Annotated in this window: 188 protein-coding genes, 1 tRNA gene and 1 riboswitch (2 of these 190 only partly in view); of the genes, 106 read left to right on the forward strand and 83 right to left on the reverse strand. The window is 40.0% G+C overall.

Features of this window, described 5'->3' with window-relative positions; translation table 11 throughout:
• Positions 1 to 411, forward strand: partial view of a carbonate dehydratase gene (can, locus tag PZ638_RS05035; RefSeq protein WP_004260515.1) — the 3' portion only. It extends 264 nt beyond the left edge of the window; 411 of the gene's 675 nt are visible here — the last part of the coding sequence; its start codon lies beyond the left edge, outside the window; it ends in the stop codon at positions 409 to 411.
• A gap of 176 nt (positions 412 to 587) precedes the next feature.
• Here can and panD read toward each other — a convergent pair whose 3' ends face one another.
• The 7 genes from panD to sfsA form a co-directional block, all read right to left on the reverse strand.
• A complete protein-coding gene (gene panD, locus PZ638_RS05040) occupies positions 588 to 968 on the reverse strand; it encodes an aspartate 1-decarboxylase (RefSeq protein ID WP_036958294.1) in 381 nt (126 codons plus the stop codon).
• Positions 969 to 1,204: 236 nt separating this feature from the next.
• Complete coding sequence (gene panC / locus PZ638_RS05045) at positions 1,205 to 2,068, reverse strand: pantoate--beta-alanine ligase (RefSeq protein ID WP_036958293.1); 864 nt, start codon at positions 2,066 to 2,068, stop codon at positions 1,205 to 1,207.
• 30 nt (positions 2,069 to 2,098) lie between these two features.
• Positions 2,099 to 2,890, reverse strand: a complete 792-nt coding sequence (gene panB / locus PZ638_RS05050) for a 3-methyl-2-oxobutanoate hydroxymethyltransferase (RefSeq protein ID WP_036958292.1) — start codon at positions 2,888 to 2,890, stop codon at positions 2,099 to 2,101.
• 58 nt (positions 2,891 to 2,948) lie between these two features.
• Positions 2,949 to 3,440, reverse strand: coding sequence for a 2-amino-4-hydroxy-6-hydroxymethyldihydropteridine diphosphokinase (gene folK, locus PZ638_RS05055; protein ID WP_094960949.1), 492 nt, complete (start codon positions 3,438 to 3,440; stop codon positions 2,949 to 2,951).
• A 17-nt stretch (positions 3,441 to 3,457) separates the two neighbouring features.
• A complete protein-coding gene (gene pcnB, locus PZ638_RS05060; protein ID WP_206077539.1) occupies positions 3,458 to 4,804 on the reverse strand; it encodes a polynucleotide adenylyltransferase PcnB in 1,347 nt (448 codons plus the stop codon).
• Between the two features lie 729 nt (positions 4,805 to 5,533).
• Entirely contained in the window at positions 5,534 to 5,989 is a 456-nt protein-coding gene (gene dksA / locus PZ638_RS05065; RefSeq protein ID WP_004260494.1) for an RNA polymerase-binding protein DksA, read from the reverse strand.
• 195 nt (positions 5,990 to 6,184) lie between these two features.
• Positions 6,185 to 6,895, reverse strand: a complete 711-nt coding sequence (gene sfsA, locus PZ638_RS05070; protein ID WP_004260493.1) for a DNA/RNA nuclease SfsA — start codon at positions 6,893 to 6,895, stop codon at positions 6,185 to 6,187.
• A gap of 100 nt (positions 6,896 to 6,995) precedes the next feature.
• On the opposite strand from sfsA, the gene hrpB reads away from it, so the two are divergent.
• Both hrpB and mrcB read left to right on the forward strand, forming a co-directional pair.
• Positions 6,996 to 9,455: an ATP-dependent helicase HrpB gene (gene hrpB / locus PZ638_RS05075; RefSeq protein WP_094960951.1), complete on the forward strand. Its 2,460-nt coding sequence runs from the start codon at positions 6,996 to 6,998 to the stop codon at positions 9,453 to 9,455.
• Positions 9,456 to 9,637: 182 nt separating this feature from the next.
• Positions 9,638 to 12,160: a bifunctional glycosyl transferase/transpeptidase gene (gene mrcB, locus PZ638_RS05080; RefSeq protein ID WP_206277764.1), complete on the forward strand. Its 2,523-nt coding sequence runs from the start codon at positions 9,638 to 9,640 to the stop codon at positions 12,158 to 12,160.
• A gap of 694 nt (positions 12,161 to 12,854) precedes the next feature.
• On the opposite strand, the gene hemL is transcribed toward mrcB, so the two are convergent.
• On the reverse strand, positions 12,855 to 14,144 hold the full coding sequence (gene hemL / locus PZ638_RS05085; protein WP_110592616.1) for a glutamate-1-semialdehyde 2,1-aminomutase: 1,290 nt from the start codon (positions 14,142 to 14,144) through the stop codon (positions 12,855 to 12,857).
• Positions 14,145 to 14,357: 213 nt separating this feature from the next.
• On the opposite strand from hemL, the gene erpA reads away from it, so the two are divergent.
• Positions 14,358 to 14,702 carry an iron-sulfur cluster insertion protein ErpA gene (gene erpA / locus PZ638_RS05090; RefSeq protein WP_004260480.1) on the forward strand — a complete coding sequence of 115 codons (345 nt, stop codon included), beginning with the start codon at positions 14,358 to 14,360 and terminating at the stop codon, positions 14,700 to 14,702.
• A 142-nt stretch (positions 14,703 to 14,844) separates the two neighbouring features.
• On the opposite strand, the gene btuF is transcribed toward erpA, so the two are convergent.
• Both btuF and mtnN read right to left on the reverse strand, forming a co-directional pair.
• Entirely contained in the window at positions 14,845 to 15,675 is an 831-nt protein-coding gene (gene btuF / locus PZ638_RS05095) for a vitamin B12 ABC transporter substrate-binding protein BtuF (protein ID WP_206277832.1), read from the reverse strand.
• A gap of 68 nt (positions 15,676 to 15,743) precedes the next feature.
• Complete coding sequence (gene mtnN / locus PZ638_RS05100; protein WP_036958290.1) at positions 15,744 to 16,436, reverse strand: 5'-methylthioadenosine/S-adenosylhomocysteine nucleosidase; 693 nt, start codon at positions 16,434 to 16,436, stop codon at positions 15,744 to 15,746.
• Positions 16,437 to 16,693: 257 nt separating this feature from the next.
• Here mtnN and dgt point away from each other — a divergent pair, with 257 nt between their 5' ends.
• The 8 genes from dgt to PZ638_RS05140 all read left to right on the forward strand — a co-directional run bounded on the left by dgt (position 16,694) and on the right by PZ638_RS05140 (position 35,109).
• Complete coding sequence (gene dgt / locus PZ638_RS05105) at positions 16,694 to 18,220, forward strand: dGTPase (RefSeq protein ID WP_094960955.1); 1,527 nt, start codon at positions 16,694 to 16,696, stop codon at positions 18,218 to 18,220.
• A 175-nt stretch (positions 18,221 to 18,395) separates the two neighbouring features.
• Positions 18,396 to 19,727 (forward strand): 23S rRNA (uracil(1939)-C(5))-methyltransferase RlmD, encoded by a 1,332-nt coding sequence (rlmD, locus tag PZ638_RS05110; RefSeq protein WP_094960956.1) that lies wholly within the window; start codon positions 18,396 to 18,398, stop codon positions 19,725 to 19,727.
• A 16-nt stretch (positions 19,728 to 19,743) separates the two neighbouring features.
• Positions 19,744 to 21,975 (forward strand): GTP diphosphokinase, encoded by a 2,232-nt coding sequence (relA, locus tag PZ638_RS05115; RefSeq protein WP_094960957.1) that lies wholly within the window; start codon positions 19,744 to 19,746, stop codon positions 21,973 to 21,975.
• Between the two features lie 785 nt (positions 21,976 to 22,760).
• The gene (mazG, locus tag PZ638_RS05120; RefSeq protein ID WP_036958289.1) at positions 22,761 to 23,555 is read left to right on the forward strand and encodes a nucleoside triphosphate pyrophosphohydrolase; all 795 of its coding nucleotides are present in this window, start codon (positions 22,761 to 22,763) and stop codon (positions 23,553 to 23,555) included.
• A 668-nt stretch (positions 23,556 to 24,223) separates the two neighbouring features.
• Complete coding sequence (gene pyrG / locus PZ638_RS05125) at positions 24,224 to 25,861, forward strand: glutamine hydrolyzing CTP synthase (protein ID WP_004260455.1); 1,638 nt, start codon at positions 24,224 to 24,226, stop codon at positions 25,859 to 25,861.
• A gap of 65 nt (positions 25,862 to 25,926) precedes the next feature.
• The gene (eno, locus tag PZ638_RS05130) at positions 25,927 to 27,228 is read left to right on the forward strand and encodes a phosphopyruvate hydratase (protein WP_004260453.1); all 1,302 of its coding nucleotides are present in this window, start codon (positions 25,927 to 25,929) and stop codon (positions 27,226 to 27,228) included.
• Between the two features lie 208 nt (positions 27,229 to 27,436).
• Positions 27,437 to 33,325, forward strand: coding sequence for a TcdA/TcdB pore-forming domain-containing protein (locus PZ638_RS05135; RefSeq protein WP_161595546.1), 5,889 nt, complete (start codon positions 27,437 to 27,439; stop codon positions 33,323 to 33,325).
• A gap of 398 nt (positions 33,326 to 33,723) precedes the next feature.
• On the forward strand, positions 33,724 to 35,109 hold the full coding sequence (locus PZ638_RS05140) for an SLC13 family permease (RefSeq protein WP_004260445.1): 1,386 nt from the start codon (positions 33,724 to 33,726) through the stop codon (positions 35,107 to 35,109).
• Between the two features lie 73 nt (positions 35,110 to 35,182).
• Here the strand turns inward: PZ638_RS05140 and PZ638_RS05145 are convergent, their stop codons facing one another.
• Positions 35,183 to 36,118 (reverse strand): two-partner secretion domain-containing protein, encoded by a 936-nt coding sequence (locus PZ638_RS05145; RefSeq protein WP_136133984.1) that lies wholly within the window; start codon positions 36,116 to 36,118, stop codon positions 35,183 to 35,185.
• Positions 36,119 to 36,374: 256 nt separating this feature from the next.
• Here PZ638_RS05145 and PZ638_RS05150 point away from each other — a divergent pair, with 256 nt between their 5' ends.
• Together PZ638_RS05150 and PZ638_RS05155 are read left to right on the forward strand one after the other, a co-directional pair.
• Positions 36,375 to 41,075: a TcdA/TcdB pore-forming domain-containing protein gene (locus PZ638_RS05150; protein WP_275612090.1), complete on the forward strand. Its 4,701-nt coding sequence runs from the start codon at positions 36,375 to 36,377 to the stop codon at positions 41,073 to 41,075.
• Positions 41,076 to 41,117: 42 nt separating this feature from the next.
• A complete protein-coding gene (locus PZ638_RS05155) occupies positions 41,118 to 42,266 on the forward strand; it encodes a hypothetical protein (protein ID WP_275612091.1) in 1,149 nt (382 codons plus the stop codon).
• 60 nt (positions 42,267 to 42,326) lie between these two features.
• On the opposite strand, the gene PZ638_RS05160 is transcribed toward PZ638_RS05155, so the two are convergent.
• On the reverse strand, positions 42,327 to 45,485 hold the full coding sequence (locus PZ638_RS05160; RefSeq protein ID WP_094960962.1) for an efflux RND transporter permease subunit: 3,159 nt from the start codon (positions 45,483 to 45,485) through the stop codon (positions 42,327 to 42,329).
• A gap of 15 nt (positions 45,486 to 45,500) precedes the next feature.
• Positions 45,501 to 46,688, reverse strand: a complete 1,188-nt coding sequence (locus tag PZ638_RS05165; RefSeq protein WP_004260432.1) for an efflux RND transporter periplasmic adaptor subunit — start codon at positions 46,686 to 46,688, stop codon at positions 45,501 to 45,503.
• Positions 46,689 to 46,822: 134 nt separating this feature from the next.
• Between PZ638_RS05165 and acrR the strand changes: the two genes are divergently transcribed.
• The 3 genes from acrR (at position 46,823) to mscK (ending at position 51,325) form a co-directional block, all read left to right on the forward strand.
• On the forward strand, positions 46,823 to 47,473 hold the full coding sequence (gene acrR, locus PZ638_RS05170) for a multidrug efflux transporter transcriptional repressor AcrR (protein ID WP_094960963.1): 651 nt from the start codon (positions 46,823 to 46,825) through the stop codon (positions 47,471 to 47,473).
• A 12-nt stretch (positions 47,474 to 47,485) separates the two neighbouring features.
• Complete coding sequence (locus PZ638_RS05175; RefSeq protein ID WP_004913652.1) at positions 47,486 to 47,839, forward strand: DsrE/DsrF/TusD sulfur relay family protein; 354 nt, start codon at positions 47,486 to 47,488, stop codon at positions 47,837 to 47,839.
• A 108-nt stretch (positions 47,840 to 47,947) separates the two neighbouring features.
• Complete coding sequence (gene mscK, locus PZ638_RS05180) at positions 47,948 to 51,325, forward strand: mechanosensitive channel MscK (protein ID WP_206277545.1); 3,378 nt, start codon at positions 47,948 to 47,950, stop codon at positions 51,323 to 51,325.
• A 5-nt stretch (positions 51,326 to 51,330) separates the two neighbouring features.
• Here mscK and PZ638_RS05185 read toward each other — a convergent pair whose 3' ends face one another.
• Together PZ638_RS05185 and priC are read right to left on the reverse strand one after the other, a co-directional pair.
• Positions 51,331 to 51,507 carry a DUF2496 domain-containing protein gene (locus tag PZ638_RS05185; RefSeq protein WP_004260415.1) on the reverse strand — a complete coding sequence of 59 codons (177 nt, stop codon included), beginning with the start codon at positions 51,505 to 51,507 and terminating at the stop codon, positions 51,331 to 51,333.
• 18 nt (positions 51,508 to 51,525) lie between these two features.
• On the reverse strand, positions 51,526 to 52,074 hold the full coding sequence (gene priC / locus PZ638_RS05190; protein WP_004260412.1) for a primosomal replication protein PriC: 549 nt from the start codon (positions 52,072 to 52,074) through the stop codon (positions 51,526 to 51,528).
• A 142-nt stretch (positions 52,075 to 52,216) separates the two neighbouring features.
• Here priC and apt point away from each other — a divergent pair, with 142 nt between their 5' ends.
• The 9 genes from apt to PZ638_RS05235 all read left to right on the forward strand — a co-directional run bounded on the left by apt (position 52,217) and on the right by PZ638_RS05235 (position 62,681).
• The gene (apt, locus tag PZ638_RS05195; RefSeq protein WP_036958374.1) at positions 52,217 to 52,768 is read left to right on the forward strand and encodes an adenine phosphoribosyltransferase; all 552 of its coding nucleotides are present in this window, start codon (positions 52,217 to 52,219) and stop codon (positions 52,766 to 52,768) included.
• Between the two features lie 112 nt (positions 52,769 to 52,880).
• Positions 52,881 to 54,824: a DNA polymerase III subunit gamma/tau gene (gene dnaX / locus PZ638_RS05200; protein WP_096863266.1), complete on the forward strand. Its 1,944-nt coding sequence runs from the start codon at positions 52,881 to 52,883 to the stop codon at positions 54,822 to 54,824.
• A 48-nt stretch (positions 54,825 to 54,872) separates the two neighbouring features.
• Positions 54,873 to 55,202 carry a YbaB/EbfC family nucleoid-associated protein gene (locus tag PZ638_RS05205; RefSeq protein ID WP_004260403.1) on the forward strand — a complete coding sequence of 110 codons (330 nt, stop codon included), beginning with the start codon at positions 54,873 to 54,875 and terminating at the stop codon, positions 55,200 to 55,202.
• Positions 55,202 to 55,801 (forward strand): recombination mediator RecR, encoded by a 600-nt coding sequence (gene recR / locus PZ638_RS05210; protein ID WP_004260396.1) that lies wholly within the window; start codon positions 55,202 to 55,204, stop codon positions 55,799 to 55,801. The genes PZ638_RS05205 and recR overlap by 1 nt, the downstream gene beginning before the upstream one ends.
• Positions 55,802 to 56,163: 362 nt before the next feature.
• Complete coding sequence (gene htpG / locus PZ638_RS05215; protein WP_164561310.1) at positions 56,164 to 58,032, forward strand: molecular chaperone HtpG; 1,869 nt, start codon at positions 56,164 to 56,166, stop codon at positions 58,030 to 58,032.
• A gap of 192 nt (positions 58,033 to 58,224) precedes the next feature.
• Positions 58,225 to 58,869 carry an adenylate kinase gene (gene adk, locus PZ638_RS05220; RefSeq protein ID WP_004260386.1) on the forward strand — a complete coding sequence of 215 codons (645 nt, stop codon included), beginning with the start codon at positions 58,225 to 58,227 and terminating at the stop codon, positions 58,867 to 58,869.
• Between the two features lie 181 nt (positions 58,870 to 59,050).
• The gene (gene hemH / locus PZ638_RS05225; RefSeq protein WP_094960967.1) at positions 59,051 to 60,016 is read left to right on the forward strand and encodes a ferrochelatase; all 966 of its coding nucleotides are present in this window, start codon (positions 59,051 to 59,053) and stop codon (positions 60,014 to 60,016) included.
• A 123-nt stretch (positions 60,017 to 60,139) separates the two neighbouring features.
• Entirely contained in the window at positions 60,140 to 61,261 is a 1,122-nt protein-coding gene (gene wzz(fepE), locus PZ638_RS05230) for an LPS O-antigen length regulator Wzz(fepE) (protein WP_112307160.1), read from the forward strand.
• Positions 61,262 to 61,367: 106 nt separating this feature from the next.
• Positions 61,368 to 62,681 carry an inosine/guanosine kinase gene (locus PZ638_RS05235; RefSeq protein WP_036958371.1) on the forward strand — a complete coding sequence of 438 codons (1,314 nt, stop codon included), beginning with the start codon at positions 61,368 to 61,370 and terminating at the stop codon, positions 62,679 to 62,681.
• 340 nt (positions 62,682 to 63,021) lie between these two features.
• Here PZ638_RS05235 and eutH read toward each other — a convergent pair whose 3' ends face one another.
• Entirely contained in the window at positions 63,022 to 64,272 is a 1,251-nt protein-coding gene (gene eutH / locus PZ638_RS05240) for an ethanolamine utilization protein EutH (protein ID WP_004260372.1), read from the reverse strand.
• A gap of 22 nt (positions 64,273 to 64,294) precedes the next feature.
• A complete protein-coding gene (locus PZ638_RS05245) occupies positions 64,295 to 65,734 on the reverse strand; it encodes an FGGY family carbohydrate kinase (protein WP_004260369.1) in 1,440 nt (479 codons plus the stop codon).
• 241 nt (positions 65,735 to 65,975) lie between these two features.
• Here PZ638_RS05245 and PZ638_RS05250 point away from each other — a divergent pair, with 241 nt between their 5' ends.
• The 4 genes from PZ638_RS05250 (at position 65,976) to PZ638_RS05265 (ending at position 69,875) form a co-directional block, all read left to right on the forward strand.
• Positions 65,976 to 67,376 carry an NAD(P)/FAD-dependent oxidoreductase gene (locus PZ638_RS05250; protein WP_272673997.1) on the forward strand — a complete coding sequence of 467 codons (1,401 nt, stop codon included), beginning with the start codon at positions 65,976 to 65,978 and terminating at the stop codon, positions 67,374 to 67,376.
• Entirely contained in the window at positions 67,373 to 68,602 is a 1,230-nt protein-coding gene (locus PZ638_RS05255; protein ID WP_153673148.1) for an NAD(P)/FAD-dependent oxidoreductase, read from the forward strand. Before PZ638_RS05250 ends, PZ638_RS05255 begins: the two co-directional genes overlap by 4 nt.
• A gap of 35 nt (positions 68,603 to 68,637) precedes the next feature.
• On the forward strand, positions 68,638 to 69,414 hold the full coding sequence (locus PZ638_RS05260) for a DeoR/GlpR family DNA-binding transcription regulator (RefSeq protein ID WP_004260363.1): 777 nt from the start codon (positions 68,638 to 68,640) through the stop codon (positions 69,412 to 69,414).
• Between the two features lie 110 nt (positions 69,415 to 69,524).
• The gene (locus PZ638_RS05265; RefSeq protein WP_036958284.1) at positions 69,525 to 69,875 is read left to right on the forward strand and encodes a DUF1937 family protein; all 351 of its coding nucleotides are present in this window, start codon (positions 69,525 to 69,527) and stop codon (positions 69,873 to 69,875) included.
• Positions 69,876 to 69,983: 108 nt separating this feature from the next.
• Here PZ638_RS05265 and ybaL read toward each other — a convergent pair whose 3' ends face one another.
• A complete protein-coding gene (ybaL, locus tag PZ638_RS05270; RefSeq protein WP_094960970.1) occupies positions 69,984 to 71,732 on the reverse strand; it encodes a YbaL family putative K(+) efflux transporter in 1,749 nt (582 codons plus the stop codon).
• Positions 71,733 to 72,018: 286 nt separating this feature from the next.
• Entirely contained in the window at positions 72,019 to 73,242 is a 1,224-nt protein-coding gene (locus PZ638_RS05275; RefSeq protein WP_004260347.1) for an MFS transporter, read from the reverse strand.
• A gap of 258 nt (positions 73,243 to 73,500) precedes the next feature.
• Between PZ638_RS05275 and ushA the strand changes: the two genes are divergently transcribed.
• Entirely contained in the window at positions 73,501 to 75,165 is a 1,665-nt protein-coding gene (gene ushA, locus PZ638_RS05280; RefSeq protein WP_004913593.1) for a bifunctional UDP-sugar hydrolase/5'-nucleotidase UshA, read from the forward strand.
• 56 nt (positions 75,166 to 75,221) lie between these two features.
• Here ushA and PZ638_RS05285 read toward each other — a convergent pair whose 3' ends face one another.
• The 5 genes from PZ638_RS05285 to copA all read right to left on the reverse strand — a co-directional run bounded on the left by PZ638_RS05285 (position 75,222) and on the right by copA (position 80,668).
• Positions 75,222 to 75,554 carry a hypothetical protein gene (locus PZ638_RS05285; RefSeq protein ID WP_094960972.1) on the reverse strand — a complete coding sequence of 111 codons (333 nt, stop codon included), beginning with the start codon at positions 75,552 to 75,554 and terminating at the stop codon, positions 75,222 to 75,224.
• Positions 75,526 to 75,999 carry a Cys-tRNA(Pro)/Cys-tRNA(Cys) deacylase YbaK gene (gene ybaK / locus PZ638_RS05290; protein WP_004260336.1) on the reverse strand — a complete coding sequence of 158 codons (474 nt, stop codon included), beginning with the start codon at positions 75,997 to 75,999 and terminating at the stop codon, positions 75,526 to 75,528. The genes PZ638_RS05285 and ybaK overlap by 29 nt, the downstream gene beginning before the upstream one ends.
• 21 nt (positions 76,000 to 76,020) lie before the next feature.
• Positions 76,021 to 76,821, reverse strand: coding sequence for a TraB/GumN family protein (locus PZ638_RS05295; protein ID WP_144140458.1), 801 nt, complete (start codon positions 76,819 to 76,821; stop codon positions 76,021 to 76,023).
• A gap of 147 nt (positions 76,822 to 76,968) precedes the next feature.
• Entirely contained in the window at positions 76,969 to 77,550 is a 582-nt protein-coding gene (locus tag PZ638_RS05300) for an HdeD family acid-resistance protein (RefSeq protein ID WP_004260329.1), read from the reverse strand.
• A gap of 184 nt (positions 77,551 to 77,734) precedes the next feature.
• Positions 77,735 to 80,668 (reverse strand): copper-exporting P-type ATPase CopA, encoded by a 2,934-nt coding sequence (gene copA, locus PZ638_RS05305; RefSeq protein WP_166185425.1) that lies wholly within the window; start codon positions 80,666 to 80,668, stop codon positions 77,735 to 77,737.
• Positions 80,669 to 80,787: 119 nt separating this feature from the next.
• Here copA and cueR point away from each other — a divergent pair, with 119 nt between their 5' ends.
• Positions 80,788 to 81,198 (forward strand): Cu(I)-responsive transcriptional regulator, encoded by a 411-nt coding sequence (gene cueR, locus PZ638_RS05310; protein ID WP_094960975.1) that lies wholly within the window; start codon positions 80,788 to 80,790, stop codon positions 81,196 to 81,198.
• On the opposite strand, the gene PZ638_RS05315 is transcribed toward cueR, so the two are convergent.
• From PZ638_RS05315 to tesA, 5 genes are all read right to left on the reverse strand, one after another.
• Positions 81,152 to 81,631: an NfeD family protein gene (locus PZ638_RS05315; RefSeq protein ID WP_164455216.1), complete on the reverse strand. Its 480-nt coding sequence runs from the start codon at positions 81,629 to 81,631 to the stop codon at positions 81,152 to 81,154. The genes cueR and PZ638_RS05315 overlap by 47 nt on opposite strands.
• Entirely contained in the window at positions 81,628 to 82,572 is a 945-nt protein-coding gene (locus tag PZ638_RS05320; protein ID WP_004260315.1) for an SPFH domain-containing protein, read from the reverse strand. Before PZ638_RS05320 ends, PZ638_RS05315 begins: the two co-directional genes overlap by 4 nt.
• 13 nt (positions 82,573 to 82,585) lie before the next feature.
• A complete protein-coding gene (locus PZ638_RS05325) occupies positions 82,586 to 83,443 on the reverse strand; it encodes a co-chaperone YbbN (RefSeq protein WP_094960978.1) in 858 nt (285 codons plus the stop codon).
• A 75-nt stretch (positions 83,444 to 83,518) separates the two neighbouring features.
• The gene (locus PZ638_RS05330; protein WP_140171205.1) at positions 83,519 to 84,322 is read right to left on the reverse strand and encodes an SDR family oxidoreductase; all 804 of its coding nucleotides are present in this window, start codon (positions 84,320 to 84,322) and stop codon (positions 83,519 to 83,521) included.
• 78 nt (positions 84,323 to 84,400) lie between these two features.
• Positions 84,401 to 85,042 (reverse strand): multifunctional acyl-CoA thioesterase I/protease I/lysophospholipase L1, encoded by a 642-nt coding sequence (gene tesA, locus PZ638_RS05335; RefSeq protein ID WP_036958279.1) that lies wholly within the window; start codon positions 85,040 to 85,042, stop codon positions 84,401 to 84,403.
• Here tesA and ybbA point away from each other — a divergent pair.
• The 3 genes from ybbA to PZ638_RS05350 all read left to right on the forward strand — a co-directional run bounded on the left by ybbA (position 85,010) and on the right by PZ638_RS05350 (position 89,755).
• Entirely contained in the window at positions 85,010 to 85,696 is a 687-nt protein-coding gene (ybbA, locus tag PZ638_RS05340) for a putative ABC transporter ATP-binding protein YbbA (RefSeq protein ID WP_004260298.1), read from the forward strand. The genes tesA and ybbA overlap by 33 nt on opposite strands.
• Positions 85,693 to 88,140: a putative ABC transporter permease subunit YbbP gene (ybbP, locus tag PZ638_RS05345; protein WP_164564780.1), complete on the forward strand. Its 2,448-nt coding sequence runs from the start codon at positions 85,693 to 85,695 to the stop codon at positions 88,138 to 88,140. Before ybbA ends, ybbP begins: the two co-directional genes overlap by 4 nt.
• Before the next feature lie 244 nt (positions 88,141 to 88,384).
• Positions 88,385 to 89,755 carry an esterase-like activity of phytase family protein gene (locus tag PZ638_RS05350; RefSeq protein ID WP_272674000.1) on the forward strand — a complete coding sequence of 457 codons (1,371 nt, stop codon included), beginning with the start codon at positions 88,385 to 88,387 and terminating at the stop codon, positions 89,753 to 89,755.
• A 126-nt stretch (positions 89,756 to 89,881) separates the two neighbouring features.
• Here the strand turns inward: PZ638_RS05350 and PZ638_RS05355 are convergent, their stop codons facing one another.
• The 5 genes from PZ638_RS05355 to ppiB form a co-directional block, all read right to left on the reverse strand.
• On the reverse strand, positions 89,882 to 91,120 hold the full coding sequence (locus PZ638_RS05355; protein ID WP_094960983.1) for an MFS transporter: 1,239 nt from the start codon (positions 91,118 to 91,120) through the stop codon (positions 89,882 to 89,884).
• A 116-nt stretch (positions 91,121 to 91,236) separates the two neighbouring features.
• Positions 91,237 to 92,319 carry a 5-(carboxyamino)imidazole ribonucleotide synthase gene (purK, locus tag PZ638_RS05360; protein ID WP_004260270.1) on the reverse strand — a complete coding sequence of 361 codons (1,083 nt, stop codon included), beginning with the start codon at positions 92,317 to 92,319 and terminating at the stop codon, positions 91,237 to 91,239.
• Complete coding sequence (gene purE, locus PZ638_RS05365; RefSeq protein ID WP_272674002.1) at positions 92,319 to 92,834, reverse strand: 5-(carboxyamino)imidazole ribonucleotide mutase; 516 nt, start codon at positions 92,832 to 92,834, stop codon at positions 92,319 to 92,321. Before purE ends, purK begins: the two co-directional genes overlap by 1 nt.
• A 155-nt stretch (positions 92,835 to 92,989) precedes the next feature.
• On the reverse strand, positions 92,990 to 93,715 hold the full coding sequence (gene lpxH, locus PZ638_RS05370; protein ID WP_094960985.1) for a UDP-2,3-diacylglucosamine diphosphatase: 726 nt from the start codon (positions 93,713 to 93,715) through the stop codon (positions 92,990 to 92,992).
• A gap of 10 nt (positions 93,716 to 93,725) precedes the next feature.
• Positions 93,726 to 94,220 (reverse strand): peptidylprolyl isomerase B, encoded by a 495-nt coding sequence (gene ppiB / locus PZ638_RS05375; protein ID WP_004260260.1) that lies wholly within the window; start codon positions 94,218 to 94,220, stop codon positions 93,726 to 93,728.
• Positions 94,221 to 94,486: 266 nt separating this feature from the next.
• Here ppiB and cysS point away from each other — a divergent pair, with 266 nt between their 5' ends.
• The gene (gene cysS, locus PZ638_RS05380; protein WP_094960986.1) at positions 94,487 to 95,875 is read left to right on the forward strand and encodes a cysteine--tRNA ligase; all 1,389 of its coding nucleotides are present in this window, start codon (positions 94,487 to 94,489) and stop codon (positions 95,873 to 95,875) included.
• A gap of 244 nt (positions 95,876 to 96,119) precedes the next feature.
• Here the strand turns inward: cysS and fruA are convergent, their stop codons facing one another.
• The 5 genes from fruA to folD form a co-directional block, all read right to left on the reverse strand.
• Positions 96,120 to 97,814 (reverse strand): PTS fructose transporter subunit IIBC, encoded by a 1,695-nt coding sequence (gene fruA / locus PZ638_RS05385; protein ID WP_241098180.1) that lies wholly within the window; start codon positions 97,812 to 97,814, stop codon positions 96,120 to 96,122.
• Between the two features lie 11 nt (positions 97,815 to 97,825).
• Complete coding sequence (fruK, locus tag PZ638_RS05390) at positions 97,826 to 98,770, reverse strand: 1-phosphofructokinase (RefSeq protein WP_004260245.1); 945 nt, start codon at positions 98,768 to 98,770, stop codon at positions 97,826 to 97,828.
• On the reverse strand, positions 98,767 to 99,927 hold the full coding sequence (gene fruB / locus PZ638_RS05395) for a fused PTS fructose transporter subunit IIA/HPr protein (protein ID WP_206277281.1): 1,161 nt from the start codon (positions 99,925 to 99,927) through the stop codon (positions 98,767 to 98,769). The genes fruK and fruB overlap by 4 nt, the downstream gene beginning before the upstream one ends.
• Before the next feature lie 445 nt (positions 99,928 to 100,372).
• Positions 100,373 to 100,585 carry a ribosome-associated protein YbcJ gene (ybcJ, locus tag PZ638_RS05400; RefSeq protein ID WP_094960990.1) on the reverse strand — a complete coding sequence of 71 codons (213 nt, stop codon included), beginning with the start codon at positions 100,583 to 100,585 and terminating at the stop codon, positions 100,373 to 100,375.
• An 18-nt stretch (positions 100,586 to 100,603) separates the two neighbouring features.
• Positions 100,604 to 101,461: a bifunctional methylenetetrahydrofolate dehydrogenase/methenyltetrahydrofolate cyclohydrolase FolD gene (gene folD / locus PZ638_RS05405; protein ID WP_094960991.1), complete on the reverse strand. Its 858-nt coding sequence runs from the start codon at positions 101,459 to 101,461 to the stop codon at positions 100,604 to 100,606.
• Positions 101,462 to 101,648: 187 nt separating this feature from the next.
• Here folD and PZ638_RS05410 point away from each other — a divergent pair.
• From PZ638_RS05410 to arsC, 10 genes are all read left to right on the forward strand, one after another.
• A tRNA-Arg gene (locus tag PZ638_RS05410) sits at positions 101,649 to 101,725 on the forward strand.
• A gap of 195 nt (positions 101,726 to 101,920) precedes the next feature.
• Complete coding sequence (locus PZ638_RS05415; RefSeq protein WP_206277917.1) at positions 101,921 to 103,126, forward strand: tyrosine-type recombinase/integrase; 1,206 nt, start codon at positions 101,921 to 101,923, stop codon at positions 103,124 to 103,126.
• Positions 103,127 to 103,231: 105 nt separating this feature from the next.
• Complete coding sequence (locus PZ638_RS05420; protein ID WP_180312471.1) at positions 103,232 to 104,452, forward strand: DNA methyltransferase; 1,221 nt, start codon at positions 103,232 to 103,234, stop codon at positions 104,450 to 104,452.
• A complete protein-coding gene (locus tag PZ638_RS05425) occupies positions 104,449 to 105,564 on the forward strand; it encodes a DUF262 domain-containing protein (RefSeq protein WP_180312472.1) in 1,116 nt (371 codons plus the stop codon). Before PZ638_RS05420 ends, PZ638_RS05425 begins: the two co-directional genes overlap by 4 nt.
• A 1-nt stretch (position 105,565) precedes the next feature.
• Complete coding sequence (locus PZ638_RS05430) at positions 105,566 to 106,309, forward strand: MAE_28990/MAE_18760 family HEPN-like nuclease (protein ID WP_180312473.1); 744 nt, start codon at positions 105,566 to 105,568, stop codon at positions 106,307 to 106,309.
• Positions 106,310 to 106,778: 469 nt separating this feature from the next.
• Positions 106,779 to 107,114, forward strand: coding sequence for a metalloregulator ArsR/SmtB family transcription factor (locus PZ638_RS05435; protein ID WP_180312474.1), 336 nt, complete (start codon positions 106,779 to 106,781; stop codon positions 107,112 to 107,114).
• Positions 107,115 to 107,161: 47 nt separating this feature from the next.
• Complete coding sequence (gene arsD / locus PZ638_RS05440; protein WP_180312475.1) at positions 107,162 to 107,527, forward strand: arsenite efflux transporter metallochaperone ArsD; 366 nt, start codon at positions 107,162 to 107,164, stop codon at positions 107,525 to 107,527.
• 13 nt (positions 107,528 to 107,540) lie between these two features.
• Complete coding sequence (gene arsA, locus PZ638_RS05445) at positions 107,541 to 109,292, forward strand: arsenical pump-driving ATPase (RefSeq protein ID WP_180312476.1); 1,752 nt, start codon at positions 107,541 to 107,543, stop codon at positions 109,290 to 109,292.
• Between the two features lie 55 nt (positions 109,293 to 109,347).
• The gene (locus PZ638_RS05450) at positions 109,348 to 110,637 is read left to right on the forward strand and encodes an arsenic transporter (protein WP_206277715.1); all 1,290 of its coding nucleotides are present in this window, start codon (positions 109,348 to 109,350) and stop codon (positions 110,635 to 110,637) included.
• A 10-nt stretch (positions 110,638 to 110,647) separates the two neighbouring features.
• Complete coding sequence (gene arsC / locus PZ638_RS05455; RefSeq protein WP_094961290.1) at positions 110,648 to 111,085, forward strand: glutaredoxin-dependent arsenate reductase; 438 nt, start codon at positions 110,648 to 110,650, stop codon at positions 111,083 to 111,085.
• Between the two features lie 137 nt (positions 111,086 to 111,222).
• On the opposite strand, the gene PZ638_RS05460 is transcribed toward arsC, so the two are convergent.
• Both PZ638_RS05460 and PZ638_RS05465 read right to left on the reverse strand, forming a co-directional pair.
• Positions 111,223 to 114,840 (reverse strand): response regulator, encoded by a 3,618-nt coding sequence (locus PZ638_RS05460; RefSeq protein ID WP_272674012.1) that lies wholly within the window; start codon positions 114,838 to 114,840, stop codon positions 111,223 to 111,225.
• Between the two features lie 7 nt (positions 114,841 to 114,847).
• Positions 114,848 to 115,474 (reverse strand): response regulator, encoded by a 627-nt coding sequence (locus PZ638_RS05465; RefSeq protein WP_004262426.1) that lies wholly within the window; start codon positions 115,472 to 115,474, stop codon positions 114,848 to 114,850.
• Between the two features lie 579 nt (positions 115,475 to 116,053).
• Between PZ638_RS05465 and PZ638_RS05470 the strand changes: the two genes are divergently transcribed.
• From PZ638_RS05470 to PZ638_RS05515, 10 genes are all read left to right on the forward strand, one after another.
• Positions 116,054 to 116,572 carry a fimbrial protein gene (locus tag PZ638_RS05470; RefSeq protein ID WP_094961292.1) on the forward strand — a complete coding sequence of 173 codons (519 nt, stop codon included), beginning with the start codon at positions 116,054 to 116,056 and terminating at the stop codon, positions 116,570 to 116,572.
• A gap of 59 nt (positions 116,573 to 116,631) precedes the next feature.
• Complete coding sequence (locus PZ638_RS05475) at positions 116,632 to 117,336, forward strand: fimbrial biogenesis chaperone (protein WP_141240667.1); 705 nt, start codon at positions 116,632 to 116,634, stop codon at positions 117,334 to 117,336.
• A gap of 108 nt (positions 117,337 to 117,444) precedes the next feature.
• Positions 117,445 to 120,024, forward strand: coding sequence for a fimbria/pilus outer membrane usher protein (locus tag PZ638_RS05480; protein WP_094961294.1), 2,580 nt, complete (start codon positions 117,445 to 117,447; stop codon positions 120,022 to 120,024).
• Between the two features lie 13 nt (positions 120,025 to 120,037).
• Positions 120,038 to 121,147 carry a fimbrial protein gene (locus PZ638_RS05485; RefSeq protein ID WP_094961295.1) on the forward strand — a complete coding sequence of 370 codons (1,110 nt, stop codon included), beginning with the start codon at positions 120,038 to 120,040 and terminating at the stop codon, positions 121,145 to 121,147.
• A 20-nt stretch (positions 121,148 to 121,167) separates the two neighbouring features.
• Positions 121,168 to 121,731, forward strand: coding sequence for a fimbrial protein (locus tag PZ638_RS05490; RefSeq protein ID WP_161595395.1), 564 nt, complete (start codon positions 121,168 to 121,170; stop codon positions 121,729 to 121,731).
• 58 nt (positions 121,732 to 121,789) lie between these two features.
• On the forward strand, positions 121,790 to 122,332 hold the full coding sequence (locus PZ638_RS05495) for a fimbrial protein (protein ID WP_094961297.1): 543 nt from the start codon (positions 121,790 to 121,792) through the stop codon (positions 122,330 to 122,332).
• A gap of 211 nt (positions 122,333 to 122,543) precedes the next feature.
• Positions 122,544 to 123,074: a fimbrial protein gene (locus tag PZ638_RS05500; RefSeq protein ID WP_094961298.1), complete on the forward strand. Its 531-nt coding sequence runs from the start codon at positions 122,544 to 122,546 to the stop codon at positions 123,072 to 123,074.
• 30 nt (positions 123,075 to 123,104) lie between these two features.
• Positions 123,105 to 123,635 carry a fimbrial protein gene (locus tag PZ638_RS05505; RefSeq protein ID WP_004262411.1) on the forward strand — a complete coding sequence of 177 codons (531 nt, stop codon included), beginning with the start codon at positions 123,105 to 123,107 and terminating at the stop codon, positions 123,633 to 123,635.
• 214 nt (positions 123,636 to 123,849) lie between these two features.
• Positions 123,850 to 124,098 (forward strand): helix-turn-helix domain-containing protein, encoded by a 249-nt coding sequence (locus tag PZ638_RS05510; RefSeq protein ID WP_004262407.1) that lies wholly within the window; start codon positions 123,850 to 123,852, stop codon positions 124,096 to 124,098.
• 390 nt (positions 124,099 to 124,488) lie between these two features.
• Positions 124,489 to 125,466, forward strand: a complete 978-nt coding sequence (locus PZ638_RS05515) for a LysR substrate-binding domain-containing protein (RefSeq protein ID WP_196731629.1) — start codon at positions 124,489 to 124,491, stop codon at positions 125,464 to 125,466.
• A gap of 106 nt (positions 125,467 to 125,572) precedes the next feature.
• Here PZ638_RS05515 and PZ638_RS05520 read toward each other — a convergent pair whose 3' ends face one another.
• The 4 genes from PZ638_RS05520 to PZ638_RS05535 form a co-directional block, all read right to left on the reverse strand.
• Positions 125,573 to 126,751 carry a M20 metallopeptidase family protein gene (locus PZ638_RS05520; protein WP_096863235.1) on the reverse strand — a complete coding sequence of 393 codons (1,179 nt, stop codon included), beginning with the start codon at positions 126,749 to 126,751 and terminating at the stop codon, positions 125,573 to 125,575.
• A gap of 581 nt (positions 126,752 to 127,332) precedes the next feature.
• Positions 127,333 to 128,658 carry an amidohydrolase gene (locus PZ638_RS05525; RefSeq protein WP_004262397.1) on the reverse strand — a complete coding sequence of 442 codons (1,326 nt, stop codon included), beginning with the start codon at positions 128,656 to 128,658 and terminating at the stop codon, positions 127,333 to 127,335.
• Positions 128,659 to 128,676: 18 nt separating this feature from the next.
• The gene (locus PZ638_RS05530; protein WP_094961301.1) at positions 128,677 to 129,153 is read right to left on the reverse strand and encodes a hypothetical protein; all 477 of its coding nucleotides are present in this window, start codon (positions 129,151 to 129,153) and stop codon (positions 128,677 to 128,679) included.
• Between the two features lie 12 nt (positions 129,154 to 129,165).
• Positions 129,166 to 129,954, reverse strand: a complete 789-nt coding sequence (locus tag PZ638_RS05535; protein WP_036958500.1) for a DUF3100 domain-containing protein — start codon at positions 129,952 to 129,954, stop codon at positions 129,166 to 129,168.
• 810 nt (positions 129,955 to 130,764) lie between these two features.
• On the opposite strand from PZ638_RS05535, the gene PZ638_RS05540 reads away from it, so the two are divergent.
• Positions 130,765 to 131,211 carry a GNAT family N-acetyltransferase gene (locus PZ638_RS05540; protein ID WP_094961302.1) on the forward strand — a complete coding sequence of 149 codons (447 nt, stop codon included), beginning with the start codon at positions 130,765 to 130,767 and terminating at the stop codon, positions 131,209 to 131,211.
• 77 nt (positions 131,212 to 131,288) lie between these two features.
• Here the strand turns inward: PZ638_RS05540 and PZ638_RS05545 are convergent, their stop codons facing one another.
• From PZ638_RS05545 to PZ638_RS05555, 3 genes are all read right to left on the reverse strand, one after another.
• Positions 131,289 to 134,252, reverse strand: coding sequence for a TonB-dependent receptor plug domain-containing protein (locus PZ638_RS05545; RefSeq protein WP_094961303.1), 2,964 nt, complete (start codon positions 134,250 to 134,252; stop codon positions 131,289 to 131,291).
• A gap of 25 nt (positions 134,253 to 134,277) precedes the next feature.
• On the reverse strand, positions 134,278 to 135,732 hold the full coding sequence (locus tag PZ638_RS05550) for a porin family protein (RefSeq protein WP_272674014.1): 1,455 nt from the start codon (positions 135,730 to 135,732) through the stop codon (positions 134,278 to 134,280).
• A gap of 79 nt (positions 135,733 to 135,811) precedes the next feature.
• Positions 135,812 to 136,558: a Slam-dependent surface lipoprotein gene (locus PZ638_RS05555; protein ID WP_272674016.1), complete on the reverse strand. Its 747-nt coding sequence runs from the start codon at positions 136,556 to 136,558 to the stop codon at positions 135,812 to 135,814.
• Positions 136,559 to 137,040: 482 nt separating this feature from the next.
• Between PZ638_RS05555 and PZ638_RS05560 the strand changes: the two genes are divergently transcribed.
• Both PZ638_RS05560 and PZ638_RS05565 read left to right on the forward strand, forming a co-directional pair.
• Entirely contained in the window at positions 137,041 to 137,664 is a 624-nt protein-coding gene (locus tag PZ638_RS05560) for an SDR family oxidoreductase (RefSeq protein ID WP_094961305.1), read from the forward strand.
• 140 nt (positions 137,665 to 137,804) lie between these two features.
• The gene (locus PZ638_RS05565) at positions 137,805 to 137,987 is read left to right on the forward strand and encodes a hypothetical protein (protein WP_226617031.1); all 183 of its coding nucleotides are present in this window, start codon (positions 137,805 to 137,807) and stop codon (positions 137,985 to 137,987) included.
• Positions 137,988 to 138,086: 99 nt separating this feature from the next.
• On the opposite strand, the gene torD is transcribed toward PZ638_RS05565, so the two are convergent.
• Genes torD through torC form a run of 3 tightly spaced genes read right to left on the reverse strand, consistent with a single transcriptional unit; the run spans position 138,087 to position 142,412 of the window.
• A complete protein-coding gene (gene torD, locus PZ638_RS05570) occupies positions 138,087 to 138,701 on the reverse strand; it encodes a molecular chaperone TorD (protein WP_094961307.1) in 615 nt (204 codons plus the stop codon).
• Positions 138,698 to 141,244 (reverse strand): trimethylamine-N-oxide reductase TorA, encoded by a 2,547-nt coding sequence (gene torA / locus PZ638_RS05575; protein WP_206277664.1) that lies wholly within the window; start codon positions 141,242 to 141,244, stop codon positions 138,698 to 138,700. The genes torD and torA overlap by 4 nt, the downstream gene beginning before the upstream one ends.
• Entirely contained in the window at positions 141,234 to 142,412 is a 1,179-nt protein-coding gene (gene torC, locus PZ638_RS05580; RefSeq protein WP_094961309.1) for a pentaheme c-type cytochrome TorC, read from the reverse strand. Before torC ends, torA begins: the two co-directional genes overlap by 11 nt.
• A gap of 136 nt (positions 142,413 to 142,548) precedes the next feature.
• Between torC and torR the strand changes: the two genes are divergently transcribed.
• Positions 142,549 to 143,250, forward strand: coding sequence for a two-component system response regulator TorR (gene torR / locus PZ638_RS05585; protein WP_004262356.1), 702 nt, complete (start codon positions 142,549 to 142,551; stop codon positions 143,248 to 143,250).
• Here the strand turns inward: torR and torT are convergent.
• Positions 143,223 to 144,254: a TMAO reductase system periplasmic protein TorT gene (gene torT, locus PZ638_RS05590; protein ID WP_094961310.1), complete on the reverse strand. Its 1,032-nt coding sequence runs from the start codon at positions 144,252 to 144,254 to the stop codon at positions 143,223 to 143,225. The two genes, torR and torT, sit on opposite strands and share 28 nt — an antisense overlap.
• Before the next feature lie 84 nt (positions 144,255 to 144,338).
• On the opposite strand from torT, the gene torS reads away from it, so the two are divergent.
• A complete protein-coding gene (gene torS / locus PZ638_RS05595) occupies positions 144,339 to 147,092 on the forward strand; it encodes a TMAO reductase system sensor histidine kinase/response regulator TorS (protein ID WP_272674017.1) in 2,754 nt (917 codons plus the stop codon).
• 51 nt (positions 147,093 to 147,143) lie between these two features.
• On the opposite strand, the gene cfa is transcribed toward torS, so the two are convergent.
• The 4 genes from cfa to PZ638_RS05615 all read right to left on the reverse strand — a co-directional run bounded on the left by cfa (position 147,144) and on the right by PZ638_RS05615 (position 152,358).
• Positions 147,144 to 148,307, reverse strand: coding sequence for a cyclopropane fatty acyl phospholipid synthase (cfa, locus tag PZ638_RS05600; protein ID WP_112307333.1), 1,164 nt, complete (start codon positions 148,305 to 148,307; stop codon positions 147,144 to 147,146).
• Positions 148,308 to 148,779: 472 nt separating this feature from the next.
• A complete protein-coding gene (locus tag PZ638_RS05605; RefSeq protein WP_181488294.1) occupies positions 148,780 to 150,072 on the reverse strand; it encodes a cytosine deaminase in 1,293 nt (430 codons plus the stop codon).
• On the reverse strand, positions 150,065 to 151,312 hold the full coding sequence (gene codB, locus PZ638_RS05610; protein ID WP_004262339.1) for a cytosine permease: 1,248 nt from the start codon (positions 151,310 to 151,312) through the stop codon (positions 150,065 to 150,067). Before codB ends, PZ638_RS05605 begins: the two co-directional genes overlap by 8 nt.
• Positions 151,313 to 151,473: 161 nt before the next feature.
• Entirely contained in the window at positions 151,474 to 152,358 is an 885-nt protein-coding gene (locus PZ638_RS05615) for a LysR family transcriptional regulator (protein ID WP_112307331.1), read from the reverse strand.
• A gap of 101 nt (positions 152,359 to 152,459) precedes the next feature.
• Between PZ638_RS05615 and PZ638_RS05620 the strand changes: the two genes are divergently transcribed.
• Positions 152,460 to 152,903, forward strand: a complete 444-nt coding sequence (locus tag PZ638_RS05620) for a PACE efflux transporter (protein ID WP_004262335.1) — start codon at positions 152,460 to 152,462, stop codon at positions 152,901 to 152,903.
• 69 nt (positions 152,904 to 152,972) lie between these two features.
• Here PZ638_RS05620 and dbpA read toward each other — a convergent pair whose 3' ends face one another.
• Entirely contained in the window at positions 152,973 to 154,346 is a 1,374-nt protein-coding gene (gene dbpA / locus PZ638_RS05625; RefSeq protein ID WP_144140651.1) for an ATP-dependent RNA helicase DbpA, read from the reverse strand.
• Between the two features lie 143 nt (positions 154,347 to 154,489).
• Between dbpA and PZ638_RS05630 the strand changes: the two genes are divergently transcribed.
• The gene (locus tag PZ638_RS05630) at positions 154,490 to 154,978 is read left to right on the forward strand and encodes a DUF7000 family protein (protein ID WP_094961316.1); all 489 of its coding nucleotides are present in this window, start codon (positions 154,490 to 154,492) and stop codon (positions 154,976 to 154,978) included.
• A gap of 77 nt (positions 154,979 to 155,055) precedes the next feature.
• On the opposite strand, the gene PZ638_RS05635 is transcribed toward PZ638_RS05630, so the two are convergent.
• Together PZ638_RS05635 and PZ638_RS05640 are read right to left on the reverse strand one after the other, a co-directional pair.
• Positions 155,056 to 156,498 (reverse strand): YfcC family protein, encoded by a 1,443-nt coding sequence (locus PZ638_RS05635; RefSeq protein WP_226617030.1) that lies wholly within the window; start codon positions 156,496 to 156,498, stop codon positions 155,056 to 155,058.
• Between the two features lie 23 nt (positions 156,499 to 156,521).
• Positions 156,522 to 157,652 (reverse strand): M20 family metallopeptidase, encoded by a 1,131-nt coding sequence (locus PZ638_RS05640; protein ID WP_144140649.1) that lies wholly within the window; start codon positions 157,650 to 157,652, stop codon positions 156,522 to 156,524.
• Between the two features lie 1,228 nt (positions 157,653 to 158,880).
• On the opposite strand from PZ638_RS05640, the gene PZ638_RS05645 reads away from it, so the two are divergent.
• The 3 genes from PZ638_RS05645 to PZ638_RS05655 all read left to right on the forward strand — a co-directional run bounded on the left by PZ638_RS05645 (position 158,881) and on the right by PZ638_RS05655 (position 162,844).
• Positions 158,881 to 160,026, forward strand: coding sequence for a trans-sulfuration enzyme family protein (locus PZ638_RS05645; protein WP_164455246.1), 1,146 nt, complete (start codon positions 158,881 to 158,883; stop codon positions 160,024 to 160,026).
• Positions 160,027 to 160,066: 40 nt separating this feature from the next.
• Positions 160,067 to 161,491, forward strand: a complete 1,425-nt coding sequence (locus tag PZ638_RS05650) for a Na+/H+ antiporter NhaC family protein (protein ID WP_094961319.1) — start codon at positions 160,067 to 160,069, stop codon at positions 161,489 to 161,491.
• A gap of 246 nt (positions 161,492 to 161,737) precedes the next feature.
• Positions 161,738 to 162,844, forward strand: coding sequence for a trans-sulfuration enzyme family protein (locus PZ638_RS05655; RefSeq protein WP_197739529.1), 1,107 nt, complete (start codon positions 161,738 to 161,740; stop codon positions 162,842 to 162,844).
• A 144-nt stretch (positions 162,845 to 162,988) separates the two neighbouring features.
• Here the strand turns inward: PZ638_RS05655 and dmsD are convergent, their stop codons facing one another.
• From dmsD to PZ638_RS05685, 6 genes are all read right to left on the reverse strand, one after another.
• Positions 162,989 to 163,606: a Tat proofreading chaperone DmsD gene (gene dmsD, locus PZ638_RS05660; protein WP_164455248.1), complete on the reverse strand. Its 618-nt coding sequence runs from the start codon at positions 163,604 to 163,606 to the stop codon at positions 162,989 to 162,991.
• A 123-nt stretch (positions 163,607 to 163,729) separates the two neighbouring features.
• Positions 163,730 to 164,587: a DmsC/YnfH family molybdoenzyme membrane anchor subunit gene (locus PZ638_RS05665; protein ID WP_272674021.1), complete on the reverse strand. Its 858-nt coding sequence runs from the start codon at positions 164,585 to 164,587 to the stop codon at positions 163,730 to 163,732.
• A gap of 1 nt (position 164,588) precedes the next feature.
• Positions 164,589 to 165,206 carry a DMSO/selenate family reductase complex B subunit gene (locus tag PZ638_RS05670; protein WP_096863216.1) on the reverse strand — a complete coding sequence of 206 codons (618 nt, stop codon included), beginning with the start codon at positions 165,204 to 165,206 and terminating at the stop codon, positions 164,589 to 164,591.
• Positions 165,207 to 165,216: 10 nt separating this feature from the next.
• Positions 165,217 to 167,643, reverse strand: a complete 2,427-nt coding sequence (gene ynfF / locus PZ638_RS05675) for a selenate/tellurate reductase subunit YnfF (RefSeq protein WP_241098282.1) — start codon at positions 167,641 to 167,643, stop codon at positions 165,217 to 165,219.
• Positions 167,644 to 168,130: 487 nt separating this feature from the next.
• A complete protein-coding gene (locus tag PZ638_RS05680) occupies positions 168,131 to 168,877 on the reverse strand; it encodes an energy transducer TonB (RefSeq protein WP_096863214.1) in 747 nt (248 codons plus the stop codon).
• A gap of 400 nt (positions 168,878 to 169,277) precedes the next feature.
• Positions 169,278 to 169,748 (reverse strand): multidrug/biocide efflux PACE transporter, encoded by a 471-nt coding sequence (locus tag PZ638_RS05685; protein ID WP_094961326.1) that lies wholly within the window; start codon positions 169,746 to 169,748, stop codon positions 169,278 to 169,280.
• A gap of 109 nt (positions 169,749 to 169,857) precedes the next feature.
• On the opposite strand from PZ638_RS05685, the gene PZ638_RS05690 reads away from it, so the two are divergent.
• The gene (locus PZ638_RS05690) at positions 169,858 to 170,712 is read left to right on the forward strand and encodes a LysR family transcriptional regulator (RefSeq protein ID WP_004262273.1); all 855 of its coding nucleotides are present in this window, start codon (positions 169,858 to 169,860) and stop codon (positions 170,710 to 170,712) included.
• Between the two features lie 185 nt (positions 170,713 to 170,897).
• Complete coding sequence (locus tag PZ638_RS05695; RefSeq protein WP_094961328.1) at positions 170,898 to 171,377, forward strand: DUF4822 domain-containing protein; 480 nt, start codon at positions 170,898 to 170,900, stop codon at positions 171,375 to 171,377.
• 68 nt (positions 171,378 to 171,445) lie between these two features.
• On the opposite strand, the gene yegD is transcribed toward PZ638_RS05695, so the two are convergent.
• From yegD to nrfA, 8 genes are all read right to left on the reverse strand, one after another.
• Complete coding sequence (gene yegD / locus PZ638_RS05700; protein ID WP_275612092.1) at positions 171,446 to 172,798, reverse strand: molecular chaperone; 1,353 nt, start codon at positions 172,796 to 172,798, stop codon at positions 171,446 to 171,448.
• A gap of 322 nt (positions 172,799 to 173,120) precedes the next feature.
• Entirely contained in the window at positions 173,121 to 173,519 is a 399-nt protein-coding gene (locus tag PZ638_RS05705; protein WP_004262270.1) for a hypothetical protein, read from the reverse strand.
• Between the two features lie 329 nt (positions 173,520 to 173,848).
• Positions 173,849 to 174,895, reverse strand: a complete 1,047-nt coding sequence (gene nrfF, locus PZ638_RS05710) for a heme lyase NrfEFG subunit NrfF (protein ID WP_181488286.1) — start codon at positions 174,893 to 174,895, stop codon at positions 173,849 to 173,851.
• Complete coding sequence (locus tag PZ638_RS05715) at positions 174,888 to 176,762, reverse strand: heme lyase CcmF/NrfE family subunit (protein WP_206277892.1); 1,875 nt, start codon at positions 176,760 to 176,762, stop codon at positions 174,888 to 174,890. Before PZ638_RS05715 ends, nrfF begins: the two co-directional genes overlap by 8 nt.
• A 24-nt stretch (positions 176,763 to 176,786) precedes the next feature.
• Positions 176,787 to 177,743, reverse strand: coding sequence for a cytochrome c nitrite reductase subunit NrfD (gene nrfD, locus PZ638_RS05720; protein WP_136135151.1), 957 nt, complete (start codon positions 177,741 to 177,743; stop codon positions 176,787 to 176,789).
• Entirely contained in the window at positions 177,740 to 178,411 is a 672-nt protein-coding gene (gene nrfC / locus PZ638_RS05725; protein ID WP_094961333.1) for a cytochrome c nitrite reductase Fe-S protein, read from the reverse strand. Before nrfC ends, nrfD begins: the two co-directional genes overlap by 4 nt.
• Positions 178,408 to 178,977 carry a cytochrome c nitrite reductase pentaheme subunit gene (nrfB, locus tag PZ638_RS05730; RefSeq protein WP_004262246.1) on the reverse strand — a complete coding sequence of 190 codons (570 nt, stop codon included), beginning with the start codon at positions 178,975 to 178,977 and terminating at the stop codon, positions 178,408 to 178,410. The genes nrfC and nrfB overlap by 4 nt, the downstream gene beginning before the upstream one ends.
• A 47-nt stretch (positions 178,978 to 179,024) precedes the next feature.
• Entirely contained in the window at positions 179,025 to 180,458 is a 1,434-nt protein-coding gene (gene nrfA, locus PZ638_RS05735) for an ammonia-forming nitrite reductase cytochrome c552 subunit (protein ID WP_004262239.1), read from the reverse strand.
• A gap of 806 nt (positions 180,459 to 181,264) precedes the next feature.
• On the opposite strand from nrfA, the gene napF reads away from it, so the two are divergent.
• The 16 genes from napF to PZ638_RS05815 all read left to right on the forward strand — a co-directional run bounded on the left by napF (position 181,265) and on the right by PZ638_RS05815 (position 196,113).
• Positions 181,265 to 181,756, forward strand: coding sequence for a ferredoxin-type protein NapF (gene napF / locus PZ638_RS05740; protein WP_004262238.1), 492 nt, complete (start codon positions 181,265 to 181,267; stop codon positions 181,754 to 181,756).
• Positions 181,746 to 182,024: a chaperone NapD gene (gene napD / locus PZ638_RS05745; protein ID WP_172974353.1), complete on the forward strand. Its 279-nt coding sequence runs from the start codon at positions 181,746 to 181,748 to the stop codon at positions 182,022 to 182,024. The genes napF and napD overlap by 11 nt, the downstream gene beginning before the upstream one ends.
• A complete protein-coding gene (napA, locus tag PZ638_RS05750; RefSeq protein ID WP_036958481.1) occupies positions 182,005 to 184,491 on the forward strand; it encodes a nitrate reductase catalytic subunit NapA in 2,487 nt (828 codons plus the stop codon). The genes napD and napA overlap by 20 nt, the downstream gene beginning before the upstream one ends.
• 6 nt (positions 184,492 to 184,497) lie before the next feature.
• Positions 184,498 to 185,208, forward strand: a complete 711-nt coding sequence (gene napG / locus PZ638_RS05755) for a ferredoxin-type protein NapG (protein ID WP_004262231.1) — start codon at positions 184,498 to 184,500, stop codon at positions 185,206 to 185,208.
• Positions 185,195 to 186,058 carry a quinol dehydrogenase ferredoxin subunit NapH gene (gene napH, locus PZ638_RS05760; protein WP_094961334.1) on the forward strand — a complete coding sequence of 288 codons (864 nt, stop codon included), beginning with the start codon at positions 185,195 to 185,197 and terminating at the stop codon, positions 186,056 to 186,058. The genes napG and napH overlap by 14 nt, the downstream gene beginning before the upstream one ends.
• Positions 186,055 to 186,504 carry a nitrate reductase cytochrome c-type subunit gene (gene napB / locus PZ638_RS05765; protein WP_094961335.1) on the forward strand — a complete coding sequence of 150 codons (450 nt, stop codon included), beginning with the start codon at positions 186,055 to 186,057 and terminating at the stop codon, positions 186,502 to 186,504. Before napH ends, napB begins: the two co-directional genes overlap by 4 nt.
• Before the next feature lie 9 nt (positions 186,505 to 186,513).
• Complete coding sequence (napC, locus tag PZ638_RS05770) at positions 186,514 to 187,152, forward strand: cytochrome c-type protein NapC (protein ID WP_094961336.1); 639 nt, start codon at positions 186,514 to 186,516, stop codon at positions 187,150 to 187,152.
• 197 nt (positions 187,153 to 187,349) lie between these two features.
• Positions 187,350 to 188,090: a heme ABC transporter permease gene (locus PZ638_RS05775; RefSeq protein ID WP_004262222.1), complete on the forward strand. Its 741-nt coding sequence runs from the start codon at positions 187,350 to 187,352 to the stop codon at positions 188,088 to 188,090.
• Positions 188,087 to 188,299 (forward strand): heme exporter protein CcmD, encoded by a 213-nt coding sequence (ccmD, locus tag PZ638_RS05780; RefSeq protein WP_004262214.1) that lies wholly within the window; start codon positions 188,087 to 188,089, stop codon positions 188,297 to 188,299. Before PZ638_RS05775 ends, ccmD begins: the two co-directional genes overlap by 4 nt.
• Entirely contained in the window at positions 188,296 to 188,787 is a 492-nt protein-coding gene (gene ccmE / locus PZ638_RS05785) for a cytochrome c maturation protein CcmE (protein WP_004913345.1), read from the forward strand. Before ccmD ends, ccmE begins: the two co-directional genes overlap by 4 nt.
• Entirely contained in the window at positions 188,784 to 190,715 is a 1,932-nt protein-coding gene (locus tag PZ638_RS05790) for a heme lyase CcmF/NrfE family subunit (protein ID WP_094961337.1), read from the forward strand. The genes ccmE and PZ638_RS05790 overlap by 4 nt, the downstream gene beginning before the upstream one ends.
• Complete coding sequence (gene dsbE / locus PZ638_RS05795; RefSeq protein WP_004262204.1) at positions 190,712 to 191,269, forward strand: thiol:disulfide interchange protein DsbE; 558 nt, start codon at positions 190,712 to 190,714, stop codon at positions 191,267 to 191,269. The genes PZ638_RS05790 and dsbE overlap by 4 nt, the downstream gene beginning before the upstream one ends.
• Positions 191,266 to 192,336 (forward strand): cytochrome c-type biogenesis protein CcmH, encoded by a 1,071-nt coding sequence (locus PZ638_RS05800; RefSeq protein ID WP_094961338.1) that lies wholly within the window; start codon positions 191,266 to 191,268, stop codon positions 192,334 to 192,336. Before dsbE ends, PZ638_RS05800 begins: the two co-directional genes overlap by 4 nt.
• A 154-nt stretch (positions 192,337 to 192,490) precedes the next feature.
• Complete coding sequence (locus PZ638_RS05805) at positions 192,491 to 193,234, forward strand: hypothetical protein (protein ID WP_094961339.1); 744 nt, start codon at positions 192,491 to 192,493, stop codon at positions 193,232 to 193,234.
• 237 nt (positions 193,235 to 193,471) lie between these two features.
• Positions 193,472 to 193,897 carry a DUF2946 domain-containing protein gene (locus PZ638_RS05810; protein WP_112307320.1) on the forward strand — a complete coding sequence of 142 codons (426 nt, stop codon included), beginning with the start codon at positions 193,472 to 193,474 and terminating at the stop codon, positions 193,895 to 193,897.
• A 182-nt stretch (positions 193,898 to 194,079) separates the two neighbouring features.
• Complete coding sequence (locus PZ638_RS05815; RefSeq protein ID WP_180312501.1) at positions 194,080 to 196,113, forward strand: TonB-dependent copper receptor; 2,034 nt, start codon at positions 194,080 to 194,082, stop codon at positions 196,111 to 196,113.
• A gap of 49 nt (positions 196,114 to 196,162) precedes the next feature.
• Here the strand turns inward: PZ638_RS05815 and PZ638_RS05820 are convergent, their stop codons facing one another.
• Positions 196,163 to 197,047, reverse strand: a complete 885-nt coding sequence (locus tag PZ638_RS05820; protein ID WP_004262166.1) for a helix-turn-helix domain-containing protein — start codon at positions 197,045 to 197,047, stop codon at positions 196,163 to 196,165.
• Between the two features lie 898 nt (positions 197,048 to 197,945).
• Here PZ638_RS05820 and PZ638_RS05825 point away from each other — a divergent pair.
• On the forward strand, positions 197,946 to 198,200 hold the full coding sequence (locus tag PZ638_RS05825) for a helix-turn-helix domain-containing protein (protein ID WP_004262164.1): 255 nt from the start codon (positions 197,946 to 197,948) through the stop codon (positions 198,198 to 198,200).
• Positions 198,201 to 198,310: 110 nt separating this feature from the next.
• Here the strand turns inward: PZ638_RS05825 and PZ638_RS05830 are convergent, their stop codons facing one another.
• Positions 198,311 to 199,306 (reverse strand): hypothetical protein, encoded by a 996-nt coding sequence (locus tag PZ638_RS05830; RefSeq protein ID WP_272674025.1) that lies wholly within the window; start codon positions 199,304 to 199,306, stop codon positions 198,311 to 198,313.
• A 234-nt stretch (positions 199,307 to 199,540) separates the two neighbouring features.
• Positions 199,541 to 200,377, reverse strand: coding sequence for a MurR/RpiR family transcriptional regulator (locus tag PZ638_RS05835; RefSeq protein WP_036958475.1), 837 nt, complete (start codon positions 200,375 to 200,377; stop codon positions 199,541 to 199,543).
• A gap of 393 nt (positions 200,378 to 200,770) precedes the next feature.
• Between PZ638_RS05835 and PZ638_RS05840 the strand changes: the two genes are divergently transcribed.
• The 9 genes from PZ638_RS05840 to iolB all read left to right on the forward strand — a co-directional run bounded on the left by PZ638_RS05840 (position 200,771) and on the right by iolB (position 213,360).
• Positions 200,771 to 202,282, forward strand: coding sequence for a CoA-acylating methylmalonate-semialdehyde dehydrogenase (locus PZ638_RS05840; protein WP_004262148.1), 1,512 nt, complete (start codon positions 200,771 to 200,773; stop codon positions 202,280 to 202,282).
• 12 nt (positions 202,283 to 202,294) lie between these two features.
• A complete protein-coding gene (gene iolD / locus PZ638_RS05845) occupies positions 202,295 to 204,232 on the forward strand; it encodes a 3D-(3,5/4)-trihydroxycyclohexane-1,2-dione acylhydrolase (decyclizing) (protein ID WP_164455268.1) in 1,938 nt (645 codons plus the stop codon).
• A 582-nt stretch (positions 204,233 to 204,814) separates the two neighbouring features.
• Positions 204,815 to 205,801 (forward strand): inositol 2-dehydrogenase, encoded by a 987-nt coding sequence (iolG, locus tag PZ638_RS05850; RefSeq protein WP_004262138.1) that lies wholly within the window; start codon positions 204,815 to 204,817, stop codon positions 205,799 to 205,801.
• A gap of 393 nt (positions 205,802 to 206,194) precedes the next feature.
• On the forward strand, positions 206,195 to 207,601 hold the full coding sequence (locus tag PZ638_RS05855) for a sugar porter family MFS transporter (RefSeq protein WP_004913304.1): 1,407 nt from the start codon (positions 206,195 to 206,197) through the stop codon (positions 207,599 to 207,601).
• 54 nt (positions 207,602 to 207,655) lie between these two features.
• Entirely contained in the window at positions 207,656 to 208,084 is a 429-nt protein-coding gene (locus tag PZ638_RS05860; protein WP_004262128.1) for a PTS mannitol transporter subunit IIA, read from the forward strand.
• A gap of 314 nt (positions 208,085 to 208,398) precedes the next feature.
• Positions 208,399 to 209,532, forward strand: coding sequence for a Gfo/Idh/MocA family protein (locus PZ638_RS05865; RefSeq protein ID WP_004262126.1), 1,134 nt, complete (start codon positions 208,399 to 208,401; stop codon positions 209,530 to 209,532).
• A 25-nt stretch (positions 209,533 to 209,557) separates the two neighbouring features.
• Positions 209,558 to 211,462 (forward strand): bifunctional 5-dehydro-2-deoxygluconokinase/5-dehydro-2-deoxyphosphogluconate aldolase, encoded by a 1,905-nt coding sequence (locus PZ638_RS05870; protein WP_272674026.1) that lies wholly within the window; start codon positions 209,558 to 209,560, stop codon positions 211,460 to 211,462.
• 30 nt (positions 211,463 to 211,492) lie between these two features.
• Positions 211,493 to 212,386, forward strand: coding sequence for a myo-inosose-2 dehydratase (gene iolE, locus PZ638_RS05875; protein ID WP_272674028.1), 894 nt, complete (start codon positions 211,493 to 211,495; stop codon positions 212,384 to 212,386).
• A gap of 143 nt (positions 212,387 to 212,529) precedes the next feature.
• Positions 212,530 to 213,360 carry a 5-deoxy-glucuronate isomerase gene (gene iolB, locus PZ638_RS05880; protein ID WP_004262120.1) on the forward strand — a complete coding sequence of 277 codons (831 nt, stop codon included), beginning with the start codon at positions 212,530 to 212,532 and terminating at the stop codon, positions 213,358 to 213,360.
• A gap of 78 nt (positions 213,361 to 213,438) precedes the next feature.
• Here the strand turns inward: iolB and PZ638_RS05885 are convergent, their stop codons facing one another.
• Together PZ638_RS05885 and PZ638_RS05890 are read right to left on the reverse strand one after the other, a co-directional pair.
• Entirely contained in the window at positions 213,439 to 214,080 is a 642-nt protein-coding gene (locus PZ638_RS05885) for an NAD(P)-dependent oxidoreductase (RefSeq protein WP_004262119.1), read from the reverse strand.
• 139 nt (positions 214,081 to 214,219) lie between these two features.
• The gene (locus tag PZ638_RS05890) at positions 214,220 to 215,188 is read right to left on the reverse strand and encodes an FUSC family protein (RefSeq protein ID WP_110592172.1); all 969 of its coding nucleotides are present in this window, start codon (positions 215,186 to 215,188) and stop codon (positions 214,220 to 214,222) included.
• A gap of 210 nt (positions 215,189 to 215,398) precedes the next feature.
• Between PZ638_RS05890 and PZ638_RS05895 the strand changes: the two genes are divergently transcribed.
• Complete coding sequence (locus tag PZ638_RS05895; RefSeq protein ID WP_004262117.1) at positions 215,399 to 216,019, forward strand: malonate decarboxylase holo-ACP synthase; 621 nt, start codon at positions 215,399 to 215,401, stop codon at positions 216,017 to 216,019.
• A 142-nt stretch (positions 216,020 to 216,161) separates the two neighbouring features.
• Here PZ638_RS05895 and PZ638_RS05900 read toward each other — a convergent pair whose 3' ends face one another.
• Complete coding sequence (locus PZ638_RS05900; RefSeq protein WP_004262116.1) at positions 216,162 to 216,791, reverse strand: glutathione S-transferase family protein; 630 nt, start codon at positions 216,789 to 216,791, stop codon at positions 216,162 to 216,164.
• Between the two features lie 381 nt (positions 216,792 to 217,172).
• Here PZ638_RS05900 and PZ638_RS05905 point away from each other — a divergent pair, with 381 nt between their 5' ends.
• The 5 genes from PZ638_RS05905 (at position 217,173) to tehB (ending at position 221,677) form a co-directional block, all read left to right on the forward strand.
• Complete coding sequence (locus tag PZ638_RS05905; RefSeq protein WP_094961347.1) at positions 217,173 to 217,730, forward strand: cytochrome b; 558 nt, start codon at positions 217,173 to 217,175, stop codon at positions 217,728 to 217,730.
• A gap of 13 nt (positions 217,731 to 217,743) precedes the next feature.
• Positions 217,744 to 218,322, forward strand: coding sequence for a YceI family protein (locus tag PZ638_RS05910; protein WP_004262112.1), 579 nt, complete (start codon positions 217,744 to 217,746; stop codon positions 218,320 to 218,322).
• 318 nt (positions 218,323 to 218,640) lie between these two features.
• Positions 218,641 to 219,414, forward strand: a complete 774-nt coding sequence (locus PZ638_RS05915) for a hypothetical protein (RefSeq protein ID WP_036958473.1) — start codon at positions 218,641 to 218,643, stop codon at positions 219,412 to 219,414.
• Between the two features lie 174 nt (positions 219,415 to 219,588).
• Positions 219,589 to 220,668 carry a linear amide C-N hydrolase gene (locus PZ638_RS05920; protein ID WP_004262105.1) on the forward strand — a complete coding sequence of 360 codons (1,080 nt, stop codon included), beginning with the start codon at positions 219,589 to 219,591 and terminating at the stop codon, positions 220,666 to 220,668.
• A gap of 121 nt (positions 220,669 to 220,789) precedes the next feature.
• Positions 220,790 to 221,677, forward strand: coding sequence for an SAM-dependent methyltransferase TehB (tehB, locus tag PZ638_RS05925; RefSeq protein ID WP_004262097.1), 888 nt, complete (start codon positions 220,790 to 220,792; stop codon positions 221,675 to 221,677).
• A 231-nt stretch (positions 221,678 to 221,908) separates the two neighbouring features.
• Here the strand turns inward: tehB and clcA are convergent, their stop codons facing one another.
• On the reverse strand, positions 221,909 to 223,306 hold the full coding sequence (gene clcA / locus PZ638_RS05930) for a H(+)/Cl(-) exchange transporter ClcA (RefSeq protein WP_272674047.1): 1,398 nt from the start codon (positions 223,304 to 223,306) through the stop codon (positions 221,909 to 221,911).
• 303 nt (positions 223,307 to 223,609) lie between these two features.
• Here clcA and hcp point away from each other — a divergent pair, with 303 nt between their 5' ends.
• Both hcp and hcr read left to right on the forward strand, forming a co-directional pair.
• Positions 223,610 to 225,262: a hydroxylamine reductase gene (gene hcp, locus PZ638_RS05935; RefSeq protein ID WP_272674064.1), complete on the forward strand. Its 1,653-nt coding sequence runs from the start codon at positions 223,610 to 223,612 to the stop codon at positions 225,260 to 225,262.
• Between the two features lie 75 nt (positions 225,263 to 225,337).
• A complete protein-coding gene (hcr, locus tag PZ638_RS05940) occupies positions 225,338 to 226,342 on the forward strand; it encodes an NADH oxidoreductase (protein WP_036958472.1) in 1,005 nt (334 codons plus the stop codon).
• 103 nt (positions 226,343 to 226,445) lie between these two features.
• On the opposite strand, the gene PZ638_RS05945 is transcribed toward hcr, so the two are convergent.
• Entirely contained in the window at positions 226,446 to 226,682 is a 237-nt protein-coding gene (locus tag PZ638_RS05945) for a HEAT repeat domain-containing protein (protein WP_047756882.1), read from the reverse strand.
• Between the two features lie 586 nt (positions 226,683 to 227,268).
• Positions 227,269 to 227,440, forward strand: a riboswitch (M-box (ykoK) riboswitch).
• A gap of 73 nt (positions 227,441 to 227,513) precedes the next feature.
• On the opposite strand from PZ638_RS05945, the gene PZ638_RS05950 reads away from it, so the two are divergent.
• Positions 227,514 to 228,584 carry a magnesium transporter gene (locus tag PZ638_RS05950; protein ID WP_004262087.1) on the forward strand — a complete coding sequence of 357 codons (1,071 nt, stop codon included), beginning with the start codon at positions 227,514 to 227,516 and terminating at the stop codon, positions 228,582 to 228,584.
• A 32-nt stretch (positions 228,585 to 228,616) separates the two neighbouring features.
• Here PZ638_RS05950 and PZ638_RS05955 read toward each other — a convergent pair whose 3' ends face one another.
• A complete protein-coding gene (locus PZ638_RS05955) occupies positions 228,617 to 229,150 on the reverse strand; it encodes a SprT family zinc-dependent metalloprotease (RefSeq protein WP_272674066.1) in 534 nt (177 codons plus the stop codon).
• Positions 229,151 to 229,256: 106 nt separating this feature from the next.
• Between PZ638_RS05955 and PZ638_RS05960 the strand changes: the two genes are divergently transcribed.
• Genes PZ638_RS05960 through PZ638_RS05970 form a run of 3 tightly spaced genes read left to right on the forward strand, consistent with a single transcriptional unit; the run spans position 229,257 to position 230,437 of the window.
• Entirely contained in the window at positions 229,257 to 229,583 is a 327-nt protein-coding gene (locus tag PZ638_RS05960; RefSeq protein ID WP_004262083.1) for an ArsR/SmtB family transcription factor, read from the forward strand.
• 1 nt (position 229,584) lies between these two features.
• Positions 229,585 to 230,022, forward strand: a complete 438-nt coding sequence (locus tag PZ638_RS05965) for a YeeE/YedE family protein (protein ID WP_144140750.1) — start codon at positions 229,585 to 229,587, stop codon at positions 230,020 to 230,022.
• Positions 230,023 to 230,026: 4 nt separating this feature from the next.
• A complete protein-coding gene (locus tag PZ638_RS05970) occupies positions 230,027 to 230,437 on the forward strand; it encodes a DUF6691 family protein (protein WP_004262080.1) in 411 nt (136 codons plus the stop codon).
• Positions 230,438 to 230,507: 70 nt separating this feature from the next.
• On the opposite strand, the gene metK is transcribed toward PZ638_RS05970, so the two are convergent.
• Positions 230,508 to 230,686 carry the 3' end of a methionine adenosyltransferase gene (gene metK / locus PZ638_RS05975; protein ID WP_004262078.1) on the reverse strand. It continues 973 nt past the right edge of the window, so 179 of the gene's 1,152 nt are visible here — the last part of the coding sequence; its start codon lies beyond the right edge, outside the window; its stop codon occupies positions 230,508 to 230,510.

A 230,686-nucleotide genomic window follows, 5' to 3' on the forward strand; every position in this document is an offset into this window, starting at 1 on the left:
TTACAAGTTGAGCACATCATTATTTGTGGTCACTATGGTTGTGGTGGTATTGAAGCGGCTGTTGATAATACCGAACTCGGCTTAATCAATAATTGGTTATTACACATACGTGATATTTGGTACAGACACAGCTCTATGTTAGGTGAATTAAAACCTTGCGAGCGACTTAACCGTTTATGTGAACTAAATGTTGTGGAACAAGTTTATAATTTAGGCCACTCTACCATTATGCAATCAGCGTGGAAACGCGGTCAAAAAGTCATGATCCACGGCTGGGTCTACGGTATTAACAATGGCCGATTGCAAGACCTTCATATTACGGCGGATAGCAGAGAAAAACTTGAACTTTGTTACCGTGAAGCAATTGCGACATTAACGCAAAAAAATAATTTAAGTAAAAAGGATTGCTAAATTGCCCTCTGATTGCTGGTAAACCTATTATGTCATCAGCAATTAGAGCAAGCTTTGAAAGTAAAACCCTAAAAAACAACTTATTAACGTTGGGCAGATAAAACAAAGCGGGAAAAATAGGTATTTATCCCGCTTTATCAACAATCTCAAGCGCTATAGAATGGTGCTTTCTTATATTAAGCGACTTGTACAGGCACTGCTTTAGCAACCCTGCTCATGACATTGTTTTCATCAAAATAAGCAACCTTCGGTTTATGCGTGCGCGCATCTTCATCGTCAATTTGTACATATGAACAAATAATGAGTTTATCGCCTACCGCGGCACGGCGTGCAGCAGCACCATTAACTGAGATAATTTTTGAACCGCGCTCGCCAGAAATCGCGTAGGTTGAAAAACGCTCACCATTATCGACGTTATAGATATCAATGGCTTCATATTCAAGGATCCCAGCAGCATCCATGAAGTTCTGATCAATCGCACATGACCCTTCGTAGTGTAGGTCTGCCTGTGTGACTGTGACGCGATGGAGTTTGCCTTGTAACATTCTTCTTAACATTTCTTCTTCGTCCTTCAAATTGCAGCGTTGTTGACTACGTGCGTTCGCCCTAGTCACATACTTATGTATGCTCCTAGGGACTCACTTACTTGCCGCCTAGCTGCAATCTGAATGACTTTGAATAAAATCATAGTGCCTTCAAAACTGCAGCGTTGTTGACTACGTGTATATAAGTCGCAACAGGCTTAGCAACGCAGCAAGATGGTTGCTGTGATAGTGTTATAAGTCTTATTGTTTTATGCAATATCGCGTTGCAGGTCAACTTGTAAATTGTCAATAAGACGCGTTTGACCTAACCATGCCGCCATTAAAATAACCGCACGTTTACTGGAATCACCAAGTGGTAACAACGTCTCTGCATCGCGAATAAATAGCTCATCAGGAGTAAAACTGGCTTCACGTAAGCTATTATTCATCTCTTCAATAATAACCTCAGATGCGCTAGGTTCAGCCACTAATTTTTCACCCGCTTGTTGCATAATTTGATACAGCTTAGGCGCTATTTTTAGCTCTTCTGCTGACAAATTATTGTTACGTGAACTCAGTGCTAGGCCATTTTTAGCTCTAACCGTTGGGACACTAACAATTTGAGTATCAAATGATAAGTCAGAAACTAATTTGCGAATTAATTGCAACTGTTGGTAATCTTTTTCACCAAACAAGGCAATATCTGGCTGAACTAAGTTGAACAGCTTAGTGATAACCGTTGCGACACCTCTAAAATGACCGGGACGGCTTGCGCCTTCTAACATGGTCGATAACTCAGGAACTTCAACAAAAGTCTGTTTTTCCATCCCTTCTGGGTAGAATTCTTGCGGGGAAGGTGCAAAAACTAAATTGATATCACGACGCTTTAATTTTTCGCAATCTTCTTGCAAAGTTCGTGGGTAATTGGCTAAATCAGATTGCCTATCAAATTGCATAGGGTTCACGAATACACTGGCAATCACAATATCAGCCTGTTTTTTCGCTTGGTCAATGAGTGTTAAGTGACCATCGTGTAAATTACCCATCGTTGGGACAAGTGCAATACGTTTACCTTCTTGTTTCCAACGACGAATTTCACGGCGTAAGATAAGTGCCGTTTCAACGATAAGCATACGTGTGTTCCTTATAATTACTGGCATCAATTAAGAAAAAGAATGTGCTTCACTTGGGTAAATGCCATCTTCTACTTCTTGGATATACATACGAATAGCATCATGAAGGTTGCCTGCTTGAGCTAAAAAGTTTTTAGCAAATTTAGGCGCTCGTGCGGTAATACCCAGTGCATCATGCATAACAAGGATTTGTCCATCAGTTCCATTTCCTGCGCCAATACCAATCACCGGTAATAGCAGTTCTTCAGAAACATGACTTGCTAAGGCAGTTGGAACACATTCGAGAACCAATAATTGGATACCTGCATTTTCTAATGCAATTGCATCTTTGAGTAATTGATTTGCCGTGACCTCATCGCGTCCTTGGACTTTATAACCGCCAAGAACGTTTACTGCTTGAGGTGTTAAACCGAGATGACCACACACAGGAACAGAGCGTTCTCCTAGCATTTTTACGGTATCACATAACCAGCTGCCACCCTCAATTTTCACCATGTTTGCACCCGCTTGCATCAAAATTGCTGCATTAGAACAAGCTTGTTCTGGTGTGGCGTAACTCATGAATGGCATATCTGCAATAATGAAGGCGTTTGGTGCACCTTTGCGAACGCATCGGGTGTGGTAAGCAATTTGCTCGACGGTCACAGGTAAAGTAGATGATTCACCTTGGATCGTCATTCCCAGTGAGTCTCCAACGAGCATCACCTGAATACCTTGCTCATAAAATAATTGAGCAAAGCTTGAGTCATAGGCTGTCATGGTTGCAAATTTGTGTTTGTCTTTTTTAAACTGACATAAATCAGCCAGAGAAATTGGTTTCATTATAATAACCTCCGGAAATGATCTCCCTGCGACCATACCTCATAAGAGGTTGAACATTTTAGGCTGGAATATCCCAAAACGTTAGGCCATTTCGAGGGACTTGTGTGAGTCTTTCTGAAAGCTTTTCGCCATCAGGAAAAACAAGGGAAGGGGCGATTTCGCTAAGCGGATACAACATAAACTCACGCTCTTTTAGCCCATAATGTGGAACGATTAACCGTTCAGTATTGATGATACGGTTACCAAAAAGCATGATATCGAGGTCAAGCGTTCGTGGCCCCCAACGTTCCTCTTTGCGTACACGGCCAAGTTCAAGCTCGATTTTTTGTGTATGGTTAAGAAGAACCTCGGGCTCAAGGCTTGTTTCTAGTAGCACAGCCAGATTCAAAAAATCTGGCTGGTCCTGTGGGCCTAATGGTTTAGTTCGATAAACAGAAGAGGTAGAAACAACGCGGCTATTAGGAATAGCATCTAATGCTGCAATAGCTTGCTGTGCCTGTAGCAGCGGCTCACCAAGGTTACTTCCTACAGCAATATAGACTTGTTCCATTGTATTCTCTCTATCTATTATGACTTATTCGGCCGGCGCGCGCCGGTTCCACCTTGTGATGAACGTGGGCGATGGCGGCGGCGAGTAGGGGCACTACCTAATTCCGAAATCATTTCACGCTGTTTGATATTATTCGCTTGTTGAAAATCAGTCCACCATAACGCTAACTCTTGTAACTCGTTGCGGTGCTCAACATTGGCTCTTAATTCTAATAAATCAAACGCTGCACGGAATTTTGGGTGCTCCATGAGTTTATTTGCGCGACGACCTTGGCGGCGAGGTAAGCGTAATTGCAATAACCAAATATCACGCATAGTGGTTGTAATGCGTTTTGGGATCGCAATCGAGCGGCACTGTTCATCTAATATATCATTCATTGCCAGCGCAAAGGCGTCGTAATAGGCCAACCCGCCTTCTTGAGATAGCTTCTCAGCATGCTCAGTAACTGGGTACCATAACATAACAGCAAATAAAAAAGCAGGGTTAACACGCTTATCATTTTTTAGTCTGAAATCAGTATTTTTAAGGACTTGCTCAATGATTTTTTCCATTGGCGAATCACTGTTATCAGTAAATCGGCTTGCGACAACAGGGAAAAGTTGCTCAAACAAACCATATTTTTTGAGCATTTTATAAGTCGCGTAACCTTGGCCTGCTTGGAGTAATTTGAGAGATTCTTCAAATAACCGAGCAGATGGAATTTCTCTCAATAAATGAGCGAGTTGGTAAATTGGCTCTGCGGTTTTCGGCTCGATGCTCATATTTAATTTGCAGGCAAAACGTACCGCTCTTAGCATTCTGACTGGGTCTTCACGATAGCGCGTTTCAGGGTCACCAATTAAACGAATAACGCCAGCTTTGAGGTCTTTCAAACCATTAACGTAGTCACGTAATGTGAAGTCTTCAATATTGTAATATAGGCTATTAACGGTGAAGTCCCGACGAATCGCATCTTCCTCAATAGAACCAAAGATGTTGTCGCGTAACAACATACCGTTTTGCGCTTGTGCAGATAAGTTTTTGTCATCTGACACATTTTGGTCATGGTGACCACGGAAAGTTGCAACTTCAATAATTTCGGGGCCAAACATAATATGGGCTAGACGGAAACGACGACCAACTAGACGGCAATTACGAAATAATTTGCGGATCTGCTCAGGTGTTGCGTTCGTAGTTATATCGAAGTCTTTAGGCTTTTGGCCTAAAAGCAAATCACGCACACCACCCCCCACTAAGTAGGCTTCAAAGCCACTTTTATTTAAGCGATACAGTACTTTTAATGCATTGTCACTAATATCACTACGCGAAATAGGGTGTTCGGAACGCGGGATAACAGTAATGTTTTCGTCGTTTACGGTTGTCATTGTAGGGCGCTTCTCAGGTGTTGAATCGGCACGTTGAGATTGACGAACCGTTTTTTTAATAGGGGCTGTTTTATGGGGTTGAGCGGTGTTCTGCTCTTTAGATGCGGTTTGCGCATGAGCAGAATGAGTGACTGGCCTTTTACCGGCTGCCTGTATATCTCGCGAAGTATCACGATGTTGTTCTACATCTTCAGGGGATGCGTCTGTATTGCGAGATAAAATATTACGGCAGAAATTTGCTACTCGGTTAAAAATAGTACACCTCGATGTCATTACCAATATTCATTAAACAAAAATAAGCGGCTAATCATAGCTCACAGAAGTTTCTTTGAGAATGGTTAAACGAATAAAAGTCATCTCTAATTATAAACGTTACCAATAAAATTTACGCAAAATAATAGCTCAAAAAGCGATCTCACTATAGAAGTATAGGTTTAGAAGCCTTATTTTAAGCGCTTTTTTGTTGTTAGATGATTATTCAACTTCAAACTATGGGGTTAAATAACAGCCTAATCTATCTCCGTAAAAAATTACGTGAAAGTAAATGTTTATCTTACTTAAAAGAGCACGATAGGACGTTATCGCCAACCAATTGGCAAAAAGATGCGGGAAGGATAGATTTTATGTGATAGCTAACGCAAGGAATAAGCTCTGAGCTGAACATAACAGGATGTAGAGTTCCCTTGTAACGGCGCAGTAATATGCGCCGTTCAGGACTCCATATAGACACTAGCCAGCCATTTGCTTTTCGCGAATTTCAGCTAATGTTTTACAGTCGATACATAAATCAGCGGTAGGACGGGCTTCCAAACGGCGGATACCAATTTCTACACCACATGATTCACAATAGCCAAAGTCGTCATCTTCAACTTTTTTCAGCGTTTTTTCGATTTTCTTAATCAGTTTACGTTCACGGTCCCGGTTACGTAATTCAAGGCTGAATTCTTCTTCCTGAGCGGCTCTATCAACGGGGTCTGGAAAGTTAGCTGCCTCATCTTGCATATGAGTAACAGTCCGGTCCACTTCATCTCTGAGTTGATTGCGCCATGCTTCGAGAATGAGCTTAAAATGCGCCAACTGGGCCTCGTTCATGTACTCTTCGCCAGCTTTTTCATGATAGGGTTCAACCCCAGCAATGGCGAGAATGCTTAAGGACGATGTCTTACGTTTTTGCCCTTCTTGCATAATGCTTCTCCTACACACGCAAATTTTACAAAAACCCCAAGGGGGAAAAATTAAGGTCGCTATAAATAGCAGAAGACTGCGCTCTTGGCAATCGTTCCTGCAATGAGTTTTGTAATGCTGTGAGGGCGAGCGTGTTTATTCCCTTTTTAGCGCCCAGAACTCTGCGGCCTCGTATAAAAAACGGTTAAAAAAACTTTATTTAATAGAGTTAAAGTGAATCTGCTTACTTAACACCATTTGTTGAACAGTTATATCAGCTTGATAACAAAGCACTTCAACACCACTTTGTCTCGCTTCCTCCAATAAGAGCGCATATTGTTTATCAATATGTGCCGCTGCAGATGCTACGTGAATACCTGTGTGTAAAGCAACAAACAATAGTATGGCTCTTTTTCCTTCTTTCGCAATATGCATGAGCTCTCTTAAATGTTTTTGGCCTCTAAGTGTCACTGCATCAGGAAAGAACCCCTGATTATTTTCTAGTAAAGTTACTGATTTTACTTCGATAAAGCAATCTGGTAATCCATTTTGCGTGAGATAGAAATCGATTCGGCTATTTTCTGTGCCATATTTAACTTCAGGCTTTATTACGCTGTATTCGGATAATTCTGGAATGTGTTTTTCGGCTAAGGCTTGTGCAACTAATTGGTTCGCACGAAGGGTATTAATGCAAATAAAGTGGCCATTTGTGGTTTGGGTTAACTCCCAACTATACGGATATTTGCGTTTTGTATTATTGGACGTCGAATACCAGATGGTATCACCAGGGGTAGCACAACCTGTCATAGCGCCTGTATTCGCACAGTGAATTGTAATTTCTTCGCCGCTCGGTAAAGTAACATCAGCCAAAAAGCGCTTGTAACGTTTAATTAAAGTAGCTGGTTGTAAGGCGGGTTCAAATTCCATGGGATCTCCGCTATCGTTGTCGGTAATATGCTTACTGGCAAAAGAGGCTAATGCTACAATGTCTGACAGTAAAAGTTAAATACATGGAGTGATAACCTCAGTGTTACCGATATTCGAAGTTTGTGAGGACATACTTACCGCGTTAGTCGCTTCACCTCAAGTTTTGCTTCATGCACCTACAGGTGCAGGTAAATCAACGGTTTTACCGTTAGAAATATTAAAAAGTGGGGTTATTGATGGGCGGGTTATTATGTTGGAACCCCGTCGCTTAGCGGCACGTTCAGTAGCGGCTCGCCTCGCACAGCAACTTGGTGAAGATATCGGTCATACCATTGGTTTACGCATGCGATCTGAAACTAGAGTTAGTCGCCACACGCGTCTTGAAGTCGTGACAGAAGGCGTACTGACCCGCTTACTGCAAAATGACCCAATGCTTGAAGGGGTTGGCTTAGTCATTTTAGATGAGTTTCATGAACGAAATTTACAGGCAGACTTAGGTCTCGCTTTGTTAATTGATTCACAGCAAGCCTTACGTGAAGATTTACGTATTTTATTAATGTCAGCGACATTGGATAATCAAGGGCTGAATCAGTTGTTTCCTGATGCTCCAGTTATCACTTCACAAGGGCGCACGTTCCCCGTAATACGTGAATATCATCCTATTAACCCAAATAAACTCTTTCATAAAGAAGTAGCACTAGCGGCTTGGCAGTTATTGCAACAAGAGCACGGGTCTTTATTATTATTTCTTCCAGGTATGGGGGAAATCGAGAAAGTAAGAGTAGAACTCGCTTCGATGGTAAGTGAGGACATACTTTTATGTCCTTTATACGGAGCATTATCTCTACAGGCTCAGCAACAGGCGATACAGCTAGCACCAGAAAGAATGCGAAAGGTCGTATTAGCCACCAATATTGCGGAAACCAGTTTAACGATTGAAGGGATCCGCCTTGTGATGGACAGTGGTTTTGAACGTGTGGGGCAGTTCAACCCACGAACAGGACTGACAAAGCTCATTAAACAGCGAATCAGCCAAGCATCGATGGCGCAGCGAGCCGGTCGAGCAGGCCGTTTAGAAGCAGGTGTTTGTTGGCACTTATTTAGTGAAGAGCAAGCTGAACGTGCGGCTCAATTTAGCGAGGCTGAAATTGCACAAAGTGACCTAAGCAACTTATGGTTATCTTTATTACAGTGGGGCTGTCACGACGCGGCACAGCTGAATTGGCTGACTTTACCCCCGAAACCTGCGATATCTGCGGCAAAAAATTTACTTAATCAATTAGGTGCCATTGATGTGGCTGGTAAGTTAACGCCTTTTGGGCAGCAGATGGCGGTGTTAGGCAGTTCAGTGCGAACAGCGGCAATGCTATGTAAGGCACAACAAACCCAAAATCAGCATGTTATTCAATTAGCTGCGTTGCTGGTGGCGATTATCGAGGAACCTCCTCGTCAACAAGATGCGGATCTTCGTTATTATATAGAAAGGCCAACTGAGGGGTGGTGCAAGAGAGCATCAGCACTTTGCGAACAAAAAGTGTTGAGTACCATTGGCCAGCAAGATGCGCTAATTAGTGAGTGGTTACCAACGTTGTTAGCTGTGGGTTATCCCGATCGCATTGCGAAATCTCGAGATAACCAACATCGCTATCAATTAGCGAGTGGTTTGGGGGCAATATTGGGTGAATCGGATAGGCTAATGGGAGAGTCGTGGTTAATGGTGGTGTCTTTATGGCAACCCGAAAATATGGCGGATGCGCGTATTTCCTTGGCTTACCCTATTGAAATTGACAGATTACAAGCAGATTGCCCATCTTTATTTAACACTCAAGAAACGGTCGAATGGGATGAACAAAAAGGGACCTTATTAGCTTGGAAACGCTTGCAATGTGGCCAATTAATAGTGAAATCAGAACGTTTGAGCAACCCTGATAAGGCTGAGATTCGCCAAGCGCTGGTTTATTGGTTGAAGCAAAATGGCTTGCAGCAGTTAAATTGGCAGGAAGATGCTTTGCAATTGTGTATTCGCTGCATGCTAGCTAAGCGGCATTTTCCTGATATTGCTTTTCCTGATTTTGATGATATAGCGCTATTAGATTCGTTAGATGAATGGCTTGAACCTTATCTTGATGGCATAACAAATAAGCAAAAACTACAGCAGATTGATTTAGCCTCTTTATTAATCAATCGATTAGATTGGCAGCAGCAACAGTGGTTAGAAAGTATGTTTCCGAAGACCTATCGAGCGCCATCTTTACATGATGTAAGTATTCACTATTCGTTAGATAAGCCACCAGTGATAGCTATTCGTATGCAAGAAATGTACGGGGAAAAAGCGAACCCGACAGTAGCACAAGGGAAAATTCCTATTACGCTCTCTTTGCTTTCTCCTGCGATGCGGCCATTACAGATTACGCAAGACCTTGGCGCATTTTGGCAGGGTAGCTATAAAGAGATACAAAAAGAGATGAAAGGGCGTTATCCAAAGCATTTATGGCCGGATGACCCTGCAAATACTGCGCCAACGAGACAAACAAAAAAAGCGATGATGGGTGCGAAATAACCTATTTTTGTGCTCTAATAGCGGGTTTCCTCATTCAGGCTATCGATGCGTTAACCTGAGTAAGGAAATGTAATTAAGAGCTTTCTTTGGTGAAATCTCTGAGGTTATGAGCCAAAATTAACCACTAAACTGGCGTAACTAGTGAGTTATTAAGTTATTTTGTCATGTGATATGGAGTGACCATGTCAGGTAAAGATTTTGAACCGATCGGCAGACGTAATAAAAAAACTGCTGGGAAAAAACAGTCTTCATCTCGCCGCCGTAGAGACCGCGATGACTATGACGATGAAGATTTATTTGAAGATGATGATATTGATGAACAATATCTCGATGATGAAGATGAAGAAGAGCAAATGGCTAAAAAAGGCTCAAAAAAGAACAAGCCTCGGAAGGTAAAAAGTAAATGGCGTTGGTTTTGGCTGCTAGTCAAACTGATGATCGTATTTGCTGTTTTACTCGCGGCATATGGTTTTTATTTAAACCAACAAATTAAAGAACGTCTCGATGGTAAGGTTTGGGATTTACCCGCCGCAGTATACGGCCGGATGGTTAATCTTGAACCGGGCATGGACTACAGCCAGGCTGAAATGGTTCGCCTGCTTGAAGGTATGCAATACCGTAAAGTGAGTAAAATAACGATATCGGGCGAATTTGTAGTACGCGGTAATAGTATCGAAATCTTACGCCGACCGTTCAATTTCCCTGATCAAAAAGAAGGGCAAATACTCGCGCGTATGGTGTTTGATAATAACGCGTTGAGCAAAATTGAAAATATGGAAAACGGCCGCTCATTTGGCTTTTTCCGCTTGGACCCGAAACTGATCACGATGATGCAGTCGGCGAATAATGAGCAACGGTTAGTTTTACCGATATCTGATTTCCCTGAGTCCTTAGTTAAAATCTTACTAGAAACCGAAGATCGAAACTTTTATGAGCACGATGGTGTCAGTTTGTACTCTATTGGCCGTGCTGTTGTTGCTAACTTAAGTGCAGGACGCTCTGTTCAAGGGGGAAGTACCTTAACTCAGCAGTTAGTCAAAAATCTCTTTTTGACCAATGAACGGACATTAAAACGTAAAGCCAATGAAGCGTACATGGCGGTTTTATTGGACTATAACTACAGCAAAGAGCGCATTTTAGAGCTGTATTTAAACGAAGTCTTTTTAGGCCAAAATGGTAATGATGAAATTCGTGGTTTCCCATTAGCGAGCTTGTATTACTTTGGTCGTCCAATCAATGAACTAAGTTTTGATCAACAGGCGTTATTAGTCGGTATGGTGCAAGGGGCATCAACGTATAACCCTTGGACTAAGCCACAAAATGCGATTAAACGCCGTAATATCGTACTGAAAATCTTGGAAACACGCGGTGTGATTGACCAAGAAATGTATCAGGTACTGAGCGCAAGGCCTCTCGGTGTGAAAAATAAAGAAGGGCTAGTGGCTTCTCAACCTGCCTTTATGCAAATGGTTCGTTCAGAACTCAATGAAAAATTGGGCGATAAAGTTAAAGAACTCTCTGGTGCGAAAATTTTTACCACTCTAGATCCTGTGGCTCAAACTGCGGCTGAAAATGCAGTTGAGAATGGTGTCGCTGATTTACGTAAATCTCGTAAATTAGATGACATAGAAGGTGCAATGGTGGTAGTTGACCGCATTAATGGCGAAGTACGCGCTATGGTTGGTGGTTCTCAGCCCCAATATTCAGGGTTTAACCGTGCGTTAAATGCACGGCGCAGCATTGGTTCTCTGGCAAAACCTCCGGTATACCTCGCTGCACTAAGTGAACCGGACCGTTTTCGTTTAAATACATGGTTAAAAGATGAGCCACTAACAGTAAAAGTCGGGAATCAAAACTGGAGCCCAAGAAACTACAGCCGTAATTTCAACGGCCGTATGATGTTAGTTGACGCTTTGGCAAAATCACAAAATATCCCAACGGTAAACTTAGGGCTAGAGGTTGGTTTAGACCAAGTGTTTAATACTTTTGTACGCTTAGGAGCTCCTGCGGCTGCCATGGAAAAAGTTCCTGCGATGTTATTAGGTGCAGTTAACCTAACACCAGCGGAAGTTGCTCAAGTTTATCAAACCATTGGTGGTGACGGTAATCGTGCGAAATTATCTGCATTGCGTTCTGTTATTGATGGAGATGGCAATGAAATTTACCAAAGCTACCCATCTGCAGAGCGAGCAGTACCTTCCCAAGCGGCATACCTCACATTGTATGGCATGCAGCAAGTGGTTAAACAAGGTACGGGCAGAGTCTTATTGACCAAATACGCCAAGTATAATTTAGCCGGTAAAACAGGGACAACTAACGATCTACGCGATAGCTGGTATGCAGGTATTGATGGCAAAGAAGTGGCGATTGTGTGGGTTGGCCGTGATAATAACGGTCCAACACAATTAACAGGGGCGACAGGCGCACTGAAAGTGTACCAACGCTACTTAGATAACCAAGCGCCATTAGCACTTATCAACCGTGCACCAGAGGGCATTGTTGATATGCAAGTCACTGCTGACGGCCAATTAAGTTGCTCAAACTTCGGCGGCGGTAGAATGTTGCCGATTTGGACAGATAACCCAGAAGGGTTATGCCAAGCGTCAGAAGAGCAAGCCCCGGTCTGGGACTTAAATGGTAATAATGGCGAGCAACAAGATGATGCGCCGGATTGGGTTAAGGATATGTTTGGCAATAACCCCTAAATTCTCGTCATATTTCAAGTTGTGACTGTGTTGGCTTCATTCGTCAACCCTAGTCACATACTTGTGTATGCTCCTAGGGATTTCCTCATTTGCCGCCTTGCCACAACTCGAACTATTTAGAGAATTAATTAGTTGGTGAATTGCTTATTTGAAAGGCTAATTATTTGAATGTTAATTAGTTAGGGAATTGTGGTGTAAGGCTCTTCTCGTCATATTTCAAGTTGTGACTGTGTTGGCTTCATTCGTCAACCCTAGTCACATACTTGTGTATGCTCCTAGGGATTTCCTCATTTGCCGCCTTGCCACAACTCGAACTATTTAGAGAATTAATTAGTTGGTGAATTGCTTATTTGAAAGGCTAATTATTTGAATGTTAATTAGTTAGGGAATTGTGGTGTAAGGCTTTTCTCGTCATATTTCAAGTTGTGACTGTGTTGGCTTCATTCGTCAACCCTAGTCACATACTTGTGTTTGCTCTTAGGGATTTCCTTATTTGCCGCCTTGCCACAACTCGAACTATTTAGAGAATTAATTAGTTGGTGAATTGCTTATTTGAAAGGCTAATTATTTGAATGCTAATTAGTTAGGGAATTGTGGTGTCGAACCTAGAGTTATCTATTCTTAACTATATCTTAACTATAAAAAAATAGAGGTGAAAATGGATAAAATTTCACCTCTATAACATCAATGTGAATTAATTCTCTTTAATTTTCATCAATGCAGTTTCTGCGGCTTTGATAGTTTTCTCAATGTCTTCATCGCTGTGGGCGATAGACATAAAGCCAGCTTCAAATGCAGAAGGCGCGAGGTAAATACCTTGCTCTAACATGTAATGGAAAAATTTCTTAAAGCGCTCAACGTCGCATTTCATCACATCTTGGTAACAAGTTACGGTTGGGGCATCGGTGAAGAAAATACCAAACATGCCACCGACGTGATTGATAACCATCGGGATACCTTGCTCTGCGGAAACACGTTTTAAACCACGAGCTAACTTTTCTGTTAATTCATTTAAACGTGAGTGGACTCCCGGCTGAGAGACTTCTTTTAAGCAAGCGAGGCCAGCAGCCATCGCGACAGGGTTACCAGATAAGGTCCCTGCTTGGTAAACAGGCCCAATTGGTGCTAGTTTTTCCATAATTTCAAGGCGGCCACCGAAGGCACCAACAGGCATACCACCACCGATGATTTTACCTAAACAGGTTAAATCAGGCTGAACATCGTAGTAATCTTGTGCCCCACCTAATGCGACGCGAAAGCCTGTCATGACTTCATCAATGATGAGTACGGCATTGAATTCATCACATAATGCACGTAAACCGGGTAAAAATTCAGCTGTTGGTGGTACGCAATTCATATTTCCTGCAACAGGTTCAACAATGACACATGCAATATCTTCTGGATAATTTTCAAATGCTTGGCGGACTGAAGACAGGTCATTATAGGTACAAGTTAATGTGTGTTTGACAAAATCTTCAGGAACGCCAGGAGAGTTTGGTTCGCCCATAGTAAGCGCACCAGAACCCGCTTTGACTAATAAGCAATCTGCATGGCCATGATAGCAGCCTTCAAATTTGATGATTTTGTCACGGCCTGTGTAACCCCGAGCTAGGCGAATTGCGCTCATGGTCGCCTCAGTGCCTGAATTTACCATGCGTACCATATCCATAGAGGGGACTAGTTCACAAACTAATTCAGCCATTTCAACTTCAGCGGCAGTCGGAGCACCAAAACTTAATCCTTTATGAACCGCTTTGATCACGGCATCACGGATCTCAGGATGGTTATGGCCTAAAACCATTGGTCCCCATGAGCCAACATAATCTACATAGGCTTTACCATCAACGTCATAAATATAAGCGCCATCCGCTTTTTCAATAAATAATGGGGTTCCACCAACACCATTAAAAGCACGAACAGGGGAGTTTACACCACCAGGAATTTGTTCTTTTGCTTGTGCGTAAAGTTTTTCAGATTGTGACATCGCAGGGCTCCAGAAAGAGGCTAAGAAAAAAATTGCTCTCATTCTAAAGCACCACACCAATTAAACCAAATGTTGATACGAAGATATGCACAATGTGTCTAATTGAGTAACAACACTTGAACCATTTAGTCAAGTGGCGGATAATTAGGTTAATTGATCTGAGTAGGTTTTAGCCTACACATGAATTTACCGGTCACCGGTTTGGAGTAAAAAATGAGTGATGATGCAGCTCTGCCTTTGCAATTTACTGATGCGGCAGCAATTAAAGTTAAAGATCTGGTCTCTGATGAGGACAACCCAAACCTGCGTCTGCGTGTTTATATCACTGGTGGCGGATGCAGCGGTTTCCAATATGGTTTCACATTTGATGACCAGATCAATGAAGGCGATATGACAATCGAGAAACAAGGTGTTGCTCTTGTCGTAGACCCAATGAGCCTACAATATTTAGTGGGTGGAAGTGTTGATTATACTGAAGGCTTAGAAGGTTCGCGCTTTATTGTGACCAATCCGAATGCTAAGTCTACTTGTGGGTGTGGTTCGTCTTTCAGCGTCTAATTTTCGTCATATTTCGAGCTGTGGCGGTGTTGGCTTCATTCAGTTACTCGGGTCACATACTAATGTATGCTCCCCGAGATATCTTCATTTGCCGCCTTGCCACAACTCGAACTATTTAGAAAATTTTTGTAATTTGTAATTCTCAATCAGATAATGCGTTTAACTGCTCGCACAGTTGTTCTGTCGCATTAACAATCCTTGGGCCTGCTCGGTGAAACCAATCTTCATTTAATCGGATAATTGGGACATTGAGCTGTGAGTGCCAAAATTCTTTCACTGCTTTTTCCTGTTCTGCCGAGCCCGTCATGATTATTACATCTGGTTTGCGAGTGAGCACCTGCTCACGACTGACTTGAGGCCATTGAACAGCGCTGTTAGCAAAAATATTTTCACTCCCACAAAACTCTACGACATCATTTTGCAGCGTGTGGTTACCTGCGCTAAATAAAGGCTGAGTACCGAGCTGAATGAACACTTTCTTTGATTTTTTATTAGAAATTTTTTCTTTTTGATAAGGAGCGACCCTAGAGCGCATTTTTTCAACATTTTGTTGTGCTATCTCTGGGGTTGGGCTGTATTGTGCTAATTCAATCACTGAGTTGATGACATCATCAATAGTTTGAGGATCGAAATAAATAATTGGGATACCGAGGCCTGCGAGTTGATCAAGAGGCCGCTGGGGGTTTCCTCCTCGCCATGCGAGGATTAAATCAGGTTTAAGTGCGATAATACGTTCTACATTTAAACCTTGCCAATCAGAGACTTGTTCTAATTTTCTTGCTTGCTCTGGGTAATCGGAGTAAGCACTGACCGCAATTAAGCTATCCCCAAGCCCTGCTGCATAAGCAAGTTCAGTATTGGCCGGTGATAAACTAATAACGCGCTGCTTTGCTGCCCCTAGTGCAGAAAAGGCCACCAGTAAAGCACATAATAAGGTGATAGTAAGGGAAAAATAATGCGTTATTCGTTTCATAACAAAATTCATCGTAGAATTAATTAAAAGGTATAACTAACAAATAGTTATACCTTTTGTGCAAATGATTAAGCGAGCTTAGCTAAAATTGCAGTGATCATCAGGGAAGATTGACGGGCAGCAACAGGTAAAAACTCATCAAAGCTCGTGTGGGATTCTTTATCTGCAACATCTGAAATGGCACGAACGACGACAAATGGAATGCCAAATTGGTGACATACTTGACCAATCGCGGTGGCTTCCATTTCTACTGCCGCAACTTGTGGGAACATCGCTTTGATGCGCGCCAGTGGCTCAGCACCATTAATAAAAGCATCACCGCTACAGACTAATCCACGAACAGCGTTCATATCCAATAACTTAATGCACTGCTCAGCAACTTCAATTAACTTAGTATCAGCAACGAAAGCTGGCGGACACTGTGCCATTTGGCCGGGTTCATAACCGAATGCGGTCACATCAGCATCATGATAACGAACTTCTGTAGAAACCACGATATCGCCGACGTTTAAACGAGGGTCTAAACCACCTGCGGAACCTGTGTTAATCACGACATCTGGTTGGCAATGCTCTAATAATAGTGTTGTACCGATTGCGGCTGCGACTTTACCAATACCTGATTTCAATAATGCAACGTCAACGCCATTAATTTGGCCTGTATAAATCTCACAACCAGCACGGTTAATAGTTTGGCAGTTTTCAATTTGTGAGCGCAAAATCGCCACTTCCTGTTCCATGGCACCAATTATTCCAACTTTCATTTTGTCTCCTTTTCCCTGCACAATTTGCACTATTAATGTCAATATAGTGTCAATATTTTGACTAGGGACGATAATGTTTTATTGTGTTATTGCTGCATTCTTCGAGTGGGCTCGCAATTTTAATTGCAACAACTCGAATTTTGACAACGAAATTACAAAGATGCACGAAGTGTAACATTGAAAGGTGAGTCGTGAAGGTTTTTTCCTGTATTTAGGCTATATAATGAAACATCAATCGAAATAGGGAAGGTGGCAGAGTGGGTGAGATTAATTTTGTTAAGAAGCTAAACTTTCAGCGTAACTACATGAGCAGTGCGAAAAACCAAAAAATTTCACCTAAAGATGAAGATGCGGTTAATCGCTTATTTGAAAGTGATCGTGGGCGGATTATCAATTCAGCAGCCATTCGCCGCTTACAACAAAAAACACAAGTTTTCCCCTTAGAGCAAAACGCAGCAGTACGTAGCCGATTAACTCACTCACTAGAGGTTCAGCAGGTTGGCCGTTACATCAGTAAAACGGTTTTAGGTGAATTAAAAAAGAAAAAATTACTGGAGCCCTATGGGTTAGATGAACGTTGTGATGCGTTTGAAAGCTTAGTCGAAATGGCTTGTTTAATGCATGATATCGGTAATCCACCATTTGGGCACTTTGGTGAGGCCGCAATTCAACGGTGGTTTACCAAGTTACTGTCGCCAAGTTACTTATATACACCCAATTCCCCTGACCCATGCCAAATACCGGCATTACAATTAACTGGAAATGAAAAGCAAGACTTATTCCGCCGTCAATTAAAGCAGGATTTATGCTCATTTGAAGGTAATGCGCAAGGGCTGCGCATGGCGCATCGTTTACTCAAACTAAACTTAACTTATGCACAAATTGGTTCTATCTTAAAATATACGCGTGGAGCTTATGATTTGGAGCCAATTCCCCCTGAGTTTGATTATTTGATGAAAAAACCAGGCTATTATTGGTCAGAGGTGGACTTTGTCAGTGAGTTAACCAAAAAACTCGATATGGAGAAATACTGCCGTTTCCCTCTGTCCTATATTATGGAAGCGGCTGATGATATTTCATATTGTATTGCTGATTTAGATGATGCCGCGGAAAAAGGCATTTTTACTGTTGAGCAGTTGATTGAGTACTTAAAAGCAGAGTGGGGTGATATTGAACAAAATGATTTGTTCGATCAAACTGTCATGCGAGCTTTCAATAATATCAGTGACAACCACACAAGGCGTATTCAGCAAGATCAGTTCTTTATGTATTTGCGCGTTAATATTACAGGGAAGTTGTCTCATTACAGTGCACTGCAGTTTATTAAAAATCTGCCTGAAATTTATAATGGCACTTTTAACAGCGCTTTGTTAGAAGATAAAAGCCCAGAACATAGATTACTGAAAGTATTGAAAACAGTGGCTTTTAAACATGTATTTAACCACCATGAAGTTGAAGAGTTAGAGTTGCAAGGCTACCGAATTATCAGTGGGTTATTAGATTTTTATAGCCCATTACTGATGATGAATAGAAGGGATTTTGCTGAGCTCGTTGAAAAAAATTACCACAAGCACTTTTTCATTGAAACGAGATTGTTCCATAAATTATCTAATAAGCATCGCTTATCTTACACGGAAGCACTTGAGAAAATTTCTGCAACGAATGAAGCAGATAAATCTATTCTGGAGTTTTATTATCGAGCTCGTTTGATTCAAGACTATATTAGCGGTATGACAGACCACTATGCCTATGAAGAATATCGTAAATTTATGGTTAGTAACTAATATAATAATTGAATGGCATAATAAAAATGGAAAAGTAGTCAATCAAATGATAGGAAAAACAGGTATAATGGGACTGACCGTTTTTCTGGATTAATTAGCGAAAAAAACAACGCATTAAAATTGAAAACTCGGCAATCATGATTTTTATAACTTAATACTCTGTAGTGACTACTTTATGGCTCAATTTTACTCTCCTAATCGCCGTACCACTTCACGCCGTCAAATCACGGTTGTAGCTGATAGCCTCGATGCTGCAGGGCAAGGTGTTGCCCGTATCGAAGGAAAAACCATTTTTGTAACAGGTTTATTGCCTGGAGAAGAAGCACAAATTGAATTGACGGAAGAGAAGCGGCATTTTGCTAAAGGGAAGGTGACTAAACGCTTGAGCACGAGCCCACAAAGAGTAAAGCCTCGGTGCCGTTATTTTAATCAATGTGGGGGGTGCCAACAGCAACATGTTGACATTGCACTGCAAAGAGAAAGCAAAGCTCATGCTTTAGCTTACTTGATGCAGCGCGAAACATCGCTAGATATATCCGTTCCCACGGTGATTAGTGGTGAGCCATATGGTTACCGCCGTCGAGCTCGATTAGGTCTACAGTATCAGCCTAAAAGTAAAAATGTCGTTATGGGGTTTCGTCAATCTCAATCTAACACATTGGTTGATATAAAAAATTGTCCTATCTTGTCCCCTGATTTGGATATCTTACTAAAACCACTTTCTGAATGTATTAACCAGCTCAGTAATAAATCGAAACTGGGCCATGTAGAACTTATTCGTGCAGACAATTGTAAAATTGTATTGATTCGTTACTTAACCCCTTTTTCGTTATCAGATACCCAAAAGTTAAGCGATTTTGAAAATCAGCACGGAGTGTCTATCTGGTTAGCGGGTAATGATGAAAACTTACAGGCTCTGTCACCAAATTCGCCACAACCTGAATATCAAGTTGCAGGGGAAATACTAAAATTTAATCCGTTAAATTTTATTCAAGTGAATGGGCAAGTTAACCAGCAGATGGTAGAACAAGCTTTAGCATGGTTAGATCTAAACAGTGAAGATAGGGTATTAGATCTTTTTTGTGGAATGGGTAACTTTACATTGCCAATTGCACGGTTAGTGACATCTGTTGTGGGTGTTGAGGGTGTGGAAAATTTAGTCGAACAGGCACGAAACAATGCACAGCTCAATACTATTTGTAATGCGACATTCTATAATGAAAACTTAGAAGCCCAGATACACACACAACCTTGGGCAGTTCATGGCTTTAATAAAGTGTTATTAGACCCAGCTAGGGCTGGAGCTGCTGGTGTTATGGAACATTTAATTAAACTGATGCCAGAAAAAATTGTCTATGTTTCATGTAACCCCACAACATTGGCAAGAGATAGCAAAGCTTTACTCGATGGGGGCTATCAATTATTACAGTTGCGGATGCTAGATATGTTTCCGCAAACTAGCCATTTAGAGTCAATGGCGTTATTTATCCGTCGCCCAGAGGTTTAATAGGTAGGGAGAACATATGGTTGCAGTAAGAAGTGCGCATCTTACCCCAGCAGGTGAGTTTGCCCCAGAAAAGTGGGTTAACGGCCTGGGATTGAGCAATAAACAATCAGAAGAAAAGCTCATCCATACCTGGCAATATTGTCACGATAAATTAGCCGGACAAGAAATCGCCCCTCTGTTGCTGTGGCGCGGTATTGAAATGACCGAGATCCTATCGACATTAAGTATGGATATCGGCAGCTTACAAGCGGCTTTGCTTTTCCCCTTAGTGGAAGAAGGGAAGTTAGAAGAACAAGAAGTTATTGAGGAATTTGGCAAATCCATTCACGAACTTGTTAAAGGCGTGCTGGAAATGGATGCGATCCGCCAACTCAAAGCAACACAATCAAGCGAAACCAGCTCGACACAAGTCGATAATATTCGTCGTATGCTACTGTCAATGGTAGAGGATTTCCGCTGCGTTGTTATTAAGTTAGCGGAACGAATTGCTCATTTACGTGAAGTCAAAGATGCAACGGAAGATGAGCGCGTCTTAGCTGCAAAAGAGTGTTCAAATATTTATGCTCCTTTAGCAAATCGCCTAGGAATTGGGCAGTTAAAATGGGAGTTAGAAGACTTTTGTTTTCGTTATTTGCATCCCGATGAATATAAGAAAATTGCAAAGCTCCTCCATGAACGTCGTATTGACCGTGAAGAGTACATAGATACTTTCGTAACAACCTTACGTAAGTACATGTTAAAAGAGAATATTCAAGCAGATATCTATGGCCGACCTAAGCATATTTACAGTATTTGGCGTAAAATGCAGAAAAAATCATTGGCATTTGATGAACTGTTTGATGTGCGAGCGGTGCGTATTGTCGTTGAACGCTTGCAGGATTGTTATGCTGCATTAGGAATTGTTCATACCCATTTTCGCCACCTTCCTGATGAGTTTGATGACTATGTGGCGAATCCAAAGCCTAATGGTTATCAATCGATTCATACAGTAGTATTAGGGCCAAACGGCAAAACACTTGAAATTCAAATTCGTACCCGTCAAATGCATGAAGATGCAGAGCTGGGGGTTGCGGCGCATTGGAAATACAAAGAAGGCGCGACTGGTATTGGCAAAGGAAGTAGCTACGAAAACCGTATTGCGTGGTTACGTAAGCTGATTGCATGGCAAGAAGAAATGGCAGATTCTGGCGAAATGCTAGATGAAGTTCGTAGCCAAGTGTTTGATGACAGAGTGTATGTTTTTACCCCAAAAGGGGATGTGGTAGATTTGCCAGCAGGCTCGACGCCGCTTGATTTCGCTTATCACATTCACAGTGATGTCGGCCATCGTTGTATTGGTGCAAAAATAGGTGGGCGTATTGTTCCATTTAGCTATCAATTACAAATGGGTGACCAAATTGAAATTATCACTCAAAAGCACCCAAACCCAAGCCGTGACTGGTTAAATCCTAACTTAGGGTATGTAACAACCAGCCGTGGGCGAGCCAAAATCCAAAATTGGTTCCGTAAACAAGATAGAGACAAAAACATCCTCGCAGGGCGCCAAATTCTAGATAGCGAATTATCGCAGCTTGATATCAGCCTCCGAGAGGCCGAAAAACTGCTAATCGCGCGCTATAATGTTCACTCATTGGATGAAGTTTTAGCAGGAATTGGTGGTGGTGATATTCGTATCAACCAATTAGTGAATTTCCTGCAAAGCAAATTTAACAAAGCCACCGCAGAAGAAGAAGACCGCGCGGCAATGAAGACATTAGAAAGTAAGTCTTCACTCCCAAGAGCACCATCCCATGGTAGTGGTCGAGTGGTGGTTGAAGGGGTTGGTAACCTAATGCACCATATTGCACGTTGTTGCCAGCCAATTCCAGGGGATGAAATTGTCGGTTTTATCACGAAAGGACGAGGTATTTCTATTCACAGTGCGGATTGCGAACAATTAGCTGAGCTGCAAAGTCATGCGCCAGAACGTGTGATAGATGCAGTTTGGGGAGAAAACTATTCCAGTGGTTATTCTCTCGTGGTTAGAGTTGTCGCCAATGACCGTAGTGGTCTACTACGTGATATCACGACAATATTAGCTAATGAGAAGGTTAATGTGCTTGGCGTCAGTAGCCGCAGCGATGTGAAGCAGCAATTAGCAACGATAGATATGACAATTGAGCTGTATAATATTGAGGTGCTGAGCCGGGTGTTAGCAAAATTAAATCAGTTGCCGGATGTTATTGAGGCAAAACGCCATTCCCAGTGATTTTCTTCATATTTTGAGTTGTAGGGGTGTTGGCTACACTTAGCTACTCGGGTCACATACTTATGTATGCTCCCCGAGATATCTTCGCTTGCCGCCTACCTACATCTCAAACTATTTTGAAAATCAGTACTGTTATATTGTCAGTGGTTTTCTTCATATTTTGAACCGCAGCGTTGTTGGCTGCGCGCTCTCATCTTAGTCACATACCGATGTATGCTCCTACATTTTCTTCATATTTTGAGCCGCAGCGTTGTTGGCTGCGTGCTCTCACCTTAGTCACATACTGATGTATGCTCCTACATTTTCTTCATATTTTGAGTTGTAGGGGTGTTGGCTACACTTAGCTACTCGGGTCACATACTTATGTATGCTCCCCGAGATATCTTCGCTTGCCGCCTACCTACATCTCAAACTATTTTGAAAATCAGTACTGTCATATTGTCAGTGGTTTTCTTCATATTTTGAGTTGTAGCGTTGTTGGCTGCGCGCGCTCATCTTAGTCACATACTGATGTATGCTCCTACATTTTCTTCATATTTTGAGCCGCAGCGTTGTTGGCTGCGTGCTCTCACCTTAGTCACATACTGATGTATGCTCCTAGGGGCTCGTTTACTTGCCGCCTAGCTGCAATTCAAACTATTTTGAAAATAATTTTTTGCAAATGTTCAATAATCTTTTCTTTGTTTTTTCTTTTGTTGGGAAAAATTTGTTGAACAGGTGTCATTTCTGATAAGTTTGAGATAAAGATGACAATTAGAAACAAAAGAAAATCAAAGGTTAATACAATGAGTCAGGAAAAACCCGAAATCGAACGCTTATTATCCATTATGGCACAGCTGCGTGACCCACAAACAGGTTGCCCATGGGATAAAGTACAGACATTTAAAACTATTGCACCTTATACACTTGAGGAAACCTATGAAGTGCTTGATGCGATAGAACGTGAAGATTTTAACGACTTAAAAGGTGAGCTGGGCGACTTATTGTTCCAAGTGGTTTTCTATGCGCAAATGGCGAATGAAAAATCATTGTTTGATTTTAATGATATTTGCCAAGCAGTGAGCGATAAGCTTGAACATCGTCACCCACATATTTTTGATACAAATAACACATTGAGCAGCTCGGAAGTGATTGAGGGATGGGAAAAACGAAAAGCAAAAGAGCGAGCTGAAAAATCGCAGTTTTCTGTGCTAGATGATATCCCGAATTCGCTCCCAGCACTAATGAAAGCCTATAAAATTCAAAAGCGTTGTGCTTCGGTCGGTTTTGACTGGGATACGTTAGGCCCTGTTGTGGGTAAGGTTCATGAAGAACTTGAAGAGGTGATGGAAGAAGCCACACAGGTGGTTGTTGACCAAACTCACCTAGAAGAAGAAATCGGCGATTTATTGTTTGCCGTAGTGAATTTATCTCGCCATTTAGGTCATAAACCTGAAATAGCGTTGCAAAAAGCTTGCAACAAATTTGAAGGCCGTTTTCGTCAAATCGAAAAAAGCCTAGCGGAAAGTGGCAAAACGACAGAAAGTGCTACACTTGATGAGATGGAAGGGCTTTGGCAGCAGGTTAAGAGTCAAGAATAAAATGGTTCGTCATATTTCGCACTACAGCGTTGTTGGCTGCGTTCGGCTACTCAGGTCACATAACTGGTGTATGCTCCCTGAGATATCTTCTCTTGCCGTCTAGCTTTGCTCGTCATATTTCGCACTACAGCGTTGTTGGCTACGTTCGGCTACTCAGGTCACATACTTGTGTATGCTCCCTGAGATATCCTCTCTTGCCGCCTAGCTGTAGCACGAACTATCTAGAGCATTAATTATATATAGAACGAAGCATCTACAGAAAAATTCGATATGGTTGGTTTGTTCTAAAATCACCTCATGCAATGGCTCCAAACAAAGCTTCAAAAACAATATGTAGGTTGAAGTTTTCGAAGGTTAAATGTGGAGAGTTAGAGTAAATAGTTATTCAAAATCAAAGTTAGTGCAGAATCGCATTTTTTACACCATACAATGAGCTGAAAGGATTTAGCTTTTGTGTTTGAACTGTGTTAATCTATAAAAATAGATAAAGATGACTAATTTTGAAGCGATAAATATTTTTCGCTTTTAACTTGCTGATAATATTAGAGTATTGATGAAATTTAGCCTTATTATGCTTAGAACATTTGTAGCGAAATTAAGGTTCGGGTATACTGTTTTCCCGTCCTGTTATATCCATCATCTTTTAAACCTAAACTTTCAGGTTCAGCATGAAAACTAATTATATTTTTGTGACCGGCGGGGTCGTATCCTCACTGGGTAAAGGCATTGCCGCAGCCTCTTTGGCGGCTATACTCGAAGCCCGTGGACTCAATGTGACTATTATGAAACTGGATCCCTACATTAACGTAGATCCAGGCACTATGAGCCCAACCCAACACGGGGAAGTTTTCGTTACAGAAGACGGCGCTGAAACTGACTTAGATTTAGGTCACTATGAGCGTTTCATCCGTACTAAAATGACACGTCGTAATAACTTTACGACTGGGCGTGTTTACTCTGAAGTTCTGCGCAAAGAGCGCCGTGGCGACTATTTAGGCGCTACAATTCAAGTTATCCCTCATATCACTAATGAAATTAAAGACCGCATCATCCGTGGTGGTGAAGGCCATGACGTTGTTTTGGTTGAAGTTGGTGGTACAGTTGGTGATATCGAATCATTGCCATTCCTTGAAGCGATTCGTCAAATGGCAGCTGAAGTTGGCCGTGAACGCACATTATATTTGCACTTAACATTAGTGCCATACCTTGCAGCGGCTGGTGAAGTAAAAACTAAGCCAACTCAACATTCTGTGAAAGAATTACTGTCAATTGGTATTCAACCAGATGTGCTGATTTGTCGTTCAGACAGAGTGATCCCAGCAAATGAACGTGCAAAAATCGCATTGTTCTGTAATGTGCCAGAGAAAGCGGTTATTTCTCTCAAAGACGTTGATTCAATTTATAAAATCCCAGCCTTATTGAAATCACAAGGTTTGGATGAATACATCTGTAACCGTTTCCGCATTGATGCGCCAGAAGCTAATTTAGCTGAGTGGGAACAAGTTATTTACGAAGAAGCCAATCCCGCTGGTGAAGTCACTATTGGGATGGTGGGTAAATATGTTGAGTTACCAGATGCGTATAAATCTGTAATTGAAGCATTAAAACACGGTGGCTTGAAAAACCGTTTAACTGTGAACATCAAATTAATTGATTCACAAGATATTGAAACTCGAGGTGTTGAGTTACTAAAAGGTTTAGATGCTATTTTAGTACCAGGCGGCTTTGGCGAGCGTGGTGTTGAAGGGAAAATTCTGACCGCTCAATATGCACGTGAAAACAAGATCCCTTACTTAGGAATTTGTTTGGGTATGCAAGTCGCATTGATTGAATTTGCACGTAATGTTGCCAATATGGCAGATGCAAACTCAACAGAATTTAAAGCGGATTGTAAATTCCCTGTTGTTGCGCTGATTACTGAATGGCGCGACGAAGAGGGTAACCTTGAAGTACGTTCAGAAGAGAGCGATCTTGGTGGAACAATGCGTGTTGGTGGCCAACCATGTCATTTAGTGAATGGTAGCCTTGTACGTGAAATGTATGGTTCAGAAACTATCATTGAACGTCACCGCCACCGTTATGAGGTGAATAATTTACTACTGAAACGTATTGAAGATGCGGGCCTAAAAATTGCAGGTCGTTCAGTGGATAATAAGCTGGTGGAAATTATTGAAAACCCTAATCATCCATGGTTTGTGGCTTGTCAGTTCCACCCAGAGTTCACCTCTACACCAAGAGATGGTCATCCGTTGTTTGCAGGTTTTGTTAAAGCCGCTGGTAAGTACCAGAAAGGTGAGTTGAAATAAGATATGGGGAAGTCGGCGCAGGTGCACCAACTTCCCAAAATTTAACTTGTACTGAGGAAAACCTAATGTCCAAAATTGTTAAAGTGATCGGTCGTGAAATCATTGACTCTCGTGGTAACCCAACTGTAGAAGCTGAAGTTCATTTAGAAGGTGGCTTTGTTGGTTTAGCTGCGGCACCATCAGGTGCGTCAACAGGTTCTCGTGAAGCTCTGGAACTGCGTGACGGTGATAAAGCACGTTTTCTGGGTAAAGGTGTTCTGAAAGCAGTTGCTGCTGTTAATGGTCCAATCGCAGAAGCGCTGATCGGTAAAGATGCTAAAGACCAAGCTAACATCGATAAAATCATGATTGATCTCGATGGCACTGAGAACAAATCTAAATTTGGTGCAAACGCAATTCTCGCTGTATCTTTAGCAAATGCTAAAGCAGCAGCAGCGGCGAAAGGTATGCCTCTGTATGAGCACATTTCTGACTTGAATGGTACTCACGGTCAATACTCTATGCCTCTGCCGATGATGAACATCATCAATGGTGGTGAGCATGCTGATAACAACGTTGATATCCAAGAATTCATGATCCAGCCTGTTGGCGCACCAACGCTGAAAGAAGCTGTCCGTATGGGCTCTGAGATCTTCCATCACTTAGCAAAAGTACTGAAATCTAAAGGTATGAATACAGCTGTAGGTGATGAAGGTGGTTATGCGCCTAACTTAGAATCAAACGCAGCAGCGTTAGCAGCAATTAAAGAAGCGGTTGAGCAAGCTGGTTATGTGTTAGGTAAAGACGTAACACTGGCGATGGACTGTGCAGCATCTGAGTTCTATAACGCAGAAACCGGTAATTATGAGCTGAAAGGCGAAGGCAAAACCTTCACTTCACAAGAGTTCACACATTATTTAGAAGAACTGACTAAACAGTACCCAATCGTATCTATCGAAGATGGTCTGAACGAGTCTGACTGGGATGGTTTCGCATACCAAACTAAAGTTCTTGGTGACAAAATCCAACTGGTTGGTGATGACCTGTTTGTAACTAATACTAAGATCCTAAAAGAAGGTATCGATAAAGGCATCGCTAACTCTATCCTGATCAAATTCAACCAAATTGGTTCTTTAACTGAAACTTTGGCTGCAATTAAAATGGCGAAAGATGCAGGCTATACAGCTGTTATCTCTCACCGTTCAGGTGAAACTGAAGATGCTACTATTGCAGATTTAGCGGTTGGTACAGCGGCAGGCCAAATCAAAACAGGTTCTATGAGCCGTTCTGACCGTGTTGCTAAATATAACCAACTGATTCGCATTGAAGAAGCATTAGGTAAAAATGCACCATTCAATGGCTTAAAAGAAGTTAAAGGCCAAGCATAATTATTTATTGCTTAGCAAGTTAATGAATAGGGAAGCTTAGGCTTCCCTTTTTTTTGGTTAATAATTGTATTAATTTAACAAATTCAGATTGAATTTTTTTATAAAATTCAATCTGAATTTGTTTTTTGATTATGGTACTAAAGGAGATATTAATTTACAGTCATTATTCATTTTAAATAATTAATTTTTATTCAAAGGAATGAATGCAATGACAATAAAAAAATATACAGAAGTAATTGAAAAAATAAATGAAATCATCAATAAATATACGCTAGATGCAAGCGAGTTAATTAAAATTGGCTCAACGGCAGAAAAAGGAGATATAACATTAACTAAATATGATAACTCACGATATGATATTAGTTATTATGATAGCGAGCAGCCTGATCCGTTTGTAATTAAAAGTTATTTACTCAATAATAATAATTATGATGCAACTCATTTATATCCCTCCTATGTAGATATTCCTAAAAAACCATCAGATACGTTTCTCTTATTTACAGGTACTTTAAATAAAAATTCTATTATAGTTACCAATCATGATAAAGATCATTATCGAGTCTATAATGATTGCAGAATGAATAGTTCAATTTTATATGATGATGTTGTTATGTCTGCTGATTATCAAGATTATAAAATAAAAGATGGTACAAATGGTAATGCGACAGCATATATGCAGTTTGTAAATAATGATTGGCAATTAGTCTTACAAAAACAAGAGGTTAAATATTACAAAGGTGAAAGGAAATCATTTGCAATAGAAGGAAAAAATAGAATATTAAAATATATTCCTAATAATAAAATGGATAGTATAAATAAAAATAAATTTGAAAATACTCGGGAAAATATACATGTTAAAATATTGTCCATAGCAAAGAAATTCAATTGCTTATATATGGATGAGAAAGGTAATAATATATTTGAAACGGAACGAAAACTAGATAGCGCTAAAGCATGGCTTGAGTTTATTACATCTATAAGTATAAAAATAAATAATCATGTAAAAATGTTAAAAAGTTTCCAAGAGGTATGGCAGAAACAACTTCAGGAACTAAATGGGAAGATAAATAAAACAATAGATGATAAAGTTAAAATAAAATCTTTAACACGAAAATTAGCACAAAGTGATATTCAAATTAGTCTTTATCATAATCATTATAATAGAATACTATTTGAAGGGAACCAAATAGAAAGAAGTAAATTATGGTGGGAAATAAAAAAAAGTAAAGGCATGAACGCTGTTGTTAAAAATGAAGAACAATCAATATATGGTGGTATTAATGAATATAAACAGACAATCAATGAGCGATATGAAAATTTAGTTTTTGTTCATAAAAATTCTAATAAACCTTCATTTAGAAATAGTTTTAGTGAGGGAATGGACGGTTTTTCAGAAGTTAATATATCAGGATTAAAGAAGAATATGACGTCAATAGAACTGAAAAAATTATATTTGACTCAAGACCTTAGTCCTATAGAACGAGGGGCTTTATATCAAAGAATTAATAATGTAGGTCATGCCGAATATATAAAATATATTTTGAATGAAACAGGAAAAGTTAGTGAATTATTTTATTCATTAAACAGTCAAATTAATCGATTAATGCCACAAGATTTTTATTTAACCTTGATAGGGGATGATTCTCGAGGGCGTTGTTACCCTTTGGTTAGAGCTATGTCAGTTGCATTAGCAAAAGATGATCAAAAAGGCGCGGATACTTTATTTAATAAACTTTATATAGCATCAGCGAATCCTAAAGATAATGATTCAATATTAATAAAAACGGCATTGGAGCGATTACATTCGAATGTGGAAGCAATAGAGGCATCATTTTCTCATGGTAGAATTAATATCAAAGAGACACAGAATTTATTAGAGGCGAAGCAAAAAACAATGATGTTTGCTATTAATAGCCAAAATCACTCGATGCTTATTGGTAAAACTATAAATGATAAAAAATCACACTACTATTTTTATGACCCTAACTTCGGTTTGTTTTCGTTTAATAATAGTAAAGAACTATTTTCAGCATTTAAAAAATTTATGGTAGATAACAAAATGGCTGATTTTTACTCAGCCTTTGGGAGCAATAAAGATCCGGTTTTTGAAGTGATTTCAATTATTACAGATGATATGTCGAGTGTTCCGGTGGGTAATGGGTTAAGTGTAACTCATTTAAGTGAGCCTATTTCATTGAGTTTAATTACTAAACGTGAAAGCAAAACTAGTAGTATCGTTAATAAACAACTTGCGATTCAAAGAGACATTCAATTGAAAGGAACATTGGCTATGTTAGAAGCCCAACAATGGGGATACCGTTTAGAAACTTCTTTGACTAATTTATCAATGAAGTACCAATTTAATAGAAAATGGGTGCCTATATTTTCCACACTGAAAGAGAATGAAAAAGGTAAATATCAACTTCAATTTATAGATTATGATGATCCTGAAAAAAGCCATTGGATTGAAATGGATGACCCGACAATTAAAGAGTTTAATCATTATTATGAAAAGCAAGTAGCATTATTTGGAGAAAGTTATTTTTTTGATGGGGAAAAATTAATTCCCCAAAAGAATATAGATAATAACAGTGAATATAATATCAATGAGCCATCGTTCGATGGATTAAATGCAGGAATAGCTATTCAGTCTTTGATGCTATGGTATTCAGATAAAAACCATAATAGAAACGGAATGAATAATGATAATTTTAACTTAGCATTAGCATTGAAAATACATAGTTATATTAATTATGGAATGATATTTCATGGAGCTCTGAATGATTTAGCTAAAATTGTAGGTATAATTCGTAGTGGGTTAAATGAAAATATTAGCTATGAAGCTAAAAATATTAGTCTGTTTTCTACTTCATTAGCTCAAACAGTAAATGAAGGTGTTACTGTTTTATTTAATGGTACCTTAGTCGGCTTTGATATATATGAATTGACCTATGCAAAAGATGAACCTCATAAGATTATATTTAGTACACAACTTGCTTTTGACTCTGCGAGTTTTGTCACAGGAGGACTCAGTTTAGGAACCGGTGCTTTAGGAGTAACGGAAGCTTCAGTATTTATGGGGGGAGCTGGGGTTATTTTTGCAGGGTTAAGTATTGGTTTCACTGGTTTGGCGCGTAATTATGCAGTGATAGGAGAAGATGCTAAATCGGTAGGTAGATATTTCTATCAGTTAGACCAAGCATATAAAAATAACGGATATGATTACTTACCTGATAAAAGTATTGTTCTTCCGCGCGCTGGTGCAGTTTTTAAAACAATAGATCTTAGAAATAACCAAATTGAATTTGATAGCCAGTATATCTATAGGACTAGCGCACATTCTGCAGGAGGCGGACGGAAAAATTATATTTTTTGGGCGGGTAATTTCCCTACAATGGTACATGACCGTCAACAGGCAATTAATATTCGTAAAGGTATCGGATATAACATGAGTAGCCGACAGTATGGCTATTTAGATGCACAAATAATTGCCTTACCTATCACGCCAAAATCGTATATTAAATATGATTACAATTTATGGCCAGGAGCAACAACACGTCATGATAGTGGGTTTGATGTTATTCGTCGTTTAGAAAACACAGATAAATTTGATTATGACTTTTATATATTTCCAAGTGAAAATACTATCACTCAGATATTCCATGAATATGTAGATACAGAAATAGAAATAAAATTAAATAATCAATATAGACATTTAGTTATTCCAAAAATACCCAGTGAGTGGCATGGGAAAATTAAATATTCGATAAAGGGTGATGGTGGAGTATATAAAATTAGTCCACAAATAGGTGCAGAAATAGAATTGATTGATGACTCAAATAAGTTATCGACTTCTCACTGGATAATTAGTGGAGGGTTATTAGGTAAAAATGACATTATTGTTAGTTCTGACCGTATAGATGTAGGTGGAGTAAAAATAAAAATAGACCAATCAGTATCAAAAAAAGATTTTTTATACATTAATAATAATAATGAAGTTTATAAAGTGGATTTTTTAAACTTAGATGTAAATTTAATTGGCGAAGATGGAAATAAGTGGGTCGGACATAATGAAGAGTTATCTAATCATTTAAATAAATTAAATGAACAACATAAAATTATGGGGCAGTACGTATTAATTGAAAATTATCAGTTTGGGAATGTTAATGTAGGCCGAGCATTTTATCAGGTTTCTACAGGGAGATATATTTTCACTGACTCATCGGAACAATATACTAAAAATGCTGATCTATTTTCTCCATTAGGGACGGGGGCATGTTTTTACTCAAAAGATAATAATATATTGTGGTTAGTTGATCAGGATAATAAAGTTCAATATACGTATATTATTAATAATAATGCTCAGCGGAATTTTGAATTAACTAAGTTATGGGTTAGTAATGAAAATATTTATTTCTCATGTCGTTATCCTAGTGAAGGAGTTCATGAAGTCGCAAATTATATGATAAATGGAAATGAAATTATATTAGTTAGTGTTTCTATTGATGAGCTGACTCATTATCAGTTATTTGAAGAAAAATCGGTCATACCTAAGGATATTTCAGATATGATTTTTGGTAAGTATTTATTGTTAATTGATAAAGTAAAAGATAAAAAAACAATATATAGTAAAAGTGTGAAGCTGGCTGATGTCATCCAAATATCAGGAATTGATAAAAATAATAATATATATCATTATTGGTTAAGAGAAAGAGACGGTGTTATCATAAGGCCAAATGTTACTTCATATAATCTTGCTCTCGATAACAAAGAATTATTTGAGCCTAAAGATTTAATGTTTGTTGGGTTTTTATTAAACAATGATGGGAAAGAAGTATTCTTTTTTTATAGTCATAAGGAAAAATCAATATATCGACAAGTTGGAGAAAACCCAAATTTCTTTCAAATAGAAAAGCAAGAAATCAAAAGGATAGAAACCGAAAATATTGAGAGTGTTATATTCAGTCAAAGTAAAATTTTAATTATTAGTAATAATGGCATTGTGAGTCAAATTAACGCTCAAGGTAATATTCAACCTGTGGCACTAAATCAAAAGTGGTTTGATTCACATTCAACAAGATGGTGGGAAGATTTTGGTCAATTAGAGTCAAATCAAGGAGTATATGCTTTACTTGGATTAAAAATGAGTGATAATCAAGCTATTATTCCTGCTTGGTATGAAAATAAAAGTATTGTTATTGCATATCAATTATCATCAAAGAATACATTGCAATATTTAGGAATAGACGAGTACCGTTCAGCAGCAATTATTTTTGATATGGAAAATAAAAAACTTTATTGGCAACCAATTGTAAATGAAGCTGCTTTAGTTAAAGCTTTTGATAAAAATAATTTAAAAAATACTTTATCACTACCTTCAATGTATGAGATATACCCAAATATTAAATTTGATACAGTTAAAAAATTAAAAAATGGATTGTTAATGTATACAACTAATGATGAGATTTTATATTACAGTAAGGGAGAGAATAATTCAGATAGTAATAAAGAGGAATTCTCATCATCTTTATTAATTAACGGTGGAAATTCAAGGGATATAATCAACCCACCAGTTATCAATAATGTAAAAAATATTATATTAAGTGCGGGAGACAAAGAAGATAGCTATGTTATTTCTAGAGCGGCGTGGCTACATTATCAAGCAATTATCATTGATAATAATGCGAGCGATCGTTTGACAGATACACTTGTTTTACCTGTTGACGATATGAACTCTCTAGCTGTGAATCGCCTAGGGGATGACCTTATTCTAACGGATATAAATACAAATAGCATACTTATTATTAGGCGGATATTTGCTACTAATGCTCAAGGATATGAACACCTTAAACTGCGATTTTTAAATTCTAACGGAGATATTAGGGTAAAAACTATTGTAGATAGTTATTTATTGACTGATGGGCTGATGGTTACTAATACACCGAATGAGTCTGATGAAGAAATACTGCTGTCTCATGACAATCAGTTAGCACAGCTTGCATCAATGACATCATCATTAAACCATCGTGAAAGCATGTCTAGACATCAGGATATAATACAGCCTTCGTTGGTTACTGCGCCTGTTTTAGTGGGATAAAGCAGGTATGAATTAGTTAAGCTAAGCTAGCCGGAGTTTAACTGGCTAGCTTAATTAGTTGTCTAGTTTCATTGGTTGATATTTTAATTTAAGTTTGTTTTTTATTCATCGATATCATTTATTTTGCTTTGGGTGGAATTAACTGCTGACTGGTGCGTTGGCGTATTAGCGCAATTGTTCTGTCAATTGAAACTGTTAATTTATGCGGTTATTTGCTTACAAAATAGAACATTTCTCGGTAGAGATATTAAAAATACAAAAAATTGCGCGGGGTAGATCGCACTTTTAGCTTATCCACATTTTCATCTCAATAAATTAACTCTATATTTCACAGCTTATAAATAATTATTAACAATATGCGCTAAAAATAAACTTGCTTCCAAAGCTATGGAGTAAACATGGACGCTTCAGAATCTTTAACACCATCAGTGAGCCCAACCCCCTCGAATAAACGGGGATGGATAATCTTAGCTGTTGATATCGTACTCTTAATTTTATTACTAAAATATTTACCATTTGATGATAAAGCAAATGCAGGTCTTGCAATGATGGTTTTCATCGGTGTGCTTTGGTTAACTGAAGCTATCCATGTCACCATTACTGCACTGTGTATTCCGATCTTGGCAGTAGGCTTAGGGCTGATGAATACAGGGGATGCATTGAAATCATTTGCAAATCCGATTATTTTCTTATTCTTCGGTGGCTTTGCATTAGCGACGGCTTTACATATCCAAGGCCTTGATAGGCTAATTGCAAATCGCTTACTAATGGCAGCTCGAGGGCGCTTATCAGTCGCGGTATTATTGCTGTTTGGTGTAACAGCGTTACTTTCTATGTGGATTAGTAACACAGCAACAGCTGCAATGATGCTACCACTAGTATTAGGTATACTGTCTAATCTCGATGTACGTCATGAACGTAATACTTTCGTGTTTGTACTATTAGGTGTTGCTTATAGTGCAAGTATCGGTGGTTTAGGCACGATTGTAGGTAGCCCTCCAAATGCGATTGCGGCTGCGGCTTTAGGTTTAGATTTCTTATCATGGATGAAATATGGTATTCCAATCATGGTGGTGTTACTACCAATGATGTTTGTATTGATGTACATGATGTTACGTCCAAACCTGAAACATCGTTTTCAAATTGAGTTAGAACATGTTGAGTGGAATGGCAAGCGTATTACAGCAATGACGATTTTCCTTTTAGCCGTAGTTTGTTGGATCACGAGTACGTTTATTAGTGATGCATTAGGTGGTGTAAAAGATTTAGATACAATCATTGCGATGAGTGCTGCGATTTTAATTGGTGTAACAGGTGTTGCTAGCTGGTCTCAAATTCAGAAAAATACCGAGTGGGGCGTATTGATGCTGTTTGGTGGTGGTTTAACACTCAGCGCAATTTTAAGTTCTTCTGGGGCAAGTAAGATCATGGCAGACTGGATGCAAATGACATTCGGTGAAAGCCACTGGTTTGTTATTATTCTAGCTGTTACTACCTTTATTATCATTTTGACTGAGTTTACCAGTAATACGGCGAGTGCAGCTTTATTAGTACCAATCTTTGCAACAGTTGCTGAAGCATTAGGTATGCCAGTCATTGTATTAACTATGATTATTGGGATTGGTGCATCCTGTGCGTTTATGTTGCCGGTTGCTACACCGCCAAATGCGATTGTGTTCGGTTCCGGTTATATTAGGCAAATTGAAATGGTACGTGTTGGTGCGGTATTAAACGTGGCTTGTATCCTTGTGATTTCATTGTTTGCTTGGTTTATCTGGATGTAACTTAGTATCAATTCATCTTAACTTAACGGCCTCTTTTTGAGGCCGTTATTTGTTGTTGTACGCTAAATTGAGATTATTGCGTTGTTTTAGCAATAAGAGCCTGTTGGTTTTTCCCTATTTTTATCACACCTGTATCAGAAAAAATAATGTCTGCATCTCCGCGCACAGAGAAACTCATCGTGTTTATAACTCCTTGAATATCTATCTTATTCTGTGGGCAAAGGAAATTATCTTTACAGTGATATTGGTGACTCTCAAGTACAATGTTACGACCTGTCAATTTAGTTTGCTCATCCATCTCTAAATGATTTCCTTGAATATAAGGAATGTCAGTTTTGAACTTTGTGCTGTACTTGACAATGCCTTCACTAGGAGAAAGGGTGCTATTACCAGATGCGCTGATATAATTTTGTATGGCAGAGTGGATATTAAGTGTATTTTGCAGCTTTATTTGGTCTGCAACGATATTTAATTTTGATAGTTGAATTGGAGTTCCTTGTTGCTGACTAATACTGATTTGGCTAGCAGGTTGAGTTGAAAACTTCAGTTGGTTATAGTCCTCCAATTTTTGGAGTTCAAGCTGGTTATCTTTCTCTTTGTTTTTAATGTATTTTTTTTCAAATTTACCGGCAATTAAGGAGAGGCTATTAATATTATCAACGGCACCGTCTTTCCATGAAATACCATTAGGATTTGCGATAACAAGGTTGGCGCGTTGCCCTTTTATTCCTAATATCCCTTGTAAGTTGCTTGTTTCAGTCCCTGTTACTTCTGCAAAAATAAGCTTTGCTGCCTTATTATTAAGCTTGGTATTACTGTTAATATCATTATTAAAAATTAAACCATCGTCATTAGATGAGAGACTTTCGAAGGTATTAAACGAGATGTTATTTTTGAGAGGGGCTTCTATATTAATGACTTTTGCTTTTGTGATATCAGGGGCCTCGGCTAATGATGTGGTATGAAATAAAGTACAACTTAGTAGAGTGAATGATATGGTTTTCTTCATTGGTATTAGCTCCTTGCTGTAAAAATCCTTTAATGATTAAAAGCATAATGTATTTAGTCGTTTTTTATAATAATCAAAAATTAGTTTGGCTTAATAAAATATGATACGTTAGCACTCAGGTAAAATCGGAAAATCGGAAAAATATGATGTAAATAATTGTTACACTATGTTTTTGGCCGTTTATAAGTTCCATTTTCCTTGCTAATAAATTACTACTTGTTATGTTTTAAAATTAAATATAAAGGGATTTAATAATATGTCTGGTGATAGCTATAGCTCTCTATTGAATCATGCCATTTATGTAATGGATAAAATAAATCTTGATAAAAATATTATGATGCTAGTTGAGGCGATTAAATATGAATATCGCCATGAAGGAAAATGGTCTCCAGATTTATTGAAAAAACATGATAAATTAAAGAAAGAAATAGAAAGAAAATCTTATTTTTTATATAACAATGATGTTCCTATTGGTATTGAAAAACTCAGTAATCAAGAAGAGTTGGAGTTTATTGGTTATATAAGAGATTTATCAACAGGAAATCATGATGTCGATATAAGAGTTCAAGGTAAAGAGGATATTGAATTATCTAACCTTGTTGATTCCGATTTATTAAGTTCACAAGCACTGCGTATTCTCCCTAAAAATTTAAAAAAAAGAATGAAACTTCGCTCTAGTATAAATGCTAGGTTAACTATAAATATACATAAAAAATATATTAATCGGCTGGCAAAATCTTTGGTGAAGTTATTTCATGAGCCGTCACCTCAGTGTATAGAACAAGCCAAAATTATGGGGCCTAGAAAATTTGGTATACAAACGGACCAAGCAGTTATTTACTTATCTGAATCGGGGCTTGAGCATGCAAAGGAAATTACCCAGCGACTTAATACATTAATTCCTTCTGATGCATTTATTGAACATACACCAGTTGGTATGCAAAAAATGGATACTGGTATTTCTTATTCGGAAACACCAAAAGGTCAGTCAACAAGCCATGGGCAAGCCAGGTCACAGGTCATTGCAGACACTATTACAGAAGCTTTATTAACAGATCGCCCAGTAAAACAAATCTTACCTAAAGTATTAAAAAAAGTAGGCTACGATACGAATAATCCTAGTTTAGTTGCGCAAGTTCAGCGTGATGGTCATTTAAAAAATAGTCTTTTTGACAGTATGATGCTTAAAAAGCATAGAATAAGCCAAGATATTCAGCGATTTGTTACGGATCCACTGTTATTTCCATGTATGTATGTTATTGATAAATTTAATAATAATATATTATCAGTAAAGGCGGAAATATTTAACTTTGAGAATGAGTTTACCGCCATTGAGTGCGGAGTATTAGCTCAGTATATAACCTCGAGAGAAAATTCAGGTTTTATTTATGATGTTTTAGATTTTACTTATAAATTTAATTCAATCTTTAGAGATAGCGGTTATATTGAAAAACGCCTCGCACCACAAGATTTTTATTTATATTTAATGGATGATAATTCAGGGGGGCGTTGTTACTCTTTAGTTAGGACAATGGCTGTTGCATTAGCCTTAGAGGGCAGTGAGGGTGCAAATAAATTGCTTAATAAGATGTTTTTAGCTGGGGCATCACCAACGGAGCCGAATTCAACTTTGTTACAAGCTGCGTTAAAAGAACTTCATGTAAATATAGAGGCGGCACACGCATCAACTATAATTGGCCAATTTGAGTTAAATGAAATAAAAGAAATTCTGATTAATGCTGAACAAGGAAATATTTATGCGCTAAATAGCAAAACACACTCGATGTTGTTAGGTAAAGTCAAAAATGGTAATGAAATTAATTATTATTTTTATGATCCAAACTTTGGTATTTATGCCTTTAATGATTCTGATAAGTTATTTTCAACTTTAAATAAGTTTTTATTTAAAAACAAGATGGCAGAGCAGTATGCGGTTTTAAATAGTAGTTTTGAATTGGTCTCTATTAATACGGGAAAAATGTCTGAAGTACAAATTGGTAGTGGTTTAACTGTTTCCGATTTGGTTTATTCAGATAATTTAATGGAATCTATTTCTCTACATAAGAAAATGGAGAGTATTCTAGAACATCAGTCTTTAATAGAAAAAGATAAGAAAATACAAACATCCTTAATTATTTTGGAGTCAGAAAAATGGGGGGAACGTCTTGAATACTCAATTAATGAAGTGTGCAAAAGTCATCAACTAGATGAAAAATGGTTACCTGTTTTTGAAAATGTTGAGAATTTGGAAGATGGCCGATATCGTATTCAATTTATACATCAAGGGATAGAGGAAAAGATATATTGGGCCGAAACGAAAGACACAACATTTATTGAGTTTAAAGAATATTTTCACAAGCAAATGGCTATGTTAAAGAGTCATTATTCTTTTAGTGATGGGGAGTTGCAATGTGAAAGAGATATTGAGGGTACAGAACATGTGGATGGCCTCAATATAGCGATGGGAATACAAGCAATCATTCAATGGTCGGAGAATAGAAATCGACAGTCAGTGGTTTCTTCTAGGCCAACATCTAATTTAGCAACAGCACTGCGTATTCATAGTTATATTAGCTATTCTATGATGGCCCATGGTGCTATCAATGATGCCGTGAAAACTGGAAAAATTGCATATTCATTATGGTGTGAAGGGAATGGAGTGGCGAAATCAGTAATGAATCGCTTTTCTTCGTCTCTAGTACGTACAGCGAATGAAGGGTTAGGGGTTATTTTCCAAGGAGCTATGGTTGGTTTCGATATTTATGAGTTAGCGAATGCACAAAATGAAACTCAGCGAGCTGTATTTGGTACTCAACTAGCTTTTGATTCATCATCATTAGGGTTAGGTATTGTAAGTACGGGAGCATCTCTACTTGGTGCGGAAACGGTGGCAGGTGTTGCAGGGCCATTAGCTGTACCACTTATGGGAATAGGTATTGGTATCACCGAACTGGTTAATATTAATGAAAGACACGCACAAAAAGCTGTTGCTGTAGGGGAAGAATTCGCGATTTATCAACGAGACTATCAAAATGCAGCGATAAGTTATGATGTAAAAAAAGGATTTTTGATACCAACACCCAATATTGTCATCGAGAAATTAGATTTCAAAAATGGCTATTTTGACCTTGGTAGCCAATATATATATCGAGGTGTGAAAAAAAAGTGGTATATAGAGCATTGCTGGTTGAATGATTTTCAATCAGGGCCAAGTGCTGAGATCGATAAATCACATGCAATTAATATTAGAGAAGCTGTTGGTGTTACTGAGTCAAGAGTATTCTTTAATGGAAATCAAACTGGGGTAGTTATATTACCAGTTGTACCTAGATCGTTCATTCGTTACAGATATAGCTCTCTTTTTGGTGGAACTTCTCGAGGGGATAATGGTTTTTCTATTTTGAGAGGAATGGAAGAACGCTATCAATTCTATTTTGATTTTTTTTATTGTGGCCTAGAGTATGTTATCACCACTTTAGAGCATGAATATGAAAATACTACCATTCATGTCAATCTAGATAGCCAAAATAGGCAAATAGCCGTTCCTAAAATGCCTATTCCATGGCAAGGGTATATTACGCACGCTGTCACTGGTAATGGTGGGGAATATCAAATTACAGTTAATTATGGTGCATCTCTTACGTTAATTGAGGGGGCTATGTATGGAAAACAATCTAGCTGGATAATTGATACGAGTTTAATAGAAAGTGATGGAAAAGAGCATGTTATTCAAATCATGGATGATCACATTAAAATTAGCGGCATTACTATCCATGTTGATACATCGGTGGCGGATAATTCGATTTTGCTGGTCAATGCTCAACATGAAGTATGTGAAATAGATTTTATTAATAAGACTGCAAAGGTTATTAATGTAGATGGTAGTCAATGGGTAAACAAAAGCCAGACAATTAAACAGCATCTTCATGATTTATCAATTAAAAATAAGCTTAACGGCCAGTATGTTGCCATCGATAATTATCAATATAACGGTTTAAACGTGGGACGTGCATTTTATGATGTTCAATATGATCGGGTCATTTTTACTCACTCAAAAAATAAAGAAAATCATTCGGCACAACTAATAAAAATTAATGGGGATACAGCCTATTTTTATTCATCAGTGGAATCAGTAATTTGGCAGGTTGATATAAATACAGGTTCTTTACTGACTCAACTTAAAGCGAATATGGTTTTAGGTTTAGATGCAGAAATTATTAAAGTCACATTGGTTGATGACCAACTATATATAACATTAACAGAAAGAAGTACTGGCAGTACGGTTGAAAATACCTATAGGCTAATACAGGGTGATAAATTAGAGCTTGTGAGCGTTGTGAATAACAGATTATTACTCGATAACTTACATGACACACAAACATTATTATCACTTGAACAACGTAAGCAATTTAGTGGCCATGACTATTTAGCTCGTCGAAATATGAGTCCTGAATATCAAAAGACAATTACAATCAAACCCAGCATAGCGAACACGGTGATGATAGAGGGCACTGATGAAAATGGTTTTTGGCATCATTACTGGCTACGCAATGAGAGTGGAACACTGGTTAAAGCCAATTTAGAAAGAAAGATGGCGTATGAACAGCAGTTTTTGCATGAATGGATTTCGATAAGTAAAGAAGAGCTAAAATATATTGATTGTGAGCTCGCAAAAAATACTCCATTAGAAAAAGTTTGGCGAGAGAGGTTCCCTCTGCCTATTAACGATGGTAAAGAGGCGGTGTTTCAATTAAAGCGTTATAGAATTAAACCTACACTTGCAAAAATATTTGCAACAAGCCTGGGACGCTATAATCCGAGGTACGATTTATGGTATTGGTTTCCTCCTAAGGACTTGGAATTAATAGGAAGTTTATTAAAGGAAAATGGAAAGGAAGCCTTTTTCTTTTATAGCCGAAAAGAAGATACCATTTTTTATCAAAAAGGGTTAGGGTAAGATATTATTAAGCCAAATAAGCCTAGTGCCTTTCGTTTAAATTTGAGTGGAATAGAAAATGTCACGCACTGGCAAGGGGAGCTCCTTGTTATCCAAAAAGAAGGCTTTGTTAGGCAACTGAATGCGAATGGTAGTACACAATTAGTTGCCCTCAATAAAGACTGGTTTGCGAGAGAGCCTTTGAAATGGGAGCGTTTTGCTCAATTTTCCAATGAAAAGGACCCCATTGCATTGTTTGGATTAAAAGATACTAATGGGGAACGCATATTACCAGCATGGTATTTTAACGAGATGGTTGTTGTTGCGCCTTCATTTTCGTTAGAAAGTGAGTTACAAATTATCGATTTTGATCACGATAAACAATATGGCGTTATTTTTGATTCAAAATCAAAGAAGCTATATCGAATAAACGCGATTGGAGAGATGAAGTTTAACAATATTTTCGATAGTCAGGGTGTTCTTCGATTTCCCAATAAATTACCTAAGCATGTTGATTTATACCCTGAGCTTACTTTTAAGTCAGTGCAAAAAATAGCGGATGGCTTAATGCTGTTAACAGAAGAAAATGCAATTATTTATCATCCAACATCATCTCATGAACAATTAGGCTTATCATTAATTATTAAAGGAACACCGGAGGATGATGTCGTTATTCCTGCAGCATTAGGCGATGTTTCTGTTTTAATTCTTAATGGTGGTGAGGGCTCCGATACTTATCAGTTTAAAAAAGTAGATTGGCAGCGTTATCAAACGATTATTATTGATAATTATTCGGTAGACCGAATTGTTGATTTGCTTATCCTACCCATAAAAAACCAATTGAAGGAGATTTTTATTAATCGCCAAGGAGATGACTTGGTTATTACAGATTCAATAAATAATACATCTCTTTATATCCGTGGAATTTATGGTTTACAGGCTCACTCTTATCGTCATCTACAACTTAGAATTGATGGAACAGATCAACACATTGATGTGAGTTTATTAGCTGAACAAGCTTTGGCGAGTCACGGTTTAATGTCTTTATCAATGCATTTCAGAAGCTATTTTAATATCAATGATAAGATAGCTTTATTAGGGGAGTTGTTGAATCGAATAGATTTTACTCAGGAAGACTTTGAAATTCAAACTGCATCCAAAGAGCAGGATAAACCTCATTTCGCCATGTTATCTACAACAAGTCAGTATTAAATTAATATATAAAAAAAGAGCCACAACATGAGTGGCTCTTTTCGATTTATCGATCAGCAATTATTGTGCTGTTGGTGGATGGCTGTGTTCAACATCTTCTGATTTCTTCGAGAAACGGCGACGGATCACCACGAAGAATACAGGAACGAAGAAGATAGCCAATGAGGTTGCGGCAAACATTCCCCCAAGAACACCAGTACCTACTGAGTTCTGGGATGCAGAACCTGCACCGTTACTAAACACCAGTGGGATAACACCTAACATAAATGCTAAAGATGTCATCAGAATTGGTCGTAAACGCATTTTAACTGCATTAAGTGTTGCTTCGACTAACCCTTTACCTTCTTTTTCCATCAAGTCTTTGGCGAATTCAACAATCAAGATTGCGTTTTTCGCCGAGAGTCCAATGGTTGTTAAGAGGCCCACTTTAAAGTAAACGTCGTTGTCTAGACCACGAACACTGGTAAACAGTAACGCACCAATAATACCTAATGGAACGACTAACATAACTGAGAATGGAACTGACCAGCTTTCATAGAGAGCCGCCAAACACAGGAAGACCACTATCAAGGAGATTGCGTACAGAGCAGGGGCTTGGTTACCTGCTAAGCGTTCTTGATATGACATACCTGTCCACTCGTAACCAATTCCTTCAGGCAGGTTTTCAGTGGTGAGTTTTTCCATTAACAGCATCGCATCACCAGTACTTTTCCCTGGAGCTGCCTGACCTTGAATGTTCATCGCAGGGACACCGTTATAACGCTCTAAACGCGGTGAACCATACTTCCAAGGATCTTTGGATTCGTCCATAAAGGCAGAGAACGGAACCATTTTACCTTGGTTATTGCGAACATACAGGTTACTGATGTCAGAAGGTAACATACGGCTTTCTGCGTCACCTTGTACGTAAACTTTCTTCACACGACCACGGTCGATAAAGTCATTCACGTAGCTTCCACCAAACATAGAACTCAATGTTGCATTGATATCACTGATAGCGACACCTTGAGCCTGTGCTTTTTGTTGGTCAATATAAATACGGTATTGCGAGGTATCATCCTGACCATTTGGACGAACACCTTGAAGCATTTCTGGGTGCTGAGCAGCTAATCCAAGTAACTGGTTGCGGGCTTGCATCAGTTTATCATGCCCCAAGTTACCTTTATCGACTAACTCAAAGTCAAACCCGTCTGCGGTACCTAACTCAACAATCGCTGGTAGGTTAAAGGCGTAAATCAGTGCCTCTTGTTTTTGTGACAGTGCGATATTTGCACGTTGTACAATCGCATCAACGTGGTTTTCATCGCCTTTACGTTCGCTCCAATTTTTCAGAACGACGAAAGCGAGACCCATATTTTGACCTTGACCTGCGAAGCTAAAGCCCCCAACGGTAAAGACCGACTCAACGTTTTTGGCTTCTTCGGTATGGTAGTAGTTATTCACTTCATCCAATACCGCTTGGGTTTGTTCTTGCGTTGATCCTGGTGGTAATTGGATCATTGACAAGAATACCCCTTGGTCTTCCGCTGGTAAGAAAGAAGACGGTAAGCGGACGAACATGAACGCCATACCAACCACTAACAGCAGGTAAATCACTAAATAACGGCCCGTGCCGTTAAGCATACGGCTTACACTGTCGGTGTAGTGGTGTGCTTGTTTTTCAAATGTGCGGTTAAACCACCCAAAGAATCCTTTTTGGCTACCATGGCTGCCTTTTTCAATTGGCTTCAACATGGTGGCACACAGTGCTGGTGTTAAGATCATCGCAACCAGTACTGATAAGATCATGGAGGATACAATGGTAATTGAGAACTGACGGTAAATTGCCCCTGTAGAACCTCCAAAGAAGGCCATAGGAATAAATACCGCAGACAGCACCATTGCAATACCGACTAACGCACCTTGGATTTGACCCATTGATTTTTTGGTCGCTTCTTTTGGTGACAAGCCTTCTTCTTGCATAACACGCTCAACGTTCTCAACAACGACGATGGCGTCATCGACGAGAAGCCCGATGGCGAGTACCATCGCGAACATGGTCAAGGTGTTTATGGAATAACCAAATGCCGACAAGATAGCAAAGGTACCTAACAATACGACAGGTACTGCAATCGTTGGTATCAGTGTTGCACGGATGTTTTGTAGGAACAAATACATAACGACAACAACCAGCATGATTGCTTCTACTAACGTTTTAACCACTTCGTTAATTGAAATTTTAACGAATGGGGTCGTATCGTATGGATAAACAATCTCTAATCCTTGAGGGAAGAAAGGCTTCATTTCCTCAAGCGCAGCGCGGACGTTATTAGACGTATCTAATGCGTTCGCTCCGGTTGCCAGTTTAATACCGATACCTGCTGCAGGCTTACCATTAAAGCGGGCAATCGTACTATAGTTTTCAGCACCTAATTGGACATCAGCAACATCTTTAATACGCACTTGTGAACCATCCTGGTTTACACGTAATAGAATATTGCTAAATTCTTCAGGGCTATTTAAACGTGTCTGCGCAATGATAGAAACGTTTAAACGCTGGTTTGCTACAGACGGTGAACCACCGAGTTGCCCTGCTGCGACTTGGTTATTTTGTACCTTGATCGCATTAATGACATCCGTTGTGGTCATGTTGTACTTAACGAGTTGCTCTGGTTTTAACCAAATACGCATTGCATATTGGGTACCGAACAGTTGAGTTTCACCTACACCGTTAACTCGGCTAAGTGGGTCTTTAATATTTGACCCTACGTAGTCGGCAATATCGTATTGCCCCATTGAGCCATCGCTAGAAACGAAACCCGCAACCATTAAGAATGAACTAGTTGATTTATCGACACTAATACCTTGCTGCTGAACTTCTTGTGGCAACAATGGCATCGCCAGTTGCAATTTGTTTTGCACCTGTACTTGCGCGATATCACCATCAGTTCCTGCTTCAAATGTCAGCGTAATGCTAGCAGAACCTGATGAATCACTGCTCGATGACATATATACCAAGTTATCGATACCGTTCATGTTCTGTTCGATAACCTGCGTTACTGTATTTTGTACCGTCTCAGCATCCGCTCCCGGATAGTTAGCTGAAATAGAAACAGCCGGTGGCGCGATGGTCGGGTACTGCGAAACAGGTAACTGGATAATTGCCAACAGACCAGCAAGCATGGTGATAATTGCAATTACCCACGCAAAAATTGGTCTTTCTATAAAAAACTTAGGCATTAATCAGCCGCTCCCTTATTTAGACTTTTCTTCAGGTTTTGCCTGATTGTCTATGGATTGCGTTTCTAAGTTTGCTTCCTTAGGATTCACAACAATTCCTGGTTTGATTTTTTGTAAGCCGATGACAATGACACGATCACCTGCTTGTAGACCTTCAGTTACCAGCCATTTGTTGCCAACTGCTTGTCCTGCTTTAACTTTTCTGACTTCAACTTTATTCTCTGCGCCAACAACCATGACTTGAGAAGTTCCTTGAGCCGTACGAGTCAAGCCTTGTTGTGGAACTAGAATCGCCTTTTCAATAACACCGTCTTCTAATACAGCACGAACAAACATACCTGGAAGTAACTCTTTGTTCGGGTTAGGGAACATGGCTCTCATGGTGATAGACCCTGTTGTTTCATCAACAGTGACATCAGAGAATTCCAGAACACCCTTTTGTGCGTATTCTTGACCGTTGTTGTTGATCAAACTGACAGGTGCTTTCCCTGATTCTCGCTGTACAGCGCCTTTCGCTATCTCATTTTTGAGACGTAAAAAATCGTCACTCGATTGTGTTACGTCAACATAGATAGGATCAAGTTGCTGAACACGCATTAATTCAGTGGCTTGTCCTGTAGATACTAAAGCCCCTTCAGTCACATTCGATTTACCGGTACGGCCGCTGATCGGTGCAGTTACTTTGGTATAATTCAGGTTGATACGTGCCGTTTCAACCGCAGCTTCAGCCGCTTTGACGGCAGCAAGTGCTTGTGCATAGGTTGAGGTTGCTTCGTCGTATTCCTGACGACTAATGTAATTAGTACCTAACAATGGTTTATAACGCTTCACCGTTAATGCAGCCAGATTCGCATTGGCTTGTGCTTTTGCAAGTTCCGCTTTTGCGCTGTCATAGGTTGCTTGGAATGGTGCTGGGTCAATTTGGTATAAAGATGTCCCTGCTTCTACGTCGCTACCTTCTTTATAGTTGCGTTTCAATATGATGCCACTAACCTGAGGGCGAACCTCGGCAACACGAAATGCGGATGTACGGCCTGGTAACTCGGTTTTGAGAGTCAGAGGTTCGGCTTTAAGCGTAACAATTCCTACTTCAGGCGCCGGGCGTTCTCCGCCACCTTGTTGTTCATCGTTACAACCAGATAAAGCCAAGCCACCTGAAAGAACTAACAGAGCCAGAGGTAACACCCCTCTGTTTTTTCGCATAAGTTAACCTCAATTAATCAATATGAGTTCAAAACAAAAATAAGAAAAATGGTAAACAATATGATTTATCACTATGCTATAGTACAAACATACACGAATGTATGTAAATCAGCTTTCGATAGAAACGGGTCACAATGGCACGAAAAACTAAACAACAGGCTGAAGAAACCCGTCAGGAAATATTAGATGCTGCCATCAAAACATTCTCTGAACGAGGAGTTTCTGCCACATCATTAGCCGATATTGCAAAAGCAGCGGGGGTTACCCGAGGTGCAATATATTGGCATTTCAAAAACAAAGTTGATCTTTTTTATCAAGCTTGTGAATTTGGTGATAACCAAATAGTACAAGCTGAAGAATATTATCGTTCTAAATATACCAATGATCCACTTTCAATACTAAGAGAATTATTAGTTTATATTTTGACTGATTTTATTGAAAGCCCTAAAAACCGCGCTTTGATGGAAATTTTCTTTTTGAAGTGTGAATTAGTTGGCGAAATGGCAGAGTTAGTTGATTTTAAACGCGCTAATTATGTCGCAAGTCAATGTCGAATAGTTGATAACTTGACTGCCTGTATTGATGCAGGTCAACTTCCTGCTGATCTTGATGTGGAATGTGCTGCGATTATGATCCGTTCATTAATGTCTGGTTTGTTAGAAAACTGGCTACTCCAATCAGAAAATTTTAATACTAATCAACATACAATTACATTGGTTGATACACTATTAGAAACACTAAAATGTAATACCGCAATCCGGTTAAAACCCATTCAAACTGAATAAGTGGAGTACAATATGACCTCTATTTTGATTATTGCTAATGGCGCACCTTACGGCAGTGAAACATTGTTCAACTCATTGCGATTAGCGATAACGTTAAAAGAGCAAGAGCCGCAGTTAGATTTAAAAATATTTCTGATGTCAGATGCTGTGACCGCAGGTTTGGCAGCTCAAAAGCCGAAAGAAGGCTATAATCTTCAACAAATGTTAGAGATTTTAACGGCACAAAATGTCCCCGTTAAATTATGTAAAACTTGTACAGATGCCCGAGGTGTAAGTGAGTTAACCCTTGCTGATGGTGTTGAGGTAGGCACGTTAGTCGAGCTTGCAAGCTGGACATTAACGGCAGATAAAGTATTAACTTTCTAACATTTTACGTAAAATGTGTTTAATTAGGTGAAAGTAAGTGTTGATAGGTGACTATCGGCACTTTGGTTTAATTAAACAATATTATTATTTGTATAAAGGAATGCCATTATGATGAAACAACAATGGAAGTGGCGGCAGTTAGTATCAATAACACTGTTTTTTTTCATCATATCTTTTTCTAGTTCAATTACGGCATTAACATCAAATAACTTACCTGATAAGAATGAAATAAAAAGTGCGCTCAACGCATTGAATAAAAAAAGTTCACTCAGTGAGGAAGATAAACTTGCTCTCGCTGATCTGGAAAAAACCTTAGATTTTTATAACGAGCTGGATAAACTCGAACAGCGAACGGCTGAACTGCAAAAAAAACTGAATAGCGCGAGTGAAGAATCGAAACAAGCAGCACAAGGTTTGTTGCAAATAAAAAATGAAAATGAGCAACGCACCGAAAATTTCCTACGAAAAATACAAGATAGTTCTCTTTCACAATTAGAAGCATTACAAGCCTCTTATTTAGAAAATCTGCAAACAGAACAAAATGACCTTGCAACCTATAGTAGTCAATTAATTGGCTTACAAACGCAGCCTGAAAGGGCGCAAGCGATGATGTTGGAAAATGCGAGGCGCTTACAAGAAATTCGCAATGAGCTAAATAGTTCATTGAATGAACCTGTGAATTTAAGACCTACTCAAATTACCATGCTGCAAGTTGAACAGTATTTATTGCAGCAACAAAATGAATATCAAAAACGTATTCTACAGGCTAACACTCAATTACAAGATGTGCTGCAAAAACAACGTGATTATACCGCAGCATATATTGAGCAATTGGAACACCATATTCAGCAAGTACAAAATGCGATTAGCCATCGCCGACTAAATGACTCCCAATCAACGGTACGCGAGGCGCTGAGTACTTCTGAAACCGATATTGAAGCGCAACAGAATCCCATTATTCAAAAAGAAATTGCGATTAATAATGCGCTCAGTGACCGTTTAATCGCAGTGACCGAAAATAGCAATAAACTGGTGCAAAATGGTATTCGAGTTAAAACATGGCTTGAAAGAGCGACGCAGTCCGAACGAAATTTAAAAGAGCAAATTAATGTATTACGCGGTAGTTTATTGCTCTCACGAATTTTATTTCAACAACAAATTGACTTGCCGCCAGACATTTTAACTAAAAATTTACCCACAACGATTGCTGATTTGCGGCTTGAGCAATTTGATATTAACCAACAGCGTGATGAGCTTTATCAACCTAATGATTATATTACTAAGTTGGAACAGCAATTTGAGGTAAAAACAGGGGATGAGCTGGCAAATAGCGCATTATTATCCGCTGAGGATAAATCTACGTTATTGAAACTATTGGAAGTACGTCGTGGGTTATTAGATGAACTCAACCAGCAGCTTGGCGGGCAAATTTCCCAAGCAATCAACTTGCAACTTGATCAAAACCAATTATTGAGTGTAGTGGGGTCTCTTGAAAATACCTTGGCGCAGCAAATATTTTGGGTGAATAGTAATAAACCGATGGATTTGGAATGGGTTAAAGGTTTTCCAGAAGCTGCGGCAGCACAGATTCATAATTTTGATTTTAGTTTATCGAATCGTAGTATTAAGCGTGGAGTGACGGCTTCATTATTGGTCGTTGTTCCACTGGTTTTAGTCGCATTGCTGTTTATTTGGTTTAATCGCAAAATTAGTAACCGACTGCAGGATATTGACCAACGGCTTTCCAGCTTACGTAATGACAGTGTATTAAGTACCCCGTTGGCACTGTTGTTAACATTAATGCAAACATTACCTATTTCACTGTTTTTACTGGCATTTGGCTATTGGTTTTTGAAAACAGGGAATGTACAAGGGCCATTCTTTTGGCAATTTTGCCAACAATTGGCGATATTTTGGGCATTATTTGAGCTGACTTTCCGAGTATTAAAACCACAAGGTATTGCACAAAAACACTTTGGTATCGAAAAAGAAAAAATATCCCAGACTCGACGCAGGATGATCAGGCTATCTATTCCTCTATTGCCACTCATTTTCTTTTCTACTTATGGTGTTAGCAACCCACTGAAAGTGTCTGAGGACGTGATTGGCCAGTTGATCGTGCTGGTTTCTCTTATTCTACTGTGCATCTTTACTATTCCATTTTGCAAACAAGTTTGGCAAGAGAAAGGGAGTCACTTAACGCGTAGTATCGTTGTGACATTGTTGACATTTTCGCCATTAATTTTAGTGGGCTTAATGATGGCGGGGTATTATTACACCACATTGCGCTTGGCAAACCGTTGGATAGACAGTTTATACCTATTACTCCTATGGTATATCACTTATAGCGCGTGTTTGAGAGGTTTAACACTGGTTGCTCGTAAATTAGCATATCAACGTGCTATAGAACGCCGTGCGATGTCGAAGCAAGAAGATGCAGAAAACGAGCCAATTAAAGAGCCACCAATGACTATTGAGCTGATTAGCCAGCAATCATTACGTCTCACAACAATGGTGTTGTTTATTATTTTCGCTTTGGCGTTTTATACGATTTGGTCTGATTTTATAACCATTTTCTCTTTCTTAGATAGCGTGAACTTATGGAGCTATACTGCCACATCGGCAGAAGGGGGAAATATCTTACAATTCGTGACGTTAGCGAATTTAATTTTAGCTCTTGTGATTATCATTGTGTCTTGGGTAATGACGCGAAACCTCCCTGGACTACTGGAAGTGTTGGTATTATCACGGTTAAAACTCCGTCAGGGCTCTACTTATGCGATCACGACAATATTAACTTATATTATTGTCGGGATTGGGGCGATCGCCTCATTAGGTATGATTGGCGTGACATGGAACAAATTGCAATGGTTGGCAGCAGCTTTAACCGTCGGGTTAGGGTTTGGTTTACAAGAAATTTTTGCTAACTTTGTTTCAGGGATCATTTTACTGTTTGAACGGCCGATCCGTATTGGCGACACCGTCACTATTGGGACCTATTCAGGAACAGTCAGTAAAATTCGCATTCGTGCGACAACCATCGTTGATTTTGATCGCAAAGAAGTGATCATTCCTAATAAGGCTTTTGTGACTGAACGGTTGATCAACTGGTCGCTATCGGACACCGTCACACGTATCACCATAGCGATCGGTGTGGCATATGGCTCTGATCTTGATAAAGTGAAACGCGTTTTATTGTCTGCGGCAACCAATAATAGCAAGGTAATGACTGAACCTGCTCCTAATGTCTATTTCACCAGTTTTGGTGCAAGCACGTTAGATCACGAATTACGTTTTTATGTACGGCAGATTGGTGACCGTGGCGTAACCAGCGATGAAGTGAACCGTGCGATAGACAAACTATGTCGAGAAAATGATATTGATATTGCATTCAATCAGTTAGAAGTGCATTTACACAATAGTAAAGGTGATGAAGTGCAAGAAGTGAAGCGAACACCTAAAGATAGTGATGATAAAACGCACTAAACTCATTAAGTTTCTTTGGTGCAGGCAGTTTTTGCTGCTTGCACTTGTTTTGCAATATAATCATTTTTCACGATTTCAAGTGCTTTGAGAACCACATCAGCTTCTATCTCAGACGTCTCTAATAAGTAGATTAAATCAACAGCAAGTTGGATTTCTTGTGGAGCATCCTTGAGTGAACTCATACTGATTCCTTCTAAGATTTAATCAAAATATTGATTTTCTTGATGTTCAATGGCTTTTTCAATACGCAAAAGTGCTTGGCGGCAACGGTACAAACGGCCTGCGAGTACAGCGAGTTCTTTTTGGCACTGGTGCTGCGAACGGTGGTCTGTTAGCTCACTTAAATGAAGTTCTTTTTCACTCACCATGGCCTGCAAGCGTCGTTCATAGTCTTGGTGTTGTGATAAACGTTCATATAAATCAACTTGTTCCTTTTTCTTAGTAAAATTTGATTCTTTTTCGCGTAAAGCTTGTGTAGAGATCTCTCGTGAAATTGCCTGCATTTGATGGACGATTTTTTCAGTAAGAAAATTAACTTGCTCAGTGTGGTTTAACGTTACGCTATGGCACAATTGCTGGTACAACGTCTGTAATTCATTTTGGCAATCCCCTAAACGGGTTGATTTGCGGCTAAACAATTGCATATCGAAACGTGAATGTGAAAACTCAAGGTCTTTTATGGGCTCCACTCGTGTTTTCAATTCATCAATTTGCTTTTTTAACGCATCCAAAAGAGCGGGAATTTTCATTTTTTGTTCTCATTAAATGTGAAAAATAGCGGAAAATTGATATTCAGCAACAAAACTGATGCCAAATTGACGGCTTCTTATTGCATTTTTATGGTACTTTACATAGATTCTACACTTTCGTGTTTACTACATGGCTTTTATTATGACCGCTAAAGAGCAACAACTGCAATTGATTAAAGAAAGTATCGCATCTATCCAAGATTATCCAATCGAAGGTGTGATCTTTCGTGACATTACGACTTTATTAAATAACCCTGCAGCATACCAAGCAACGATTGATATGTTAGTGGAACATTATCAAAATAAAGGCGTCACTAAAATTGTAGGAACTGAAGCGCGTGGTTTTCTATTCGGCGCTCCAGTTGCATTACGTTTAGGCGTAGGTTTTGTCCCTGTACGTAAAAAAGGGAAATTACCACGTGAAGTATTGAGTATGACTTACGACCTTGAATATGGCACGGATACACTTGAAATCCATAAAGATAGTATCAGCCCTGAAGATAATGTCTTAGTGGTTGATGACTTACTTGCCACAGGTGGTACAGTGGAAGCGACAGTTAAAATGATCAAACAACTAGGTGCTAATGTTGTTGATGCCGCATTTATCATCTGTTTACCTGACCTTGGCGGCGTTGAGCGCCTGCAAAAAGAAGGTGTTTCTTCTTATAGCCTTGTTGAATTCCCAGGCCACTAATCTTTATTTTCCCTCTATTTTTATCACAGTCTCGCTGTATAGGTTGAGGCTGTGGTAGCATGGTACTATGATTATATATATTCACGTACCATGTTAAATGACAGTGGAATCCATGAGCTATCAGGTACTTGCCCGTAAGTGGCGCCCCCAAAAATTTTCAGACGTTGTTGGCCAACAGCACGTTTTGACTGCACTCGCTAATGGGCTAACGCATCAGCGGCTTCATCACGCCTATCTTTTCTCCGGTACACGTGGTGTAGGAAAAACGACGATTGCTCGCCTATTTGCCAAAGGCCTTAATTGCGAAACAGGGATCACTGCATCACCTTGTGGTAAATGTGCCAACTGCCTTGAAATAGAACAAGGGCGATTTGTTGACTTAATTGAAATTGATGCGGCTTCCCGAACCAAAGTCGAAGATACTCGTGAATTATTAGACAACGTCCAATACGCGCCGGCACGTGGGCGCTTCAAAGTTTATTTAATTGACGAAGTACACATGTTGTCTCGTCATAGTTTCAATGCGTTATTAAAAACCCTTGAAGAACCGCCTGAACATGTGAAGTTTTTGTTGGCGACGACGGACCCGCAAAAACTCCCCGTGACCATTTTGTCTCGCTGTTTGCAATTCCACCTAAAAGCATTAGATGTCACGCAAATCAGTGAACAGCTTGAACTTATTCTGAATGCAGAAAATATTGAACATGACCAACGAGCTCGCCAGCTTATTGCAAGAGCGGCGGATGGCAGTTTACGTGATGCATTAAGCTTAACTGACCAAGCCATTGCGATGGGGCAAGGGAAAGTAACGGCTGATATAGTTAGCCAAATGCTAGGAACCCTTGATGATGAACAGCCATTAGCGATTATTGAAGCGTTAGTACGTGCCGATAGCATGGCGGTGATGGAACAGGTAGAGCAAGCTGCTAGTCGCGGTGCGGATTGGGAAAACTTGCTGGTGGAAGTTTTGTCGCAATTACACCGTATCGCGATGATCCAACTGCTTCCTGCTGAACAAGAAACAGACCCATCATCGACAGAAGGGCGGCTACGGCAGGTCGCAAGGGTAATTTCTCCTGCAGATCTCCAACTGTTTTACCAAACGTTATTAGTTGGAAGAAAAGAACTCCCTTATGCCCCTGAGCGGCGAATGGGGGTTGAAATGGCATTATTACGTGCATTAGCTTTTCATCCGAAAAATGTGATTGCTGAAATTGAAGCACCGCCAAAAGTTATTACACAGGCGGCTGTTCAATCGGCATCGCCTGCTGCACCAAATATGGTGCAAAGGGTGCCTCCTGTTCAAGCGCGAGCAGAAAATCTGCCAGACAATAGCCCAACGTTACAGTTATTGAAGGCTAGGCAGGCGCTACAATCTCCACAAAGTGAGGATCCTAGCCCAAAAAAGGCTAAACCGGTGATGCCTGAAAGGGCTAAGCCGGCGGCATCAGCACTGGAAAGGCTGGCCGCCGTGACCAGCAAACATCAACAAAATGTGGTAAATAAAGCGGCTCAGGCAGCAAAACCACAAAAACCAAAGCAGTACCAATGGAAGCCTCAAAATGAAGAGGCGATGGCACCAAAAGAGGCAATAACAACGCCAAGTGAAATCAAAGAGGCGTTGGAATATGAAAAAACGCCTGAATTAGCCGCTAAAATTATTGAGGAAGGGCGAATTCGTGATAGCTGGTCTGGGAAAATCGCAAAATTAAATATTCCCAAACTGGTTGAACAATTAGCTTTGAATTCATATATAGAAGAATTAAGTGAGTCGCAAATTGTTTTACATTTGCGCTCGGCTCAGAAGCACCTCGATAAACCATCGGCACATAAAGCATTGGAAGAAGCTCTGAGCGAACTATATGGTCGTACTGTTGAACTGAAAATCGTTCATGATGATAATAGCGAGGTGAAAACCCCGCTAGAATGGCGACAGGCGATTTATGAAGAAAAACTGGCACAAGCGCGCCAGTCTATTATTGCGGATAAAACGATTCAAAAACTGCGCTCAATGTTTGATGCGCAATTAGATGAAGAGAGTATTCGCCCCGTTTAACGCTACAGTCTCATTGTTAAGCTGTAGCCTCAGTTGTGAGAGATAACTATGTTTGGTAAAGGTGGATTGGGTAACCTGATGAAACAGGCCCAGCAAATGCAAGATAAAATGCAAAAAGTTCAGGAAGAAATCGCTCAACTAGAAGCTACAGGCGAATCTGGTGCTGGCTTAGTTAAAGTGACGATTAACGGCTCACACAACTGCCGCCGTGTTGAAATTGACCCTAGCTTACTCGAAGACGACAAAGAAATGTTAGAAGACTTGATTGCTGCGGCATTTAATGATGCTGCACGTCGTATCGAAGAAACGCAGAAAGAAAAAATGGCAAGTGTTTCCAGTGGTATGCAATTACCACCAGGCTTTAAGATGCCATTCTAATGCAAACAAGTCCGCTTCTTGAATCTTTGATGGAAGCTCTGCGCTGTCTCCCAGGGGTTGGCCCCAAGTCAGCGCAGCGAATGGCTTTTCATCTTTTACAGCGTGACCGCAGTGGGGGAATGCGTTTAGCGCAATCGCTCACTCGTGCCATGTCTGAAATAGGTCACTGCCGTGATTGCAGAACATTTACAGAACAAGAGGTCTGTAATATCTGCGATAACCCTCGCCGCCAACAAAATGGTTTGATTTGTATTGTTGAAAGCCCAGCAGATATCTATGCAATAGAACAAACCGGGCAATTTTCCGGGCGTTATTTTGTGCTGATGGGGCATTTGTCACCACTTGATGGTATTGGCCCAATGGATATCGGTCTTGATAGACTAGAAGAGCGTTTGGCATCAGAGACTATCAATGAAGTGATTTTAGCAACCAACCCAACGGTTGAAGGTGAAGCGACAGCAAACTATATTGGGCAAATGTGCGCGCAATATGGGGTGGCTGCGAGCCGAATTGCACACGGGGTGCCTGTAGGGGGGGAGTTGGAAATGGTTGATGGAACCACACTTTCTCACTCGTTGGCGGGGCGCCAACGGCTCTAAAGTCCTCGTCATTCTTTGCGCCGTAGCGTTGTTGTCTTCATGCATCAACCCTAGTCACATACTTGTGTATGCTCCCAGGGATTAATGCATTCGACGCCTAGCTACGGCACAAATTATTTAGAGGATGATGGTGAGGTGCTGTTTTTAAAATTTAAAGGCAAACCCCTCAAAGCAAAACCCTTAATTCAAAAATATCCTTCAAGCAAAAGCATCGTAGTCTTCGGTCATTTCCTTTCATTCATATTAATTTAGCTTCTAATTTGTGGTTAGTGGTTGAATTCTATTTTTTCGCCCCCAACTAATCTGCATCGATAAGTCAAACCTATCCAATTAGATTGATGAAATAGAGGCGATTAATGAGTATGAAAGGACAGGAAACTCGTGGTTTCCAATCAGAAGTTAAACAACTCCTCCAATTAATGATCCACTCTCTTTATTCAAATAAAGAGATTTTCTTACGTGAATTGATCTCCAACGCATCAGATGCGGCGGATAAACTGCGTTTTCGTGCATTATCTAAACCAGAACTGTATGAAAACGATGGTGACCTGCGCGTGCGTATTAGTGCCGATAAAGACAAAGGTACATTGACCATCAGTGATAACGGTATCGGTATGAGCCGCGAAGAGGTGATTGAAAACCTTGGAACTATCGCGAAGTCAGGCACAAAAGCATTCTTAGAGTCATTAGGTAGTGACCAAGTTAAAGATAGCCAAATGATTGGTCAATTTGGTGTGGGCTTCTATTCTGCATTTATTGTGGCTGATAAAGTGACTGTACGTAGCCGCGCAGCTGGTGCCCCTGCCGATGAAGGTGTGTTCTGGGAATCTGCTGGTGAAGGTGAATACACCATCGCTGATATTGAAAAAGCGGAGCGCGGCACCGAAATCACTTTGCATTTGCGCGATGATGAAAAGGAATATCTGGATAACTGGCGCTTACGTTCAGTGATTAGCAAATATTCTGACCATATTGCTTTACCAGTTGAAATCGAAGAAAAAAATGAAGAAGACGGTACGGTAACTTGGGAAAAAATTAACCAAGCGAAAGCATTGTGGACTCGTAGCAAATCTGAAATTTCAGACGAAGAATACGCTGAATTCTATAAACATATTTCCCATGACTACGCAGACCCACTAACATGGTCACATAACCGTGTAGAAGGTAAGCAAGAGTATACGAGCTTGCTGTATGTGCCGTCTAAAGCGCCATTTGACCTATGGAATCGTGACCAACAGCACGGCTTGAAACTCTATGTTCAACGCGTATTTATTATGGATGACGCAGAACAGTTTATGCCTAATTACCTGCGTTTTATTCGTGGGGTGTTGGATTCCAATGATTTACCACTGAACGTGTCTCGTGAAATACTGCAAGACAGCGCATTAACTCGTAGTTTACGCAGCGCATTAACGAAACGTGTTCTGCAAATGCTTGAGAAACTGGCTAAATCTGACACAGAAAAATACCAAACCTTCTGGCAACAATTTGGCTTGGTGATGAAAGAAGGCCCTGCGGAAGATATGGCAAATAGTGAAACTATTGCTAAACTTCTGCGTTTTGCAACAACTCATACCGATAGCAGCGTACAGAATGTTTCTTTAGAAGATTATGTAAGCCGCATGGTTGAAGGCCAAGATAAAATTTATTACATCACTGCAGATAGCTATGCGGCGGCGAAAGGCAGCCCACACCTTGAGCTATTCCGTAAAAAAGGTATTGAAGTCCTACTGTTATCTGACCGTATTGACGAATGGATGATGAACTATCTGTCTGAATTCGACGGTAAACAGTTCCAATCCGTGAGCAAAGCAGACGAGTCATTAGATAAGCTAGCGGATGAAAACAAAGCGGAACAAGAGGAAGCGGATAAACAATTAGAGCCATTTGTTGAACGCGTTAAATCATTCCTTGGTGAGCGTGTTAAAGAAGTTAAACTCACACATCGCTTAACGGATACGCCTGCCATTGTTACGACAGATGCGGATGAAATGAGTACACAAATGGCAAAACTGTTTGCAGCAGCAGGGCAAGCCGCGCCAGAAGTAAAATATAACTTCGAATTGAACCCAACACATCCATTGGTGAAAAAAGCCGCAGAAGTGTCAGATGAATCTGTGTTTGCTGATTGGGTAGATGTATTGTTGGATCAAGCATTATTAGCAGAACGTGGTACATTGGAAGATCCAAACCTATTTATTCGTAAAATCAATGAATTACTTCTAAAGTAATTTAATTTGATATTTTCGATATTGAGCATAAACCGCGCTTTTGCTTGTGCTTTAGCGTGGTTTTTTTCTTTTGCGAAAAAAGATAAATGCGAAATCGTTTACGTGTGTTCTTGAGTAAAGCCGTATGCTAATGGTATGGTAGCTTGTTTTCTTTTCAAATTATAAAAATCTAAATAGCAAGGGGTTTACGCAATGCGTATCATTCTGCTTGGCGCTCCAGGCGCTGGTAAGGGCACTCAAGCTCAATTTATTATGGAAAAGTTTGGGATCCCTCAAATTTCAACAGGTGACATGTTACGTGCAGCTGTTAAATCAGGGAGCGAACTCGGCTTACAAGCTAAAGAGCTGATGGATAACGGTAAATTAGTTACTGATGAATTAGTTATCGCATTAGTTAAAGAGCGCATCAAACAAGATGACTGCCGCAATGGCTTCTTGTTGGATGGGTTCCCTCGTACAATCCCACAAGCGGACGCGATGAAAGAAGCGGGTATCACGGTTGATAACGTACTGGAATTTGATGTACCAGACGATATCATTGTTGAGCGTATCATTGGTCGTCGTGTACATGCGCCATCAGGCCGTGTTTACCACATCAACTTCAACCCACCAAAGGTTGAAGGCAAAGACGATGTAACAGGTGAAGAATTAACCATCCGTAAAGATGACCAAGAAGACACCGTGCGTAAGCGTCTGGTTGAATATCATGCATTAACTGCACCTTTAATTGCGTATTACCAAAATGAAGCTAAACAAGGTAATACCAAGTACTTCAAATTAGACGGTACTCGTAAAGTGGCAGAAGTTAGTGAAGAACTAGCAAAAATCTTAGGTTAATATTTGTACTTACCATGCTTTGTGTTGCAGTAATCGTAACTGCAATTCGAATTATTTTAAGTATAAGGTATTATATGGAGGCAGCGATGATCGCTGCCTTTGTTTTTTATACCACTTGGTGACAAAAATCGTTAATTAACTGTGCTAAAGTTGGGAATAATTATCAATTAGGAGTTGTTTCATGTCAGAAAAAAAATACGGCATTTTGTTAGCTAACCTAGGAACCCCTGATGCCCCAACGACCTCAGCAGTGAAACGCTATTTAGCCGAATTTCTTAGCGATAAACGCGTTATAGATGTCCCCCGCTTGATTTGGAAGCCGATTTTACATGGGGCGATTTTACCTCTTCGTTCTTCTAAAGTGGCGAAGTTATACCAATCTATATGGTTAGACGGGGGATCGCCATTATTGGTTTACTCTTTACGTCAAAAACAAAAATTAGCTGAGCTATTGCCTAATATTGCCGTAGAGATAGGCATGAGCTATGGTTCGCCTTCAATCAAAAGTGCGGTGGATAGCTTGCTAGACCAAGGCGTGACCGATTTAGTGGTTCTTCCACTGTATCCACAGTATTCTTGCACAACAACGGCTGCGGTTTATGATGCATTAACCAGAGCGTTTGAAAGTAGACGTACCATTCCAAGCGTGCAATTCATTCGTAGTTATGCGACACACCCTGCTTATATTCAAGCTTTAGTGGCTTCGATAGAAGAAAGCTTTGCTCTGCATGGTGAACCCGATAGGCTTATATTGTCGTTCCACGGTATTCCACAGCGTTATTGTGATACAGGTGATATCTACCAGCAGGAATGTGAAAAAACGGCAGAGGCGCTCCGTGAAGCGTTAAATTACCCAAGTGATAAAGTCATGCTGACCTATCAGTCACGCTTTGGACGTGAGCCTTGGCTGATGCCATATATGGATAAAACCATGCATGAATTACCCTCCCAAGGCGTAAAGTCGGTTCAGGTCATTTGTCCTGGTTTTTCAGTTGATTGCTTAGAAACATTAGAAGAAATTAGCGAGCAAAATAAAGAGTTTTTTATGAGTAGTGGTGGTAACAAATATAATTATATACCGGCATTAAATGATAATCCGAATAGCATTCATATGATTAATTCAATAATTCAAGATGTTCTAAAGTAATCAATTCAGTAAATTAATGCAGAAAAGTTTGCTTATCGATATATCAATAAGCTGATTATAGACTATAATCACTTATCTGAAATTATAAATGATTGAATAAATGTTATGTCTTTTGGAATTAATATGAGCAATAAGCAGCAGCCACCACAAGGTAATATAGAGCAGAAGTCACCTTCTGCTCATCAATTTCAAATACAGCAAAACGATGAAATTGATTTAATGGCCTTGTTTTCCATTTTGTTAAAACATAAATTTTTGATTCTTATATTTACGGTTGTTTGTATCGTGGTGAGTGTTGGTGTTGTAAAACTATTACCTCAAAAATGGAGCAGTACTGCTATTGTCATTCCTCCTGCATCTGAAGAGCTCAAAGAAGTTAACGCATTTAAAGCTCAACTGGATGTATTAGATATTCCGATTGATTTAAGTGCTCAACGTATTTTTAATGCATTTGTTGACCAGTATCGTTCGAAAGTTAATCAAGAAAGTTATATAAGAAGTACTGATTATTACCATAATCTGGCAGAGAAAATTGACCCGAAAGATGATGTTATTGCTCAACAAAGGCTAGTAAATTCAATCATTTCTAATGATATTAAAATTCAAGATCTCTCAAAAGAGAAAAACAGTACTTCAAATGATATTGTTTTGAGCTTTACTGCACCTTTGCCAACGGAAGCCCAAGATTTACTTGAAGGTTATATTCGCTATAGCGCATCGAAAGTAAGGCAACAGTTAAAAGTTGAAATCGACAATATGATTTCAGAGAAACTTATTTATGCCAGTGAGTCACTAAAACGCGAAGTTAGCAAAATTCAAACTGAATACGATGTTAAGGTTGAAAGGCTTAAACGAGCCGTTGATATTGCAAAAGCAGCTGGAATTGAAAAGCCGATAGCCAGCGATTCTGTTGCTATCAATGATGACCCTGATTACCCTATTGCGTTAGGAACTGAAGCTTTAGAGAAAAAATTACTGATTGAAACCCAAAATCGTGATTTGGCATTGATGAGCGAAAATTTACAGAACCGTAAAATTTACCTTGATAATTTACAAGAAGTAACCGCTAAAGAATTAGATTTTACACCCGTTAAGTTTATTTTAACGCCAGACTTACCGTTGCATAAAGATTCACCAAAATCATCGTTAATTGTTGCATTAAGCGCAATACTCGGTTTAATTTTGAGCTGTGCATTTGTGTTAAGTCGGGAGCTTTATCGCGATTATAAATATCAAAATCAATAAAATAACTTCCAAATGACAAACAATGGGGCCAGTGCCTTCTTTGCAGGTGCTGGCTTTATTTTATCGTGCTAGAATAGGGTGATGTTCCATTGTTAATCTTCTAATTATGAAATTCCCCGGTCAACGCAAGTCAAAACACTATTTTCCTGTTAGTCTCAGAGATCCTTTATTACAGCCTTTAAAAGAAACATTGGCGGATGATGAGAATTGTAAGTCCTATATTGTTGGTATCGACCAAACATTAGTCGATATTGAAGCGAAAGTGGATGACGACTTCATTCAGCGCTATCAATTGAGTAAGGGGCATTCGCTGGTTATTGAAGACGATGTCGCCGAAGCTTTGTATAAAGAACTTACAGATAATGCCTTGATTACTCATGAGTTTGCAGGTGGAACGATTGGCAATACGCTGCACAACTATTCGGTTTTAGCCGATGACAGGTCAGTTTTATTGGGCACAATGTGCAATAGCATCCAAATTGGTAGCTATGCGTATCGCTATTTGTGTCACACCTCAAGTCGCATGGATTTGAATTTTCTACAAGGTGTGGATGGCCCTATCGGGCGCTGCTTTACCTTGATCACTGAAAATGGCGAGCGAACGTTTGCTATCAGCCCTGGCCATATGAATCGCTTGCACCCAAATAGCATTCCCGAGGACATTATTGCTGGGGCTTCTGCGTTGGTATTAACGGCTTATTTAGTCCGCTGTAAACCCGGAGAAACCATGCCTGATGCGACTATGCAGGCTATTGCATATGCGAAAAAGCACAATGTCCCCGTCGTGTTAACGCTCGGAACTAAATTTGTTATTGCTCAAGACCCTCAGTTTTGGCGTGATTTTTTAGCGGAGCATATTTCAGTAGTTGCAATGAATGAAGACGAAGCGCAGGAACTGACAGGGCTGAGTGACCCATTACTTGCCTCTAATATGGCATTAGACTGGGTAGATTTAGTTTTATGTACGGCGGGCCCATCAGGCCTGTATATGGCAGGCTACACCGAAGACGCCTATAAACGTACGACGCAACATCCACTATTACCGGGGGCAATTGCAGAATTTAACTTGTACGAGTTTAGCCGAGCAATGCGCCAGCAAGATTGCCAAGTTCCATTACGAATTTTCTCTCATATCGAGCCTTATATGGGGGGACCTGAGAAAATAATGAACACAAATGGGGCGGGAGACGGGGCTTTATCGGCATTACTTCACGATATTACCGCCAATTCTTACCACCGTTCTAATGTGCCTAATTCCAGTAAACATGAGCGCCAATACTTAACGTATTCTTCTTTAGCTCAAGTATGTAAATATGCTAATCGTGTAAGTTATCAAGTATTAACTCAGCATTCGCCTCGTTTGACTCGTGGCTTACCTGAAAAAGAAGATAGCTTAGAAGAGTCTTATTGGGAACGTTAAAGAGAAATGATTCTCATTTTAATTAATGATATCGATTTTAAGGCACTTCAATATAATTGTTATTGAGGTGCCTTTCTTTTTGAACAATTATTTTGATGAGTTGTTGTCACTAAATTTTATTAATTAAGGTAATTATTTACCTTCAAATTATGTATCTATAAATAATGTAATGATTAATGATGACTAATATAGATAACCATATAGTGAGTACAATATTAATAATTGATGAGAGTTTGAGTTAATTTCAGACTAATAAATAAAAGCCGTATGCTACTTTATGAGTATTCATATTTGGCATACAGCTAATTATCTTTAAATATATAAGTATGGTTAATGCTAATTAATGTTGTTTAGCAACAGCGAGTTCACTTTCTTCTTTAACTATTTCGGCTGCTTTTGCATCTTCAGCTTCATAACGCATTGCCTGCGGTACTGAGATTTTAATCGCAATAAATACCGCTAAGAAGCCGCCTACCAACTTACCAAGTAAAATAGGTAAAACGAGAGTGGGTTGGAAGTTAGCGGTGAAAGCAAGATGGTCACCGATGGTTGCCTGTGCACAAACACCGAATGCGACACATAATACTTTATCCCTCGCACGCATTTCTTTGAATAAGTGATAAGTAGCAATAATGTTTGCCATAACCATAATAAATCCTAAAGAACCCGTATCGCTCAGCTTTAAACGGTTACTTAATGCACGTACTAAAGGCTTACAGTAGCGTTGGAACAGATAGCAAATTGGGAATGTCCCCGCTAACATAATACCGATATAGCCTGCAATTTCGATGGCGCGGAATAGCTCATTTTGGTCAGCAAATAGCGGGTCGAAGCCCCATGCGCCGAAAACTTTAGTGAATACACCAGTAAAGTGTTCAACAATGGAAAACGCTAAGACTAATTTGACGAATGCATCCATGATTTTACCGAAAATCAGGAAGCCGGTTACCATTAACATTGGGCGATATTTTAGCCCAGCAGCCAATAAGAAACAGAATACAAACAGCGGCATCAAGTATTGCAACATGGTAAAGAAATCTAAGGTTAATTGATGTGCTGCCGGTGAGTTCGTGGAAATAATATCCCTGACAGGAATATTATTGAATGTAATCAACAGAAGCGAAGCGAGTACGCCAAATGGTATTGAGATCAACCCAGCCATTGCACCAAGCGCAAGATACTTATGATCTTTGCGATTTAACATTGTTAACCCTACAGGGATCAGGTAAACAATGGTGGCACCCGAGGTATAACCGATCAGCATTGCCGTGATCCACATATCTCGATTAGTTGTCAAAGCATCAGCTAGCTGGTAACCGCCCATATCAACCGCAATAATTGATAAAGCTGCAATGGAGACGTCTGATCCGACTGAAGAAAAGACGGGACCAAGGATGTAAGAGATTAACTGTGAGAGCAGCGGCACTGCGGCCATGATCCCCGCTTGAGCAAGAAATACAGGGCCGATAGAAAAGATCCCGTTAACAAACTCTTTCCCAAGTTCACTGGTTGGTTTCACTATGGATGCGACTGCGCCAATGATGGCTCCGCACATGATCAAATAAATAATATAATTTCCGAATTCAGCCATGGTAGGGTTTCCTTTTATTATTTTAGTGTCTTAATTGGCGAGAACGGGCAATGATGTCGCGATATTGTTCCATCACACCTTGCATATTCGTTCCATCAGGATGTGTCACAGTAGCGTTGCGTCTTACCGCCATTTCGTGAGTGATCCCTATGCCTTTGCGAGCCAATAAGGCAGCGCCTAGTGCGGTTACTTCACGGTTTGCTGGTGCTTCAATGTCTTTTTGTAATAAATTAGCTAAAAATTGCTTAAAATATTGATTTGAAGAAAGCCCTCCATCGACTGAGATTGATTGGCCTAGCGGTGAAATTTTTTCCATTGCAAAAATAACTTCAGCGGAGCGTGCTGCTATACCTTCCAAGACAGACTGCATCATGTCTTTTTTGTCAGTATCTAATGAAAGCCCAGCCCAGAGACCTGCGGCACTGCGATCCCAGTATGGGCACCCTAAACCAGATAACGCTGGGACAAAGGCAAGACCACGTTTAATGGCGGATTCAGCCCTGAAATCACCCAGTTCATCGAATGAGTCAAACAAACCGATTTTGCGAGCCCAATTAATGGCAGATGCTGCGTTGTATACGCCACCATCTAAGCCAAAGACAGGGGGTTGGTTGGGAAACTTCCAACAGAGTGTCGGTAATAAACCACTGTTATGAGTTTGTGGAATATCGGTGCCAGTAAGTGCTTGCAAGAACGCGCCTGTGCCGAAGGTGATTTTGGCATCACCTTTTTCACGACAACCATGGCCGAATGTGCCGGCAAATTGGTCAACAATAATGGCGGTGACTGGGGTGAGGTGCCCATCAAGATTTATTGCGCCAAAGTCACCAATATTGTCTTTAATAGGCGGCAAGCAATGGATGGGAACACCAAAAATGTCACATAGCTCTTGGTCCCACTCCAAGGTATGAATATTGAGTAATGAAGTTCGAGACGCTGAGTTGTAGTCGGTGACAAATACGCCACATAAGCGGTCGAGGAAGAATGCATCCATCGTACCAATGCGTAATTTATTTTTATCCGCTAATGTTTTCGCACCGACAACATTTTCAATAATCCAACCCATTTTGCTGGCGGAAAAATAAGGGTCTAGCGGTAAGCCTGACTTAGACTGTACCAGCGGCTCTAACCCTGCTTCCTTGAGCATTGAGATAGTTTTTTCTGTCCGTAAGTCTTGCCAAACAATAGCATTGTATAAAGGGCGCTTGCTGTCCGCATCCCACGCCACAATACTTTCGCCTTGGTGGCAAAGCCCAATAGCATCAACCACTTCACAGCTATGTAAGCATTTAATGATATTGGCCAGTATTTCCTCTGGGTCATGTTCAACCCAACCACTATTCAATGTGATTTGTTTATGAGGAATGCTCATAGGGGAGTGATAATGGCCGCCTTCTTCAAAGACAACGACCCGGGTTCCCGTTGTTCCCTGATCGATAGCCGCATAACGTTGATTGAGCATCACAGTATTCCCAGTGTTATAAATGTTGTAAATAGGTCTGTTTTTTTGCTTACTATCGTTTAATCGGAAATAAAATCCACAAAAAACTCACAGTAAGTTTCACTAATGTGACAAAAATCACAATAAAGTAACAATGTGAGTAATTTTTTGGTTGTTGTTGTGCTTTGTGTTGTTTTAATTATTGTGATTGTGGGAATTATGTGGTTTTATGTGTGCAAGTTTTAAGTTAAGGATCTCAGCCATGGATATTAATAATAAAAAAATTTGGGATGTCATTGTCATCGGCGGTGGTGTCATTGGCTGTGCTGTGACACGTAAATTCACACTGATGGGTGCCAATACGTTGTTACTTGAACGTGGAGGTGACATCCTTTCGGGAGCAAGTAAGGCAAATAGTGCACTATTACACACAGGTTTTGACGCCACACCAGGGAGTCTAGAACTTGAGTGCATGCAAGAGGGGTATCGTGAATTCATTGAAATCAGAGAAAAAATGAATTTACCTCTTCTTGAAACAGGGGCATTAGTGGTTGCATGGAATGATGAGCAGCTCAGTAAATTGCCCGCGATAGTAGAGCAAGCACACACTAACAATGTATTAGATGTGGCAATTATTGATAAAGAAGAACTCTATCGCAGAGAACCTCATCTAGCACCGGGAGCACTCGCGGCTGTTTCTGTGCCAGGTGAAGCGGTTATTGACCCATGGAGTACACCACTTTCGTATTTAACCCAAGCGATGAAACATGGGGCTGAATACCGTTTTCATTGTGAGGTAAGCGGTGGAGCACTCAATGATGGAATATGGCGATTAACCACATCAAAAGGTGAGTTTTCTGCCCGTTTAGTCATTAATTGTGCGGGAATTAATGGCGACATTGTTGAATCAATTTGCCACCCATCACCGTTCCAAATAAAGCCACGTAAAGGGCAGTTTCTCGTCTATGATAAAGCCGCAGCAGCGGATATCAATGCAATTATCCTACCTGTTCCGACCGCTATCACAAAAGGCGTACTGTTATCAAAAACTATCTTCGGCAACCTTTTGCTTGGCCCAACAGCGGAAGAACAAGATGACCGTTGGAAAGCTGAGGTAAAACAAGAAGTCCTTGAAGACTTAATTGCCCAAGGTTCACGTATGTTACCTTCATTGCATAATTACAGTGTGACCGCAACCTATGCGGGGTTACGTCCTGCTACAGAAGAAAAATATTACCGCATTAATGATTACCCTGAAAAGCAGTGGATATGTGCGGGGGGAATTCGTTCAACAGGCCTAACTTCAGCTTTAGGGGTGGCTAGTTATCTTGGTAAATTGTATCAAGAAAACTTCACACCACTTTTTGAATTATCACCGCCAGAAGCGCTAATTTGGCCAACCATGCCAATGATTTCTGAATATCACCAACGGGATTACCAATGCAAAAGCAATGGCGGTATTGTTTGCCATTGTGAATTAGTAACTCAGCGGGAGATTGAAGCCGCATTTGATTCGGATATTCCTCCTGAGTGTTTAGGTGCTTTACGCCGCAGAACACGAGTGATGATGGGGCGCTGTAATGGGTTTTATTGTAGTAGTCAGGTGGCTGAAATTATTAATGGTCGCTTCGACCACACACTGGCAGTGGAGGCCGTAAAATGAGTTTAAATTATGATGTGATTATCATTGGCTCTGGCCCTACTGGTGTTGCGGCAGCGCAGGCGTTACGCCGTCGTGGTGTTCAAAATATCGCTATTATTGAACGTGAAGCACAGGCGGGAGGCGTTCCGCGTCACTGCCAGCACCCTACATTTGGCATATTAGCCTTTAAACGGCCGATGAAAGGCAATCAATTTGCAGAAAAAATTGTCAATCAACTGGGAAACACGCCAATTTTCACCCGTAGTACCGTGACTGCGTTACAACCTAATGGAAAATTAACCGTTTCAACGCCAGAAGGCCTTGTTGAAATGCAAGCTAAACGAGTATTGATAGCGACGGGGGTAAGAGAGACACCTCGACACCCGCGCTTAGTTTCAGGTTTGCGCCCTCAAGGGGTATTAACAGCCGGGGCATTACAGCAATTTGTTTATTTAAACGGTAAGAAGCCTTGCCGTAATCCAGTGATTGTAGGCAGTGAATTAGTGAGTTTTTCTGCGCTATGGACACTAAAAAACGCCGGTGTTAAAGCCCAAGCGATGATTGAAAGTGGCGAGCGGATTTTAGCGTTTAAACCCGCGACTTTATTTGCCAAAGTGATGGGAACCCCCATTCATCTAAACAGTAAAATTACTGAAATTGGTGGCTTAGATCGTGTGGAATATGTGGTTGTTGAAACTAACGGTAAAAGCCACAAAATTATGTGTGATTCGGTCATTTTTACGGGGCAATTTGTCGGTGAAAATACGTTAATCCGTAAAAGCCATTTGGAGTTTGATGCGGCGACAGGAAAACCGGTAACAGACCAATATGGGCGTTGTTCAGATGCCAGTTACTATGCTGCTGGTAATATGTTGCATCCAGCCGATATGGGCGACCAATGCTATCAAGAAGGATTGGTGACAGGAGAGCGGATTGCTGACGATTTATTAGCGAATCATCATCAGCAGCAATTAAAAGTGGCCCAATGTATTCCTGTGCAGTATGACCCGAAAATTTGTTTTAGTGTTCCAGCATGTATAGATATTGATGATTTATCGGTGCGACAGATTGATTTTAATATCAAAGTTACACAACCAGTAAGCGGAACCATCCGTGTTATGGCAGGGAATACTCTGTTATATGAAAAACGGCATCGCTGCTTACCAACCCGACGTATTTTACTGAAAAACATTGATTTAACAAAAATACAACGGGGAGCTACTGAAATTAGCATCACTGTTGTATAGTGCTGGAAAGTTAAATGGTTAAGAAGGATTAAACTATGTGTGAGGGACGTTCCTCAAAAGTACGTCATCAAACCATCATTGAGTTACTTTCTACTCAAGGGCAGGTTTACGTACAGGAGCTTGCTAAACATTTTAATGTCGCGCAAGAAACTATCCGTCGTGACCTTAGTAAACTTGAAACACAAAAGTTACTAAAAAAAGTCCATGGTGGAGCCGTAAACATTCAGTCAAAATTTGAACGTAATTTTACGGAAAGAGCCCAAGCCGCGGTTGATGAGAAAAAAGCGATTGCAGCGAAAGCCGCGGAACTGATTAAACCCGGAGACACATTGTTTATCGATTTTGGCACAACGACCTTTGAATTTAGCCAAAGAATCAAATTGATTGATAATTTAACGGTTATTACGAATTCGCCTTTATTGGCAAATACGTTACAAGAAAACGTAACTATCGAAACAATTTTGATTGGTGGGCAATTTAACGCCGCACAAAACGCATGTTTAGGCGCCATTGCGCTAAAAAATATTGCTGAGTTTTTTGCAGATTACGCAGTGATTGGGGCAGGGGCGATACATGCATTGCATGGTGTGATGGATCAGCACGTCGATGAAGCTGCAATCGCGCAAAAGATGATGGAAAACAGCGATAAATTAATGGTGTTAGCGGATGGAACAAAGGCTAATAAGCATGCGATTAATTTTGTGACGAGTTGGGACAATATTGATTATTTGGTGACAACCAGCAAAGAATTTAAATTACCTGAGAATAAAAAACATCCTAAAACGAAAATTATTGTTGCGGATGTTGAATAAGCTTTAATTTTCATCATTCAATTATAAACACACCCTATGAAATATATTTAATTATTTTTCATAGGGTTACTTTACCCAAAATTTGATTAACGCCAATACTAGGAATGATTATGAGCCTCTATTTTATTGCTTGCCCTTATTCAGACCCCGATAGCAGTGTCGTAGAAATGCGCTTTGCTGAATGTACTAAATTTGCGGCAGAACTTGCGCTTAAAGGTATCGCTACTTATAGCCAAATCACGATGACCCATCCAATTAACCAATACTTGGCCTCACAGGGGCAAAAAGTCGCATGGTCTTCTATTGATATGGAATTTCTAAAGCGCTGTGATGGTTTAATTGTGCTGACATTGCCAGGCTGGGAAAAGAGCGGTGGTGTTGCAGCGGAAATTCAGTTTTTTAAAGACCAAGGGTTGCCGGTTTGGACAGGGGATGAGTTCAAAGTACAAATGGCAGAATAACGCTTATTTATAGTTATCTTGATGATCCATGACGTTTTATCGTCATGGATTTTTTGTGCACAAAAAAGCCGTAACCCAAAGGCTACGGCTTTAAAGATAGGGCGGTGTTTAGTGGCTAGGTTTTAGATATTCATCTAAGTTTTTGCCTTCAACTTTTTTATTGTCATTATCAATAAAATCATCGATTGAACAACCGAACTCTTCAACATCATTGCACATGAGAGTCGCCATGGATTTAGCAATCTCATGTTCACCAATAATGATATGGTCTGCTCCACGCTCTTTGATAAAGCTGACTTCATCATCATAATGGGCACGAACAATCACAGTGACATCTGGGTTCATTTCTTTTGCGGTTGCGACAATTTCACCGGCTTCATAACCATTAGGGATTGTTAAAAGCAATGTTTTGGCACATTCAATACGCGCAAGGCTAATGATATCTTTATTTGCACCATTGCCTAAAATTGCACTAAAGCCATTTTCAGCAAGTTCTTCAAACCGAGCGCGGGTATCTTCAACAACAACAACCGGAATTTCCCTTCTACGCAGTTTGTCTGCAAGCATACCACCTACTCGACCATAACCGACGATGATTGCGTGGCCGCAGATATCGACAGGAACTTGGGTTTCTTCTTCCAGAGTCTCTTCCAGCAGTTGTTCTTCGATTGTCTCGGTTTTCTCAAGGTACTTATCTAATAAGCTAAATAACACAGGATTTAGCATAATCGAGACAATTGCGCCTGCTAATACTAAGTTTTGTGCATCTTTATCCATGACGCCTAGGGTTAAACCCATACCGGCTAAGATAAAGGCAAACTCACCAATTTGTGCAAGACTAACAGAAATGGTTAATGCAGTTCGTCGTGAATGACCAAACATCCTAACAAGTACTAAGGCGGCTGCGGATTTACCAATAATGATAATGGCAAGAACGGCTAAAATCCCTAGCGGTTGCTCAATTAATACCACTGGGTCGAATAGCATCCCAACTGAGACAAAGAACAGGACGGCAAAGGCATCGCGTAATGGCAGCGTGTCTTGTGCAGCACGGTGGCTGAGCTCAGACTCATTTAATACCATCCCTGCGAAGAACGCACCGAGGGCAAATGAGGCATCGAAAATAGCCACAGCGGCATAGGCAATACCCAATGCAAGTGCTAGTACGGCAAGAGTAAACAGTTCACGAGAACCTGTTGATGCGGTACGTGATAAAATCCATGGGATAACTTTACGCCCCACGACAATCATAATAAATATGAATAGAACAACTTTACCTATTGTCCATGCAAGGCCTAACGTGAGTTCACTGAAGCTAGCGTCATCGGTGTTCATGATAGCCGCAGCAGCAGGCAGAAGAACAAGTGTTAAGACCATGGCGAGGTCTTCAACAATCAGCCAGCCTATAGCAATTTGCCCACGCTGACTTTCAATCAGTTGGCGTTCTTCTAAAGCACGTAGTAATACGACGGTACTGGCGGTTGATAAACACAGGCCGAATACAACACCTGTAAATATTCCCCAGCCAAATAACATGGACAGGCCAAGACCCAGTAAGGTTGCTACTGCGATTTGTGCAATGGCTCCAGGAATGGCGATAGCTTTAACAGCAAGTAAATCTTTTAATGAAAAATGTAGGCCTACCCCAAACATCAGTAAGATAACACCGATTTCAGCAAGTTCAGGCGCCAGTGCTGCATCAGCAACAAAGCCGGGGGTAAATGGGCCTGCGAGAACACCGGCCGCAAGATAGCCAACTAAAGGGGAAATTTTTAATCGCTGCGCGATCATACCTAACAAATATGCAAGGGCGAGACCACCAACAATGGTTGTGATTAAGGGCGTTGAATGCTCCATTTAGTCTCCTCTGGTGAATATAAAAATAGAAAGGTGGGTACATGCCGTTGACTTTTAAAATGAGGCCTTCATTTTAAAATGCAAATTGCATGTTTTTATATTCTAACTTTTTTTGAGATAAATTTCCTTAAAAAAATGAAATGTTTTTAAAAAAAAGACAGGTTAAAGGAGCTAAATCGTTACAAGCTGTGTGTTTGTGAGATTTTTATCTGAAATTAATCTGAATTATGGAAGGAAAGACCCATACTTATTTTTAGGTAAGTATGGGTAAAATAAGAAAATAAATCTATTTTTTGCCAATATTTGGCAGCAATACTGTAAAAATCCCAAGTAAGGGTAAGAAAGCACAATAATGATAAACTTGTTCAATACTGGTCTGGTCTGCGATATGGCCTAAAACGGCAGCGCCAACGCCCCCCATGCCGAATGCTAACCCAAAGAACAACCCTGATACCATGCCGGTTTTACCAGGGATCAGCTCTTGTGCGTAGACTAAAATAGCCGAAAATGCAGAGGCTAAAATCATACCAATAATTACGGTAAGCACCCCAGTCCAATAAAGAGATGCATAGGGTAAAATTAAGGTAAATGGCGCAACTCCAAGGATTGAGAACCAAATAACGTATTTACGTCCTATTTTGTCACCTATTGGCCCACCAATCATAGTACCTGCGGCAACGGCAAATAAGAAAACAAACAAATGAATCTGAGCATTTTGTACAGAAACACCGAACTTATCGATCAAATAAAAGGTGTAATAGCTACTGATACTTGCCAAATAGAAATATTTTGAAAAAATCAGAATTAACAGTACTGCCAAAGAGCCAATAATTGTTTTTCGTGGTAGGACTTTAACATTCCCTGCACTGATCGGCTTTTTACTTGCTGCGCGGTGTTGTTGTTTGTACCAGCTACTGACTTGCAACAAGATAACAATTGCAAGCAGAGCAGCGAGCGAGAACCAGCCAATATTGCCTTTTCCGTAGGGTTCAATAATTAGTGCTGCAAGTAGTGGCCCAAGGGAGGCGCCCAAGTTGCCTCCGACTTGGAAAAATGATTGTGCCAGACCATGACGCCCCCCTGAAGCCATACGAGCAACACGAGAAGATTCAGGATGGAAGACAGAAGAACCAGTTCCAACCAATGCGGCTGCAAGTAATATGGTCGGGAAGGTTTCTGCCATCGCTAACAAGATTAGCCCCGTTAGCGTGAAGCTCATTCCTATTGGCAAGGAATAAGGTTGTGGATGTTTGTCCGTATAGTAGCCAATAATCGGTTGCAACAGTGATGCGGTAATCTGATAAGTAAGGGTAATCATCCCGATTTGGGCAAAACTCAATGAGAAATCAGATTGTAATAAAGGATAAATGGCTAAGATCAGTGACTGGATCATGTCATTGAGTAAATGAGAAACACTGATCGCAGTTAGGATACTAAAGACCGTTTTCCCCGTTTTGTTTAATGGCTTTGACGGGCTTGGGTTGTTGGGGGTTGTGGTTTGCTCACTCATGTCATTATCAACTTTTTGTGTTACATAATTGTTATTAATATAACTGAAATACAATTTATTTAAATGAATAAATAAATTACGTGAATAACTAGTGCTCGTTAATTATTTGATGGCGATCTCATTTTTATGAAACGAATTTCTTATTCTGCAATAGGTATCAAATCCTGCTCATATTTTTATGCTATAAGACAGCAGGTAGTGACAAACTATAATCTAATATGACTGTATAAAAATTCCTATACCAGCAGGGAGAAATGTATGAAGTTTGCATTTAAGGCATGCGCATTAACGGTATCGTTAGCGTTAATACCCGCAACTATGGCAAATGCGTGGGAAAAAGACAAAACATACAATATTACCATTTTGCATACCAATGACCATCATGGCCACTTTTGGCACAACGACCACGGTGAATATGGTTTAGCAGCGCAAAAAACGGTAGTTGATGAAATTCGTGACGAAGTTGCTAAGCAAGGTGGCAGTGTTTTACTGCTCTCTGGTGGCGATATTAATACCGGTGTACCAGAGTCTGATTTACAAGATGCAGAACCTGATTTTAAAGGAATGAACTTAGTCGGTTATGATGCTATGGCATTAGGAAACCACGAGTTTGATAACCCACTTGAGACGCTGCGTCAGCAAGAAAAATGGGCAACCTTTCCGTTTTTATCCGCCAATATTTATCAAAGCAGTACAGGTAAACGCCTTTTCAAACCTTACCAAATCTTTGATAAACAAGGTGTAAAAATTGCGGTTATGGGTTTAACCACTGACGACACCGTGCGTATTGGTAACCCTGCCAACTTCCCTGATGTCGAATTCCGTGTGCCTGCGGACGAAGCCAAAAAAGTGGTTGAAGAGCTCCGTGCGACAGAAAAACCAGACATTATCATCGCCGCAACCCATATGGGGCATTATGATGATGGCAACCATGGTTCGAATGCCCCAGGCGATGTAGAAATGGCACGCAGCTTACCCGCTGGTTATTTAGATATGATAGTGGGTGGTCACTCACAAGACCCTGTTTGTATGTCTCAAGAAAAGAAAAACTACAAACAGGAAGACTATGTACCCGGTACACCGTGTGCGCCAGATAACCAAAATGGAACTTGGATTGTGCAAGCCCATGAATGGGGTAAATATGTTGGCCGTGCGGATTTTGAATTTAAAAACGGTAAGTTTACCCTGAAGCACTACCAGTTAATCCCAATTAACTTGAAGAAAAAAGTCACAAAAGAAGATGGGACTAGCGAGCGAGTTTACTATACGCAAGAAATTGCTCATAACCCTGACATGATGAAATTACTGACACCTTATCAAGAAAAAGGTGACAAGCAATTGAGTGTTAAAGTGGGCTCTGTTGAAGGTAAACTTGAAGGTGATCGCAGTAAAGTGCGTTTTGTGCAAACCAATATGGGGCATCTTCTGTTAGCTGCACAAAAAGAACGCGCAGGGGCTGATTTCGCGATTATGAGCGGTGGCGGTGTTCGTGATTCCATTGAAAGTGGCGATATCACTTATAAAGATGTGCTTAAGGTTCAACCGTTTGCCAATGAGTTAGTTTATGTGGACTTCAAAGGTGATGAAGTTATCCCATATCTGACTGCGGTTGCGAATATGAAACCAGATGCAGGCGCGTATGGTCAGTTCTACAATGTGAATTTAACCCTGAATAAAGATGGCACGATTAGTGATGTCAAAATTGATGGGAAGCCTGTTGACCCGGCCAAAACGTATCGTATGGCAACGTTGAATTTCAATGCAATTGGTGGGGACGGTTACCCGAAAATTGACAACCACCCTAATTACGTTAATACCGGCTTTGTCGATGCGGAAGTGCTCAAAGGGTATATTGAAAAACACTCCCCGCTGAAAGCGGCAGACTATGAGCCAAAAGGTGAAATTATTTATAATAATAAATAATTAAATCATTATTACCTTGAAAGCCTCACCGCTCGCGGTGGGGCTTTTTATCGTCATTATTTAGAGCAAAAAACATGAGCGACTAAATGAGGGCCTTCATAAATATCAAATGAATGATAATTTAATAAATATTCATGAGGCGCATGTTCAACAAGAAAGCGCACAGTTCCTCGGCTTATTTGTCGATTATGGCTATTGCGTAAATGAAACGCTAGCTGGAATATCACACTCCAAGATTCATCGGGTTTGAGGCTGAAACGAGCAACAGCACAGTAAGACCCAATTGCTGGCGGCTGTTGCCTACCACCTTCTTGAGCGGATAACCATTCAATCGTCGCTGTGATTGTCACGGGTTTAATATCATTTCCGTATTTCAGCAAAGGTTGCATTTAGCACTTTGGCGAGATCGGTAGGAGCAAGTTCAATATCTAGCCCACGTTTCCCACCTGAAACAAACATAGTGGCATATTGCTGAGCTTGGTCGTCAATTACTGTTGGTAAGCGCTTTTTTTGACCTAATGGGCTAATTCCCCCAAGCAAATATCCCGTTGTTTTTTGAGCGATTTGTGGGTCCGCCATTTCAACTTTTTTGACCTTAAACACTTTGGCAACCTGTTTTAAATCTAATTGCCCTGAAACAGGTGTTACGGCCACGGCTAACGTTTTTTGATCGCCATTGAGTGCGACTAACAAGGTTTTAAACACTTGCTTGGCATCTAACCCAAGTTTTTGTACTGCTTCATCACCAAAGTTACTTTCATTTGGGTCGTGGTCATAAGGATGTAAAGTGAAGGAAATTTTTTGTTTTTCGAGTAATTTAACGGCTGGGGTCATTTTGAGCCTTCTATTTATGACTTAGTTTCGCAAATATTCTACCAGACTATTTTCACCAAACAGGTGTAACGCACCAACAGCAACCACATAGTTACCATCAGGAAGTGACCTAAGTTGTTCGCTCCAATTCGCGTTTCGTTGCTTCATCAATACTTGGTAAATATCTTCGCTAAAGGTATTGGGTAAAGCGGTACGATTATTGGGTTGGTAGTCTAGCCACCAGCCTATCATCGTTTGTAGCGAGCGCGCGTTTTCACGCCAGTGTTTCAATGAGTCTTGTAATAACGCTAACCCATTATTAGGCAAAGAAAGCAGCAATTCAACTTGAGAGGCGGTTCCTTCTAGTTCAATAATTGGTTTGAGTTGTGATTGCGCATTACGGATAAGTTGGTAGTCAATACCGTAGTGGCCTCTAAGCCCGAGTTCTTGGGCTTGGGTTGCTTGCAAAATCAGGGCGATTTGCCATGAGGGTAAGGCATCAAAGCGTTCGGGGGATTGGTGGAGCTCTAAGCAATATTGTTGAAAAAGGTGATATTCATCAAGAGTGAGTCGTTGTTCGACAGGGAGAAGTTCGGTGGTATCGCTAGGAAATGGGGAGTGAGTTTCAGTGATATCCGCCTCAACGATCAAGGCATCTGCGAGATTAAGTTTATCTAATAATGTGGCAGACAAAGGAAACATATTTTCTGTTCCCATATGGATGCTACCCACAACGTGCAATTTAAGATTTTTTGATAGCCGAATATCAATGGCAGGGTAAGGGTAAGCCGGAGCGGTTTGCGTATGAAGCCAATTTTTTAAATTTTCGAACAGTTTACCCACGATTTCGTCCCTGTGTTATCTCTCATTTTATTAGGTTAAACAATCTAGCCGCAATTTGCGAATACTCATCGCTAATTGCGCATTTTTTAGCAGATTGATGACATCGTGGAGGCGAAAAAATGCCCCTGTCAAAGGGGCATGGTAGGGTTAATTATTTTTACTGATACCTTTAAATACACTGAGTAACGTGAACAAACTAAAGGAACTAAACACCATTTCGATACCAATTAGGGTTGTCAGTAAGGTAATTGATGTAATTGGGCCATTACCGATAAGTAAATAGGCAATAAAGAAATCTAACAGCCCAATGATGATTTGTAACCAGCCACCCGCTGAGCTAATTTGTTGGAAGCCGACGTACAGCCGAATGACCCCACCCACGATAAATAAAGCCGCCACTAAAATAGCCAAAGCTACCAAACTTTGTAACGGGTCTTTAATAAACGAGTAGCCGACAATGATATAGATAAGGCCAATAACAAAACCAAATAACCGAGACCAACCGGTATAGATCACGGTACTTAGAATGCTTACAATCGCGCCAACGCCCCCAATAATCAGGAGCACCCCAAGTACGGTACTAACGGCAATGCCTGAAATCATTGGGTTGATAATGCAAAAAATTCCACCAGCCAACAGTAAAATGGATAAGATCACCAAAAAGGTACGTTGCTTTTTAAACTCTTCGCCTGCAAGTTTGGCGAGTTTTTCACGATCAATATTAAGCATTTTGTACTCCAAATATTAAGTAACTAACTATTTATAAGTATAGGCTTAGCTTGATATTAATGACATAAAAAATAATGCGATTTTTACTTAGTAAGAAAATGAAGTGTTGTGGTGACAAGGTTTCGATATGAACAGCATTCATCATTAAAAAGGGAGGAACTCATGTTCCTCCCACTTTTGGGTATTATTTTTCAGGTTTAAAGCGTAATAAGCGGTTTGCGTTACTGACCACGGTAATGGATGATAAAGCCATTGCTGCGCCTGCAACGACAGGGTTAAGTAAAGTCCCGGTAATTGGGTATAAAATACCCGCGGCAATTGGGATACCTAAGGTATTGTAAACAAAGGCCCCAAATAAGTTTTGCTTCATATTACGCAGTGTTCCTTTCGAAATAGACACTGCATCGGCTACACCATGTAAGCTTTGGCGCATCAGGGTAATCGATGCAGTTTCAATAGCGATATCACTGCCGCCGCCCATCGCAATACCTACGTCAGCTCGGGCTAGAGCAGGGGCATCATTGATACCATCACCCACCATCGCAACTTTGTGGCCTTTAGCTTGTAAGGCTTCAATCGCGGCGGATTTACCGTCTGGCATGACGCCTGCTATTACCTCATCAATACCCGCTTCTTTGGCTATCGCATTGGCAGTTACTGGGTTATCCCCGGTTAACATGACTAATCGGAAACCTTGTTTATGTAACCGCGCCAGTGCGCTTATGCTATCTCCACGCAATGGGTCACGGATAGATAACAGTGCGGCAACTTTACCATCAACAGCCAGCAAAACAGGCGTTACGCCTTGAGTGGCTTGTTGGTGTAATGTTTCTTCAACGTCACGGGTATCAACATTATTTTGCGCTAACAGTTTTTGGTTACCTAACAAAATAGTTTGGCCGTTAATTATTGCACTAATACCTAACCCAGCTAAGGTTCTAAACTGCTCATTAGCGGGTAGTGTTAAGCCTTTTGCGCGATTTAAAACAGCGCGGGCAAGTGGGTGATTAGAGCCATTTTCTAATGAAGCGGCAAACTGTAAGGCGGTATCTTGTTCGAACCCATTAAACACGTGGATATCCGTAACTTGAGGCATGCCTTCAGTCAATGTACCTGTTTTATCAAATACTATGGTATCTAATTCACTGGCTTGCTGTAATGCATCTGCATCGCGTACTAACACGCCAAACTCAGCCGCTCGGCCCACGCCAGAAATAATCGACATTGGTGTTGCAAGGCCAAGCGCACAAGGGCACGCAATAATTAACACGGTTGTGGTGATAACGAGTGCGTAAGTAATCTGTGGTGCAGGCCCAACAAAGTACCAAATTGCACCTGAAATTAAGGCGATAGCTACTACAATCGGCACAAAGACGGCAGAAATACGGTCAGCAAGCTGGCCAATTTGTGGTTTACTACTTTGTGCTTGGCGAACAAGGTGAATAATTCGAGCTAAAGTCGTTTGGCTACCGACAGCCGCGGCACGAAATAGCACGGTACCATCTTGTACCACAGTACCTGCATGGACTTGATCTCCTTTGCTTTTTTGCTGTGGGATCGGCTCACCCGTGAGCATGGCTTCGTCTAACCAAACCTCGCCTTCGATAATTTCACCATCAACAGGGACACGGTCACCAGTTGCTAAGCGTAAAACCATCCCTTTTTTGACTTGCTCCAGTGGCATATCCACTTCGCCTTGCTCTGTGACAACACGGGCAGTTGGCGGTGTCAGGTCTAGCAAGCGTTCAAGGGCTTTTGATGAACGTTGGCGAGCTCGCTGTTCTAGGGCATGACCAAGGTTAATAAGACCGATGATCATGGCACTGGCTTCATAATAAAGGTGGCGAGCTTGGTCTGGGAATAACTCAGGCCAAATATTCACCACAATCGAATAAAGCCAAGCCGCTCCTGTTCCTAACGCAACTAAGGTATCCATAGTGGCGCTGCCATTTTTCAGGCTTTGCCATGCATTACGATAAAAGTGCCCCCCTGCAAATACCATTACCGCAAGGGTTAATGCACCTATGGTGAGCCAAATGGTATGGTTTTGCTCAGTCAGCACCATGTTATCGCCCATCATCCCCCATACCATCACAGGGATACCAAGGGCAAGAGCTAATGCCGATTGCCAGCGGAAGCGGCGCATATTGGCTTGCGCGACTTCTTGTTGGCGCTCACGGCGTTTGGCTTCATCTTGAATGATCTCCGCGCCATAGCCTGCTTTGACAACCGCGTCGATTAAATCATTTGGTTCAGCAGTTCCGGTGACTAAAGCACTGCGCTCTGCTAAGTTGACACGTGCATTTTCAACGCCCGGTACGCTATTTAAGGCTTTCTGGACTTTGTTGACACAACTGGCACAGGTCATGCCATCGAGCAGTAACTGTATGCTGTCATCCATTGGGCTAATTTCAGGCTGTTCACCTAAATCAGACTCTTGTGCCGGGATCTCACAGATTGCCGCTGAATCAGCTTCCGGCTGTTCAGTTGTGGTACTCAGCGGCTCAGTTTTTGGGTGAGATTCATTCTCAGTGGCTTGGTAGCCAGCGGCTTGAACCGCAGCAATTAAGGCGTCTACGGAGGCCGTACCACGAACAACAGCGGTTTGGGTATCGACAGTTGCGCTTTCAACACCATCAACCGCTTCTAGCGCCTGCTGTGTTTTAGCGGCACATTTCATGCAAGTTAGACCCGAAAGGGCTAAAGTGATCGCTTTTGTTTGAGCCAGTTCTGCATTGTAGCCAGCTTGTTGAACGGCAGCGATTAACGTTTGCGCATCCGCAGTGCCATATACCTTGGCGCTAGTCGTATCGACAACAGCAGTGGCGACACCGTCAACCTCTTCGAGTGCTTTTTGTGTTTTACCCGCACATTTCATACAATTGAGGCCAGAAAGTTGTAATTCGATATCTGGGGCTGTAGCCACTTCAGCTTCATAACCTGCGTCAACGATGGTTTTAATTAAATCAGCCACATTGGCATCACTTTCCATCACGGCATAATCGATAGTGACTTTTAAGTTAGTGACATCACCGCGCCCTTCGAGCGCTTTAGTGACTGAGCCGACACAGTGCATGCAGCTTAGCCCCTGTAATTTTAAAATAATCATGTTACTCATTTTGCAGCCTCCAAAACCCGTTTGATGTATTGGGTCTATAACTTTATCTACAATTAGGTCTATAATTCGACAATGAACAAAGGTTACACCTTCCAGCAAGGTTAAGGTCAAGAGGAATTATGAATATTAGTGAAATTGCCAAAAAAACGGGCCTAACTGCAAAAGCTATTCGTTTTTATGAAGACAAAGGGCTAATTACACCGCCTGAAAGAGGGGAAAATAGCTACCGTTATTATCAGGAGCGTCATTTAAACGAACTCGTATTGCTCAAACAGGCAAAAGATGTGGGTTTTACCTTGGATGAATGTGGCGAACTGTTAGGTTTATTTCGTAATCCAACCAGACATAGTGCGGATGTAAAAACGACAACGATAGCGAAGATAAATGAAATAGAGCAGACAATCGTTAAATTGTCTGCTATTCGAGATACATTACAAGAGCTCGTGGACGTATGCCCTGGGGATGATGGTGCGGATTGCCCAATTATTGACCACTTGGCGCGTGGGTGCTGTCATCATGCGAAGGCTTAACCTGCAAGGTGATGCCGTCTACTGCGATGACCACCACTTCTGTATTGGCACTTAATGGCGTGTCGCTATAGACACGCCAACTGCCATCCGCAAGGCGTACACGGCTAAAACCTTCTTCAGTATCTGACAACAAACGGCTTTTAACACCGATGAGTTGATGGCTAATTTGGTTGACGTTATCTGCCTTATTTTTTTGCCTATTCCTCAACCAGTTGCGCCATAACACAGCAGAGACAACGGTAAAAATGGCAAATAAAATCCCTTGCCACTCCCAACCGATAAATGGCAGTGCCCAAGCGATAACCCCAACAAGCACCGCAGCAATACCCGACCATAAAAGATAGCCTGCGGTACCAAGAAGTTCACCAATCAGCAATAGCCCACCAAGGCACAGCCAAAACCATGCGGGTTGAGCACTGATAAGCTCTATCATTCTTTTACCTGCTTTTTCATGGCACTGGTTTTCTTGCTTTCTCCGATTAGCTCAGTAATCCCACCAATTGCGCCCATTAAATTACTGGCTTCTAATGGCATCATGATGACTTTGCTGTTTTCGGCAGAACCAATACTGGTCAGTGCATCGGTGTATTTTTGCGCCACAAAGTAATTAATAGCCTGCATATCACCAGCGGCAATAGCTTCAGATACCATTTGTGTCGCTTTTGCTTCCGCTTCCGCGGCTCTTTCACGCGCTTCGGCTTGTAAAAATGCCGACTGGCGTTCCCCTTCGGCTTTGAGAATTTGTGACTGTTTTTCACCTTCAGCTTTTAAAATTGCCGCTTGTCGGATCCCCTCGGCCTCAAGAATATCGGCACGTTTAGTACGTTCAGCCTTCATCTGCGCATTCATCGCACTAATCAATTCTTTTGGTGGCTTCACGTCACGAATTTCGATACGGGTAATTTTGACACCCCAAGGGTTGGTTGCTTCATCCACCACGTGCAGCAAGCGGCTATTAATGGAATCACGTTGTGACAACATTTCGTCTAGTTCCATGGAGCCTAATACGGTACGAATATTCGTCATGGTTAAATTCAGTACCGAAAGCTCAAGGTTGCTAACCTCATAGGCTGCACGTACTGGGTCAACGACTTGGATAAAGCAGACGGCATCAATAGTGACGTTGGCATTATCGCGAGAAATAACTTCTTGAGATGGGATATCAAGGACTTGTTCCATCATATTGATGCGACGGCCAATTTTGTCCATAAATGGTACAATAATATGCAAGCCCGGTTGTAGCGTACGGGTATAGCGGCCGAAGCGCTCAACCGTCCATTGGAAGCCTTGCGGTACTGTTTTAACACAGGTAAAAACAATAACGACAGCGACAAAAATGATAATCGGTATTGCACCAAAGGCGAACAAGTCCATATTTAACCCTTAATTAGTAAAGTAATGAATATACTTGGCGACGGTATTTACTGGCAATTGCATCACCGGTTCCCATTGCCGACATAATATCCATCATGGTTTTTCTTACTGCGCCGTCACCCGCACCCAAGTCGGTACGTAAAAAGCCGAATAACATTTCCAGCGCTTCTTCGTTGCGGTTCACCTCATGCAGTTTTAGGGCTAATTGAACCGCTAACGTTGTATTTTGTGGATCTTGATTGAATTCATCTTGTAATTGCTGAATTTCAGGGGTGTCCGCAGCTTGCTTCAATAATTCAATTTGTGCGATTAAACCTTGGTAACGACTGTCTTTATCCTGTAATGGGACAGCTTCTAAAGTAGCTTGTGCGTCATCAACGAGATTTAAACCGATTTGTGTTTCTGCCAATAATAACGTGATGTCGCTATTTTTGGGGTTCAACTGATGGGCTTCTTTTAACAATGGCAGCGCTTCTTGTGTTTTACCTTCTGCAATTAATTCAGCAGCTTGTGCTGCTTTCATTTCTTCTGGGCTTGGCAGCACACGAGATAAAATTTCCAACACCACCTCTTCTGGTTGTGGTCCTTCAAAGCCATCAACAGGGCGGCCATTTTGTAATACATACACAGTAGGGATCGCTTTTAAGCCAAACTGGCTTGCGATCATTTGTTCTTCATCACAATTAACTTTAGCTAAAATAAATGACCCTGCGTAGTCGTTGGCAATTTTTTCCAACATGGTACCGAAATCTTGGCAATGAGGGCTACGCGGTGACCAAAAGTAAAACATGACAGGTAAGTTCATTGATTGTTCAATGACTTGGTGTAGGTTGGTTTCGTTAATATCAATTATCTGAGCGTTAGCAAACATAAGAAGTCTCTTTTGAATTTGTTATCAATAGAATTTGTGAGCAATAGTAATAAAGTGGGGCTGATTTTGCTTTTTTCAAGCTTTTTTCCCCTGATTTGCCAGTATTTTATCCATTATTTTGTCAGGTAAAATACGTTTTAAGATACGCACTGCGACGGTTAATAACGTGACAGAATAGCGAACTTTAGGGCGCGGGCTTTCTAACGCATGGATCAGTTTTTCTACCACATGTTCTGGTGTTAAGGTGAAACGTGAAGCAATACCTGGGTTTTTAACGGGTTTATCTTTTTGTGTTTGTTCAACATTTTGAGTAAAAGCCGTATGAATCGGGCCCGGTTCAATCAAACTCACTTTCACCCCTGTTCCTGCCAATTCTAAGCGTAGTGCATCGGACCAGGCTTCCAATGCGTATTTGCTGGCAGCATAAGCGCCACGTCCGGGAGTTGAAATAACGCCCATCACTGAACTAGTCTGGATAATTCGCCCTTCATGGTGCGCTAGCATTGCAGGTAATAGCAAAAAAGTTAACTGATGAACACCAAAAAAGTTAGTGGAAAACTGGGCTTCAAGTTGTTCGCGGCTGACGCTATTTAATGGGCCATACACCCCAAAACCAGCGTTGTTGAATAATCCGAAAAGGCGGTGATTACAGAGTGTTAACACCGTTTGAGCCGCGGTTTCTATGCTATCCTTATTATCGAGGTCAAGGGAGACAGTGTCATAACCTAGCTCTTTTAGGCGTAAAATATCGCTTTCTTTACGGCAGGCAACAATAACATGGTAGCCACGCTGCCGAAGTGTCTGTGCAGCACAAAAGCCAATACCGCTTGATGCTCCTGTGACCAGGACTGATTTTTTGTTTCGTGCCGATGTTTGCATAACTTTACCTTGGTTTCATGCAACTGAATCTATTTCGGGTATAAAAGAGCGTTTTAGTACCCTTGTTTAACGTCTGTTTTATTTGCTAGACGGTAAAATATGTTCGAAAAGCTGTTTTTCCATAAAATCAGCAATGGATGGCTGGGCTTCAACGGTAGGGTGAATACCATCTTGTTGTATCCATTCAGGCTTAGTTATCACGGTTTCCATATAAAACGGCAGTAATGGGATTTGATTACTTTGCGCCAATTTCGGATAGACTTTTTCGAAACTTGTCGTATAACGTTTTCCATAGTTAGGTGGAATGCGAATTTGCATTAAGAGCGGTTTCGCACCGGATTGCACGATTTGATCGATAATTTGCTGTAAATTAGCTTCGAGTTGTTCAACTGGGAGACCTTGTAAGCCATCATTTGCACCTAATTCGATCAATACCCAGTTAGGTTTGTTTTGTTCGAGTAAAACGGAAAGGCGTTCTAACCCCTGTGCAGAGGTATTCCCACTAATACTACCGTTAACAATAGCAACGGGTGGGGAAAGTTTCTGCCAACGTTCGGCAAGCAAGGAGGCCCAAGCCTGCTCAGCCGGTAAACGGTAGCCTGCACTTAGGCTATCACCTAAGATTAATAGCTTAGTTGACGCAAGTGCGTGCCCACTTGCAGTCAGTAACAGGAGAAATACCAATATATGTCGGCGAATAATATTCTTGAAGTTCATCATCTCATTAAACGTGTTGGTCAAGGTGAACATGAACTGACTATATTGCAAGGTGTTGAGCTAATTGTCGAGTCCGGGCAAACAATTGCTTTAATTGGGGAGTCAGGTTCGGGGAAATCAACCTTGCTAGGGATTATTGCGGGGTTGGATGACGGTTCCAGTGGAACGGTTAATTTATTAGGTCAAGACCTCACTAAAATGGACGAAGAGCAGCGGGCACGCTTACGGGCACAAAGTGTCGGTTTTGTGTTCCAATCCTTTATGTTGATCCCAACCTTAAATGCCATTGAAAATGTACAACTTCCTTCTTTGTTACGTGGCGAATCTGAGTCTGAAAGTTATCAACACGCGGCGAGTTTACTGACGGATTTAGGCTTAAAAGATCGCCTAAAACATATGCCACCACAGTTGTCAGGGGGTGAGCAACAGCGTGTTGCACTTGCTCGTGCCTTTAATGGCCGCCCACAGATTTTATTTGCTGATGAACCAACGGGAAATCTCGATCGCCACACAGGGGATAAAATTGCAGATTTACTGTTTGATATGAATAAACAGCATGGGACGACCCTTATTTTAGTGACTCACGATAACGAGCTGGCTGCGCGCTGCCAACGCCGTTTGCGCTTGGTCGATGGGCAGTTGAGGGAAGAAGCATGATTTGGCGTTGGTTTTGGCGTGAATGGAAAACCCCCTCGTTACTGATTGTTTGGCTTGCACTCACCCTTGCTGTTGCTTGTGTACTGGCTTTAGGGCGAATTAGCGATCGTATTGAAAATAGCATGAGTTACCAAAGCCGTGAGCTATTAGCGGGTGACTTAGTGTTACGATCTTCTCATCCAAGCGACCCTGCATGGTTACAAGAGGCCCAAAAAGAGGGTTTAACGTTAAGCCAACAAATATCATTTTCTACTATGGCTTATGCGACGGAAGATGAAGACGCTCGGCCACAACTGGTGTTAGTGAAAGCAGCGGATAAGGCATATCCATTATATGGTGAGCTTATCACTGAACCTGCTGGGTTAACCCCGACAAAAGGGGAGATATTAGTCGCTCCGCGGTTATTAGAATTATTGAACCTCAATGTAGGGGATAATATTGATATTGGAGATGCGACACTAAAAGTCTCGGGTAAATTAATTCAGGAGCCCGACAGTGGTTTTAACCCGTTCCAGATTGCTCCAAGAGTATTGATAGCAATTGAAGATGCACCATTAACAGGGGCAATTCAATTGGGCAGCCGGTTAACTTATCGCGACATGTTTGCCGGCGATCGCCAACTTATTGATGCATTTCAACAAAAATATGAGCAAGACCTACGAAATGATCAGCGTTGGTTTACGTTAAGCGAAAATAACGGTGCAGTGGGGAAAACCTTCCAACGTGCCCAACAGTTTTTATTGTTGTCAGTTTTATTAACCCTGCTGCTAGCCATTGCTGCGGTCGTGGTTTCAATGACGCATTATTGTCGTAGCCGCCATCAATTAATTGCGGTATTAAAAACCCTAGGCGCAGGGCGTAGCGCGTTGCGTCAATGGATTATTGGGCAGTGGTTAGTCATTTTAATTGCCGCGGCTTTACTCGGCTCATTATTAGGTTTGGCTTTTGAAGGCATTTTAATGCAAATCTTAGGGGCTATGTTGCCGAAGGAATTGCCGCCTGCGAGTTTGATGCCTTGGGTTTGGGCGATTGGTACATTATTTATTATTGCGATTATTGTTGGCAGCCGTCCCTATTACCAACTGATGGCAACTCAGCCTTCTAGAGTATTACGTGAAGATGCCAAATCACCCGTTTGGCCGCTATATTACTATCTGCCGATTGTTATTTTAATTGTGGTTGGCGGCTTATTTGTGTTTGCTGGCGTTAACCCTCTGCTGTGGTCAATTTTGGCGGGTATTGTCGTGGTTGCCGTTCTACTTGCGCTGATTGGTTGGGTAGGCTTATGGGGGCTACGCCATATTAAGTTCCGTCAATTAAGCTTGCGTTTATCTGTTAGCCGTCTATTGCGCCAGCCGTTGCAAACCATCACGCAAATGAGTGCTTTTTCATTGTCATTTATGTTGTTGGCGCTGCTGATTTTAGTGCGTGGTGATTTGCTTGACCGTTGGCAGCAGCAATTACCCGCAGATAGCCCGAATTATTTCTTGATTAATATGAACCAGTCACAGCTTGAGCCTGTTACCAAGCTATTAGCTGAGTTTGACGTGAAACCCACAGAGTTCAACCCTGTGGTGTTAGCGCGTTTAACCGATATTAATGACCAGTCAGCGATTGAGTGGGCGGATCAACGTGATCCAAATAATAATACGGTACGACGTGAATTGAGCTTAACTTGGCAATCTGATTTAGCGCCAGCCAATGTGGTTGATGAAGGGACATGGCCACCGAAAGCGGGAGAAGTCTCAATTGAACAAACGGTCGTTAAAGAACTCGGGTTGAAATTAGGCGATAAACTTACATTTAACGCAGGGGCTCAGGTCTTTAGTGCAACAGTCAGTAGTATTCGTACGGTTGATTGGGAAAGCCTGCGACCGAACTTCTATTTTATTTTCTCTGAAGAAAGTCTTTCTCAAATGCCAGCTACTTGGCTGAGCAGTTTCCACTATGAAGGCGATGGGCAGCTATTAACGCAACTTAGCCGCCATTATCCAACCATTAATGTGCTCGATACTGGTGCAATTATCACCCAAATTCAGCAAATTCTTCAGCAAGTGAGCCAAGCCTTAGAAGTGATGGTGGTATTGGTTATTTTCTGTGGCTTGTTACTGCTGTTGGCACAAATTCAAGTGGGAATGAGCCAGCGAGAGCGGGAGCTTGTGGTATACCGAACGTTAGGCGCCAGCAAAAAGTTAATGCGTAGAACATTATGGAGCGAATTTGCATTACTTGGCTTAATGGCAGGGCTTGCGGCGGCATTTGGGGCAGAAATTGCATTATGGTTGTTGCAAAGTAAAGTGTTTGACTTCCCTTGGCAGCCAGAATGGCGTATGTGGGTATTATTGCCTTTGTGCGCGGCAATTCTATTGTCTATTTGTGGTAGTTGGTTAGGACTACGTTTATTAGGGACAGGTAGTCAGCACCGTCGTTTACCTAATAGTTAAATACTCGTCATACTTCGAGTTGCATGGGCATTGACTGCGCTCAGATAGGTTGATCTACATGCAACTCGAGTTATTTAGAACATGGTGGTATTAGGGAAACACCTTAATACCACTATTTTTGAACATTATAAAAACAACCTGTTTTTCAGTAAAATAACTGTCTCCAATCCTTCATAAAAGCTTCATTCATCGACGTTATGATTCCGCCATCAATTATTGATAGCCTTAAAATGGAAACATAACAATGCAGAATAACCATTCGATTAAACGTAAACTGGGCTCGTTATCTTTATTGGCTGGTTTAATTTCATTTAGCATCACCGGGTTTGCACAACAAGAAGTGCCAGCAACGTTAGCGGGTCACTCCATTCTTCCTGTTAATTCAACGGTTTCTTCCCCCGAAGGTGCACCTTCAGACATGCAAGTGAGCGGTAAATTTACCACTGGCGTTCGTGTTGATAGTTTGGGGAAAGTGGAAGGTAAATCCGCAGATCGCCCAACAGGAATGCATATTCCAATCAAAGGCCAGCCACGTCAAGGGCACTCGGGTATTAAACGTATGGCGGATGGCACTTACTGGGTTTTAACTGATAATGGATTCGGCAACAAAGCCAATTCTCCTGATTCGATGTTGTATGTCACTCAATATGATATTGATTTTCAATCAGGTAATACAACGCCATTAAAAACGGTTTTCTTCCATGACCCCGATAAAATTATCCCTTTTCATATTACGAATGAGAGCACAAAAGAACGCTATTTAACAGGCAGTGATTTTGACCCTGAAAGTTTTCAATTTGTGGGTGGTGCTCTATGGGTTGGCGATGAGTTCGGCCCTTACCTAATCAAAATGGATTTGGATGGCAAAGTATTAGCTTTATTTGAGACACAAGTAGATGGAAAGAAAGTCGTTTCTCCTGATCACTACCAAATCACAACACCGGGTAAACCCGCAGATAAAGTGAATTTCCAAGTCAACCGTTCAAAAGGTTTTGAGGGTATGGCGTCATCGCCAGACGGTTCTAAGCTCTACCCAATGCTAGAAGGGGCGATTTGGCTTGATGACAAACAAGATTATGAACATGTTGATGGCAAACGCGCAGCACGTATTCTTGAGTTTGATGTGAAAAAACAAAATTGGACAGGCAGAAGCTGGTTGTATGTCTTTGAAGACAATCAGAATGCCATTGGTGACTTTAACTTAATCGATGATACCCACGGCCTAATCATTGAGCGTGATAATGGTGAAGGTACAGCAGATAAAGCCTGCACGGCGGGAAGCAGTAATACTGAAAATTGCTTTAGTAATTTAGCTAAATTCAAGCGTGTTTATCGTATTGAATTTTCAGATAACAATATAGGCAAACCAGTAGATAAGCAGGCTTATATTGATTTAATGAATATCAAAGACCCGAACAATATGGCAAGAAAACCGCTTAATGACGGAGTGTTTACTTTCCCATTCTTCACTATTGAAAACGTGGATGTGGTTGATAGTGAACACATTATTGTTGGTAATGACAATAACTATCCGTTTTCATCTAGCCGTGAGCCAAATAAAGCGGATGATAATGAGTTTATCTTATTAAACGTCCCTGAGTTGTTAAAACCGTAATTGATTTTGCGCCACCATTTAATTTTTTCGGTGGCGCAAATAAGCAGTATGTTTTGATCCAATATCTGGTCTTAAGCTTGTTTTCCCTTTGGTTTTAATTTTCCCGAGCTAATCACTCGGGATTTTTTATTTGTGATTGAGAGCAGGGGGCTTCATCATCAAAGTAAGGAATAAAATAACCACAACGGGAGCCGCGATAACCAAAAAAGCAGGGGTGAAACTTCCTGTGAAATCTTTTATTGCACCCGCAATAAAAGGCGCTAAGCAGGCAACCGTTGAAATTAAATTTACGACAGAGAATAGTTCTAAGTATGGGCCTCGGCCGAAATAATTTGACAGTAAAACACTGGATGCCAAAAAGGTCATGCCGTAGCCAATACCAACGCATAACACAAATAAAATAAGCCAAAGCCATGAGGTGGCAATACTGAGGAAAATGACACCTAATACCATGATAATTAGGCTACCGATTAATAGTTTCTTCGGTTCTAACCATTCGCCTGCGGCTCCACCAATAAACCTTGAGAATGCATTCACAAATGCCATTGTGCTTAATAATGAAACCGCCACTGTCATGCCAAAGCCGCGCTCTTCAATATGGGCGACAGCAAAACTGTTAACGGTGATACCACACCATAAAAACGAGGTATAAGTCGCAGCAATCAAGTAGAACTGCCATGTACGTAGTGCTCTGCCGACCGTCCATACTTCTGCAGTGCGATAAATAGGTTTACTTGCGTCACTAACTTGTTTTTGCATTACCTTTTTTGCGTGCTCTTGCTCTTTTTTACCTTCTCGCAGCATAAAAATCGTGATTAACGTGACAATGCTAAGATAAACGGCACATAGAACCCAATGCATACGCCATGAGCCTAATTGGTTTGATGCGTAAAAGTAAATCCAAGGGCCTGCAACACCCCCCAAGCCCCCGATGGTGAAATATAACCCAAAGGCAAGGGATTGTTTTTCAAATAGCCGCGAAAGTACATAAGTCCCCGGAACCGTGGCGAGTAAGGTGAAACCAATACCAATCAATGCAGTACCTAAAAAATAGGTGCTGATGGCTTGTGTGGAATAAAGGCTATAAAAGCCAGCAACAAAGACACTGGTGCCTAGCAATAAAGTGGCTCGTACACCCACTTTGCGGATTAACAGAGACGGGAGAAAACTCGCTAGCCCGCAAGTTAAACCCAGTAGCGTAAAACCAAAACCAGCCTCACTCCAGCTCCATTTGAGCTCACTAATCATCTCAGGTAAAACCACGCCAAGAGAGGTAAAGGTTGTCGCGGTGGCTAAAAAATAAACCAGCCCTAACAGAATAAGAATGCACCACTGATAAAACGGACTAAAAGTCTGCGAGGACATATTGACTCCAGTAATGCCGCACACCTTAAATCAGGATATTTGTTTTCTGGATAACGGCGAAAATAGCATAATGCCCGAAAATAGTTTCGGGCATCGAATCGGGCTATTTTCCCTATTTATTGATGAGAGTACCAGTCTAATTTTGCATTTGCCCACTCAATGCCACTTTTGTACTCATTTGGCAGAAGTGGGATCAAAGCCGCCAGTGTGGCAGATAATTGGTGGCAGTCACGATGGGAAAGGTTTAAATGACCTACTTTTCGGGCAGGGCGTACCTCTTTTTCATACCAGTGAAGGTGAACGAGGGGTAAGCTCAGCCAGTCTATATTTACATCAGTGCCGATTAAATTGACCATCACGGCAGGGCTATATACCTCTGGAGATGGCATTGGCAGGTTTAAAATAGCACGTAGATGTAACTCAAACTGGCTAATGGATGCGCCATTTTGTGTCCAATGGCCGCTATTATGTACTCGAGGCGCAATTTCGTTAATCAGCAAGTTATTGCCCACGACAAAGCATTCCATTGCCATCACACCGATATAACCAAGTTCATCCATCACTGCGCTGAGCATGGCTTGAGCTTGTTCTTGCTGCGGATTAGTTGACTTAGGGAAGGCCACACTGGTACGCAAAATGCCTTCTTGGTGTAAATTATGGGTGATCGGGTAAAAAACGGATTCCCCCGCTGCATTTCGGGCACCAATGACAGACACTTCCGCGTCAAAAGGGATACCTTGTTCAACGATGCATTCACCATAAATTTCAGCAGGCAGGTCTTTTTCATCACCAGGGCGAACACGCCATTGACCTCGCCCGTCATAGCCACCAGTTCTGCGTTTTACAATGAGAAACTCACCGAGTGTGGCAAACAGCTCAGGCCATTGTTCAGGGGATTCTAATAATGCCCAAGGTGCAGTAGAAAGTTGTAAGCTATCAAATAAGCTTTTTTGTGGAAACCTATCAGCTAAACGTGGAAAAATATCACGGTTAATAAAGGCATTATGGCGAGCTAATTCTTTTGTTAGCGGGGTTTCTGGCCAACGTTCAATTTCAGCGGTGATGACGCTTTGCTGATAAGGAACCGCTTCAGGTTCTGCATCAAGCCCTACAGGAAAAACAGCAATGCCTAATGGCTCACCCGCTTGACGCAGCATGCGGCCGAGTTGGCCATTACCAAGCACACAAACGGGTTTCATTATGCTTCCCTCGGGTCTGGGTTGTTTAGCACATCATTGGTTTGGGCTTCTCGCCACGCTGAGAGGCGGTTGAAAATAGCAGTATCACTTATTGCTAATACTTGAGCGGTTAAAAGTGCTGCATTTGCTGCACCTGCTTTGCCGATGGCTAGTGTGCCTACAGGGATACCTTTAGGCATTTGCACGATAGAATATAGGCTGTCAACACCACTTAATGCAGCGCTTTGTACAGGAACACCAAAAACAGGGACTAATGTTTTAGCGGCGATCATTCCTGGTAAGTGAGCAGCACCACCAGCACCTGCAATAATCACATCAAACCCATTTTTTTTCGCATTTTCAGCAAAGGAAAATAATTTATCCGGGGTGCGATGTGCAGAGACGATTTCGACGTGAAAAGGGATTTGGAGTTCAGTTAATACATCAGCTGCGTGCTGCATTGTCGTCCAATCACTTTTCGAACCCATAACAATGGCAATTTTTGCCGCAGATTGAGCAGGAACTTGGGCAGTCATTTGGTGCTTTCCTGTATTGAAAAAAACATCACCCTGAGGTGGGAAATTGAATTGTCTCGATCATATCATGGTAAAGCAGCAAGGAAAACGTTTGCGTGATTAATAAGTGAGCAAACAGTTGTGGCGATATATTAAAAATGGTTCGTTAGGCAAAATTACTCGAAAGGAAAGAAAATCAGTTCAATACCTTGCTCGTTTATTACAAAGGCGGAACCTTCATAGTGCCAAGCACCTAATACACCCCGATAATGCAACTTGCCTCCAATATTTACTTCATGAATAGCAGGGCGGTGAGTATGACCATGGATCATCCATTGCGCTTGGTGCCTTTGTAATGCATCAATAACGGCTTGTGAATTGACGTCCATAATCGACTCGGCTTTCATGCTGCTTGCATACTGGCTATTTTGGCGCATTTTTTGCGCGATACGGCGACGCACAAAAAGAGGGAGTAACAAAAACAGCCGTTGAACCCAAGGGGTATGAACTTTTTTACGGTAATTTTGATAGGCAGCATCGTCAATACATAATGTATCACCATGCAGAATTAAAATGCGCTTGCCGTAAAGTTCGAGCAATGTTTCCTGCGGGAGAATGGTCATGCCACACTGTTTCGCATAGCGTTGACCAATTAAAAAATCCCGATTTCCATGAATGAAATAGCAGGGAATTCCATGGTCAGTGAGTTGTTTGAGTTCGTTGGCAACTTGTTGATGTAGCGGATTGTCATCATCATCGCCCACCCAATAATTAAAAAAATCACCGAGAATATATAGGCTTTCGGCATGGATGGCTTGCTGTTGAATAAAATTAATAAAACCGGCGGTGATCGCCGGTTCATCTTCACTCAAATGCAAATCTGCAATGATGTAAGTGGACATGCGTTCAGGTTTACTCGCTGACAGTCACTTTTTCAATGATGACGTCTTCGCGTGGAACGTCTTGGTGGAACCCGCTGCGGCCAGTTGAAACACCTTTGATTTTGTCAACAACATCCATGCCTTCAACGACTTCAGCAAATACACAGTAGCCCCAGCCATCTGGACGCTCTGAACGGAAGTTCAAGAAGTCGTTGTCAACAACGTTGATAAAGAATTGTGCTGTTGCTGAATGAGGGTCGTTAGTACGAGCCATTGCCAAAGTACCACGGGTATTTTTTAAACCGTTGTTTGCTTCGTTTTTAATAGGCGCTTTAGTGTTTTTTTGTTCCATTCCTGGCTCAAAACCACCGCCTTGGATCATGAAACCATTAATAACACGATGGAAAATGGTATTATTGTAAAAACCTTCACGGCAGTAAGTTAAAAAGTTTTCGACTGTAACGGGTGCTTTATCGTCAAACGTTTTGATAACAATGTCACCGTGATTGGTATGAAATGTAACCATAATAGCTATCCTGAATAATTGTTTTTTGTGCGCTAACTTGCGAAAGCGTTGAGATCAGCACGTTTATATCACAGATAAAACCTGACTTGAAGCGGAAGGAAGCTTAGTCGGCCGTTTATAGCATAATAGATGTGTATTAAACCTAATCAATAAACTGAAAAGGAAGCGGGTAAACCCTTGCATTCTTAAGGTGATCGGGGTTCAATAACATGATATTTTATCGGTAGAAATCGATAATCATTTTTCAAATAAATGGAAAAGTTCAGATGCTACAAATTTTTAATACACTAAGTCGTCAAAAAGAAGAGTTTAAGCCCATCCACGCAGGGAAGATTGGGATGTATGTGTGTGGCATCACTATCTACGACTTGTGTCATATCGGCCACGGCCGTACATTTGTGGCATTTGATGCAATTAGCCGCTATTTACGTTATTTGGGTTACGACTTAAATTATGTACGCAACGTCACCGATATTGACGATAAAATCATCAAACGTGCAGCAGAAAATAATGAAAGCGTCGAAGCGCTAACAACGCGTATGTTGGCTGAAATGCACAAAGATTTCGATGCCTTAAATATTTTACGCCCTGATAGCGAACCACGAGCAACGCGTCATATTGGTGAAATTATTGAATTAACCCAAAGCTTGATAGAGCGTGGTCATGCTTATGTCGCTGCGAATGGCGATGTGATGTTTGAAGTCAAAACCGACCCAAATTATGGTCTGTTATCTCGCCAAGATTTAGAGCAGTTGCAAGCAGGTGCTCGCGTCGAGGTCGCTGATGTAAAACGTAATCCAATGGATTTCGTCTTGTGGAAAATGTCTAAAGAAGGCGAACCAAGTTGGGAATCCCCATGGGGTTTAGGCCGCCCAGGCTGGCACATTGAATGTTCGGCAATGAACAGCAAAACGTTAGGCAACCATTTTGATATTCACGGTGGCGGCTCTGATTTAATGTTCCCACACCATGAAAATGAAATTGCTCAGTCTACCTGTGCTCATGATGGCCCTTACGTGAACTACTGGATGCACTCCGGTATGGTTATGGTAGACAGAGAGAAAATGTCTAAATCTCTCAATAACTTCTTCACTATTCGTGATGTACTTGAGTATTACGACGCAGAAACAGTGCGTTATTTCCTGTTATCAGGCCATTACCGCAGCCAATTAAACTACACGGAAGAAAATTTGAAGCAGGCACGTTCAGCACTTGAGCGTATGTACACTGCATTACGTGGTACAGATAAGTCAGCAGTTCCTGCTGGTGGTGATGAATTTAAAGCACGTTTCATTGAAGCGATGAATGATGACTTTAATACACCTGAAGCCTATTCGGTATTATTTGATATGGTTCGTGAAGTTAACCGCCTGAAATCAGAAGATATGTCAGCAGCAAATGGTATGGCTGCACAATTGCGTGAGTTAGCAAGCGTACTGGGTTTATTAGAACAAGACCCTGAAGTCTTTTTAAAAGGCGGCGCACAAACTGAAGATGATGCGGAAGTGGCAAAAATCGAGGCATTAATTCAACAACGTCTAGATGCACGTAAGAATAAAGATTGGGCGCAAGCGGATGCGGCTCGTGATGAACTTACTGCCATGGGGATAGTGCTTGAAGATGGTGCATCTGGCACTACGTGGCGTCGCAAATAATACGCGTCATATTTCGCGCTGTGGCGGTGTTGCCATCACTTGGCTACTTGGGTCACATACTTTTGTATGCTCCCCAAGTTATCATTTTGAGTACTGATTGATTTAAAAATAAATTTTCATGTGTTCAAGCGGTTAGATATTGATATCTAACCGTTTTTGTTTTGGGGAGAGATAAAAGCCCCCCAGTTAAGGGGGGAAGTAAGACTACCAACAGGGACTAGGAATGGAACTTAAAGTTGTGTGATTAAGCGATACTCGCCATTTCTTGTTGAGCCTCTTTGGGCGTTGTTTTTTTGACAATGGCATAAAGCACACCTGAAACCACCGTACCAGCCACTATCGCGAATAAATACATCAATACATGATTAATAGCTCCGGGTATTAACAGCACAAATAAACCACCGTGAGGTGCCATTAGCTGAATACCAAAGTACATGGATAGCGCCCCTGTTATTGCGCCACCAATAATGCAAGTAGGAAGAACACGAATCGGGTCTTTGGCGGCAAATGGGATTGCACCTTCTGAAATAAAACATAAACCGAGAACAAAAGAGGCTTTACCTGCTTCGCGTTCAGCAGGTACAAATTTATGTCGTGCTAATAGTGTTGCAACACCCATTGCCAGCGGTGGCACCATCCCCGCTGCCATAATTGCCGCCATTGGTGCATAGGTTTGTGAACTTAATAGACCGACACCAAAGGCATATGCCGCTTTATTGACAGGGCCTCCCATATCCGTACACATCATCGCTCCTAAAATTGCGCCTAAGATCACCGCATTAGTCGTCCCCATGGTATTTAGCCAGTTAGTTAGCCAATCCATTAACCACGCTACAGGGTGACCAATAACATAGATCATGGCTAAACCCGTAAATAAAGTGGAAATGAGTGGCACGATTAAAATTGGTTTTAACGCTTCCATAGTTTGTGGCAATTTTAATCGGGTGCTAATAAAGTGAGCACTATAACCCGCAAGGAAACCGGAAATGATCCCGCCTAAGAAACCGGCGCCTAAAGTGGTTGCAAGTACCCCACCGACTAAACCTGGGGTTAAACCCGTTCTGTCGGCAATGGAATAGGCGATATAACCGGATAACACGGGGACCATTAAGGCAAGGGCAGTTTGCCCGCCAATGAGGCTAAGCGCCCAAGCCAGTGATCCTTCTACATTGGATGCATCTAAGCCAAATGCAAATGAAAGCGCAGTACATAATCCCCCAGCGACAACCATGGGGAGCATATATGATACCCCGGTAAGTAAGTGTTTATATACTCCGCGTTTTTCGTTGGATTGGCTTGATTGTGATGAATTTTTTCCATTTTGTGGTGTGAATATATTCGCTTCTTTTACTGCTCTATCCATTTCTTGTGCTGTTTTCTTCAATGCGGCACTGGTGGAGGTGCGGTACATGGGTTTCCCCGTAAACTTATCCACATTGACTTCGATATCAGCTGCGACAATGACTAAGTCAGCTTGTGCAATTTCTTCTGGCGTAATTTCATTCCCAACCCCGACAGAACCACGGGTTTCAACTTTGATATTCCAGCCGCGTTTTTTTGCTTCAGCTTCAAGTGCTTCTGCAGACATATAGGTGTGCGCAACCCCTGTAGGGCACGCTGTAACGGCTAATACAGAGTACGATTTCGTGTGCTGTGGCTCACTGATGTGTTGCTCACAAAGTGTGGCTTCGTTAATTGTTGATGTTAGGAATTCAGCAGGTTGCCTAACAGCGATATCGGGGTGACCGAAATAGATTTTTTTATCTGCACAATTAAAATTTTCAGGTAACTCGGTATCAAAACAAATCACAATATCTGCATCAGTAAGTTGTTCAGTGAAAGTGATATTTTGTAAGGTAGATACATTCTTTAAAGCATCGATGGCTAGCCAGCAAATAGCAGGGCCTTGCTGGTGGCTTGGAGCGATTAATATTTTCATGTTTTTCATCCTCATTCAGCCGTAAACGGTTGTAAGTCAACCTTTGTCATCATATGTGCAAGTTGCGCTCGGTCAGTGATACCGACATTGGGTTGAGAGACTGCAAGCGCGGAGATAGCGGTAGCTAAGCGTAGTGTGTGCTCACTTGTTTGCCTCATCATTAACCCATAAATTAATCCACCAACCATTGAATCCCCTGCGCCAACGGTACTAATAACGTCACATTCAGGTGGTTTAGCAAACCAAGCGCCTGATGAATTGACCCACATAGCGCCTTTTTCGCCTAAAGAAACTACTACATGCGCAATACCTTGTTGGCGAAGTTGATTCGCGGCATCAACGATATCTTGATGAGTTGGGAGCGGTTTGCCTGCCCAAATTTCAAGTTCACGATGATTAGGTTTTACTAACCAAGGAGAAGCTTTGAGCCCAGCGACAAAGGCTTCGCGGCTACTATCAAAAATGACACACATGCACTGTTCTCTAAGGCGTAACATCCATTGAGTAAAGTCTTTTAAATCAACTCCTTGAGGCAAGCTCCCACTGACGCAAATCATATCAAACTGACCTGCCCAGCTAAGTGAGTCGGTGACGAAACGTTGCCAGTCCGCTTTAGTGACACTGAAGCCTGAGAAGTTAAAATCGGTAACTTCGCCGGTGTGCTCTGTCAGTTTCACATTGATACGGGTGCGGCCTTCAACAACTTGAAAGCGGTTAGCAATTCCTGTTTCGCTGAAAGCTTTTTGGAAACCATCTTGGTTTTCTTTGCCCAAAAAACCACCAACAGTGACATCAATCCCTAAATTTTTAAGTACTTTGGCCACATTTATGCCTTTTCCAGCGGCATGAAGCCCAGCCGTTTTGACTAAATTCACATCACCTCGATGAATATCAGGTAATAGCCCAACCAAATCATAGGCGGGGTTCAAAGTGATAGTGGCGACTCTTCTGCTCATGCGATTTCTTCTCCAAGACCTGAATTAATTGCCTCACCGATGGTAACGATGGCTTTTTGTGCATCTGTGCCTTCTGCGTGAATTCGTAAACGGTGCCCACATTTAGCGCCCAAACTAACAATTTTCATTAAGCTACGGCCATTTACGGGAGTTGCAGTACCATCAAGATTACTGACGGTAATTGTGCTTTCGAATTGCTTAATGGTGGTAACTAACTGGGTGCTAGGGCGCGTATGTAACCCATGTGGATTAAGAATGGTGAAGTCCTGAGTGATTCCAGATGTACTCGTATCCGATGATCCGTTTTCTTCGTGTGAGTTTTCACTGCGCAATAAACCAATTAGGCTGTTAACGTTACCATCATCGGAAATTAGATTTACTTCTTTATTTTTCAATAAGTCATTAATTTTTAGTAAAAAAGACTCTATTTGATAGTTGGCATAAGAAAGGGTGATTAGGGCGTTGACCGGGTTATCTTGAAAGTTAAATGGATTTTTTACGGTCGCTATTGCAATTGCATTCTGAATATTTCCAATAGGGCTATCACTTAACCAAATACCTTGACCTAAATATGAAGGTGTTTGAGTGAGAACTTGGGTAATGAAGTCGGTGCTAACAGCTTGGGCGTTTTGTAGGTTAATAATATTCTGTATTTTTAATGTGTTTATATTATCAACACTGGCATTAACCGTGACCATAGAGTCATCAAGTTTCACCGGTTGAGTTTGGCGTTCACCCATTAGAAGTTGTTTTAAGGCTTCGGGGGTGTTTGCTTTGGCCATTGCATCCGCTGTGTGTTCATCACTGATTATATGGGTTAATTGACGAAGTAATTCGAGATGTTCGTTTGATTGAGCGGCAATGCCAATAACAATATAAGCAGTTTGGTTATCCCCCCAATCAATACCATCAGGGAATTGGAAAACAGCAAAACCTGTTTTCAACACTTGGTCTCGTGTCTCTGTTGTCCCGTGTGGGATAGCGATGCCATTTCCTAAAAAGGTAGGAGCTTGGGTTTCTCGGTTAAGCATCCCTTGCGCATAACCGCTTTTTGCATAGCCAGCATTTTCTAATGCTTTAGCGACTTGTTCTATTGCATTTTTTTTATCAGATGCAGCAGCTGCAAGGTGGATATCACTTATTGGTAAGTTAAACATAATTTCTCCTGATTATTATTTATAGACGGATCAGCCAGAAGACTTGCAAGCGGACCTGATTATTTGTTAATCATGTTATCGTTAACAAGATTAGCTGAATCGTTTAGTCTTGTCTATGCAGTTAAGGTGTGAAATACAAAAAATGAGATCTAAGTTAAATTTTTTAAGGGGTGATTTTCGCATTTTTTATCTGTTTTAAGTTAAAGCTGAAGTGGTTGCTGAAGATTTTTATTTATATAAAACAATAAATTAGATTTTCAATATATTTGATTGCTTAAATGCTTAATACAGTAAAAATGATTTAAAGAAAAAATTCTTCTAGAACTTCAAAATGGCTTTGTCAGTCTTGTAATAAATCAGAATATTTTGAATAAAAGGGAGGGGGAGTGCATTGTTGATTCTAGAAAGGAGGTAAGCTGAAGTTTTTCAGCTTACCTAATTGCATCTATTCTACAACTTTGATTTTTTCGCTGCCCATTGAAACGATTTTACCCGCTACAATTTTACAGCGCTTGCGTGTTTCGACCACGCCATCAACTTCAACTAAGCCATCTGCAATCATGGCTTTTGCCATTGCTCCGCTTTCAGCCCAGCCTTCAATTTTTAGCAAATCACACAGTTCGACGTGTGGATGGCCATCTAAATTGAATATATCCATGATAACTCCAAAATTACATTAAATATCGTGGTACTCTTCACATGCCTGAAGGGTATTTTGAATTAAAGTTGCAACAGTCATTGGGCCAACACCACCAGGAACTGGGGTTATCCAAGCGGCGTTTTTCGCGGCTTCGTCAAAATCGACATCCCCCGTGACTTTGCCGCTCTCTAAACGATTAATACCGACATCGACCACAATCGCTCCAGGTTTAATCCATTCACCAGGAATAAAATTGGGTTTCCCCACAGCGACGATAACTAAATCAGCATGGCGAACATGGTGTTCTAAATCTTTGGTAAAGCGATGCGTTACTGTTGTGGTGCAACCTGCTAGCAGAAGCTCTAGGCTCATTGGACGACCAACAATGTTGGATGCGCCAATAATGACGGCGTTTAAACCATAAGTGTTGATACCGCAACGCTCAAGTAGAGTAACAATCCCTTTGGGAGTACATGGACGAAGGCGTGGTGCACGTTGGCACAAGCGACCAACATTATAGGGATGAAAACCATCAACGTCTTTGTCTGGATGAATGCGCTCAATGACTTTGACGTTATCAATACCAGCAGGTAATGGTAATTGAACTAAAATTCCATCAATTTCAGGATCTTGGTTTAAATCATCAATTAGCTTGAGTAATTCAGCTTCTGTCGTTGTATCTGGTAAATCATAAGAACGTGAAATAAAACCGACTTCTTCACAAGCACGGCGTTTGCTGCCGACATAGATTTGTGAAGCTGGGTTAGCGCCGACTAAAATAACGGCAAGACCGGGAGCACGTTTTCCCTGTTCTAAACGTAATTGTACTTTTTGGGCAACTTCCTGCCTAATTGTCTGCGCAATCGTTTTCCCATCAATAATTTTTGCTAACATCTGTAACTTAATCCATATATGAGACACGGTAATGGCTCTATTTTGTCAGAAGTTAGCGCCCTTGTCAGTTCAAACTATTACATAAAATGAGCATATAGTTATTTTAGTAGCGAAAAGCCATTGACTCAGCGCTCAGCAACCGTATAATTCAACGCCATCAGCCAGATAGGCTGCCCGCATTATCAATGCGCCCTTAGCTCAGTTGGATAGAGCAACGGCCTTCTAAGCCGTAGGTCACAGGTTCGAATCCTGTAGGGCGTACCATTTTGAAGTCAATGGACATCAACTGATGTCTTTTTTTATGCTTAAAATTCAGTGGATTAACTGATTTTAACCTTTCTTCGTTCAACTGACATCTACCTATATCAACCTACATCAAGTAATATTTGTTGGTATATGCGTTGGTACATACAGGTTCAATGAATTCTTATACCAACACAAACTCATGGGAGTTCCTATATGGCACTAACAGATGTGAAGGTAAGAGCGGCAAAGCCTGCCGATAAAGGATACAAACTCACTGACGGTGAAGGAATGCACCTTTACGTGCATGCTAATGGTTCTAAATACTGGCGGTTACAATATCGATTCGACGGAAAACAAAAAACATTAGCTCTTGGCGTTTACCCTGAAATTTCCTTAGCTGATGCAAGACAGCGTCGAGATGAAGCAAAACGTCAAATAGCTAACAACATTGATCCTTCAGAACAGAAAAAGCTTGAAAAGATAGAACGCAAATCGGCGGTTAATAATACATTTCAAGCCGTAACCCTCGAATGGCACGAATATAAAAAGCCAAACTGGTCGAAAGGTTATGCTGAAGATTTAATGGAGTCATTTGAAAATGACATCTTTCCTGATCTAGGTAAAAGGCCAATAGCTGAAATAAAGCCACTAGAGGTACTCAGTACGCTGCGTAAACTAGAAAAAAGGGGAGTGCTAGACAAGTTACGTAAGATCCGTCAAGCATGTAACCAAGTCTTCAGATACGCTATTGTAACGGGTAAAGCTGAATATAACCCTGCTTCTGAACTTGCTAGCGCATTAACACCACCCAAAGCACAACACTATCCACATTTGCTTGCTAACGAATTACCTGAATTTCTTAATGCATTAAATCATTATTCAGGTAGCCCAATCACTCGGCTAGCAACTAAAATTCTGATGTTAACAGGCGTGAGAACTATTGAGCTACGTTTAGCAGAATGGGGTGAGTTTGATTTCGAACGCTGTATTTGGGAGATCCCCAAAGAAAGAATGAAAATGCGCCGCCCACATCTTGTTCCATTATCGACTCAAGTCATCACGGCATTACGTGAAGTTCGAGCCATTACAGGACGCTATAAGTTGGTATTCCCCGGTAGAAATGACATTACCAAGCCAATGAGCGAAGCGAGTGTTAATCAGGTCCTTAAACGTATTGGTTATCATGGAAAAGCAACTGGACATGGTTTTAGGCACACAATGAGCACTATCTTGCATGAGAAGGGATTCAATACGGCATGGATTGAGCTTCAACTTGCTCACGTTGATAAGAATACCATCCGTGGTACGTATAACCATGCTCAGTACCTTGAAAACAGAAGAGAGATGATCCAGTGGTATGCGGACTATATTGATGAGTTGGAGTGTGGGGTAGGGAATGTGGTGAGTGTGAATTTTTAGTAATCAATAGACATCTTCAGCAATAACAGTGAAGATGTCTAAAATTTTTATAGGATAGTGAGCATATTAGCTCAGATAGTCAATTTTAGATAAAGTGGTTTAGCGATGATTTCTGGTGCAAAGAGAGGCAAAAATGAACGTAAGGGGCTACATTCTTGGCATCCTTACTATGCAGGTTATTCAGAGTCTTTTGTGAAATCTGTCTTGCATGTAGAAAAATTAGAATGCGGTTCAACAGTGCTTGATCCTTGGATTGGTAGTGGAACTACTGGCATTGTTTGTCAAAAATTGGGGATAAATTGTATTGGTATTGATATTAATCCAGTAATGAGTTATTTCGCTGCCGCTAAGAGTAAAAGTATTATTACAGAGCTACAATTTGATTGTAGAGAGTATTTGAACAAGATTTTAGATGCTTTTACGCATTATAGTAAATATGAAAATAGTGATATATCATTATTTCAGCAGTCAAAAAAATACTACGATATAATTTGTGGTATTTTTAGTAATGAAAAAGATGCAGAGTATATTAATTCAATCAAAGCATTTTTTTGTAGTGTTCTTTTTGTGACAATTCGTAAGAATTTCACGATAAAAACTGGGTCTAATCCTACATGGATTTCTAAAAAATCCGTGTCAAAAAGTGTACAATTAGATTTTGTTATTGAATATAAAAATAACTATGAGAAAATGATTCATGAGTTAAAAGATAATTATTCTGATAATTATGGGATGTCAAGTTATAAAGTATTTAATGCCGACAGTAAGAAGCTACCTATTAGTAATTCTTCAGTTGACTTAATTATAACATCACCTCCTTACTTAACTAGAATTGACTATGCTGTCTCAACAAGAATTGAATTAGAGGTTATATCTGGCATTGATGGATATGACTTAGTTAGAAAGCAGACTATGGGGACAACAACAGTCCCTTCCATTCAAGATGACATAAGTCCATTATGGGGTGATATTTGTCTGGATGTTTTATCTAGAGTTTCTAAACATTATTCAATAGCATCAAATAGTTATTATCTTAAAAATAAAATAAGATATTTTCATGATGCCTATGAATCTCTTTTGGAAATATATAGAGTACTAAGTAATGGGAAATCAGCCTATTTAGTAATACAGAATTCATATTATAAAGAAATAGAAATTCCTTTATACAGCATTTACTGTGAAATGGCAAAAGGAATAGGGTTCTCTAAACAAGAAATTGTATATGAAGAGAATGTTAAAGTAATATTGGGACAGATTAACAGCAGATCATCCATTTATATTAAAGATAAAAAATATTTTGAAAAAGTAATAAAGGTGACAAAATGAACCACAATGTAAGTAATCTACTTAATCAGATTGATGATAAAAGAGATGAGGTAGTAACTGATTCATATACGGCAACTTGGAGAGAGCTAATAAATTTATATAGAGATAATGAAATAACAATTTCACCAGACTATCAAAGACTTTTTAGATGGGATAATTCAAGGCAAAGCCAGTTTATTGAATCATTATTATTAAATATACCTACTCCAACTTTATTTTTTTATATTGATAAAGAGGGGAAGCAAGAAGTTATTGATGGATTACAGCGCATCAGTACTATTATCAGGTTTTTTTCTGAGGAAATTTTTAGTAAGGAATTAATTGATAATGCTAAGAAAATTAATTCAATTAATGATATAAAAAACCCAACTGTTTTAGAAGATACTCCAATTGTAACTGAATTAGAAGGCTGGGAAGCTAAAAGCTTACCTGAAAAAGTTACAAGAACGATAAAAAATGCAAGGGTTAACATTGTAATATTAGAGCAGGAAACTAAAGCAGAAACAAAATATAATGTTTTTAAGAGGTTGAATAGATCTGGAGTGCGATTAAGTGACCAAGAAATTAGAAATTGTATGGCAAGACTAGTTGGATCAAATTTTGCTAATAGATTAAGAACATTAGCTGAAATTCAAGATATAGTGAAAGCTTTAGGAATTAATGAAGAAGGTCAAAAATCTCAAGGTGTAGAGGAGGCATTATTAAGAATAATGGCTTCCTTGACATACTCAGATAAATTTGTTCATGGAGTATCTGATTTTTTAGATGAATTTATGTTTTATGCTGCAGAAAATAATGTAATAGATATTAATTTTGAATTAAAAATAAAAAGAACATTTGATTTAATTAATCTTGCTGAACTATCAGGGAAAGCATTTAAATTTAGAAAGGATGGACAACCCGTAGGGGCTTTTAGTACTAATTTGTTAGATGTAGTTGCTGTGGGGATCTTTAAGAATGTTGATAATTTAACACCATCAGAGGTAGCTAAACGTTTTGAGTATTTGATGACAGTTAAAATGGATGAATTAAGATCTTGTACTGGTGCTGGCTCTAATACTAAATTAAAATTAGAGAAAAGAATTAACCTTGGTGAAGCGGTGTTTAGTTAAAATGCGAATAACTGATTTTGAAGATTTTCGAGTACAATTAAGAAAAACAAAGAGTGAAAGCTTTGATTTTCTTAATAGCATAAAATCAATTGAGCAGTTTTTAACTGGATCTCAAGAACAAGATAAGTCAAGTATGTTCAGAACTATAGCTGTACCAATGATTTATTCTTCTTGGGAAGGTTTTTTTACTGAAACAATATCTGTATGCTTAAATACATTAAAGCAATTAGACAAAGAAGCATTAATGTATTCGCCTGAAATCAGGGCGCTATGGCTTCAAAAAGAGCCTTTCTTTAGTCGATATACTGATATGATAAGAAATATTTATGATATTGATTATCATCGAGGTGTAGTACATGATAATGGTCAATTTAAAAAGAAAGTAACAAAAGGTGCATTCAAACTGACAAGTAGTGTTATTCAAGATATAGATAGGTTTAATCAGTCAGTATTATCTGATTGTGATGTATCTGAATTAGTTATGACTTTTTCTAATGTTAATGAGTCTGTAGTAAAAACAAATCTTGAAGCTATCGGACTAGATTATTCATCACTTGATTTGTCGCAATTAGGCGAAGTGGTTGGTATGAGAAATTCATTGGGACATGGTGAGTTTAGAGTGAATTTACAACCCAGAAAGTTTAATTCATTAATTATGTATATTGAAAACCTGATTGAAGCTCTTCATGAAGCTACACTTAAATGGTTGGAAGATATAGAGGATGAAAATACGGCCCCAATGTAAAATATCATATAGCTATGTATGATTCTCATGCATACCATGATATTAAAGGCAAAATATAAGGGGGGTATTCAGAATTTTGTGTCACATTGATTTAGTGTATACCAGTCACGACTGGTATGGTAGTTTACTGTGAGTTAGTATATTTTAATATGGATGTGAAAATAGTAAAAAATATGATGTAACTCCAATTTTATATATTAACAATCATACGTTAAACATAAATCTGGTTTACTTAATTTAGCCGAAGAGCTCAGTAACTTTTCTTCGGTAACCTTTCTAATGAAGAGATTAATGAAATTTCACTACAGATTTAGACTTTTATAAAATTATGACCAATTCATATTATTCAGTGTTGTCCAACTAGCAAGAATTCTTCAGCTTAAAATCCTTTCTAGCATTAACTTTCATATTTGATTTTACATATGTGTTTTTTGAGAGTAGGATCCTAATCAATTATTTAGGAGCTGGCATGGAACCATTACAACTGTTTAAAATTTTAGGCGATCAAACCAGACTGGATATCGTGCTATTGCTAAAAGCATCTGGGGAATTGTGTGTTTGTGATATCTATACGGCCTTGAATTTATCGCAACCAAAGACGTCTCGGCACCTAGCAATGCTAAGAGAATCAGGTCTTTTGCTCGATTCAAAGCATGGTAAATGGGTTCATTATCGATTATCTCCGGCATTACTACCGTGGGTGAAAAGTATCATTGATGTCACCTATGCCACAGAGAAAAATAGAGTTGCAGGTTTGCTTAAGAGTCTAGAGACAAAAGAGTCTGCGAGTAGCTGTTCTATATAAAAATTTTTAAGCTAACATATTCGAAAAAACATATATAAGGTTGAGATATGAAAAAACTAGAAGTTTTTGACCCAGCGTTATGCTGTAGCACTGGTGTTTGCGGAACTGAAGTCGATCAAGCATTGGTAGACTTCGCAACAGATGCGGATTGGTTAAAAAAACAAGGGGCAAGTATAAGGCGTTTTAATTTAGCGCAAGAGCCTATGGAGTTCGTTAACAACACAAAAGCGAAAATATTTTTGGAAACCGCAGGTGCCGAGTCACTTCCACTATTTATTCTTGATGGTGAGATTGTGCTGACTGGTCGATACCCAAAACGACATGAGCTAGCCAGATGGTTTGGTATCCGACCGAATATTGAAAAAGCTGAAAGTGTTAAATCGTGTTGTGGTAATGGTAAAACGTGTTGTTAACAGGAGCAATAAAATGAAATTTTTAGATAACACACCTCATTATTTATTTTTTACTGGAAAAGGTGGGGTGGGTAAAACCTCTATTTCCTGTGCGACCGCAATTAAGTTGGCTGAAAAAGGGAAAAAAGTCTTACTGGTGAGCACTGATCCAGCTTCTAACGTTGGGCAAGTATTCTCTCAATCGATAGGCAACAATATTAAGCCAATAACATTGGTTCCAAATCTACTTGCTATTGAAATAGACCCTCAAGCCGCAGCCGAAGAACATCGAAACAAAATTATTAATCCAATCAAAGAAAGTTTACCTGAAGCGGTAATTCAAAGTATTACGGAACAGCTATCAGGTGCCTGTACCACAGAGATTGCAGCTTTCGATGAATTTACTGGGTTGTTAACCAATACCGAAATTACAGAGCAATTTGACCATATCATTTTTGATACCGCACCAACGGGGCATACCATCCGTTTATTACAACTCCCGAGTGCGTGGAGTGATTTTATTAGTGACAATCCTGATGGTGCGTCATGTTTAGGGCCAATGTCTGGTCTTGATAAACAACGTGAGCAGTACAGCATGGCGGTGGAAGCGTTGAGTGATAAATCACTAACAAGGCTAGTCTTGGTTGCACGACCTCAGTCTGCCGCATTGAGGGAAGTCGCAAGAACCTATAGCGAGTTGTCATCTCTGGGTATCAAAAATCAGCAATTGATTGTCAATGGTGTTTTCCCTGAAACGGCAGTGACTGAAAATGATAAGTTATCCTATGCACTCTACTCTCGTGAACAAGCGGCATTAGAGTCTATGCCTGAAGCACTACGCTCGTTACCTGTTGATATTCTTTATTTACAAAATATCAATATGGTGGGTGTCGATGCACTGAAGCCGTTGTTATCTAATGACATGCCACAAATTCCAACTATTACCCCGACAAAACAACCTATTTCTTTACCTACCTTGTCAGAACTGGTTGGCGAAATATCTCAGCAACAGCATGGGCTGATTATGTTAATGGGCAAAGGTGGTGTAGGGAAAACAACGATTGCGGCATCAATCGCAGTTAAATTGGCAGAAAAAGGGCTTGATGTACATCTGACCACATCTGATCCAGCCGCGCATATTGAATCAACCCTCAATGGTGTTTTACCCAATCTTCAAGTTAGCCGAATTGACCCTATTGCTGAAACTGAGCGTTATCGTAATTATGTCTTAGAAACCAAAGGGAAAGATTTAGATGAAGAGGGGCGCGCATTACTTGAGGAAGATTTACGCTCTCCATGTACAGAAGAAATTGCGGTATTTCAGGCCTTTTCTCGCATCATTAGAGACGCGGGTAAACGTTTTGTCGTCATGGATACTGCGCCGACCGGGCATACATTATTACTTCTGGATGCAACAGGAGCATACCATAAAGAAATTGCCAAAAAAATGGGCGAAAAAGGCCACTACTTAACGCCGATGATGCAATTACAAGATCCTGAACGAACCAAAGTTATTATTACGACACTCGCTGAAACTACGCCTGTGCTTGAGGCGGAAAACTTACAAAATGATTTAATACGGGCAGATATACATCCGTGGGCGTGGGTGATCAATAACAGTCTATCTATCACGGAAACAACCTCACCATTGTTACTTTCAAGAGCAGAACAGGAAGTCGCTCAGATTGAAAAGGTGACATCAACATTGGCAAAACGTGTTGCTATAGTTCCTTTACTTGATACAGAGCCTGTGGGGATTTTCGCATTAAGTCAGCTCGCAGAATAAGTTTTATTTTCTAAAAATAAAAGGTGCGAAAAAGCACCTTTTCAACGAGGTTGCTATGTTTATTGCCGCATTCATTTTTATTTTAACGATCACCTTTGTTATTTGGCAGCCCAAAGGACTGGGTATTGGCTGGAGTGCTACTGCAGGAGCCGTATTGGCACTGATCTTTGGTGTGATCAGTTTTCAAGACATTCCGATAGTTTGGAACATTGTTTGGAATGCCACGGCGACATTTGTTGCCGTCATTATCATTAGCCTACTTTTAGATGAAAGTGGTTTCTTTGAATGGGCTGCATTACATGTTGCCAAGTGGGGCGGGGGTAAAGGAAAGCTATTATTCAGTTATATCGTGTTACTTGGCGCAACGGTTGCCGCCTTATTTGCCAACGATGGTGCAGCATTGATATTAACGCCCATTGTGATTGCGATGTTATTGGCACTTGGTTTCAACAAAGGTACGACATTGGCATTTGTTATGGCTGCCGGGTTTATCGCAGACACAGCGAGCTTGCCGCTGATTGTTTCGAACCTCGTGAATATCGTTTCTGCGGACTTCTTTAATATTGGATTTACGGAATATGCATCAATTATGTTGCCAGTGGATATTGCAGCAATTATCGCAACGCTCGTGACGTTGCATTGGTTTTTCCGTAAAGATATTCCTAAGCAATATGATGCCACTAAATTGAGTGCACCTGCTTTAGCTATTAAAGACATAACGACGTTTAAAGCAGGTTGGCTTGTATTAGTGTTATTACTTGTTGGTTTTTTTGTCTTAGAGCCTTTAGGTATTCCGATTAGTGCGATTGCCGCTATTGGTGCCTTAATTCTTTGGGTGATTGCGGCCAGAGGCCATACGATTAATACCAAAAAAGTATTACGTGGTGCGCCGTGGCAAATTGTCATTTTTTCCCTAGGTATGTATTTGGTTGTTTATGGCTTAAGAAATGCAGGGCTAACCGGTTATCTTTCTGAAACGCTCAATTATCTTGCTGATAAAGGACTATGGGTAGCAACGCTAGGCACTGGATTTATTACGGCATTTTTATCATCCATAATGAATAACATGCCCACGGTATTAATTGGGGCTCTATCCATTGAAGGGAGTGAAGCGACAGGGTTAATTCAACAAGCGATGATTTACGCCAATGTGATTGGTGCAGATTTAGGTCCTAAAATCACCCCAATAGGGAGTTTGGCGACATTGTTATGGCTGCATGTTTTATCACAAAAGAACATGACCATTACATGGGGATATTATTTCAAAACAGGGATTATCATGACTATCCCTGTACTCATTATCACACTCGTTGCGTTAGTGCTTCGACTTTCACTGTTAAATTAAAGGTAACCCAATGAATGAGATTACCATCTACCATAACCCCAATTGCGGTACTTCGCGCAATACCCTAGCCATGATCCGTAATGGTGGGGTTGAGCCGACGATTATTTATTATCTAGAAACGCCACCAACTAAAGATGTGTTAATAAAACTTATTGCCGATATGAAAATTACGGTAAGGGCATTATTACGAAAAAATGTTGAGCCGTATGAGCAATTAAATTTAGAACAAGATAGCTATACTGATGACCAAATTATTGATTTTATGTTGCAATACCCAATATTGATTAATAGGCCAATTGTCGTCACGCCGTTAGGCGTAAAGTTGTGTCGGCCTTCTGAAGTTGTGTTAGATATTTTGCCTCAACCTCTTACAAGTGATTTCATCAAGGAAGATGGTCAAATAGTGATTAGTAATCACCATGTAAAACACAAAAAAGGATTAGGTTAATTAGTTTAAAATCTAAGAAAGTTGAGTGTTTTATCTATGTAATTAAATAAAACTTGTTCTAGGGAACACAATACAACTAACTATTATTCACGTTAGCTATCGGTTCCCTATTTTCTTGCTAATCATCTCATGGAAATCTAGCTCTGAAGTGGCATAGTGATATACATTTCAATAGCTTGATTTAAAGTTTTGATTGATCGCATTGTTTGGTTAAATTGTAATATTACTTCATCAGATGTATTACCAGTAAGGAAGTACTCTTCTAGTAATTTACATTCTAATGCGATTTTTTTAGCGCCAATAATTTGGCTAGAACCTTCTAAACGATGACAATAATGCGCTAAATTAAGCCAGTCTTGTTTTTCGAATAAGCGTTCTGCTTGTTGTATATCTTCTATATTTTCTTGAAGACTCGTTTGAAGTAATTTATTTAATAACTGTTGGTCATCCTGAGTCAACTGCATTAATGCATCTAAATTAATTAAACTATTTAACATTGGTGGAATGGGCTCTTCTGTATCTTCTTCTATTTGTTGAAGGGTGCAGCGTAATAGCAGGGCTTCAATCTGAGATAGACGTAAAGGTTTAAATAGGCAGTCATCCATACCCGCCTCTATACAGCGTTGGCGTTCTTCTTGCCTTGCATCTGCAGTTAATCCAATAATAATTAGAGTTTGGGGGGATATTTCCCGTAGTTGCCGAGTTAATTCTAACCCATCAATATCAGGCATATTACAATCGGTAATTACGATGTCTATTGCATTTTTCTTCCATAATTCGAGGGCTTGTTTCCCGCTCTTTGCTTCAGTGACATGATGACCAAATCTTGTTAATTGACGTACTAATAGCAGGCGATTTGCAGGATGGTCATCAACGGCAAGTATTCGTAAGCGTTTATTATTTTTTGTGGTCTTATAAAGTGTCGGAAGCGAAACTCTAGTGTTTTTACGATGCTTGACGGGGATATCTATTAAAAATTGAGTGCCATGCCCTAATTGGCTGTATAAGGTAATAGTCCCATTCATCATGGATATAAGTTGCTTACAAATAGCTAAGCCAAGACCTGTTCCTTTATGTTTACTGCTTGATTCAGCTTGGGTATAGGGGGAAAAAATCAATTCTTGTCTGTTCTCTTCAATTCCCATTCCTGTATCAGAAATAATGATCCTTAAAATATTTTGTTCATGGTTCTGTGGGAGATAATTAATGATAACTTCAATAGTTCCTTCTGAAGTAAACTTAATAGCGTTGTTAAGTAGATTGGAAATAACTTGACGTAGTCGAAAAGCGTCAATATATATTTCATCAGGATGGATAGCATTAAGATGATAATGTAGAGAAATACCTTTTTGTTTAGCTAATCCTTCAAATAAACGGACAACGGGAGTTGCTAATTCATTACTTTTTACCCACTCAGGGACGAGTTCCAGTTTTCCTGATTCAATTTTTGCCATATCTAAAATATCGCCTATAAGTCCCATCAATGATAATGCGGACTCATACGGTATTTGAATTGATTCTGTTATATCATCTTGCTGATTTTTATTCGTGGCGGCTAATTCTAATAACCCAATAATTGCGCTGATATGGGTACGAATTTCATGGCTCATGATAGCAAGGAAATTGCTTTTTGTTTGGCTTGCATGTTCTGCGCGTTGGCGAGCACTAGAGAGCTCGATAAGGAGTTGTTCATGTTCAGTTATATCTTGCCAACTACAGATGAGACCAGAGATATTACCTTGGTTGTCTCTATATGCGACTGCTTGATGCACTATGACCCTTTCACCCATTCTATTTTTTATTTGATAACGTTTAGGCGGAGAAACTAGCCTATTAGGCTCATCGAAAAGAGAATGCAATTCTTGATAAATTGTCGATAGCGGGTGTTGTTGTGATGTCAATGAAAGTTGTTTTATGTTTTCATTATCAGGGCTGAAAAAACTCTCCCATGCTGAATTACTATTTATTATCGTTCCGCTTTTATCAATGACATAAATAGGAACAGGAGTACCATTATAAAGAGTTTCTAAGAATATAGCCTGTTCTTGTAAGCGTTTTTGTGTATATTTTCTTAATCGAATTTCACGATGTAAATAATAATTCCATATTAAAGAGGTAATAATAAGAATAGTGGCAATGCAAGCTAATGTGTAGAACTCGGTGCGGTATACTGTCCATGTATCCATTTTAACATCTGGTGAGCCTAGCCATTTATTAGTTAATACTGATATATCTCTCGGCGGAATAGATGCAATCGCTTTATCTAATATGCTATATAACTCAGGCTGGTCACGTCCTACGGCAAACGATATATAAGCTGTATCCTCGCTTAATTGTTCGCTGATTTTAAATCGACTACGAAAATATCGGTCAATCATATAGTGAGCGCTGATAAGATTCTCGATGGTACCATCTACTTTTCCTTCATTGACCATTTGCAAAGCCGTATAGGTATCTTTAGCTTCAATTAATTCCACTTGAGGATAGTTTTTTGTTAGCCAGTCGTGAATTGCATTATCAGGGGTAATCGCAAGTTTTGCTGTCTGAGCAATTTTTTTATGTGCTAATGGCGTGTCTCTAACAATTAAAACAAATGGGGGGAGAACATAAGGACGAGTAAATAGTAATTCTTTATCATTTTTTGAATTTTTTGTAATTGAAGCAATGAAATCCCCTTTATTTTTTTTCAATAAAGCAATCTCATCTTTTTCAGAGCTTGCTTCAATGACTTTAAAATTAATATTTGTTATGAAATGGATGAGATTAAGTATATCTGCAGAAAGGCCATGAAATTGTTTTTGTGAGTCAAAAAATGTGAAGGGGGCATTTAGTGAATTAATGACGACCTTTAACTCGTTGTGTTGTTTTAGCCAATCTATTTCCTTTTGTGTGAATACCACAGATTGTTTTAGCGCCCATAAATCGGGTTTTGAACTCCAATGATGAAAAATAATATCATGCTGAGCTAATGATATTGAGCTTAAAATGATATCTACAGTACGCTTTAATTGCGCATTTTTAGGATGGAAGAGAAAGACTGGGCCAATATTTTCATTAGAGAAAATCTCAGCAGTGGATAATGTTGTTGCATAGTGGCGTTCAAGTAAAAAATTAGCCACGATCATTCTACCTAGGAAATAATCATTTTCACCAAATGCGACGGAAGATAACGCATTTTGCGGTAAAGGAAAACGTTCAATTTTAGCATCAGGAAAATATTTTTTGATCCATTCATTGCTTGGATAGCCTTGAACTGTAGCAATACGAGCACCATGAGGTATGGGATGCTTGTTGGACATTGCCGCTTTTCGTGAAATAAGTACAGGATAATCAGGGATATATGGAGCGCTTTTGAGAAAACCATAGCTCTCGTTTCTTTGCCTTTTGCCATCATCAGCTAACATATCTATCTCGCCATTGAGCAGACCCTGTAATGCTATATCTCTATCTGGGTAGTAGATAATTTTGAAGCGCAAACCTAAGTTACGCATGATGGTCATGATGCTATCTGCAGAAATTCCTTTATAAATTCCTGATTCTAATACTAAATCAAAGGGAGGGTTATTAGGAGCGTAGACACCAATCGCTAATTCTTGTTTTTCTCCTAGCCATCTCCAATCATAATCACTTAATTCAAATTTTGATGGGAGAATTTCAATTTGGCTATAAAGTCTGACTTCATAAGGTTGGAATGCAGAAAATGAGCAAGGAAACAGACCAATAAGCAAGCAAACTATTAGGATTAGGTTACGCATCGATATATTAATCCAAATTATTGCGTTGAATAAAGTCGTATAGCTCTGCAATATTATGAAGATCTAATTTAAGCATTAGTCGTCTTTTATAAGTGCTAACAGTTTTATCGCTGATGCGCATTTGTTGTGCAATGTTAATGCTTTTCATCCCTTTAGCCAGTAAATGTAAGACTTGTAGTTCTTTTGTGGAGAGCTCGGCGATTTTTTGTTTGTCATTAAGATGATTACTAGGAGAAGCATCCATTTTATTCAGATTAAGTGGAAAGTAGCCATATCCATTTCTAATCGCATGAATTGCGACATGTAGTTCCGTTAAGTTATTGCGTTTGCTAATAAAACCACTGGCACCGACACTTGCACAGCGACGAATGTAATGGTCATCATCTTTTGCAGATAACACAAGAAGCCCTCCCGTGTAGTTATTTTTACGCAATCGCTGCATGACATCAATCCCATTAAGTGATGGGATATCTATATCTATCATGATTAAGTCGGGAGAGAGAGTTTTAGCAAGTTGGATAGCTTCATGGCCATCAGCGGTTTCCCCTACAATGGTCATGTCATCTTTTTCTAATAGTATTCTTACAGCAAGCCGTGCTACTGGATGGTCATCGACTATCAGTACTGTTTTCATATTTTTCCCTTTCTGGCTAGTAAATTAAAGCGCGATGAACATAGGTGCAGGTGCCAAATGAAAAATTAATTGTTTTTTTTATTAGTTTAATGAGCGTTTGAATTTGCTGCAATGTATATTTTTGTAATATTTATCTGTCATAAATTTAATAATTAACTTACATAAATTGCTTTTTTGTCTTATTACATTTTATGGCTATTCCTCTCAAAATACACCTATGCACTGTGGCTGTGTTCAGATGTCTCTACTGTTTTATGGAAAATACAATAGAGCCTTCAATTCTTAATAATTAGATTAGCCTAAACTAAACCTAGGAGGTGAATGATATTATTTTAATAGATAATGACGATCATGGAAACTAACTTTACGAAACTATGTTTTTCTCTATTTCACTACATAGAGTGTATCTCGCCATTTCTATTTAACAGATTAATGGCATAAGGATTAATAAGTTAATGGATTAAACAGGTACCACAGACATTAATGGGAATTAATGTGGTAGTGATAACCATAATATATTAATAAATTAAATATTTTAACACTGGGTTATATATTGATTCAGTAAAAAAGGAATTAGAAATGAAAAAGATTATTGCTACTGCTATTTTTGCTGCGCTTTGTGTTGGTCAAGTTGCTAATGCTAAAGACGGTACAGTTAAATTCGTAGGTGATATCGTGACTGCACCATGTGAGGTAGCACAGAACTCTTGGGACCAAACTGTTCAAATGGCTCAAGTTAAAACAGCTACATTCGCAGATGCAGGAGCTAAATCAGCGGATAAGAAATTCCAAATCAGCTTGCTGAATTGTGATGTGGCTCAATTCAAGAATGTAGCTGTTTCATTCGCGGGCCAGGCTAACGGAGATGATGCAACACTTTTAGCACTTGATGGCGGCCAAGGTGCAGCTGAAAACGTTGGTGTGGCAATCTATGACGGTAAAGGTAAAAAATTAGCTTTAGGTACAGCGACTGCTGATACTGCATTACAAGTTGGTTCAAATACTCTTTATTTCTCTGCAGCTTATGTTTCTACTAAGAAAGATGTGAAAGCAGGTTCTGCTAATGCAACAGCAGACTTCAACCTGACATATAAATAATAGTGAATTTCCTTCAGGCCACTATGCTGGTGGCCTGCTTTTTGTTCGAAGGGGATGTAATGATTCTTAATAGCCTTTTTATTAATAAGTTAATACTCGTTTTTTTACTCATGTGTTTTAGTTTCTCTATTTATGCTGCTGGTGGTGTCGTTGTCGGTTCCACCCGTGTTGTATTTGATGGCTCAAAGAGAGAAGCTAATCTTAGTTTAAAGAATAATAATGATAAAAGTACTTATTTAATTCAGTCTTGGGTTGAAGATGCCTCAGGGAATAATAAGACTCCATTTATTATAACACCGCCACTTTTTAAATTAGACCCGGTTAAAGAAAATATGTTGCGTATTGTGCGTGCTGGTGGAAATTTACCTGAAGATCGCGAATCGGTTTATTATGTCAATGTAAAAGCTATTCCACCCGCTCCAGCTGAAGAAAGTGCTAATACTTTACAACTAGCAATTAAAACTAGAATGAAATTATTCTATAGACCTGCTGGTTTGAAAGGTAACCCAATGGATTCCTATAAGGCTCTGGTATGGAAAAAAGAGGGTGATAGCTTGCGTATAGTTAATAATACGCCTTTTTCTGTCACATTAAGTGAAGTGAAAGTTAATGGTAGTGAAATAGATAAAGTCGACCTTGTCCTGCCGATGAGCAGCACTATCTATAAACTGCCATCAAAAGTGAATATAGGTGCTCAGGTAGTGTTTACAACTATTAATGATTATGGCGGCACTTCTGAATTGCAAAAAGCAATACTTCAATAAACAAGCAAAATATTAAATAAAATAAAATAATAGCGTTTTAAAGCATTTTATTATTAATTTTTTATAGGAAGTTTTTTGCGCAATATATTTATTAGAGGGAACGAGGGAATGAACAAAACACGATATAGAAAGAATTTTTTGGCCTTCTCTTGCATTACATTGGGAATATTTAGCGCCTATCCTGTTTTAGCCAAAGAATTGTTTAACTCTCAATTTTTAGAAAATATTAATAGTAATAGCGTTGCGGATTTTTCTTTATTATCAAAAGGTGATGTAGACCAATTACCTGGTGAGTATTTGGTTGATATTTATGTTAATGAACAATCAGTAGCGAAACAGAATATAAAATTCAGTACCAGAGAGAATAAAGCAAGCTATTCCTCTGATAGCGTAGCGCTTGAGCCTTGTATTTCATATGAGCAACTACAAGCTTATGGTGTACGTGTTGAAGCTTTTCCACAGTTAGCACAATATGGAAAGGACCCCGTTCAATGCAAGCCATTCTCAGCTTTTGAGAAAATTATCCCTTATGCATCATCTCATTTTGATTTTAATCAGCAGAGATTGTATTTGAGCTTTCCACAAGCATCTTTGACCAATTTAGCAAAGGGAACGATTGACCCGTCAATGTGGGATGAAGGAATCCCTGCACTACTAACAAATTATAGCTTTACAGGGAGTAACTCGACGAACACAGGCAGTCATATTAGTGATAAGTCAAGTGATAGCTATTTTTTGAGTTTACGTTCTGGGCTTAACGTGGGGGCATGGCGCTTACGTAATTATTCAACATGGAACAGTAGCAATGGTAATAATAGCTGGAGAAATATTAATACCTATCTCCAGCGGTATATTACTCAGTTGAAGTCGCAAATAATTATGGGGGATACCTATACACCTGGCGATATTTTCGACAGTGTACAGATTCGTGGTGCACAAATTGGTACCGATGATGACATGCTAGCAGACAGCCTGAAGGGCTATGCACCTGTGGTACGTGGGATTGCACGTACTAATGCGACGGTGACGATTAAGCAAAACGGATATACCGTTTACCAGAGTTATGTGGCTCCTGGCCCATTTGCTATCACTGATTTGTATCCAACCGCCGCGAGTGGCGACCTTGAAGTAGAAATAAAAGAGTCGGATGGAACAATCCAAAACTTTATTCAACCCTTTGCGAGTGTGCCTGTTTTGCGTCGTCAAGGGCAAATTAAGTACGCATTTTCAGCGGGGCAATATCGTAATGGTCACAGTAGCCAGCGGCCATTTATAACGCAGGGCTCACTTGTTTGGGGGATCCTAAATAGCTTGACCGCTTATGGTGGCCTGCAAGTTGCAGAACGCTACCGTTCTCTGGTGCTAGGGGTTGGTCAGAATATCGGCGATTTTGGTGCATATTCTTTTGATATTACAACAGCTCATAGCGAAGATGTAACACGATATGGTAATGGCTCTACAGGCCAATCTTATCGCTTATTGTATTCTAAATCTTTTGCAAATACGGGAACGGACTTTCGTTTATTAGGGTACCGTTATTCAACAGAAGGGTTTTATACCTTCCAAGAAGCTGTTGAGCGTCGATATCAAGATTGGGATTTTGCAGACGATAGCCGCTATTCTTACCACCGACGCTATCGCCTTGAAGGAACATTAACGCAGCAACTAGGTAAAGATTTAGGGTCTATCTATTTTTCTGCTAACCGACAAGATTTCTGGAAAGGGCAAGGTAAGCAAACTCGATTACAAGTAGGTTATAACAATAACTGGGGCCCTTTAAATTATGGTGTTTCTTATAGTCGAGCGACATATCCAAACCAAAGAGAAACAGACCAAATTTTCAGCTTCAATGGTTCATTTCCACTCTCTGCGTTATTACCTAACACATGGGCGACTTACAATATGGTTAGCCAGCGCCATGGACCCACAACTCACCAAGCGGGGATATCAGGCACATTACTCGATGATAATAACCTCAGTTATAGCGTTCAGGAGAGCTATGGTTCTAAAGGGCAGGGTAACGGTGGTGGAGCCAGTCTTAGCTACCGCGGTGGCTACGGTAATATGAATTTTGGTTATAACTATAGTAAAGATTCTAGGCAGTTAAACTATGGTGTTGAAGGTGGTGTTTTAATTCATGGAGATGGTGTAACACTTTCCCAACCAATTAATGAAACTGCAATATTAGTGAAAGCGGTTGGTGCCAAAAATACCAATATTACAAGTTATACCGGTGTTAAAACAGACTGGCGGGGTTATGCCGTATTACCTTTTGCTCAAGCCTATCGATTTAACCATGTTGAGTTAGATACAAAAACATTGGGTGACAATGTGGAATTACAAGAAAGTGCTAAGAGTGTTGTGCCAAGTAAAGGGGCAATTTCTAAGGTTGAATTTATTACACAAGTTGGCTATCGCGCACTGATTACATTGAAACATAAAAACGGCACGGTGATACCTTTTGGTGCGTCGGCACAATTAGTTCAAAACAATGGAAAAGCAATGAATAGCTCCATAGTAGGAGATGGTGGACAGTTATTTATCAGTGGGTTACCGGAAAGTGGCAAACTGGAAGTTAAATGGGGACGCCAAGCGGCACAAAGTTGCTTTGTTAATTATCAACTGCCAGTGAAATCAGCGAATAAAGATGCCATTGGTATAATTCAGACTCAAGCTGTATGCCAGTGATTGGGAGATTGTAATGAGAAAGCTATTTAATGTTCGCATGTCAAAACTATTATTGGCTCCCAGCTTGTTGGTTGCTTTAGTATTGAATATTTCTGATAGCCGTGCTGCGATTGAAACAGAGATGTATAACATTTGTTATCCTGATGGGCCAGCGACGAGCTATTCACTCAATCTTACTGGTAATATTGGTGCATCATTTAACAAGGCTGGCACTGAGCTCCCATCTAAATTTAGTTGGAATGATGGGAAATCATATAAGATAGTTTGTGCATGCGTACCCGGTGTGGAATGGAATCAGACTTATTATTCAGCATTTTATCAGAGGAATGATATGTCGACTAATGGTCATGCGCCAGGCTGGGAACGCGCTAATGATTATATTGATATCAGGACTTTTGTTGCAATTTGGAACCAAAATACAGGTGCTACCGCTATGTACCGAGTTCCCTTCAGAGATATTTCTAATTATACCTCTGAAGGGAAATGTCCAAATACGGAGCTTAACCAATTTGGTCGAAGTCGAATAAGACAGACTATCACTAGCGGCGGAGTCGGAAGGATGGATCTTTATATAAAGAAACCATTTGTTGGCCGTACTACTTTTAATATTCCGAATTTTTATTTTATGTTTGCTAATAATGATTATCAGCGCAACGGACCTGCTATTGTTTCTGTAGGTATTAATATTGATATAACCGCTCCGCAGTCCTGTGAAATTAATGCGGGACAGAGTATATCAATTCCATTCAATGATGCTGCTCAGAGAAATTTTGTTGCGGCTGGTAAGGGGGGCATGCCAGCGGGGGTAGTTCCACAGTCTAAAACGTTAAGTATTAAATGCTCTAATATGGATGCCTATGCAAATTTAGATATGCGCTTTATTGGTACTGCTGACCCAAACCGAACTAATGATGGTTTTAGTACGACTAATAAAGATATTGCTATTGCAATAGAAGGGCCTAATGGTCGCTTAACACCGACTACAGGGAAACTCCCTTTGCAATTAGATGCTAATCAAAACGGTTCGGTAACTATCAAAACTTACCCTTTCAGTAGTACTGGTCTAGCTCCTGCGGTAGGCAAGTATTCATCAATTGTAACTGTGCGTTTAGACTTTAGATAATAACAATGGAGATAACTATTATGAGTAAGGCAATGGATCGTAGTCATCATTTTCCGTGGTCAACAATGAAAAAAGTGGGTGTTTTATCATTATTGATTGCAGTCAGTGGTGCAGCACATGCAGCGGATATTACTTTGAACTTTAGTGGAAATGTTGTGGTAACAGGGTGTGATATTTCTGCAAGTAGTAAAACAAAAGCGATAGCTTTCGGTACTGTGGATTTAGCGAAAGCGACGGCTGGAGGGACAGGGAGTTCGGCCTTGAAAGATGTGGATTTTTCTTTAGATTTTACCAATTGCGTGAATCTTAAGAATATCAGCTTAGTGATGGATACAACCAAAGCCGTGACGGGATTTGCTGATTACTATTCTATCGATGAGGGGACAGGTAAAGCTGGTGGCTTAGCGGTTGGTATCAAGGGAACAGATACAGCAAAAACTGTTCAATCACCAGGAAAAGAGGTTTTATGGGCAAAAACAGCGGCAACAAATAATATTCCTTTTAAAGCCACATTATATAAAACCGGTGCAGTAACTGCGGGAGCAATTACAGGGCTTGTGAATGTTACTGTGAAATATAATTAGTATTAATTATCTATTTTAAAATATTACTTCTAATAATATAGAACCAAAGGTTACATAAATGAAAAAAACTTTTGTATTAACGCTAATAAGCGCTATGGCAGGTATCGCTTTAATTTCAGGCGCACAAGCGGCTGATGCAACATTAACATTGAAAGCAACAATAAAGTTGGCGGGTTGTGATATTTCAACAGGTACAGGTAAAGACCAATTAGTTGACTTTTCAGATGTTACCGTAGTTAAAAATGCGGTCAAAGGAAGCTCAATAGCTAAAAAGGATTTTAATCTGCAATTTCAAAATTGTGCAGACTTGAAGGGCATTGATGTTTCAATGAAAGGTACTGCTGATACGGATTTCGCCGGTGGAGAACTGTTTGCGATTGATAAAGGTACAAATATGTCCAAAGGCGTTGGTGTCAAAATTATTGCGAAAACAACCGGTGGAGAAAAAGTCCAGAAGCCAGTCGGTGATACGGTTGTTTGGGGAAGTCTTTCAGGGGCTAGCGTGACTTTACCTTATCGTGCTGAACTAGTTAAAACGTTAGATACGATAACCGGGGGAGATGTTCGTTCAGTTGCCGAAGTTAGCGTAGCATATAAATAAAATATTAATAGATTGAATGGTGTTATAGATATTTAAAATAACTGATGGTATTGTCGTTTTATTATCTTAAAACGACATAAAAATTTAATTTATCTACTTTTACTATAGAAGTGATTCAATAATTTATATGCATATTATAAGGCAATGATTAATTCAAGAACTAGCATCTTTATTCGTTAATTTTGATTTGCGATTATTATTTGGACTGATTATGAAATTATATTCGTATAGGTATTGTTATATTTTTGGCATAGTTTTTTCGCTATGCCCTCTATTTTCATCAGCTAGTGATTTATCGTTAAATTTTACTGGAAATGCAATTGTTACAGGGTGTGATGTTGAATTTGGAAATAGTGGTAAGAATCAAGAAATCGATTTTAAAACAGTAACAACGACGAAAAGTGGAACTGGTCTTTCTGGCTTGGTCACTCAACCATTTTCATTAAAATTATCTAGTTGCGTGGGAACAATTAATAAAGTTTCTGTGAGTATGTCTGGTAAGGCTGATACTGGCTTTCCTGAATACTTTGCCATTAATAGTGGCACTGGCAGTGCGCAAGGGTTGGTTTATGGTGTGAACGTAAAAGGAGACAAGAATAAAAAGCAAAAACCCGATGGTACAGTTGTTGAGTGGTCATCGACGGCACAGCCATTAGAATATGAAGCCACTTTGTATAAAACAGGGAATGTTGACGGTGGTCTCGCACAAGCGAGTATTGATATCAGTATTGGGTATCAATAAATAATAGCTATTTAATATGGGAGAGAGAGGATGAACATAAGCCGTTTATTCAGGGGAACTGTTTTAGTCGCAGGTATAAGCTTCGTTTCATCAGGGGCACTGGCTTTGGATGCTTCTGTTCAGATTAAAGGCAAAATAAAATTGATGGGATGCGAGGTTGATACCGGATCAAAAGATCAAACTGTTGATTTTAAAAGGGTCAATGTGCCGGTGAGTTACCCTTCAGGAAGTGTTGTAGCCGAGAAACCATTTACGATTAAACTACAAAATTGTGAATCAACCGCAGTTGCTGATGTTTCGATGAGTGGTACCCCAGATAGTTTTAATGCGGATTATTTTGCATTAGATTCTACGAGCCAAGATTCAGCAAAAGGAATCGCACTGCGTATTAAATCAACAAATGGGGATGTTCAGAACCCTTCAGGTAAAGTAGTGACATGGCGTTTTAATTCATCAAGTAGTGAACAATTATTAACATATAATGGTGCATTAATTAAGACGAGTGATATCACTAACGGTAAAGTGAATGTAAATGCAGAGTTTAGCGTTAATTATCGTTAATTTTAATATAGAAAAATAATAGTGTGTTAATTAATCTAATAATAATGGTTTAATAACTTTTATTATATGAGTTTATGATTATTTTTTATTTGAGAAATATAAGTTTATTGGAAGTTGTAAATCTCGAATACGCTTTTTTATAGCATATCAGGGCGTTAAACTTTAAGGCTACAACACTAAAAATAATAGTGTCGTTATAATTAGGACAGTACGTATGAGCGTATATAACACTGAAATTTCTAATAGTTTTATTGGGCAGCAGGTTCGCAAACGCCGCCTTCTTTTAGGTTGGTCTGCGAGTACATTGGGGAAAAAATCAGGCTTGAGCCAACAACAAATTTCACGCTATGAAAGAGGAACACAGAATTTCACTATTTATCGTTTATGTATATTTGCAAATATACTGGAATGTGACTTAAATTACTTTTTGGGGCATGAAACTGATCTTGGCTACCCATTATAAGTTGAATATTAAATTTAATAGCTTCTTGAGAGAGGAGCTATTAAAAATCAACATATGTAGACATAATCTGTTTATACTTGATGAAAACATCAAAAAAGATGGCAACAAATAAGCTCCTATGCTTATTTATAATATCTGTCTGTTTTATAAAAAAGTATGTTTAGTTTACATATATTGCTATGGTTATAGCAGTATTATGTTTTTTGGGGACGAATAGAAACGGTATTATTTGGGGATCTTGTGAAAAATGTAAATGCTAACTCAGCAATGCTAAAAGGATGCTTCTAGCTGGCTGGTTGCTTATGGTATAATAATCGCACAAAAATATTGTGCTACAGCTATACTTTTTAAATCTTATTTTTAATCCATTTTACATTGGATACCCCAGTAATGAACATTAGTCAGCTTAAAAGCTTTGTTGAAGTAGTGAGGAGTGATTTTAATATCACCAATGCGGCTGAAAAATTGTATACCTCTCAGCCAACTGTCAGTAAACAACTTAAAATATTGGAAGATGAGTTAAACGTTTCATTATTCAATCGAAAAAATAATAACTTATTGTCGCTGAGCCCGATTGGTGAAAAAGTTCATCATGTTGCGTGTGATATTCTTGCGCAGTTCGATAAAATTAAAAGTATCGTGTCTCATGAAGACTCGACGATAAAACAAAACCTGCATATTGCAACAACTCACACACAGATCCGCTATAAATTGCCTCAAGTGATTGAGCGTTTTAACGCACGCTATCCCAATATTTCTTTGCATTTCCATCAAGGTGCGCCTGCTCAGATTGCAGAGATGGTAAACAATGGCGATGTGGACTTTGCCATTGCGACCGAGTCTATGCACCTTTATGATGATTTATTGGTGATGCCTTGTTACCAATGGTCTCGCAGTATTATTGTTCCACATGACCACCCATTGGCTCAATGTGAACAGCTTAAGATTGAAGACCTTGCAGGCTACCCGCTAATTACTTATGTTTTTGGTTTTACAGGGCATTCAAAGCTCGACCAAGTCTTTTATCAACATAAATTAACGCCAAATGTTGTTTTAACTGCCGTAGATACTGAAATAATTAAATACTATGTAAAACGGGGTGCTGGGGTCGGTATTATTTCAACCGTGGCTTTTGACCCAGAGGAAGATAGCGAAGCATTACGTTGTATTGATATCAGCCACTTAGTAAAGCCAAGTTATACACATGTATGTATTAACCGGCACATGCATTTAAAAGATTATATGTATGATTTTATCTCTCATTACGCACCTCACCTTGATTTGAATTATATTCATCAGCCGAATCAATGGGTACCGACAGAACAAAGCGAGCGTGATCAGTTATACCGAGAATTGCCAGAATTGTAACTTATAAGTGAATGACTAAGAAAAAAGCCGAGTAATTGATTGTCCAACTATTGGGGGTCACTTCAATTTACTCGGCTTTAGTATTACTGTGTGTATTATATTTATTCTAACGAGTGGCAATATTAATAAAAATTTGAGCGCCAATCAGTAAACAATCGTCATCAACAAAATAAGGGTTAGCATGTAAGTAATTATTAATCCCTTTTGCTTGATTACCACTTCCTAAGAAGTACATGGCACCGAGTTTATCTTTAGTGGCATTGATCATATAACTGAAGTCTTCACTGCCAGTCATTGGCTTACCATTTGAATCAATCTGCTCAATCGGTAAGAAGGCGGCAGCGGCATCATAAATCACTTTGGCTGCTTGTGGGTGGTTGACAACGGCAGGATATCCGCTGGCTTCCAGTGTTGTTTTAAACCCACCGCCTTCACTACGAGCCACAATTTCATGGAAGCTGGCTTTTAATATTTTGTCCGTTTCTTCATCCATTGAACGGATCGTTCCGCGTGCTTGCACATGATCCGCCAGCGCATTTGGGATGGTTCCGCCGTTAATCATGCCGCAACCAAATACGGCAGGGCTGAAAGGATCAGTTTTTTTGGCAACAATGTAGTCCATATAATCAATGATACGCGTTGCTTCGCGGATAGCATCTAACCCTTTATGAGGGGTTGAGCCGTGGGCAGAAACACCGTGGACATCTAGTGTCCACGCTGAGCCGTATGAGGACATAACCCCAGAATTGAATTTAATATAACCCGTTTCAAATGCAGCATCATTGTGTAGGCCGTAAACTTCGTCTACTCCTTCCATACACCCCATTTCTACCATTTTGTTAGCACCTGGCACACGCATATCTTCTTCTGCCATTTGGAAGATAAAGCGGACGTTATGGGTGAGCTCAGAACGGTTTTCACTGAGGTACTTCGCTGCCGTTAAAGCGATGGTCATGTGGGTATCATGTCCACAGTTATGAGCGCAGCCTTCATGGACAGAACTGTGCTCATTGCACGTTAAATCAGGCATTTCAAGGCCATCAATGTCAGTACGATAGGCAATCAAGCGCTTTGTTGGGTCGACAATCAATTCAGCGGTAAAACCTGTGTAGCCTTCGAATAAACGAATGTTATAGCCAAAGCTTTCCATCAATTCACGGCAATATTGTGAGGTTTTGAATTCTTGCCCAGACAATTCAGGGATCTTATGTAAATCCTGACGTGTTTTTTTGCTAAATGTTTCTAAAGCAAAGAGCTTTTCACTGATATTGTATTTATTGGTCATTACGTTTTATCCCGTATACAAAAGCGTTTTTAATGCTGTTAAAGGGCCCCTGGTGTGAGCATGGAATAATGAACAGCACGCTCATTTAATTTATGTGTATTTTAAAAACTAGATTCAGAAATAGGGTGATTTCTACTTCTACTCGTTATTTTTTATCTATCAATTTATAGGGTCAATTTTAGCGTGGATATTAAAAAAGTGAGCGTGACGGAGATCGTGTTTATATCATATCAGTATTGCATGGCTCATGAATAATAAGGATGGTAATTTATTAAAATAATAATAAAAAATCATCATTTCAATTAAAATCCTTTTATATCAATTTGTTATGATTTTATTTTTCAATTTTAATATTAAGGATATTTATATTTTAAAGCGAGCCTGAATAGGGTTTAAGTTAAATTTTTTATTTAAAGTAGGGCGGTGATTGGCATGATTTTAGAAATTTTTTAAATGAGATGGTGAATGTAAAAAGAAATTAAATTAATGCGAAGAAAAAATTTTAAAGGTGGGATAAAAGCTAAAAAAATCATATTCCCCTTATTATAATTAACATAGCAATAAGGGGAATATTTTAATAATTAGTTCTTAAAAGAGCCGATAAATGAGAGGTATTCCTCTTTGCTCATTAATGGGGTGTAATCAGCTAACATCTCATCAGCTTGGGATGCATCATCAAATAACAGGTCAATAATTGCCATTGCCATCATTTGAGCTGGGCGGATATAGGCCATATCATCATCAAAAACAACGTAATCTTTACCATGCAAACCACCACGAATTGCGCCAATCCATGGGTGACTCACTGGCATGATATGTGATAAGTCACCTGTATCAGTGCTTCCCGTCATGTGCCCAGCAACCCAAACATTTTCTTCACCAATCAAGTCATGGGCATTTTGCTGCAACAAATGGTTCAACGTATCGTTGTTATACAGTGGGAGGTAACCCGGTAAATCTTTGACTTCTACCTCTGCACCGACAGACATTGCACCAGCAACCAATGCGCGAGTAATACGCTCATTCGCATCAATCATTGCAGGGACATTTGACGCTCGGACATAACTTTCCATACGGACATCACTTGGGGTGACATTGACCAAATCGCCGCCTTGCGTGATGATCGGATGAAAACGAATATAATCTTTTTCTTGGAAGGTCTCGCGGATCGCATTCACTCCCATAATCCCCATCATTGCGGCATTGAGGGCATTGACACCTAAGTGAGGGGCAGCCGCAGCATGAGATGCTTTCCCTTTGTAATTAATCAACTTGCCAATAAACCCATTGGTGGTGGTCGACATTTCAATAAAACCGGTATCACGTTCTGGTTTGACACTGGTTAAATGAATTTGCATCGCCATATCGATATCATCAAATTCACCAAGGGATATCAGCTCTGGCTTACCGCCGATATAACTAATTTTTCCTTGTTCAATCAGTTTATTACGATAAGCCAGTTCAACATACTCCTCAGCGGGAACGGCGAAAGGAACGACGTCTCCCGCAAGGTATTGCATAGCACCTGACTTAACCAGACCAATAGTCACAGCCATCATATTAGCGATTTGGGCATTGTGCCCACAGCAATGGGCAGCACCCGTTAAATCATCGGCTTCTGGGTGTTCTGCACAAATAATCGCATCGAGCTCACCAATCACAGCAATACTATGTTTACTCCCTTTTCCACCTTTAAGGCGCGCCTTAACACCTGTTAATGCGAGTTGGTTTCGGTAATTAACGCCTAGCGCAGAAAATGCAGCTTCCACTTTTTTTGCTGTTTTGATTTCTTTGTAGCCTAGCTCAGGCTCTGCCCAAATATCATCTGCTAATTTCTTTATATCCCCTTTATGGGATGCAATTGTCTCGCAGACGATGGCTTTCAATTGGTCTTTGGTCATTGTCATGGTAAATATTTCCTCTTGTTAGATAACGCCGCTCCATGAAAGTGTCACTTGACCAATAAGTGCAGCGAATAAGAATGTTCCCGTAAAGACCGCCAGTGAAACTGGGATGATGCGCCATGAAATAGCTTTAAATTTATCAATATCTTTACCGAGTGAAAGACCGGCAAATGCAAGTACCGTCGTACTAATAACAGCAAGTGATATTTTACCTGTCATTGCGATCATTTCTTTATCGTAAGGGAATAACGGTGAACACAAACCGGCAGCAATTAAAGATACCCAGAAAATTACAGGTAACTTACCTAATGGTGGGATTTGTGCAATTAAGTATGCCACAAATGACATCCCCCCTAATAATGCCATGGCGATAAGTGAGTCACTAAAGACTGTGCCAAAGCTACCGCGGCCATAAATTGAACCGCCGAGTGCATCACCCAGTGAAGTGAAGATGATGACTAACACGATGATTATTGCAATTTCTGCCATCTTTTTCATGATCTTATATCCTTATTCTGTATCTGCTGATGCTGTTGCACGTTTTCTTTTCAACTTGTTGTATAAGAAAGAGGCAAACGGTAAGGAGAAGAAAATATAGATGTACAGACCTAATACTGAAGACATCAAGTTTGCGGAGGATGAAAATGCTTGAATATCCGCAGCGTGTTCAGGATAAAGCTCCAATAATGGTGCGACTGACGCAGCTAGCATCGAGCCACTTCCGACCCCGGCTCCCATTGCTAAAGCGAGAGGGCTCATAATATCGAGTCCAGCGATAACACTGGCGATGATGCCCATCCAAACGGCTCCGTACAATGTTCCGCAAATATACATTGCCATAACACCACGGCCTTCTGGTGAACTTAAACCATATTTGGCTTCAATAATGGCAATATTAGGTTCACGACCGATAGAGTAGGTCGCACCAACAGCTTCACGGCCCATGCCTAACATGATAGCAAGTGGTAAACCAAGTAAAATGGTACCGATAAAGTGACCGATTTCTTGCAATATTAATGCGCCACCGGCTTGAATAATTTTTTCCCAAGATGCACCAACGGAGGTGCTTAATTTTGCAATTAAGATAACTAACGCGACACTCATTATAGAGCTAGCGTGTGCCATGTTTTTTTCGCTGAGAATTTTGAATTTTGGAAAACTGATAATACCACCCATCAACATGGAATAAAGCATTGGAAAAACCATGACTAAACTGATTTTAATTTGCCCTATAGCTTCCGAAAGAAGAATGATAAGTAAGCTAACCAAAAGCAACTTACTATCTTTTAATATACCCATAGTGTTACCTTTCATTGGAAATGTTTTTAAGAGTTATTCGTATATATTTATAATAAAAATGCATCATTTTCGTATTCATACTATCCATGAAACTATTTTCCTGACAATATTCCGAAAGTCTCTTAGCCATGCCGAAAAGGCATGGTTAAAATCAATAAATTAAAATAATTAATAAAAATGGAGTCTTTGAATTGTTTTTCGCATTTCAATATTAAAAATATTTTTATTTTTCAGTGCGATACAAAAATTTATTAAATTTTTAACATATTGTTTCATAAGTGATTTTTATTTTCAGATGCATTAATGCGAAGAGTTATCAAATACCTAATAAATGTGAGGTTGTTCAGGTTTTATGTATTTTTATATGAAAAGGTTTTATTTTTATTGAGTTTGCATAATGGTGAAAATTGAGGAGTTTCTGGGTTTTGTTGTTGTATTTTTGGGTTTTAAGTTCTACTTTAATCTGCTTTAAATTTAATTATTAGTTTAATAAACCAATGCGTTTTTTTGTTTTTCTTTCAAAAAAATTTGATAAATTACAATAATGTTGTATTTGGCAGTGATATTTGACTTGGATCGCAATTCTGAATATTCATTAATTAGAAAGCAATAAATGAGTCGAAATTTTATTTTAGTCTAAATGCTGATATTAATGTTATCCGTAACATATCAACTGCTATTCGTTTATAGCATCTCAAAAAATACAAAGGCACGAATGGCGCGAACAAAAAAGTATTTATTGTTAATTTATGGTGAGTCATCTTTTTATCACAACGGTATTGTAATCGGTAAATCTAAAGTAAGGTGTTTATGGCCATTACCCTAAAAGATATCACCAAAGACAATTGGGTGGATATCATATGTCTCGAAATAACCAAAGAGCAGGAAGACTTTGTCGCTCTTAACTCAGAGTCAATCGCAGCCTCAAAATTTTTTGATTATTATATTAATCGAGGTATCTATGTTGATGATGAGCCTGTTGGCTTTGTTCAATATTATTCAAACCATGAAAATGGTAGGCCTGAAGAGGTGTTTATTGACCAATTGATGATTGATATAAAACATCAAAGAAAAGGTTTTGGTTCTAAGGCTATTCCGCTAGTTCTCGAGGAAATTAAAAATTTAGGCAAATATAAGTCCGTATCAATTTGCTATGTCGAAGGTAATGACATCATGAAACCTTTTTTTGAACAATTTGGCTTTTCTGTTGTTGAGCAAGATGAATTTGATGAAACTATTATGCGGTTATTTTTCTGATACTAAAGTGATAAATATCCACTCCAACTAAAAGTTAGCAGCGGATATTTATAGAGCGGTAAATCGGCAGTATTTATCTAAAATTGCGCATTTAATCCTAAGCGTAGTGTGCGGCCCGGGGCTGGCATCATACTACGTGTCAGTGGGTCGATATAATAACGATCAGTTAAGTTGGTTACTAAGAATTCGACATTAATATTTTTGTCAATTTGGTAACTTGCATAGGCATCCGCTGTAAAGGTGGGTGTCCAGTGCATTGGGCTGTTGTTCGCCATCGAATAACTTCCCGGGAACTGTTGCATCAGTTTGCGTTCATCTTTATTTTGCACACTACTGGTATAACGTAAACGTGTTCCCACTTCGAGATCTTCATCCATAAAGCGCATGCCTAGGTTGGAGTTAATCGCATATTTAGGCTGTAATTGTGTGCGTAAAAAGCCACCGGGGAAACCTGCTGTTGTACATTGGGAGAGATTATAACGGTTAGTTGGGTCTAAATTAGCGGGCGCGGAGTCATCACAAACCTCATTTTTGAGGCGGTAATCAACACCAATATCCATAAATATCCCACCATTATCGTAGCGAGCTAAGGCTTCAATCCCTGCGGTTTTATGTTCTTTTACTTGAACGAAATTAAGACGCCCATCGCGGTCAAATGCATTTTCAATGACCGTATGGTAATAGCCTATTTTAACATCGGCATGGCGTTCTGCTCCGAGTAAACCTTGTAAATTACGTGAATAACCAAATTCAAAGGTTTTTGCACGTTCGGGTTTAAATGCCATCCTCTCTTTACGAGCTTCACTTTCGCCTGCAAATCCAATGCTACTTTCGAAGATACTCGGTAAGCGTACTGTTTCAATGTAACGTGCATAAACACGGTCGTTATCAGACAACCAAATATTGGCACCAAAAGCGGGGGCCCAGCCATGGCTTTTTTGCTTGCCTGAGAATTTCCATTTTTCTTCTTCAGTAAGTTCACGTTTGATGTCATCTGATGGGTGTGAGTAACTTGAACCATACACATAAACTTCTTTACCGGTTACTGGGTCGACTGCGCGAGCTTGAGAGTCAAAAGTTCCGTTATGGAAAGGGTTCGTTTTGGTGGTATAGCGCCCATCGTTATCTGATTTCCATTCAGTGCGGAAATTAACGTCTAAAACGCCATTTTCTTCTGGGTGCTGAGAGTTTTTTCTCTTGGTGATGAAAACGGTATAGTTCGTATCATCAAGTCCTATTGTTTTGAGTAAGATTTGTTTGTTTTGATAGGCACCATTGAAGGGTTGGTAACCATTGGCAACAGCCTTATTATATTCTTCTTGAGTTAAAATTCGGTTGTAATTGATCTGTTTAGCAAGTCGTTCATCAGGGTTTTGAAAACCTTTGGTTCGATTGCGCATTTGCTCTTTTAAGTAATCATCCTCTGTCCAGCCATCAATATATTTTGCACCAGCATCCAATTCCAACCAACTCGTTGGACGATAGTTAAAGTTAAAGGCAATACTGGTTTCTTGCCGATGTCCTTTACGTGGAAGGGCAATAAACGGGCTAGCCGTCTGCGATGGTGGTACGTCGTTAGAGTCTAATTTTTCTTTGAGCATTGAGCCGCGAATGGTTAAATCAAGATCGGGCGTGAGCGCCATGGTATTGCGTAAATTAAATCCAATACGGTCATTTTCAGAATTGGTTGCTGCGGTATTAATTAAAGTTCCATCAATGTTAGGATCTCTTCCATCACCATAACCATATTCAAACCCCCAATCACGTTCTTTAGGCTCTCGTGGGTAACCACCAGAGGTGTTGGTATCTCCTACCGAATGCGTCATCCATACATTTGCATTTAGGTCAATCCATTGATTATCTTCAGGTTTCCATTTGTATTCCGCATTATAGGCATTGACCGTAAAGTGAGCTAATGGCCATTGTGGTAATACTTGTTTTCCTTCCAGCTCAGCAAATCCTAAACGTGAAGGCATAATTTCACCATAGGTACTTTCACTCCGGCGAAAGCCAAGGTGTAATGTTTGGTTTTCAGTGAGATATAAATTGGTTTTGACTAAATAGGATTCCAGCTCATTAGAGGTATTAGTCACTTCTTTTCCGGGGCGAAATACATTCGCGGCAAAAGGTAAATAAGGGTCTGGGCCAAGTTGTTGCTGTACTGTTTGTTGTTCATTTAATTGAACAGATTCTTTATAACGGTGAGCGCCATTTTTCCCCGCAAAGTAGTTACCTTGCCGGCGATAAGCATAGGCGGCCATTAAATCAAATTTTTCTTGTCGGGTCCCAACCGCGATCCTTCCTCCGTTATCTTTAAAATTGAAAAATTGAGCATTTCCACGGGATTTCGGTGTGATGTTAACAACGGGGTCGGAAAGGACAGAGTTCTTATTTTTATAAATCTCAGGGTGATCTCGGTAATCTTCGCCATAACCATAGTGGGGAATACGTTCACGAGTTGAATTACTGCTGGTTTCCAATTTTAAGCTGACACCAAACTTTTCATCCGGTGCAACAACATCATCTATCCCTATGGTTCTGATGGCTATCCCTCCACCGACAGAGGTTTTTATATCGCCAGCGAGAGAACCACTTTTTTCAATCTCAATGCTACTAATGAGGTTTGGGTCCACATAGTTACGGTTATTTGCGCCATTATAACCTCGATAAACGGTGAGTGATTGTTCTGTGCCGTCAACCGTGACAGGAACACGCTCTTGCCCTTGGATCCCTCGAATATTTGGGTCTAACGCACCACTGTTTCTCGCATCACCGCTATAGACACCAACTGCACTATTTAGCACATCTGCAGTACTGGTGCCTTTATAACGTTCAACAAGGTCTTTTCCTAAATAAATTTTAGAACCTTTGGCATCATATTGGTCATCGTAACCTTGTTGATCTCGTTCTTTGATAGTTTTTGCTGAATCTTGAACGGTAATGGTGCCGAGGTGTTCTTCTTTTTCCCCTAAAGCGGTTATTGGAATAAAAAGAGCAGTAATAATTGCAGTAGTAATAGGTGTTAATTTATATTTATACATAGTGTTTTTCTCTGTGCCATAACGCTTAAAAACGGGTTTCTAACCCAATAGAAATTTCGTGCTGGTGGTAGGAGTAAATTCCATCCGCGGAACTGCGATTGTCACGAAAGCGGTAACTGGTATAAGGCGTGAATGTGAGCAATGAATAATTTGGAAAGCTGAGTCGCGCAAAATACATAGCTTCTTTATCATGGCGTTTTACATTCAACATTTGGTTGAAGGCCTTGAATTGGCTTTCTCGATAAGTTGCGAGTGCCAGTAAATGAATATCGGGCGTGAGTACGGTATACAAGCCGCCTCGGATACCTAGCTGGTCATAATCATCACTACGAACTTCAGTTGTGAGACGAGTTGCATCAGCCCCTAAAAAGAGGGAAGTATCTGGGGTAATACCATAGACACCCGTTAGATGTAGGCTACTTCGATTGCCATCAGCACTGTCATACGGTTTTTGGTAATGAAGTTGTTGATAGTCAGCGGAGGTACTGAGGATAACCCGAGGTGTAAATTGGTAGTCGGCTTCAATTTTGCCGCCCATACCTAAATAACGGCGCTTTTCATTAACCGTTTTTAATTCAATTAATGGGCCAAAGGCGATAGTCGTATTTGCATCATTAAAACGATATAAAGTTGCTAAAGAAGAAGTGCTTTCACTGAATTCAGCATAGTGAGGATAGCGGTCGCCATAAGATGTTCCCTTGATTTGCAGGGAATGGTTGCTCGAGATAGGAATAATTTTACTTAGGCTTGCGTCATAGGTGAGCCCTGGCGATGACTTAGGGTTAGCCATTTTCCAGGTTCCCCCCGGAGTTTCCCAAACTTTATTTTTATCAGGAACTTGATTGATATTACTGTTGTATTTATAGCCAAAAGAGAGGCTTCCTGTCCAAGCAGTACGGTTTTCGATGGCACTAATAAATTGTTGAATGGTTTGCTTTACACTGGCAGGTAATGCGAGTGTTTCATCGTTGATTAAATTTTGGAATAAAGCCAAAGACTCCTTATTTTGATTATCTTCAAAATAAGCTCGTGCAAGTTCCAACTTAATGCGAAGAAACTTTGGTGACAGTGCCAGTATTTGTTGGTAGTGGGAAATTGCTTCAGGGTAATGGTTTTGCGCTTTAGCGGTTTCTGCTTTTGCAAATAAAATAAGCAATGGGTCCGCATCAGTTAGCTGCTGGTAGCGAGGCAACAAGCGTTGTACATCTTGAAATTGCCGATGGTTGATTGCCAGATAAATTGCCTGTCCTAAGTCTTGAGCGTTATTTTTTAGGGTATAGTTTTCCCCATTTAGTTTTATTGATAGGTCATCTGGGAGTAGCAATTGGTCTTTATTGGGGACAACTGCACTTTTATCACGATAATTTTGTTTATCTTTTTGCCATAACAGCTGTTCTCGGTCAGTATCCAAGCTAGCTGGAAATGCAGAGAACGCAACCATAAGCATCATGATGGCAGGGGGTAATAGCAGATATCGCATAGGATTAGCTTCGGTAATAAAAGGCTGTGGCCAACTACCTGTCACGTTTTATAGTTGGCCACTGAGGTTAATTTACGGATTACTGGGAGATATTCCCACGGCTTCCACCAAAGGCCATGTCTTTGCTGTGGTCGCTAAATTCAGTTACCCCTGCAATATGTTTAGCTTGGTCGCCAAAGAAGTGCCCATTTGTTGAGCCTGATTCACCATTAAGAGTGGCCGCTCCGGCGAAAGTGGCATTGTTATTTATGGTGGCATTAATATTGGTTGAACCAATATTCCCTGCTAAGGATTTAGTACCAAAGTTGGCTGTCAGAGTACCTGCGGCTAGGGCACCTCCATTATATTGGCTTATTCCTTTAACAGAGTATTCCGCAGTGCCCGCTGTTGGCATATTGGTGGTGACATCTTTACCAGAGTAGTAAGCCGTGTGTGTTGTGTCACTAGCTTGTCCGGTCGATGACCATTCTCCGAAATAGACTTCTGCATCTGCTACTTTTGCAAAGTTAAATACGCCCATTTTGTCATGTGAACCAGAGCTATTAGGCATAGAGATCACATGTGCTTCATTCCCCGGTTGTTTTGGCGCCATTTTTGTTAAGCCAGAAAATGAAATGATTTTTCCACCATAAACAGATTGCACACCAATACCAGGATCACCAGCAGCACCACCATGTCCACCACCGGTTCCTTCTGTCGCTCCAACACGAATGGAAGGTTCATTGGGATCGAAAGGTTGGCTTTGGCCTGAACCGATTGCTGCAGAAGCACCAAAAGTCATTGTGCAGGTTGCGAGTGCTAGAGCGATAATATTTAACTTTTTCATCAAAATACTCCATTTTTATTAAAGATATTAACGATACTATTGATTAAGAAATTATTATTTCGCATATATATGACGAGAGTTATTAAATCAAATAATAATATAAATGCAAATGATAATTCTTCGCATTAACATTAAAATAATTATGGGTATCAATGGGATAGTGGTATTTACTTTATTGTTAGTTGTTGATATTACGATTTATTTTTGTAATTAATTTGTTGGTTTATCAATTTTTATGATAATTATTTTTTAATAAAAAAGTTAAACTAGTCACATTTTAATGTGTTTGATTAAAAGAGTTACATAAAAAACATTAAAGTTAGTGTTGTTTACTGTTTCATCATCGGTGCTAGTCAATGGCGGGCTAAATAAATTAAAATAGTAAATGAAAATAAGGCGCATTATCATTAGTGGTGTGGTAATTTAGCTTTTACCGATCACTATTAGATTAATATTTACTCAAAATGCTAAGGGATAAAGTAATGGCACCATGGTTAATTTTTGGCGCTGGTGGAAAAGGTGTTGGCCATCAGATTGCTCAGTTGGCAATAGCAGAGAAACATCCTGTCATCGCAGTTGTACGTAATAGGCAATCTGCAGCAGCGTTAGAGGCTGTAGGGGGGCAAGTTTTCATCGGCGATGCTTGTGATAGCGAGGTGGTTAAAGCTGCTTGCCATGCCGCAGGAACAAATGCCACAGTTATTTCAACCATGGGAGGTACGCAAGATTATTTAGCTCACCGTACGGTGATTGATTGTGCCGAGCAAGCGGGTATATCTCGCATGGTGTTAGTTACGTCATTAGGCTGTGGAGATTCATGGCCTTATTTATCTGCTCGGTCACGCGCTGCGTTTGGTCAGGCAGTGAGAGAAAAATCCCTTGCGGAATCATGGCTACAAACTAGCTCGTTAGATTATGTGATTATTCGCCCTGGTGGGTTATTACATGGTGAACCAACGGGAAAAGCAGTTCTTCAACAAGAGGTTGAAGTTCATGGTTTAGTGATGCGCGCGGATGTTGCTTCACATGTTTACCAGTTGGCTAAGCAAGGGGAATTGAAAAAACAAATTTATAGCGTGGTACAACCCGGTCTGACACCCTCTTAATAAAACCAAGGATTTTTTTGCATAGTGACAACGACATCATAACTATCCTCAATTATTTGTTTATTGCCTTAGACTCGCATAATTTTGAACAAGTTATTCAAGTTTTAGGGGAACAAACAGAAAAGCATAAGGAGACAATCATGAATATTGCGCAACGATTGCAAGATAAAGGACGACAAGAAGGGCTGCAGGAAGGATTTCAAAAAGGCAAAGAAGAGGCAAATATAACAACGGCACGGAATCTTTTGGAACAAGGAGTTAGTATTGAGATTATAATGAAAAGCACTGGGCTGAGCCGTGAAAAACTTATTTCTTTACAGTAACTCGGGTGTTATGACTCAGATTTAAAAGGGATATTATTTATCAATATCCCTTTATTTTAATAATAGCTGAATAATATATAATTATTTAAATGGCATCTACTAGGTTTGCTTATCCCGTTGAACTAGCGCTAACGACAGTTGACTCAAAGCGGCATAAAAACCAAACTCATCATATCGTTGGCAATTTTGGCTAAATACCGGCAGCCATTGCAGTAAAAGTGATAAAGTTTTTAGGCGTAACTGTTTCACTTTTTCTTGGTCCAAATGGGCTTCATTTAATGAAAAATGTAAGTGACTTAATAGCTCCAAAAAAATTGAAATATGGTCAGAAGGCTCGTTAAATGCCTCACTGGTTTCCATTCCTGCCTCGGCTAATAGGTACTTAATCTGTTCATTACCATGCTCACTGTTTGGATAAACTGAGGCGTAAGGTAAGGCTGATTGCTTATCTGACATTAAGAATAAACTACAAAAATCTGCGGCTAATTCGAGCTGAGCATCATTTCGCATCATTAGCGCTTTGATTTTTGTTTTAACCTCTTGAATTAGCGAAGTTAAAACAGGTTCCTGCTCGATAGTCGTAAACCAATCCATCATTTCGCTAGATTGAATCTGTGCTAACGTTGCATTATCTAATTCACGTGAGAACAATCGTGCTAGCCATGCATAAACACATGCTATTTGTTCTGGCGACAAAGTGATTTGTTTTGTCATTTGTTCACCTGTGATGCAGGAACATATTCACATTGAGCAACCATTTCAATTGGCCCATCGAATGCATTGACGTTATCCACTTGTCCTGTGTATTTTTCTATCTCCACTAAGGTGGTATGTGCGCTGGTGGCCTGCGCTAATTGAGAGGTTCCAATATCAAGCGTTAATACGTTTGGGTTTCCGTATTTGCACAGGGAATTGATTTCTCCACCCTTAGTCGGGTCATACCAAGCTCCTTCATGGATACGAGCAACGCCTTCTGTATATAAGTCAGAAACTACGGCTCCTGCTAACACTTGCCCGCGGTCGTTGAAAACACGAACAATATCACCATTTTGTATGCCTCTAGCTTTCGCATCTTGAGGGCTAATAAAGACCGGCTCTTTGCCACTCACAGAATAATATTGACGTAATACAGGGGATTCGCACAATTGTGAGTGTAAACGAAAATCGGGATGTGCGGATTGCAAATGTAGTGGCCATTTTTTTGAACCTGGACCACCATGAGAGCGTTCTGCTTTTTCGAACCACATTGGGTGACCTTGGCAATCATCATATTGCATATCAGCAATAGTTTTTGAGTAAATTTCAATTAAACCACTCGGTGTCCCTAAAGGTTCTAAGTCGGGATCTTCCCTAAATGCTTGATGACGAACAAACATTTGTGGATGTTCAAATTCCACATAGCCTTCTTTTTCCCAGAACGTATCGAAGGAGGGTAAATGAATACCACGGCCTTTTCCTTGTTGGCTGCCTTCTTGCCAAATGCGTTTTATCCAACCCATTTCGTCCAAACCTTCAGTAAAGGCCTCTTCACGACCAAAACGGCGACAGAGGTCACGTAAAATATCGAAGTCATTACGTGACTCAAACTGCGGTTCAACGAGTTGTTTCATCGCAATAATTCCACGATTTGAATGGTTACCGTATTGGTCAAGGTCATTTCGTTCAAATTGTGTGGTTGCCGGTAATACGATATCGGAAAAACGACAGGTGGATGTCCATTGATTATCAATAGAGACAACCGTTTCTAGTTTGCGCCAACCTTCAATAATACGGTTAATTTGTTGGTGGCGGTGGAATGGGTTGGTTCCAGCAAACACACACATTTTTAGTGGAGGTAATTTAATTGCTTTACCGTTCCAGTTGATTGTTTTTCCTGGTTCTAAAATAGCATCAATAAAACGAGCAATAGGAATGGTGCTGCTGTAGCCTTTGTAGTCATTGTTATCATGAATAGGTGGCACTTTGGTTGAGCCGGAAAAACCACTTAAAATAATTCCCTGGCGGCTTGGGGTTCCTGCTCCATTATAGTGCCAACCGAAGCCAAATCCTCCACCCGGTAAGCCAATTTGACCTAACATCGCAGCCAAAACAACAATCATCCACGACCATTGTTCACCATGTTGCATGCGTTGAACGCACCAACCTGCAATGATTTGGGTTCTATCTGCTGCCATTTGGCGGGCTAAGGCTTGGATTGTGCCGGCATCAATACCACAAATTTCAGACGCCCATTGTGCATCTTTGGGTTGTCCATCTGTTTTTCCCATTAAGTAGGGAACAAATTGCTCGAAACCAACACAATATTCTTTTAAGAAGGTTTTATCATGCAAGTTTTCACTGTAAAGCGTGTGGGCGATGGCTAATTGCAGTGGGACATCCGCTTGCGGGTTAATCGCAATATGCTGAACATTAGTACGCCCAAGGTAATCATGAGTAGAGGTGATTATAGGGTCGATACTGATGACTTTTATCTCGCCACTAGCAGCTTTCTCTTTCAGTTGTTCATAATATTCATAAACGTCATGATCAGGACACCACCAGTTAGCTTGTTGGTTTTTAATCAGGTCAGAGCCCCATAATACGATGGTTTTACTATTTTTAAGGACTAGTGGCCAAGAGGTTTGTTGTTCATAAACCTCCATTGACCCGACAACTCGAGGTAAAATCACTTGTGCAGCACCCGTTGAGTAGTCTCCGCCAGTACTGACACTATTACCGTGCAGCGCAATGGCGCGGGCTAACATACCTGATGCATTGTGGAGCATCCCTGTCGATTGCCAGCCATTTGCAGTAAGTAATCCACTTGGTCCATAAGTTGTTTGAATACGTTCTAATTCTTGATAGAACAAATCAAGGGCCTCATCCCAAGAAACACGTACGAAGCGGTTATCACCTCGTTGTGAGGTGTCACTTAAATGGCGTTTACGTAGCCAGTCAACACGCACCATTGGGTAACGGATACGGGCAGTGCCATGCACATGGTCAGGCAATCCTGCAATCATTTTTGATGGAAATTTATCGTGTTCAAAGGGTTTTGCTTCGATAAAACGACCATCAACTACGGTAGCGCGAATTGCGCCCCAGTGTGACCCAGTTAGAATGCCTTCTTGTACCACCGCAGTTTGTTCTCCAGCTGTTGCAGCGTTAGCCTTACGTGGTGTTAATAGGGAAGGGCCTAACATACCCGCAACAGTGAGCCCGCCAAGCTGGAACAAAAAGTGTCGACGAGAAGCTTGAAAAGTTGGATTATTTTTCATTCTGTACTCCGTTATCACCGTGTGAAGATCCTGCGGTATCAGATGCATTCATTTGTAAGTATTTCAATAAGGTACGCTCTTCTCGCTTATCTAAACTGGTAAAGCCAATCATACCGTTTAATGTGCCTATCCAACCGTTAGCATCAAAGTGGGCAATATCTGGCGCACCATGGCATTGATTACAAGAACCGTTATATAAAGAGTCTGCATAAGCCCATATCGGTTTGATATCATTGACCATATCACCTTGCTGCATCCATGCAGTCGCTTGCAGTTTGCTCCATGACGTATCTGTTGCAGCGACGACGGTACTTTCTAAATTTTTCACATTTTCTTGAACATCACCACGTATCGAAGCTACGAAAATTCGCTTGCCGGGGAATTCAGATAGAACTCGTTGCCGACCATCGGTTTCTGTCCACCCTGTGATTTCAACTTGTAGCCAATCGCCATCACGTTTTAGGACTTTCACCTCTGAGGCAGGAAGTAACGAGCCAGCGGGGTCTTTATCCCCTTTATTGGAATATAAAGGTTTAATATCAAGTGAATAAAGAATGTCAGCATCACTATTTGCTTTCGCCCTTAACTCATCAAATTGCTTACGAAAGCCACTGCTCATATCGGGTAATTGGTGGGCAATCCCTTTATGGCAGTCAATACATGACTGATTTTCTTTCGCAGCGATTTGCATTTGGCGAGCTGCTTCTGGATTTTGTTTAGCGTGATCCATTGAGTCATAATCATGGCAAGAGCGGCAAGTAGCAGAATTATTTTCTTTCATGCGAGCCCACTCGCGTTCCGCAAGTTCGGCACGTTTGGCTTCAAATTTTTCTGGGGTATCTATCGAGTGAGCAATAAATGTTTGATAAATATCATTGCTTGCTTCGAGTTTCCGTTTAATCATGCCTGGAAGGTCGGAGGGAATATGGCAGTCATGGCATTCTGCGCGTACGCCAGATGCATTTTGGAAATGTACAGATTGCTTATATTCTTCGTAAACGGGTTCCATGCTATGGCAACTGACACAAAACTCGGTGGTGCTAGTCACTTTCATCCCAACATGGGGAACAACGATTAACGCAACACCCACTGCAATCCCGACAACGATTAACGTTAGCATTGACCAACGAGCACTTGGTTTTCGCAACGCTCTCCAGAGTTTCCGCATAATAGCCCCTGTAATTATATGGTTTAATACAGGCGATCTTATTGAGTTAATATGAATAGCGGTACTAGTCAGGATGAACAGCTTACGGCAAGATATAAGCAAATATGAACAGATATGAACAGAAGAGAGTATATCAATGACATCACATCATATTGTGGTTGTTGAAGATGAACCCGTTACTCAGGCTCGCTTACAGGCTTACTTTGAGCAAGAAGGATATCGTGTTTCTGTGACGGGAAATGGTGCAGGTTTACGCGAAATTATGGACCAGCAAGCCGTTGACTTGATTCTGTTGGATATTAATTTACCAGATGAAAACGGGTTAATGTTAACAAGGGCACTACGTGAGCGTTTCACGGTAGGAATTATTTTAGTCACAGGTCGCTGTGACCAAATTGACCGTATTGTGGGTTTAGAAATGGGAGCCGATGACTATGTTACTAAGCCCTTGGAACTCAGGGAATTAGTCGTTCGCGTTAAAAATTTACTTTGGCGAATTGACCTTGCTAAGCCTTCGCAAGCTCAAGTTGTTTCACAAGATAATTGTTATCAGTTTGCTGGCTATTGCCTAAATGTTTCGATGCATACGCTCGAATTTGAGCATCAGGCTATCAAACTCACACGGGCTGAATATGAAATGCTAGTGGCTTTTGTGACGAACCCGCGGGAGATTTTAAGCCGAGAACGTCTTTTACGTATGTTATCTGCCCGACGAGTTGATAACCCTGACTTACGTACCATAGATGTACTTATTCGCCGTTTACGCCATAAAATCAAAGCGGATTTATTAGTGACTCAGCATGGTGAAGGCTATTTTTTAGCCGCCGATGTATATTGATATACGGGCCTAAAGCCTCCTGGAGATAATGAGTTGCGTAAGTGTTCACTATCTGCGTTTTGTTGGGTAAGCACTAAAATCGGCGGGCTTATATTGTTTGGAACCGGCTGCTTTTGTAGTACTTTGATGGCTTGTTCAATCACTAGCTCACCTTGCCAAACCATTTGGTCGCTGGCAGCCATAATAATTCGGCCTCTTTTTAACCCGCGGTAGACTTGGTGAGAAAGGTAAAAAGAGACAATATTCAATGGGTTCGTTAAGTTTCGGCCTTCACCCATTGCGGCCTCAGCAGCAATAGCAGTGCCAACGACGACATCGACATCAGGGTTACGCTCTAACATTTCATGTAATAGATTGCGTTGAACCTCAAGGTCGTTATCCCCTTGCGCCACATCCACAATTTGTACTTGGCTACCTGCAATAGCTTCTCGGAATCCTTGCTCCATTTCATGGCTGCCTCCGGCATTTAATGGGCCAGGCATAAGTAAAACTTTCAATGGCTTACCTTGACTCCATTGGACTAAATAGCGCCCCGGTTGATAACCCATTTGAAACCAAGGTACACCAACGCGGGTTTTAATTGTTTTATCGTGTGTAGCATTGATGACTTCAATGACAGGCGTATTTTCTACCAGTTGGCTAAGGTTTGGAAAAGTTGTGGTGCTACTGCCTAGTAAGATGGCATCTGCTCCCCATTGTTGGCACTGTGTAATTTGCTTTTGTTGGGTTGCTAGTTGGTTATATCCACCGGCTTCTAATACGTTTAGGTCAATGCCATAGTGTTTTGCCGCTTTTTGCATTCCGTAATTAATTGATAACCAATAAGAATCTTTTAGGCTAGGATAAAGTGCACACAACTTCCATGTTTTTGTGGCGGTAACGGGATCATGCGGTTGCTGATCAAAATGCAGTGTGTCACGCCACTGAATTAGTGAGCTATCGTGCGCCGTTGCTAGGCTCAACAACGAGTGAAATGTGAACAGTAGTAAAATCAATACACGCATGATAGCCTCACAAACCAGAAACCTTTATCCTAAATGCATTCTTGCTGCTAACTCAACTATTTTAATTTTTAGGCTAACCAAACCGTGAATTTATCACTAACTAGACGACTATGGATGGGCTTTGCGTTGATGGCTGCATTGACCTTTATTAGCACCCTTGTGGGATGGTACAACTTACGTTTTGTTAGCCAAGTTGAACAGGCCAACACCGAGGCTCTGATCCCAACCATGAATATGGCAAGGCAACTGAGTGAAGCGAGCGCTTGGGAGCTATTTTCTGCACAAAATCTCACAAATGCAGATAGCGAAAGTATTTGGTTAGCACAAGGACGAATGTTAACGGCACAAAGCCTTAAAATCACTAATTTACTGAAAATATTAAGAGAGCAAGGCTTTAATACACAAAATATTGAACAACAAGAAAAAGAAATTGCTCAGTCATTAAGCCAACAGGGTGAATTAGTTGGGCAGCGGTTAAAACTGCGCGCAGAGCAACAACAATTAAGGCAGCATATCATTGCGGCGGCGGGTGATATCGCTCAAATGGCACATGGTCAGGCAAACAATGCCGCCACCTCAGCGGGAGCAACTCAAGTCAGTATTTACGACCTTATTGAAAGGAAACAAGGGGAACAAGCACAACAAGCCCTTGATCAACTAATTGATATTGACCTTGAATATGCCAGCCAAATGAATGAGCTTCGATTAAGCGCGATGCGTGTACAGCAAATGGTACTTAATTTAGGTTCAAACCAGCCCCACCGCAATATGGCAGAATTAGAAAAACAGTTGAATTCTGCAGTTAAAATCTTACAACGTCGGCAAAAATATATTGAAGACCCTGCAGTGCGAGGCCAAGTAGAAAACGCGTTAAATAGCGTGAAGCGCTATACCGAGTTAATCGCGTTGTACCGGCAAGATAACGACATCACAACACGTTTACAGATTTTATCACAAAATAATATTGACCAATTTGCACGTTTTAGTAGTGAAGTAGCGCAATTAGTTGACATCATTGAGCTTCGTAACCAAACCGCATTGGGACAACTTAAACAAGCCAGTGAACGAGGGCAGAATTGGTTGTTAGCATTGAGTATTGTCTCATTACTCTCACTTATCTTGATCCTTTGGCGAGTGGTTTATCGTTTAGTGACAAAGCCGCTGGCACAGCAAACCCAAGCCCTTCAACGCTTATTAGAGGGCGATATTGACTCTGCATTTCCTGAAACTGCAGGGGTAAAAGAGCTTGATACGATTGGCCGTTTAATGGATGCATTTCGTGAAAGTGTTCATGCCTTGAATAATCAGCGTGAACAGCTAGCAGACGAAGTCAAAGCGAGGACGGCAGAATTGCGCGTGATGGTTGTTGAGCACCGCAAAGCTCGTTCTGAAGCAGAACAAGCCAATCAGGCTAAATCGGCATTTTTAGCGGCAATGAGCCATGAAATTCGCACTCCTCTTTATGGGATTTTGGGGACAGCGCAGCTGTTATTAGAAAATAAAGCACTTAACCAATATCATGATGATTTATATGCGATTACTGACTCAGGTGAATCTTTATTAGCAATTTTGAATGACATTTTGGACTACTCCGCAATTGAAGCAGGGGGACAAAATGTTTCCATCAATGATGAGCCTTTTGAGCCCAAGCCGTTATTAGAAAGTACTTTGTATTTAATGAATGCCAGTAATAAAAATAGTGCTATTCAGTTAGTTGCAGATATTGCGGATGATTTGCCGATTGCTTTACAAGGGGACCCGCTACGGATCCGACAAATTATCACGAATTTACTCAGTAATGCATTGCGCTTTACTCAAAAGGGGCAAATCACTTTGCGTAGTTGCCGTTATGGTAAATATTGGTTTATTGAAGTGGAAGACACAGGGTGTGGCATTGATAGCTCGCGATTTACTGATATTTTTAAGCCATTTGTGCAAGTAGATAGCCAGCGGGGTGGTACAGGACTTGGGCTGACAATTAGTGCAAGTCTAGCGCAAGCGATGGGAGGTGAATTGACGGTTAGTAGCCAGTTGGGGAGCGGGAGCTGCTTTCGTTTAACATTGCCGCTATGTATCACCTCTCATCCAGTGGGTAAATCGGCTGAGCTGCCATTAGACATGCGAGGTGTGAATTTATTACTCATAGAAGACAACCCATTGACTCAAAAAATCAGTGGAGAAATGTTAACCCGCAGTGGGGCTCAGGTAACCATTGTTGGCTCTGCTGCTGAGGCTTTGGCGACTCTACAAGCTGGTCAACAATTTACGGCGGCATTGGTGGATTTTGGCTTACCTGACATCGATGGTATCACCTTGGCTAAACAAATAGCGAAAACTTACCCTACATTGATTTTGATTGGTTTTAGTGCTCATGTGATTGATGAAACATTGCGCCAACGAACCAGCCAAGTTTTTCGCGGTATCATTCAAAAACCGGTACCAAGAGATATGTTAAATCAATTAATTGTTAAATATATTTCAGGTGGTGAATATACATTGTCTGATTCTGGTGTTCAGGGAGAAGTTACAAATTTACAACAACTTGCCAGTGATGCCGAATTAATGGGATTCCAGAAAATTCGCGAATGGGTGAGTATTTTTAAACAACATTCCTTGCCTTTGCTCGATCAAATTGACATTGCACGAGCAGAAAGTAACGCAGAACAAATAAAGCGCCTTGCTCACCAGTTAAAAAGCAGTTGTGCCAGTTTGGGAATGCAAAATGCAGTACAAAGCTGCGTATTATTAGAACAGCAGCCAATGGCGGATACCCAATTGAAGGATGATATCCAGCAAGGCTTACGGGCTATTGATCAATGGTTGAATAAAATACATTGACTCTTTAACTAGCCCGTAAGGTTAACAAAGATATATATTCAGGACAAAAGCTTAGCGAGCAACCCGTAGGCCCCCGGTCACACCTTGTGGGCTCCAAAGTATTTGCCATAATTGAATATCTCTCGCTCTAAATGCACCTGCACAAGCATTTAAATAATAAGAAAACATGCGTTTGAAGCGAGGCGTATAATTATCTTCGAGCTCTGGCCAAGCCGCTTGAAAACGGGAATACCACGCCATAAGTGTATGGTCATAATCTGCACCAAAATTATGCCAATCCTCCATGACCAGTTTGCCTTCGCTGGTTTCGCCAATATTTTGTACAGACGGTAGGCAGCCGTTTGGGAAAATATACTTGTTAGTCCATGGGTCGACATTTACTTTATTTTGATTAGAGCCAATGGTGTGAAGTAAAAACAAACCATTAGTTTTTAAATTGCGTTGAATAACATCAAAGTAAGTCGCATAGTTTTTAGGCCCGACATGCTCAAACATGCCTACAGAGACAATACGGTCAAATTGGTCGTTGAGATTCCGATAATCGTCTAATTTAATATCGACATCTAAGCCTGCACAGCGAGCTTGAGCATATTTTTGTTGCTCAGCGGAAATAGTGACACCCGTGACAGAAACTCCATAATTTTTTGCTGCATAGGCAGCTAGCCCGCCCCATCCACAGCCGATATCCAGTAATCGCATACCTGGTTTTAATTGCAGTTTTTCGCAGATTAAATTTAATTTTTGTTCTTGAGCAAGAGGGAGGTTTTCAGGAACCGTTTCTAAACCTTTCCAGTAGCCGCAAGAATATTGCATATAAGGGTCGAGCATCAGGGAAAATAAGTCATTCCCGAGGTCGTAATGTTCTTCTCCAACAATGCGAGCACGTTTTAGGGTTTGTAAATTGCGAACGCGTGCGACAGCAATTTTCAATGTATCACTGAAATTATGAGGTATTTTTTTATCGAGCTTATGGCGTAATACATGTTGGAAAAATATGTCTAAACGTTCGCAATCCCACCAACCATCCATATAGCTTTCACCTAATCCTAATGAGCCTTGTTGTAGTACTCGTTTAAAGAATTGGTGGTTGTGAACTTGAATATCGAAAGGGCGGGAGCCATTAATTTTAATACCAGCTTCACTTAATAATTCAGCAGCAATGCGTTGCCAAGAATCGATAGTATTTTTTTGGTTAACGACTTGTTCAGTACTCATCTGATCTCCAATTTTTTTCAAAGTGGGATTCAGAGAACTTTATTTGTGACGTATTCGCGGTACAGCAAAACAGGAATATTGGCCACCGCTGCATGACAGTCAGTGTATTAGCGTTATTGTTGCTATAAATAAAGCTCAAATCCAGTTTCAGATAACTCTCTAAAAAATATAAAACGTTCGCATTGAATTTCAATAGAAATTGCGCTTAATACTTAGAAATGGCACTTATAACCAAAAAAGGAGTTCTTATAAGACGTTTATTTGCTCACCAAAGCTTTCAAGCTCTGCAATAAGTATTGGATTAAGTCTAGTATATAGGAATGAATTTTGTGTAAGAATTACGTTATTAGTTGCTTTTTATCCGATTAAGATTAGTTCTTCGGGCTGGTTTTATTTAAATTAATGATGAGCTATAAGACAATTGGCTCACCTACTGTTGTAGAGAGCCATTTTGGAATAAAAAAATTAATGGTTAGATTTTTGGAGTATATCCATAACGGATTGTTTCCGTTTGTTCTAAATGAATTTGGGTTACCGCAGGTTGGGTATTGGCAATCACCTGACCATCACGAACCGAATAACGTACAGGAACTTGACGGCGCACGGCATCGAAGCCATTTTCTGCAGGTAAAATCAATAAACTAGCGCGTTTTCCTTCACTAACGCCATAATCTTGCAAGTTCAACGTACGTGCGCTGTACTCACTAATCAGTTTCAGCCCATCATTGATTTGCTGGTAACCCATTAATTGGCAAACATGTAACCCCATATGCAGGACTTGCAGCATATTAGCTGTACCAAGTGGGTACCAAGGGTCAAAAACATCATCGTGGCCGAAGCAGACATTAATATCTGCGGCTAGCATCTCTTTCACTCGCGTAATCCCACGGCGTTTTGGATAAGTATCAAAGCGGCCTTGTAAGTGAATATTCACTAGCGGGTTAGCCACAAAGTTAATCCCAGACATTTTTAGCAGACGAAATAAACGGGAAGTATAAGCGCCATTGTATGAATGCATCGCAGTAGTATGGCTTGCCGTGACGCGAGAACCCATCCCCTGTGCATGTGCTAGCGCTGCGACAGTTTCCACAAAACGGGATTGCTCATCATCGATTTCATCACAGTGGACATCAATCAAACGGTCATATTTTTGTGCTAAAGCGAACGTTTTATGGAGTGATTCTACACCATACTCACGAGTAAATTCGAAATGTGGAATAGCACCAACGACGTCGGCTCCAAGGCGTAGTGCTTCTTCTAACAAGGCTTCGCCATTTGGATAAGACAAAATACCTTCTTGTGGAAAAGCAACAATTTGCACATCAACCCAAGGCGCGATTTCTTGTTTTACTTCTAACATCGCTTTCAGTGCGGTTAATGTTGGGTCTGACACATCCACATGGGTGCGAACATGTTGAATACCATTGGCAATTTGCCATTTAAGGGTTTGCCACGCGCGGTTTTTAACATCCTCGTGGGTAAGCATCGCTTTGCGCTCCGCCCAACGTTCAATGCCTTCAAAGAGTGTTCCAGACTGGTTCCAGCTTGGTTGCCCAGCGGTTTGAGTAGTATCCAAGTGAATGTGTGGCTCAACGAAGGGCGCGGTCACCAAACCACCTTCACCGTCTAAGCTGTTTGGCAATATTTCGCCTTCATGTTGTGGAAGGATAGCTTGAATTTTTTGGTTTTCGATATCAATACGCCACAGCCCATCACGCTCGGGTAAACGGATATTATGGATATGTTTGATAGTATGATTAAGCACGGGTCATCTCCGAATCAGTAGTATGGCGGCGATTTAATAATGGGTTAAGGATAGCGTAACATAATGCACCACCCAGCACGGCATTGACAGGGACAATACCGGGTAACCAGTTACCTGCGATAACCCCAGCGGCAACAGCGATTAATGCACTGATGTTGACATCACGCATTTTACTGCGGTCAAAGGTTTCATAGCGGTGACGGTACATGAGGTAGTCTGCGATGATAATTCCACCAATAGGAGGAATAGCCGCTGATAAGAAAGTTAGCCAGCCGACAAAATTATTATATAGCCACAGTGCGCATAGCGTTCCTACCAGTCCATTGACAATGGATAAGGTTTTGCTGGATAAGCCGGTGATATTGGCAAACCCCAAGCCTGACGCGTATAGGGCGTTATCATTAGTTGTCCAAATATTTAGACCTAAAACGATAATTGCGGGTAATAGTAAACCTTGAGCAATCATCACATCAGAGATATCTGCCATACCTAATGATGCAGCGCCAGCGGCGCCAAAGATAAACATCAATGAGTTACCAAGGAAAAAGGCAATAATAGCGACAAGTACTGCAATTTTAGGTCTTCGCCCGAAACGCACAAAATCGGCCGTTAATGTTCCTGCACTCACAAAAGAGCCTACCACCATGGCTAAAGCAAGGTTAAAATCGATGGGTTTTGCGGGTACGACAGCCTGCAATGCACTCATTCCACCCATATCAGTGATAGCAAGGTAAACGGAGTAACTACCGAGTATCGCAATGGCAGGAACAGCAACGATTGACAGAACTGTAAGAGCAGAAATACCAAAAAACACAGTAACGGTCATTAAGACCCCGGAAATACCAATTAACCAGTTGATATCCCAGCCTGTTGCTTTACCAACAGGAATGGCAAACATCGCAACACCGACACCAAACCAGCCAACTTGTGTGCCGCCTAATAGGAAAGAGGGGAGCCATGAGCCTTTAATACCAAAAGAATAACGAGCAAGAAGGTGAGTGGTTAAGCCTGTTTTAGAACCAATAAAACCAAGAAATGCGGTGTAGATACCAAGAAGAAGATTACCGATAAGAACTGCGAGGAAGAAATCATGAAAATCAAGACCGGTACCGAGAGCGCCTCCGGTCCACATACTGGCGGAAAAGAACGTTAAACCTAGCATCACAAAGGTTAATGCTAGTCCGCCTTTCCGCGCTGATATGGGCACGGGGCCATGGCTATAATTTTTATCGTCAGGCACGATTGTCTCCAGTTATTTTTTTCAGGCCAAAAAAATCCGACGCATTTTATAGCCATCAAAACAAAAAGCAAACGTTTTCGTCAATGATTTAAAATAATTAATGTATTCAAGAATAATTTTATTTATGGAATTAAAAGTAGAAATAATAGATAACTTAGGGTTTAAATTGCCTTATTTTTCAGTAATTCAATGCATTCTTGAGCACCACGTTTAAGCACATGACCTTGCAAACATACCGCGTGAATAGGCAGTTTGAAGCCATTTGGGGTATTTTTAAACTCAAGGGGTTTTAGTGAGCCATCGTTCAATTTATCTTTAATTAGTGACAAAGGGAAATTTCCCCATCCCATACCACTCTCGACTAAACCGAGAGCCAAAGAAAAACTGTCTGTTTTCCAATAATTACTGGAAACTAGAATGCGTATATCACTCAATTCACGTTGGCGGCTCGCAATAATAATTTGCCGGCTTTCAACAAGGTCTTCGATATAGAGCGATGTTTTATTTTGTAAAGAGGGATGTTTAGCCGAAATGGTGGCAATAATTGATTCTTCGCCAATATAATGAAATTGCTCTTGAGAATTAACATTTAAACCGCCAAAGACAATCGCAAGGTGAATTTGTTGTTCATGTAATAACGGTAGAAGATCATCTTGAGGTGCGGTAATCAGTTCAATATGCAGTAAAGGATAACGCTGGCTTAAAATATGAAGAGCATCAAAGAGTAAATTGGCATTGATACCTGCTGCAATACCAATGGTCAATTTACTTTCGACACCTTGGGTCAACTCTAAAGAAAAAGTATTGAGTTGTGATAAATTAGCCACAATATGCCGTGCATAGGGCGCTAATGAAAGTGCCTTTTCAGTGGGCTTAGGCTCCCGAGTGTGTCTATCAAATAGTTCAAATCCAAGTTCAGCTTCTAGATTCGCCACGGCCATACTGACCGCGGATGGCACGCGTTTCAATGCTCTAGCCGCCGCAGAAAATGAGCCTTTATCTAACACGGTGAGAAAAATCGTTAGGTTGTCACTATTAAATGGCATTATTCACCTTTCAATAAAACTGATAGAAGCTGACTTTTATTATCATTGAATTATATTTATTTTACCACCTTGTTGATAATGATATTTTTGGAGGTGGGAAAATGCAGGGGATTAAACGTAAAATTGTTTTTGTCACAGCTTATGAGGTTATTGGTTGGTTAATTTCAGCGTTGGCATTGGCTTTTCTTTCTGGTAATTCAGCGGAAACAACAGGCCCATTAGCTTTAGTCATAACGACTATTGCAGTGAGCTGGAACTTTATTTTCAATACCGCATTTGAATATTGGGAATCAAAACAAAAATCACGCATTAGAACCTTTAGGCGCCGGTTTGTACACGCCATATTATTTCAATTAACGTTGGTGATTTTTTTAATTCCTTTAATTGCATGGTGGTTATCAATTAGTCTTTTACAGGCGTTAATACTCGACTTCGCCTTAATTATTTTTATCCCAATTTATACTTTCTTTTTTAATTGGGCATTTGATAAGATTTTTGGATTACCTAAATCTGCCTTACCGCAAGAGAATAACGCCACATCATAGAAAAGTAAGAAAATTATCGAGTTTCCTTCCGTACTAACATTGTGCAGAAGGAAACTCGAATCACACATATTATTTTAATAACCTAGCCTTAACGGATTTCCCTTTAATTTTTCCTTGCTGTAAATGCTTCCAAGCTTGTACGGCAACCTCACGTTTGAGTGCGACGTAGGCATGGGTAGGGTGGATCACAATCTTGCCAATATCGGCACCATTGAGGCCAACTTCTCCGGTTAAAGCACCTAAAATATCTCCAGGACGTATTTTGGCTTTTTTACCGCCATCAAGGCATAAGGTCATCATTGTCGCTTCTAACGGAGTGACTCGTAAACCTGTCGGTTCGGTTTGCCAATTAAGCTTCATGTTTAACATTTCTTCTAGAGCATTGGCTCGTTGGGCTTCTTCTGGCGCACATAAACTAATTGCTAAACCGCTTTCACCGGCACGTGCAGTTCGGCCGATGCGGTGAACATGCACTTCAGGGTCCCATGATAATTCATAGTTAATCACCATTTCGAGGGCTTTAATATCTAACCCGCGGGATGCGACATCCGTAGCCACTAATACACGGCTACTTCCGTTAGCAAAACGCACAAGAGTTTGGTCACGCTCACGTTGTTCCATGTCACCATGAAGCACTAAGACACTTTGTTTGCTGGCTGTTAAGGCATCATAAACGGCTTGGCAATCTTTCTTAGTATTACAGAAAACGACACAAGAAGCGGGCTGTTCACGGCTTAAGAGCTTTTGTAATAATTCAATTTTTTCGTGACGAGCGACTTCAAAAAATTGTTGTTCAACTGCGGGGAGTTCATCAACACTATTGATTTCAATGGTTTGTGGGTTATTTTGAATTTGCTGGCTAATTCGTGCAATTTCTTCTGGCCAAGTGGCTGAAAACAATAATGTTTGTCTATTAATTGGTGCGTAATCAATTATGGTCTCAATATCTGGCATAAAGCCCATATCGAGCATTCTGTCTGCTTCGTCTAAAACTAAAGTTTGCAATGCATCAAGTTGTACTGTTTCACGATTTAAATGATCAAGTAAGCGCCCCGGTGTGGCAACAATGATATGTGCTGCATGTGCAAGGGAGTCGCGTTGTACGCTGAAAGGCATACCACCACAGAGTGTCAAAATTTTGATATTAGGGATCGCGCGAGCTAAACGGCGCAATTCATTGGCGACTTGATCTGCCAGTTCACGAGTTGGACATAAAACTAATGACTGAGTTTTAAATAATTTGGCGTCAATATGTTGTAATAAACCCAGACCAAAAGCCGCAGTTTTGCCGCTGCCCGTTTTAGCTTGTGCTCGGACGTCTTTTCCGGCAAGTATAGGGGGAAGAGCGGCAGCTTGGATCTGCGTCATGTTTAGGTAGCCTAACTCTTGCAAGTTAGTGAGTTGTTCCGCAGAAAGCGCATTTAGGTCAGCAAATGAAGTCACAATACAATCTCAAATAGAATAAAAGGCATAATAGCGCTAATAATACTATTCCTACCTTACTCTGTCTGTTTTTAATTCGTCATTAATGTAGAATCCGGCTATCACTGATATAGTTCAAAATTAAATCAACAGGAAGTAATGAAATGGAAAATTTGCAACAGCGGCTAATTAATTATCGGCAGCACTTAGAAAGTGGTGAATTGAAATTTGCTTATGAGTATTTGATTAAAACTATCATGCAAGTAAAACAATATATTGCAAGAAATCCAGATACAGAATTTAAGTGTGGAAATGTATCCCCAGGCTATTTGGATTATACCTATTTTCCATTAGTTAATAGTTTTTTGACGGCAAGAAAACTTCGATTTGGACTCGTGCTAAATCATAACACGCTAAATTTGGAACTGTGGTTAATGGGGCAAAATGCAGCCGTACAAAAAGAATACTGGCAGAGTTTGAAAAATAGCCCTTGGAATCTGGATAAAACTGAAATGCCACAATACAGTGTGTTAGCAATCAATTTACTTGTTGAACCTGATTTTACCGATAAAGATACACTATTTATGGATATTGAAAAGACAATATTTCCAGTTATGGAAGAGGTTATTCAATATCTTGAAAGTAGCAAATGATGTTTTGGAAATGTCGATGGCTTTTAGCACCACTTAAAAGTGGTGCTAAAAAGATGGGGGTATTCAATATTGATGTCTTAGATAGGACCTAAATTTGTCATTACAGCATATATTAGAGCGACAATAGAAATGGCTATCCATGTGAAGACTAACGGCCAAATAAATCTCACCCATTGTGTATAAGGAATTTTTGCCGTTGCAAGTACAGCCATTAAAATTCCAGAAGTTGGGTTAATACAGTTAACAACCCCTTCTCCAAGCAATACAGTTTGCACTGTCGTTTGGCGAGTGATTTCTAATAAATCGCCCATTGGCGTGAAAATAGGTACAAGCACTGCCGCTTCACCAGAACCTGATGAAATAAAGAAGTGCATAATTGCCGCGGTTGCGAACATGGAAAGGGCAGATAAGGTCTTCGGTAAGCCATCCATCATTGAAATAATGGCATTAACGATGGTATCTAAAATCATCCCATCAGATAATACGATAGCAATAGCGCGTGCCATACCAACGATAAACGCGCCACCTACCATTCCCGCACAACCTTTTAAGAAGCCTGTTGCAATGGTATTAGGAGACATGCGGTTTAAAATACCCACGCCAACGCCTAAGATGATAAACATAGCCATCATCTCTTTTTCTCCCCAGCCCCACTCAACAGCACCGAAAATAAATCCGACTAAGCAGAATGCGCTATAGGAAAGAGTAATGACATGCAAAGCTGAAATTTTAGAGGTTTGGTGTTCGTCGGTATTAATTTCAATCTCAGGACGAACCATGCCTTTATTACGACATTTCTTGGTATAAATCGTTAAAAATAGAATACCCGCGATAACAAATGCAATATAAATAGCCATTCTAAAACCGAGGCCGGATAACAACGGGACGTCGGCTAAACCTTGAGATAAACCCACTGTCATTGGTGCCATGATTGAGGCATTAAAGCCCGAATAAGCCGCAACATAGACTAAAGCAGCACCAAATTTGTCGTCCATTCCCACGGATTTAGCGACTAAAAGACCAATAGGAACAAATGCAATAATTGAGTTAACGACAATCCCTGTTGTCCCTAAAATAGAAAAAACGACAAAGAATATACTGATTAGTAAAAAGTCATTAAGTCTTTTACTGCGCGAGATATTATTGAGTACTTTTTTGATGGCCCCAGTTTCCTCAAGAAGATGTAAAGCACCTCCAGTGAAAATAATCAAAAAGATAATAGGAGCAGCTTTGATTAGACCATCAGCAATTGAGGTGAAAATTTGCCCTGGCAAAATACCGTGTTGTTCTGGTAAGCGCTCATAACTACCGGGAATGGTATAAGAACTAGATACTTTTGTTTCTATACCATCTTTTACCATGGTGATGACTTTTGTTTCTGATGCATATTGCCCCGCAGGAACGATCCACGTTGCAATACCTGCCAATACTAAGATGAAAAACAAAAGAACATAAGGGTTTAGACCTTCAGAACGTTTTTTAGGTGGTGGTGTTGTTGTGTTTGTTGACATCGTTGTCATAGAGTTTCCTATTGGATTATTATTTATTGTGTAATGCGTTGTAATACATTGAAAAATAACTGTGCACGTTCTGTGAGTGACGGTATTTCTAAGTATTCTTTATCACTGTGCTGGTATCCACCAATCGGGCCTAACCCATCTACAGTGGCCGTTTCGACACCTGCAGTAAAAGAGGCATCAGAGCCACCACCCGTCGAAACATCAAGTAAATCAATGTTTAGTTGCGCAGCTTCTTCTTTAATGATGTTGATAAGAACGGTGCTTTCATCCGTTTTAGCCATAGGTGGGCGATTAATTCCGCCTGTTAAGGTGAGTTTGATGCCGTCTAATACTGGTGTACTACATACTTCCCTGACTTTTTTATCGATCTCAATACCCTGTTCTTCAGACGAAATACGGACATCGATTTCTGCTCTGGCATTCGGAGCTACAGTATTAACAGAGGTTCCACCAGAAATTAGGCCAACGTTAACGGATAGGCCTTTATCATGAGCAGAGAGTGCGTGTAACATTTGGATTTTATATGATAATTCCTGAATTGCACTAATGCCTGCTTCGGGGGCAATACCTGAATGAGAGGCTTTTCCTTCAATATTTAATACATAAGTTCCAACACCGCGGCGAGCGCTCACTATAGCGCCATTGGCACGAGCAGGCTCCATCACAAGTGCGTAGCGCTTTCCTAATGCACATTGTTCGATGACACCGCGAGATGAAATAGAACCAATTTCTTCATCACAATTGAGGAGGATTTCAATATTTTTGTAGCGAATATCTTGATTATCATAAAGTTGCTTCATGACTTGATATACCATGACATGGCTGCCTTTCATATCAATCACGCCAGGGCCATAAGCTCGATCACCTTCAATGCTAAAAGGACGTTCAGCAACGGTGCCTTTAGGAAACACGGTATCTAAATGCAATAAAATTAATATATCAGCCTTTATTGAAGGGTGATATATTCGATAATTATTGCCGAGTGATTCATTTTCAATGATTTCGACTTCGAACCCCATTTCGCGATATTTTTCACACCAGACAGCAGCGTGGTTATCTACACCTTCTTTGTCATAAGAGCCTGATTCGATATTGACTACTTTTTCAAGTAGCTTAAGCATACTGTCTTCATGCGCTAAAAAACTATTATTCATGGTTGTTTCCTTATATTGTATTTACTACAAAATTAAGTTGTTTTTATTGTGGTAAATTTAATTTTAGGTGATATCAAAACAGGGTGTATATTAAGTTAAATTTATCTAATTCAGATTTTCACTAAATTAAACGCTGCTTTCATTAAAGGTAAAAAAACAAAAGAAAAAGGCAGTGTTAAAATTTGCTAATAATAATTGCGATTTTTTTTTGATTCTCACTGTTTGTATTATGGGAAATAAATACCATAAATTTTTATGCTCTAGTGAGTCGTACCACAGTAAAGGATATAAGAAGTACCAATACTTGATAGTTGAATCATAGGCATTTTTTGACTGTATCATAATAAATAATTTGTATACAAGATGATTATTCACTAAAAATACAAACCCATTTAGAGAGTAATTTTATGGGGATATATAAGATGGAATACATTGCTGATATTGTTCGAGCAAGTTTGAGTTTCTAATGAAAAATTCTGTATTAGGCTAAATTGAGATTCTTTAAGAGAGTGTGATTAGAATAATTTATAAAATATATAGTGGTTATGCGTTTTTCTAATAATTTAAATAACGATAGCAATTCATTTTTCATAGTTTGTAATATTTAACTGTGTTTTTTTTAAACAAAAAAGTCAGAGTGATTAAATTAAAAACAACTCAGTCAAATTTAGTCTCTGTGCTTTTCTTATAAATAGCCTTTGAGCATATTATTGCTTGATAGTCACTCTTTGGCGTATTAATTGTATTTTTATTCATCGACTTTTTCTGTCTTCTAAGCGATATAGCTCATTGCAAGAAATAATGTGAAAGAGAATAAGTTTCTCTTATATGGCTGTTATGCAGTATGAAAAGAAGCCAATTAGGCGTAAATACTAAGGTGTATGTTAAATTAACGACAAAATACCTACCAAATAATTACATTACGTGATGAAAAATTTAACTTGCATAGAACATTTATTGTTTTATTTTAGTGGCTTATGTGGTTTTTACTGGGTAATTGATTGTGAAGAATAAACAAAATAATGATATTGTGACGGCTAGCTCATTTATCAAAACTTAACCAACAGCATGAATTTAAAGGCTATTTATTCTTGAATAGAAAAATTTTCTCTTAATTTGAAAAAAGGCACCAATTTTTAGAAAAAATTTTCTATTTCCCTGTGGCATATTTCTTTTAGCAACAAATATAAAGATATCATTTTTACTTTACTATATTGGGTTTTAGATAATGACTAAGAATATTGCTACAATTTTAATTCATGGTGGAAAGCAGCAAGATACTGTTAATCATGCTATTTTTCCTGCTATTACAACAGCCAGTACTTTCGTTCAACAAAGCTTAACAGAGCATGGTGAATATTGTTATTCACGTTGCAGCAACCCAACACGTTATGCATATGAAACCTTATTAGCTGAAATTGAAGGTGGAAGCTATGCAACAGCGACTGCATCCGGTGTGGCTGCTTCAAGTTTAGTTTTAAATTTATTACCAAAAGATTCACATATTATTGCAATGAAGGGTGTTTATGGAGGAACTTTTCGGTTATTTGAACGAGTTTCAACCATTAATAGCGGTCACCAAATAGACTATGTTGATTTGAATAATCTTGATGAAGTTAAAACAAAAATAAAAGATAACACACGCTTAATTTGGATTGAAAGCCCAACTAATCCATTATTAGAATTAGTTGATATTAATGCTATTTGTTCACTTGCCAAAGAGCATAATATTTTAACTTGTGTTGATAATACATTTGCAACAGCTTGGAACCAAAAACCATTAGAATTAGGTGCCGATTTAGTGATGTTATCGGCAAGTAAATATATTGGCGGCCATTCCGATTTAATTGGTGGTGCGGTGATCACCCAAAGAGAAGACTTAGCCAGCCGCCTTGATTTTCTAAAAACCACCCTCGGAGCAATTGCTTCTCCTTTTGACGCCTACCTTGCTTTACGTGGATTAAAAACATTAGCATTACGTATGGCAGCACAATGCAGTAATGCCGCACAAGTTGCGAAATATTTATCAAAACACCCGAAAGTTGAGCAGGTTTATTACCCTGGATTACCTTCGCATCCTCAATATGAATTATGCAAAAAACAAATGCGTACAGGAGGAGCGGTTGTGACGATTAAATTAGCAGGGGATATTGAAGACACCAAAGTCTTTTTATCTAAAGTTAAATATTTTGTTTTAGCGGAATCATTGGGGGGGGTTGAAAGTATGGTGAACCATTCGGCAACCATGTCACATGGGTCGATGACAAAAGAAGAAAGAGAAAGTATCCAAGTATTTGACACCACATTACGTTTATCCGTAGGTATTGAAGATATCACAGACTTATTAAATGATTTAGAAAACGCACTATCTTAATTTATTAAAATCAAAATAAAATATAATAAGAGAGCATCTAATGAATGATTATGGGATTTGGACCATTGTCACGCCAATGGTGACGATACTTTTAGCCATTTTTACACGACAAGTTATATTATCATTATTACTGGGGATATTAGTTGGTTTTACCGTTATATATGATCACAATATATTATTAGGTATAAACGGAACGCTCGATGGCATTATTAATACGTTTGCATCACCGGGAAACACAAAAACAATTCTATTTATGGTAATGATTGGCGGAATTATGCGGCTCGTCGTTGTTACTGGTGGTGTGCGTTCATTGGTTAAATTATTAACAAATAAAACAAAGTTAATTAAAAATAAAAAAGCTGTTCAATTAATGGCGATGATTATTACATCGTTAATTTTTATTGAAAGCTCTATTAACCAATTAATTGCTGGAGCATCAACAAAAACATTAGCGAAGAAATACGGAGTTTCGCCAGAAAAAATGTCCTACATTGTGCAGACTTCCTGTGTATCAGTGTGTTCATCAGCCATGATTAACGGATGGGGAGCGGCAATGATGGGGGTTATTGGCGTACAAATATCTAAAGGTTTAATTACTGGAGAGCCTTTTGAAATTTTAGCTGGCTCAATGGTATTTAATATCATGGCGTGGTTTTCCCTCGCTTCAGTGCTGTTTTATATTTTCTCCAATGTTTCTTGGGGGCCAATGAAAAAGGCGGATTTACGCGCAGAGCAGCAGGCTTTAACTTTATTATCCGCGGAAGAAGCTGAGCAGGATGATGAAGATATTATTGAGCACCCTAATTGCCATACTTCTCTTAATTTCTTTATCCCAATTTTATCAACGGTATTAATGGTACCTGTTGCGCTTTATATCACCGGTAATGGCGATTTTAGTAAAGGTAGCGGTTCAACATCGGTATATTGGGGAGTCATGTTTGGAACTTTAGTCTCTTTTGTGTGGTTCTTAGCACGTCGTGTACTTAATATTGAGACTTTCTTTAAAGAATTATATATCGGCTATGCCAGCATGGTAAAAATTAGCTCGGTGATGATCCTCGCTTTTTTAATGGGAACCGTTTCTTCAGATTTAAATACCGGTGCCTATATAGCAGAAATCACCTCGGGTGTTATTTCGCCAGCTTTCTCAATAGGTTTTATCTTCTCAATTAGTGCGGTGATGTCATTAGCAACAGGAACATCGTGGGGAACATTTGCCATTATGATCCCAATTGGTGTGCAATTAGGACTTTCAGTCGGAATGCCTGTTGAATATATGATTGGTGCAGCCATTGCAGGTTCAATTTACGGAGACATGACATCACCAATTTCCAGTGATGCAATTGTGGCTTCTATGGCAACAGATTGTGACCATATTGAGCATATTCGTACCCAAATGCCTTATGCAACAGTCACGGCCGCGTTTGCGCTGATGGTTTATCTGTATTTAGGTTTCACATATTAATAAAGTGAATAAAATAATAAAGATTAGGCAAAATTAGCTGCAATAAATAAAATAGATTTATTTCAAGGAGTAGCACCACTAGCAAAACTAAATAATCATTCAGAATATTTAGGTCGTGATATTTACACTGATGGTGCTCTTGTTATTTTTGCTTGTTCTGAAATCAATATAGCAACAATTAAAATAGACTTCTGATAATGCGATTTTATTATGAAAATTAATACCAAGGTTATTCATGGATATCCCATGACAGATAAATATACCGGAAGTTCTTCTATTCCGTTATATCAATCATCCACATTTTCACAAGCCAATATTGAGGAAAGTTACGACCATATTTATTCGCGTTTTTCCAATCCAACAAGAGATGCATTAAGTGAGGCAATTTGCGCGATTGAAAACGCGAAATTTGCTGAGATTTTTTCATCAGGAATGGCAGCAATAAGCGCAGTATTACTTAATTTTAGTCAGGGCGACCATATTGTTGCCTGCAAAAATATATATGGTGGCTCTTTCCAATTAATGACTGAATTTTTGCCACGCTACGGTATTTCAGTCACATTTGTTGATGCGACTAATCCAATGAATTATCAGCAAGCAATAATGGAAAACACCAAAGCGTTTTATATTGAAACGCCATCTAATCCAACGTTACAAGTGACGGATTTAAAATCTGTTATTGGGATTGCGCAGCAGCATAATATTATTACTATCTGTGACAATACCTTTATGACGCCGTTGTTATCAGATGTTATTTCTCTTGGAATTGATTTTTCTATTAATAGCGCAACTAAATTTATTAATGGCCATAGTGATGTGATCTTGGGGACGGTAGCAACGAATAACCCTGAATATGCGAGGTGGTTACATAAGTCTGCAGTTGCTATTGGCAGTATTGCTGCACCATTTGATAGCTGGCTGACAATGCGAGGTTTAAAATCAATGGCAATGCGGGTTGAACGAGCAAGTGAAAATGCGCAAAAGCTTGCAGAATATCTGAATGAGCATCCAAAAGTACAACACGTTTTTTATCCTGGGTTAGCTTCGCACCCAAATCATATCATTCATATGCAGCAATCTAAAAATGGCGGAATGGTGGTTTCCTTTGATTTGGGTAGCTATGAAAATGTAAAACGATTTTTAGACGCGGTTCGTATTCCACTCGTTGCAGTCAGTTTAGGGGGAATTGAATCAATTATTTCCTACCCTAAAATGATGTCCCATGCTTGTATCCCTGAAGAAGGGAGATTACTGCAAGGCGTAACGGATGGGTTATTGCGTTTCTCACTGGGCTGTGAAGATATTGATGATTTACTTGCTGACGTCGGTTCTGCTTTATCGCAAATACAGTAATTAGGCGACTATCAACGTATTTTAATTCCTCAGTGGCACTAATCACATGCTAAGAAAGTACCAATAATATATTCAAGCCCTCTAAATAATCAGATTATTTAGAGGGCTTTTACTTCACAAAATAGTTATTTGAACGATATAAAACTAAAGACAAAGCTCTTTATTCGCTGGATTTAATTTAGCGGCTTGTTGGATATGTCTTAAAGTTTCAGTGGCCAATAGTGCGGAAGCTTCATAAAATGCATTTCCGCTTTGCAGTTGCATTTTCTCTAAATAGCGATAGACCCAAGGTAGAAAATGTAATTCTAGCAATTCGCGTAGTAGTTCTGGTTTATTTTCAATCACCCAGGCGGTGAGAAGAAATAATAACCCTACATGATCTTCTGGCTCTTTTTGGTTTAATTCAATATTGATTTGGTTATTACGGAGCCATGCTCTTAACTCAAGTGTCGAAATACCAAAAATAACATTTTCTTTATCAAGATAAACAGAACCCCAAGGTGGTGCTGGTAATGCATAAGGACCTATAAATAAGCGTTGGTAGGCTTCTTGTAATGTTTCTGATTCAGAAAGACTATCTTGAAAGAGTTTATCAATACGTTGGCAATCATAATCCTGAGTAAATGGCCACTCAGTTAACCATTCGCTCGTCGTAAATAAATCAATTAACTTATTTACGCGTGCATCAGAAGGGTCATAATAAAATAATGCCCCTAAAGTTTGCGCGCAAAGCGAAAAATCTGCCAATAATTTTTGTTCCATATTTGTCCACATTGCTATGTTGATGATGACTCTTTGGTGTGATCGTAGCGAAACATGAGATTGTTGTCGATGATAAGAAAGTCATTAACCTTCTTATCATCGTAAAAAACAATGAATTAGTCGTTAGCCTGCAACAGCCATACCCACCGTCATATGCAGCCCGTAGAAAATGCCTCTACCAATCAATTCACCAAAAATCACCAATAATACGGCGACTAGTAGCCCAATAATTGAAGGGTTTTTCATTTTAACATGTGGGTAAATCCAGAAAGCTAGCCCCAATGTTAAGCAAACAGTACGCCATCCCATCAGTGAGGCATAATCAGGAACAAGCTCCGATGCTTTTTGTACCGAACTTTGGATAGATCCTAATTCAAATCCTTGTGCCGTTACCAAAATACTGCTCGCAATAACCGCAACAATACTGATTAATATAAAAAAGCGGATGTTATTGATATCATAACTTGCTATACGCAATAAAAATGCGGCAAGAACAGGCCCTGCAATAAAACTGGTTAGGATAAATTGCAAACTACCATAGTGATTAAACCAAGTTGGGACGGTATCAATTTGGTAAACGCGAGATATGGCATAAATAAATATTGCCGCACAAATGATAGTGACGATTAACCAAATATTGCCGACAGACTTGGGCATCTTCTTTAATAATGACAATAACCAATATATCCCACTTAAGGCAAAGAATATTGAGCCACTGACTATTTCGTTACTGAGCGCTGAATGCCCAACACGTATCATCGAATTAAAGGCACGCATCGGTGAGCCCATATGTAGCATGGAGAGTAAAAAGCCAACTCCCATTAACACCCATAAACCAAACATGCTCATCACTATTTTATGATGCTGTTCTTGCATGGGTTTCATTAACAATACCAGAGCCATGAGAATAAATGCGCCAGCAACACTTTGACCTATAACGGTGAAGAAGATTAACGGATATTCATGTAAGCCTGCGCCCATTTTAAACTTCCTCCGGATTAGCTAAATAACCTGTGGTGTCGCCCACAGGACGGCAATTTGCATTGAGATTTAATACAATATTGGGTTTGGTATAATGTGCTGCTGGTAGCGGTGCTATTTCATTGATTGTTCCGTATTTCTCACGTAACTCTTCAATGGGCCCAAAATCTAATGCACGTAGCGGGCAAGATTCAACACAAATGGGTTTTTTACCTTCAGCCACACGTTCATAGCAGCCATCACATTTAGTCATATGCCCTTTGACTGCATCAAACTGTGGTGCACTATAAGGGCATGCCATATGGCAATAACGGCAACCAATACAGACACTTTCGTCAACAACGACAAAGCCATCTTCACGTTTATGCATTGCGCCACTTGGGCAAACTTTAACGCAAGCAGGGTCTTCACAATGGTTGCATGAAATAGAGAGGTAATAAGAAAATACATTTTGATGCCATGCGCCATCTTGCTCTGTCCAGTCGCCGCCTGCATATTCATAAATACGACGAAAATGAACATCAGCGGATAAGTTTTTAAAATCTTTACAGGCGAGTTCACACGTTTTGCAGCCCGTACAACGTTGTGTATCAATATAAAAACCATATTGTTGTGACATACCGGGCTCCTTATAGTTTTGCAATTTCAACTAAGTTAGTATGCTGAGGGTTTCCCTTAGCAAGCGGTGAAGGGCGTTGAGTTGTGAGGACATTAATACACCCGCCTTGGTCTACTTTTTTGCCAAACATATCGGCATCTAACCAAGCCCCTTGTCCCATAGCCGTCACCCCAGGCATGATCCGCGGAGTCACTTTAGCTGGAATATGAACTTCACCTCGGTCATTGAAAACTTTGACCATATCACCCTGCTTAATACCACGCGCTTTGGCATCTATTGGGTTAATCCATATTTCTTGGCGGCAGGCTTGTTTTAAGATATCAATGTTGCCATAACTTGAGTGTGTTCTGGCTTTATAATGAAACCCTGTCATTTGTAATGGGTATTTTTTATTAAGGCTATCGGTATGGCTTTCAAAGCCTTCTGTGTAAATTGGTAACGGATCAATCACATCATCTGGTGCTAATTGCCATGTTTTCGCTATCTCAGCTAGGCTTTCAGAGTAAATTTCTATTTTTCCTGAAGGTGTTTTCAGTGGATTAGCTTGAGGGTTATCTCGGAAGGCTTTAAATCCAATGACATGCTCATCTGGGCATTTGTGCTTGAAAATACCCACGGTTTTCATTTCTTCATAAGTTGGCATATCAGGGTAGCGTTCGCGACTTTTTTCACATAAATATTTAACCCATTCGTGCTGGCTGCGGCCTTCGGTGAATTTCTGTTCGACATCAGGGCCTAAGCGTTTAGCAATTTCCGACAAAATTTCATAGATGGGTTTACGCTCAAATTTAGCGCTAGTCGCTGGTTGGCCTAAGATCATGTAAGACATGTTTCCTGCGGACTCGCTAGGAATAAGATCTTCTTGCTCGGTAGGCATTAAATCAGGTAATAAAATATCGCAATATTTTGCTGATGCCGTCATGAAATGGTCGATACCAACAATCATTTCGCATTTGCTGTCATCTTGCAAAATTTCATGGGTACGGGCGATATCACTGTGCTGATTTATCAATGTGTTACTGGCATAGCACCATAAGAACTTAATGGGAACATCTAATTTATCTTTCCCTTTGATGCCATCGTGAATGGCGGTCATTTCTGTGCCGCGTTCAATCGCATCAGTCCATGTGAAAACGGAAATTTGTGTTTTGACTGGGTTATCGAGCATTGGGAACCATTCAACACCTGAATCATAGGTGCCTTCACGACAGCCTGAATTTCCGCCACTGATACCAACATTACCTGTGATAATGGCTAACATGGCAATTGCTCGAACGGTTTGTTCACCATTTGAATGACGTTGAGGGCCCCAACCTTGAACAATATAAGCGGGTTTCGCTTGGCCTATTTCACGAGCTAACTTAATGATTTTATCTGCTGGAATACCTGTAATTTTAGCGGCCCACTGTGGTGTTTTAGCCACACCATCAGCACCTTGGCCTAAAATATAGGCCTTATAGTGACCGTTTTGAGGAGCAGAAGCCGGTAAGGTTTTTTCGTCATAGCCAATACAGTATTTATCCACAAACTCTTGGTCTACCATATCCTCAGTGATAATCACATAAGCTAATGCAGCTGCAAGTGCGCCATCAGTACCAGGGCGAATAGGTAACCATTCATCTTCTCTACCAGAAGCTGTGTCATTATAACGAGGGTCAATAACTATCATGCGCGCATTCGAACGCTCACGTGCTTGTTCGACATAATAAGTCACACCTCCACCACTCATACGAGTTTCGGCTGGGTTATTACCAAACATCACAACTAGTTTTGTATTTGCGATATCGTCGGGGCTATTGGCTTCTTGAGAACCATACAGATAATTCATACCCGCACGAATTTGCGCAGTACTATAACTGCCATAGCGGCTCAGGAAACCACCACATGAATTCATTAAACGGTAGGGAACATTCGAATTGGTGATATTACCGCCATCAACGCCAGTGCCATAGAGAACATGCACCGCTTCATTGCCGTAATTTTGCAAAATATCGCGCAAACTATTACCAACGGTATCTAGGGCCTCTTCCCATGAAATTCGGACAAATTTGCCTTCACCACGTTTACCCACACGTTTCATTGGGTACTTTAATCTATCTGGGTGGTTCATTCTTCTACGGATTGAGCGGCCACGCAGGCAAGCTCTTACTTGATGATTGCCATATTCATCTTCTCCTGTGGTATCAGATTCAACCCAATATACTTCATCGTCACGAACATGGAGACGTAATAGGCAACGGCTACCACAGTTAACGGTACATGAGCTCCAAACGGCTTTTTCTTCAGCGGATGTTGAGTTTTGAGTGTTATCGATTGCTTTTGCATTGAAAGGAAGTGATAAACCGCCTACTGCAGCAAATAAACCGCCTGCAGCGCCAGATTTCACGACATTGCGCCTTGAGATAGGGCTATTTAATAATTTATTTTTTGTATTCATTGATATGAGCCTTTATGACCATATTAAATATAATGTTATTCAAGGGTTATCTTACTCTGACATGTTTAGTTTTTTTTGCGCCATATCAATGAAGTTATATTTGCAAAACTGGTAACTTTTCTATAATAAATAAATTATATTGATAATTAATATCATCTTAATATCATCTTAATATCATGAATAAAAAGGATTTTTTATTTTCCTTGCTGGAGATTGAAATTTTAGAAATGTTAATATTTGGTTTTGTAGAGAAAATATTTCTCTAGGTGAGGAGTTTTCGAAAAATAGGGAGAATATTTCTAGCAGTATAGTTCGAAAATAATAATAAATTTCTCTAGAGTCATTAATTGTTCTAAAAAATTAATAAAGATTATCATTATTTTTCGGAATAAAAAGCAAATACGGAATAACTATCTATTAGATGAATATCTAATACCTAATTAAGACGTAGCTTCTTAGTGGGAATAATATTTATTTTCAACTGAGGTTAATTAAATTCAATATTAAGTGTTATAGATTGAGCAAAACCTGCAGGTGGTTTACCTACAGAGCGGCTTTTTTGTACTGCAAGCAAAGCAGCTTGATCTAATAAATCATTTCCTGAGCTACTTGCTAAGCGAATTAAGCTAATTTCCCCGTTTTGGCTTAATTGAAATTGTATTGTTGCAATACCACGGTTTTTCATTTTTTTAGCGCGGCGAGGGTATTGTTTATTTCTCTCAACTTCTTGGCGTAGTTTTTCACGGTAAGCATTAATTAATTGGCTATTAGTATCACTAGTCGCATGTTGGTTTTTGGGGCCTTTTATTCCTGCGGATTGAGACGATACAAGGGCTCCAGCCTTTTGTTGTTGTGCGATTGGCAAATCATTTTTAATTTCTGTATTAGCTGGTTTGTGAGCGTTTTCAGTTCTTTTAGTGAGTTCTTTGGGCTTCACAGGTTCTTTTGGGGTTTTGATCACCTTTTTTTGCTTTTTAGGCGCAACAATGACGGCGTGTTCAACTATTGGGCTGGAAGCAATTTTTACCTCACTAGGTGTGTCTATAGGAAGGGGGAGCTCTTCAGGTTCTGCAACGTTGACAGCTTGAGTCAATGCGATCGATATAATAGGCGCATCCTGTTGTGCTTGGTTTTTTAAGGATAATGATTGAGCCGTAACATAGGTTAAGTACCCAATAACAAGAACATGAAGTGTTATGGATAGCATAAAAGTGATTAATTTTCGACTCATCATAAAACCTCAATATTCTTTCTCGTTGAACCTAAAGAGGGGAGACCAATTCAGGTATTAAGTAGTTATGTTTGAGTTATGACTCATAAGGTAAAATAACGATTCGAATTATATGTTAATAATTATCAATTGCAAATGATAGTTATTATCAACTTTGGTGGGTGCATATTATAATTTGTTAATATTTTGATTTTTAATGAAATATTATTTATAAGTAAAAAGGCTTGGTGAGTAGCCAAGCCTTAATGAGGTTAATTGTGTGATAAATTAGTTAAATATCATTCTCTATTTTATTTTTTGCAAAAAAAAGAGGATTATTTCGGCGTGTTTATAGGGGTTTTAATATACAAAGAACACCGTGAAGATAAGCAACACGGTGTTCGAATATTTATTAATAGTAAAATTAAGAGCGTTTAGCTACCGCTTCAGAGATACTTACTGCGTTCTCTCTATTTGCAAACCAACGGACACGTAAAAGGTCATATCCAAGATTAAACGCATAAGTATAAAATAAGAAAAAGACAAAAAAGCCGATTTCAAGTAAGAATGCATCTAAGAATGACATTTGAAGTAAAAACGCCAGCATTGGGACACCCATGATCACAAAGCTTAATTCAAATCCAACAGCATGAAAAACACGCACTTTGGCTGGGCGAGCCCCCTTGGATAAAGGCCAATAACGGTCAAAAGCCATGTTATAAAATAAGTTTAATAGCATTGCCAGCGTCGATAAGACAATAGCCACTGTTCCCATTTGGAAAATTGAGCGTCCTAAAAGCCACGCACTGACCGGTGCAGTTATCGCAATTGCGATGACCTCAAATGAAACTGCATGAAAAATTCGCTCAGTTAATGTTTTTGTATACTTGCTCATAACTACCTCAAAGATATAGAAAATTAATTTTTAGGTAAAAATCGGGTGCAATTATTTGCTATTTTTTATATATATACAAAATGGCAGCCATCGAAAAAAGCGATACCTTATGAACTATTCTATAGAAACATTGCGTACCTTTGTGGAAGCGGCATCCTTAAAGTCATTCTCTGCTGCGGCACGTAAATTAAATAAAAGCCAATCAACTGTCAGTACGACAATCAGTGGTTTTGAAGACGATTTGGGGTTTGCGTTATTTGATAGGCAGGGGCGTGAATCAACATTGACTTTTGCAGGTAGAAAAGTTTTGAGCTTAGTTGAGGATATTTTATCAGCAGATGAGCGTCTTCAAGCGCTTAGAGTTGAGTTGCTCCCTGATATTGAGCCTAGGTTAAGTTGTGCTTTTTCAGATACCTATCAGCCACCTCATGCTGAGCATATTGTAACAACATTAGATAGGCAATTTCCGCATCTTGAGTTTGAGTTTTTAATTGCAGAAAATAATGCTGTTATCGAGATGATCCAGAACCAACAAGCCCATGTTGGTATGATGGAGTCCCGTACAGAATATCCTGCGGATATTTCTTTTTCTCGTTTACCTATTCAAGGTGAATTAGGTTTATATGTATTAGATAGTCATCCATTAGCTAAAGAGAAAAAAATAACTTATCAACATTTAACGATGACTCGTCAATTACGGCTAAGCAGTAGCAGCCAAATTATTATTAATAGTGAAAAGAACTGGTTTGCACCTAATTATTTATTATTATTAGAAATGGCAGAACAAGGGGCTGGATGGGCAATATTACCAACATGGTTAGTTAAGCAATTTGGACATAACCGTTTAGTGAGTATTAATTATGATTTATGGCCTCGTAAAATTGATGTGGATTTAGTTTGGTCTAAGAATAATCCACCCGGAAAAGCGGGGTACTGGTTGATTAATAAATTGCTTGATAGCTAAAATTAAGAGTATTAATTTTAAAATTCATGAATTTTCGATATGTTTTTTATTGTAAAATAGTATTTACTAATTGTAATAAGATATTATCTTGTAAATAAACGTAATATAATTTTCAAAATTGGTTTTATATCGCTAATCTTAACTTAATCAAATTGTTGTTTGAGTTAATTTATTAGAGGATAAAAATGAAAAAATTATTAGTACCTACACTCTTTGCTGTTGTATCTACTATGTCATTTGCTGTTCAAGCAGCTACAACTCCAGCAGCAAGCCAATCACAGAATGCGGAACATAAATTAAATGCTTACGAAGAAATTATGGTAGGCAAAGTATGGACAACGACAGAAGCTTTAGATCAAGATAAAAAAGAAGTTAATGCAGATGATAAACAAGTCGCTAACTTTTTTGGTTTAGCTGAGTATTATCCAGACGGTACATTTAATATGACCACGTTTGATGGAAAACCTAAAATGAAAGGTGACTGGTCATTTGATGAAAATGGCAAAACTCGCTCATTAACAGCGAAAGATGACGAGGGTAAAGTCTTGTTTACTCGTGTTGTTGAAAATGTCACTGTAACCCCAGAAGAATACACATATCGTATTTATCCAGAGCAAGATAATAAAGATAAGTACTTTGATATTGTTCATAAAGCTAAGAAATAATATTTTGTACCAATAGCGCAGTCTAAATATGAATCTTATTTATTCTGCGCTATTAGTGTTTCTGTCGCTTATTTAAAACAAGTCTCAGCCCAACGCGTTAACCCTGCAGTAACGGAACCAAAATCATCCCCACGTACTATCGGAATATTAGGTAATTCTTGGCTAATAGCTTGGTGTAATATTGGGGAGCGAGCACTCCCACCTGTAACGTAAATAGCATCAGGTTTGACCCCGCCTTGGTTGACTGCTTCTTTAACCAATTCAATCATTTTACTTTTTGGTGATTCAATTGATTCCACCATTTGTTCATGGGGAATATTCACTTCTAATTTTTCAGAAATTAATTTAATTTGTGCTAAATAGCTTGAGGCGTCTGATAAAGCAATTTTAGCTTCTTCAGCTTTACGTACTAAGCTATAACCTAATGTTTCATTATAAACTTCTAGTAATCGAGATATTATTTGAGGTTCTTTTGCATCTTGTTTTAAGCGTGTTAACGCTGTCAAATTTTGTCTTGAATAAAACTCTTTTTGTGCTTCAACATTATTGATAGCAATAGGGTTCCAAAATTGAAGGAATGGCATTTTAATGCCTGATAAAGATTGGCTTTCCATCCCAAAAAGCGGCATCAATTGTTTTAATGCAAGGTAAATATCAAGGTCATTTCCACCCACCCGTTGTCCACTATGAGCAAGTAAGGATTGTGTTCTGTCTTGTGCATTTCTATAAGTGGGCCCCATTTGGATTAATGAACAATCCGTTGTTCCACCACCAATATCAACGACTAGGATAATCTGGTCTTTATTTAATGTTGATTCATATTCAAGCCCTGCGGCTACGGGTTCGAATTGAAAAGTAATATGATTAAATCCTGCGCGTTTTGCCGCGCGATAGAGTATTGATTCTGCTTGTTGGTTCGAGAGTTCCCCTCCACGACCATGAAAGTTAATAGGGCGTCCAATCACAGTATCATCAATAATCTGTTGTAAATTATTTTCTGTGGTATTCTTTATATTTTTCATCATGGCGCAGACAAGGTCTTCAAAAAAACTAATTTGAGTCTCATGTAAGCCAGATGCTCCCAAAAATGATTTAGGGGACTTCACATAATATACATCTCTAGGATCACTTAAATATAAATCTAAAGCGGCTTGCCCAAATACGATGTCTTCAGGCATTAAATCGATCCCTTCATCACGGTTAAATGCGATAGATCTTTTTAAAATTTGCTGCCCGATTTCATTCGAGGGAGCGATTTTACAATGGCGAAATAAATGCTCAGAGACTGATTCTCTTGTCGGTGCGCATAAGGTTGATGGGATATAAACGTTATCGCCTTCTAATGGTAATAATGTGGGGATCCCGTTCTTCATGACCGCAACAGCGCAGTTAGATGTACCGTAATCAAAACCGATAAACATTTCGCCTCCAAGAGTAACTATTTTGAAAAAAGGCTGAGACTTTATATCAAGCAGGGATGAATTACTATTGAAAAATAATTCTATATGAGGGATAGCTCAAAAGGAGATAGTCTGAATTGATCGCATTTTGCCTAGATGCTCTGTTAGTACAGAGTCTCCACGATAAAATGTAATCATCATTAAAAGATTGATTTACGGAATGACAGATATCTAAAGAGAATATAGTTTTTTATGTAATATTTAATTTGAGCCCTTTGATATATTAATGAAATTTTAAAGGGCTCGGAAATATCTTATTTAAACAGTTGGGTTTTATATCTACTTAATTATTACAATACTTATTCCAAATAACATTAAAGTCATTATCAGGAAATTCTTTATCATCTCTATCGATTAATGGAATGGAAACAACATTACGGCCATCATTATGAAGATAAGTTTTGACCACAAAACGTTTAAATGAATATGAATTTTGGCTAGTAAAAATAAGTACTTCACCGCATACATAGCCTAGCATACCATGGTCTAAGGTTTCTCTTATCTCATGATATTTAACATTTTTATACTCAGCTGTTTTGGGAAATGCTAAAAAATCTTCAACCGCTTTTTGAGATTTTTCTACAATGTCTAAATCAGGTGTATAGTTACTTACAACGCCTCCTATAAAGGACGCGCCTGCAATTAGGCCAATAACTAAAAATGAAAATATTTTATTTTTCATAGTGTTTATTTCTTATGTTATTATTTTTGAACCTCCCAATGAATGCCATAATATAAAAGTAAATAAAATTTATCACCATAAGCTAAATTTTAATTGATAATTTCACTTACGGAGATATACTTGGATTACATTTGGGATAATTTACTGTTGCCAATCTAACATAAGATTATTTGAAGTAATATAGGGGGGACACAATGGTAATCAATAAGAAACGAAAAATTACACATTTAAATAAATAGACATTCATAAAAGAATATTTTATCACTACTGTGATAATTTAGTATGTATTAATCCCTAGCGTAATAAAATTAATAATAAAGATAAGATTATTATTTTTTATTCTTCATTATTTTTGCCATATGAATAGCTTCAATGAGCTGAGAGCGATTAATACGAGAGCTATTACTATCTAATAGCTTTTGCCAAATATCAATCGCTTGCTCATAATTTGCATTCATAAAGGCATCAGAAGCAACTAGCATTAATGCGGTAATTTCTTGATTATCAAGGCTTAATGCTTTGTTGATTACCGCTCTGACATCTTCGGTTAGCTGTTGACCTGCTTGGTAATATAAAACGGTTGCAATAGCAGAGTATATTTGAGCATTTTCCCCGCCATATTTTAGTGCTCTTTGATAAGCAATCAACGCATTATCATAACTGTTTTGATAAAGATAATATTCACCCAGTATAGCCCAAAGCTCACTATTTTTAGGCGATTGACGAATATCATTTTGTAAGCGTAATAAATCCTTTTGTTCTTGCTGCAATGGTGTGAATGAGAGCAGTGGATCGGATATACGTTGATATTCCTGATAAGCTAATTCAAATCGAGGTGAGAAGAAGTAACCAATAACAACCAACACAATTAATATGGCAAGTAATTTATTAAAATGCCATTGCAGGATAGTCGAGGGTGTTGTTATATCTGGGGGTAATAATTGCTCGGATATTTGTCGATGGCTAAAATTGTTCTCTATAAGTTGCTGTTTTTGTGACCGAGTAAATTTGAAAATGAAATAAAAAATGCCAATCAGAGCAATAGCAGGCAATCCCCAAAGCAGGGCAGTTCCAATCGTTAGCGGTGGGTTATACAGCACGAAATCACCATATCGTTCGGTCATATAGTGCATGATTTGCGCTTTATCTTTTCCTTCTGCAACCATTTTAAAAACTTGGTGGCGCATACTTACTGCTGTGGGGGCATTGGATTCGAGTAAATTTTGGTTTTGGCATTGCGGGCAACGTAACTGTGAGGCGATCTGCAAAGAATACTCTTGTTCTTCAATGGAATTAAATTCCCACACATCAACGATTTGAGCATTGGATATAAAAGAGAAAAATAGGAAAAATAGTGCTAATAGGATTCTAAGCATTTTTTATTCTCCCTTTTACCCAGCTTATTAATAGGCCAAAACACATCACAAACGCACCGCCCCAAATCCATTGAATGCCATCTTGCACGTAAAGGCGTATCGCGTAGCTATTTGTTCCTGTTTTCTCACCTAATACCGCATACCAATTGCGTAACCATCCCCAATATATACCAGGTTCAATCATTAATTGCTGGCGAGCGGTATAAAGGCGGCGCTCGGTGATTAACTGGTGTAATGGCTGGCCAGCTTTACTAATTTGTATAATAGCCTTTTCGGTCGTGTAATTAGATTTAGCTTCAAGTTGCAGTTCGTTGAATTGGAATTGATAACCGGCGAGTGAAATAGATTGCCCAACAGAAAGATTAACACTCGTTTCGTGGTGGCTACCAATTGACAAGGCAATACCAGTAGCAAAAATTACAACTCCTGTATGAGCGATAAGGGAAGGGAAATGTTGCCGAATAGCATCGATAGGACGTAGCCAAAAGATAAGCAAAATTGCAAATAAAAAACCACAAGAAATGGCGATAATAAGCCCTTTAGACCAAAGAGATAAGCTTAATAACACACTGAGAAGTATAATTAAAAGAATACGCCATTGGGGTTTAATGCGAGTTTTGCTAAGAGGATAAATGGCACTCACAGCCATTATGATTAGCATTAAAATACCAAATGGTAATAACGCTTGGTTAAAATAAGGCGCCCCAACCGATATTTTCCCCCAACCAAATAACGTATAAATCATTGGGTAAAGCGTGCCCGTCAGGACAATAAATAATACAGTAGAAAATAGGATTAAAGTGAGTAATAAGTAAAGCTGACGGCGATTAATATTAGTTGGTAAATTATCGATATTTTTAGCTTTCCAACCATATATACATAAAGCCCCGAAACTCAGAAAACTGAACAATAAAAAGAGGGGTGCAGCCCTAACGTTATCCAAAGCAAACGCATGGACAGACATTAAAATCCCTGAGCGTACAATTAATGTGCCTAATAAAGATAAAATAAACGTAAGAATTGCCAGCAATATAGACCAGTGGCGATAGTGCCCAGTTTTGCGTGAGACTGTTAAGCTATGAAATAGGGCAGTTGCACTTAGCCATGGCAATAATGACGCATTTTCAACAGGGTCCCAAAACCACCAACCACCCCAACCAAGTTCACTGTATGCCCACCATGACCCAAGAGTGATACCCAAAGTGAGTATGCACCAACTAGGAACGACAAAGCGCCAACAGAGCCCGGCGATAGTTTGGTTAAATTGCCCGCAAAGTGTAGATGCAAGCGCTAAGGCGGTTACGACCATTAACCCGCTATAGCCTAAATAAAGTAGAGGGGGATGTAATATTAATCCCCAATGTTGCAGCATTGGGTTGAGATCTCTCCCTTCAATAGCGGGAGGGAAAATGCGAACAAAGGGGTCAGAATAAAAGACGATAAACAGTAATAATGCCGCACTGATAATGGCAAGTAGCGTTAGTGTGAGAGGAAACACGAGGTGAGTTTGCTGGCGATAACGCCATGCAAATAGACAACTCCAAGCTGAGATAAACAGCAGCCAAAGAAATATTGACCCTTCATGGCCTCCCCATACTGCCGCAATTTTAATATATAGCGGCGATAGCCGATGGCTATGTTGCGCCACATATACGACCGAAAAGTCACTTTGAATAAAACTGATAGTTAAACAAATATAAGCAACGAGCAAGAAAAGAAATTGTAAGTAGGTCCAAAGAATATTCCGAGGCATTTGCCTCGGAATATGGCGGATGAAACCAATAACTCCGAATGATACTTGAAAACAGGCAATACACAGTGCCAATGCAAGGCAGAGAAAGCCAATTTCTGGGAGTATGAGTTCCAATGATTACCCTTATTATTTAGTGAGTTATGCGACGGTCAACTGCCCTGCGTATAACACAAAGAAGCGTAAGCAGAAGACACCCAGTAAGCTTGCACCACTGATAATCAATACTCTTGCTGCGCCTTGTCCTTTGTCCATCCATTTCTTGAATAGAAGTGGAATAATAAAACCAAACCCGACAACACCAATCCAAAACCACCAAGTCCAGAAACCACCGCCTAATGCAGCAATTAATGAACGGATTTTCCCATCGTCTCCTAAAGCTAACCCGACAAAAAAGGCCGCTAATAGGAATATCTCCAACCAAATAACAAAGCTTTCGATACGGTGCAAAAATGCGGTTTCGCCGTTATGAATATTTTTGCGGTAGCGCAATGCGATTGCTATGAGTGATACCGCAATACCTGAAGATATTCCTGAAAATAGGAATAAAGCTGGTAATAATGGGTTGTTTAAGAATGGATAAGATTTTAATGCTGAAAGTAAAAAACCGGTATAAGCCCCAAGCAAAACGGCCAATATGAGCATCACAATATCCAGAAAACGCATTGCACGGTTTAGCAGGGTTAATACTCTTGGGATGATGGTAAATTTGGGCAGCCATTTTTGCTGTAAAACAATGAGTTCTTTTTCATAGATTTTAGCTAGCCAAATAACAAGCACTGCCATATACACTTGGAATAACATCACACCCATCGACATAACTGAGGTCGGGCTGTAATGAAACATTAATTTCCAGAACGTCCATGGACGCGTCAAATGGAGAATTAAGATCAATAACCCAAAGATGATCGTCGTCGGAGCTAAAATCAGTGTTGTGCGCATTAGAGTGCTATCACTGCCAGCCGAAGTGGGATAATACTGGCGCATAAGTACCGCAAGTACCACAAGCCCAGCCGAAATACCAATTAAGAATAAGTAAACCGCAATGGGCCAGTCCCACACTAAGGATTCAAAATGGAAAGCAGAAGCTGTTGTCATTGGCTAACCTCCCCATATTTGAACGGAACCCGATACATTTTGGGGTGAGTACCGAGTGCAATTTTGAATCGATAAGTCGGTTTTTCTTTTAGCATCAACGAAATATCGCTCTTAGGGTCATCTAAATTGCCAAAGGTTAATGCTTTGGTCGGGCAAGATTCGACGCAAGCCGGCTGCTTGCCCTTTTTTAGATTCGTTTTACGGCAGAAATCACATTTATCCGCGGTTTTATTGATGGGGTGAATAAACCTGACGCGATAAGGGCAGGCAGCAATACAGTATTGGCAGCCGACACATAAGTCAGGGTTGACATCAACAATCCCTGTCGTTTTATCAATAAAAGAGGCACCAGTAGGGCAAACATCGACACAAGGTGCACTTTCACAATGTTGACAGGAGTGGCGAAAAAAACGGTATTTAACATCAGGAAACTGGCCAATAGGCTCACTACGGATGATAGTTAACCGCGAAACACCTTCTGGGACTTGGTTAACCTCTCGGCATGCATCCATACACGCCGTACAGCCGATGCACAGATTTTCATCGTGCACCATGCCGTAGCGAACGCCATCTATTTTCATGGTGTTAGCTAGCGTATGGCTAGCAACTCCTCCTACCGCCGCCAGTGCTCCTGAGTAGATAATGAATTGACGACGAGAACAACTCATGGCTGCTCCTTACGCAATTTCACCGCTGCTGGGTTGAAATCAGGGTTATTGCGTTGATCTGAGTGGCAGTCGACACATATTTTTACTTTGCCCTTATCAGTCAGCACCTTCATCGTATCTTGTTTCGGATGAAGGTCATGGCAACTCGCGCAGGCTACTTTAGTGACGTGAACATCATGAGGCCAGAACGCTTTTTGCAGCTGCTCCGGTAAGTGACATGATAGACAGACACTGTTTTGTTGCTCAACGGTATACATTGGGTTGTTAAAGCGCATGACATCTTTGACACCTTCACGGTGATCAGGCCCTGGGTTACCGTGGCAGTTGGTACAAGTCACGGGTAAATTATTGTTAGGGTTAACCACTTCTGCGTGAGTGCCATGCATGCCTTCTTGGTCAGGTTTATGGCAGTCTAAGCAGGCTTTGTCAGCGCTGCGTTGCTGCGTGACAACCCAACGGCCTTCTGCATTTTCTTGGGCCATTTGTGGGGTTGCGGATGCGGCTGTTGCCCATAATAAGCCTGTTGCCAGCACCCCAGCAGTTAATAACGAACGTAGTACGCTCATATTCACTCCATTGGTTGTATTGCCCCATTATTTGGGGCAAATCATGGTTATTTGGCTAATAGGTCATTTTTACGAGCTTGGTCATCCCATTGCGGAACCACAGTTTTTAAGAACTCTTGTTTTTCCGCATTGATTTTTTGCATATCTAAACCAATGGCTTGTTGCGCTTTTTCCTTGGTTGAAATATCTGGAATGGCAATTTCATGGGTGATGCCTTTTGAGCCTAACAGGCGAGCGAGCTTGGTTCGTGCATCTGCCGCTTTATCCATCGAACCACCTAACATACGCAGGCCTTCATCCGGTGCGTGCATATGAATACCGTGGGAGGCGATAGCTAAATCCCAACGCCATTGTGCATGACGAATATCAGTCAAAATTGGCTTCATTTCATCTTCTGTTGCGCCTGCATCCCATGCAGCTTTTGCTTCAAAGTGAGCACGAACTAATTGATCTTCCGCTTTGATTTTCATCTCTTGGATAGCGACTTTACGTTCAGCAACCACATCTTGCAGTTGTTGTTTGCTTTGGGTATGGCAAGTGCTACAAGTTTGTTCGAAATTATCGAATGGATTACCAATTTTATGGCTGGTGTACAGTTCGCCTTTTTCGTTTTGCAGTTTTGGCATATGGCAGTCAATACAGGTCACGTTATTTTTGCCATGAATACCCGCACTCCAAGTTTCATATTCAGGGTGTTGGGCTTTTAGCATAGGCGCTTTCGACAATGAGTTGGTCCAGTCAGAGAAACCAATGTTGTCGTAGTAGACTTCCATATCTTCGACTTTGGTACCGTTATCCCATGGGAATTTCACTGATTTTTTATCGCCAGAGAAATAGTATTCCACGTGACATTGGCCACACACCATGGATTGCTGATCGAACCGACTGGCTTTATCAAACGGTTTGCCAATCGCTTCCATTGCACGCTCTGCATAAGGGCGTGAAAGCGTTAGCTCTGGTTTACCTTTTGCAAAATCCGCAGAGTCTGTTTTATGACAATCTGCACAGCCTAAGACATTAACCACTTCGGGGCCACCTTTTGCCCACTTACCTTCGAAATAGCCATCTTCGCCATGTTCTTGGATTAGCCTCGCCACATCGGGGCTTTTACAGCTCCAACATGCCATCGGAAGTGGACCATCTTGGGCGTCTTTAGGAGCACCGGTTCGTAAGGTTTCACGGACGTCGATGACCGCATAGGCGTGACCACGAGGTTTGTTGTAGTCGCGTGAGAATGGGTATCCAGCCCACAGTACGACTAAGCGAGGGTCTTCCGCTAATGCATCTTCACGGTTTGATTGCTCGGATGTTGCTCGCCAAGAGTGGTACTGGTCAGGGTGAGCGGCTTCGAAAGTTTCATTTCGAGCATTGATGGTAGATGTACTATCTTTAGTAGGAGTTTGAGCATGAACAGAGGTAAAGAGAAATATTCCTGCAACCAGACTCAATAAGCATAGTGCATTATTTCTTATGTTTGCCATAAAAAGGGCCTCGAGTAATTTTAGCCAGTCATCCCTTCATTTTTCGAGTTGTATTTGTATTGTGACCTATGACTCGAACTATTTTGGGTATCTTTTTGTTATTTAGGTTTGATAGTAAGCGCACAGATACTACCAAGACATTGCCAATTTATATGTGTAACAAAAAACCACACTAAAAATATTGTTTTTGATCAAAAGTTAATTTGTAATAAGGAAATAGAATGTGAAGAAATAATAAAAAATAGGTATTATTGAAATTGATATAGTTATTTTTCAATAGTTTTAAATTGTTAGTTTCAATAATTAATTAATAATGATTCTTATTCTGATGCTTAGCGTTATCCAATTCTATTTTATTGATTTTAAAATAATTTTTTTATGTTTAATATTTAATGGTTGTTTTTAAAATAAAGTTAGAAATGAAATTTGTTTAATATCAAAAAAAACACAGATATTTTTTTTCTAAATGACATTGCGCATACTACTTTAGTGGTAGTTTTTGGTTGGTGTTATAATTTAAAAAATTAAAACTTGAGTTTAAATTAATAATTCATATTAAAAAAATGTTAACAAATAATTAAAAAGGCCTGTTTGTTTATCATTTTGATGCTATTTTTAGCTAATGGCGAGTAAATAACGTAAATGTTGTCATTTCTAGTCGTATACGGGGAATTACCTCTTTTACCCACTTGGTAGTATGTATTTTTATAACCTCTATCGTTAATATTTCTCATAAATACACATATAAAAAATGCGGTTTATCAATACGTTTTAGTTTTTTTGTTGGCAATGTAAAGGAAAAAAACATGGTTGATCTCACCCGTCGGGGAGTATTAACTGGTGCGTGGCGTAGTGCAGCCCCAGTGGTTCGGCCGCCATGGAGTGGTAGTGAAACGCAATTTATTGAATTGTGTACCCGTTGTAATGCCTGCGTTGAGAGTTGCGAAACGGCAATTATCCAACCGGGAGCAGGGGGCTACCCTGTTGTTGATTTTAAGCGTGGTGAATGTACATTTTGCTATGCATGTGCAACAGCATGTCCAGAACCTATTTTCCTTCCAAAACATTCCCAACCTTGGGATATCTCAATTTCGATTGGCCAAAATTGTCTTGCTTATCTTTCGATTGAATGTCGACGTTGCCAAGACAGTTGTGAGCCTGAAGTCATCTCTTTTCGTCCGTCAATGGCCGGTATATACCAGCCAAAAGTAGAAACACCAGGTTGTACAGGCTGTGGTGCTTGTGTCGCAGGTTGCCCAGTTTCAGCCATTACCGTGGAGCATGAACATGCACAGTAACTATCAAGTGTGCAGTTTAATAGTACAAGTAAAAAGTGAACGACTGTCTACTGTGGCCGAAGAAATTAATCAACTTTCTAATTGTGAGGTGGCGTTAAGCGCCCCAGACAACGGAAAACTGATTGTGGTTGTTGAAGGGCAAGGTAGTAGAACGTTGTTAGATACTATTGATTTAGTACGCGATATTGACGGCGTACTAGATGTTTCGCTGGTTTACCACCAGCAGGAAGAGCAAGGTGAGGAAGATTATGAAACTCAGTCGTCGTAGCTTTATGAAAGCCAATGCGATAGCGGCCGCTGCTGCGGCGGCAGGTATTGGCGCACCAAGCATTGCGAAAGCAGTGGTTGGCCAACAAGAAAGTATTAAATGGGACAAAGCCCCTTGCCGTTTTTGTGGTACAGGCTGTGGGGTATTGGTGGGAACTCAAAATGGTCGCATCGTGGCCAGCCAAGGTGACCCAGAAGCGCCTGTAAACCGTGGTCTAAACTGTATCAAAGGGTATTTCTTACCTAAAATCATGTACGGAAAAGACCGTTTAACGCAGCCAATGTTGCGTATGAAAGACGGTGAATATGACAAAAATGGGGAGTTCACACCGATCACGTGGGAACAAGCCTTTGATGTTATGGAAGAAAAAGTCAAAACCACATTAAAAGAAAAAGGCCCTGAAGGAATCGGTATGTTCGGTTCGGGTCAGTGGACAGTTTGGGAAGGCTATGCAGCATCAAAACTGTTCAAAGGTGGATTCCGTTCTAATAACTTAGACCCTAATGCACGCCACTGTATGGCTTCTGCGGTAGTGGGCTTCATGCGTACTTTCGGTATGGATGAGCCAATGGGTTGTTATGATGATATTGAGCATGCTGACGCGTTTGTCCTTTGGGGCTCAAACATGGCAGAAATGCACCCAATCTTGTGGTCTCGTATCACCAACCGCCGTCTGTCTAACCCTGACGTGCGTGTTGCCGTGTTATCGACTTTTAAACACCGTAGCTTTGAATTAGCGGATAACGGTATCGTTTTTACACCACAATCTGACTTAGTGATCCTGAACTATATTGCGAATTATATTATTCAAAATAATGCAGTTAATCAGGAATTCCTTGATAAACACGTGAATTTACGTCGTGGTGCAACAGATATCGGTTATGGATTACGCCCAACTCACCCACTCGAACAAAAAGCGAAAAATGCAGGTTCTGATGCATCTGAGCCAATGACGTGGGATGAATATAAAGCCTTTGTTGCGGAATATACTTTAGACAAAACCGTAGAAATGACAGGGGTTCCAAAAGATCAGTTAGAAGAACTCGCTAAACTTTACGCAGACCCTAAAACTAAAGTGGTTTCTTATTGGACCATGGGCTTTAACCAGCACACTCGCGGTGTTTGGGCAAATAACTTAGTGTATAACCTGCACTTACTGACAGGGAAAATTTCTCAACCTGGCTGTGGGCCGTTCTCATTAACCGGTCAGCCATCAGCGTGTGGTACCGCTCGTGAAGTTGGTACGTTCTCACACCGTTTACCAGCGGACATGGTGGTTACCAATGAAAAACACCGTGAAAAAGTAGAAGGTGTATGGGGGTTACCTGCTGGGACGATCCCTGAAAAAGTCGGTTTACACGCTGTTGCCCAAGACCGAGCTTTAAAAGACGGTAAATTGAATTTTTACTGGGTAATGTGTAACAACAATATGCAAGCGGGCCCGAATATCAACCAAGAGCGTATGCCAGGTTGGCGTGACCCTCGCAACTTTATTGTGGTTTCTGACCCCTATCCAACAGTAAGTGCGTTAGCTGCTGACTTGATTTTACCAACAGCAATGTGGGTAGAAAAAGAAGGCGCTTACGGTAATGCGGAACGTCGTACTCAGTTTTGGCGTCAGCAAGTTAAAGCACCAGGCGAAGCGAAATCTGACTTAATGCAGATGGTGTTGTTCTCTAAACGCTTTACAACGGATGAAGTGTGGCCTGAAGAGTTATTAGCGAAAAAGCCTGAATTACGTGGTAAAACGCTGTATGACGTGTTATTCGCTAACCAAGCGGTAACGAAGTTCCCTGTGAGTGAGTTAGCCGAAGACCAACTTAACGATGAATCACGTGAATTAGGCTTCTACTTACAAAAAGGGCTGTTCGAAGAATACGCTGGCTTTGGTCGCGGTCATGGCCATGACTTGGCTGATTTTGATGACTACCACAAAGCGCGCGGTATCCGTTGGCCAGTGGTTGATGGCAAAGAAACGCAGTGGCGTTATAGCGAAGGAAATGACCCTTACGTTAAGGCTGGCGCAGGTTATCAATTCTACGGTAAACCTGATGGTAAAGCGGTCATTTTTGCACTGCCATTTGAACCTGCTGCGGAATCGCCAGATAAAGAATATGACTTATGGTTATCAACAGGCCGTGTATTAGAACATTGGCATACCGGTAGTATGACACGCCGTGTTCCTGAACTACACCGTGCTTTCCCTGAATCTCTTGTGTTTATACATCCAATCGATGCGAAAGAGAGAGGTTTACGCCGTGGTGATAAAGTCAAAGTAGTTTCACGCCGTGGTGATGTGACCACGATTGTTGAAACTCGTGGCCGTAATAGACCACCAAAAGGCTTAGTTTACATGGCGTTCTTCGATGCTGCGCAGCTAGTGAATAACTTAACACTGGATGCAACCGATCCGCTTTCAAAAGAAACGGATTACAAAAAATGTGCCGTTAAACTGGAAAAGGTGTAATTGCTCATGCCCCAGAAAGCTAAGTCTCAACAGGCTAAGTCCCAGAACAGTCGTCGTCGCTTTTTACGCGATGTCGCCCGCACTGCGGGTGGGTTGGCGGCTGTTGGTGTGGTGCTGGGGCTTCAGCAACAAACTTCCCGTGCGAGTGGTGTTAAGCTTCGCCCGCCGGGAGCTCTTGATGAAAAAGCATTTGCCAGTGCATGTGTCCGTTGTGGGCAATGCGTTCAAGCCTGTCCGTATGACATGTTGAAATTAGCGACATTGGCATCAGGCTTGGCTTCAGGAACGCCGTACTTCATCGCTCGAGAAAACCCGTGTGAAATGTGTGAGGATATTCCTTGCGCCAAAGTTTGCCCAAGTGGTGCATTGGATAAAGACATTGAGTCGATTAACGATGCACGCATGGGGTTAGCCGTTTTACTCGATCAGGAAAACTGCCTGAACTTTCAAGGGCTAAGGTGTGATGTATGTTACCGCGTATGTCCACTGATTGATGAAGCCATCACATTGGAACTTGAACAAAACCACCGAACAGGTAAGCACGCGCGCTTCTTACCCACAGTCAATAGCAACTACTGTACGGGATGCGGTAAATGTGAACAGGCTTGTGTATTGGAAGAGGCGGCTATCAAGGTATTACCAAGGTCGTTAGCAAAAGGTGAGTTAGGACACCATTACCGCTTTGGTTGGCTGGAGGGTAACAATGGCGAATCGTAAACGTGATGCCGGACGTGAAGCTCAGGCAAAAAAAGGTTGGTGGCATAGCCACAAGTGGTTGGTATTTAGACGTACAAGCCAATTGCTGGTGTTAGCGATGTTCTTGAGTGGGCCATGGTTTGGGGTGTGGATTTTACATGGTAACTACAGCAGTAGCTTATTGTTAGATACCGTACCTTTGACTGACCCATTAATCACCTTAGAGAGCTTAGCAAGTGGTTACTTACCGGGGATCTCAGCATTAGTTGGGGCTGCTATCGTATTCGGGGTTTATGCACTGTTGGGTAAGCGTATTTTCTGCAGTTGGGTTTGTCCTGTAAACCCAGTGACGGATGCCGCGGCGTGGTTAAGACGTAAGTTTGATTTTAACCAGTCCGCAACGATACCACGCAATATTCGTTATGTATTGCTGGTGGTTATCCTGATCGGTTCTGCTATTACAGGAACCTTACTTTGGGAATGGCTTAATCCAGTTTCATTAATGGGGCGCAGTTTAATTTTTGGTTTTGGCAGCGGTGCATTGGTTTTAGTTGCACTGTTTTTATTCGATTTATTAGTTGTGGAACATGGTTGGTGCGGTCACCTTTGCCCATTAGGTGCGCTATATGGCGTGGCAGGGTGTAAGGGCGCACTAGTTGTTACAGCGGAAAATAAAGAAAACTGTAGCCGTTGTATGGACTGTTTCCACATTTGTCCGGAGCCGCAAGTTCTGCGTGCACCGGTCCTAGATAAACAAGCTCCAGCACAGATATCAGATAAAGATTGTATCACTTGCGGTCGTTGCATTGATGTTTGTTCTGAGGATGTTTTTAAAATAACACTAAGATGGAGTTCGGGAGCAAAATCATGAAAAATCCTGTCCTGAAAAAGACGCTCAGCCGTTGGGTGGCTGGAATGGCCTTTGTTGTAAGCAGTCTTGTTTGGGCTGCTAATGGTGTAGACCTGACCCAATCACCAGAAGTATCCGGTACGTCAGAAGGAAGCATTCATATTCCGAAAGAGCAAGAAAGAATGGCATTAAACTATGTGAATCAACCGCCAATGATCCCACATAGTGTTGAAGGTTATCAAATTACCACTAATACTAATCGTTGTTTGCAATGCCATGGTGTGGAAAATTATCGCACCACAGGGGCACCAAGAGTTAGCCCAACGCACTTTATGGATGCAACAGGCAAAGTTCTTGGCGAAGTCGCACCAAACCGCTACTTCTGTCTACAGTGCCACGTGCCGCAATCAGACACGGCACCGATTGTTGATAACACATTTACCCCATCCAAAGGTTTTGGGAAATAAGGGGGAATTATGTCAAATAATAATGATAAGCAAATAAATGATGACAAGCCGAAGAAAAAGGGCTTGTTTGGGTTACTCGGCCGAGTATGGCGGTGGTGGCGTAGGCCAAGCCGTTTAGCATTAGGAACCTTATTGCTGATTGGTTTTGTGAGTGGTGTTATCTTCTGGGGCGGCTTCAATACGGGTATGGAAATGGCCAATACGGAAGAGTTTTGTATTAGCTGCCATGAAATGCGTGAGAATGTCTATGAAGAATATATGGATACTATTCACTATACTAACCGTAGCGGTGTTCGCGCAACTTGCCCAGATTGTCACGTACCGCATGAGTTCGGCCCCAAAATGGTGCGTAAAATTCAAGCGAGTAAGGAGCTATACGGGAAAATTTTTGGCATCATTGACACACCTCAAAAATTTGAAGACCACCGGTTAGCGATGGCGCAAAGTGAGTGGCGACGGATGAAAAATAACGACTCACAAGAGTGTCGTAACTGCCACAATTTTGAGTATATGGATTTCACGGCACAAAAAGGGGTTGCAGCTAAAATGCATGACCAAGCCATCACGGATGGTAAAACTTGCATTGACTGTCACAAAGGAATTGCCCATAAATTGCCGGACATGCGTGAAGTTGAACCTGGCTTTTAATTTAAGGTAATCATTTTATGATGAGTTATACCGATAAATTATAAGTAATGATCAATAAATAGGCTGGTTATGCGTTTGAGTATGATCAGCCTAAGTTATATTTGTGTTAAATCAATATATTTGCTTTTTTAATGTGTATTGTATGATTCTGTCACGCAGCATTTACTAACAATATAATAAATCAGGGTAATTAAACTATGTGGAAAAAGCTTCATCAACTTGCCATCCCAGTTAACCTTTACCGGTTATGTGGGCGTCTAATACCGTGGTTTATTATATTGAGTGTAATTTGTTTAGCGGTGGGGTGGATTTGGGGATTTGGCTTTGCGCCAACCGATAAAGTCCAAAGCCAAAGTTATCGTATTATGTATATCCATGTTCCTGCCGCGATGTGGTCGATGGGCATTTATGCCACAATGGCAATTACTGCTTTTGTTGGTCTTGTCTGGCAAATGAAAGTCTCTGAATTGGCGATAGCGGCAATGGCACCGATAGGGGCGGTATTTACTTTTATTGCCTTGGTGACAGGTGCGACATGGGGTAAACCAATGTGGGGTGCATGGTGGGTATGGGATGCACGTTTAACCTCTGAACTAATTCTATTTTTTCTGTATGTGGGGATTATTGCTTTATGGCATGCTTTTGATGACCGCCGTACAGCAGGAAAGGCCGCTGCGATTTTAGTATTAATTGGTGTGATTAACTTACCTATTATTCATTATTCAGTTGAATGGTGGCAAACTTTGCATCAACCTTCGACGCGTATGCAAGAAAGTATCAACCCAGCTATGCGTACGCCACTACGTTTAGCTATCCTTGGTTACCTATTTCTCTTTATCTCATTAACGTTAATTCGTTTACGTAGTCAATTATTGTTGTTAGAACGTAACCGTCCATGGGTATTAGATATTGTGAATAAAAAAGGACGTCAATCATGACTAGCGCATTTGCATCTTGGAGTGAATTTTGGGCGATGGGCGGCTATGGTTTTTATGTATGGCTGGCGGTTGCGCTGACATTAATACCTATTTTGTTACTCTGTTTGCATACATACATACAAAGAAAAATGATAATAAATGCAATTATTCAACAGCAAGCTCGTGAAGTAAGACAAAAAGCAGCAAGAGCGCGTAGGGAGGGAGTGTGAATATTCGTCGTCGTAACCGACTTTGGTTGATCTGTTCCATATTGGTTGGCGTGGGGTTAACCCTCGCATTGATTCTCTACGCATTGCGCTCAAGTATTGACTTGTTTTATACCCCCGGTGAAATCATCTATGGTAAGCGAGAAACTCAGCAAATCCCTGAAGTTGGGCAACGCTTACGTGTCGGTGGCATGGTCATGCCAGGTAGTGTAGTACGTGATTCTGACCCAGTCTCTAATGCTGTCAATATCACTTTCACTGTTTATGATGCCGAAGGCGAAGTTAACGTAAGTTATCATGGAATTTTGCCTGACTTATTCAAAGAAGGGCAAGGTGTTGTTGTTCAAGGGGAGTTACAGGAGAATAATCATATTTTAGCGAAAGAAGTGCTTGCTAAACATGATGAAAACTATACGCCACCAGAGGTTGAAAAGGCGATGCAAGAAAACCACCGCAGGCCAGCAGCTGCCTATAAGGACAATGCATCATGATCCCTGAAATTGGTAGCGTTTTACTGTGCTTGGCATTAGGTCTTGCCGTTTTGCTGTCTTTTTACCCGCTATGGGGGGTGGCACGAAATGATGCACGCTTAATGGCATCATCACGTCCATTGGCATGGTTACTTTTTCTCTGTGTAACAGGGGCATTCCTAGTATTAGTGAATGCCTTTGTTGTTAATGATTTCTCAGTCACGTATGTTGCCAATAACTCTAATACGCAATTACCTATTTGGTATCGTGTTGCGGCGACATGGGGAGCTCACGAAGGCTCATTATTACTTTGGGTATTATTAATGAGCGGCTGGACATTTGCGGTGGCAATTTGTAGTTACCGTATGCCTCTCGACATTGTTGCCCGTGTTTTAGCTGTTATGGGGATGGTAAGCGTTGGTTTTTTGCTGTTCATCATCTTTACTTCAAACCCATTTTCGCGCACGCTGCCCGCTTTTCCGATTGAAGGGCGTGACCTCAACCCATTACTACAAGACCCAGGGCTGATTTTCCACCCACCATTGTTATACATGGGCTATGTCGGCTTCTCAGTGGCATTTGCCTTTGCGATTGCGGCATTGTTAAGTGGCCGGTTAGACAGCTCTTTCACACGTTTTGCTCGCCCTTGGACGATGGCAGCCTGGTTCTTTTTAACGTTAGGGATCATGTTAGGTTCCGCATGGGCTTATTATGAATTAGGCTGGGGGGGCTGGTGGTTCTGGGACCCGGTAGAGAATGCCTCCTTTATGCCATGGTTAGTGGGAACGGCATTGATCCACTCACTTTCCGTTACTGAACAGCGAGCCACTTTTAAAGCATGGTCACTATTATTGTCGATTTTTGCTTTCTCATTGTGTTTACTCGGGACTTTCTTAGTTCGCTCAGGGGTACTGGTTTCGGTACACGCCTTTGCCTCAGACCCATCTCGAGGGTTATTTATCTTAGCCTTCATGGTGATAGTGATTGGCGGCTCTTTACTGGTGTTTGCACTGCGTGGGCACAAGGTACGCTCAAGGGTTAACAATGCCTTATGGTCGCGTGAATCCATGTTATTGGGTAATAACGTTATCCTAACAGCAGCGATGCTAGTTGTGTTACTCGGTACATTGCTACCGTTAGTCCATAAACAAATTGGCCTGGGTACGATTTCCATTGGTGAACCGTTCTTTAATACCATGTTTATAGCGTTGATGGTGCCATTTGCCTTATTACTGGGGATTGGGCCACTCGTGCGTTGGGGACGTGACCGCCCTGCGGCTATCAAAAAGTTATTAATCATTGCAACGGTATTAACCGTTATTCTTTCTTTTGCCCTACCATTACTGATGGAAGATAGGGTAGAAGCGTTGACGGTTGTCGGCTTAATGATGGCGTGCTGGATAGCAATTCTTGCCTTCGCAGAAATGCGAGTCCGCATCAGTAAGAAAATCAAGCTCACGCCAAGTTACTGGGGAATGGTACTGGCGCATTTAGGTTTGGCGGTAACCATCGTCGGTATTGCCTTTAGCCAAAATTACAGTATTGAGCGTGATGTGAAAATGAAACCGGGTGATAGCATATCAATTCGTGCTTATACCTTTGTATTCAATGGCGTACGAGAGGCTGATGGCCCTAACTACCAAGGTGTCATTGGCAGTATTTCAGTGAAAGAGAAAGACAAAGTCATCGGTGTTTTAATGCCAGAAAAACGTTTTTATAGCGTTAGCCGAGCTGTTATGACCGAAGCGGCGATTGATGGTGGTTTTACTCGCGATTTATATGCTGCATTGGGTGAGGAAGTCGCTAAAGATACGTGGACTATGCGTTTGTATTATAAACCATTTGTTCGTTGGATCTGGTCTGGTGGCGTATTAATGGCTATTGGTGCGTTATTTTGCTTGTTTGACCCACGTTATCGTCGCCGTAAATTACAAGGGGAAACAGCATGAACCGCAAAGTCTTCTTAATTCCTTTTATTATTTTTGCAGGAATCGCTGCGGTCCTGTTATGGCAATTGATGCGTAATGCGGAAGGGGATGATCCTCGTTTATTAGAATCCGCTTTAATTGGTAAGCCAGTGCCCGTTTTTCGCCTTGAATCACTAGAAAACCCCGGTCAGCACTACGAATCCGATGTATTAACACAAGGGCAACCTATCTTGTTGAATGTTTGGGCAACATGGTGCCCTACATGCCGTGCAGAACATCAATATTTGAATAAGTTGTCTGCACAGGGTGTTCGTGTGGTTGGGTTGAACTATAAAGATAAACGGGATAAAGCCATTGTATGGTTGCGTGAGTTAGGCAACCCTTATGCCTTAAGCTTATTTGATGGTGAAGGTATGTTAGGCCTTGATTTAGGGGTATATGGTGCACCTGAAACGTTCTTAATTGATGGTAATGGTGTGATCCGTTATCGTCACGCAGGGGCAATGGACGAGCGCGTCTGGGAAAAAGAATTTAAACCCCTTTGGGAGCGCTATAATCAGGAGGCGAACCAATGAGGTATTTATTGGGTTTATTGATGTTAGCGTTAAGTGCAACGGTGACATATGCATCGACAGAAGTCTTTACTTTCGATAATGAACAGCAAGAGCAGCAATTTCGTAAATTAACCGAAGAGCTACGTTGCCCTAAATGCCAGAACAACAGCATTGCGGATTCTAATTCAATGATTGCACTGGACTTGCGCCAAAAAGTGTATGAGTTAATGAAAGAAGGCAAAAACCGTGATGAAATCGTTGATTACATGGTTGCACGTTATGGTTACTTCGTCACTTATAACCCACCACTGACGCCGCTAACGATTGTACTGTGGGGGTTACCGTTTGTTGCGATAGCGGTAGGCGGCTGGATCATCTTTGCCCGTTCTAAAAAACGCGTTAGATTAAAACAGGTTGAGCAGGGCGATGAGGAAGCATTACCTGAGGCCTCTCGCACTAGCAACTGGGTTTATTTACCCGGGTTTATCATTGCATTAGGTGTTGCGGGGGGGGCTTATTATCAGGTAGGTAGCTACGAGAAAGTGGCAGATTGGAATAATGCCTATCAACAAGCTCCCGCTTTGTTAGACAGAGCGCTAGACCCGTCTGAGCCACCACTCAATAATGCGGAAATGGAACACCTCGCTTTAGGTCTACGTACTCGCCTCCAGGAAGACCCGCAAAATGTAGAAGCGTGGGAAATGCTAGGCCGTATTGGTATGGTGTTGGGGAATGCTACCATGGCAACCGATGCCTATGGCCGTGCTTATCGACTAGCCCCTAAAAATGAAAATGTAGTGATGGGGTATGCGGAAGTTTTGACACGCTCTTCTGACCCAGAAGATAACCGTCAAGGTGCAGAGCTACTTAAAAAGCTGATTGCTGAAGACCGTACCAATGTGAAAGCATTAAGCATTTTTGCATTCAATGCATTTGAGCAAGAGCGTTATGCAGAGGCCATCTCGGCTTGGCAAATGATGTTAAAACTACTGCCTGAGAATGACCAACGTCGTCCTATTATCGAGCGTAGTGTTGAACAGGCACTGATGATGGTACACGAAAAGAAAGGGCAGCCTTCCGATAAGTAAGTTTTTTCACTGATAGTGTTATACTGGTGTTCGCCTGTATAACACTCCCTTTCATATTACAATCCACGATTTTGATTACTTCGGTTTGTTAAAGATAGCTGATATCAATTCTTTTAATATAGTTTGAGTTTATAACTAGATAAAAGGAAGCAATATGTCAACTCAAATAATGCGTAATTCTCATCTAACGAATATCCCTCATCCAATCATTTCAAATTTGAATCGACTCACATTAGATAAGGAAGTTAAAGCTGAGCTTGTGAATCAGCAGCAAAAACTAGGTCGATTTGTTGATAATATTAAACAAAAAAAACAGATTGACCTGACAGGGTCAAAAATTCCCATTCGGCTACCTACGTTAAGGCATGCCTATTCAGAACCTTCAAAGATTCATCAAAAAAATATATCAGGGGCATTGGTATTAAATCGTTCGAATTCGGAACCAAGCAATCTAGATCGCGTCCACAGAACGCCAGTTAAAAAGGGTGTGTTAGCGAGAACTCAACCAAATTACCAAATAAATCAGACACCAAGAAGTCTACAATATATTCAAAAAGCAAAAGACGACAAAATTGCTGCATATCAATCACTATCCGATACGACTAAAAGTTTTCTCAGAGAAAAACTCAGCTATAAAATTTTGGTAACCTTCAAAAAAGGGCTAAATGGTAAGGAAACAAAACAATTCATGGTTGCCTATGAAGAGTTCAGACAAGGCGTCAGCGATAAAGAAAAGGAGAAATATCAACAGAACAAATTGAGCGGTTTTACACCAGATAACCGATTTCAATTTACCAAAACGGTTTGGATTGAATTGGATAAACTCATATTAATTCCAACTAAAGAAGAGATAACTAAAATAGTGGCTAACACAAAATGGTCTCATCTAAATCGTTAGGTTTAGATGGTTTATATGTAAATAATTAACTTATTATTTGCTTTAATTTCAGTCTATTGTCATAAGGAGAGAGATTCAATCAATAGATTGATTTTTATTGGTAATTGTTTGTTTTTTAGTTCATTACATGTAGAGGTAGGCCCTGCTTAACATTAATGGTGAAAATTGATAACATCCCTCCTCTAAATAAGATACAATTTCGCGCTATAAAATTCGTACTGAGATAACGGAAAAACGTTGCACCTGCGCCCTTTTATCAAACAGCTATCCGCTTATCTTGCTTTGCTTGCCATTGTTATGCTGTTCATTGCACCACTGGTTTCTAAATCTATGGTGCATATGAACACTTGTGCAGATATACAAAGTGAGATGGCGGACCAATCGATGCATTCGCATCATAGTATGCCAATGCCTGAAAATTGTGACGTTTCTACACCAATGAATCATATGTTAATGACGGGGATGGGGCAGTCTCCGATGGAAGACATTGCATGTGGTTACTGTCAGTTATTGGTCCACTTTCCATTTCTTATCTTATTTATTGCTGCGGTTATTCGACAACTCGCCACGCTGACTCTATTTGTTCCTTTTGAGCGCTACGTTCACATTTGGTTATTTAGACCATGGTCATTACATCTCGCTAGAGCCCCGCCTATTTACTGATGTCTTAGCATTATAAATCTTACAAATTAATTTAATTGCTATTTTTGCCTTTATTGTGCAAAGCGTTTTCGTTCATCTTGAATTTCTTTGATTTTTAAGAGGTTCACCCATGGGTGCTGAAAATGTATTTGCAAGCTAAGAGGCGAAAGCAGCGTACCTATATTCTAAGAAACAGGTAAAAAATGAACACACACGTTTTTAAAGTGGCTCCTATTGCAACGCTGGTTATTAGTGCGATTTTTACAGCACCTACAGTCGCTAAAACTGAAATCAACCAAAGTCTAATCTCAAATAGCTCAGTGATGATTGTTACTGCGCCAGTCGATTCACCATTGACTATTACGACATCCCCTAAAACACCAAGGCAGCCCGTCCCTGCGAGTGATGGTTCTGATTACCTTAAAACGATCCCAGGCTTTTCACAGATACGTAACGGTGGAACTAACGGAGATCCGGTTTTTCGTGGCATGTTTGGGTCTCGTTTGCGTATTTTAACCAATGATAGTGAAATGTTGGGTGCATGCCCTTCTCGTATGGATGCACCGACTTCTTATATTTCACCGGAAAACTTTGATGTATTAAATATGATTAAAGGGCCACAAACTGTTTTATGGGGGCCTGGGAATTCAGCAGGAACAATCCGGTTTGAGCGCGAAAAACCGCTATTTACTGAAGCAGGTATTAAAGGCAACGCAAGTGCCTTAACGGCATCTAATGAGCGCTGGGATGGTAATGCTGATATTAGCTTAGGTAATGAAACGGGTTATGTTCGTGTTATTGGTAATAAATCACGTTCAAATGATTATAAAGATGGCAATGGTGATAAGGTTCCCTCTAAATGGGATAAGTGGAACGCTGATATTGCTATCGGCTGGACGCCAGATGAATATACATTATTAGAATTAACCGCTGGTAAAGGCGACGGCGAAGCTCGTTATGCAGGGAGGGGAATGGATGGCTCTCAGTTTAAACGTGAAAGCTTAGGCTTACGCTTTGAAAAGAGTAATATCGGTGATGTTTTAGATAAAGTTGAAGCAAATGTTTACTACAATTACGCCGATCATATTATGGATAATTACTCGCTTCGTACTCCATCAGGCGGTGGAATGGGGGGCGGGCATATGGGGCATGGTGGCCACGGTATGATGAATATGCCAATGAAAATGCGAGTTGACCGTGAAACCATGGGCGGCCGTACCATGGGAACATGGTTATGGAAAGACTATGAACTGCGTGCAGGGGCTGACATGCAGACCAATAAACATCGTAAAAACAATAATAATAGCTGGAAAAAAGATGCACAATTCCAAGATTATGGTGTCTTTAGTGAGCTAACTTGGCATGCGACTGAGCAAGGTAAAGTTGTTAGCGGGGCTCGTTTAGATCGTGTAATAGTTGAAAATAATACAGGCGTAGGCTCTTCCGGGCGTAATACGGTGATGCCAGCGGGCTTTGCACGTTATGAGCATTCTTTATCTGATACACCTGTTATGGTATATGCTGGTGTCGGCTATACCGAACGTTTTCCTGATTATTGGGAGTTGTTTTCGCCTAAACTCGGACCAGATGGTAGTAACAATGTGTTTGATAAGCTAAAAACAGAAAAAACGACTCAGTTAGATATTGGTGCTAAATATAGCCATGAAGACACCCATGCATGGGTTTCTGCGTATGTGGGACGTGTTGATGATTTTATTCTCTTCCGTTATAGCGCGACAAACCCGCGAATGAGCCAAGTTGAAAATGTTGACGCATTAATTATGGGCGGAGAGCTCGGTATAGCACAGAAACTCAGTGATGAATGGAAAGCCGATGCAAATCTTGCTTACTCTTGGGGAGAAAATCGTACAGATGGCAAAGCGTTACCGCAAATGCCACCATTGGAAAGCCGATTTGGCTTATCGTGGGAAAAAGGTGATTGGACTACGACAGGTTTAGTACGCGTTGTTAGCCGTCAAAATCGTGTTGCGATTAATGATGGTAATGTGGTGGGGAAAGATTTTAGCAAGAGTGCAGGTTTCACAATATTTTCATTAAATACAGCGTATAAAATTAATGAAAATATGAAATTAAGCGCAGGCGTTGATAACCTTTTTGATAAAACCTATAGCGAGCACCTTAATTTAGCTGGAAATAGCGGTTTTGGTTATTCATCCAATGTACCAGTGAATGAACCAGGGAGAAATTTCTGGGCAAAAATTAATGTGAGTTTTTAATTGTTAGGCTAGCATCCCATACAGTATTCGTATGGGGTGCTGCTAGTCGTTAAATAATAACAGGAATATAGTAATTTAGCTCTTGGATGAAATTGCGTGAATCATTAATGAATGCTTCATAAGTGGGTTTGGATTTTAGGACATATTGCTCTATATCAGGCCCTTTACCACGGACGATATCCATTTCAGCAAGTACCTTCCCATAAGCAGTATAAATAATATCATTGTAATCTATACCATGAAGGCTACTGGTGATCTTGATTTCTAAATAATTTCCTGCGGGTAACTGTAAGTTGGTTGTTTGCGGAAGTGCAATATCAACATCTTGTTCATCTAGAGCCGTGGTATATAGGAAATGGCCTTCTGCATTAGTACTTTGGTCAACACCGTGAATGGCGTATAAATGCTGGGTGACATAATGGTTTTTATTGAAAAAATCCATCCAATAGTGTCGGCGTAGCTCATCCGTTTTTAGGTTCCACTCATTAATATCTTTAGTGTAACGATGTTTAGTTCCGAGTAAATTGATGGCTGGCAATTGAGTTAATTTAACTTGAACACTGAGCTCTTTATTCTCTCGTAGAGGTAAGCAAAACCCTTCAATTTTCCAACCCTGTCGTTTTCTGTATTCAGAAGGGGTCAGATTAAATTGTTTTTTAAACGCACGGCAAAAAGTTTGTTGTGAGTCAAAACGGTACCTCAGAGAAATATCCATTATGCTGTCATTTGTTAGCCGTAGTGCGACAGCAGAACAAGAAAGGCGCCTTGCTCGGATATAGGAACCAAGTGCGAGCCCTGTTTGGTTCTTAAACAGGCGCTGAAAGTGCCATTTGGTGTATCCTGATTTATCGGCAACAGTATCTAGGGATAGGCGAGATTCTAAATTTTGTTCTATCCAGAGAATGATTTCCCTGATAACACTTTCTTGTAGCATGATTATCCTTTCAGGTCTCTTTTACTTACCAACAAAATAACAAGCCATATAATATAGCAAGGTTATGAATTGTAAGTACTCATAGGTGCTCGTAATAGGATACCATGCTAACTGACAATTTTATTAAAAAGATGTGAAGTTAAGTAAGTATTGGGCGGTGGAAACGTAGCTAGATTGCTTGAGTACACCTATCTAGCGTTTACATAATTTGTCTAATTTTTACGTATTGTGGTATAGACTGAAGGTAATGAACATGGCATAAATGCAGTGGAGTGAATTTTTTTACCGAAAATAGCCAGGTGTGATAATTAATTTTAGATATTCAGAATAAGAGCAGGTTAATGTAAGGCACTAATATGAAAAGGTGATTTAGCTTTATAGACTAATATGAAAATTTTTATATTTAATACCTAAATTTAATGTTGTTATTCGACTAATAAATAAAAAAAAGCGCCTTTTTTTATGATTGAAAAAAAATTTCTTTATTATAATTATGTTCTGGAAACTTATTGATACGCATGAATACAAATTGTCACGAATTTCTTAAGGTTATAACATTAAATCAGTCAAGATAATTTTATTAAATTGAAAATGTAAGTTAGAATTTTGGTTAAATTGAAAATGTAATTTTGAAGTCGTTGGCTTATTACAGTGTAGTTTTCTATACCTATTAGGTTATAAAAATAACGTGATCAGAATCACAGTTAAAAAGAAAGCGATATAGCCATACATATCAGTATTTTATATGGTTGTTGATTTTTTAATTCATTAATGGATTGTCTTTAAATGACTTGTTTAGTTAGAGTTTTATTATTATAAGTCAATTTATAAATTTATGGTTGGTGATAGTTTACGCACCGGTTAATAATATTCATTTTAATATTTAATAGAGGTTATTATGGGGAAGGAAAACATTGCTAAAATGCTAGGGATAAAAATCCGAAAACAACGAGAAAACCATAAGATATCGATAGAACGGATGGCGAGTTTAATTGGTGTAACAGAAGAAGAAATGAGTCGATTTGAGACAGGAGAAAGCTGTATTGATGTCGATTCACTATTTCAATTTGCTTATCTTTTTAATGTTGATCCCGCTTCTTTTTTATATGGCGTTGTCAATGTGAATAGTGGCACATGTAGTTCAATACACTGATTATAAGTAATTTTAGAATGTAACATTAAGCGGTATAGTATTGTTATACCATTCGTGATTATAATAATATTAACTGTTACTATCAGAATTATCTTTATATTTTGTAATAATCAAATATATCCATAAGTATTTAGCTGTTTTATTACTATATCTGTTAGTTTATTGGCGCGACTCCATTGATTAATTTTGGCTAGTTTTGTGTTGCTACCGAGTCTTAAAACAAATTGGTCGAGTTGCTCTACAATAAAATTATTTTGATTAATCTCTTGATATGTTTCATTAAAAGAGAGTTTTTCCTTTATCTCATATCGGTTATTACATTGTTTTAATGACAGTTTGTCTAAAATCTTCCCCGTATTGAAAAAGATTTCAAATGAAACCAATAAACCGTTTTCTTGGCGTAAATTAATCATCAATACATCGCCATCGGTTCTTTTAGTAAAGGGATGTGAGTATTGAATAGAGGGGGATGAAAGGACAAAATCAGGCATCAAGGATAACAATAATTCTATGTTTTTTGTGATGGTGTTTCGTAGTATATTGAATGGTAATTGATTTTCAGTTTCTATTATTCGGTGCGCTGTGATACGCAATAACCCTGTTTCGGTACCACGTTTAGACATTAAAGACGCTTTTATTTGATTGAACTGGTTATCAAAGCTAAGAGGTTGGTTATAATCAATCAATACATCATGGCGCATTGCTTGCTTTAATACCTCCTTCAATTCGTTTTCACTAAAGTTGGGGATATCATTCAATAGGATATCTTTTCCGGCAGATACCGCAGTCTGAATTGCAAATCTTAGTAACTCATCACTGCAAGTGGATGTCATTATAATGCAGTCAACGCCATCATTATTGATCAACTCTTCTATCTTTTTCTTTTGACACATAAAGTAAGTCATAGAAGGTAGATATGGAGACAAATGGCAAATTGACTTTAGCTCACTATGATGAGTGCAGCATTTTATCGCATTTATATAAAGTTGGTTATAAGGTGCAGTGCCGATTAAACCAATACCAGAGCGATTAAGTGACGTGACAGAATGCTGCTCTTCAAGTAAACGAAGGTGGCCGAGTAAATAAAGAAAGTGTGTATTTAACATGCTTAGCCCTTATTCTTGGTTTTATCTAACACGAGATGTAATCCCAACATAGCAGGGTGAAATAATAATTTCATTTCATTGTCTTTTTAGAATTTGTATTTTCTGATGAGACTCACAAATTAAAGAAAAAAATGAAACTTAATTAGTTTTTAATAATGACGTCTACGTTAATTAGAGAAAGGACTGGAAGAGGCTCTGAATTAATGGAGGTGTTTAATTACAGAGCCATATATCTTAGACTAAGCTGCTGCCCTGACGGTAGGCTAATGCAACGGTCAGTGATTGTGCTAAACATAAGGTGGCTGATTGCGAACGAAATGCATCTACTTGGGCTTCTTTGATAACAAAACAAACATCGCTAAAACTTGCCAAAGGGCTAATTTGGCTGTCAGTAATAACGATTTGCTGCGCACCTGCTTGGGCCGCCTTCTCACTTACCATGACAGTTTCCGAAGCGTAAGGCGTGAAACTGATTGAAATAACGACGTCATTTTCACTGATCCTGCTGATCTGTTCCTTGAACATTCCGCCAAGCCCATCAATAAGTACTGGGCGACATTCCAAATGGCTAAGAGCGTAACTTAAATACGTTGCAACGCTGAATGAGCGACGCAAACCGATAATATAGATATTTTGTGCATTTGCTAATAACGATACGGCTTTTTCGATATCTTCAGCAGGGGTTCTGGCTGCCATTTGTTGTAAAGCTTGGGCGTTAGAATGAGCGAACTCCTTCAAAATTTGGGAAGGGTCATCTCCCAGTTCTTGGGAGCCGTCCATTTCACGAAACATGCGGGCTCTATCTGTGTAGCTGGCCGTTTCTTCAACGAGGTTCATACGAAACAATTGTTTCATTTCATTAAACCCACTGAAATTAAACGCATTTGCAAAGCGGATTAGAGTCGAAGGCGGAACCTTAGCCTCTTTCGCAATGACGGCAACTGTATCAAATGCGACACTATTCGTATTATCTAACACATAGCGTGCTACTTGCTGTAGCCGTTTACTTAATTCGTCATACCTTGAGCGAACTTGCTCTTGAAACTCATTTAAATTTGATGCACTTGACATATAACCTCCAGAATTTGGCTCTAATTGTAGTTGTTTTACGGCGTTAGTCGAATCTTTTTGAAACACTTAGTTCATATTTAAAAATTTTCTTTTTTTAGGATCTTAAAATAATTTGAATTTGGGATAATAAATTGAACAGCTTACATCAATTTGTTCTCTTATTTTCTTGATGGAAAGAAAGCCATGTTTAGCCCAATACAAAGGAAAAATAGCCAATAAATAAGTGATGGACATAAGTTTAAAATAGGTGTTTTTTAGCCGCGATTAAAAATTTCATAAAAACTTTGTCTAGATCACATAAATTGAATGTTATTTCAAATTTAGTTGTAAATGAAACAAATATTTCATATACATTGAGTAACAAGGTAACTCTGTCAGCTAAAGAGAGGCAACATGGAACAGATTCATAATTTCATTGGTGGTGAGATAGTATCCAGCAAAAGTGGGCGTTTTGCACCGGTATTCAACCCAGCAACGGGTGAGCAAATTGCTCAGGTTGTACTTAGCAGTGCCGATGAAACAAAAAAAGCAATTGAGATTGCGAATAAAGCATTCCCTAAATGGTCAAAACTTTCCCCTTTGAAACGTTCCCGGATCTTATTCAAATTTAAAGCATTGCTGGAAGAGAATATGGATGAACTGGCTCGTTTAATTTCAAGAGAACATGGTAAAGTTTTTTCTGATGCGGTAGGTGAATTAACTCGTGGTTTGGAAGTCGTTGAATTTGCATGTGGTATCCCTCACTTACAAAAAGGTGAGCACTCAGCCAATGTTGCTACCGGTGTTGATAGCCACTCATTAATGCAACCTCTGGGGGTATGTGCGGGAATTACACCATTTAATTTCCCAGCAATGGTACCGATGTGGATGTTCCCAGTGGCTATTGCAACAGGCAATACCTTTGTTTTAAAACCATCAGAAAAAGACCCTTCTTTAGCATTAGGATTAGCTAAATTATTAAAAGAAGCAGGTTTACCTGATGGCGTATTTAACGTTGTTCAAGGGGACAAAGAATCTGTCGATGTGCTCTTAACTGCGCCAGAAGTCCAAGCCGTTAGTTTTGTTGGTTCAACACCTATTGCTGAATATATTTACACGACGGCATCTGCTCATGGCAAACGCTGTCAAGCACTCGGTGGTGCAAAAAACCATTGTATTTTAATGCCGGATGCGGACATGGGGCAGGCGGCTAATGCCATTATGGGCGCGGCATTTGGTGCAGCGGGCGAACGTTGTATGGCATTATCTGTAGTCTTAGCCGTCGGTGATGAAACAGCAGATGCGCTCATTGCTAACCTGAAAGGTCAAATTGCTAAAATGTCCGTCGGGCCAGGTATTACGCAAGGCAAAGAAAATGATATGGGTCCCGTCATTTCAGCACAGCACAAAGCTAAAATCTGTGACTATATTACTAGCGGTGAAAAACAAGGTGCGACGTTATTAGTTGATGGCCGTGATTTTAAAGTGAAAGGCTTCGAAAATGGTTATTTTGTAGGACCAACATTATTTGATAATGTCACTCCTGAGATGGACATTTATAAAGAAGAAATTTTTGGGCCTGTCTTAGCAGTAGTGCGTGTTCCAGACTTCGAAACGGGTTTGAAACTAATTAACCAACATGAATATGGAAATGGAACGGCTATTTTCACCCGTGATGGTGAAACGGCTCGTGAATTCCAAGAAAATGTCCAAGCTGGAATGGTTGGGATCAACATACCGATTCCAGTACCGATGGCATTCCACAGTTTTGGTGGTTGGAAACGTTCTATTTTTGGTCCATTAAATGTACATGGAAATGATGGTGTTCGCTTCTATACTCGCATGAAAACAGTCACTAGCCGTTGGCCTGCAAGTGTTCGCTTAGAACACCATGAAAGTAGTTTCACAATGCCAACCATGGAATAAACGGAGACCCGTATGAATAAGCAGAAAATGACGACCGCTCAGGCGTTGGTTAAATTTCTAAACCAACAATATGTTGATGTCGATGGTGAGCAGTATCCGTTTATTCAGGGAGTATTTACGATTTTTGGCCATGGTAACGTTGTGGGTTTAGGTCAGGCGCTTGAAGAGGCGCCTGGGCATCTACGTGTTTATCAAGGTTGCAACGAGCAAGGCATGGCACATATTGCGACAGGCTTTGCCAAACAAAAAAAACGTAAACAAATTTTTGCGGTTACGTCCTCTGTTGGCCCAGGTGCTGCGAATATGATCACAGCTGCCGCAACAGCTACGGCGAATCGCATCCCACTGTTATTACTACCTGGCGATACTTTTGCAACACGTCAGCCAGATCCCGTTTTGCAGCAAGTTGAACAGTATGGCGACGGAACAATAAGCACGAATGATTGTTTTCGACCTGTCTCACGCTATTGGGATAGGATTTCACGGCCTGAACAGCTAATGGCAGCCATGGTTAATGCAATGCGGGTGTTAACGGATCCTGCGGATACTGGCGCGGTAACCATTTGTCTACCTCAAGATGTTCAAGGCGAGGCGTGGGATTACCCCGATTATTTTTTCCAAAAACGCATCCATCGTATTGAACGTAGACCACCGACAACGGTGAGTATCGAAGAAGCCGTAAATCTAATTCGTAGCAAGAAAAAACCATTACTCATCTGTGGTGGTGGGGTACGTTATTCCGAAGCTCACGAGGCATTTTTACAGTTTGCTGAAGATTACCGTATTCCATTTGGCGAAACCCAAGCGGGTAAAAGTGTCGTCGTTGCTAGTCATCCCTTGAATATGGGTGGAATTGGCACTACAGGTGGGTTAGCCGCAAACTTGTTGGCTAAAGAAACTGACTTAGTGATTGGGGTGGGGACTCGCTTTACGGATTTTACCACCGCATCTAAATCTTTATTTAGTCATCCAAATGTAACCTTCTTAAATATCAATGTTGCGGAATTCGATGCAAGTAAGTTAGATGCTTTGAAAGTTGTTGCAGATGCCAAAGAAGCACTTCAAGCACTGGATATAAAGCTGAAAGATTCTCACTATAAAGCTCAGTGGGGGGATGAAATTCAGCAGTCTAAACAACAGTGGAAAAATGAGCTGGAGCGCTTGTTTAGTATACAGTATCGGCCATTAGATTTTGTCCCTGAAATTGCAGGCCATCTTGATGATAAGCTTGAAGAATACCGTAAAACGCTAGGTACAGAACTGGCACAAACACGGGTGCTAGGCTTGATGCAGCAATACATGGAAGACGATGCCATTATTGTGGGGGCAGCAGGTTCATTACCGGGAGATTTACAACGTATTTGGCTACCAAAACAGCGAGATACTTATCATCTTGAATATGGTTATTCATGCATGGGGTATGAAATTGCCGCCGCTGTTGGTGCTAAAATCGCTGCGCCGAAGCAACCTGTTTATGCGATGGTCGGAGATGGTTCTTATTTGATGTTACACAGCGAATTACAAACCGCGATTCAGGAGAATATTAAGGTCACCATCTTACTGTTTGATAATGCAGGATTTGGTTGTATTAATAACCTGCAGATGAGCCAAGGAATGGGGAGTTTTGGTACAGAAAACCGCTACAGGAACCCACAAACGGGCTTGATGGATGGACCGTTAGTGAAGGTCGATTTTGCTAAAAACGCAGAAAGCTATGGCTGTAAAAGTTATCGGGTACATGATGAGGAACAATTGATTGCCGCACTGAAAGACGCGAAGTCCCATTCGGGCTGTGTATTGATTGATATTAAAGTACTTCCGAAAACAATGACCGATGGTTATGAAGCTTGGTGGCGCACAGGCACGGCACAAGTTTCTAAAAAGCCTCAAATAGTTGCTTCCGCTGAAAAAATTAAAGAGATGGTTGAACATAAAGTTCGTCTTTATTAATCAACATATTGCGCTAGTGCCTTATAGTGTCAAAATAACTCGACGGTGTTTTACCGTCGAGGAATGTTTTTCGTTTTCTTAATGAGTCAGATGTGTAACTAAGTAGGGTAGTTACTGGAAACTTAGCAGGGATTGCTTTGGTTTTTATTTGCATAGTGGTTATCACTTGCCGTTCTATATTCGTCATACTTCAAGTTAAATGGGGATAGCGTTACGCTCATCGCCAATACAACTCGAATCATTTTGGATTATATACCCAGCTTAGGCTGGGTTTTTTTATGGATTTAATAGTTTAAAAATAATTTAATTGAAATATATGTTTTATTTCGAGACGAAGGAAGAGCAAAAAAAGAAGTTATGGAGAACTAATGTGCCAGCAAACACAGACTTTATTGTTAAATGCTGTTCGCTTACATTGTCAATTTGTGATCTGAATAACACTAAAAATACACTTTAATATAACATTTGTTATCTAGAGCCCAAAAATATAATTTTCAAAAAATTATAAATTGAAATGAATGTTTTATTTGGTATATTTCGTAATATCCAAATAGTGGATTTAAGGTATCAAGGAGCATTTGAATGTTCAATATAGCACTATTCGGCGCAGGACGTATCGGACAGGTTCATGCTGTTAATATTGCCGGCCATAAAGAAACCAAACTTTACTCTGTTATCGACCCTTACCAACCCAATGCGGTTGCCTTGGCTGAAAAATACCAAGCCAAAGTTCAGACAACAGAAGAAGCAATGCAAGACCCTAATATACAGGGTGTTTTAATCGCTTCAGCCACAGATACTCACGCTGATCTAATCGAACTAGCAGCCAAACATAAAAAAGTGATTTTCTGTGAAAAACCTGTTCACCTCGACCTTGAGCGTGTGAAGCAGTGTTTAAAAAGCGTAAAAGAACATAACGTTCCACTGTTTATTGGTTTTAACCGTCGCTATGATCCTCAATTTCGCCACTTGAAAAATTTATTCCAACAAGGCGCGATTGGTAAAGCAGAATCTTTAATTATCACATCTCGTGACCCGTCACCACCACCTGCAGAATATGTTAAAGTCTCCGGTGGTATGTTCAGAGATATGACTATTCATGACTTTGATATGGCGCGCTTTATGATTGGCGAGGAGCCTTGCTCTGTCTACGCACAAGGCAGCAATGTTGTTGACCCTGCGATCGGCCAAGCCGGTGATATTGATACCGCGTTTATTATCTTAAAATTCCCATCAGGCGCAATGGCGACCATCTCTAACAGCCGTCGTTCAGGTTATGGCTATGACCAACGCATTGAATTACATGGTGAAAAAGGATTATTAACGGCTGGTAATATTAAAGAGAATAGTGTTGCGCTGTTAAGTGAAGTTGGGTGCTTATCGGCCAAGCCAGAGTATTTCTTCTTACAACGTTACCACGAAGCATACCAAGCAGAGTGGCAGCATTTTGTTGATATCTTAGCAGGCCGTGCGGAATCTGAAACGACAGGGACCGATGGTGAATTGGCTTTATATCTTGCAGACAAAGCACTGGAGTCACTCAAAACAGGTAAAGAAGTTAAATTGTAATTAATGCGGTAATACTATTTAACTTGATTATAGACTTGCGGTTAAAAATTAATTTTTGGCCGCAATAGTAAATATATTCATTTATTAATGAGTATATAAAATACTGATATTACATTTTATTTAATACTCTTTAGGCTTTCAATATTCCGAGATTAATTGAGGCTTTTTATAATCTTACTTTCTTTAATTTAACTGATGTATTCATCGTTTTAAATTTGCGAAATCTATTTTCAAAGAGTTTATCGATCAGGCCTAAAGCTAGCAAAGTAGCGATTCAAACCAGAGTGCCAGAAACTTATTTCATTATTTAATATTTAACATTAAACATTTATTTAAATATTGAAAAATTGTTTTTTTGGTAAGACATAATGATTCAAATAATAAGGTAATAATATGTCATTAATCATGAATCTCAATCAACAACAGAGAAAAAGGTTGCACCAAATAACCTTGGTTGCAACCTTTGGTGGATTACTATTTGGTTATGATACTGGTGTCATTAACGGTGCATTTTCATCACTGAAAGAAAACATGGGCTTAACGCCAACCACAGAAGGGCTGGTAATGAGTGTCCTATTAGTGGGCGCAGCACTAGGCAGTGTTTGTGGTGGACGTGTAGCAGACTTTGTCGGGCGCCGTACTTATTTGCTTTACCTCTCATTTCTGTTTTTATTTGGGGCATTTTTATCTGCGGCAGCCCCAAATATTGAAGTTCTTCTTATTGCTCGGTTTATATTGGGCTTTGCGGTGGGTGGAGCCTCTGTGACGGCACCGACATTTATTTCTGAAGTGGCTCCGACTGAAATGCGGGGGAAGCTCACTGGGTTAAATGAAGTTGCTATTGTTATCGGGCAGCTAGCAGCATTTGCTATTAATGCGATTATCGGTTCAATTTGGGGCCATCTTCCTGATGTTTGGCGTTATATGCTGTTAGTACAAGCCGTGCCCGCGTTGTGCTTGCTATTTGGTATGTGGAAAGCGCCTGAAAGCCCACGTTGGTTAATGAGTAAAAACCGTCGTGAAGAAGCCTTGAAAATACTGAAGCAAATTCGTCCTGAAAAACGTGCAATTCAAGAATATGAAGATATCGTGACGTTATTAGATGTTGAAGCTGCGGAAGCTAAACGTCATCCGAATGCCAATAAACAAAATTTAGCGTTAATTTTTAATACACCTTGGATTTTTAAATTGGTTTTAATTGGGATGGTGTGGGCGGCATTACAGCAAACAACTGGGGTTAACGTTATTATGTATTATGGCACAGAAATTCTCAAAACAGCGGGTTTTTCTGAGCAAACATCTTTAGTTTTCAACGTATTAAATGGTGTTTTTTCTGTTGGTGGTATGGTGATAGGGGTGTTATTCCTTGTTGACCGATTTAAACGTAAGACACTGATTGTTGGTGGTTTTGCGCTAATGGCATCGTTACACTTATTAATTGCAGCTACAGACTACTTTTTAACCGGGGATGTTAAAGCAACATTAATTTGGTTACTTGGCGCAGTGTTTGTTGGGGTTATGCAAGGAACGATGGGCTTTTTAACGTGGGTGGTACTTGCTGAGCTATTCCCACTTAAAATTCGTGGGTTATCCATGGGGATCTCGGTCTTCTTTATGTGGATTATGAATGCGATTGTGAGTTATTTATTCCCTGTATTACAAGCAGAACTTGGTTTAGGTCCGGTATTCTTAATTTTTGCGGTAATAAACTACTTAGCTATCGTTTTTGTCGTGAAGTTATTGCCAGAAACATCAAACAAATCATTAGAGCAATTAGAAGAAGAGCTCTCATCAATGTAATTATTACTTATTGGTGGTGTGAATATACCTAATTAACTTAATCGAGGGTTGGATATGATAGAACAACTAACCACAAGTAATTTGCATTTAGGTTGTCAGGCAAGAAATAAAGCTGAAGTACTCAAAATGGTTGGTACGGAATTTAAAAATAAAGGTTATGTTGATAGGGATTGTGTACATTTCTTAACGGAAAGGGAGCAACAGATATCAACATTCTTGGGGAATGGCATCACGTTGCCACATCTACCTAAGTCCGCCAATGATATTATCTTGCATACCGGTGTTGAAATTTTTCAATTTCCTGACGGTGTTATTTGGGACAGAACCAATGTGATGTTTATTGCCATAGGCGTGATTGCAAAATCAAGGGAACATATTGATGTGCTTAGGGAAATTGCGTTGATTTTTAGTGACGAATTTATTGCCAATGCATTGTCTCTGACCTCAAGTAAAGAAGAGTTTTTAAGTATTCTTCATCGTTAATTTTTAGTTCTGAAGAGAGTATGGGATCTTGCCAGATCCCATACTCAATAAATTTCATTTTTAGTTATTCTACTTCATTTTATTCCATCTCATCTTGACTCTATTATTTTTCCTTTCTTTAAATTTAATATTTATTTTCTTATAAATTAATTAATTACACTAAAAATTAACGTTAGATCACATAATGAAATTAATGTTTCTAATAATATTGAAAATGAAACGAATGTTCCGTATAACATCATTATTGAAATAAAATCTGGAACGAATATTGGGCCAGCTATTGCACTACAGGAAATGAGCGAGAGGTAGAACAGATGAAAGAGATCCGTATCGGGATGATAGGTACTGGCTATATAGGACGAGCTCATGCCATTGCTTATGCACAAGCACCAACCGTTTTTCCATTGCAGGGGAAATTGGTTCGCGAAATGATTGCAGAAATTACCCCTGAGCTAGCACAAACCCGAGCTCAGGAAATGGGTTTTAATCGTGCAACGGATGACTGGCGCAAATTAGTTGCAGATCCAAATATTGATGTAGTAGATATTTGCTCGCCTAATTTCCTGCACAAAGAAATGGCAATGGAGGCAATTAAGCATGGTAAACATGTTTATTGTGAAAAACCATTAGCACTCAATTCTGAAGATGCCAAAGAAATGGTCGAAGCGGCTAAACAAGCCGGCGTCTTAACGTTAGTGGGTTTTAACTATATGAAAAACCCAACTTCGCAGCTAGCCAAAGAAATCATTGCAAATGGCGAAATCGGGGAAGTTATCCATTTTTATGGCACTCATAATGAAGATTATATGGCTGACCCTAGCGCTCCAATTCACTGGCATTGTTTTAAAGAAAAAGCAGGGTTAGGTGCTTTGGGGGACTTGTCTGCACACATTATCAATATGGCGCAATTCCTAGTAGGGGATATTGAAACCGTCTGTGGTGATATGGAAATTGTGATTAAACAGCGCCCTGAAAAAACGGGTTCAACCGTTATGGTTACGGTTGAAAATGAAGACCAAGCGCATGCCATGGTACGTTTTGCTGGTGGCGCAATGGGCGTCATTGAAACTTCACGAATCGCAGCTGGCCGTAAAATGGGGCTAACCTATGTGGTGACCGGCACCAAAGGAACGTTGTCTTTCACTCAAGAAAGAATGGCAGAGCTAAAGCTCTATCGCCATGATGAACCTAGCAACCGCCAAGGTTTTAAAACAATTTTTGTTGGGCCAGAACACCCGGATTATGCACCATTTTGTAATGCTGCAGGTCATGGTATTGGCTTCAATGACCAAAAAACAGTTGAAGTGCGTGATTTAATTGATGGCGTTGCAACAGGGCAGCCAATGTGGCCTGATTTTGAAGAAGGCTGGAAAGTATCACGAATATTAGACGCGATAGCACGTTCATATGACGAACAACGTTGGGTTAACGTTAAAGAAATCAATTAATTCTGTTGTAGTTAAGGGGTAATTAATGGATAAGCAGAAGAAGTTAGATGTTATCTGTATGGGCCGTATTGCCGTTGACCTGTACGGACAACAGATAGGTTCTCGTTTAGAAGATGTGAGCTCGTTTGCCAAATATTTAGGCGGCTCTTCAGGAAACGTTGCATTCGGCACTGCAATACAAGGATTGAAATCATCAATGCTTGCCCGTGTGGGGGATGAACACATGGGGCGCTTTTTACGTGAGGAGTTACAGCGTGTAGGCTGTGATACTAGCCATCTTATTACAGACAAAGACAGATTAACGGCATTAGTTATCTTAGGGATTAAAGATCAGGATACTTTCCCATTAATTTTCTATCGTGATAACTGCGCAGATATGGCGATTACGCCAGACGATTTCTCTGAAGAATATATTGCATCTGCACGCTGCTTGGCAATTACAGGAACGCATTTATCTAACCCGAAAACTCGCGCGGCAGTACTAAAAGCGTTGGAATATGCTAAACGTAATAATGTCAAAACAGCCATTGATATTGATTATCGCCCGGTCTTATGGGGACTGACCTCTTTGGGTGATGGTGAAACGCGTTTTATTGCTTCCGATAGTGTCACGCAACAACTGCAAGACGTATTATCGATGTTCGATTTGATTGTCGGTACAGAAGAAGAATTTCATATTGCAGGCGGGACGACGGATACCGTACAAGCACTTAAGAACATTCGCCAATTAACGGATGCGGAACTGGTGTGTAAACGCGGCTCTCTTGGCTGCTCGGTATTTAGTGGTGAGATCCCAGAAACGTTGGACGAAGGGATCACCGTTCATGGTGTGAGAGTTGAAGTTCTCAACGTATTAGGTGCCGGTGATGCATTTATGTCTGGCCTACTTCGCGGTTATCTAAACGGCGATGGTTGGGAAAAAGCCTGCGCTTATGCGAATGCTTGTGGGGCTTTAGTGGTTTCGCGCCATGGCTGTGCGCCTGCAATGCCAACAAAAATCGAGTTGGATAATTACCTTGAGCGTGCAGCAGCAGTTACACGCCCAGATCTCGACCCGATGCTTAACCATTTGCACCGTGTGACTTCACGTAGCACACAATGGAATGAACTTTGTGTTATGGCATTTGACCACCGCATTCAATTTGTTGATATGGCACGCCTCGCAGGGGTTGATATCTCTTGCATTCCAACCCTGAAAAAATTGATTTACCGCGCTAGTAGTGAAGTGGCCGAAGAGGCAAATCTGCAGGGGAAAGCAGGGTTACTCTGTGATAGTACATTTGGCCAAGACGTATTGAATGATGTAACCGGCCGTGGTTGGTGGATAGGCCGCCCAATTGAGCTACCTGCGTCAAGACCATTATGCTTAGAGCATGGGAATATTGGCTCTCAGCTGATTAGCTGGCCAAAAGAGCATATTGTCAAATGTTTGGTATTTTTTCACCCAGAAGACAACCATCCACTGCGCTTAGAGCAAGAAAAAACGGTTCAAGAAGTGTATAGCGCTTGCTGCCAATCAGGGCATGAATTGTTGCTCGAGGTGATATTGCCCGCAGATATGGAACGCAACGATGAGCTGTATTTACGCGCAATCAAACGCTTCTATAACTTAAGTATAAAACCAGATTGGTGGAAATTGCCACCACTACAAGCGGAAAACTGGGATGCAGTTGATCAATTAATTCAAGAACGTGACCCTTATTGCCGCGGTGTCGTGCTCTTAGGACTTGACGCACCACAAGCTGAGCTACAAGCAGGCTTCAACGCAGCCGCTGGGAAATCAATCGTCAAAGGATTTGCTGTTGGCCGCACTTTATTTGGTAAGCCTTCGTTGGAGTGGATGAAAGGTGAAATCAATGACGATGAGCTGGTGCAGAAAATCAAAACCAATTACTTAAACCTGATAGCCCTATGGCGTCAGCGTAAATAATATTACTTTTACCTACACAGGAGCTTCATCATGGCAATCCAACTTGGTATCAACCCGTTGACATGGACGAATGATGATTTACCCACTTTAGGGGCAGAAACGTCTCTAGAAACATGTTTAACTGAAGGTCGTCAAGCGGGTTTCGCTGGTTTTGAGCTAGGTAATAAATTTCCACGTAAAGCGGAAATCTTAGGGCCGATCTTAAAGCAGCATGATTTACAACTGGTTTCAGGCTGGTATTCGGGAGAATTATTATCTCGCAGTGTGGAAGAAGAAATTGAAGCGGTACAAGAGCACTTAGCATTGCTACGTGATTTAGGCGCTAAAGTGATGGTTTTCGCGGAAGTGACTCACTGTATTCATGGCGACCAAAACAAACCTGTTCATATGCGTCCATTGTTCCCAGCCGATAAATGGGAAGAATACGGTAAGAAACTGACCGAATTCGCGAAATATACCTTATCTCAAGGCGTGAAAATCGCCTATCACCACCATATGGGAACCGTGATTGAGTCAGCAGAAGATGTTGATAACCTAATGAAGCACACGGGCGATGAGGTCGGTTTATTACTGGATACAGGGCATTTAACCTTTGCTGGTGCAGACCCTGTTGAAGTGGCAAAACGCTGGGCAAAACGTATCAATCATGTGCATTGCAAAGATGTCCGTGCAGATGTTCTAAAAGATGTTAAAAACCGTAAAACCAGTTTCTTAGATGCAGTATTAGCAGGGGTGTTCACGGTACCCGGTGATGGCTGCGTTAACTATCCAGAAGTGTTTAAAGTATTGAAAAATAGCCAATATGAAAATGGCTGGTTAGTGGTCGAAGCAGAGCAAGACCCTGCGATTGCACATCCATTGACTTATGCCACATTGGGTTACAACAATTTGTCTAAATTTGCTAAGGATGCGGGCTTAATCTAAATCGTCGTCGTCATATTTCAGTCTGTGGCGTTGTTAGCTTTGTTTGCTGACTCTAGCCACAAACTGAACTGTTTAATTGATGAAACGGTTAGTAACTGAAAAGAATTACATATCTAGAACCTAAAAAGTGTCAGAGGAAAGTTATGTCAAAATTATTGTCGAAATACCATGCTCCAGATGCACATAAGCGAACTCAGCATATCACTCCGAAAATCGCTAACTGGGGATATGTTCACTTTGATGTTTATGAATTAAAACAAGGCGAGTCTATCTCCTTGCCTGCCTCTGAAAATGAAATGTGCTTAGTGCTGGTGGCGGGTAAAGCGACAATTAAAACACCGAATCAAGCGTTTGAAAATATTGGTGACCGTATGGATCCTTTCGAGCGTAAAAAGCCGTATGCGGTGTATGTTACAGCGCAAGAGTTTGCTGAGGTCATGGCGGATACCGACCTTGAATTGGCAGTTTGCAGGGCAAAAGGAAAAGGAACTTACCCAACTCGTTTAATTGGCCCTGATGATATTGGTGCGGAACAACGTGGCCATGGTTATAACAAACGCTATGTGCATAATATTTTGCCGGATGATAAAGCCGCTGATAGCTTATTAGTCGTGGAGGTCTTTACAGATGAAGGCTGCACTAGCTCTTATCCAAGCCATAAACATGATACCGATAATGAACCCAATGAAACTTATCTAGAAGAAACCTATTATCATCGTTTAAATCCTTCCCAAGGTTTCTGTATGCAGCGCGTTTACACGGATGATCGCGAGTTAGATGAATGTATGGCGGTGTATAACAAAGATGTTGTTATGGTACCAAAAGGGTATCACCCAATGGCGACAGTGGCTGGTTATGATAACTATTACCTTAATGTGATGGCAGGGCCAACCCGTAAGTGGTTATTTACATGGGAAAAAGACCATAACTGGGTGAATAGTGAAATCTATGCAGCGAAACATAGTGAAAAGTAAGTTAAAGTAGAAATATGTGAATTAAGTTCTGTTATCTATCTTTGCCGGTAAATATTTACCGGCTTTTTTCGGTTAAACTTAATATGCTGCAGTAAATTGTTGGCGAATGAACTGCCTATTATTTACCTCATCAAGTACAGCTACCGCAAAATCTTCAACTGATATTTTCGCAGGAACGTTGCCATTCATCAGCAATTGTTCGCCTCCAAGACGGAAGGTTTCTGTTCTTTCTCCTTCCTCGAGTATTGCGGCTGGGGAAATGTAGGTCCAATCCAATGAATCAATGGATTGTAATTGGTTCTTAAATTCCCTCATTGCTTGAGCGCCTGGTTTTATTTCGGCAGGAAAATCGGGGGAATCAATTAAATCAATACCTGAAGCAATTTTTAGGCTTCCTGCACCACCGACCACAATAAATCGTTTTACCATCGATTTTTGTACTGCTTGTAAAATGGCCTGGTTTCCTGCCACGGTATCTTGATACAAATTCGGATTTTGCCAGCCACCATTAAACGCGCTGATGATGACATCCTGTCCTTTAAGCCGAGAGGTTAACCATGGGATATCTGTAATATCACCAGCGGCGGTGATTAAAAGAGCGTGCTGAAATAATTGATTACTATGACGAGAAATAGCCGTCACTTGGTGGTGCCGAAGCAACGCTTCAGCGACTAATGCTCTGCCGACAAAACCCGTTGCGCCAATAATCGATATTTTCATCTTCAGTTCCTCTTTGCTTGAGTGCCTCACTCAAGAATAATGATACTGATAGGGCTAGGCTTTAGGACTAAGACTTGTTTTCCCAATGTGTTCTTTTTGAGTATAGAACAAACGTTCTTATTGGGGAATATGCTTAATTTTATTTCGTTTCTCTAAATAACTTTAAAATAATACTCGTCATAATGGCGATGGTTCCTCCTAAGGCGGTTTCAAGAACGCGGTCAAACAATAATTCATAGGTTGGGTGACGCCAATATATAACGAGCTCAAGAATGGACAAAATTAAGCTTGTCACGACAAACGTCATAAACGTATATCCGTAATGAAAGCTCATCGGCATTAAAAAGGCGAACACCACGACTGCAATTAAACCGATATACGGCATAAAGGGTAAATTGAATAAAAAATACAATAATAAGACAGAAATAAGACTGCCTAAGACCCTCTGCAAAGTAATTTTAACGATACTTTGTGATTTTGGATGCAATACAAAAACGAAGGTCAGTAATGTCCAATAAAAGTGCCCTAGATCTATACTGCGAGGAATAGCGAGCGCGAGTAATAGCCCCAAAGCATAAATCATTGAGCGTGGGATAATATTTTTTCTCAACGTAAACAAATTTTGTTCAACTAAAGCGCTCGTTATTACACTATGGCGTGTCATTTTATGGCTAAGGACATAATACGTAATTAACGTTACTCCACTACCAATAATAAACCCTAACGCTAAGCTTTTGGATATATCAGGTAAAATGGTACCAATTGTCGACATGATAATCATAAATTTCATGGTTAAATCCATAGCAGGATCTGTGCCATACAATTGGTAGTAAATGAACGAAAAAATGGCGAGATAAATATAATATGCGGTACCAAGGCGTAACGTATCACCGATAAAAATAGCGACTAAAATCATCAATAAACAACAAGCGGTATAGGCATAATTCTTATATTCTTTTGCTGCATTGAATAAATTAAAGGAATACAGCGTTGAGAATGTTGCCCACATCGCAGCTTGTGCATCTAAGATCACAAAAGCGGTTGCGGCGCTAAAAAACATACAACTGGTAAAAATAATTCCATCGTGGATAGCAGGAAACGTTCTCATAATCCGATGCTCACAAATAGAGGCTTAACCTATTAATTAATAACGTAATTAAATAATATACGGTATAAAATTTCAAGGTGAGAACTCAGTATTTATGACAAGTTACCATTAAATGGCATGTGTTGAATTGTTGGTTGCGATATTCTGTTTTTATGTGACAAAAAAGGCATAATAGGGGAGAGCAGTTGTAGCAATCATAAAGGTAATAAAATGCAAATAATCAATCCTCATGATTTTGTTTGGGTCGGCAGCAATAATGATGTCGCGATAGAATCGCTTCCTGAATGGGTCGGCTCACAGTGGAACAGTAAGTTACCGTTGACGGTATACCGAAATAAAGCGGATGAGAATAAACTGACTGTTGCAATTAGAGGAATTAAGCCACACCAACGCGTCACAACACAAATTGAAAAATCTGCAATTACGCACATTATGAATGTGGAATCCTTGGTGGCGAATTCGGTGGAACTACAACGTTCAATGTTTATCGCTTTACCACCAGTGCAGGTTTTATGGATCATTTCACAGACTAAATGGCCTTGGCAATGGGGAGTAACAGGGAGTTGTGCTTACACTTTAGCGACAGATATCCAAAGTATGTTGTCAGACTGCGACCTTGATGTGGTCATTCGCTGTCCACATCGTCAAGAAAAAGAAGATTTTGCTGAGTTTGCAATTAAGGCGAATACTCCTTATTGCCCAATTGATATTCATATCGAAACCCCTAAAGGTGGGTTTTCATTAGCTGAGTGGTTTAAAAATGAACAGGTTACATTACACACACCACTTGGCGATATTATGACCGCAGACCCGTGGAATGAAAAATTATAGCCCGCTGTTTGTCTGTTAAACAACCTAATGTAGCTTGAATGACCGACAAATTGGTTAAATATTAATTTTGATGTTCGAGCAGGTGATTTTTTACTAATCAAATAAAGCTGGAGGCATATAATGCCTCCCGATTAGCCTATTTTTAGTGTTCAATATAGGGTTCTTGTAAACCTGCTTCATGCCATTCTTTCATTGCGGGTAAAACTAAAATTCGGTCAACCCATTGTTTGGCAGCTGGGTTTACAGGTAAGTGATAACTGCGAATTCGAAAGGCAACTGGTGCAAAAAAAGCATCTACAGCCGTAAATTCACTACCTGCAAGCCAAGGACCACCAAATTGGTTTAACCCATCCTGCCATAATTTCTGCAATCGATTTAAGTCGGTTTGTAATTCAATTGAAATATTGTTAAGTGGCGAATTATGAGTACCGTCCATTGGACATTGCTGGCGTAATGCACTAAAACCCGAGTGCATTTCTGCGCTTGCACTACGAGCCCATGCTCTGGCTTTTCGCTCTTTTGGCCAGACTTGAGGGTAGTCTTCTGCAACATATTCACAGATGGCTAAAGAATCCCATATTGTTTGGTTTTCATCGATTAAACAAGGGACTAAGCCTGTAGGTGAAAAACGACTGAATTTTTCATGGCTGCTTTTGCCGTTTTCAAATAAACACAAATTTTCTTCAAACGGGATCTGTAATACCTTTAGTAAAACCCAGGGACGTAGTGACCATGAAGAGTAGTTTTTATTTGCTATCCAAAGTTTATACATAGTATTTAACCTATCAATCAGTTTGCAATGTTAAAAGAAAGAATACCAATGTATGGGGAAAAAGGCAGACCTACAAATGTTATTTTATGAATAACAGCTTATATCTATTAGGAATAAGCTAGATTTAATTGAAATTAATAAATAAATGAACTAAGTATTTAGTTACGACCATTTACAAAACTGGAAAAATCTTTATTCAACTTTTATAATTAAAACTAGACAAAATCAAATAGTAATCTATTTTTCATTATGTTGATCGTATTTGAATGTCTTCAACAAAATATTTGTTTAACTTTGGGATAGGAATAAAATTAATTTCACCTTATGATTATTACGGCTTAGTTAATAAAATATTACCTTCTTCTCTAAATGGTTTTTATCATGCAATGGAAAAATAATGCAAGCCGCTATGGGCATATCTCTTTGCTCATACATTGGCTAGTCGCAATTGTCGTATATGGAATGTTCGCTTTAGGTTTATGGATGGTGACACTAGGCTATTATGATAGTTGGTATCATCAAGCTCCTGAGATACATAAAAGTATAGGAATATTATTATTTATTGTTATGGCATTTCGTGTGATTTGGCGATTTATTTCACCGCCACCGAAGCCATTAGCAAGCTACAGTAAATTAACGAAAGCTAGCTCTATTATTGTTCAAATTCTGATTTATATTATTTTGTTCAGTATTTTGATCAGTGGTTATTTAATCTCAACCGCTGATGGACAGCCTATCAGTGTATTTGATTGGTTTGAGGTTCCTGCACTATTTACGGGTGCTGCAACACAAGCAGATACAGCAGGTGAAGTTCATTTATATTTAGCTTGGGCAGTGGTTCTATTATCAGTGTTGCATGCTTTTGCAGCTTTTAAACATCACTTTTTTGATCGTGATATTACATTAAAAAGAATGTTGGGTTTTAACCCCGATAAGTAACGTGGAGATAATTATGTTGAAGAAAACGGTTCTTGGTCTGGCTACTGGCGCACTTTTTTTAACGGCAGGTTCAGCATTAGCAGAAACTTACCAATTTGATAAGCAAGGCCAACACGCGTTTATTGAATTTCGTATTCAGCATTTAGGTTATAGCTGGGTATATGGTAGTTTTAAAGACTTTGATGGGTCTTTCACTTATGATGCAAAAGACCCATCAAAAGATAAAGTCGAAGTAACTATTAAGACAGGCAGCATTGACACTAACCACGCAGAGCGTGATAAACATTTACGCAGTGGTGATTTCTTAAATGCAGCAAAATTCCCTGAAGCAAAATTCGTTTCAACAGAAGTGAAGAAAGACGGTGAAACATACAAAATCACAGGTGATTTCACTTTAAATGGTGTTACTAAGCCGATTACATTAGATGCTAAATTAATGGGCGAAGGTAAAGATCCTTGGGGTGGATACCGTGCAGGTTTTGAAGCTGAAGGTAATATTAAGCTGAAAGAATTTAACATCAAATCTGATTTGGGTCCTAAATCTCAAGAAGCACAACTGTTGATTTCAGTTGAAGGTGTTCAAGTTAAATAAGATTTTTATCATAATAAACCTTCAAGCTTTCAAGTCTTGAAGGTTTTTTTATATCCAGCGTTTTCTAAATTGTTTATTTATGGCAAATTCTCCCGTCTTAGCCTCGCATTTTCCCTTATTCCTATAGCTTGACGACTTTGATACAAGCTAAAATAAACATTATCACTTTTTATAGGTCAATTCGTGGTATTAATAGTCTAGCTCCGTGATGACTATTGTTTTTAGATGCCATGACATTATATGCGATGGGTTCTACAGTATATAAGTAGCTTGAAAGTGTTTGTGGGAACCGTTTTACCAAGAAAAGGCAGGGTAACTTTGAATACAAATAACTCACGTAAAACCGCATTAATTGTTAGCATTATTTTTATTGCATTCGCATTCGGTTTTTATTGGTTAAGTAAAGATAATAATGTGTTATCTACAGAAAATAATAGTGCAATTCATTCAGAGGCACTTGCCCAAGTTGAAAAAGAACTGCCGATTATCGCGACGGTGAAGAAAATAAGCCCTGAAACCTATCAAAGTTTTGAGCATCTAATCACGCAATACGACCCAGCTAATGAAGATTTACGTCGTCAACTGTTTGATCAGGTTGTTGGCAATGTCATGAAGCTGGTGCTAGAACGTATGGAATATGCTTCTGATGATTCCGTAATTAATTTTACTAGCAGAGTGAATGATTACCTGAAAATCTTATTAGAAGAAGACCCAACAGGAAAAACGTGTTTTTATTCATTGTTTCCGCACTTAAGAGAAACAGCGGAAATTATTCCACCACAAAAAAGCCAAGCTGTTTTGTTGAAACAAATCCAAGCGACCAATGAGCTCTTAATTTCAAGTGAAGCTGGTGTAAAACAGGCGTTGATGTCCCCAAAAGAGTATTCTGAGGAATTAACACAGCTTGCTAGTGGGCTTTCTGCAAAGTATGGTGAAGATACCGCAATCCTTGGAAATTTAGAAGCAGGGAAGAAATCACCTGCATTAGCGTGCCGTATTTCTATTAGTTTCTATAATGAAATATTATCTATGCCTGATAATCAGAAAAAAGCTGCATTACTACGTTCTTTATTTTCATCAGTAAATAATTAATTCTTTCCAGCAAAATGGCACTGGTTAATATGGGTGCCATTTTGTGTCATTATTTATTATATTTCATTGTGTTAATCGCACTTTTTTTAATACATTATTCTTTGAGCATAAATAATTCGTATTTATGTAGTATGCTTATTATGTAAATTTATTTTTAACTATTTTGGAGATGGCATGCAATTTATTAAGAAAAGTATCGTAGCACTTGCCGCAACTGCTGCGATATCAATGCCGATTACAGTTAGCCAAGCTTGTACTCGAGTTGTTTATTTAGGTGAAAATGAACAAATAATGACCGGAAGAACAATGGATTGGAAATACGATATTGGTACCAATCTATGGATCTTTCCTCGAGGGATGGAGCGTGATGGCATTGCAGGGCCTAACTCTTTAAAATGGAAATCAAAATACGGCAGCGTGATAGCCTCGGGTTATGATATTTCAACAACGGATGGAGTGAACGAGGAAGGTCTGGTTGCCAATTTACTGTGGCTCGCGGAATCAAAATATCCTCAAATAGATAATAAGCAACCTGCGTTGTCGATATCTTTATGGGCGCAATATGTTCTAGATAACTATGCGACAGTGGAAGAAGCTGTTGCTGAGCTAGAAAAGAATCCACTCGTAGTCGCAACAGATAATGTGCCAGGACAAGATAGGTTAGCGACTTTACATTTATCATTATCAGATGCGAGTGGTGATAGCGCGATTATTGAATATATCGATGGTAAGCAGGTAATTCATCACAGTCGCAAGTATCAAGTTATGACTAACTCGCCGACTTATGAGAAGCAATTAGCAATGCAGGAATATTGGCAAGGAATTGGTGGCACTGTAATGTTACCGGGGACTAACCGCTCCGCTGATAGATTTGCTCGCGCGCAGTTTTATATTAATGCAATTCCTCAGAAAACAACGCCTAATAAAGCGGTCGCCAGTGTTTTCAGTGTCGTACGTAATGTGTCTGTCCCTTACGGATTGACGTCTGAAAATTCGCCTGAAATATCGTCAACACGTTGGCGGACATTAGTTGACCATAAACGTCAGCTCTACTTTTTCGAGTCAGCATTAACTCCAAATATTTTTTGGACTGATTTGGCAAAAATTGACTTTTCAGCGGAAACTGGAAAAGTGAAAAAGCTGGACCTCGGTGAAGAGCAGAGCCATATCTATTCAGGGGATGCGACCAACAGTTATGTAGTTACAAAACCTTTTGAATTCTTAGGGTTAAGTGCGGAACAGTTAGGTTATTAACTGAGCCCATGAAGTATTTCAGCCCTCTTGGTCTATAGGGGGTTGATATGAATCAAGCCCGCGATAATTAATTTATGAATGTTTTGCAGATAGCAAACGAACGGTATAAGATGCATTTAAAATGCAACTTATTGGTGATGATATGAATGATCTCGTGTGTTACAAAACTATGCCAGTTTGGAATAAAGCTTCTTTGCCGTTAATGTTCCAAGAGCGCCATAATACAAAAGAGGATACATACGCACAGTTGAAAGTGCTAAAAGGCTCTTTAGATTTTATCATTTTTAATGAAGACGGCAGCGAGCAACACTTTACCTTTGATATTCATAACCAGCCGCCTATTATTGAACCTCAAGTTTGGCATCGTATTTCTGCTTGTAGTGATGACATGGAATGCCAACTGGCATTTTTATGCAAACCAGAACTGAAATTTTATAAAGAGCATGGGTTAACGACTCCACATTCAGAAGTGCGCTATTTGTGTGAGAATCACCTGAGTAAGCCATGTAAAACATTAGATTTAGGTTCGGGAAGAGGGCGTAATAGTTTTTATCTTGCCTTGCAGGGGTATGACGTGACCTCGGTAGATATCAACCCTCAGCATATCCAAGCAATTGACTTCGTTAAAAAACAAGCTGGGGTAGAGAATATTCATACGGCTGTTTATGATATTAATAGTCACCAAATACAAGAGAACTACGAACTTATTATTTCCACTGTCGTGCTAATGTTCTTGCAGCGAGAAAAAATCGCCAATGTTATTACTAATATGCAAGAACATACCCTGCCAGGGGGAGTTAACGTTATTGTGTGTGCCGTTGAAACGCCAGATGCACCGCTGGATTTAGTGCCATTTAAATGCTTCTTAAAACCAGGGGAGCTAGAAGGGTATTATAAAGATTGGGATATTTTAAAATATAACGAAAACCCTGGTCATTTACACCGCACTGATTCACAAGGTAATCGTATTAAATTAAATTTTGCAACACTCATTGCAAGGAAGAAGTAAGTAAGAAATTAGCATAGGTTATCTTAATAAAAGAGTTGCCGCTGTCGGCAACTGAGGTTGTTGACAAAGCGGGATAAAAGCGTGGTTTTTCCCGCTTTGTGTTATCAGCCGAAAATCAATAAATTGATTTTCCTAGTTTATTTTCAAAACCTATTCGACTTGCCGCCAAACATAATATGTTTGTCAGCAGTCTGAGTTGCCGCTGTCGGCAACTCTTTTTGCTTCTACTATTTAAGGTTTGTCAGTGACAGGCGGAGCGGTTTCTTTTTCGCTACGGGCTAAAGTTTTTTCCAGCAATACAGAATATAGCGGTTTGCCACCTAAAAATTGAGCCATCATTGTGGCGCCAATGCAGGTAATAATCATCGGTAAGATTAACTGGTAGTTATTTGTCATTTCTAAAACTAAGACTATCCCAGTTAATGGGGCTCTGACGGTTGCGGCAAATAAAGCTCCCATGCCTGCAATAGCGAAAGTCCCCACTTCAATTTGGTAATTAGGGAATATTTCGAGGGCGGCGTAGCCGAAAACACCACCAAATAATGTCCCAAGGGCGAGTAAAGGAGAGAAAATACCACCTGGAGCCCCAGAGCTAAAGCTAATCGTCGAAGTTAAAAACCGCAAAGCAAAGAATATGAATAACAAAGTGATGGTAAATTGGCCTGCTACCATCTGGTGGATCACGGAATATCCACCACCTACAATTTCAGGCAGGTAAACGCCAATTGCACCACAAGCACCACCAATTAACCCGCCCATCAATACAAAGCGAGAAATTTTATTTTGGTAAAATGCTAAAAATTTACTTTGTAGGTACAATAAAAAACCATTAAAACAGATACCGATAACACCAAACATTAATCCTAAAATTAAATAAAGCCATAAAGTATTCATAGGTGCAGAAGAAAATTGGCCGATATTTAATACAATAGCTTCTCCATTGATTAGCCGATAGACAATGGTGGAGGTAACAACACCGATAAATACCGCTTTAATTGAAATTAAACTGTATTTAAATTGCGGACGCATTTCTTCAATAATAAACAAGATGCCAGCTAAAGGGGCATTAAATGCTGTAGATAAACCTGCCGCCGCACCAGAGGCAAGCAAGGTGTGGCGTGACTCATTATCTTTTAAACGAAATAAATCATAAAACATTTGGCTAAGGTTCGCACCAAGTTGCACGGTTGGTCCTTCACGGCCTAATACCATACCTGAGCCCAATGTTCCTAATCCACCAATAAACTTAACTGGGATGACTCTCCACCATCTTACGGGGCGTAAATCCTGTAATGCACCTTCAATTTCTGGGATCCCAGACCCACCAGATTCAGGAGAGAACCGTTTAACAAGGTAATAGCCTAACATGGCAAGAAGTGCCGAGATAAAAAACATCCCAACAACCATCAGCCATTTTGGGGCAACCCATTCACTCACCGATTGCACGCGATAGTTGCTAATCCAAGTTGTTCCTAATTCAAATAGTGAACCGATAAGACCGACCGCCGCACCAATGAGTACCGCAAGTAGTAAGATTTTTACAGGTGTTTTATCTGATTCTTTTAGCCGTTTAAAAATCCGCAATCGGGTTTTTATCATAGATTTACTAGCTGAATTTACCTGGCTCATCTTTATTGGATTCTCTTTATACGATGGAATAACAAACACTTATAGGTAAGTATAACAAGAGTTATCGTAAGAGCGTTATCAGGATATAAATAAAATGCAAAATAGTGCATTTAAGCAAGAAAAGTGAAAACAAAACCAACAGCACGAATAGCACACTTTCATTACTGTGAATAGTTCTCATTTGCAATGAATATTAATATAGATCAATAAACCATTAGATAATGAATAATTCCACTTTTTTATTCTAATAAAGAGCGTAGTCTTAATGTTGTATTTGAAATGCAACTTTAAGAGGCGAACAACATGTACTGTGTGCAATGTGAACAAACAATTAGAACTCCAGCTGGTAATGGCTGTGCATACGCGCAGGGTATGTGCGGTAAAACAGCAGAAACTTCTGACCTACAAGATTTATTAGTTGCTGTATTGCAAAGCTTATCTGCAAGTGCAGTCACTGCCCGCTCACTGGGTATTATTGACCATGATATTGATAGTTTTGCTCCGCGCGCATTTTTCTCTACTTTAACCAACGTCAATTTTGATTCAGAGCGTATTATCGGTTACGCCCGTGAAGCTATTTATTTACGTGATAAATTAATAAAACATTGCCAATCCGTGAATAGTGTAGTGGCTTTCAATCATCCATTAATTAATTTGCAATTAAATGGTACTGACATTCCAACCTTACAGGCACAAGCGGCTCAATTTTCATTAGATATTGATAAAGCTGAAGTCGGCGAAGACATTCACGGTTTACGTATGTTATGCCTATATGGCTTAAAAGGGGCGGCAGCCTATATGGAACACGCCCATGTTTTAGGTCAGTATGATAATGAGGTTTATGGCCAATATCATGAAATTATGGCTTGGCTTGGAACATTGCCATCGGATATGAATGAACTGCTTGATAATGCCATGGCAATTGGTCTAATGAATTTCAAGGTCATGGAAATTTTGGATACAGGTGAAACGAGCGAATTTGGTCACCCAACGCCAACGGAAGTCAACGTTCGTCCAGTCGCAGGGAAATGTATTTTAATTTCAGGTCATGACCTGAAAGACTTAAAAATGTTGTTAGAACAAACTGAAGGTACGGGTATCAATGTTTATACCCACGGCGAAATGCTGCCAGCACATGGTTACCCAGAACTGAAAAAATACCCTCATTTAGTCGGTAACTATGGTAGCGGTTGGCAAAATCAGCAAGTGGAATTTGCAAAATTCCCTGGGTCTATCTTGATGACCTCTAACTGTATTATTGACCCTGATGTCGGTGATTATAAAGACCGTATCTGGACGCGTAGTATTGTGGGTTGGCCGGGTGCAAAACATTTAGTGGGTGATGATTTTTCTGCAATGATTGCTCAAGCTCAGTCACTTGCCGGTTTCCCGTATACCGAAATCGAGCACAAAATTACGGTTGGTTTCGGTCGTCAAACACTGTTAGGTGCGGCAGACGCGGTGATTGATTTAGTTTCACAGAAAAAACTACGTCACGTATTCCTTGTTGGTGGTTGTGATGGTAGCCGTGGCGAACGTAGCTATTATACGGATTTTGCCCGTAGTGTACCTGAAGATTGCTTAATCCTTACACTCGCATGTGGTAAGTATCGTTTTAATAAATTAGATTTTGGCACATTAGAAGGGCTACCACGCTTACTGGATGTGGGCCAATGTAACGATGCATATTCTGCCATTATGCTTGCGGTGAATCTATCAGAGAAACTTGGTTGTGGTATTAATGACTTGCCATTGAGTCTGATTCTATCTTGGTTTGAGCAAAAAGCGATTGTTATCCTTTTAACATTATTAGCGTTGGGTGTGAAAAATATTTACACCGGCCCAACAGCACCTGGTTTCTTAACTGAAAACTTATTAAATGTGCTAAATGAGAAGTTTGGTATGCGTAGTATTACGACAGTTGAGCAAGATCTGGCAGAAATTTTACCTGCATGATCAATAAACCGATAGAAAAAGCTTAAAAACGATGTGAAAGATGGGGGCTGCGACCCCCTTTAAAGGAGTAGCGCGATGACCATGCCAAGCAGTTTATGTCCAAATAGAATGCAAGTTCATTCTATTATTCAAGAAACATCAGATGTCTGGACAATCAACCTTATCAATCATGATTTTTATACATATTCACCTGGTCAATATGCTTTGGTCAGCATTAAAAATAGTGATGATGTCATGCGTGCTTATACTCTTTCATCATCACCGGGGCAAAGTCGTTTTATTTCCATTACTGTCAGGCGGTTAGACGATGGTGAAGGGTCAAATTGGTTAACACGTTCGGTTAAAGAAGGTGACTATCTTTGGCTTTCTGAAGCGCAAGGGGAATTCACCTGCGCTAATCTAAAAAACACTGAGTATTTGATGTTAGCTGCTGGATGTGGTGTGACACCAATTATGTCAATGACACGTTGGCTGATGGTGAACCGCCCGAGCTCCCATGTAAAAGTACTATTCAATGTTCGCGATGATAAACAAGTTATTTTTGCCGAGGAATGGCAAAAACTCGTCCGCTTATATCCAGAGCGGTTGCAATTGTGTGTTATGGCAGAAACACCAGATAATGGCGATATTGCACAAGGACGTTTAACTGAAGAGAAATTGAAAGCGTTAGTACCAGATATTGATTCACGAATTGTGATGACGTGTGGGCCTGTGCCTTATATGAAAAATGCACAGCAATTTGCTGCTAATTTAGGCGTCCCTGCTGAACATTTTTTTATGGAGCGTTTTTCAACTGAACCAGAGGTTGTTGATAGTGAAGATATTCTTACATTAAAAATCCGTCAACGATTGGTCGACTTTAAAGTCCCTGTAGGTACTTCTTTATTATCTGCACTGGAGCAAAATAAACAGCCCGTTATTGCAGCTTGCCGAGCAGGGGTTTGTGGAAGCTGTAAAACAAAAGTGTTATCAGGTAAATACACAACAACAAGCACAATGACATTAACTGAAGCAGAAATAGCTGAGGGCTATGTTTTAGCTTGTAGTTGCCAATTACAGGGTGACACTGAAATAGCGTAAAATTATATAACATGTGCAAACTGTCTCATTAGAGTATTAATGGGACAGTATTATTTAAAATAAATCATAGTAATTATTTACAATACTCAAAATGAGAGTGCAATTAATGTTTCGGTAGTGAGCTATTTAAAAAATAAATAGATAATTTACTTAATGTATTAATCGCTGATACAGCAACCTCTTTGTTTGGGTCCTGACATAAGTCTATGATTCGTATGATGGCATCATTATATTCAATCGTTGCTTTGAAATCACCTAAAGCAGAAATGGCAGCAATTTTGATTTCATCGTTTACGCGAAATGTTAGTTTCGTTAACATTCCAACAATTACTTTATCCATAATAAAACTTTCACTGTTATATAAAATAAAAAATATTCTAAGATAATTCTTGTAATATTTAATACTAAATTGATATCTGCAATTAAATATTAACAATTTAAAAGAATGCTTTTTAATGATAATTTCGAATTAAATAATGCCTTAAGTGTATTTTCTTACTTCATTATTTGTTTGCTGGCTTATTTTTAATATAAAAAACCAACTAATGACTGATATTAGTGATTACTTGTACTCTAATAAAGCGTTTTAATTATATTAAATTGGGCTTACTCCTTTATATTGTTTTTTTTGTATTGTACGGTAAATAGAGAATTAAGTTTTGATTAATTATCGGTAAGGTTTACTAAATAATATTACAAATGATACTTTGATTTCTCAAAGGGTTGGTTATTGATAAGTAAATAAATATATTTACTTCAATTCTAATATTCATTCTTATTATTAGTTACATTTTGTTACTTTATAAAGATATATTTAATATAAACTTAAACGGAACCTAAACAATAAGTTTTCCATGCGTAAAAAAACGTAGATATAGGGTGGCAATTAATTCACCAATGGGTATAATTCGCGCCGCATCCAAAGTGCAGTATCTCGTTAGGCGAGGCTCCTATACAAACATAGGTTACTGATCTGACGACGTCGAGAGACGCCCAAGATTAGGACAGGATATATCGACCGAAGGTATATCCCCATGTAACTTCCTGCTAAGTCAGGATACGTTGTATAGTGCTAAAACCGAGACGAAGAGATAGCTTTCGCATTCTCTCATCTGGTTTCGCCCCTATGTGAGTACTGTTTGAGTAACCAACAGTAATAGGGACTAAAAAAATGACATTCACTACCCAGAACAAAGCGGGAGCAGTTGCTATTGCTCAATCCGCAATGAAAGGCGCACGCCTCAAAGACAATAACACACAGCCAGCAAAAGTTGATGATGCAACAGTCAGCGCTTATATGAGTCAATCATATTTGCCAGTATCTGTCGCAGACTCAATAGCTTGCGTGAAAAAAAATCTTATTGAACACCTTGATGGCGAGCAAATCCCAACCTATTTATTTGTTGTCGACAATGACAATTATTTAAATGGCATTCTTTCAGTTAAATCATTATTAGCTTCACCTGAAAATTTATTAGTGTCTGATATCATGCGACACAATTATTTTTCTGTTGCCCCAGAACAATCACGTCATGATGTTTATGATCTGATTAATCATAGCGGTTTAGATATGATACCTGTGGTGCAATTTGGCAAATTAATGGGTGTTTTGCGTCCGCAAGATATCGCCGAACTGATTGAAGATGAGAATACACTTGATGCGCAGCTACAAGGCGCTACCACCCCATTAGATGAGCCCTACTTAACGACAAGCCCTGTAACTTTATGGCGTAAACGTGTCGTTTGGTTGTTGATGCTATTTGTGGCCGAAGCGTATACAGGAACTGTATTAAAAGCATTTGAAGAACAACTCGAAGCCGCAATTTCGTTAGCGTTTTTCATTCCGCTGTTGATTGGTACAGGCGGTAATAGTGGAACACAAATTACATCAACATTAGTCCGTGCTATGGCACTGGGTGAGGTGAGTTTACGTAACCTTGGTACCGTACTGAAGAAAGAGGTTTCTACCTCATTTTTAGTAGCGGTGACCATCGGTGGTGCGGCATTAATTCGTGCATGGATTTTAGGTGTTGGCCACGAAGTGACTATTGTGGTTAGCTTAACCATCGTTGCCATTACAATGTGGAGTGCGATTGTTTCTTCAATCATTCCAATGGTATTGAAGAAAATGAAAGTGGACCCAGCAGTTGTTTCTGCCCCGTTCATTGCAACTTTCATTGATGGTACAGGCTTAATTATCTACTTTGAAATCGCAAAATTAGTGATGACGGAGTTTGCTTAAGCGCACACCTCAAACTTGATGCGGCAGAAAGTCTAATTTTCTGCCGCAGCGACAGAAATCCCTTCTTGTTTCAATACTTCTCCACATTTTCGGCATAAATATTGGTTTTCACCACGTAGTACTTTGTTGTGGCGGCGTATGGTTAATTCATGGGACACTTCACAGGCACAACGGTAGAGAAATGTTTTACTTTTTACTGTTGTAACCGCAAAGTTGTGCGTACGTTTCGCCGTGACTTCCAGTACGTGTTGCATCATCCATTTCCATTCTTTGCCATGAGGTGCGATACCTTTGCGGCCAAATACATGAAAAACCAACAAATGCGCTAATTCATGAGGCACAACCTCATCAATAAATTGCTCTGCATTTTCGATAAGTAAACTGGGGTTAAGGCGAATTTCCCATTCTTTTAAGTAAGCACTACCCGCAGTTGTCCCCCGTTGTTTGTAATTAACCGTTGGCTCTGAAAATGACTGTTCGAGTTTGTGTTCTGCAAGTGCGAGTTTTTCTCGCAATGTGCGCATGACTTGTTGCTGTAAAAAGAGTGGAACACGGATTGTTTTCATGGGGTAAAGGATACGTGAAGGTAATGGACATAAACAAGCAATAATTGACAGTAATTATATAAAAACATATATTGTATTTTTATATAATATTAACTAGAAATAACATATGCCCAATAATACCTCTGAACAGCAACTGTTAGCGATGAAGCAGGCCGCATCAGAAACGGCTTCATTATTGAAAACACTAGGGAATCCAGATCGCTTAATTTTATTATGCCAATTAACACAGGGTGAAGCCTGCGTTAGCGAGTTAGAAGAGCAGTTAGGAATATTACAACCGACACTCTCTCAACAATTAACAGTATTGCGTAATGAAGGCTTAGTGATGACGCGTCGAGAAGGAAAGCGCATTTACTATGCGATAGCAGATGAAAAATTATTTACGTTGCTCAATACGTTATATCAGCTTTATTGCCCTGTGAAGGAGAAATGAAATGACAATAGATTGGGCTAATTTTACGCCACTTTCTGCCGCGATTGGCGGTGTGTTGATTGGCTTAGCCGCAGCAATTTTATTAGTGTTTAACGGTCGTATTGCAGGTATCAGCGGTATTTTAGGCGGGTTATTGAAACCAGCTAAGGGGGATACTGCATGGAAATTGGCATTTATTATTGGTTTGATGAGCGCCCCAACGTTGTTTACTTGGTTGGCGTATACACCAGAAGTTAACATTGCGACCAGCACACCTATTTTAGTATTAGCTGGGTTATTTGTCGGTTTTGGCTCACGACTGGGAAGTGGCTGTACTAGCGGTCATGGGATCTGCGGTATGGCAAGGTTATCCCGTCGTTCAATTGTTGCAGTATTAGTCTTTATGATTGTTGCTTTTGCGACAGTCGCACTAGCCAACCATTATGGGATAGGGAGATAAAGCAATGCCTATTCTTATCGCATTAATTTCAGGGATACTGTTTGGTTTAGGATTGGTCATTGCCGGGATGGGAAATCCAGCAAAAATTTTGGCATTTTTAGATATTACGGGAACGTGGGATCCTTCTTTATTAATTACGATGGCAGTTGGAATGGTAATCAGTGGTATTGCTTTCTTAGGGGTTAAAAAACGCTCTGTTAGTGTACTTAATTGCCCATTGCAAATTCCTACCAATCAAACGATAGATAAAAAACTAGTCACCGGAAGTGTATTATTTGGTGTGGGGTGGGGGTTAGCGGGGATTTGCCCAGGACCTGCATTATTGTTAACAGGAATGGGATTGACACAAGGGATAATATTTACATTAGCAATGGTTGCGGGGATGGCTATCTTCCAGTTTACGCAAAAAAATTAATCGCTCATTGTGAGCAATAAAAAACCCATCATTTGATGGGTTTTTGTATGTGACTTATTGACTAAAGAGATTACAGGCCTGCAGCGGCACGCAATGCTTCAGCTTTGTCAGTTTTTTCCCAAGGGAACTGAGAACGACCAAAATGGCCATATGAAGCAGTTTGTTGGTAAATCGGGTGTAATAAATCAAGCATTTTGATTAAGCCATAAGGGCGTAAATCAAAGAATTCACGAACTAATTGAATCAATA

Origin of the sequence: Providencia hangzhouensis (genome assembly GCF_029193595.2) — a bacterium.
GTDB lineage: Bacteria > Pseudomonadota > Gammaproteobacteria > Enterobacterales > Enterobacteriaceae > Providencia > Providencia hangzhouensis.

Excerpts from the sequence above, each read along its gene's own strand:
- panD (WP_036958294.1), bottom strand. The coding sequence starts at position 968 with ATGTTAAGAAGAATGTTACAAGGCAAACTCCATCGCGTCACAGTCACA.
- panC (WP_036958293.1), bottom strand. The coding sequence starts at position 2,068 with ATGCTTATCGTTGAAACGGCACTTATCTTACGCCGTGAAATTCGTCGT.
- panB (WP_036958292.1), bottom strand. The coding sequence starts at position 2,890 with ATGAAACCAATTTCTCTGGCTGATTTATGTCAGTTTAAAAAAGACAAA.
- folK (WP_094960949.1), bottom strand. The coding sequence starts at position 3,440 with ATGGAACAAGTCTATATTGCTGTAGGAAGTAACCTTGGTGAGCCGCTG.
- pcnB (WP_206077539.1), bottom strand. The coding sequence starts at position 4,804 with ATGACAACCGTAAACGACGAAAACATTACTGTTATCCCGCGTTCCGAA.
- dksA (WP_004260494.1), bottom strand. The coding sequence starts at position 5,989 with ATGCAAGAAGGGCAAAAACGTAAGACATCGTCCTTAAGCATTCTCGCC.
- sfsA (WP_004260493.1), bottom strand. The coding sequence starts at position 6,895 with ATGGAATTTGAACCCGCCTTACAACCAGCTACTTTAATTAAACGTTAC.
- mrcB (WP_206277764.1), top strand. The coding sequence starts at position 9,638 with ATGTCAGGTAAAGATTTTGAACCGATCGGCAGACGTAATAAAAAAACT.
- hemL (WP_110592616.1), bottom strand. The coding sequence starts at position 14,144 with ATGTCACAATCTGAAAAACTTTACGCACAAGCAAAAGAACAAATTCCT.
- erpA (WP_004260480.1), top strand. The coding sequence starts at position 14,358 with ATGAGTGATGATGCAGCTCTGCCTTTGCAATTTACTGATGCGGCAGCA.
- btuF (WP_206277832.1), bottom strand. The coding sequence starts at position 15,675 with ATGAAACGAATAACGCATTATTTTTCCCTTACTATCACCTTATTATGT.
- mtnN (WP_036958290.1), bottom strand. The coding sequence starts at position 16,436 with ATGAAAGTTGGAATAATTGGTGCCATGGAACAGGAAGTGGCGATTTTG.
- rlmD (WP_094960956.1), top strand. The coding sequence starts at position 18,396 with ATGGCTCAATTTTACTCTCCTAATCGCCGTACCACTTCACGCCGTCAA.
- relA (WP_094960957.1), top strand. The coding sequence starts at position 19,744 with ATGGTTGCAGTAAGAAGTGCGCATCTTACCCCAGCAGGTGAGTTTGCC.
- mazG (WP_036958289.1), top strand. The coding sequence starts at position 22,761 with ATGAGTCAGGAAAAACCCGAAATCGAACGCTTATTATCCATTATGGCA.
- pyrG (WP_004260455.1), top strand. The coding sequence starts at position 24,224 with ATGAAAACTAATTATATTTTTGTGACCGGCGGGGTCGTATCCTCACTG.
- eno (WP_004260453.1), top strand. The coding sequence starts at position 25,927 with ATGTCCAAAATTGTTAAAGTGATCGGTCGTGAAATCATTGACTCTCGT.
- PZ638_RS05135 (WP_161595546.1), top strand. The coding sequence starts at position 27,437 with ATGACAATAAAAAAATATACAGAAGTAATTGAAAAAATAAATGAAATC.
- PZ638_RS05140 (WP_004260445.1), top strand. The coding sequence starts at position 33,724 with ATGGACGCTTCAGAATCTTTAACACCATCAGTGAGCCCAACCCCCTCG.
- PZ638_RS05145 (WP_136133984.1), bottom strand. The coding sequence starts at position 36,118 with ATGAAGAAAACCATATCATTCACTCTACTAAGTTGTACTTTATTTCAT.
- PZ638_RS05150 (WP_275612090.1), top strand. The coding sequence starts at position 36,375 with ATGTCTGGTGATAGCTATAGCTCTCTATTGAATCATGCCATTTATGTA.
- PZ638_RS05160 (WP_094960962.1), bottom strand. The coding sequence starts at position 45,485 with ATGCCTAAGTTTTTTATAGAAAGACCAATTTTTGCGTGGGTAATTGCA.
- PZ638_RS05165 (WP_004260432.1), bottom strand. The coding sequence starts at position 46,688 with ATGCGAAAAAACAGAGGGGTGTTACCTCTGGCTCTGTTAGTTCTTTCA.
- acrR (WP_094960963.1), top strand. The coding sequence starts at position 46,823 with ATGGCACGAAAAACTAAACAACAGGCTGAAGAAACCCGTCAGGAAATA.
- PZ638_RS05175 (WP_004913652.1), top strand. The coding sequence starts at position 47,486 with ATGACCTCTATTTTGATTATTGCTAATGGCGCACCTTACGGCAGTGAA.
- mscK (WP_206277545.1), top strand. The coding sequence starts at position 47,948 with ATGATGAAACAACAATGGAAGTGGCGGCAGTTAGTATCAATAACACTG.
- PZ638_RS05185 (WP_004260415.1), bottom strand. The coding sequence starts at position 51,507 with ATGAGTTCACTCAAGGATGCTCCACAAGAAATCCAACTTGCTGTTGAT.
- priC (WP_004260412.1), bottom strand. The coding sequence starts at position 52,074 with ATGAAAATTCCCGCTCTTTTGGATGCGTTAAAAAAGCAAATTGATGAA.
- apt (WP_036958374.1), top strand. The coding sequence starts at position 52,217 with ATGACCGCTAAAGAGCAACAACTGCAATTGATTAAAGAAAGTATCGCA.
- dnaX (WP_096863266.1), top strand. The coding sequence starts at position 52,881 with ATGAGCTATCAGGTACTTGCCCGTAAGTGGCGCCCCCAAAAATTTTCA.
- PZ638_RS05205 (WP_004260403.1), top strand. The coding sequence starts at position 54,873 with ATGTTTGGTAAAGGTGGATTGGGTAACCTGATGAAACAGGCCCAGCAA.
- recR (WP_004260396.1), top strand. The coding sequence starts at position 55,202 with ATGCAAACAAGTCCGCTTCTTGAATCTTTGATGGAAGCTCTGCGCTGT.
- htpG (WP_164561310.1), top strand. The coding sequence starts at position 56,164 with ATGAAAGGACAGGAAACTCGTGGTTTCCAATCAGAAGTTAAACAACTC.
- adk (WP_004260386.1), top strand. The coding sequence starts at position 58,225 with ATGCGTATCATTCTGCTTGGCGCTCCAGGCGCTGGTAAGGGCACTCAA.
- hemH (WP_094960967.1), top strand. The coding sequence starts at position 59,051 with ATGTCAGAAAAAAAATACGGCATTTTGTTAGCTAACCTAGGAACCCCT.
- PZ638_RS05235 (WP_036958371.1), top strand. The coding sequence starts at position 61,368 with ATGAAATTCCCCGGTCAACGCAAGTCAAAACACTATTTTCCTGTTAGT.
- eutH (WP_004260372.1), bottom strand. The coding sequence starts at position 64,272 with ATGGCTGAATTCGGAAATTATATTATTTATTTGATCATGTGCGGAGCC.
- PZ638_RS05245 (WP_004260369.1), bottom strand. The coding sequence starts at position 65,734 with ATGCTCAATCAACGTTATGCGGCTATCGATCAGGGAACAACGGGAACC.
- PZ638_RS05250 (WP_272673997.1), top strand. The coding sequence starts at position 65,976 with ATGGATATTAATAATAAAAAAATTTGGGATGTCATTGTCATCGGCGGT.
- PZ638_RS05255 (WP_153673148.1), top strand. The coding sequence starts at position 67,373 with ATGAGTTTAAATTATGATGTGATTATCATTGGCTCTGGCCCTACTGGT.
- PZ638_RS05260 (WP_004260363.1), top strand. The coding sequence starts at position 68,638 with ATGTGTGAGGGACGTTCCTCAAAAGTACGTCATCAAACCATCATTGAG.
- PZ638_RS05265 (WP_036958284.1), top strand. The coding sequence starts at position 69,525 with ATGAGCCTCTATTTTATTGCTTGCCCTTATTCAGACCCCGATAGCAGT.
- ybaL (WP_094960970.1), bottom strand. The coding sequence starts at position 71,732 with ATGGAGCATTCAACGCCCTTAATCACAACCATTGTTGGTGGTCTCGCC.
- PZ638_RS05275 (WP_004260347.1), bottom strand. The coding sequence starts at position 73,242 with ATGAGTGAGCAAACCACAACCCCCAACAACCCAAGCCCGTCAAAGCCA.
- ushA (WP_004913593.1), top strand. The coding sequence starts at position 73,501 with ATGAAGTTTGCATTTAAGGCATGCGCATTAACGGTATCGTTAGCGTTA.
- PZ638_RS05285 (WP_094960972.1), bottom strand. The coding sequence starts at position 75,554 with ATGCAACCTTTGCTGAAATACGGAAATGATATTAAACCCGTGACAATC.
- ybaK (WP_004260336.1), bottom strand. The coding sequence starts at position 75,999 with ATGACCCCAGCCGTTAAATTACTCGAAAAACAAAAAATTTCCTTCACT.
- PZ638_RS05300 (WP_004260329.1), bottom strand. The coding sequence starts at position 77,550 with ATGCTTAATATTGATCGTGAAAAACTCGCCAAACTTGCAGGCGAAGAG.
- copA (WP_166185425.1), bottom strand. The coding sequence starts at position 80,668 with ATGAGTAACATGATTATTTTAAAATTACAGGGGCTAAGCTGCATGCAC.
- cueR (WP_094960975.1), top strand. The coding sequence starts at position 80,788 with ATGAATATTAGTGAAATTGCCAAAAAAACGGGCCTAACTGCAAAAGCT.
- PZ638_RS05315 (WP_164455216.1), bottom strand. The coding sequence starts at position 81,631 with ATGATAGAGCTTATCAGTGCTCAACCCGCATGGTTTTGGCTGTGCCTT.
- PZ638_RS05320 (WP_004260315.1), bottom strand. The coding sequence starts at position 82,572 with ATGGACTTGTTCGCCTTTGGTGCAATACCGATTATCATTTTTGTCGCT.
- PZ638_RS05325 (WP_094960978.1), bottom strand. The coding sequence starts at position 83,443 with ATGTTTGCTAACGCTCAGATAATTGATATTAACGAAACCAACCTACAC.
- PZ638_RS05330 (WP_140171205.1), bottom strand. The coding sequence starts at position 84,322 with ATGCAAACATCGGCACGAAACAAAAAATCAGTCCTGGTCACAGGAGCA.
- ybbA (WP_004260298.1), top strand. The coding sequence starts at position 85,010 with ATGTCGGCGAATAATATTCTTGAAGTTCATCATCTCATTAAACGTGTT.
- tesA (WP_036958279.1), bottom strand. The coding sequence starts at position 85,042 with ATGATGAACTTCAAGAATATTATTCGCCGACATATATTGGTATTTCTC.
- ybbP (WP_164564780.1), top strand. The coding sequence starts at position 85,693 with ATGATTTGGCGTTGGTTTTGGCGTGAATGGAAAACCCCCTCGTTACTG.
- PZ638_RS05350 (WP_272674000.1), top strand. The coding sequence starts at position 88,385 with ATGCAGAATAACCATTCGATTAAACGTAAACTGGGCTCGTTATCTTTA.
- PZ638_RS05355 (WP_094960983.1), bottom strand. The coding sequence starts at position 91,120 with ATGTCCTCGCAGACTTTTAGTCCGTTTTATCAGTGGTGCATTCTTATT.
- purK (WP_004260270.1), bottom strand. The coding sequence starts at position 92,319 with ATGAAACCCGTTTGTGTGCTTGGTAATGGCCAACTCGGCCGCATGCTG.
- purE (WP_272674002.1), bottom strand. The coding sequence starts at position 92,834 with ATGACTGCCCAAGTTCCTGCTCAATCTGCGGCAAAAATTGCCATTGTT.
- lpxH (WP_094960985.1), bottom strand. The coding sequence starts at position 93,715 with ATGTCCACTTACATCATTGCAGATTTGCATTTGAGTGAAGATGAACCG.
- ppiB (WP_004260260.1), bottom strand. The coding sequence starts at position 94,220 with ATGGTTACATTTCATACCAATCACGGTGACATTGTTATCAAAACGTTT.
- cysS (WP_094960986.1), top strand. The coding sequence starts at position 94,487 with ATGCTACAAATTTTTAATACACTAAGTCGTCAAAAAGAAGAGTTTAAG.
- fruA (WP_241098180.1), bottom strand. The coding sequence starts at position 97,814 with ATGAAAATATTAATCGCTCCAAGCCACCAGCAAGGCCCTGCTATTTGC.
- fruK (WP_004260245.1), bottom strand. The coding sequence starts at position 98,770 with ATGAGCAGAAGAGTCGCCACTATCACTTTGAACCCCGCCTATGATTTG.
- fruB (WP_206277281.1), bottom strand. The coding sequence starts at position 99,927 with ATGTTTAACTTACCAATAAGTGATATCCACCTTGCAGCTGCTGCATCT.
- ybcJ (WP_094960990.1), bottom strand. The coding sequence starts at position 100,585 with ATGGATATATTCAATTTAGATGGCCATCCACACGTCGAACTGTGTGAT.
- folD (WP_094960991.1), bottom strand. The coding sequence starts at position 101,461 with ATGTTAGCAAAAATTATTGATGGGAAAACGATTGCGCAGACAATTAGG.
- PZ638_RS05415 (WP_206277917.1), top strand. The coding sequence starts at position 101,921 with ATGGCACTAACAGATGTGAAGGTAAGAGCGGCAAAGCCTGCCGATAAA.
- PZ638_RS05420 (WP_180312471.1), top strand. The coding sequence starts at position 103,232 with ATGATTTCTGGTGCAAAGAGAGGCAAAAATGAACGTAAGGGGCTACAT.
- PZ638_RS05425 (WP_180312472.1), top strand. The coding sequence starts at position 104,449 with ATGAACCACAATGTAAGTAATCTACTTAATCAGATTGATGATAAAAGA.
- PZ638_RS05430 (WP_180312473.1), top strand. The coding sequence starts at position 105,566 with ATGCGAATAACTGATTTTGAAGATTTTCGAGTACAATTAAGAAAAACA.
- PZ638_RS05435 (WP_180312474.1), top strand. The coding sequence starts at position 106,779 with ATGGAACCATTACAACTGTTTAAAATTTTAGGCGATCAAACCAGACTG.
- arsD (WP_180312475.1), top strand. The coding sequence starts at position 107,162 with ATGAAAAAACTAGAAGTTTTTGACCCAGCGTTATGCTGTAGCACTGGT.
- arsA (WP_180312476.1), top strand. The coding sequence starts at position 107,541 with ATGAAATTTTTAGATAACACACCTCATTATTTATTTTTTACTGGAAAA.
- PZ638_RS05450 (WP_206277715.1), top strand. The coding sequence starts at position 109,348 with ATGTTTATTGCCGCATTCATTTTTATTTTAACGATCACCTTTGTTATT.
- arsC (WP_094961290.1), top strand. The coding sequence starts at position 110,648 with ATGAATGAGATTACCATCTACCATAACCCCAATTGCGGTACTTCGCGC.
- PZ638_RS05460 (WP_272674012.1), bottom strand. The coding sequence starts at position 114,840 with ATGCGTAACCTAATCCTAATAGTTTGCTTGCTTATTGGTCTGTTTCCT.
- PZ638_RS05465 (WP_004262426.1), bottom strand. The coding sequence starts at position 115,474 with ATGAAAACAGTACTGATAGTCGATGACCATCCAGTAGCACGGCTTGCT.
- PZ638_RS05470 (WP_094961292.1), top strand. The coding sequence starts at position 116,054 with ATGAAAAAGATTATTGCTACTGCTATTTTTGCTGCGCTTTGTGTTGGT.
- PZ638_RS05475 (WP_141240667.1), top strand. The coding sequence starts at position 116,632 with ATGATTCTTAATAGCCTTTTTATTAATAAGTTAATACTCGTTTTTTTA.
- PZ638_RS05480 (WP_094961294.1), top strand. The coding sequence starts at position 117,445 with ATGAACAAAACACGATATAGAAAGAATTTTTTGGCCTTCTCTTGCATT.
- PZ638_RS05485 (WP_094961295.1), top strand. The coding sequence starts at position 120,038 with ATGAGAAAGCTATTTAATGTTCGCATGTCAAAACTATTATTGGCTCCC.
- PZ638_RS05490 (WP_161595395.1), top strand. The coding sequence starts at position 121,168 with ATGAGTAAGGCAATGGATCGTAGTCATCATTTTCCGTGGTCAACAATG.
- PZ638_RS05495 (WP_094961297.1), top strand. The coding sequence starts at position 121,790 with ATGAAAAAAACTTTTGTATTAACGCTAATAAGCGCTATGGCAGGTATC.
- PZ638_RS05500 (WP_094961298.1), top strand. The coding sequence starts at position 122,544 with ATGAAATTATATTCGTATAGGTATTGTTATATTTTTGGCATAGTTTTT.
- PZ638_RS05505 (WP_004262411.1), top strand. The coding sequence starts at position 123,105 with ATGAACATAAGCCGTTTATTCAGGGGAACTGTTTTAGTCGCAGGTATA.
- PZ638_RS05510 (WP_004262407.1), top strand. The coding sequence starts at position 123,850 with ATGAGCGTATATAACACTGAAATTTCTAATAGTTTTATTGGGCAGCAG.
- PZ638_RS05515 (WP_196731629.1), top strand. The coding sequence starts at position 124,489 with ATGAACATTAGTCAGCTTAAAAGCTTTGTTGAAGTAGTGAGGAGTGAT.
- PZ638_RS05520 (WP_096863235.1), bottom strand. The coding sequence starts at position 126,751 with ATGACCAATAAATACAATATCAGTGAAAAGCTCTTTGCTTTAGAAACA.
- PZ638_RS05525 (WP_004262397.1), bottom strand. The coding sequence starts at position 128,658 with ATGACAATGACCAAAGACCAATTGAAAGCCATCGTCTGCGAGACAATT.
- PZ638_RS05530 (WP_094961301.1), bottom strand. The coding sequence starts at position 129,153 with ATGAAAAAGATGGCAGAAATTGCAATAATCATCGTGTTAGTCATCATC.
- PZ638_RS05535 (WP_036958500.1), bottom strand. The coding sequence starts at position 129,954 with ATGGGTATATTAAAAGATAGTAAGTTGCTTTTGGTTAGCTTACTTATC.
- PZ638_RS05540 (WP_094961302.1), top strand. The coding sequence starts at position 130,765 with ATGGCCATTACCCTAAAAGATATCACCAAAGACAATTGGGTGGATATC.
- PZ638_RS05545 (WP_094961303.1), bottom strand. The coding sequence starts at position 134,252 with ATGTATAAATATAAATTAACACCTATTACTACTGCAATTATTACTGCT.
- PZ638_RS05550 (WP_272674014.1), bottom strand. The coding sequence starts at position 135,732 with ATGCGATATCTGCTATTACCCCCTGCCATCATGATGCTTATGGTTGCG.
- PZ638_RS05555 (WP_272674016.1), bottom strand. The coding sequence starts at position 136,558 with ATGAAAAAGTTAAATATTATCGCTCTAGCACTCGCAACCTGCACAATG.
- PZ638_RS05560 (WP_094961305.1), top strand. The coding sequence starts at position 137,041 with ATGGCACCATGGTTAATTTTTGGCGCTGGTGGAAAAGGTGTTGGCCAT.
- PZ638_RS05565 (WP_226617031.1), top strand. The coding sequence starts at position 137,805 with ATGAATATTGCGCAACGATTGCAAGATAAAGGACGACAAGAAGGGCTG.
- torD (WP_094961307.1), bottom strand. The coding sequence starts at position 138,701 with ATGACAAAACAAATCACTTTGTCGCCAGAACAAATAGCATGTGTTTAT.
- torA (WP_206277664.1), bottom strand. The coding sequence starts at position 141,244 with ATGAAAAATAATCCAACTTTTCAAGCTTCTCGTCGACACTTTTTGTTC.
- torC (WP_094961309.1), bottom strand. The coding sequence starts at position 142,412 with ATGCGGAAACTCTGGAGAGCGTTGCGAAAACCAAGTGCTCGTTGGTCA.
- torR (WP_004262356.1), top strand. The coding sequence starts at position 142,549 with ATGACATCACATCATATTGTGGTTGTTGAAGATGAACCCGTTACTCAG.
- torT (WP_094961310.1), bottom strand. The coding sequence starts at position 144,254 with ATGCGTGTATTGATTTTACTACTGTTCACATTTCACTCGTTGTTGAGC.
- cfa (WP_112307333.1), bottom strand. The coding sequence starts at position 148,307 with ATGAGTACTGAACAAGTCGTTAACCAAAAAAATACTATCGATTCTTGG.
- PZ638_RS05615 (WP_112307331.1), bottom strand. The coding sequence starts at position 152,358 with ATGCCATTTAATAGTGACAACCTAACGATTTTTCTCACCGTGTTAGAT.
- PZ638_RS05620 (WP_004262335.1), top strand. The coding sequence starts at position 152,460 with ATGCAGGGGATTAAACGTAAAATTGTTTTTGTCACAGCTTATGAGGTT.
- PZ638_RS05630 (WP_094961316.1), top strand. The coding sequence starts at position 154,490 with ATGGAAAATTTGCAACAGCGGCTAATTAATTATCGGCAGCACTTAGAA.
- PZ638_RS05635 (WP_226617030.1), bottom strand. The coding sequence starts at position 156,498 with ATGACAACGATGTCAACAAACACAACAACACCACCACCTAAAAAACGT.
- PZ638_RS05640 (WP_144140649.1), bottom strand. The coding sequence starts at position 157,652 with ATGAATAATAGTTTTTTAGCGCATGAAGACAGTATGCTTAAGCTACTT.
- PZ638_RS05645 (WP_164455246.1), top strand. The coding sequence starts at position 158,881 with ATGACTAAGAATATTGCTACAATTTTAATTCATGGTGGAAAGCAGCAA.
- PZ638_RS05650 (WP_094961319.1), top strand. The coding sequence starts at position 160,067 with ATGAATGATTATGGGATTTGGACCATTGTCACGCCAATGGTGACGATA.
- PZ638_RS05655 (WP_197739529.1), top strand. The coding sequence starts at position 161,738 with ATGACAGATAAATATACCGGAAGTTCTTCTATTCCGTTATATCAATCA.
- dmsD (WP_164455248.1), bottom strand. The coding sequence starts at position 163,606 with ATGGAACAAAAATTATTGGCAGATTTTTCGCTTTGCGCGCAAACTTTA.
- PZ638_RS05665 (WP_272674021.1), bottom strand. The coding sequence starts at position 164,587 with ATGGGCGCAGGCTTACATGAATATCCGTTAATCTTCTTCACCGTTATA.
- PZ638_RS05670 (WP_096863216.1), bottom strand. The coding sequence starts at position 165,206 with ATGTCACAACAATATGGTTTTTATATTGATACACAACGTTGTACGGGC.
- ynfF (WP_241098282.1), bottom strand. The coding sequence starts at position 167,643 with ATGAATACAAAAAATAAATTATTAAATAGCCCTATCTCAAGGCGCAAT.
- PZ638_RS05680 (WP_096863214.1), bottom strand. The coding sequence starts at position 168,877 with ATGATGAGTCGAAAATTAATCACTTTTATGCTATCCATAACACTTCAT.
- PZ638_RS05685 (WP_094961326.1), bottom strand. The coding sequence starts at position 169,748 with ATGAGCAAGTATACAAAAACATTAACTGAGCGAATTTTTCATGCAGTT.
- PZ638_RS05690 (WP_004262273.1), top strand. The coding sequence starts at position 169,858 with ATGAACTATTCTATAGAAACATTGCGTACCTTTGTGGAAGCGGCATCC.
- PZ638_RS05695 (WP_094961328.1), top strand. The coding sequence starts at position 170,898 with ATGAAAAAATTATTAGTACCTACACTCTTTGCTGTTGTATCTACTATG.
- yegD (WP_275612092.1), bottom strand. The coding sequence starts at position 172,798 with ATGTTTATCGGTTTTGATTACGGTACATCTAACTGCGCTGTTGCGGTC.
- PZ638_RS05705 (WP_004262270.1), bottom strand. The coding sequence starts at position 173,519 with ATGAAAAATAAAATATTTTCATTTTTAGTTATTGGCCTAATTGCAGGC.
- nrfF (WP_181488286.1), bottom strand. The coding sequence starts at position 174,895 with ATGCTTAGAATCCTATTAGCACTATTTTTCCTATTTTTCTCTTTTATA.
- nrfD (WP_136135151.1), bottom strand. The coding sequence starts at position 177,743 with ATGACAACAGCTTCTGCTTTCCATTTTGAATCCTTAGTGTGGGACTGG.
- nrfC (WP_094961333.1), bottom strand. The coding sequence starts at position 178,411 with ATGAGTTGTTCTCGTCGTCAATTCATTATCTACTCAGGAGCACTGGCG.
- nrfB (WP_004262246.1), bottom strand. The coding sequence starts at position 178,977 with ATGAGCGTACTACGTTCGTTATTAACTGCTGGGGTGCTGGCAACAGGC.
- nrfA (WP_004262239.1), bottom strand. The coding sequence starts at position 180,458 with ATGGCAAACATAAGAAATAATGCACTATGCTTATTGAGTCTGGTTGCA.
- napF (WP_004262238.1), top strand. The coding sequence starts at position 181,265 with ATGGTTGATCTCACCCGTCGGGGAGTATTAACTGGTGCGTGGCGTAGT.
- napD (WP_172974353.1), top strand. The coding sequence starts at position 181,746 with ATGCACAGTAACTATCAAGTGTGCAGTTTAATAGTACAAGTAAAAAGT.
- napA (WP_036958481.1), top strand. The coding sequence starts at position 182,005 with ATGAAACTCAGTCGTCGTAGCTTTATGAAAGCCAATGCGATAGCGGCC.
- napG (WP_004262231.1), top strand. The coding sequence starts at position 184,498 with ATGCCCCAGAAAGCTAAGTCTCAACAGGCTAAGTCCCAGAACAGTCGT.
- napH (WP_094961334.1), top strand. The coding sequence starts at position 185,195 with ATGGCGAATCGTAAACGTGATGCCGGACGTGAAGCTCAGGCAAAAAAA.
- napB (WP_094961335.1), top strand. The coding sequence starts at position 186,055 with ATGAAAAATCCTGTCCTGAAAAAGACGCTCAGCCGTTGGGTGGCTGGA.
- napC (WP_094961336.1), top strand. The coding sequence starts at position 186,514 with ATGTCAAATAATAATGATAAGCAAATAAATGATGACAAGCCGAAGAAA.
- PZ638_RS05775 (WP_004262222.1), top strand. The coding sequence starts at position 187,350 with ATGTGGAAAAAGCTTCATCAACTTGCCATCCCAGTTAACCTTTACCGG.
- ccmD (WP_004262214.1), top strand. The coding sequence starts at position 188,087 with ATGACTAGCGCATTTGCATCTTGGAGTGAATTTTGGGCGATGGGCGGC.
- PZ638_RS05790 (WP_094961337.1), top strand. The coding sequence starts at position 188,784 with ATGATCCCTGAAATTGGTAGCGTTTTACTGTGCTTGGCATTAGGTCTT.
- dsbE (WP_004262204.1), top strand. The coding sequence starts at position 190,712 with ATGAACCGCAAAGTCTTCTTAATTCCTTTTATTATTTTTGCAGGAATC.
- PZ638_RS05800 (WP_094961338.1), top strand. The coding sequence starts at position 191,266 with ATGAGGTATTTATTGGGTTTATTGATGTTAGCGTTAAGTGCAACGGTG.
- PZ638_RS05805 (WP_094961339.1), top strand. The coding sequence starts at position 192,491 with ATGTCAACTCAAATAATGCGTAATTCTCATCTAACGAATATCCCTCAT.
- PZ638_RS05815 (WP_180312501.1), top strand. The coding sequence starts at position 194,080 with ATGAACACACACGTTTTTAAAGTGGCTCCTATTGCAACGCTGGTTATT.
- PZ638_RS05820 (WP_004262166.1), bottom strand. The coding sequence starts at position 197,047 with ATGCTACAAGAAAGTGTTATCAGGGAAATCATTCTCTGGATAGAACAA.
- PZ638_RS05825 (WP_004262164.1), top strand. The coding sequence starts at position 197,946 with ATGGGGAAGGAAAACATTGCTAAAATGCTAGGGATAAAAATCCGAAAA.
- PZ638_RS05830 (WP_272674025.1), bottom strand. The coding sequence starts at position 199,306 with ATGTTAAATACACACTTTCTTTATTTACTCGGCCACCTTCGTTTACTT.
- PZ638_RS05835 (WP_036958475.1), bottom strand. The coding sequence starts at position 200,377 with ATGTCAAGTGCATCAAATTTAAATGAGTTTCAAGAGCAAGTTCGCTCA.
- PZ638_RS05840 (WP_004262148.1), top strand. The coding sequence starts at position 200,771 with ATGGAACAGATTCATAATTTCATTGGTGGTGAGATAGTATCCAGCAAA.
- iolD (WP_164455268.1), top strand. The coding sequence starts at position 202,295 with ATGAATAAGCAGAAAATGACGACCGCTCAGGCGTTGGTTAAATTTCTA.
- iolG (WP_004262138.1), top strand. The coding sequence starts at position 204,815 with ATGTTCAATATAGCACTATTCGGCGCAGGACGTATCGGACAGGTTCAT.
- PZ638_RS05855 (WP_004913304.1), top strand. The coding sequence starts at position 206,195 with ATGTCATTAATCATGAATCTCAATCAACAACAGAGAAAAAGGTTGCAC.
- PZ638_RS05860 (WP_004262128.1), top strand. The coding sequence starts at position 207,656 with ATGATAGAACAACTAACCACAAGTAATTTGCATTTAGGTTGTCAGGCA.
- PZ638_RS05865 (WP_004262126.1), top strand. The coding sequence starts at position 208,399 with ATGAAAGAGATCCGTATCGGGATGATAGGTACTGGCTATATAGGACGA.
- PZ638_RS05870 (WP_272674026.1), top strand. The coding sequence starts at position 209,558 with ATGGATAAGCAGAAGAAGTTAGATGTTATCTGTATGGGCCGTATTGCC.
- iolE (WP_272674028.1), top strand. The coding sequence starts at position 211,493 with ATGGCAATCCAACTTGGTATCAACCCGTTGACATGGACGAATGATGAT.
- iolB (WP_004262120.1), top strand. The coding sequence starts at position 212,530 with ATGTCAAAATTATTGTCGAAATACCATGCTCCAGATGCACATAAGCGA.
- PZ638_RS05885 (WP_004262119.1), bottom strand. The coding sequence starts at position 214,080 with ATGAAAATATCGATTATTGGCGCAACGGGTTTTGTCGGCAGAGCATTA.
- PZ638_RS05890 (WP_110592172.1), bottom strand. The coding sequence starts at position 215,188 with ATGAGAACGTTTCCTGCTATCCACGATGGAATTATTTTTACCAGTTGT.
- PZ638_RS05895 (WP_004262117.1), top strand. The coding sequence starts at position 215,399 with ATGCAAATAATCAATCCTCATGATTTTGTTTGGGTCGGCAGCAATAAT.
- PZ638_RS05900 (WP_004262116.1), bottom strand. The coding sequence starts at position 216,791 with ATGTATAAACTTTGGATAGCAAATAAAAACTACTCTTCATGGTCACTA.
- PZ638_RS05905 (WP_094961347.1), top strand. The coding sequence starts at position 217,173 with ATGCAATGGAAAAATAATGCAAGCCGCTATGGGCATATCTCTTTGCTC.
- PZ638_RS05910 (WP_004262112.1), top strand. The coding sequence starts at position 217,744 with ATGTTGAAGAAAACGGTTCTTGGTCTGGCTACTGGCGCACTTTTTTTA.
- PZ638_RS05920 (WP_004262105.1), top strand. The coding sequence starts at position 219,589 with ATGCAATTTATTAAGAAAAGTATCGTAGCACTTGCCGCAACTGCTGCG.
- tehB (WP_004262097.1), top strand. The coding sequence starts at position 220,790 with ATGCAACTTATTGGTGATGATATGAATGATCTCGTGTGTTACAAAACT.
- clcA (WP_272674047.1), bottom strand. The coding sequence starts at position 223,306 with ATGAGCCAGGTAAATTCAGCTAGTAAATCTATGATAAAAACCCGATTG.
- hcp (WP_272674064.1), top strand. The coding sequence starts at position 223,610 with ATGTACTGTGTGCAATGTGAACAAACAATTAGAACTCCAGCTGGTAAT.
- hcr (WP_036958472.1), top strand. The coding sequence starts at position 225,338 with ATGACCATGCCAAGCAGTTTATGTCCAAATAGAATGCAAGTTCATTCT.
- PZ638_RS05945 (WP_047756882.1), bottom strand. The coding sequence starts at position 226,682 with ATGGATAAAGTAATTGTTGGAATGTTAACGAAACTAACATTTCGCGTA.
- PZ638_RS05950 (WP_004262087.1), top strand. The coding sequence starts at position 227,514 with ATGACATTCACTACCCAGAACAAAGCGGGAGCAGTTGCTATTGCTCAA.
- PZ638_RS05955 (WP_272674066.1), bottom strand. The coding sequence starts at position 229,150 with ATGAAAACAATCCGTGTTCCACTCTTTTTACAGCAACAAGTCATGCGC.
- PZ638_RS05960 (WP_004262083.1), top strand. The coding sequence starts at position 229,257 with ATGCCCAATAATACCTCTGAACAGCAACTGTTAGCGATGAAGCAGGCC.
- PZ638_RS05965 (WP_144140750.1), top strand. The coding sequence starts at position 229,585 with ATGACAATAGATTGGGCTAATTTTACGCCACTTTCTGCCGCGATTGGC.
- PZ638_RS05970 (WP_004262080.1), top strand. The coding sequence starts at position 230,027 with ATGCCTATTCTTATCGCATTAATTTCAGGGATACTGTTTGGTTTAGGA.